This is a genomic window from Arachnia rubra (assembly GCF_019973735.1).
In the GTDB taxonomy this organism is placed as follows: domain Bacteria; phylum Actinomycetota; class Actinomycetes; order Propionibacteriales; family Propionibacteriaceae; genus Arachnia; species Arachnia rubra.
Genome location: NZ_AP024463.1, coordinates 173015 through 399414 on the forward strand (window position 1 = coordinate 173015; position 226400 = coordinate 399414).

A 226400-nucleotide genomic window follows, 5' to 3' on the forward strand; every position below is an offset into this window, starting at 1 on the left:
AGTACGTCCAAGGCCTCAGCCGTGATCTGGTAGTTCCACTTCGGTGAGTTGATGGGGCGCCGTGGTTCGTCGGGGTTCTGCACGACGAGTTGCGCCTCCACGAACTGATGCAGTGTGAACCGGCGGACTGTCTCGCGTGTGTTCGGCGCGTACTCTTTACCGTACTCATCGCGGATGAAGTCCATGATCGCCCGCGTGCCGAGCATGGGGTTGGCGGCCTCGGCCCAAGACTCGGATGGTGTGAGTCGCAGAAGTGCTAAGAGCACCAATGCCGATCGCTCATTGCTGCGCTCGGCGTCCATGCCGAGCGTTTCAAGAACGATTCTGGCATCTTCCACATATTCAAAGGCAGCCTCGTTTAACTCGTTCATGCGGCGATCAACTTCATGATCAAGGAGTCTACTTCGATCTGGGAGACAGCCGTGTTACATCCAAGCGCGCGCAATGTGGCTCCTGAGGGGAATCGTAAGGTTCGTAGGTCGGTGGCGTTGACTTGGGTGTGACCAGAGAAGGTGCGAAAGAATTTGTCGATCACGGACGAGTTGAGCCACACGCTGATGCCCTTGGCGAGGTCTTCGTCGAGGCCTTGACCATTGACGTGGAAGACGTTGAGGTGGTTCTCAAATGCCACCTCCCCAGGGTTGTCCAGAGGTGACCAGAATGAAGCAACGATCCGTCGGCGTTCCTCCTTCGCGCTGAATCGCTTGACGATCGTGTACCAGCCCTCCGGCAGTAGCATCTTGCGATCCTTGTCATCATTGGGGTGGAACCATTGTGGCTTGCGAATTTTTCGCGGCCAGAGTACGCCTCCGTCTCGGAGGTTGCCGGGATAAACCAGTGGTACGGCGCCTGGCCGGTTGACGGCACTCAACGCATGACGTGACCGGAAGTCCACTACCCGGCCAGTGGAGACCTGAAGACCAAGATCGGTCAAAGAACAAGGTTGAGAGAGTACTATTTCGGCGACAGCTGTGTCGTTGGCATCTGTGGCTAGGCGGATGAATCGGTGGGGGTCGTTTGGGAAGACGACCTCCTCATAGGCAACGTTGCGGGACGAGACTTTGTGGGCACAGGATGTGTCAGCATGGTTGTGGCTAACCGAGAGCTCAACGACCCCAGGGATTGCGCCACGCGTTCCTGCGAAGATTACGTTCTCTTGGAGGACACCGGTGTCTGCGAATACTGTGGAGCGGGAATCGAAAACATGAACACGATCGAGCGCGATTGAATCAAGTAAGTGAGCACGAAATGCGCCGAAGTAAGGGCCGTTGAAGAACGAGCGTGGAGTGATCGCTACAACCTGTCCACCTTCCCGAAGGGCCGTAACGGACAAGGAAAGAAAAGCTGCATAAAGATTCGGTACATCGATTCCAGCGGCGCGCATAGCAGCTCGACGTGTGCTTGACACCGCTAGTTTCCCATATGGGGGATTCTCGATCACGAGGTCGAACTGACCATCCAGGTTGAGTGAAGCACCCAAGCCGACGGTATCAAGAATGAAGTCTGCTTCAATGATCTCAGTGCGGACCCGTCCTCCACCAGCCCGTTCGCACGCAGAAAGTGTGGCCTGGAGGTTTGGCAACACGACCGGGTCGCACTCAACAGCGACAATTTCAATCGACAACTCCGGCTGCTCCGCCAGTACACGGCTTGCAAGCGCTGCGGTGAGCACACCGGAGCCCGCACCAGGATCAAGCATACGTAGAGTCCCAGATGCGGGTAAGCGAGGCATTGATGCGATCAGCTGAGCCGCTGCTATGGGCGTGAAGTGCTGTCCAAGCTCGCTCTGGGTGCGCGCATCAAGTCCTTTGAGGGCGGCAACTCGCTCGCTCTCGGCGAAACGCAGAAGATTCATCGCCAACACCCTCTCATCGTATCCGGGGCCACTGGCAAATACGTAGGTGGCGGTGTGGAAGCCATTCGACAGGGCCAGCGCCGGAGTGGTTCACGTCTTGTGCCCTGCGGAGAGCAGTTGCCCTGGCAAGCCTGAAAGAGCGTTTGGTGTGGTATCTGCTGCTTAACTGGCTGGCATGTCCATGGCTGATAGCCTGCTCCACGACGCCGAAGCCAGGTACTTCGTTCCCTTCGGGAGCAAACCGGCCGTTGCCATCGGCCACCGAGCTATGACGGCGGAAGTTTTCACTGTGGAATTAGGGCTGGTGCTATGCGAGATACGCGCCTTCGGCAGCGAGCGGGACGAGCGTGGCAAAGTTGAGACGCTCCACGAGATCGGTGACCTGATCCCCGCCGCGGTTCCTGATGGTCATGAGTGGTTTCTGGTGTTGTGTCGGTGAGGTGTGTTTACGTTTCTGTGGGCCTAGGCGTGATGCCTGCCCGGGTGAGACGACGTTCGCGGTCCCACCGGTTGTACTCGTCGGGGTCGTAATGGTGTTTCTCCGCGCCGAGGGGAGCGAGGATGCGGAAGCCGATGAGCTGCATGATGACTCCCGTGAAGAATCCGAGCAGGAGAAGCCCGAGGACCCAGTCCCACCAGTGGATGATGCCCTGCTGATAGACCTCGATGAGGTACCAGACCGCGAGGGGCAGGTGCCCGAGGACGACGGCGCCAAGCCCGGGGTTGTAGAAGGTCCTCAGCCTGCGATTCGTGATGATGCCGTGGGCGATGAACTGCGCGGGAAAACCCGCCAATATGGGCGCAAGCCCTAGCCAGACCTGATTGGGGAAGAGCGTCGGAAGAAGGTAGAAGACCCAGGCTGCCAGGTTGATCCAGATACAGCTGAGCTGGTTTGTGGGGAGCCGGTCGGCGGGCACGTCCTTCTTCGGCATCCTCCACAACGTCTCGCACAGCACCTCGTTCAGGACCCAGGGCTCGCCGCCGGGGAACCGGTACTCCTCGAACTGGTGGATGAGGATGACGGCGAGGTTCAGCACCAGGATGAGCTGTACGGTCGGGAGGTTGCCGAGCCATGCCCATAACAGGACGGGGATGACGATCACCCCGCCAATGTCGAACCAGTGACGCAACAGAAACTTCATGACCCGTCCACTCCTCAGTTCCTCGGGGGAGCAACCGCACCGCTCCCTAGGTCTCTACAATCATCACCTCATCAAACGATGATGTCAACAAATGATGATTTCTGGGTAGAGTCTTCTCATGAGCACTACGGGCAAGCGCACAGGACGTCCGGCCGGAGGCGGCGACAACCGGGCCGTGATCCTGGCTGCGGCGCGCCAGGAGTTCGCGGCGGCTGGTTTCCGGGGGGCGACGCTGCGGTCGATCGCGAAGCGGGCTGGCGTGGACGTCGCGTTGCTGTCGCACTACTTCGGCAACAAGGACGGCCTGTTCGCTGCGACCCTGGAACTTCCGGACGGCGTCGGTGACGCCCTGGTGCAGGCAGTGTCCGGCCCTGAGCGAGGGCTGGGGGAGCGGGTCACCAGGTGGTACCTGGGCATGTGGGAGCGCCCGGAGACCAGGGAGCAGATGCAGGTGCTTGCGCGTTCCGCGCTCGGCAATGACGTGGCAGGCGCCCGGATGCGTGACCTGCTCACCGGGGTGATTCACCGTCCTGGCCTGGCTGTGTTGGATGAGAACCCAGAGGGAGTGGGACTGGCCATGGCGCATCTTGTCGGGGCCGCGCTGGTGCGCTACGTGATCCGGTTGCCGCCGGTCGCTGACATGGACTTCGAGACGCTCGTAGCTCGCACTGCGCCGGCAGTCCAGCTTCACTTAACCGGTCGTTCCAGCTGACGTGCTCGGTCCAGTGGACCCGGCTACTTCGTCCCGGCCTGCTCACGGCGACCGCCCGTCACCTCCTGGTCCGGGGTCATCGCTGGTGGGCTTCGATGAAGGAGATCGTCTGCCCGGCGACGGACGTCGCGTCGTCGCCGCTAAAGGAGTGCCCGGCTCCCTGCACAGTCACGAGTTGCGCGTTGGAGTATGAGGTGTTGACGGCGTTCTGGGAGTACGAGATCGGGACGATGTTGTCCTGGTCGCCGTGGAAGATGATCACCGGGCCGGTGTAGCCAGAGATCAGGGAATAGGGATCCATGCCGTAGACGTCCGCGAAATAGATCCGTCCGACCGGGGTGCCGAAGAGGCTGTATTTTTCGGGGATGTCGGCTGCGCTGGCGAAGCGGGAGCGGGCGTCGTCGGGGATGACGAGAGCGGGGAAGTACAGGATGAGGCCCGCGATCCGGTCCTCCAGGTCGGCGGCCTCCAGAGCCGAGACATACCCACCCTGGCTCGCCCCGAGTAGGAAGATGTTGCTGGCATCGACGACGTCGAGAGTCTGGATGGCGTTGAAGACGGCGTTCAGGTCCGCTTTCTCGGTGAGGACGGACATGCGGGTGGTGTCGTTGCCGGATGCGCTCGACGTCGAACCACCGACGAAGTCATAGACGTAGCCGGCCATGCCCACTTGAGCCAGCCGCTCGGCGAGGGGAGCCATCTCGCTGTGAGTGCCCGAGAAGCTGTGACTCATGATGACCATGGTCCGCGTGTCTGAACTCGCGGGCACGTAGAGCTCTCCGTAGAGAGAACCGTTCGGACTCGCGATCCGGTATTCGTAGCGCGTATAGGCGTCAGTCGTCTCCAGCGCGGTCAGGTCAGAGGTGCTTGTTGCCTGGGTGCTTTCGCTGCCAGTCGTCGCGGGTGAGGTCATAGGCTCCTGCGGTGTCGGCTGCGTCTGCGAGCCCGACGGCGACGACGCGCATGCTGCGATCCCCAGCGTGGCGGCTGCGGCAATAGCGCTTGTCACAAGAGTTCTTCTGCTCGTGGTCATATTCATCTCCTTCGAAAGATGAAAGGTGGCAAAGTCGGTTCTAGCAACAGCCAGTACTGATGGACGAAACCCCTGCCCGGCCTTCAACACTATGCGCTCGCTGCGGTTACGGTGCTTAGCCTTGGTCTAAGGCGTGAATGCGCCTGGTTTGCTGTCATCGCAGCTCTTGACCTGATCAGCCGGTCCGAGGCCTGGATCAACCGCAGCGTGGGATACAGGTCGCATGTCACCTGGCCCCTTATTGGCGGGGTTTCTTGGCCAATGTGTCAGATCATCGGCGGCCCATGTGTGGACCGTCGGCAACTCGGGTCAGCGCGGCCCTCCCCGGGCCGGTCCTGGCGCTCGGCTGGGTCGTCGCTGGGGGTGAGATGAACCCCATGCTGCTTTGTGTGCTGCGGGGGCTCTCGTGTGGTGACGACTCCAACCCAGTGCGATTCCCTGGGCTTATATGGGGCATCTGGGGCAATGAGGCTGTAGAGCAGACCCGGAAGGGAGGTGTCAGGAGGTCGTGGTGTTCCGTGGCGAGGTGCTGTCTGTGAAGGAGCTGCTAGAGCGTGCTCTGGCCGAACCCGACCAGGCACTAGGTGCGGGTGCCGGGGTGTTGCACTCTGCCGCTGGGAACGCTGCATACTGCTCTCGGTTGCTAGCAGCGGGTGATTCGCTGGATGCCTGCTGGCGGTTCGGTGTTTTGCAGACGCTGGATGACTACAACTCCACGTTGCATCGTGGCGGGACAGGGCTAGCAGCGCAGGTTTTCACTGATCCACCGGACCCCACCGGTTCGGTGGAGGTGGACGCAGCGTTTGCTGCACTAGCCGAGCATCTGGCCGAACGCGATGGCTGGGATGTGCCGGCCTGGGTGCAAGATTCGTGGCGTGTCGCTGCTGGCTGGCTCCCTTCTGTGCCATCTATCTTCCATGCTGACGCACTGCGAGAGAGTCCCAGGGCCTTCCGGGAACGGGGCATCTTCATCACCGCACGCTCGTTGGACCGGGCATGACAGAGCTGAACGCACAAAGGGTCGTCGAGCTGTTCGAACGGTTCACGGGTTACCCTCTTGATGGGACGACAGCAAAACAAGCTCAAGAGCTAGAGGAAATCCAGGGGTTCCTTGTACCTGATCACGGATAGTCCTGCCATCTTCCGTAGGGCAACAGCGTCTCTCAAAGAACAATCTCGGTGCGCCACGCCGCCATACATACATCAAGTTTAGATAAAAGTTATCCATCCTTAAGATGGACAGTTAACGAAAGATAATCTAGTTTCGATTCATCGCGTGTCTTCGGCCCCTTGGCATGGTGGTCTACGGTGCTCTGATGATATGTCTACTCAGGTCACTTTGTCTAAGCAAAATGGTGGCGAACGCCGCCTGTCCCTTCCGTGAAGCTTATTCACAGCTACGGGCAACCAGGCTCTGACGAGGGATTTCACCGCCCCTCAGCTACCCATGAATAAACCTCCGTGGGTTGTTGACGCAGTCAAAATGACATGATAAAGCTACTCTATGAGAGTATTGAAGCAGATCACTTCAGTAGGGTCCCTGGCCTTCGCAATAATCTTGGCACTTCAGCCTGCGACATCCCATGCCCAGACGGGCTTTCCCAGTGAAGCAAGTTCATCGTCTCAGCTTGAGGAGATGGATCAGGAAATCCAGACGATCTTCACCCGCTATTTGTCTGCGGACAAGGATGGATTCCTACATGTCAATGCTGAAGCAATCAATCAAGATGGTAAGTCGCTATCTGAATATCAGCAGATAGCTGATGGATTGAACCACAATCCCTACCTGAATATCGATCATGAACAGGACAGTTCCTCATCCCTAGATTCGTCGCAAGATCCTGGTGGCACTACACCTTTACACACGTTTGGCTCATGGGACTGGGTGAAGTGCACCATCAATGCTGTAGTTCCGGTGAGTGCGGTTGAAGTTTTCCTGAAGGGGTGGCAAGCCTGGATCAAACGTGGTGCCTACGCAAAAGTCATTTCTGCTCTGATTCGGGTTGTCGGCCCGGCCGCGATCAAGGGAGGTATACCGGTAGCCGTTGCCTCACTCGCGGCAGGTGCTGCATGGTGTACGACATCATGGGCAAACTAGGTAAATCCAGTAGTTCCCGGGCGCTGCATTTTGCGCGCTCAGCGGTTGTAGCTGCAGTGTTGCTGCTGGTTATGGTGCTATTCTTAGCGTGGTGGGTATTTCAGACCATGCAAGCTATCGCTTTCGGCATTGCGATACTATTCGTAATACTGCTCTTCGAGGCCTATCGCATCTTCGTCAAGAACTCAGAAAACCCAGGACGGTGGTATTGGGCGCTGCTATCGTTTACTCCGCTGGCTGGCGGTGTAGCGGCAACATTAATAGCCCCACTACCGCAAGAAACTTGGCTTGCACTGGGAGCTTTTTGTGTTCTGACTCTCATTGGAACGTTCTTGCGTCGAGAAAAGCCTTCCTCGACGTCTCCTTAGCAGAGCCAAGTACTGATCAAATTTCCACTATATGCCCCTGATGATATTCACATCGGGGGCATATAGCATTCCTCCTCGGATAGCGGAATACCACGAAGTTTATTCAGTAATGCGGTTGAGCTTCCGCCGACCTGTGTTTGACAAGGGGAGATTCCACGAAGGCACGATTCCTGAATAATCCTCCACAAGTAGAGAAACCAATGCGCCCGGGAGGCTTATTCAGGAATCTGGCCTTGCCTCCGCGTAACCCCTTGCTAAGATTCGGCTTGCCAACACTCGGTTGACCGTGGTTATGAATGGGCTTCCATTAGAAGCCTTCTTGCAGTGCTGCTCGCAAAATCTATAACACTTCAAAATCGCCCTGCGAGGATACGGGGGTAAGGATCAAAAATTTCTGACTCGGTGGACGTAATGGAGCGCTGTGGGAACGGGCGGCTGTGGGTCGAGGGGTGTGTTTTGCGTGGGTTCAGGGCATCTGCACTGATGCGGGGTCTGGGGGTGGGGCTGATGATCTGTTGATTGAAGCGTTGGCGGAATCAAGTAAACGATCTCGAACACGTCTCGCTGAGGAGGAAGTGGGCGCTGTGCGGGCAGCCTGCGTGCAGGGCGTGAGCGTGAATGCGCTGGCGCGCTGGTTCGAGGTTCACTGGGGCACGGTGTGGGCGAAGACGCGATGACACTTGGCAACTTCCCTGCGACAAGTAAACTTGCGGCATGGAGTCGGAGCCCGGCATCCTCGACAGTGCCTACCGGCACGGCGTCACGGATGCGGCGATGCTCCATGCGTTCCGTTTCCCCTGTCCGCTATTTCGTGCACAACGACTCGATGACCATGTTCATCGGCCGCGATGAGACCGGCACCCTCGTAGAGGTTGGTGTGATCGAGTGGCACGGTGTTATCGCCATCGCTCACGCCATACGCCCGGCCCGAACCAAGTATCTGAGGTAAACCACATGACTCGACGCTCCATTGAAGACATCACGGCTCGTGCCGACGAGTTCGCCGACGCTTTCGAGAACTACGCCCCGAAGCTCGGCGATCAGGACGCGCCGCTCCCGCCTGCGATGGCGGTCAAGCTCGCCGCCTGGCGGCGTGACGCCGCCGAGAAAGAGCTTGCCGAGGCCGTGCGCGCTGCGCGCGAGCAACGCCTGTCCTGGCGCGAGGTAGGCGAGGCGATCGGCACGAGCGGCGAAGCCGCCCGGCAGCGTTATAGTGCGACGGCATGACCGGCGGCTCGATCATGCGACGCATCAACGGTGAGAAGTTCGGACGGTGGAGCCTTCGACTCGACGCCGCCTACTGCACGATGCTGGGCGCTGCCGTGGCACTGTTCGCCGGGCCAGTCTCCGAGGGTGTCGCACTGCCCCCGCCGCTCATCGTTGCCACCGGTGTTGCTGTGGTGGTGTGGGCGGGCGGCATCATGTGGATGCTCGCGCGTCTGCCGCTGCGCTCCGCGCTTCGCTTCGTCATGGCCGCCAATATGCTCGCTGCTCTTGCAGTCGGGGTCGTCCCTGCAACCGCCACGACGCTACTGACCATGCTTGCAGTCGTGACAGTGGCGATCGACATCGCACTCTTCGCCACAAGCCAGGCGGTTGCGTTGCGGGCACTCCCCGCCAGAGGCTAACGCAAATGAGCACCTGGAAGGCGGATCAGGATGTCGTAGAGTTCCCCTACGGTCGACGCATCCGGAGTCGAGGACTGCACAAAAACTCACGCGGAAGCATTGAGCCAGAGTTCGGCGTCTACCTGCTCGGTCGTAACCCGAACATCACGAACTGACCCTCACACTGATGCGTTCTGGTGACATCGCCCGAGGGGCCAACGCGAACTGAGATTTCCATCGTCGCGTTGCTGCGCCCTGCGAGAGACCAGCGATCATTCAGACGCTTCAAGTGGGTGGGATCGTGTGACTGTGGGCATCCGCCACACGCATACGGGCGAGTCGACGATTAGACTGCGAGCATCGCATGAATCTCGATGCTCTGAAGTTTGGTCATGCTGACGCTGCCCGCAAGGCCGCCGAGATGCACATCCTCGCCATCCGAGACACACTGCTTTCACTCAAGTAGAAGGGACAGCATGCCCACCCACAGCTATGCACTCACGATCACTTGGACAGGAAACACTGGCGAGGGCACCACGAGCGCACGGGCGTACTCGCGAAACCACGAAGTTGCGGCAGACGGGCTTCCCACGATCTTGTCATCGGCCGACCCTGCGTTCCTCGGAGATGCAACGCGTTGGAACCCCGAGCAGTTCTACGTGGCCGCTCTCTCACAATGCCACATGCTCTGGTACCTCCGATTTGCAGCGAACGCCGGAATCGTGGTCACCGCTTACGAAGATCGGCCGACTGGCGTCATGACTCAAGACGCATCGGGAGCCGGGCAGTTCGAGAACGTCACGCTGAACCCTGTTGTGACGATTACCGCGGATAGCGATCCCAAACTCGCCGAGGAACTTCACCACCGCGTAGCGGACTACTGCTTCATCGCACGCTCGGTGCAGACACCTATCCACCACAATGTCACGATCAAAAGCGCTGGGTGAACACACGTTATTCCGAGCGCTGGCCGTCAGCTATGAGCGGACGGTAGCTCGGTCAAGCGATCAGCGAGACTGACTATTCACCGGACAGATCCGCTTCGCTGACTGACGTGATGATGCGGGGAACGGCGCGTCGATACAAGCTCAAAGAGACGCTGAAAGTGATCGCTCGTGATCTTGGCGCGAGCCGTCATTGCCTCGTCGCCTGGCTTCGGGATCATGGGGTCACGATCCGTCGAGTAGTGTCCTTTGCTGAGCAGACGAAGGAGATACGCCACCGCTATTCGCAGGACAAGTCTCTAGTCACTATTGGAGAGAAAACCAGTTTCGATGCAGGAACAACATGTGATCACCTGATCGCGGTGCCAATGAGACTTCGAGGTTGTCACAGCTATGAACAGTAGTTGGGTCCGCTCGTTCAACTGGTTTGTGACTTACGAGGCAGTCAGCTCGTTGGTAGCGTGGTTAGGGTGCCAGACTCTAGTGACGAACAAAGTGATGGTCCGTGCTGATGAGTAGTAGTTCTTCGAGAGGTGCGTCTTTCAGAGGTACCCAGGTAAGACCATCTGCGGGTCGCGGGTCCTGTGGCTGCAGGGCAACGAGGCTAGAAGATGTTCGAAGCGCGTTCGCCACTAACGTGCTCCCGGCCGGGTCAAGTCGATGCAGCTCAGGGCGCCAGCCGCGGGAACGACAGTAATCTAGAAGCCATTGGCGGTGTCAAGTGGTGGAAGCAACGAGTAGTTTCTGGAAAGCTTCTCGTGGGGTGAGGTAGCCGAGGGTGGCTCGGGGGCGTTCGTTCAGTTCTTCGGCGATGGCTGTGAGGTAGGGCTGGTGTTGGGGGATGGGAGTGCCTTTGGGTAGGTAGTCACGGATGAGTCGGTTGGTGTTCTCATTGCTGCCGCGTTCCCAGGGAGAGTGGGGATGGGCGAAGTACACCGGCATCTGGGTGGCCATGGTGAACGCGGCGTGCCGGGCCATCTCAGAGCCCTGATCCCAGGTCAGGGTGCCCTTCATCAATTCGGGCAGCCCAGTGATGTGGTCGATCAGGGCGTCACACACCCCGTCTGTGTTCTTGCCCTTCGGCAGGGCGAGGATCGTGACGAACCGGGTGGTTCGTTCGACGAGGGTGATCGCGGCTGTTCTGCCGTAGGCGCCGATGATCAAGTCTCCTTCCCAATGACCGGGAACCTTCCGTCCTGTAACCTCCTGAGGCCGCTGATCGATACTGACCATTCCCACAATCGGGGATTTCCGCTCACCCAAACGACGCCGGGACTGACGGCTAGTGCGTTTCGACCCGAGCATGACACCGTGCTCCCGCAGCGTCTTCTTCGGCATCGCATAAATCCAGGTGTAGATCGCTTCATGAGACACGCTCGCTCCTTGGGCCGTGGGGGAACCCTGACACGGTTCAAGCCTGTCACCCCCAGCCTCAGCACGTAATCTTCCCGCGATCTGACGTGGTGTACGAGACCTCCGAAGATCAGCAATCACCCGCTGCTTCAACACCAGATCAGCATCAATCTTGCGGGGCTTGGGCCGGGCACGCCGCCGCTGCGCAGCTACATCAGCAGCCACACACTTGTACCCCGTCTCACCCTGATTCCGGGCCACTTCCCGCGAAACCACCGACACATCCCTACCAATCCGCCGAGCAATCTCACGTAACCCACACCCCTCCGCCAAGCCCCTCGCGATCCCAGCCCGATCCGTCACCGTCAACAACCGCCGCACCAACAACCCCTCCCTAACAAGCACTGTTGCTACGACCCTATGACACCACCATTTAGCGTATTCAGGTGCTCGTCGTTCATCGAACCAAAGCAACGACTGTCCCAAGAGTTCGGCCCAGTTGATCTGCTGTTGTGCTGCGAGGTGATGGTCACTCTGAACCAAGACACCCAGCGGCGCTGTGCGCAGTTGTTCCGTCGTGGTGTGCGGCTGGCTCAAGGTAAGGGGGCCTCGTACGATCGCGGCATCGATCTCCCGCCCGAGTAGCTTCTCAGCGCGTGAGGAGTCAATTGGCTTGAAGCTGACATGAGCCCCGAACCTATGGACAAGGCTATCCAGCGTGTCGCGGTCGATGCCTCGCGGTACTCCCACCCTCTGCACGAATATGCCGTGTTGTCCGAGATCATTGAGCGCTTGAATTGTGCGGGTGGAGACCCCCACGAGCAGATTCCCAGCATCACTTAGACGCATGCCCGACGAAGAACGGTCGAACAGGCGGACGCCAAGCCGTCGTTCCAGTTGAGCTACCTGCTGGCTAAGACTGGGTTGACTAATGCCGATCCGTTCGGAAGCAGCTCTGACGGTTCCTTCTTCCGCGACGGCGAGAAAGTATCTCAGATGCAGCATGGAGATCTGGTCTATGGCACTCGCTTCATCCATAGTCTGAAGCCTATACCCCCGTATCGAATCTCGACCTTCCTGCTACATGCTGTGTATGGTGAACTGAGGCTATGTTCATTATCGAAATCCATTACTCCGCGCCACTCACTGCCATAGACGAGGCTCTTGAAGACCACAAGGCGTGGCTCGACGAACAGTACGATGCGGGTCTGTTTCTTGCTTCTGGAAGGCAAGAACCACGCACCGGCGGCATCATCATCGCTGCGGACCAGCCAAGAGACCAGGTTGAGACAATAGTGAGGGCAGACCCGTTCGCTGTTCGTGGTCTGGCACAACACACGATCATCGAGTTTTACCCGAGCCGTACGGTATTCAGAGAATAATAGGATGTCATTTCTCATTGGTGGGCCACCGCAACCGATAGCACGAAGGCGATACTCACCAGCGACCAGGCTGCTTCTTGATGTCGTGGTCTATGCCGTGGCTGCGGGACGCTACCCGTTTCTTTCCGAGAATCAACAAGGCCCCGTCGCGTTCCTTCTTGTGTTCGCTTATGGTGCCCTTCTCATTGCGCCTCACCTCGTATTCAAGAGACCAGAATAGAGAGCCGCGAACTAGGAGGGCTATTCACGGGGGTGGAATCAACAAGATTTCTTGCCAAAGTTCGGTTGTTTGTGATTGTGAATAGGCTTCCACTAGAAGCTATCTTGCAGTGCTGCCCGCAAAATCTATAACACTTCAAAATCGCCCCGCGATGATGCCGGGCAAGTATCAAAAACTTACGATTTGGTGGAGCATAGGGGACTCGAACCCCTAACTTCCACCTTGCAAAGGTGGCACTCTACCAATTGAGTTAATGCCCCAAGACTGGTACAGCATACCTGGTCCGCTGGGTTCTGGGAAACCAGCAGACCTGCGCCGGTCTTCAGCGCGGCCTGCTGGGGGACCGCCTCTCATGGCGGTCCAGCCGGTGCGGGTTCGCCGCGGCAGCAGCGAGCAGGCCATCACCGACGAGGCCGTCCAAGTCTCCGACGTGGGGAGGAATCCATTGGGTCACGGTTCCCTGCGAGCATGTCGGAGGGTGCGACCACTGCCGCTCCCCGGCGGTAGGCGTGTCCGAGGTTTCGGCGGCAGACGGATTGCCCCCGTGGGATCCGACGAGTTCAGCGTCCCGGGGTCTGCCGGCCGGCGTGGCAGGTGCTGCCCCTACTCCCTCCGGGCCTTGGGTCCGGTGCTCTTGCTGTCGAGCTACACGCCGCGCGGAGGACTCTACCGGTTTCCCAGGCCCGGGGTCTAATGCGGTCGTATTGCTCACGTGGACGCGGTGGTGCGATCGTATTCGCCTGGATATGGAGTGTTTCCTCACATCGCCTGCAGATCGGCCGTAAAGTGTTATTCCATGTCACAACGAGGATCGGTTGAACGCATTCTCGACGCCGTCGTGAAACTCGTCGCCACGTACGGTCCCGATACGACGACCGTACGCAACGTCGCGGCCGAGGCCGAGGTGTCGGTCGGTGCTGTCCAGCACCATTACAGAACCAAGGAGGAACTGCTGGTGGCGGCTATGACGGCCGCCGGTGACGAGTTCCGCCAGCTCGCCGTCGAGCGCACCGGTGCCGTCCAGGAGCCGCGGGAACAACTCCAGGCGCTCCTCCAGCTGCTCGCCTGCGTGTTTGATGAGGACCTGTCCCGCGGGGCCGTATGGACCGCGTTTGCGTCCAGGGCCGCGACCGACCCAAGCCTCCGGGCGCTGCACGTCGAGCAGCGGCAGCAGGTAGAGCAGATGCTGCGCGACGCCCTCAGCGCCGCCTATCCCGACTCTGGCATCGACTCCGACGACGCGGCCGGTCTGCTGGCGCTGTGCGACGGCATAGCGGTTGCGCGTGCCGCGGAAGGTCCGCAGCGCATCGATTCCGGGCGGGCACAGCGCCTGGTGGAGCAGGCAATACAAGCGTATGAGCATCGGGGCAATGCGCCGTCTGGGCGGATGGGTCCCCACGGCCGGCGTGGTCGTGGTCCACATCGGTGAGCTCAGGGTGGATCCCTGGAGGGTCATTCACGGGAGGTGTGGAACCAGCAAATCCCTGCCAACACTCTGTTGGCCGCGGCCATGAATAAATCTCTTGATCTCGATGAAGGCCCGGCGGGTTGACTAAGTCGGACTAGAATATGGGACGTGGCTGTGGTGAATGTGCACGAAGCGAAAACACACCTGTCCCGCTTGGTTGGAACGCGTTGAGGACAGCGAGACGATCACGATCCGTTCATGCCCGGCCGGTGGTTGCCTTTCGGCTGGTGCCTCGGGGCTCTGTGGATATTCATTGACTGCTCATGAATAAGCTTCAGAGCTCCATGCATTGGCAAATGGAAATCGTCTGCGCCAAATTCTCGTGACACCTCTGACGTAAAGAGCGTCTTTAAAATGTATCTCCCTCAGTCATTTGACGCCCTGCGTCGGTAACTTTCGTCGAAAGTGCCATATAGCGAAGAAGCCGCTTAATGATAGTACTGTTAAGAGTAGTAATAGTACGCTAGCCAGAAGGTTGTTCTCTGTTGCAGGTATCCGAAATGCTCCTATGTAATGGATTACGCTATCTCCGCTAGCTGTGATCCATTGCCGTGGGTCCCATTTACCGAGCAAAGGGGTGAGATAATATAAGGCGAAGAACGTTATCAAAGGGATCGAACGCTTCGTAAGTGAAGATCCCACGAATAGGCCAATCAGAACAAATACTGCTCCAATAAATACCGCAAAGCAGCTAAGGGCCAGTAACTGCAGTAATGAGGGGGTTGGGGCCGGTGGTAATGTCTTATCGCTACCTCCCAAGAAAATGCCTAGGAAAGCGGATATTAAAGCGCTCATAAATGCCGTAATAAATACTAATCCAATTCCCAAGTTGATTTTAGAAACTAAGAATTTTATAGGGGTAGTTTGAGGCCAGCGCAGCACAATTCCTCCGCTGCGTAGATCGTGCGATGCTGCTGTTATTCCTATAGTGAAGCCTGCAAACGGTAGAAAGAGAAAGCAGGCAGAAGATAGTGTGTTTGCTACCATCCCTGATCCAGATAAAACACTTGCAGCTTGGGTTAATGCCTCGTAGTCATACCTGAGAGGATTGCTGATGGTTCTGCGTCCATCGGGGGTGGTAGTGATATCGAGGGGTAAGGCCAAAGCCTGTTCTAGACTTTGTCCTGCCTCGTTGGCCCGTTGCAGAGAAGCTGTGAAATATTTTTTCATCTCCGTCTGATAAGCAACCGATGAATAAAAATTCCAAATTCCGAATAAAATTCCTGCGATTGCAGTGAGGTGAATCGTTAGGGAATGCCAGGCCCATTTGCATTCTCGTTTAGTTTCACGCCAAATGCTCACGATACACTTCCTTCATGTTTCGTCCTTGACGTATCTTTGGTGTTACATTTATGAGCTGTCCATGTTGCAGAATATAGGTGTGGGTGGCGACTTCTTCTAAAATTTCTAGGTCGTGTCCGGTAGCGATGATAATGCGTCGCTCTTCTTCTTGGGTGTAAAGAATACGTTGCTTTACAGCTTGTCGTGCATTTTCATCGAGCCCATTGACGAATTCATCAAGCACAATCACTGGAGCTGATGATGCGAAAGTGATTCCCAGCATTACTAGCTTTACTTGACCGGTTGATAAGTTTCCTGTCTTCACAGGTCCCCAAGACTGAGGAACCAGGGAAGCTATTACCTGGTTATCAAAAGCCTCTGAGTCGTTTAGGAAATAGTTAATATTAGCTCTTGTTGTCCAACGTTGATAGAGTAGGAACTGGTCAAGAATTCCAAAAGCCGATTCTTCGGTGGGGAGGGCACTGCCCTCCCCACCGAAGAATTCGACTGATCCCGAATAGTTTTGCAATCCTAACAGACAGGTCAGAAGCGTCGTCTTGCCCGATCCATTTTCTCCAAGGATCGCAACTACGCTTCCAGCCTTCACGGTAAGATTGATTCCGCGAAGAACCTCAGTGCGGAATTTTTTTCGAAGATCGGTGATGTGTAGAGTTGGTTTCAGTCGGTCCATGATGCGTTCCAAGCCCCACTACCATGGACCTCGGTTTCGGCTGTTGCAGTCACGGTATACGCGTTTGCGTTACCCCAGGGAGTAGGTACTCCAGCTCCTGCAACGTAACTTCCTCGCCAAATATGCTGAGTGCGTTCTTCAAGGATTCGCTCTGTGCCCTTCATTTCCATGGTGTTTGGAAATATCGCACCACCTTGCTGATACCCATCGCTCCAAGTCACATCTTGAGAATTGAAGCCGAAATCAACCCTTTCCCTTGACCACATCAGGAAACTACCGCGGTAGAGATCCGTCGTTCGTCGCTGTGAGATTTCAGATGATTCTCCATTGCTTTGCGGAGCCTCTTGTTTTTGATTTTCTGCATTATTTTGCCAGACTAGGAATGCTTCCCGAGCTTGCTTCTCCTGCTCGTCTGATGGGGGAGGAGAATCGGCTTGCGCATTGATTGCGTTACCGAGGTTAAGGCAAGTTGTCGCTAGTCCAGCTGCAAGCAAAACTGTTAGTTTTCTGGGGAAAAGACGCCTAGAGCGTTTCATTTTTACTCCTTTGCTCCTCAGGACTGATGCTCTGAGAGGGCGATCATGAACGGTTTTCGGCTCGGTAAATATTCGTGATCAGCGCAGGCTTGTCTCTGGTCGTGAATAACCTCCTAACGATTTTGCCCGATTTAATGTCTTAAGAGGTTATTCACGAGCATCTTGCAGGGATGCGAACCCCCTTGTCAGAACCTATTTGGCCAAAGCCGTGAATAACATCCTTGGTTAGAAGCTACCCCAAAATCTTTGCCGAGGTCAACGAACTGTCCCCCAAAGTTGATCTGCGGGTGTTGATCGTGGCTCATGCAGGGCAGCGTCGTATTGCCTTAGCAACATCTCTGACTAGTGGGGTGCTGATGGAGGCAGGGGCGGCAAAGTTGGGTTCACGGGGTTGTGAATAGGCATTTTGCTTGTCTGGGTGTCTGAGTTTCTGGCTATTGAGACGGCGGTGGGGTCGTGGAGGCGGATGAGGCTGATGGCTGTGTTACAGAGCACTGCCATGACTACCGTCACGTCAAGGTCGAAGGGCGTCGTGGAGTGCCCAGAGGACTGGGCTCTCGCTGGTCTTCGCCGTTGACCCGTTGCTGGGCCAGGACCGCTCTAGTGGCTTGGTATAGCGCTGAGATCAGATGGGAAGTCTAATTTACCCGCCCAAGCTGGTGTGTTCCGGTGCGGACCCGATATCCACCAAGTTCCAGCCAAATGATCCACGTCGACACCAAGCCTGGCAAAATCGCCAGGGTCAAGATCGGCGAAGTGCTCCCGCATCGCTGATCTCGGTTCTAAGGGGCTCGCAGACTCAGCGTAGACGGAAACCGTAGCATTTCGTGTGAGACGGTCGATGCGTTAGGAATCTACAACAGGAGGCTTATTCATAATGGAGTGCTATGGTTTTTGTGGACACTGCTGAAAAATGGGATTTTTAGGCTGCTTTCTGGTTTTGATTCCATTCTTGGTGGACGTGGTTGGGGGTTTGGTACCCTAGCGCCGAGTGGAGTCGTTTTGTGATTGCAGCAGTTACTCGATCCAGGCTGCAACATCCCCGGCTGCGTGTTTTCGTGTCGGGGTAGAATTTTCCGGTTCACTATCTCCTTCTTGCAGGAGGGAGATTTATTCATGGGTAGCTGAGGGGTGGTGAACCCCCTCGTCAGAGCCTGGTTGCCCGTAGCTGTGAATAAACTTCAGGGTGTTGAATGATTCTGCTGCGGCATTGTCGTAACACAACACCAGTTCCACCCGATCGAGGCGCGGATACCATATGTGTTCATGACGTCTGCGCAATTCAGCTGAGGTGTAAGTGTGAACCACGCACCGGAATGGAAGATGGTCTCGCCCACGATAGGGGGTTGATTTCTGACCGCCATGTGTAAAGGCCTCGGTAATAAGTTGGGTGCGCATACACCTCATTGATCACCGTGACCGATGATCTTCATCTCGGGCAGCAGGTCTATTCATGGTCGCTAGATAAGCGAATCTTTCCCAGGTAGGGGTTGAAGATTGATGTCGCCCACCTCTCGTTTCTACCCCTGGCGCATCGGCGGTGACAGTCCTGCTTTGGCCAGATCCGGGCGGTGGTGAAGACCCCTGGGCTGGGATAGTTGGTGCGGGCCCGCTTTTCGGGGCTGGGTAGGCCAACTAGGCCAGCCTGGTACATGGAGTTGGCGCACCAGATCTAGGCTCGCATGGACCCCCTCGTTCAACCGGAGCTGCGCGGATACACCAAACACCCTCCATGGGTTGGTTTGCTCAGATTCGTGGAAGAAGATCTGTGATCACAATAGTGAGTTCTCCCCTGGCGTTCCTGCGTTTCGGATAAACCCTGGCTCCGCCACCTCGTGGTAGCCAGAACGAGACACTCTGGCCCAGCGGCACATCACATACACCAGATAGCTGCCTACCTCACGAAGAGGCATAGACACATTCTTCGCCGCCACCCGCGGGATTCCCGGGGCGCAGGAAAGCCGCCACCTTCATCCCTACCCCCCTTTCGTCTTCGCTTCACCCAGCCTCGGCCTGTAAGCGCTTGATGTTCCGCCACCTGATCCGACGACGCTTCCGCCATACCTGGGTCGGGATGCTGCCTCCGCCATATCCTCACCCAGCTGACCCACAGTTCGCCGGGACCAGAGTGTAAGATGTTCGCCACTATCCGCGATCGGGCGAGACCCCTTCACGAACCTCCGCAACGCATGTGTTCTCTAAACTCTTTACTAAACTTTTGAAGCCAGCATAATACAGACTTTTTGCCTCACATGTTCGAATAGACTCAGGTTTTTCACCACTGTCCACGAAACGCCGGGCACTCCAACCTGGCATCGGTAAGGGATTTTGCCGCCTCGTCGACTAGTCGTGAATACCCCTCCATGTTCGCGATAATATTCGAGACGACACCATGCGAAGCATGGAAAATAGCCTCTGTCTTCAATTGAATAAATATGAATTACTCGGATTTGTTGTTCCAATGAATCGGCGCCGGGAGGCTTATTTAGTAATACAGTCAAGGCCCCAGTAATCCGCAGTTGACAAGGGGAAATGTTGCGGAAAAGATGATTTCTAAATGGCTTTCTGGGTTCTCTTTATCCGCCACGTTGACCCACAAAAGCTCATACCGTCCAATTATTCCATTCTCTCCCGTGTGGCGTGCAATATAGCATTCAATCTCTTTGATTTCTGCTGCGCCAGTCATCGGTAACAGATTGCGCTATTCCTGGGAGTCTTGTGAATAGCCTTCTATAAGGTCACTAAGCCATTTTGAAATGCAATAATTACCATCTGGGCTCTGCTTTGAACTTGAAGCTTAGGCATCAGGCGAGATATGTAGCTTTTAACTGTACTCTTAGAGAGATGCATATTCTCCGCAATCTCTGTGTTATTTAGTCCTTGTCCGACCAGGGTCAGCAGGTGAATTTCTTTCTCAGTCAAAGCAGTCACGATATCGGAGAGAGGGAGTCCTGGTTCGTAGCGTGACAACACCCGGGATATGAGCTTTGGCGAGAGCATAGATTCTCCTAGGTAAACTTGCTGAATTGCATGCGCTATCTCTCCAGGTGAACTGGTTTTCAGGATGAAACCAGTTACTCCAGCTCGAAGGGATTTGTGGAAAGTCTGGTCGTCCTCAAATGAAGTGAGTGCGATGATCCGGGCTTGCAGGCCTCTAGCTGTGATATGTTGCGTTGTGGTGATGCCAGCCATTACCGGTGTGCGAAGGTCTATTAGGATGACATCGGGCCGGCACTGCTCCGCCAGTTTGACGGCCTCTTGGCCATTGCGAGCAGTCGCAGCTATCGATATCCCAGGCATCCGTTCCACCAGCTTCTGGACCTCCTCTAAGGCCTGGGGCTGGTCATCTACGATCATGACGCGAATCTTCCTGCCATCCATTAATCAACTCTAGATCATGTGTGCTGTTAACCTCGATTTTCATGGGGTTCGGGGTTGGGGTGTGTCGGCGTTGGTGCACTCTGGCCGATCGCCGCGCTGCTGGCATCCCGGGGATTGGACGTGTCGGCCGTCGATCTGCCCCTCTATGGGCGCACCACCTCGCCGGACCCGGCTGCTGTGCGATACGAGCATTGGGTCCGGCTCCTCGTCGACCTCACCGATGCCGAGCGCGACCATTGCCCGCTGATCCTCTTCGGCGCGGGCATAGGCGGCCTCCTTTCTTACGAGGTCGCGAGTCGTTCACCGCACGTCGCTGCGGTTGCAGCAACCTGCCTCCTCGACCCCAGGGGTTGGCGTGCCCGCGCGCACATGACTCGTTTCGGACCGCTCGGCGTCCTCGGACGACCGCTCTCATCGCTTGCCCGAGGCTCACTGGCACGAACGATGATCCCGATGAACGCCGTGGCCAACTTGGCGAGGATGAGCCGCGACCGCGGGCTGTCGAGGCTGTGCGCCACAGATCCGCTCGGCGGCGGCGCGAAGATCCCGCTGGGCTTCCTCGCTTCCTATCTGCGCTACCGGCACACTCCGCCCGAGAAGATCACGACCCCGCTCGCCCTGCTCCATCCCAGCCGGGACGCATGAACGCCGGTCGAGCTGAGCGTTCGGGTCCTGTCCCGGGCTGAGGGACCGGCCAGCCTCCTGATGCTGCGGGGATGCGGTCACTTCCCGGTAGAGGAGTCCGGCCTGTCCGACATGCTCACTGCCGTCCTCGACATGGTGTACCGGTGATCCACCAGGGGGCTTGCCTGACGAACCCCACGAGATAGGCAGGTGCTTGCCACTCCGCGTAACGCCATCGACGCGCTCAGAAAGTGCAGCTCTGGGCCCCGTAGGAGCAGGCCGGATTTTGCACACCGTTTCTTACAGTCCCGGTTTAAGCTGTTGAAACCAATGGGTCAAGGCCCTAGCAGCCCGAGGGGAACAATCCAGACGCCGTTGGACTGGCGCGTAGCTGGAGCGTCGCCAGTGACGACCATGAGCGCCGTCGGCGGGTGCTTGAAAGCGGCTGTGACGGACGTCAGGCGCTCCGCTGCCGTCCGTGCTGCTTGATATCCGAGCTTCACCTCGACTCCCAGCCAGCGTCCATCTGAGAATTCGACCACCGCGTCAATCTCCTGCGCCGCGTCGTGGGTGCGGTAGTGAAAGACCTTGCCTCCCAGCGGTTGGGAATAGACCCTGAGGTCTCGTACCACGAGTGACTCAAAGAGCAGCCCGAAAGTTTCCCAGTCCTGGCGCAGCCCCTCGGGTGAAAGATGCAGCGCCGAGGCGGCGAGTGAGGGATCGGCCAGGTGTCGTTTCGGATTGGCGACGAGCCGGTTCCGGGAACGCCGGGAGCTGCTCCAGGCGGGCTGATCCTCCACCAGGAACATGCGGGTGGCGAATTCGTGGAAGGTGGTGGCGAAGTCTCTTCCTACCGTGATGCCATCATCCGCGAGCCGCTTCGCCACTGTTGACAGTGGCGTCGGGTGTGCGGTCAGGGAGGCATATGCCGTGATGAACTGGGCAAAACGCCCTGGGGCGCGACGATTCCCAGCGACCAGGGGAAAATCGCGCTGCTGGAGCGCCGCGAGATAGGCGTCCACCAATGGGCGTGCCTGATCGCCCTGAAGGTCGATCCAACCTGGCCAGCCCCCACGCACTATGAGATCTGCATAACGGGACACAGACAGCGGACTGTCCAGCACCGGGGCCTGGGTTCCATCAAGAATGCTCCGCAGGCTGACCTGGCCAGTCGAATCGCCGGATTCACACAGGCTCATGGGTCGCATGATGAGATCGACGATCCTGCCAGCGCCCGAGTGTCTGCGAGCATCATCGTCAGGCCAGGCTGAGCCTGAGAGAATGAACTTTCCACGTCCAGGGGCGTCGTCAGCGTTCCTGCGCACGGCATCCCACAGCGTCGGGACAAGCTGCCATTCGTCGATCAACCGCGGCTCATCGCCACTCAGCGCCAGGGATGGGTCCTCACGAGCCAGCTCAATGGACGCTGGGGCAGCCGGATCCAGTCGCCAGGACGATGCAGCTTGCTGCAAAGCTGTGGTTGTCTTCCCTGAGGCCCGGGGGCCGATGAGGTTGACGGCCGGCGCCACCTGCAAGAGTTCTGTGAGCTGCTGATCCACGACGCGCGGGCGGTAGTCCATGCGCAAACGATAACAAGCACGTCGTTTTTCGGTGCTGAAGCACGTCGTTTTTCGGTGCTGGAACACGTCGTTTTTCGGTGACGGTGGCAGACGCAGCCAGGGCCTCGCGATGTCTCATTCGCTCCACAGCAAACCGGATGCCTGGGTGGCCAGGTGATTGGCGGCGACGGCGTCGCGCGCCAGCTCGTCGGCCCTGTCTCCCAAGGCCCGCCGCAGCCCGTTCAGCAGAGCCGGCAGCAGGCGCGCCCCGTCGCCGGAGAGAGCGCCCGAGGCCACGACCGCGGCGGCCATGGCCGCGAAATCCCGCGCGATCTTGTCCCGGACCTCCTGGGCGCTGAGGCGTGTCAACCCGAGCAGCCCGGAGGTGTACTGGCTGTCGTTGAGGCAGGTCTGGAAATACGTGGTGGCGGCGTCGGCTAGCTCGTCGTCAAGGGCGGTGTCAGTGTGGCCGAGGGCATCGTGGACGGCTGGCTGGGCGAAGAACTCAGTAACGAGCCCGCGCAGTCTCCGTTCCCCGGCACGCTGGGGGAGGTTCCGGCCCTCCACGCTGAGCGTGAGAAACAGCGCTAAGAAACGGTCGCCACCCCCGTCGTGCCGGGCCGCGCGCAGAGAGTCGGACGTCATGCCCGCACCCTACAGGTCGCAGGGACGCTCATTGGACAATGCGGTCGATATACATTTCCCGGCACGAGGAATAATTCTGTCCGAGGCCAGTATTCAACAACAGCTCTGAGGATGTGGAGTGCCCGGCGTTTCGTGGACAGTGGTGAACAGCCAGGTAACTCCAAGCCCCCGGTTTGCTGGTCTTATCTCTGGTTTGCTGGCCTTATTCGCGTCTGCTGGCCTCACAGCACAGGCAAACGTGAATAAGGCCAGCAAACCGACAATAACGCCAGCAAAATCCCAGCACACGACAATGAAGGCCGATAGCACATACACGAAAGCTTATTCATAGCTCATGGCAACCCGCCGCTGACAAGGGGTTCCGCGACCTCGTCGACCGCCCGCGAATAAGCCTGACTGTACCGTGGTCGGCATGATCGTTGACACCGACTACCAGCGCGAGATGCTGGCCTGGAAGACGACCGTGACGCCGACGTCGTCGCCGGAGCTGCTGGAGCGGTTGCTGGACCTCACCTGGCCTGGAATCCGGCGCGCACGGCTGGGGGAATGGGTGCTGCGGGCTGGGAACAACCACAGCGGCCGCGCCAACTCGGTGCTTGCCTGCGGGGATCCCGGGGTGCCGTTTGCCGAGGCCGAGCGGCTGGCCGAGGCCTGGGCAGGACGCCGCATGCAATTGCAGGTCGTAGCTGGGAGCCAGGAACAGCGCCTCGCGGAGGCTGAAGGCTATGTTGTCACACAACCCAACCCAACCGTGGTGATGGTCGCTGACGCCCGCATCTCCAGGGGACCCGAGTCGACAGCGGCGTCTGCCCCTGACACCGGCTGGAGAAGAATTAGCAGCCGCAGCTCAGACGCCTTTTTGGCCGAGTCCGCGGCTGCTCCGGCGCGCTATCTCAGGCTGGGTGACGATGCCGTCGGACGGGTGGCGATCGCTCACGGCTGGGGTGTGCTCACCGGCATCGAGGTGCGCTCTGAGGCCCGCAGACGCGGACTGGGACGAGCCATCACGCGGGCGCTCATGACCGAGGCCACCCGGCGCGGGGCTGGTTTCATCGCCCTCCAGGTGGAGGAGCGAAACACCGTCGCCCGGGCCCTCTACGACTCCGAGGGTTTCGAGACGCATCACCGCTACGCCTACCTGGCGCGAGGTCGCTGATATGGCACGGAAAATGTCGGACGCATCTGACATCGTTGGTTCATGACCGGATGGGACGAACCAGGTTTTGTCGAGGAGCCGCCTCCCGATCCCCTGATGGAGCCGCCCGACGACCTGGACCAGGCCCGGCCGATGGAACCAGCGTCACCAGGGGCTGGCGTGCGGCGACGGCGCGGGGAAGGCCTGCGTGACGAGGCCCTGGCGGTGCTCCGCGAGCTAACCGGCAGGGCCGATGCGGACTTCCATCCCGGCCAGTTTGAGGCCATCAAGGCGCTGGTCGAGGATCGGCGGCGTGCGCTCGTCGTGCAGCGCACGGGGTGGGGAAAGTCCGCTGTCTACTTCATCTCGGCGCTGCTGCAGCGCCGCGCCGGGGCCGGGCCTGCGCTGATCGTCTCGCCGCTGCTGGCCCTGATGCGGGACCAGGTCGCGGCAGCGGCCCGGGCCGGGGTGCGGGCCGAGAGCATCAACTCGGCCAACGCCACCGAGTGGTCGGCCGTCTCTAGGCGGCTGGCTCGCGACGAGGTCGATGTGTTGCTGGTCTCCCCAGAGCGGCTGGTCAACGCCCGGTTCCGTGAGGAGCAGCTGCCGCAGCTCGTCGCCCGGATGGGCCTGCTGGTGATCGACGAGGCGCACTGCATCAGCGACTGGGGGCACGACTTCCGTCCCGACTACCGCCGGATCCGTTCCCTCATCGCCGAGCTCCCGGACGGCGTGCCCGTGCTGGCGACGACCGCCACCGCCAACGAACGTGTGGTCGCCGACGTGGCCGAGCAGCTCGGCGCGGGCGGTCACGAGGTCTTCACGCTCCGCGGGTCGCTCGCGCGTGACTCGCTGCGCCTCGGCGTGCTGGAGCTGGGCTCCTCCGCACTCAGACTCGCCTGGCTGCGGCAACACCTGGACGACCTGCCCGGCAGCGGCATCATCTACTGCCTCACCGTCTCCGCAGCCGAGGACACAGCTGTCTTCCTGGCGGATGCCGGATACCCGGTGCTTGCCTACACGGGCCGCACGGACCCGGACGACAGGCAACACGCGGAGGCCGCCCTGAAGGCCAATGAGGTGAAGGCCCTCGTGGCCACCTCCGCGCTCGGCATGGGCTTCGACAAACCCGACCTGGGGTTCGTCGTCCACCTGGGAGCCCCCAGCTCGCCGGTCGCCTACTACCAGCAGGTGGGACGCGCCGGACGCGCCACCGAACGCGCCGACGTGCTGTTGCTGCCGGGCCGGGAGGACCGCGAGGTCTGGCACTTCTTCGCCACCAACGCCATGCCCACCAGGGCCCGGGCGGACGCGGTGCTGGGTGAGCTGTCCGACAATCCGCTGTCGGCGCCGGCGCTTGGCGCCAGGGTAGACCTGAGACGCGGCCAGCTGGACCTACTGCTCAAGGTCCTCGCCGTCGAGGGCGCGGTCCGGCAGGTGCAGGGCGGCTGGGTCGCGACGGGACAGCCGTGGGACTACGACGAGGACCGCTACACGCGGATCGCGGCCGCCCGCGTGGCAGAGCAGGAGGCGATGCTGGACTACGAGGCGCTGGGGGAGGGGCAGTGCCGGATGGCGTACCTCACCGCGTCGCTGGACGACCCCGCATCCGCTGCCTGCGGCCGCTGCGACACCTGCGCTGGCCCCTGGTACCCGGTCGAGGTCAACGACGACGGCGCAGAGGCCGCCCGGAAAGCCCTCAACCGCGTCGGGGTGCCCATCGATCCGCGGTCCCAGTGGCCGGTGGGAATGCTACGGCTCGGCATCGACCTCAAGGGCCGCATCCCAGCCGGAGAACGTCACGAGCCGGGCCGGGTCGTCGCCCGCCTGACGGACCTGGGCTATGGCACCGCCCTGAGGGTGCTTTTCGCGGTGGACAGCGGCGGGCGGCCGCTGGATGCGCAGGTGCCCGCGCCCCTCGCAGCCGCCTGCCTGCGGACCCTCAAGGAGTGGGACTGGGAGCAGCGCCCCGCGGCGGTGGCCTGGGTGCCCAGCCTCAGCAGGCCCACCCTGGTGTCCTCACTCGCCACGGGCGTCGCCCAGGCCGGGCGACTGGCGCTGCTCGGCCCACTGGACCTGGCTCTAGGCGCGGCACCCCTGAACCGCTCCACCAATGCCGCCTACCGGCTCCGGGACGTCCTCCACCGTTTCCAGGTTCCCGAGGCGATGGCAGCACGGCTGCCTGAGCTCGCCGGCCCGGTGCTGCTGATCGACGACCTGGTGGAGTCACGCTGGACACTCACCGTCGCCGCCCGGCTGCTACGCCAGGCCGGAGCTGGGACGGTCCTTCCCTTCGCCCTAGCGGCCGCGGGCTAGGTGTTCGAGGTCGCTGGTGCCGTGTGGTGGGCTGGTGGGTGGCTGGTTCTCGCAAGCGGTGTGGGTCCGATGGTAGTTATAGTGAACGTTCCAGAGCGCCAGGGCGTCGCTGCCTCCGGGAGACCCAATACGATCGAATTGGAGCAGACGATAAGGGCCGAAATCGACATTACAGCCGTCGAAACCATCGATGCCCGCAGTGGAGAACCAGTCCTCCTGGTTCTCCATGTGATGCCAACTGTCCTTAGGGGAAGGAAATAAACACTCATGGCCAGATTTATTACTGTTGACCTCGGTAATGGCCCAACCACCGTAACCGACGGCGGTGATGTCGACCTCGACCGAGAAGATGTTCACTACGACGGGCAGCGTCTAACGGAGGCTCGCGCCGAGCTCATCGGCCTCCAAGCCGGTGAACACCTCACCGGCAGGCCCTACCTGGACCCTGATATGCGTCCTTCTGTGCATGTGGGATTCCGTGTTACCCAGGAGGTCAGCAACCGGCTTGACCAAGTCGCCGCGCAATGAGGGGTCCGGCGTTCCGACCTGTTGCGTGAGGCTTAGTGTCGCGTGGTGTGAGTTCGCCGGTGTTTTTCGGCCCCGGATGCGGCGCCTCGCTTCGTTCACCTCGCTCACGGTACGCCCAGTAGCGTTTCACTCGGCTGCCTCGCGATGCATCCACCCCGGAGCCGCCTCCCACTGACAAACTCCCACCACACGACACTGGAGACCTACCTGGAGAGCGCTTAGACGCTTGCCTGCTCATCGGGACCTGATGCACGCTGTCGCCTGGTCTCCATGGCCAGGAGAGATCGCCATGGAAACGACGACGGCCACAAAGTCACCATGCTGATCCCCGGTGGCCCCCTGTTCGCGGACCACCCCGAGGACATCGGCACCTCACGGGTTTTTGTGACAGCAGAACCTGAGTCGGCGCTGTTCACAGAGCGGTAGGGACGCCGTCGCATGACGTTCGTATTGCCGCTGTAGTGGGGAGTGTTCAGGCGTGTGCTGCGACCACCGCCGCGATCCTGGCCAGCGACACCGCGCCTGGGTCCGGGACTCCGACGGACTTTTCGCCGAGCGGACGGGCACGTCCCAGCCTGGCCTGCAGCGCCTTCGTCGACTCGGCGCCCGCTTCGGCCGCCGTCACGGCCGCGGCGGCCCTGTCGTGGAGGGAGCCGTCCGTCGCGTCGAAGGCGGTGACGAGGGGAGCCAGCGCGTCGACCAAGGTCTTGTCACCGACCTCGGCCCCGCCGAGCCGCTGCACCGCCGCCAGCGCTGCCCGCAGGGCCGCCGCGATGCCGGATGTCGTCGGGGCCTGGTCGTCGCCGAGCGCTGAGCCGACGGCCGTCAGCATCGCGCCCCACAGGGCCCCGGAGGTACCGCCGGCCTGATCCGACCAGGCGTCACCAGCCGCGGTGAGGGTCGTGCTCGCACCCGCGCCCTGCCCGGCGACCGCCCGCGCGGCCGCGACCGCGGCCTTGGAACCCTTGACCATGCCGATGCCGTGGTCGCCGTCCCCGGCCGTCGCATCCAGCCTGCCGAGCTCCTCTTCGGCGTCTGCCAGCATCGCCGCCACCTCGTCCAGGAGTTCGACGATACGGGCCGCGGCCGCCTGCGACTCAGGGGCGCCGGGGGTGCTCACCGTCACGGCGGCCGCCTCGCGGTTCAGCGCGGTGTCGTCGCGCGCGACCTGGCCCACCGACCCCTTGCGGTAGGCGGGGCTGTCGCATGGGGCGTCCCAGTAGCCGAGGAGCTCGTCATCGACCCACACCAGGGTCAGCGAGATGCCGGCCATGTCCAGGGACGTGACGAACTCGCCCGACTCCACGTCGGCGCACTCGATGCCGGCCGCGGCGAGCTGGTCCACGACGCTGCCGGTCACCACGAACAGCTCCTCGTACTTCGTCGCGCCCAGGCCGTTGACGATGGCGATGCACCGGTCGCCCGCCTCCGCGGGACGGTCCGCGAGCAGGCCTTCGACCAGCGTCCGGGCCACCTCGTCGGCCCTACCCAGGCCGGTCTCGTCCACCCCAGGCTCACCATGGATCCCCAGACCGATCCCCATACGAGCGTCCGGTACCGTGAACAGTGGCCCGGTGGCGCCGGGCAGGGTGCAGCCGGCGAAGGCGACTCCGAAACTGCGCGTGGCCGCGTTCGCCTTGGCGAAAATACGCTTGACCTCCTCGAATCCCAGCCCAGCCTCGGCGGCGGCGCTGGTGATCTTGAAGACCGGGAAGTCGCCCGCGATGCCGCGCCGCTTCTCCAGCTCGTCCTTCGACCCGGAGGCGATGTCGTCGGTTACCACCAGGGTGTCGGCGTCGATGCCCTCGGCGCGGAGCCGCTCGATGGCCTGCCCGAAATGGAGGACATCACCAGCGTAGTTCCCAAAGCCCATCAGGACGCCCGCGCCGCGGTGCGCGGCCTTGAGGACGGAATACGCCTGCGCGCCCGAGGGGGAGCTGAAGATGTTCCCGCACACAGCGCCGTCGGCGAAGCCGTGCCCGACCCAGCCCGCGAAGGCCGGGTAGTGGCCCGAGCCGCCGCCATAGACGACGGCGACCTTTCCCTCAGGGGTCGCGGTCGAGCGCACCACCCCGCCGTAGACGGGTTTGACGTAGCGTTTGTTGGCGGCGATGAATCCCTTGAGGGCCTCAGCGGGGAAATCAGACGGGTCATTGACCAGGCGCGTCATTGCGTTCCTCTCGGATAGATGGTGCGGCTCCAGGAGAGCCGATGGTCTTCACACGATCATTGTTAAGTGAACCACACGCTGCCAGCGTCGCGTGTCGTACGTTCACCCAGCCTCTCCCAGCCAGGGCCACCACCCACCGACGACACCAGCACTAAGACGCCAGCATTAAAGTGACGATCATGACCATGAACGCGGCGGTTCTTGAGGACGTGGGGCGGCTACGGCTGCGGCGAGTCAGGCGGCCGGAGCCCGGCCCGGGCGAGGTGGTGCTGAAGATCGAGGCCAACACCATCTGCGGCACCGACCTGCGGATCGTCTCCGGCGCGAAGACCGCCGGCGTGAGGCCCGGGGTCATCCTCGGGCACGAGTTCGCCGGGCGCGTGGCGGCGGTAGGCGACGGGGTGGCCGGCGTTCCCGTCGGAGCCCAGGCGACCTGCTCCATCGTCGTCGGCTGCCTGCGATGCGCTGCCTGCCAGTCGGGGCGGGAGCACCTGTGCGAGAACCTGATCCTGTTCGGCTACGAGCTCGACGGCGGCCTGGCCGAGTACCTCCTGGTGCCGCGGGTCGCGATGGAGCACGGCAACCTAGTGGTGGTGGAGCGGGAACTGCCGGCGACCACGCTCGCCCTCGCGGAGCCGGTCTCCTGCTGCCTCAACGGCGCCAGGCAGGTCGCGGTCGCCCCCGGCGAGACCGTCGTCGTGCTCGGTGCTGGCCCCATCGGGCTGCTGCACATTGCCCTCGCACGGCTGGCGGGAGCCACTATTTTCGCGACGGGACGTCCCGGCCGGCTTGAGGCCGCCCTCAGCCTCGGCGCGACCGAGGCCTTCGACCTGACCGGCGACGCCCTCACCCGCGAGATCATGCAACGCACCGGCGGTCGCGGCGCCGACGTGGTCATCGTCGCCGTCGGTGACCTCAGCCTGGTGAACCAGGCTTTGGAGCTGGCGGCCTTCGGGGGGCGGGTCAACTACTTCGCCGGTTTCCCGAAGGGGTCAGCGGCCACCATGGACCCCAACCTGATCCACTACCGGGAGCTCCTGGTCTCGGGCGGCTCCAACGCCCGCCGCGCCGATGTGGCGCGGGCCGTCGGCCTGCTGTCGAGCGGCGCCCTGGACGTCGGCAGTATGGTCACCCACCAGTTCCCCCTGAGCGAGCTGGACGAGGCGATGGCAGCAGTCCGCCAGCGACGGGGCCTCAAAGTCGCGGTGGTGCCTGACGAGGTGATGGCGGGCTGAATCCTCGTCACCCTGGGGGTTACTAACTCTTCCAGTGCCTCAGCAGTGACCTGGCCAGGTCGGCGGTGACGGAGTCGGAGTGGTTGCTCAGTGCTTCGACGGTCTCCAGCAGCGCGGCCGGGGGTGCGTCGAGCTTGGCCAGGGCTTTCAGGACGGCGCGTCGTGGCCCCTTCTCCTTCCGGGGCAGCACGACCAGCGCCAGGCCGGTCAGCTGCTCGGGCGCTGGCTCCGACGACAGGAGCTGCTGGACGGCGAACTTCACCACGGCGTTGTCGGCGTGCGGCAGGGCTGCCAGCAGCTGGACCTGTTCATCCCACAGATACCCCTCCAGGCCGAGCGCGCCCAGCCACAGCAGCGCCATCCGCTGCGCGCCCGGACGGTCGCCGCGCGCGAACACCTGGATCAAAGCCCGCGTCAGGGCCTGGTCGTTAGTTGGCTCCAGTTTCCTGAGGATGTCCACCGCCCGCGAGATGCGCCTGACGTAGTCGGCCTGGCCGCTGGAGATACCCATCAGGACGTCCGGGACGGCGCAGGCCGCCAGGAAATGCTCCTCCCACCGCTGGTTTGGCTGGGGGAGGGACAGCTCATGCGCCCAGAGCTGCCAGAACGCCGGCTGACCGGGCAGGGGCAGGTCGTGGGCGACAATCAGCGGATGCGCCAGGCGGGTGTAGACCCCGACGTCGGGTTCCCTGAGGATGGCTTCGACCAGCTGAGCTGCCCAGCGGCGGTCATGTGCCAGCAGTGCCTCACGCACTCGTCCGAAGACCTCCCGGTCCTCCCACAGGTTCCAGACCGGCCATGCCGTGACCATGCTCGCCACTTGCGCGGGCGTGGTGTCGAGGAGCGCCACCAGGACCACGCCGCGATGCCAGAGCGCTGTGTCCGCCGCGTGGTGGCGCAGCCCGGCCTGTTCGAGGCGATGCCGCAACCCGGGAAGCTCCCTGCCGAGTGCCCGCGACGCGGCAGCCCGCTCAGCAGGGGACAGTGCGTCGATGGCTGCGACGAGCCCGCCCAGGTCGTCGGGTTCCGTCAAGAGGACGCCGAATCGGCGCTGGTCCCAGGCGGGCTGTGTCATCTCTTCTCCTGTGTGGTCAACGATCCATCACGCCGTCTCCATCGGCAGGATCCCCATAGGATTATCCCGGGGCGCAAAAGCCGCTGGCAGGACAGCACCCAGAACGGCAGGCGCCGCGGGCCAGCGGAGGGAAGGGCAGGAGGCAGAGCATGAGCGATGTGAGTGGCGGGAACGCCTAGTGCGGATCTGGTCGCTGCACCCGCAGTACCTCGACCGGCAGGGGCTCATCGCCTGCTGGCGGGAGACGCTGCTGGCGCAGAAGGTGCTGGCGGGGCTGACCCGCGGATACACCCGGCATCCCCAGCTCGACCGGTTCCGCGCCCTCGCCGACCCCCTGGCCGGGATCGGCGCCTACCTTGCCGGACTCGCGGACGAAGCCACGCGACGGGGCTACCGCTTCGACAGGACCCGCATCACCACCCCCGGCGCGACGGCGGCGCTCACCGTCACCCGCGGGCAACTCGACGTCGAGGCCGGGCATCTGCTCGCCAAACTTGAGCAGCGCTCTCCCAGCTGTGCGGCCGCCTTCCCTCCGGTCGCCGACGTGGTCCCGCATCCGCTGTTCACCGTCGTCCCAGGACCGGTCGCGGACTGGGAACGAGCCCAGCCCACTACGCCATGATCAGCCGCGCCACCTTGGCGCTTTTTCCAGCGCGGTCATGCGATGAAAGCGCGTCCCACATATTCCAAGGTGGCGTGAGCTGCGCCGGCTGAACCTTATTCCGCGGCCAGTTCGTCGCGGACTGTCATGAGGGCGAAACCCAGCAGGTTGAGGCCGCGCCACGACTGCGGGTCGGTGATCCGGTCGTCATCGGCGGCCAGGCCAGCACCCCAGAGGTAGTCGACGGGGCTGGCCTCCACCAGTACCTGGTCACCGGTGCCAAGCAGGAAATCCCTCAAGTCGGGGTGCTGGGTGAACTTGGCGCGGTTTCCCGCCACCACCACGTCGAAGCGATGCGCATCCCAGCGCTGCTGGTCGAATCCCCGCACCCGGCGTCCCAGGAGTTTCGCCTTGTCAGGATGGGGTGCGGCGACGATGTGTGCCGCGATCTCGTCGTCACCGAAAAGCCGCGCTTTGCTGGCCATCATCCAATGCTCGGCGGTGGCGTAGCGCACCCCGTCGACCTCGAAGGGCGACGGCCACCACTGGCTGAGACAGCTTCCCGAGAGCTCTCCGCTGGGGGTGGGGCGGTGCCCCCAGAAATACAGGTATTTCGTCTCCTGTTTCCCGGCCGTTCGGGCCAGTAACCAGTCCAGGTCGTACATGACCCCTCCAAGACGGATGATGCTTTGCCGGATGACAAGCCCTGATTCTAGCCTCATCGGTCTCAGCGGTTGTTTGTGGGAAGCTTGGCGCGTGACGATATTGGAGCTCACCTTCCCGGATATCAATCCCGTGGCGATCGCCCTGGGGCCTGTGAAGATCCACTGGTACGCCATCATGTACCTGCTGGCCTTCGCCATGGCCTATGGGCTGATGCGCCTGAGACTGCGTCACCAGCCCTTCGCCTCGATCACGAAACCGTCGAAGTGGGTGCCCTCCGACATTGAGGACCTGCTGCTCTACGGCATCGCGGGCGTACTCCTCGGCGGACGCCTCGGATATGTGCTGTTCTACCAGCCCGGCTACTACTGGACGCACCCAGTGGACATCATTCGGGTGTGGGACGGCGGCATGAGCTTCCACGGGGGGGCGGTCGGCGTCATCCTCGCGATGGTGATCTTCGGGCTGCGGCGCTCCCGGCCGTTCCTGCAGGTCGCTGACTTCCTCGTGCCCGCCGTCCCCATCGGGCTCGCGGCTGGCCGGATCGGGAACTTCATCAACGGGGAGCTGTGGGGCCGGGAGGCGCCCGCCGACCTGCCGTGGGCGATGCGCTTCCCCACCGGCGGCAACGTGCTGCGGCATCCGTCGCAGCTGTACCAAGCCCTCCTCGAAGGAGTGCTGCTGTTCGTCCTGCTGTGGCTCTACGCCCGCAAGCCGCGGCTCCGCGGCCAGGTCGCTGCCGCGTTCCTGTTCGGCTACGGCCTCTTGCGATTCGTCGCCGAGTACTGGCGCGAGCCCGACGCCCAGCTCGGCTTCCTTTCCCTCGGGCTGTCGATGGGGCAGTGGCTGTCGGTGCCGATGATCATCGCCGGCGTGGCGCTCTGGCTCTGGGCCAGGCAGCAGGGGATCTCCGACGTCCAGGAGCCGTCAGACGACGTCCCCACCGGTGAGGACCCACAGGCCGGTGAGGACCCGGAGACCGGTGAGGACCCGCAGCAGGAGCCCGAACCTGCCGCTGAGAAATCCACCGACGCTGTGGAAGAGCCTCTGGAACCTGTGGACGAGCAGGGGGAAACTACCGCACAATCTAGCGAAACCCCAGGCCAGGACTGAGATAGAAGGTCACAGGCAGGTTTTCCACAGGGTTGTGAACACTGTGGAAATTACTCCGCCAGCTGGACCACTGCCGCCCCCGGGCCGTGCAGTCCCAGCCCGTCAGGTAACTTGACCGACTCCTCCCAGCTGGCCAGGACCTCGCCCCTGAGGGGCAGCTCCACCAGGCTCGGCGACCGGGTGGCGGCGACGGCGATGCCACCCCGCCGCATCACCACGGTGTCGGGCTCGAACGCCTTGACCGACACCGCGTTCAGGTCCGGATCGCGTAGGTCCGGGTGTTCGCGGCGCAGCCGCAGCAACTCCCGGTACCACGACAGCATCCGGGCATGCTGAGGCTCGGTGACCTCGTCCCAGCGCAGCACCGCCGACCTGCGGGTGGCCGGCGACTGCGGGTCGGGCACCAGCGCGTCCCAGCCCATGCGGGCGAACTCGCGGGCACGGCCCTCGGTCACCAGCGGGCCCAGCTCCGGGCCGAGGTCGCTGAAGAACGGGAACGGCGTGGAGGCCGCCCACTCCTCACCCATGAAGATCAACGGAGTGAACGGGGACAGCAGGTACAGCGCCGCCCCCGCCGCCTGGCACCCGATGGGCGTCGTGCCGTGGGAGATCCGGTCCCCGGCCGCGCGGTTGCCCACCTGGTCGTGGTTCTGCAGCGACGCCACGAACGAGTGCCCGTCATACAGGGCCGACGCCGGATCGACGGGAGCGCCCCAATCCCGGCCGCGGAACGTTGAGAACCCGCCCTCATGGACGAAAACCCTCGTCAAAGCCCGTTTCAACGTCTCGGCGGTACCGAAGTCGACGTAGTAGCCGTCGCGTTCGCCCGTGAAGAAAGAATGCAGCGCGTGGTGCACGTCGTCGGCCCACTGCCCGTCCATGCCCAGCGCCCCCGGCACCGACCCGGCCGGCGAAACCGTCGCGGGCTGGTTGCGATCCGACTCCGCGAACAGCGTGAACTCCCGGCCCGTCTCCTGCTCCCAGCCACGCACCGCACCGCTCAGCTCGGCCAGGTAGTGGGTGGGGGAGTCGTCCTGGAACTCGTGGACGGCATCCAGCCGCAGCCCGTCGACCTGGTAGTCCACCAGCCACTGCCGGCACGCCCCCAGCAGGAAGTCCCGCACCTCGCGGCTGCCCGGCTGGTCCAGGTTGATCGCATCCCCCCAGGGCGTGTGGTGGGCGCTGGTGAAGTACGGGCCGAACTGCGCCAGGTAGTTGCCCTCTGGGCCCTGGTGGTTGTGGACGACATCCAGGATCACACCCAGCCCGCGGGCATGGCAGGCGTCGATGAAGGCCACGAAACCCTCCGGACCGCCATAGGCCGCGTGCACCGCGTACTGGCCGACGCCGTCGTAACCCCAGCCCTGCGTCCCGGGGAAGTCTGCGACGGGCATCACCTCGACGGCCTGCACCCCCAGCTCCACCAGGTGGTCCAGGTGACCGGTGGCCGCCTCGAATGTGCCCTCCGGGGTGAAGGTGCCGATGTGCAGCTCATACCCGACCGCTCCCCGCAGGTCCGCGCTGAAATCACCGGGACGCTGGAACAGCGCCGGGTCGACGATGCGGCTCGGCCCGTGCGGCCCGTCGGGCTGGCTGAGGCTCCGTGGGTCGGGCAGCGGCATCCCGCCGTCGACCCGGAACTGGTACAGCGTCCCAGGCGGCAGCGGCTCTGACCGCCACCAGCCGCCCTCGCCGCGAGTCATGGCAGTGGCTGATCCGTCGGCGATCACCTCCACCAGCTCAGCGTCGGGGGCCCAGACCTCGGGGCGGGTGATGTCACGCATTGGGATCTCCTTCCAGGATCACGGGGTCAATCGACGTCGACCTGGTGGACGAGCAGGGCGACGGGCAGCGTGGCGAGGATGTCGGCCAGCGGCGTGGCACCGCCCGGGTACTCCTGGCCGGACAGGACGTCGAGGAACCGCAGGTTCGGGAGCACCAGCTCCGCGTCCCCCCAGCCGGTCTCGTCCAGCCCCGACTGCACCCGCGTCGCGACCGCGATGGCCACGGGGGTCTCCGAGTCCTTGTAGCCGCGCTCGAACACCACAGCGTGACCGGTGTTCAGCGACACCGGCCGGTAGTCGGCGTCGGGGCCGCGGAACGCCTCCGGATGGTCGCGGCGCAGCAGCAGCGCCCGGGACGTCACGAGAAGCTTCTCTGCGTCCAGGTCGGCGGGTGGGTTCATCATCAGCGACCCCAGCACCCCGGCCCGCCGGTAGTAGTCGATGGGACGGCGGTTGTCTGGGTCCACCAGCGACAGGTCCACGACCTCGCAGCCCTGGTAGAGGTCCGGGACGCCGGGCATGGTGAGCTGGATCAGCTTCTGCCCCAGGACGTTGGCGCGCACCGACTGGAAGGTCAGCTCCGTGAACGCATCCAGCGCGGCGGCCACCTCGGGATTGGCCAGGCAGGCCGTCGCGAACTCAAGGACGGCCTCCTCATAGGCCTCATCGGGAGTGGTCCAGCTGGTGTGGAGCTTGGCCTCCCGGATGGCCTTGGTCAGGTACTTCGTCAGCCGGTCGGCGGAGATCACCTCCGCGCCCGCGGCGGTGCCGGGCAGCGTCCAGGTGGCGGCGAGGGTCTGCCACAGGAACAACTCGGTGCCGCCGTCGAGCAGCACCGGACGGGACTCCGCCGTCGCCGTCCGCAACTCGTTGACGCACTGCTCCCACTCGCGCGGATACTCAGTGAGCACCGCCAGGCGGGCGCGCACATCCTCGCTGCGTTTGGTGTCGTGGGTGGACAGGGTGGTCATGGCGGTGGGCCAGTCGGCGGCCAGGGCGCGGGAGAAGCCGTGGAAGTCGTCCTGGTTGATCCCGATGATGTTGGGGTCCGAACCCACCTCGTTCACCCCGATGAACCGGTTCCAGCGGTAGAAGGCGGTGTCCTCCTTCGACTTGGCCATCACCGGTCCGCAGGTCTGGGCGAAGCGGACCATGAACTCGGAGCGCAGGTCCAGGAACTCGTGCGCGCGGCCCGGCAGCTGGTTGAGGATCTGCGACGGCGCCGGCAGCGTGTCCGCCCCGCCCATGTCCTGTTCACCGGTCTCGCCGAGGGCCAGCGCCACCACGAAGTCCAGGGCGTCCAGCTCGTCGGCTGTGAGGTACTCCCGGGCCCTCGCGGCCGCCTCGGTGATGATCTCCCGCTCTGACTCGGGATTGACCCGTCCCGGCTCCACGTAGGCGCGGTAGCGGCTGAACTGGTACAGCAGCCCGCTGATGGCGTGGCTGAGCTGGCGGCGGGTGTAGTCCCGCAGCCGGATGTCGTCCTCGCAGATGGCCATCGCGATGTTGACCAGGCGGTTCAGCTCCGTGAACAGCGACTCCTTCACCACGGTGCGTTTGGCGTTCAGCACCGTCGACGCGAAGCCCTCGCCGGACCCGGACAGGCGCTCCCACAGGTCGGTGAGCCTGGGGACGCTGCCGGGGACGTGGAACAGGCCGGCGACCCGTAGCAGGGAGTCATAGCCGGTGGTGCCGGCGCACTCGAAGTCGGCGGGGAGCTCCTCGTCGTATTCGAGGATCTTCTCCGCGACCACCCAGCAGCCGCCCGTGGCGCGCTGGAGATCCGCGAGGTATTGGCGGGGGTTGGCCAGGCCGTCGATGTGGTCGATGCGGAAGCCGTCGATGAGGCCGTCGTGGAAGAGCTGGAGCAGTTTGCGGTGGGTGGCCTCGAAAATAGCCGGGTCCTCGACGCGGATGGCGGCCAGGGTGTCGACGTCGAAGAAACGGCGGTAGTTCAACTCCTCGCTGCCGATCCGCCAGTAGGCCAGGCGGTACCACTGCCGTTCCAGCAGCTCCTCCAGAGGCAGCTCCTCAGTGCCGGGGCGGACCGGGAAGACGTGGTCGTAGTAGGTGACGACGGGCTGCTCCTCGCCGTTGATGACTGCCGTCGTCAGGTTGATGTTTTCCAGTTCCCGGCCGATCCGGTGCCCCAGCACCGGCATGAGAATGGCCTGGGAGTCAGTCATGTCGAGATCGAACCAATCCGAGTACTCCGACTCCGCGCCGCGGCGCAGCACGTCCCACAGGGCGCGGTTGTGCCACAGGGGAGTGGGGACCGCCATGTGGTTGGGCACCACGTCGACGACGACGCCCATACCCAGCTCGTGGGCTGCCTGCGAGAGCCGCCGGAATCCGTCCTCCCCTCCGCACTCTTCAGAGATCCGAGAGTGGTCCACGACGTCGTAGCCGTGGGTGGACTCCGGTGCCGCCTGCAGGATCGGAGAGCAGAACAGGTGGGTGATGCCGAGCGCGTGCAGGTATGGCAGCCACGCCGCGGCGTCGTCGAAGGTGAACCCTCCGTGCAGCTGCATCCGGTAGGTCGAGTTCGGTACGGTCCTGTTGGTCTCCACCCCTTACAGTCTACGGGCTCCCTCCGTCAGCATCCCCACCGTATCGGGTCCGGCCGACCGGTCGTCGTGTTTGTCGCGATGGGGAGGAAGCTTCATCGAAGTCCCTCGGCGGGGTCCTTTACCGTCTGTAACACCGTTTATAACGAATAATGACCTGAACCGGAATTCTTGCTGGCAAGGCAGGGCGCCCTTTCGAAATGCGGCTCCGGCTAGGAGTTTTCTTCGAGAATGGTCACTGCGGCTGGATTCATGGAGGCCAGTCCGCTGGGTGTGTAATCCCCGGTCCCTGTCCATCTTTCGGCAGGAGCTCTTGCCGTCTGAGGCGTCTTTTGGCAGGGTGAACTGCGACGTGTCCATCAAAGGTGAGGAGACGATGTGCGCCGGGCTTTGAGGGTGATGGCGGGTCTGCTGACGGCTTGCCTGTTCTTTGTGTGTGGCTGTGTGAGTCAGTGGCAGCAGGGCATGGCGAGTATCCGGAGAGAGTCCATCGTGTCGGCGACCTGGCCCGGGTTGGAGCTGCTCGGCACGGAAGAAACCGAGGAGAAGGGCTGGAAGCCGGAGCCGCCGAGCATCACGCACTGCTACAAGCTGACGATCCTCGTCAAAGAAGCCTATGAGAAGGTGATCGCCAGGTCGTGAATAACGCCTTTAAGATTCGTCATTGCATAGTGAGATATGGTTGCCATGCAAGCTACTATTCGACTGGTATGATTCATGCCAAATCAAACCATATGGCAAATGTCACTACTATCTCAGGGTAATTGAATGAAAAAATTTTTTCTTCTGATTCTGCTGGTTCTCGTCTGGGCGATCGTACCGCTAATTATGGCTTCTATGCTGTCACTGTTTGCAGGTGTGGGCCCTGTTGAGGTCGGGATCATGTATGCGGCCTGGCTGGTTGTGGTGGTGCTGATCTGGCGTTCCCAGTCGAAGAAGCTCAACCGGTAGAGCTCTCCCAGGCTGTTGTATCGCCTGGTTGATAAGTTTCGCTGGCGCTATGCCGTATTTGCTGGCCTTATATGCGTTTGCCTGTGCTGTGAGGCCAGCAAACGCACACAAGGCCAGCGAAACGTCAGTAAGGCCAGCAAACCTGGGGAGTAGCTGGGGGAGTGGGCGGGACGGTGGCAGGCTGACTCAGGTGCTCAGGCCTGCTTGGACCACCAGTCGAGCAGTATGGCCTTTGCCTCCTCCTGCGTGGCCGGGCCGTGCTCCATGCGGTGGTCCAGGAGGAACTTGTACGCCTTCCCGACCTGCGGGCCTGGCGCGATGCCGAGGATCTCCATGATCTGCGACCCGTCGAGGTCCGGGCGGATGGCCTTGATCTCCTCCTGCGCCGCCAGCTCGTCGATGCGCCACTCCAGTTCCTCGTAGTTGCGGCGCAGCCGTGTGGCCTTGTTGCGGTTGCGGGTGGTGCAGTCGGCGCGGGTGAGGATGTGGAGGCGCTCCAGCTCGTCGCCGGCGTCACGGACGTAGCGCCGCACCGCCGAATCGCTCCAGGTGGCCTCCCCATAGCCGTGGAACCGCAGGTGCAACTCCACCAGCTTGGCCACCGATTTCACGATCGCCGTCGAATACTTCAGCGCCTTCAGGCGTTTGCTGACCAGTTTCGCGCCCACCACGTCGTGGTGGTGGAAGGTCACCTTGGACCCCTCGAACCGCCGGGTCGCGGGCTTGCCGACGTCATGCAGCAGCGCCGCCAGCCGGCTCACGATGTCCGGCTCGTGGCCGCGGGCCTTCTCCAGGTCGATGGCTTGCTCCAGCACCGTCAGCGAGTGCGCGTAGACATCCTTGTGACGCATGTGCTCGTCGCGTTCCAGGCGCAGCGCGGGCAGCTCCGGGACGAAATGCTCGGCGACGCCGGTGCGCACCAGGAGGTCGAGGCCCTCGCGGGGGGAGTCGGTGAGCAGCAGCCCGGTGAACTCGCCCTGCACGCGCTCCGCCGAGACGATGGTGATGCGCTCGGCCATGTCCCTCATCGCGTCCTGGACCTCCGGGGCCACCCGGAAACCCAGCCGCGACGCGAACCGTGCAGCCCGCAGCATGCGCAGCGGGTCGTCGCTGAACGAGACCTCCGCCGGGGCGGGGGTGCGCAGGACGCCGTCGGCGAGGTCACGCAGCCCGCCCCACGGGTCCACGAACTCACCCGCCACGACGTCCACCGCCATGGCGTTGACGGTGAAGTCGCGGCGCACGAGGTCCTCCTCGATGCGCTCCCCGAAGGCGACGACCGGCTTGCGGGATCCGGGCTCGTAGGCGTCGGCCCGGAAGGTGGTGACCTCGATCTGCCACTCCTTGTCTCCCTCGCGTTTCATTGCGCCGATCGTCCCGAAGTCGCGGCCTATGTCCCAGGTTGATGGGGTGAAGTCGCTGAGGATGGCGTGCGTCTCACCGGGGCTCGCGGAGGTGGTGAAGTCGAGGTCGTGGCCGATGCCTCCCAGCATCGCGTCGCGGACGGACCCGCCGACGAGGTAGAGCCTGTGTCCGGCCTTGTCGAAGCGGGCGGCGAGGTCGTCTATCACCGGCGAGACGCGGAGCAGCTCGGAGACGGCGTTGCGCTGGGCTTGGGTCAGGTCTGGCACGGGCAGATTCTACGCAGACCGCCCGTGCTTTTACTCGGCCCGCAGACCGTGTACGCTCTGGCTGGGTCGGTTAGCAATAGCAAACTGACTGGGGGTTTTACCGGTACCGCGTGGCCAGACAGAGTTGGAGGATCGTGTGAGTGATGTGAATATTGTGACCGGCGACTTGGAGGCGTTGTCCTCAGACACCGCGGACGTTGCCAGCCAGATCGGGACTGTCGATCTGGTGACTGCCATGGCGGATGCGCCCTCTGCCATGACGGGGTCCGCATCAGCCAGCTCGTGGATCGAGTCGACCGCCAGCACGGTCGACAAGAGGCGTTCAGACCTCAAGGACAAGTATCAGGACTTCAGCGATGACGTGCAGTCCGCAGCGAACTCCTATGGTCAGAATGAAGCTGACGTCGAGGCATCACTGCGTTCCGCGGGGACACTGTCTCCCCAGTCGGACGCTTCTGGGACCACAAACACAGGTACTTACGGGGATTGGCAGAACAGAATGGAGGGCAACTGATGGCTATCGGATGGGCTGAGATCCAGCAATGGGATCCTGCGAATCTCAATACGACCTCGCAGAATCTGTCCACTGCGCGCAGTACGTTGAGGACTGAGGCGCAGGATGCTTCCGGCGCTAAGGGCAGGATTCAGTCGACGGGGGCCGCGGTGAATGCGATGTCGTCTTCGCTGGGGTCCTTGAACTCGGGTCTTGACAAGCTGGTCAATGATGTCTCCGAGTTGATGATGGCCACCGCGGACGCTGCAGACGGCGTGTGGGATGTGCAGACCAAAGTGCAGGAGTGCACCTCTTTTGTGGCGACGTACACATATCTCAGTATCAGTGCTGAAGGCAGTGTCGATTATGAAGTTGTTGTGCCAGATACCCCAGCTCCAAATGGAGAGAGCAGAGATCCGAAGTCGTGTCAGGCAGAGAATGCTGCGAGAAACCTAAAAAAGGGAGAACTGGAGGCTTTAATTAAAGCTGCTATTGACCGTGCTGTTGAGGTTGACGATGCTTATCGAAATCGTCTGACCGCTGTTCACAACGGCACCTATCAGTGCTCGGAGACCTCGGCGAGTGAGTCGCAGGGGCTGCCGGATCTGCCGCAGGAGGGCTGGTCGGCCACGGAGGTGAGTGCCTGGTGGAACTCTCTCACCGAGGATGAGAAGAATAAGATCATTGCTGAGCATCCAGAGGCTATCGGCAACCTGGATGGCATCTCCATGGACGCGCGCGGTAAGGCGAATGAGATACGTCTTCAAACGGAGAGGACCAAGGCGGCAGAAGAGCTCGCGGCCGCCGAAGCGGCACGCGATAAATGGGACATGAATAGTCCTGAATATGCTGCTGCCCAGCAGAAGGTGGACAATGCTCGGTTGAAGGTAGAGGATTTGGAGAAGATCGAGGAGCTGATGCATCCCTATGGGGATCCCATGGCCAGTGATGGTCTTCCGGAGTCTCCGTACCATCTGCTCTATTTGGATGCATCCGGTGACGGAGATGTCCGGGCCGCCATCTCTGTTGGTGATGTCGATACAGCAGAGAACGTCACAACTTTGGTCCCCGGGATTAGCACGACCGCAAGGAAGGGCTTGCCTGGGTTGGTGAGCAATGCGGAGGCGCTGCGTGACGCGGCCGGGGCTGAGAACACGGCTGCTGTGGCGTGGCTTGGCTATGATGCGCCTCCCGGGCTTGGAGAGATTAGCGATGATTACAAGGGTCATCAATGGGAGTATATGAACGCGAATAGAGCTGATGAGGCTGCTCCGGCGTTGAACAGCTTCCATGAGGGGATTCATAGCTGGCATCAGTCGCAGGGCACTGACCCGCATCTGACCACCGTCGACCATTCCTATGGTTCTCTCACCGCTGGTACGGCTGCGTTGAGCACCAAGACTGGTGTGGTCGATGACATGGTGCTCTACGGCTCGCCGGGTGGCCGGGCCACCGATGTGCATGAATACAACGTTCCAGAAGGACACGTCTACGCCTCCGTCAACGATGATGACGTTGTAGCGGGCAAGGGAACCGGGTGGAAGAACAAAGCCCTTGGGAAAGCCCTGGGTGCCGGGGAAGAGGCTGCTGGTTTGGGAGAGAAGCCACACAATATGTCTGGCGTCACGCATATCTCCTCCAACGAGGGTGGGCATTCCGACTACTGGAAGAACAAGGAGTTCGTCGAGGATGTCGGTCAGATAGTGGCCGGCGAGGACCCATCCGTCGACCGCGCTGACAACAAAGCGGAGGCCGCATCCAAGTAGTGGGTCGCTGACGGCATCATCCCGAAACCCCTGGCCGCCGCGCACGCTGCGGCCAGGGGTTTCGTGTGCTGTGGATTGCCTGCTCGCGTGCTGCGGATGCCTGGACCAGGGCGGCTGTGCCCTTGGTGCGAGGTGATCCGCGACACACCCTGTGATCGCGGCGCGGATCCCCCGCGCCAGTAAGAATAACAGCACACGACCCTTTCGAAAATGGCTGCTGCTGAGTTACGCTCGTCGTCCACGTCCGAGTCGCTTGAGAGGTCCAGGATGAGCAGCGCGGAATCACAGCAGGCTGGGGGTAAGGGGGACAGGTCAGGTCCGGAGGCCGGGCGGATGCAGGGCCACTGGCTCTTCGCGAAGCTCGGCAAACGCATTCTGAGGCCCGGCGGGCGGCTGCTCACCGCGAGGCTGCTCGAACAGGCGAAGCCCGCCAGTAGCGACGACATCGTTGAACTCGGTCCCGGAGTCGGCGCCACCGCCGAGGTGCTGCTGCGCAGCAACCCGCACACCTATCGGGGCGTCGACCCCAACCCGGAGGGCCGCGACGCCGTCAAGGACATCCTGCGACGCCATCCGGATGCCGAATACGTGGTGGCCGACGCGCAGGACACCGGTCTGCCCGACGCCAGCGCCGACCTGGTGGTCGGCGAGGCCATGCTCACCATCCAGTCACAGGAGGCCAAGCATGCCATCGTCGCGGAGGCCGCCCGGCTGCTGCGTCCCGGCGGCCGCTACGCCATGCACGAGATGGCCTGGCTCCCTGACTTCACCGACGAGGAACGCGAGACCGCCCGCAAGGAACTCTCCCGCATCATCAAGGTCGGTGCCCGGCCCCTGACCCTGGAGGGCTGGACCGAGCTGCTGGCCGCCCACGGCCTGGCCGCCGAGTGGCACGACCGCGCGCCCCTGCACCTCCTCGAACCCAGGCGTCTCATCTCCGACGAGGGCCTGTGGGGTGCACTGCGGTTCTGGCGCAACGCCCGCCGGCTACCTGGTGCCCGCGACCGGCTCAAGGCCATGCGCCAGGGCTTCCAGCTCCAGGGACGCCTGATGGGTGGCATCGTCATCCTCGCCCGTAAGACGGCGGAGCCAGCCGATGGCTGATGACCTAGTCCTCGACGGCGTCACTCTGGTCCGCGGCGACAACGTCCTCATCAAAGACCTGGACCTGGTCGTCGCGCCTGGGCAGACCCTCGCCGTCACCGGGGCGTCGGGGGTGGGCAAGACCACCCTCCTGAAGGCCATCTCGGGGCTCAGCCGCTGCGACGGCGGGTCAGTCTCGCGTCCCCAGGGACGGCTGGCGCAGGTGTTCCAGGAGCCCCGGCTGCTGCCCTGGTACAGCGCCCACCGGAATGTCGCCCTGGTGGTCGGCGGCGACTACCCGGACCTCATCGCCCAGCAGTGGCTGGCCCGGGTCGGTCTCCAGCAGTCCACGCACCTCTACCCGCGGCAGCTGTCCGGCGGCATGCGGCAGCGGGTCGCGATAGCCCGGGCCCTGGCCACCGGCCCCGCCCTGCTGCTCGTCGACGAGCCTTTCTCCGCCCTCGACAAACCCCTAGCCATGGCGCTGCGCGCCGACTTGATCCAGCTGCTCGCCGAGGAGGAGGTCGTCGCCGTGTGGGTCACCCACGACCCTGAGGAGGCCGACGAGGTCTCCCACCTTCATCTTCACCTCGACGGCCCGCCCGGCACCTGGCAGCTCACCACCGACACCGCCTCCACCACCGACAAGGAAGAATCATGAAGCGTCGCTCCCTGTTCACCCTCGCAGGCCTCGGCCTGCTCGGCACCGCAGGCCTGGCCGGGTGCTCCCAGCAGTCGAACTCCAGCCCCAGTCAGACGGGGTCGCCGTCGAAGCTGGAGACGTTACGCGTCCACGTCCCCACCACCCTGGCGTTCATGGCGCCCATGGCCTCCTTCGGGACCCTCGGCAAACTCGACGGCCTCGTCGGGAAGACCGACGTGCAGAACTGGACCGACGTCGAGGTCATGAAGTCGCTGATCGTCAACGGTGAGACCGACCTGGTCGCCACCCCGTCCTACGCCTCGGCGAACCTGTTCAACAAGGGGCTGCCGATCCGGCTCGCCGCCATCACCGTCTGGGGCATGCTCTACGTCCTCGGCCCGGAGGGGTCGTCGGCGCAGGGTGTCGAGGGGCTGAAGGGCAAGAAGGTCGCGGTGCCGATGCCCAACAACATGCCCGACCTGGTGTTCCGCTATCTGATGACCCAAAGCGGCATCTCCCTCGACGGCGGGGCTGAGGGTATCGAGGTGGCGAAGTATGAGCAGGCCTCCGAGATCGTCCAGCCGCTGCTCTCCGGGCAGATCGAGTACGCCGTGCTGCCTGAGCATGTCGCCACCGTCGTCCAGGGCAAGGCCAAGGAGGCCGGCAAGACCCTCGACCGCACCCTCAACCTGCAGGAGCTGTGGGGCAGCGTCACCGGCCGTCAGGCGCGGTTCCCGATGGCCGGTGTGGTGATGCCCTCGAAACTGGCCGACTCGGACAAGGCGCTCGTCGGCGGTGTCTTCAACGAGCTGGATGCCGCGGTCGCGCAGGTCAACGCCCTCGACGAGAAGGCCCTCGCCGCGATCACGCAGAAGACGGAGGTGCCGGAGGCCGTCGTCAAGAGCGTGGTCCCCAGGCTTCAGCTGGAAGTCGTTCCGGCGCAGCGGGCAAAGGACGACCTGGTGGACTTCTACACACGCCTGACCACGCTCAGCCCCGACATCGTCGGCGGCAAGATGCCGGCCGACGACTTCTACCTGGCTGACCCCAGGTGACCTCAACCGACAAGGACTCGCCGCGGTGGCGGGCCGTCCTGCTGTGGTGGGTGGGGCTCGCCGCCATGGTGGTGGTCTGGGACCTCGCGTCGGCGAGCTACCCCGTCTACGCCTTCCCGGGGCCCCGCGCGACCTGGGAGGCGCTGCTGGGGCTGATCCGCGACGAGGAGCTCGCAGGCTCGGTGCTGCTCACCCTGCAGCGGGCGCTGACTGGCCTGGGGATCGCCTGCCTGATCGGCCTGCCCTGGGGGTGGGCTGCGGGCACCTGGAAGCCCGTCGCGGAGCTGACCGAGTCCTGGGCGCAGCTGCTGATGGCGATCCCGCCCATCGTGGTCGTGGTGGTTGGGGTGTTGTGGCTGGGACCGACCGCCGGAGTGGTGCTACTGGTGGTCGCCCTGGTGACGCTGCCTCTGCTGGTCACGACGCTGCGGGATGCCGTCGCCAACGTCGACCCGGACCTGCTGGAGATGGCGCGGCTGTTCCAGTTCGGCCTGTGGGGCACCGTCCGCCGGGTCATCGTCCCCGCGGTGGTGCCGCCGGTGCTGTCGGCGGTCACCATCGCGCTGGGGCAGTCGATCCGGCTGACGGTGATGGCGGAGCTGCTCAGCACCGCCACCGGTATGGGCGCGGAGGTGCAGCAGGCCCGCACCAACCTGGAGACCGCCGACGTGTTCGCCCTGTCCGCGGTGATGGCCGCCCTCACCCTGGCCCTGGAGCTGCTCCTGCTCAAACCCCTGCGCCGTAGGCTGGAGCGGTACCGCTGAGCGGGTCCGGATGGGTCGCGAAACAACGAACTCAGTCCCGTAGAACAACGAACTCAGGTCCGCGGAACAACGAGTTTGGGTCCGCGGAACAACGAGTTTCTAGGGGACTGATATATCTGGGCTTGTCAGACGAGTATTTCTCCTGTTGGGTGAGGTCCATCAGGTGGTCTTCGATGGGGCCTCCTGGGGACGCTGGCTTGGGATCAGCTTCCAGGCTGTCAGCGCCGCGACAATCAGGAGCACGGCCGCGACCACGGCGGTCGTCTGCACGCCTGAGGTGAAGGCCTCACGGGCCAGGTGCGCTGCCTCGGCTTGGATCGCTACGGTCTCGTCGAGTGCCTTGAGGCCGATGGGCAGCGACTCACGCACCTGCGCGGCGATAGCGTCGTCCAAGCCGCTGGGCGTCTGCAGCAGCCAGCGGTAGAAGACCGTCTGCAGCGACCCGAGTAGCGCGATTCCCATCGCCACGCCCAGCTCGTAGGCGGTCTCTGAGATGGCCGAGGCCGCTCCCGCCCGTTCCACCGGGGCCGCCGACACGATGGCGTCGGTGGACAGCGTCATCGCCAGGCCGATGCCCAGCCCAGCGACGCTCACCCCGATGAGTATCCAGTGGATACCCTCTTGCCCGGCGGCGAAACCCACCAGCGCCAGGCCGCCACCTCCCAGCGTCAGGCCGGTGGCGATGGAGCGGCCCGCGCCCAGGCGTTTCACGATCGCCACTGCGACCAGGGCGACGAGTACCGACATGATCGTGGCCGGCAGCTCGACCAGCCCGGCGATGAGCGGGCTGAGGCCGCGCACCAGCTGCAGGTACTGCGAGAAGAAGAACAGCAGTCCCGCCAGGGCGAAGATCGCGATGCCATTGGCCAGCACGGCCCCCGTGAACGCGGGGATGCGGAACAGGCTGATGTCGATCAGCGGCGTGGCCAGCCGCCGTTGGCGGCGCACGAAAACCCATCCGGCCGTCGCGCCCACCAGCGCCGTGAGGACCACCGTCACGTCGAACCCCTGGGCGGCCAGATGCTTCACCGCGTAGACGATGGGCACGATCGCCACGATCGACAGCAGCGCCGAGACGGCGTCTATCCGGGCGTCGGCGTTACCCCGCGACTCCGGCAGGACCAGAAGTCCCGCGACGATGACGATGGCCATCACCGGCAGGTTGATCAGGAACACCGACCCCCACCAGAAGTGCTCCAGCAGGAACCCTCCGACGAGCGGACCCACCGCCGCGCCGCCGGTGGCGCCAGCCGACCAGACCGCGATGGCGCGGGTGCGCTGCAGCGGATGCCGGAAGACGTCGCGCAGGATCGACAGCGTCGAGGGCATGATGGTTGCGCCGAACAGCCCGAGGAAGACGCGGGCGGCGATCAAGACCCCCGCTGTGGGCGCGAAGGCCGCGAGCAGCGAGGCCAGCCCGAAGCCGGTTGATCCGATCAGCAGGAGGCGACGCCGTCCGATGCGGTCAGCGACGTTTCCCATGGTGACCAGCAGTCCTGCCAGCACGAAGGAATAGACGTCGCCGATCCACAGCAGCTCTGTGGCCGAAGGTGCCAGGTCGGCAGTCAGCCGGGGCACGGCCAGCGACAGCACCGTGCCGTCGATCGCCAGCAGCATGACCGCACCTGTGAGAACTGCGATGGTGCCCCACTGCCGTGCTGTCAGCGGGGGGACGGTCTCGGCCTGGACTTGTGGAGTCATTGAGTTCTCGTTGTGTGGCACCCCGCAAGGTTACAGACCATATGGTCGGTAATTCAATACCAATTGGAATGTTTTTCATCCTATTTGGTTTGTGATGGTATGGGCGCGGCGGTACGGTGAGTCCATGGCCACCAGCGGAAAAACCCGGAGCACAGACCGGACACGGCGGGCGATCCTCGACGCCGCCAGCGACCTCATGGGCAAGCACGGTACGTCAGTCTCCCTGGCCAGGATCGCCGAGGCCGCGGGAATGTCTAAGGGAGGTCTGCTGCATCACTTCCCGTCTCGCAATGACTTGATCCGGGCTCTCGGTGAGGACTGTGCGCGGCAGCTGCGTTCGGAGGTCGAGGGTTTCCTCGACCTGTCTGAGAACCGTCCCGGCAAGATGCTGCGCGCATACGTCCGTGCTCTGTGCGGGGGGTCGGGGGAGGCCATGGTCTACTTCGCGGATTCCTCCACCTGGTATCCCATGATCGACATTCCCGAGGTGAAACAGGCCATAGCCGACAATGTCCGGTGGTGGGACGAGCAGTTCGCCGCCGACGGTCTGCCTGACGACCGGATCCGCCTGGTGCGGCGAGCCGCTGAGGGATGCGCCGCGGCCTACGTCTGGGGAGAGGAGACCGAGGAGGGGGTGGCGCAGCTGCGTGGGCTCCTGCTGGGCCTGACTGAGGAGTCGGCACCGCTCACCTGACCCGGCCTTCTGCGATCGCAGCCCCCAAGCCGTCGCTGAGCACCCGCCCGCTGGGTCCTGACTGTGCTCAGGCCGCCGACCTTGAGGATCAGCGGCCTGAGCGTCCTGACTTGGCTCATTTAGTGTCGTTCCCGGGTGTTGTGGATGGCGTCGAGCCAGGCTTGGATGTTGTCGGGGATGGGGTCTTCAGCGGTGACGATGGCGTCGCCGGCTTGGATGTCGATGGTTCGGTAGCGGCGTAGTGTCTTGACCAGGGTCTTCAAGCTGACTTTGGTGGTGGCCTCCAACCAGCGAGCGACGGCGAGGGCGGCGAACACGATGGTGAGGTGGGCCTCGATCGAGTCTTTCAGGTGGTGGTAGATCGGGCGGGCTTTCAGATCGGATTTGCTCATCCGGAACGACTTCTCGATCTGCCACAACTGGTGGTAGGCGCCGATCACGTACTCCGGCCTCGGGTCAGCCAGGTTCGTGATGTATCCCTTCCAGCCAGCCAGCGCTTTGGCTTTGGCCTCCAAGTCCCGGTTCACCGATTTCTGTGCGCCGGTGAGAGTGATGAACCGGTTCCGTTTCACCGGGATCTTCCCCGCGACCACGCGTTCGGCCTTGCTGACCTGCTCGCTGATACCGCGCAACGTCCGGCGTGCTCGGTCGGCCCGGTACTGGTAGTAGATCGTCTCTGTCACTGCTGCCCCGGCCGGGCCCCTCGACCAGGGTTGAGTCAGGGTCAGCCCGTCAGGGGGCTGCTGACCGGAATGGGTCTTCAGCCACTCCCGCACGATGTAGGGGACCTCGGGAATCTTCTGACCCACGATGAACCGCAACCCCGCCCCGGACAACGCCCGCAGGTTCCCGTCAGACAACATGCCCGCATCAGCCACCACCGTCACCTCCGGCAGGGCGTGAGCGGCCTGGAACGCCTGGAGCGACGGGATGATCGTGGTCGTCTCCGCACGGTTACCCTCGAACGCCTCCACCATCAACGGGAACCCCCGCGCGTCGGTCAACAACCCGATGGTGATCTGGGGTTCCAAGCGGCGTTCCTTGCTGTATCCGGGTTCCCGGAACCCGTCCCCAACATCAGTCTCAAAGTAGAGCGTGCTCACGTCGTACAACACCAAGGTGGCAGGCCCCAACCCCACATGCGCTGCGCACGCGGACGCTATCTGCTGCCGCCACGCCGGCTCGGCATACACGGCGAGCCGACGCTTCACCGTCGCGTAGCCGCAAGGCCGAACCCCGATCTCTTCGAGCACCCGCAAGGTCTCCAACTTGCTGGCCGGCTCGATCAACCGGCCCAGCACCAACTGCTTGAAAACCTCGTCACCACCACTGGCGGTATCGAACCCGAGCCGTTCAAACCCGACCGACAAGGCATTCCACAAGTGCTCCGCCCGCGACCGCCGGATCGGTAGCGCCCGCCGTCGTGGCTGCCCGTCCCCGAAATCGAGTTCGTCCTGACCAGCGGCGATCATGCGTTGCCGCGCCACCGCTTTCAACACCTCAACATCCTCCGGTGTGTGTGCCGACCCGATGTGATCCATCGACCGCGATCCACGAGACGACGACCACACCACCTGAACCGCCGTCGCCCCCGACGCGGTCTTCACCGTCCTCACATACGGACTCACCCCAACAGGCTAAAACACCCCCGATTAGTGCACACCACACCAACCAAAACCCCTAGCCAACACCCCCTCCAACCCCAAAAACACCAAACATGAGCCAAGTCAGGTGACTGTGCTCAGGCCGCCGACCTTGAGGATCAGCGGCCTGAGCGTGCTGCCGGAGTCCTGTTCCCGCCGGAGTAACGAAGGGCGGGAACGCGGCAGCAGTCATTCACCAAGGGCGCTCCTTCCTCCCTGATCACCGCCCCCGGCGAAGGAGGGCGGCTCCCTTCAGGACGACACGTACTACGTGGTCATGGTGTGGCGCGACGATGCTGGAGCCCGGTTCCCCGGTCTCCGCGTGGTGCCCCGGATGGGTGGGGTATGCCCCAGTCAGGACGGATCACTGGCTGTGCCGCAGTGCTCGATGGACCTGGGCGAGAGCCATGGCAACGTGTTCCGCCGGGCCCGTCCGCTGTTGCGTGGGGCACATGCAAGACCCGCCGCCCCCGCAAGCGGCTTTCACGAACAGCGACTGTACTGCGGTCCGCAGCCAGAATCTTCTCGAGCATCTCCACTCTCATCCGAGGCTTCACGCGACATCGCGTACCAGCAGACGATGAGAAGGGCCTGTGACCCATTCACAGCCTTGACCCAGTCCACGAGGTCGTCGCCTCCGCCCGAGGTACGGGCGGATCGCTGGCAGGTCTTCGGACTTGTGGTTCCAGGTGTAACACCAACCTCCGGCTTTCGCTTCCCAGATCTCTCCAGTGCCTTGTGAAAGCCATCGTCGCCACTTACCGCTGCGGGACAGTCCCGGATTCTCACCGGATTCCCTCTTGCCTCGACGCCGGAACGCCGAACCAACGACGTTTCCAACCATAGCAGCGTCCTCAGCCCGGCACGTCGCTTCACTCAGCCAGGGCGGCGATGGACGCCTACCGGCAGGCTCTTCTGGCCCAGCGGAGTAGGTAGCGGTAGTAGAGGCCACGGCGGATCCGGACGCCTGGCAGCAGGTTGCGCGCGGTGGTGCGGATCTCAGTCAGGCAGGTGGTCGGTGGCGTCGTCAGGACCCCAGGGTCGGTTTCGTGATGGAGCGCTGAGCCGAGCCTGGCCCAGGGAAGTGCCAGCGCGGCAAAGGCCCAGTCCCAGGGGGTGCGTTCCTCCGCCAGCCCGACGACCAGGAGGTCGCCGTCCGGTGCCAGGAGGTCGCGCGCCTTGGTCAGGGAGTCAGCCAGGTCCATGTGGTGCAGCGACGCGACGAAGGTGATCAGGTCGTAGTGCTTCGTTCCCGGATCAAAGGCCGCGAAGCTGGAGGCGTTGAGCGTGACGTTGGGGATGCTGGCCAGACGGGCCTGTGCGCGGCAGAGCGCCGCGACGTCTGGCTCGATGCCGGTGAGGTGACCGGCGTACGGCGCGAGTCGCTGCAACAGCAGCCCGTCGCCGCACCCGACGTCCAGGATGCTCCGGCGGGGCCGCTCGGCGGCGATGCGCTGCAGCCACGGATGATAGGCGGTGTTGTGGTTCCAGTAGTCGCGCACGCGTCCATTCTCCACGTGGGAGGAGTACCGGCTTCGCCAGGGTCTTTGCGGTGCCTCTGTGCTGTGGGGTCAGCAACCACCACAAGCAGCGGGTTTGCCTTTGGACGGCCAAGTCCCTGTGTGTGGTGATCTCGGGGTCCGATCAGGGAATAACCTTACTTGACAGTGTCTGGTGTTTGGGGTTGGGTGTTCCCCATGGATAGTGAAGGCGGGAAGAAACCTCGTCCCAGGCGCTGGTTGCGGCGGCTTGGGGTTGTGGTGTTGGTGCTGGTGGTGCTGATGGGTGGGGTGAAGGTTGCGGATGTGGCGCTCACCGCGAAGGAGCGGGCGGATCATCCGGCTCCGGGGCAGTTGGTGGATGTCGACGGCCACAAGATGCACGTCCACACCACTGGTCAGGGTGACACAAGTATTGTTCTACTTCCAGGTCTTGCAGTCCCGGCTCCGGACCTGGATTTCGAGCCTTTGGTGAAGGAGCTCTCGAAGTGGGCGACGGTGACCGTGGTGGAGCCCTTCGGCTACGGCTGGAGCGACGTGACGGACTCTCCTATGTTGCCGTCGGATATTGCGCGGGATGTTCACACCGCGTTGCATGCCGCTGGGGTGAAAGGCCCGTATGTGTTGATGGGGCACTCCATCAGCGGATTGAACTCTCAGGCCTTTGCTGATCAGTATCCTGATGAGGTTGCGGGTTATGTTGGTTTGGATCCCGTCATTCCCTACGCGAGATACTTCGACAGCCAGGCTGGTCCCGCGTTTCCCTGGTTTTATTCGTGGTTTTTTAGGCCTATTGTGCAGGCTGGGTGGATGCGTATCATTACGGCGTTCAGTGGTGCGGATCCTTCGTTTATGATCGGGGCCAGTAGTGCGGATGGTTATAGCAAGGAGAATCTTGAGCAGCAGCGGATGCTGACCAACTGGATGATGCTGAGCGCGAATGTGATGAGGCAGGCGGAAGTTGCTAGTGATTCGCGCGCCCAGGTCAGGGATCTTCGGTTTGATGAGCAGCTGCCGGTGTTGGTCTACACCATACGTGAAACGAACTACACCGAGGCAGAGATTGCGGAGTATGTGGGCAGTGGTCCTTGTCGGCGGTCGGTGATCGTCGATGCCAGCCACTACGTCCATCACACCGAGTACAAGCGCATTAGCGAAGGCACCCGCGCCCTCATGACCGAATGCCACCGCTAACCGGCGTGTCGGATGGGTCCTCGCGGCAATCTTCGCGTTGCATTCCCTCGTCCTCATCATGCTCGTCGAGGAACGGCAACCATAAAAATCCGGAATCCTCACATGAAGATGAGGTGCGATGCCGCTCTCGGTCCTCGTGAGTTGACCGGGCCTTGAGAGTCGGTGATGCGGCGGACTTGTCTTTGAGCGCGCTCTAACGCGTAGGGTCGGCGGTATGGAAGGACCAGTGCCAGATGGCGACCTGCCCGAGTTGCTGCCGGTTCAGCAGGCAGCGGCCTGGCTGGGGGTGAGCCCCCAGACCGTTCACAAACACGGGCTCCTTTGGGCCATCTTGCATGGTGCCCAGCCCGTGTTAATGGAATCTGTGGATTTCCTTCGTTTAGTGGTCTGAGTGGCTGTCTTCGGCGGCTGTGAGAAGCACATTGGTTAGTGTGATCGGCACCAGAACGCAGGCATCAAGGAAGACGACGGTCATGATCGCCGTCTATTCCGAGATTTCTTCAATGCGGCTGTGTAATCGCTGATTTCCTCCTGCAGCATGCCTGTCTCTTCGGCTTGCCGCATGGAATCCTGGAAGTAAGCGGTGCGTTTTCGGGAGCGTTCTTTCTTGTATGTCAGGACGTCTTCCAGCCGGACCATTCGGTGGACGTTGGGCTGCTCGTATGGGAGTTTTCCCTCCTCCAGTAACTTGACCAGGGTTGTCCGGGAGACATTCAGGATTTCGGCTGCCTGAGTGGTGCTCAGCATCGTGGAAACAGGCTCGATGCGAACGGCATCGCCTCGCGACAATGCGTCGACGAAGGTCCCCACACCCTCGCGGATACCAGGAGGAAGGCTTGGCAACAAGGTGTTCAGGGGCGTCAGGTCGCCCGGATCCTCCGGCGGAAGTACCGTGTGGGAGGTTGTCGTCTTCATGCATCAAGTATCGTTCCAAACGATGGAAACGCAAGAAACGATTGCAACGCAAAGGTGGCTCTTCCTGCTGCAAGATGCCTCTTCTGCTTTAGCTTGTCTTTGAGCGCGCTCTAACGCGTAGGGTCGGCGGCATGGAAGGACCAGTGCCAGATGGCGACCTGCCCGAGTCGCTGCCGGTTCAGCAAGCGGCGGCCTGGCTGGGGGTGAGCCCCCACACCATCCGCTACTACGAGCGACTCGGCCTGGTGCGGGTACCCAGGGACGCCCAGGGAAACCGTGCCTACGACGAGGCCGCCATGCGGCGGCTGGTCTTCCTGATCCGGATGCGCGTCTCGGGCATGACCATGACGGAACTTCGTCGCTACATCGACCTTGTTGAGCAGGGTCCCGGCACCAAACCAGAGCGTCTCAAGGTCATGCAGGAGCATCGCGCCCGGGTCCGGAGCAAAATCGCCGAGCTCCAATTCGCCCTTGACATCACCGACTACAAGATCGCCACCTACGGTGGAAACCTCGGCGACGAACCAACTCTCCACGAATCAACCCACAAGGAGACACCATGACCGTCACCCTCGCCCCCGGGCTGAACACCTCACCCATCGGATTCGGGTGCATGGCGCTCAGCCACGTCTACGGCGGCACCACTAACGACCAGGCCCGGCACACCCTTGAGGACGCCCTCGACGCCGGGATCACCTTCCTCGACACCGCCGACGTCTACGGCGAGCCGAGGCCGGATGCCACCGGCCCCGCCGGCACGAACGAGGAGATGCTCGCCCCGTTCGTCGCCAGGCACCGCGACCAGTTGCAGATCGCCACGAAATTCGGGATCACCGGGGCTCTTACCGTGGAGAAGAGGTCCGAGCCGCCTACTAGCGGCCGGCCGGAGTATGTGCGCGCAGCCTGTGACGCATCGCTGCGGCGTCTGGGCATCGAGACCATCGACCTCTACTACATGCACCGCCCCGACCCGGACACCCCCATCGAGGAGACCATCGGCGCGCTGAGTGAGCTGATCGACGCGGGAAAGGTGCGCCATCTGGGGCTGAGCGAGGTCACCGCGCCGGAGCTGCACCGCGCCCACGCCGTCCACCCGATCGCCGCCGTGCAGAGCGAGTGGAGCCTGTGGTCGCGGGATGTCGAACGCAATGTCGTCCCGGCGTGCGCGGAGCTGGGTGTCGGTTTCGTGCCGTACTCGCCGCTGGGCAGGGGATTCCTGACCGGGACCCTCACCAGGGACCAGATCAGCTCGGATTTCCGCGGCATGACTCCCCGGATGGGGGAGTCCTGGGATGCGAACCAGCAGGCCCTCGCGGTGGTCACGGAGGTCGCCGACTCGCTGGGCGCCACGAACGCGCAGGTCGCGCTGGCGTGGCTGCTGGCCAAGGGGCGGCAGTTCGGCCTCCCGGTGGTGCCGATCCCAGGATCCCGCCGTGCTGAGAGGATGCGCGAAAATCTCGGCGCGCTCAAGCTCCAGCTGGATGAGGCAGCCATGACGCGGCTCGATGGCGTCGCCTCTCTGGTGGAGGGCAGCCGCAACGTCGTGCCGGATCCCCGCTGGATCAGCGAGGGCCGGGAGTGAGACGTGTTCACCTCGTCTCCCAGGCGGCGAGTTCCTCCTCTGGCAGGTCGTCGAAGAAACTGTCGGGCAGGCGGTACCCGCTGAATCCCAGCTCGCGGTCTCCTGAGGTGACAGGAACCAGACGCGCGACGGGCTGCGTTCCCCTGGTGATGCAGATTGATGCGCCATGCTCCACTTCGGCAAGCAGTGCTGACAGATGCGTCTTGGCTTCCTGCACTTTGACCGTCTTCATGCCTCCAGGTTAGGCAGGGTGGTGATCTGGTCGATCAGCCAGGCTGGTCAGAATGCCGGTCCCAGCGGGGTCAGGTGGCCGGAGGCGATGGTCGCGGTCCCGGTCGCGCCGAGGGCCAGGCCCTGGGCGGATGGGTCGTTGAAGACCAGGAAGGACCCCGCCGGGGCGCCGTCGTCGACGAACACCTCCACGCTGGAGCGGTCCAGGTAGACGTGCAGGCGGACTCTGCCGTCGGCGGGACGGTAGGCCACCTCGCGGCGCAGGGCGAACTGCGCCTCGCCGCCGTCGCGGCCGGGGACGGTCTGCAGTCCGCCGTTCGTGCGGTCCAGGTAGAACACGCCCTTGGCGACATCGATTCCCACCCGGACCTCTTGGAGCTTTCCGCCGACCTCACCGCGGGCCAGGCTCAGCCAGGCGTCGCTGGCGTGGGAGACGTCCAGGACGAGGTCGATCTCGGTGACCCGTTCCGTCCCGAACGAGACTACGTTGTCCGTGGCGCTGGCACCGGTGATCTCCACCGCCTGCCTGCGCAGCCCGACCAGTTCTTTGATGGGTTCCTGTCGCAGGATCCGCGCCCCGTCCCGGGTGGTCAGCGACAACTCGCGCGGAATGCTCATCTCGTTGTGCCAGTCGCCGGTGGGCATGGAGTAGGGGTAGCGCCAGTTGCCCAGCCACCCCAGCCAGATGCGGCGGCCGTCCACCTTCTCGAAGGTCTGGGCGGCGTAGAAGTCCTGCCCGGCGTCGGTGAAGCGGATCCGGTCGTCCTCGGGGAAGAACGTGGTGCCGTCGAAGTCCCCGATGAAGTACTGGGCGGTGGAGCCGTGGGTCTCCTCGTTGTCGCCGATCGAGAGGGTCAGCACCCAGCGGGTCTTCCCGTCGGAGGCGTCGGTGAGGGGGAACAGGTCGGGGCACTCCCAGACCGCGGCATGCGACCCAGCGTCCTGGCCGAAGTCGCTGGCGTGACTCCACTGCCTGAGGTTGGGGGAGCGGAAGATCGAGACGTGGTCATTCACGGAGACGACCATCACCCACGACTTCGTCGGCTCATGCCAGAAGACCTTGGGGTCGCGGAAGTCCTTGCGGCCGTCATTGGGGATGACGGGGTTGCCGTCGTAGCGCCTCCAGGAGCGGCCGCGGTCCGTGCTGTAAGCGAGGGACTGCGCCTCCCCGCCGGTGGTCGAGGTGTAGATCGCGACCATCCCACCTCCGGGCACCAGCCCGGAGGTGTTGGCGCCGTCGTCAACGCAGCTGCCGGACATCGCCAGGCCCAGTGCATCGTGCTGCAGGGCCGTGCCAAGAGGCTTCCAGTGCACCATGTCCGAGCTGACGGCGTGCGCCCAGGTGCCGTCCTGCTGATGGAATAGGTGGTATTCGCCGTCGAAATAGATCAGGCCGTTGGGGTCGGCGAGATTCCCCTTGGCGGGGCTGTAATGGTAGGCGGGACGGAAGGGATCCGTGGCATTGCCGGGAGAGTCTGCCGGAAGCTCGCCGAGACCAGGGACCTGCGACCTGAGCTCCGGCGGGGGAGCTGCCTGTGAGACCCGGCTGCTGGCGGCGAGGACCGCGGCGCCGGTGCTGAGCAGGACTGCGCGACGACTGTGATTTCCCATGGCTCTATCCCTATCGCATCACAGGCTCAGCGACGCCGCGCACCACTTGGGCGGGCGGCGCACCGGGGGGATGGCGTCAGGCGAGGTTGCGCAGCACAGACATCACCGACGCGCCGTAGCCGCCGCCGAACAGGATGGCATGCACCAGCAGCGGCGTCAGCTGATACCAGGGGATTCGCTCCTGCCAGCCGCCGGCCAGCGGGTAGGCGTCGTCGTAGCTGGTGAACGCCTCTCGTCCGAAACCGCCGAACAGCGCCATCATTGCCAGGTCGAACTCGCGATGCGCGTAGTGCGCGGCCGGGTCGATGAGCCAGTTCGCGCCGTCCTGGCTGACCAGGCGGTTCCCGGCCCACAGGTCGCCGTGCACCAGCGACGGCGGCTCGTCCGGTCCGCACAGCTCGCTGGCCCTCGGGGCTAGGGAGTCGACCAGCCGCAGCGCCTCCGCCGGCAGTTGACTCTCGTCGACGGCCCGCCTGGCCAGGGGTCGGATGCGTCGTTCCAGATAGAACTCCGGCCACGACGACGTGGGCGTCAGATCCACCTCGACGGACCCCAGATAGCCCGACTCGTCGCCGTCGAGCCCACCGAAGTGCGGCTGAGGCTGATGGTGCAGCGCGGCCAGGCCCGCGCCCAGCGCCGCCTCGGTGCCGGAGCTGCGGCGGCCCTCGTCGATCCACTCCAGCACCAGCCCGCTGGGTGATGAGGCCAATACTTCAGGGACCCGCAACCCGGTCGGTGCGGCCTCCCGTAACGCCCGTAGTCCTCGCGCCTCCCGCTCGAACAGCAGGTGCGTGGGGGAGGGGTGTGTCTTCAGGAACACCGGGCCGTCACTGGTGTCGAGACGATAGGCGCGTGCGATGTCGCCGCCGTGCACCGGCGTGACCTGGGTGACGTCGAGTCCGGCGGTCAGCTCCTCGGGAAGGGACATGCCTCCAACCTACAAGTCGGATGAATGTCGGCCCGGCAGGCGGATTGCCCAGGCAGGTGAGGGGCCACAGCGATCTCATTATTCTGAGATCCTCTGGGGAGGTTGATGTGGAGCAATTGCTGATTCGAGGACTCCCGGCTGGTACCAAAGCGAGACTCGACGTCCTGGCTCGGCGGAACGGGCGTTCTCGCGAGGCCGAGGTCCGGGTGATTCTCGACCAGGCACTGCGCCTGGAACCGGTTTCACAGGCCGACCTGCTGGCCATGCCGGAATCGGAAGGTATCGAATTCGAACCCGGGCGGCTGGGGGCGCTGGGCCGGGACGTCGAGCTGTGAGATACATTCTGGACACCAACGTGGTTTCGGCTTTGAGGCTGCCGCTCTTCGTCCGTGAATTACTCTCACCAAACAAAGCAGTAGCATTGTCAAGTGCGGAACGCGGCGTCTCCACCTTCTGCCGCTGATTATCAATTTCCTTCGCCAACACCTGACTTCTGCCATGAGTGTCGAGGCGGATTTGTTGTTCTTGCCGAACTGGGACGCGACCAGCTCCATCTCACTGCTTAGCACCCGCATCTCATGATTACCATCGGTAATTGCGCGCTTAAACCCCCGCTCGTCCTCCTAGCCAAAGGCGACTCAGCCATGTTATTTATCCTTGTCGGTGATATCATCCGGGCATGAAGCGAGCGCGTTCCCGGTTACGTTCAGAACCTGATGACATGGATGTGCGAGATTTCGCTAGGTTACTGGCTCGGTTGCCTGAGAACCTGCCGATCTCGGATGCCTATCATGGATATGACGGCAGTTATCCCCCACCCGGGCCCTGGTATACTTCCCGGCGGCAACGCATGGTGAGCTGGTTTCGGGGGCAAGCGACAACTGGAGAGGGCGCGTACAGCCGGATGATTCCCAATCTGTCTGCCAAACGGGCCTACAATCGGTTGCTTAACGCGGGTTCGCTGTTGTGGATCAATGAAGCCCTAGGAAATGATCCGGACCGTATTCAGCAGGCAGCAGACGCGGCCAGTCAGGAAAAGGAGTACCGGAAACGATGCCGAATTGTCCGCGAGTATCTACCGTGGAGTGACGTGATATCGCTGGCAAATAGACGCAAACCTAGAAATTTATTAACTGGCCTTCTTCGAGGTTATTCACGACTATAGGTAAGCCCTCGCTGACAAGGGTTTTGGTGAACCGAAAGCTCCTCGTGAATGTCCCTTTGGTTCGGCGGTTTTTCTTCCTCCGGATGCGACATCTCGCTTTGTTCACCTTAATCACGATACGCCCAGTAGCGCTTCGCTCGGTTGCCTTGGCGCATCATCCGCCCTGGGGCCGCCTCCCACTCGAACTCCCACCATACGACACTAGGTGTCGTCCCGGCTGGCTTGGCTGGGGTCGTGTCGCTGTTGCCGCGGCTTCAGGCATGATCAGCCCGTTGCCGGGATAGCCTGGCGGTGTAGGTAGCCGGGCGTTCACGGGAGGACGAGATGACTATCGAGGCGGTCCTTGGGGATATCACCGTGCAGGAGGTCGATGCCGTCGTCAATGCGGCGAATTCATCCCTGCTGGGTGGGGGTGGGGTGGATGGCGCTATTCACCGTGCCGCGGGTCCGGGACTGCTGGCAGCCTGCCGGGAGCTGCGGGGCACGACCCTGCCTGGTGGCCTGCCGGTGGGGCAGGCGGTCGCCACCCCCGGTTTCAACCTGCCTGCGGCCTGGGTCATCCACACGGTGGGTCCCAACCGGAACGCGGGCCAGACTGACCCGGCCCTGCTGCGGTCTGCCTTCGACTCCAGTCTCGGTCTCGCCCGGGAGCTGGGCTGTTCCAGTGTGGCGCTGCCCGCGATCTCCGCCGGGGTCTACGGCTGGGACTCCCGCGAGGTTGCCCGCATTGCGGTGGCATCAGCCCGCGAGCACGCCGGCACCGGCGAGGACGACGACTGGCTCATCCGCTTCGTCCTGTTCTCCCAGAACCTGCTCCAGGACTTCAAGCACGCGCTCACGCAGTGAGAAGCCAACCCGGCTATGATGCCGTGGCATCACAATTTCTGATGTCATGCTGTCAACATGAGAACGACGGTGACACTTGACCCGGATGTGGAGTCCTTGATCCGCCAGACTATGAAGGCAAAAGGTGTGTCTTTCAAACAGGCGCTGAACGACGCCGTGCGGGCTGGTTCCCACGCTCAACCGAGGAAATACACGGTGTCCCGGGTCATGGGACGGCCGCAGATCTCCCTGGACCATGCCCTGCAGCTGGCGGGTGAGCTTGAAGACCAGGAGCTGGCCCGGCGGGCTGGATTGTGAAGATCGTCGACGCAAACGTCCTGCTCTATGCGGTCAATCAGGATTCACGTCACCACGAGGCATCCCAGAACTGGCTGGATGGTGCGCTGTCCGGCGGCGATAGAACGGCCCGCCGGAGGCGCTAGGTGTTGTGGGTCTCGTCGAAGGAGCGCTGGGTTACCGACTTGGCCGTCAACGCCGGCCGGTGGGCGTGGTGATCAGCAGGCGCTTCCCGGTGGTGGCCGGGTCGGTCGCGACCTCCAGCAGTCCCGTGGCGGCGTTGTCCATCGGCAGCGTCGGCATGCCGGGCACCCGGCTCACCTCGTCTAGTGCTTTCACCGTCTGCGACGGCAGCGCCGGGGCGTCCTTGAGGTTGACGGGGTAGACGATGGTCCAGTTGAGTCCCGACTCCATCAGCAGCGCATCGGCCGCGGCTTTGTCGGCGAGGAAGCCGCGCAGCGCGGTGTTGTAGATGAGACGTGCGAAGCCAGAGGCCTTCGCCCGGGTCTCGCCCGCGCCGAACACCGACACCAGCACGACGCGCTTCACCTGCGCCCGGCGGGCGGCCTCGATGATGCCGGGCTGCAGCCTCTGCATGAAGGAGGTATCGCGGATGGAGCCCGTGATGGAGACCACCAGCACGTCCGCGCCCTGCGCTGCCGAGGCCAGCGTCTCGACGTCTTCGGCGCTGCCGACGACGACCTCAGTGCCCGCCGGGGCAGCTTCGGGACGCCGCACGTACGCGACGACCTCGTGGCCGGCGGCGACTGCCTGCCGTGCGAAGCGTGAGCCGACATTGCCGGCGGCACCCAGAACGACGATCTTCATGATGATTCCTATCTAATCGAGAAAGGTAAGGGAGGGCCTGCTGCTGTGTGGTTCAGGCCAGGTCCTGTCCGAGCAGGGCAACCAGGGCGGTGATGCACAGGTCGACCGCGTCGTCTCGGGGGGCTCCCTCGACGACGCGGCGGCCGGTGAACTCCACGAGCGCCAGCCAGCCGCCGGCTGCCAGTCGGTGACGGGGGGTGTCGTCGAGCTCCAGGACCTGCAGGATGCGCGTCGCCTGGAGCTCGTGGTTGGCCTCGACCAACTCCCGGGCGACGGGGTTGGCGGAAGCGGTGTACAGCTCTCGCACTCCGCCGCTGCTGGCGCTGAAGAAGTCGAGGTAGGCGTTGAGCGAGCGGTGAAGATTGTCGCGAGCGCTCAGCTTCGGATCCGGTTCGGTTGCGGCCAGGAGGCGTTCTGACTCGTGCCGCAGCACGGCGTCGAGGAGTGCCTGCTTGCCTGGGAAGTACCGGTAGATGAGGGCCCGGGTCACCCCTGCATCCTTCGCGATGGAGCTCATGGAGACCCCTGCTGCTCCATCGCGGCTCAGGTGGGTCGCAGCAACGCGCACGATCTGCTCTTGGCGATCTGCGGGCTCCATACGACTGCCACGACTGTTTGACACATGTATAACAATAGCGCCTGTTTTACATCTGTCAAACAGGGATTCATGGTGTCCCAGCCAACTGTCCAGCCAAAAGGACGGTGATGCTCGGCCCATAGAGTCCTTGAGTCGCCAGGCCATGACGGCGGAGGGTGTCTTTCAAGCGGCCGCTGAATGAGGGCTGCCAGGGCTGGCTTTCCCGTGCTCAAACGAGGAGCTGCCCGGCATTCCGGGCCAGCCGTTCAGCGCTCCGGTCATGGAGTCGCGGATTTCCCTGGGTTGTGTTGCGGTTGGTGGGTGGGCTCGAGGAGCGGAGTCGTGAGCCGGTGGGCCGCATCTGAGGATGCGGCCCACCGGAATTGAGAGAACCCACGGGAAGTGGTGAGGCGAATGGCGGCCAGGTGCTGTCATGGCAAGGCCTCGGTGGCGCACTTGCTATTCACGACGCCCACGGGCAGGGACGGCACCTGGGCGCGTGCTAGGCGCCGTCCCCTGGCGCGATCTCTCAGTCCTCGTCGGAGGGGCGCTGGGTGCTGCCGGGCTGGCCGTCGTCGCGAACCCAGCTGACGGTCAGCTCGTCCTTGGAGCCGAAACGCACCAGGTGCCTGCCGATGACGTCCTCTAGGCGCTCCAGGTGATCGTCGTTGGAGTGCAGCGTCAGGATCAGGAAACCGGGCTCGCTGGTGAGCTCAGCCGCGCCGGTGGTCTGGCCATCGCGGTTGAAGGTCAGGGAACCTGAGCCGGAGGCGTCGTCCCAGGTCGTGGTGATCTTGCGGCTCATGTGGCTGGCCAGCTGCTTGCCGTAGCGGGCTGGACGGTCGGTGGCGACGCGGGCGGTCGAGGTACGGGAGAATTCCATGCACCCATCCTTCCCGATGACCCTCGCGTTCCCAACTGGTTCTTAAAGTGCCGCCAGCGGACCTTGATCGATTCCCGCCCCCTCGGCGGTCTGCTCCAGCCTGTCGAGGGCTTTCAGGACCCGGTCGTGGTTCTTCGCTGACTTCACCCAGGACGGCAACCGCGACGACCACGAGGAGTTCCCGTTCGAGGGCGGGATTCTGATTTGGATTTCTCCCTCAGGAGGTCACGGGCACGGTAGAGTGATGGCAGCCGGGTACTCGACGGGGAGTGATGACAGATGGGTGATATTGAGTTCAGTCGTGAGGCTGTCGGTGTGAGCGCGAAGAAGGACTGGGTAGATGCGAATGAATTCGCGCGAATAAGTTCTTTCATATCATCTCTGATGACATTTAAGGTGGCTGAGAATCTACCGGTGGGTGACAACAGCGGTGTTGTTTCCCTGATTCTAGGTTTAGGGAATTTCAATAAAATGATGGGCTGGGTGGTGTCGGAGTACTCAGATGCCTGTGCTCTGCTGGGGTCTGGTCAAGAGGAAGCGATCTCAAATTATGATAAGACTGAGAGACAGAATGTTTCTAATTTTCGTGCGTTGGCCGCGAGAATGGAAGGCTGAACCATGTCAGGTGAAAGTGTGATGCCCCTGCCTCCGGATGTCCGGGAGCAGGTCGATGGATTGGCTTCGGACTATGAGATGGTTGCTAAATCGATCTCGCATACCCAGGTTGCTCAGAATCCGGTTGACGGGGTGCCGGGTTGGATCTGCGAAGCCGCGGATGCCTACACCAGCTCCATTCAGAAGCTTGGATCGCATACCCGGCAGCTTCCCGGAGTCTTTGCCTCCGCTGTGGGGGTGCTGAACGACTGGAGCGCCGCCGTTGGTGCGATGATCACGGTGATTGTCCCTGATCTATGGGACCGCTACGACCAAGCCGACCGGGATTATAAAAATGGTATCGCTGCTCTGCAGGAGCAGATCACTACCATCCGTCAGCAGGGTATGGAACCGCCTGAAGTAGAGATTATCGCGGAACGGGACCGACTCGCGGAGAATCTGCACTCCGCGCAAGAATCAATCCTAGCCGCGTATCGGCAAGCCATGGAGGGGTTGGACCAACATGCTCAGGATGCGGCCAACTCTCTCAAGAGCATTCAGGACTCTGTTGTGGAACCCTCCAAGCAGGGGACACGTAACAGTGTCGGAACCACCCTCTTCAACGACATACCCCTGCTCGATGGGCAAGCCGAATGGGAACATGCCCAAGAGATAGCCCCAGACATGGCAAATGCGATGCGCGACAAAGAACTTACCGAAGAGGAGCTGCGATCATTTAATGAGAAATACGGGGATTATCTCAGTAATCCATTGAGGCTTATTCATGGGGTGTAGGTGAATATGATTCCGAGGACGGCGTTGATGGTGGTAGTGAAGGTTGCGTAGGGGCGGCGGTAGTCGGTGTGAAGGATGCGCCAGGTTTTCAATTGCGCGATACTTCGTTCTATGAGGTAGCGGATAGTGTTGATTTTCTTGTTGAACTCCTTTTCACTGTCGTATAATTCATGACCGGCTGGTTTCTTGACCGGGGTAATCATCCCGGCACCGGTATAGCCTTTATCACCAATATGGATGGTCTGATTAATCATGTCGAGGAGTCGGGAGTCTTTTAGTGCTGTGAGGTCATAGGGTGCTTGTCTGGGAAGGGGTGCGAGACCCAGGCAAGCCTTCCTGTCAGGGTGCAGGCCACCTGGATGGTGACTCCGGTGGTGTGGTGTTTACCTGAGTACAGCTCTGGATGCCGCCGCCAGGACCAGCAGGGCAGGAGAGTACCGTCAATGATCAACTGCTGGGTCGGGTCAAGGTCCTCCACGGTAGGGATCTGGGCTTGAAGATTCTCGGCGATCAGTGGGACGTAGGCGTTGATAATCCTACTGACCGTGGGTTGAGAAATCTCAAAGATCTCCGCGAGGAGTTCTTGTGTGAGGTTATGGCGCAACGCTAAAAGTATGAGGCGGATACTGGTGAAGAGCCCGAGGGTTCGTGAGCCTGCAGCAGGTAGCTGGCCTTTGGTGTGGGTGTGGATGCCTGCGCACAAGTCGAGGACTTCACTGGTGTCGAGTTTTGTGCTAGCATTCCCTACGGACGGCTTGTTCTTGTGATGATTTGTTTTCACACCCAATTATCTCAAAAGAGCAAGCCGTCCCTTACGTCTTCTAACGCGTGTCAACAAACCCCATGAATAAGCCTCAGTCTACGCTAATGCATTGATGCAGAATTTGACGCCTGAAGAGATGGTTGAATTCTCTCTGCGTGTCAATGACTTTTCCGGGATTGATGGGGGAAGCCTTGCTCAACGTGTGATGGACGGTATCGGGACGGCATTGGTGCTGTCTACGGGTGGTATGAATATCAACTGCAACGGCGGAGAGACTCAGAAGAATTTCGATATCGTAAGTTCTGGTCTGCTCACCGATGACGGACGTACGCTCGATGCACTTCAAGCGCAGCGGATGGAAGAGCTCAAAGCCGCAGGGCGTACTACGTACGATGCTCATGAACTGGGTCTCAATTTAGGGCAGGGACAGATCGCCGGATACGACGTCATCAGCCAGCTCATGGGCTCCGCCGCCACACGTAACCCCAACCTGGCTCTTGGGCCTGCCTACTTTGACACCTCATCTGGGCGATCGGTGGCTCAGGACGTTGTGGCTTGGGATCACGAAACGGCTGAATACCGGCGACAGAACGGGTACAGGATGGGCCTGATTCTTGGTGCGCCAGGCCAGAGTGCTGATGGTGCCTCGCTCCGTGACCCGCTTCACTCCATGTACCTGCTGATGGACCGTCCTGACTCCCTCGACCCCATGAGGCTTAGTCAGAATCGGTGGCTGCAATAGTTAATTGACGTGTTGTGCGTGTCGGTATGCGCGAGGAAGGCTCAACTTCCTGAATAATTGATAGTACCAACACAGTCAATCGAAAGTTGAGCCTTCCCATGTACTCTAGCACAGGTCTTAGCAGCGAACAGATCACCGACCTTGTCGCACGCATCCATGACCTCCGCGAGGCACCAGCCTCCCGAGCAGGACGGAAACCCACACTAGGACTGTACAAGTGTGTTGTTGTGGCCTTGATCTATCTGCGATCCAACCGCACACAAGCATCGATTGCCGACCAGTTCCACGTCTCCCAGAAAACGATCTCTCGAACCATCGCATCCTGGATGCCCATCCTGGGACAGGCCCTGCAGGACTGCACCCCCACGGTCGACGACCTCGATGTCAGCGAACCACTCATCGTCGATGGCACCCTACTGCCGACCTGGTCATGGCGCACCATGCCAGAACTGTACTCCGGCAAACACAAAACCACCGGCGTCAACGTCCAGGTTGCATGCGACCTGACAGGACGGCTCGCCTTCATCTCCGACCCGATGCCCGGCCGCACCCATGACGCACACGCACTCAAAGAAACCGGCCTACTCGACCACATCACCACCGGGCAACTCATCGGCGACAAAGGATACATCGGACTCGGCATGATCACCCCCATCCGAACCCAACCGAAACAACAACACACAGAAGAAGAAAAAAGGTTCAACAAGTCAGTGAGGCTTATTCATAGACTGTAGGCGAAGATGAGTCCTGTGACGGCTTGTATTGTGGTTTCGAAGGTGTTGTAGGGGCGGCGGTAATCGGTGTGTAGAACACGCCAGGTTTTGACGTTCGCGATGACACGTTCGATGAGGTAGCGGACGCGGTTGATGGTCGTGTTGTTTCTTTTGTCGCTGTCGGTGAGTTCACCATGGGCGGGTTTCTTCGCGGGGGTGATCATCCCCAATCCGATGTAGCCTTTGTCTCCAATATGACTTTGACTGTCGAGGGCTGCGAGGAAGCCGGATTCCTTGATGGCCTTTGCATCATGCACACTACCCGGCAGGGGCGGGGAGATCCAGGCGAGCTGTCCGGCCAGGGTGCAGGCCACTTGCAGGTTCACCCCCGTCGTGTGGTGCTTGCCTGAGTACAGCTCGGGACGGTCGTGCCACGACCAGCAGGACACCAGAGTACCGTCGATGATGTACTGACGGTCCGGGTCGAGGTCCCCCACACTGGGCACCCAGTTCTGGAGCAGGGCCTCGGCAAAGTCTTTCATTCTTCGTGTTGGCTAGGGGATTTGTCGGGGTTGGGTGATGAGTTGGAGTGGTCGCAGAGGGTCTCTAGAGTGGTGTCTGAGGGCTGCGGCGATGCTGACAGCTCCGGCCAGGCGATGGAGGCTGATCGCGGTGTTGCGTAGCGTGGCCATCACGGCGGGGCCGTGCCCGGTGTGGAGCTGGTGACGGTCCTCGTCGAAGGTCACATCCCTGACCCAGTGCAGCCGGTTCTCGATACCCCAATGACTCTGGATGAGGTCAGCGAGGTCAGCGGGCTGGTCTGGCGGGCATCGAGGGAGGTGATCAGGTAAACCACCTCCACGGTCTTGCGGCCGTCGATGGTGCGAGTACGGCGCAACTGTGCGACCTGACGGGCACCCGGCCAGTCGATCCAGTCAGGGACCTGACAGACCTTGATCGTGCGCCTCACGCGCCGGCCATGACCGGTGGTCGTGCTGTGGTGGGCGGGGATGTTCTTCCAGGGCAAGGCCTTGAGCGCGGTCCGTAGGCGGGGCTGGTTGCCTTTCACCGTCAGCACGTAGTCATGACCCTGCCCGGTAAGGGTGCAGGCAGTGGAGCGCTGGGTGTGCAACGCATCAGCGGTGACAACGATCTTGCTGCGTGGCAGGGATTCCAGCAGAACCGGCAGGGCGGCGATCTCGCCGGTCTTCGCGGGGAGCTGGTGTTGTGCGGCCACGATCCCGCCGCGGGTGACAGCGGCCAGCAGATGCGGCGCGGCCATGTCACGAGTTTTCGCTCCACGCAAGGTTTTACCGTCGACCGCCACCACCATGCGACCCTTCCATCGGGTGGCGTCACGGGCCAGCAGCCACGCCCCGGGCGCAGCAGCCCCGACGTGGCCAGGAGATCGCGGCCAACATCAGCGGCCCACTCGGCGATCGCGACCAGGCTGCTCGCACCGGCACACACCGCCGCTGTAGCGATGGCAAGAACCCCGGCCAGGTCGTGGCGGCGACCACGACGTCCCCGAGGGTCAGCGATGGTGGCGAACACACCCAGCAGCCACTGGCCGCAGACAGGCACGGTGAGGGATGATGAGCACACGCGTGGGGCCTCGTGATTTCTCGGTGATGACAAGGTGTGTAGGAACCCTCATCATCCCAGAATCCACAGGCCCCACGCCCCCATCACACCTAGCCACACCCCAGACACCACGACTTTGCCGAGGCCCTGAGTTCTGGAGGGCTTCGGCGATCAGGGGAGTGTAGACCGCCACCACTCGTGAGATGGTGGCTTGGGAGACTGTGTGGATGTCGGCCAGCAACTCCTGGGTGAGATTGTGCCGCAATATCAACACAGTGACCTGGATACAGCGGAACAAGCCCAGGACACGGGACCCTGCCGGGGGAAGGTTTCCGGAACGGGATGTGTGGATCAGTTCGCACAGGTTGAGGATCTGGTCACGGTCAAGGCTTGTGGTAGTATTCACGGCGGCGGCTTGTCTTTCATCTGAGGGTTTTCTTTCTGCATTTTGAATTATCTCAGATCGGGCAAGCCGCCCTCACATCCCCCTCGGGTAAAGTGTTAGCTGGGGAAAGCCAAAACACCCCTATGAATAAGCCTCAGTAAACGCGATACGCTACATGATCGAACGAGTCATCGCCAACCTCAAAACCTGGAGAATTCTCCACACCGACTACCGCAGACCCTTCACAACATTCCCAGAAACAATCACCACAGTAGCCGCACTCGAATTCTACAGAAACACATTCTGACTAAGCCTCCATGACTGGCGACCAGACGCTGGTTTCCGCTGACCTTAAACGGACCAAAGCCATCCAGGACTTCCTATCCGGCGCCACCCCCTTCGAGGTTGATGTCAATCGTGATGGGGTGATCGACGACTCCGATATCGACCAGAAAAATGGCAGGGACGACGGCCCTCTCAACATGACTCGCTACCTGACCGGCTGGCGTCAGGGAAACGTTCCTGGTGATGACTACTTTGGTTTTCAAGACGGAGGAGAGAGTTTTGGAAAGGTCGTAGCACAGACCACCATGGAACCGCCCGTGGAGTGCCCGGCGTTTCGTGGACAGTGGTGAAAAACCTGAGTTTATTCGAACATGTGAGGTAAAATCTGTACTGAAGCTTATTCACAGCTACGGGCAACCAGGCTCTGACGAGGGATTTCACCGCCCCTCAGCTACCCATGAATAAACCTCACTATGCCGGCTTCGAAATTTAGTAAAGAGTTTAAAGAACAAATCATCGCGGAGGTTCTTGAGGGGTCTCGGCCGATAGCGGAAGTGGCGAAGTCCTACAATCTGGAGCCGGCGAACTGTGGGTAACTGGGTGAGAATATGGCGGAAGCAGCATCCCGACCCAGGTATGGTAGAAGCCTCGTCGGATCAGGTGGCGGAGAACAAGCGCTTGCAGGCCGAGGCTGGGTGAAGCGAAGACGGAGGGTTCGAGTTCAGAGATAAAGCGGCGGCCTTCATGCGTGCAGGAGACTCCGGGTAGCAGCGAAGAATGTGTTTATATACCTCCGCGAGGAAGGCAGCTATCTGGTGTATCTGATGTGCCGCTGGGCCAGAGTGTCTCGTTCTGGCTACCACGAGGTGGCGGAGCCAGGGTGTATCGGAGACGCAGAAACACCAGGGGGGAAGTCACTAGTGTGATTACAGGTCTTCTTCCATGAGTCTGAGCAAACCTACAGGTGTGTCGACGTATCCACGCTGCTCTGGTTGAGCGGGGGGTCCACGCAAGCTCCGATCTGGTGCGTCAGCTCATGCACCGGGCTGGCCTAGTTGGCCTACCCGGTCCCGCAAAGCGGGCCTGCACCAACTATCCCAGCTCAGGGGCCTTCACCACCGCCCGGATCTGGTCAAGCAGGACTGTCGCCGCCAACAAACCAGGGGTAGAAACGAGGTGGGCGAGGTCAGTCTTCATCCCCACCTGGGAAGGGTTCGCTTATCTAGCGACCGTGATGGATTGCTACCCGAGATGAAGATCATCGGTTATGCGATCGCCGGGAATATGCGCACCCGGCTTGTTGACGAGGCTTTACACATGGCGGTCAGGAATCAACCCCCTATCGTGGGTGAGACTGTCTTTCATTCCGGTGCGTGGTTCACACTTGCATCTCGGCTGAATTGCGCGGACGTCATGAACACATATGGTATCCGCGCCTCGATCGGGTGGAACTGGTGTTGTGTTACGACAATGCCGCAGCAGAATCATTCAACACCCTGAAGTTTATTCACAGCTACGGGCAACCAGGCTCTGACGAGGGGGTTCACCACCCCTCAGCTACCCATGAATAAATCTCCCTCCTGCAAGAAGGAGATAGTGAACCGGAAAATTCTACCCCGACACGAAAACACGCAGCCGGGGATGTTGCAGCCTGGATCGAGCAACTGCTGCAATCACAAAACGACTCCACTCGACGCTAGGGTACCAAACCCCCAACCACGTCCACCAAGAATAGATGTCAACACCAGAAAGCAGCCTGAGAATCCCATTTTTCAGCAGTGTCCACAAAACCCACAGCACTCCACTCCAGATCACTTCCTGTCTACCAACAACAATGAGGGTTTCAACGCCAATCTTGTGGAAGGGCATACGCTCGCTGAACGGTATATGCGAACCGCGACTTATGAGGCGCTCTCGAGGAGTGGATATTTCCCTCTTGAAGGGGAGAACTCGCCTGTCGAATTCTGTGATAGAATTGATAGTAGTCAAAATTTTCTCAAAAATGGCAAGATTATTGATTATTCTCAAATGACTCCAGAGCAGAGGAGTGGTTTTGAAGGATATATTACCAGCCTGGATAAGATCAATAGTGAGACTTACGGCGCTAATCAAAAGACTCTTCCGTATGTAGGTGGTCAGCTTAATGATGCCGCCGATGAGCGGCGAGAAGCCCAGGAAAGAGTCAATTCGTACTCCGGGGCCTGGGAAGAACCTAAGGTGAAGTGAGGTAATGGGCTTTTCTAAAGGCTGTGGACTTATGATTATTGACGGCTCCTCATGTAAGCAGAAGGGTTGGTTTTTCTTGCTGCTTTCTCTCGTGCTTTTGATTGTGCAGGCTGGCTGCGCCTCAGTTCCTGGCAGCCGGCAAAGCGAGTCGGGCTGGCGGTCGATTGCTGATCAGGATTATGCGGATGTTTTTATTGTTGATCCTCCTGTAGGGTGGGTGATGTTGCCGCAGGCGGAGGTTCATTCGGCTCTTATTTATCAGCTGGTTCCGGAGGGGTCGGATGGGTCTGCTGGCTTGCGGGTGAATGTTCAATATCATCGGCCTTCTATGTCGGCGGATGATTTGTTGTTGGGTGCTGATGATCCTGCGCGGGATGGTATTGCTAAGTTTCGTGATCGTTCGGTTAAGGATGCTGCCAAGTTTGACACGATTAGTGATGTGAGGGTGATTTCTGATCTGAACATTGGTGGCGTGTCGGCTGTTGGGTATTCTTATTTGTCGAATCGGGAGTTTGAATCGAATACTCCTGTTCAGATCTGGTTATTGTGGCGGCACGATGGAATGTGGGAATTCGCCTTTTATGGTTCTGGTGATGTTGTGTCGATTCCTCAGGGGTTGGTTGATGCTTTGAGGGATGCGAGGTGGACCTGTGGCCAGCCGACTTCTGGGCCTGAGAGTTGCTGTGTTGCCGCTCCAGAACAGTCCCCAGACCCTCGGAACTGCAAATGAGCATATTGTTTCCTAGAGAAACACAACCAGTCTGGCGACAACCGGACCGGTGAACTGGAACGGGGCTGGCCCAGAGGTCCTGATTACAGCTTGATGCACAGGCAGCATAACCCCGGACTCGGCCCGACCGCACCGTCGCTGGAGCTGTGGTTGCTGGGCTGCCTGGAGGTCAAGGCCCCATCGCCGACTGTCTGTGCGACGGGCTGAGTCACCGTACGGCTGGCAAAAGTATGACGGCCACGGCGTTTTGTCGCTGTCCGTCGGTGTGCCTGGCATGCAAAGATGAGCGGGAACTATGACATCTAAGCAGCTCAACCGCCGGTTGTCGGCCTTCATGCCCTTCGTCGTCCCGTCCGCGATCCTCATCGGAGTGATGTTTCCCGGCGGTATCAGTGGGCTGCTGCCCGCCATCCCGGCGGTCTTCTTCGTCATCGTCTTCGCCGGGTCCGCGACGCTGCGCGCCAAGAGCATCATGGACACGCTGCGGCACCCGCTGCCGCTATTCCTGATCCTGGGCATCCTCCACATCGTGATGCCCGCCCTGGCCTGGGCGGTGGCCCACGTCGGCTTTCCCGGGAAACCGGATATCGCGGCGGGCATCGTCCTGGAGTTCCTGGTGCCGACGGCGAGCGCGGGCTTCGCGTGGATAGCGATCTGCGCAGGCGACCTGACCCTCGGGCTCGTCGCTGTCTTCGTGGACGCGGTGCTGGCGCCCCTGCTCATCCCACTTGGCGTCGATGTCCTAATGGGGGCGCACGTCACCGTCGACTCCACCGAGTTGATGCGCAGCATGGTCATGATGATCCTGATTCCCGCGCTGCTGGCCGTCGGTTTCAACGAGGCGACGCGGGGGAAGGTGAGCGGCCGGATCATCCCCGTGCTGCAGATCACCGTGAAGGTGGGCATCGTCCTGGTGATCCTCGCCTCGGCCACCCGCATCGCCCCGATCGTGCGCACACTCGACCCGGCCCTCATCGTGATCACTGTCGTCATGTTCGTGATCTCCCTCGTCGGCTACGTGCTCGGGTGGGTCGCGGCGCACATGGCTGGCCGGGAGCGGGCGACGACGGTGGCGATGATCTATGGGTCGGGGATGCGCAACATCAACGCCGGCGCGGTGATCGCTGCAGCGTTCTTCCCGGAGGCGACGATGTTCCCCGTCATCATCTCCACCCTCTTCCAGCAGGTCACAGCGGCGCTGTTCGCCCTGGTGATCCGCAAATACCTGCCGGAGAGCCCAGAGCCCGACGACGGGTGAGCTGGGTATCAGCCTGGTGCGTCGCGCCATATCCACGACGCGCGACCAAGTCAGGCAAGGCCGTTGTCGGCGGCGAATGGGTCCCATCCGGAGTCGCGGTGTACGTCGAGCTCGATCTCCTGGGCCGCTGTGGCCGCAGCCTCAGGGCCAGACAGGTGAGCGATCAGTGCAGCAGCCATATCCATTCCGGCTGCCACTCCCGATGAGGTCCATCGGGTCCGGTCCTCCACCCAGCGGGCCTGTGGCATCCAGGTGACGTTGCTGCCGTGTCCAGCCGCCCATCTGAAGGCTCGCTTGTTCGAGGTGGCGCGGTAGCCGTCCAGTAGTCCGGCTGCTGCCAGGACAGCCGATCCTGTGCAGACCGCTGTCACCAGGTTCGCCGCGCCAGCCCAGCGGCGGAGCCAGGACAGGAAGCCCGCGTCATGCACCAAGGCGCGCGTACCCCGCCCGCCCGGCACCATCACCACATCTGGGGGTGATGCCTCGGCGTATTCGCTCGGTGTGATCACCTGGGTGCCCTGACTGCTGGCTACGGGACCGGTCGCTGGTCCTATGAGTGAGACCTCGTACTCTTGGGGAAGCCTGCTGAACAACTCGACGGGACCGAAGACGTCGAGCAGCTCGAAGCCCTCGAACAACACCACATCAATGCGCCGCACCTGGCCATGGTAATCAGGGACCGGGTTTATGAAGATCAGTGAAGCCGGGATGGCGGCGGCTAGATGTACTGATCGGGGAGGGGCGAGTGGCCACCTGGTGAAACTGTTTGTAAATAGCGATGTGGAAGCTCTCGGGTCGCATATGCTCCATGGCATTACGGCTGGCATCACGCTGAGGAAATGAATGTCGAGGAACGAAGACGTTTGGGATCGCATAGACGTATCCGACTGGCAGACAGCGCAGGCCGAGTCTGCTGGGACGAATGAACCGACCTGGCTTGTGCACCCCGAAACCGGGAACTTCTGGCTACACAAGAGCATTCATGTTCCGAGGAATAAGCTGCCACAGGGCGAGGACTGGGCCGAGGTAATCGCGACACAGGTCGCGCTGCTGCTGGGCGTTCCCTGCGCGGAGACACGCTTGTGTGTCCGCAGTGGTGTACGTGGCTCACTGTCGCTCTCCGTGACTCCAGACGGCTTTGACCTCAACGATGGTGGGGCTGTCCTGGAGGCTACAGGGGTGCCAGGTTATTTCCGGCACACCGCCGAGCGAAAGGCCTGTGATCCCGCACGTCCTGGTGTGCGGCGTCCTGGGCACACTTTGGTGAACATCCGGCATGTTCTTCAGGACGTCAAACCACCGGAAGGCTTTCAGGGACCGGACGACTGTATGGGTTTTGATGTCTTCGCCGGGTTCATGATCCTTGACGCGCTGGTCGCAAATCAGGACCGGCATGAGGAGAACTGGGCTGTGCTGAGGGCACGTGTTAAAGATGTTCCTGATCGTCTTGCGCCGTCCTTCGACCATGGAGGATCCCTTGGCTATAACCTGACCGATGATAAGCGGTGCTTGCTGCTTGATAGCGATGCTGCTTTGGCGGTATGGGCTGCCAAGGGTGCCGCACAGCGGTTCGAGCATGTGCGTCCAGCCAAGTCTTTGGTTGAGCATGCGGTCGAGGCAGCTGAGCTGGCTGCGCCTAGGGCCATAAGATGGTGGGGTTGCCAGCTGGAGATGCTGGACCTGACTCCATTGCATGACGTGCTTCGTGGTGGGCAGGTGCCAGAAATGTCAGAGATGGCAGCTACGTTCGTCAGTCGACTACTCGAACGCAACCTAGGAAGGCTCAGAGATGCGATCTGCAGCAGTTCTTGACCGGGTCGAGGCGGCGGCCTCTGGGCAGGATACCGACGACCTGTTGGTGCTGTGGCAGCGCCCGTCCACCCGCGAGATCGTGCCGATCGGCCGGTTCTCGCGCACGGCTAACGGCTATTCGTTCGTCTACACACGGGCTGCCGCTGAGAAGCGTGACTTCCGTCCCCTGCTCGGTCTGCCTGATCTACATCAGCGGTATGACAGCCAGCAGATTCCCGCTGTTTTCAGTCAGCGGGTCATGTCCCCTAGCCGCTCAGACTACGGAAAATATCTGGCGATGCTCGGCTTGTCTGAGCAGGAGCAGGTGACCCCCTGGGAACAGATCGTCCACTCCGGTGGGCGCCGCGTCGGGGACACTCTCCAGTTCATGCGGGTCCCCGTTGTGAGGGACGGACGGGCCATCGCGTGCTTCCTGGCGAACGGTGTGCGACACATTCCCGGGGACGTGTTGCGGCTGCCTGGGCGAAAAGTTCGCGTCACCCGGGAGCAGCAGGAGGCCGCGTTGGAAAAGTTGCGTGCCGGTGACCTGGTGCTCCTAGAGCCAGAGCAGGGGAATCCTGAGGATGATCACGCGATCCTGGTGACCTCCGGGGGGGTGCCCCTGGGGTGGGTACCCCGGGTTCTGTCCTCCAGCTTGCGGGCGCTGGTCGAAGGCGGTACATGTCACGCGACAGTACGTCGGATCGGTCGGTCGGATACGCCGTACCATTTGCGTCTCGTCTTGGACCTTGACGTGCAAGTCTCTGATGATTTCGCCTTCGACCCCGAGGGACGCTGGGTGCCGCTGGTCGGCTAATAGACGAGGGGGTTGGGGAAACCCGCTACTTCTAGGTGTGCGTCTACCGGCAGGTAGGCGCACACTGCCTCGAACTCGGTTTCCAACCCGCGCAGCCGCAACTGTTCAGCTTCCAGGCGAGCCAACCGCAGGAGGCTGGAGACATCGGCTGCTGCGTATTCAAGTTGCTCGGGAGATAGCTCGTCAGTTGCCCAGTCACTGACACGCACCGACCCCTTGTCTAGCTGTATCTCGAAATGCCTAGCCAGCAGTGACTTCAGGCTGTGCTCGGACGATGGTAGCTGGGGATCAAGCAGTTTGGAACCAGTTTTTGTGCAGAACACTGGAGATGTCCGCGCGCCCCAGGTCGCTTCGAGGAAACGCAGGTCGAACGGCGCATGGTGGAAGACCTTCGTCAGCTGGCTGTTTTCCAGCAGGTCCACAAGGTTTTGTGGGCGAGCTTCCGACCTCCGGATCAGGACTGGGCCAGTAGCCGGCGTGAAAAGCTGGCAGAGCTCCAGGGTGTCGCGCCGCCAGTCAAGCCCCGACGTCTCGGTGTCGACCGCGACGCTGCTGCCGCTGCGGATCTCATCCGCCAGTTCCTGCGGGAGGTCGCCGGTTATGACGTGCATGGGCATCGTTCCAGGATAGACGGGGTGTGGTGCGTGGCAGTCACCGTGGCTCATCCCGGTGTCGTATCTCGGAGGTTTGTAGCCTGGGTGAACTGATACTCAAATAACTATCCAGCATCACGGCGGGGAAACCCGCTGGGAGCTCGTACCTGCGGGGGATCCGCTGTCGCTATCTCGTGATGAGATCCCAGAGAGTGAGACCGATCACGACCAGGCAGCCGACGGTGCCGAATGGCAGATACCAGAGCCCGAGCGCGGCGACCACGATGAGCGCGATGCCGCCCGCGAACGATCCCGTGAGGTAGTAGGCGAACGCGCCCAGCAGCGCGATGCCGTAGCCGACGAACACCATTGCCACGCCAGGCGTGTGAGGGTCGATGCCGAGTCGCTTGAGCAGCCCCGCCCACGGGCCAAGTTCCCCACCGGGCGCGATATACCCGGCACCCGAGAGGTCCCGCACGCCGTCGAAGATCATGTAGCCTGCGACGACCACAACCAGGACACCGATGATGATCGTCCGCGCCACTGTCCAGCCTCCCTACTCTTGGTCTCACTCCTGGGCAGCCAGTTATCAGTTCAACATTACTGTAGACAGCCCGGGCCTACGGGGTTAAGTAACATGATCAGACGGCTCTGGCCGGTGTCGTGAGTGAGGCGAGCGGCGCGATGAGTGGTCGCGGCGACCGCATCCGGAGACGTGTCGTGGACCTGGGTCCCAAGGTATGGAATAGCTACACTTGTGGCCAATGAGTATGGAGCAGGCCATGCCTCTCAGGGAGGTCAAGAATCGTCTTTCTGAGGTGGTGGACCGGGTGGCGGGGCAGCATGACCGGGTGGTGATCACCCGGCATGGACGACCTGCGGCGGTGGTGCTCAGTCCCGATGATCTGGCCTCTCTTGAGGAGACCCTTGACGTCATGGGGTGTCCCAGGCTGCTGGCGGATATCCGGGAGAGCCTGGCTGCCGAGGGCGAGGTCATGTCGAAGGAGGAAATCCTGGCGGCTCTCGGTCGATGACCACCCCGCGCGAGATCGCATGGCGTCCGGCGGCTAGACGAGCCCTCGGGAGGCTGCCGGAGAAAGTGGCGACGGCTGCCATCGAATTCGTCTATGGCCCACTCGCCGATAATCCATATCGGGTTGGCAAGCCGCTTCGTTTTGAGCTGGAGGGGCTTCACAGTGCGCGCCGCGGCAACTACCGAGTCATCTATCGCAGTGCCGAACGCATCGAGATTATCGCCGTCGAGCACCGGGCCGACGCCTACCGATAGAAACCATAGAGTGCTATGGTTTATGCATGCTGTGGAGTGCCCGGCGTTTCGTGGACAGTGGTGAAAAACCTGAGTTTATTCGAACATGTGAGGCAAAAAGTCTGTATCATGCCGGCTTCGATAGTTTAGTAAAGAGTTTAAAGAACACATCGTTGCGGAGGTTCTTGAGGGGTCTCGGCCGATAGCGGAAGTGGCGAAGTCCTACAATCTGGAGCCGGCGAACTGTGGGTAACTGGGTGAGAATATGGCGGAAGCAGCATCCCGATTCAGGTATGGTAGAAGCCTCGTCGGATCAGGTGGCGGAACATCAAGCGCTTGCAGGCCGAGGCTGGGTGAAGCGAAGACGGAGGGTTCGAGTTCAGAGATAAAGCGGCGGCCTTCTTCGCGCAGGAATCCCGGTAGCAGCGAAATATGTTTATATACCTCCGCGAGGAAGGCAGCTATCCTGTGTATCTGATGTGCCGCTGGGCCAGAGTGTCTCGTTCCGGCTACCACAAGGTGGCGGAATCAGGGTTTATCCGAGACGCAGAAACGCCGGGAAGAACTCACTATTTTGATTACGCATTTCTTCCACGAGTCTGAGCAAACCTACAGGTGTGTCGACGTATCCACGCAGCTCTGGTTGAACCAGGGCCTCGGCAAAGTCTTTCATTCTTCGTGTTGGCTAGGGGATTTGTCGGGGTTGGGTGATGAGTTGGAGTGGTCGCAGAGGGTCTCTAGAGTGGTGTCTGAGGGCTGCGGCGATGCTGACAGCTCCGGCCAGGCGATGGAGGCTGATCGCGGTGTTGCGTAGCGTGGCCATCACGGCGGGGCCGTGCCCGGTGTGGAGCTGGTGACGGTCCTCGTCGAAGGTCACATCCCTGACCCAGTGCAGCCGGTTCTCGATACCCCAATGACTCTGGATGAGGTCAGCGAGGTCAGCGGGGCTGGTCTGGCGGGCATCGAGGGAGGTGATCAGGTAAACCACCCCCACACGGTCTTGCGGCCGTCGATGGTGCGAGTACGGCGCAACTGTGCGACCTGACGGGCACCCGGCCAGTCGATCCAGTCAGGGACCTGACAGACCTTGATCGTGCGCCTCACGCGCCGGCCATGACCGGTGGTCGTGCTGTGGTGGGCGGGGATGTTCTTCCAGGGCAAGGCCTTGAGCGCGGTCCGTAGGCGGGGCTGGTTGCCTTTCACCGTCAGCACGTAGTCATGACCCTGCCCGGTAAGGGTGCAGGCAGTGGAGCGCTGGGTGTGCAACGCATCAGCGGTGACAACGATCTTGCTGCGTGGCAGGGATTCCAGCAGAACCGGCAGGGCGGCGATCTCGCCGGTCTTCGCGGGGAGCTGGTGTTGTGCGGCCACGATCCCGCCGCGGGTGACAGCGGCCAGCAGATGCGGCGCGGCCATGTCACGAGTTTTCGCTCCACGCAAGGTTTTACCGTCGACCGCCACCACCATGCGACCCTTCCATCGGGTGGCGTCACGGGCCAGCAGCCACGCCCCGACCATCGCGGACAGTTCGTCGGCGTCGAGGGCTTGGAGGATTCGGCGGATCGTGGATTCCGACGGTACTCGACGCCCCGGGCGCAGCAGCCCCGACGTGGCCAGGAGATCGCGGCCAACATCAGCGGCCCACTCGGCGATCGCGACCAGGCTGCTCGCACCGGCACACACCGCCGCTGTAGCGATGGCAAGAACCCCGGCCAGGTCGTGGCGGCGACCACGACGTCCCCGAGGGTCAGCGATGGTGGCGAACACGCCCAGCAGCGACTGGCCGCAGACAGGCATGGTGAGGGATGATGAGCACACGCGTGGGGCCTCGTGATTTCTCGGTGATGACAAGGTGTGTAGGAACCCTCATCATCCCAGAATCCACAGGCTCCACGCCCCCATCACACCTAGCCACACCCCAGACACCACGACTTTGCCGAGGCCCTGCTGGTTGAACGGGGCGTCCACGCGAGCCTAGATCTGGTGCGTCAGCTCATGCACCGGGCTGGCTTGGTGGCCTGTCAGCCCCGGAAACGGGTCCGTACCACCATCCCGGCCCAGGATCTTCACCACCGCCCGGATCTGGTGAAAAGGAATTTTACCGCCAACAAACCAGGGCAGAACTGGGTAGGCGATATCACCTACATCCCCACCTGGGAAGGATTCACTTATCTAGCGACCGTGATGGATTGCTACTCGAAAAAGATCATCGGTTATGCGATCGCCGGGAATATGCGCACCCGGCTTGTTGCCGAGGCTTTACACATGGCAGTCAGAAATCAACCCCCTATCGTGGGCGAGACTGTCTTCCATTCGGATCGTGGTTCGCAATACACCTCAGCTGATTACGCGGAAATCATGAACACATATGGTATCCGTGCCTCGGTAGGTAGAATCGGGTCGTGTTACGACAATGCCGCAGCGGAATCATTTAATGCCACCTGCAAGAAGGAGGTAGTGAACCGGAAGATCTACCCAACACGGAAACATGCTATAAAGGATGTGACAGCCTGGATCGAGCAACTGCTACAATCAGAAACGACTTCACTCGGCGTTAGGGTACCGCACACCCAACCACGTCCACCAAGAATGGAGCCAACACCAGCAAGCAGCCTAGAAATCCCATTTTTCAGTAGTGTCCACAAAACCCATAGCACTCCAAATAGCACTCCATTTTGTAGCCCTCACTATTCAATTTCTTTGTTGATTCAATAGGGAAATTTAGGCGTTATTCATGAGGGTTTTTAGGGTGTAGGTTCTGAGGATTTCGAGGTGGGTGACTATTTGGATGATTCCGGGGAGTTTATTGAGGGGTCCGCGGTAGCCGTGTGACAGGCTTCTCCAGGTTTTCAGTTGGGCGATGCAGTGTTCGATGTTGACTCGGATTCGTGCAATTGTTGTGTTGAATTGTTTATCGTGAGGCTTATTCATAGACTGTAGGCGAAGATGAGTCCTGTGACGGCTTGTATTGTGGTTTCGAAGGTGTTGTAGGGGCGGCGGTAATCGGTGTGTAGAACACGCCAGGTTTTGACGTTCGCGATGACACGTTCGATGAGGTAGCGGACGCGGTTGATGGTCGTGTTGTTTCTTTTGTCGCTGTCGGTGAGTTCACCATGGGCGGGTTTCTTCGCGGGGGTGATCATCCCCAATCCGATGTAGCCTTTGTCTCCAATATGACTTTGACTGTCGAGGGCTGCGAGGAAGCCGGATTCCTTGATGGCCTTTGCATCATGCACACTACCCGGCAGGGGCGGGGAGATCCAGGCGAGCTGTCCGGCCAGGGTGCAGGCCACTTGCAGGTTCACCCCCGTCGTGTGGTGCTTGCCTGAGTACAGCTCGGGACGGTCGTGCCACGACCAGCAGGACACCAGAGTACCGTCGATGATGTACTGACGGTCCGGGTCGAGGTCCCCCACGCCGGGCACCCAGGCTTGGAGGGCTTCGGCGATCAGGGGAGTGTAGACCGCCACCACTCGTGAGATGGTGGCTTGGGAGACTGTGTGGATGTCGGCCAGCAACTCCTGGGTGAGATTGTGCCGCAATATCAACACAGTGACCTGGATACAGCGGAACAAGCCCAGGACACGGGACCCTGCCGGGGGAAGGTTTCCGGAACGGGATGTGTGGATCAGTTCGCACAGGTTGAGGATCTGGTCGCGGTCAAGGCTTGTGGTAGTATTCACGGCGGCGGCTTGTCTTTCATCTGAGGGTTTTCTTTCTGCATTTTGAATTATCTCAGATCGGGCAAGCCGCCCTCACATCCCCCTCGGGTAAAGTGTTAGCTGGGGAAAGCCAAAACACCCCTATGAATAAGCCTCCATCATCCCGATCATCAACCAGTTCACGACCCGACACCAGCTCGGCGAAGTGGTGGTGGTCGCCGACGCCGGCATGCTGTCGATGACCAACCTCCAAACACTTCACGAGGCGGGATTGGGGTTCATTGTCGGGTCCCGCCCGGTCAAAGCCCCGGGTGACCTCGCCAAACATTTCCGCTGGCATAGGGGACGCGTTCACTGACGGACAACTGATCGACACGATCACCCCTAGGGATAAAACCACCAGGGCCCAGACAGCCAACCCCATTACGGAACGGGCCGAACCGGTTTGGGATCCAATCCGGTATCCGCATTCGTGGCGGGCTGTATGGCACTACAGCCACAAACGTGCACTCCACGACCGTAGAACCCTCACCGCGCAGGAGAACAAGGCCCGGGCCGTCGTGGCCGGCGAGAAGACCGCCCGCAACCCACGGTTCGTGACCACCAGCAAAGGCACCGCTGTCCTCAACGAGGAAGCGCTGACCCGAGCGAAACAACTGGTCGGGTTGAAAGGCTACGTCACCAACATTCCCATAACCGCCATGCCAGGACAGGAAGTGATCGACGCCTACCACGACCTATGGAACATCGAACAATCATTCCGGATGTCCAAACACGACCTCAAAGCCAGGTCAATCTTCCACCACCAAGCCGAAGCGATCGAAGCCCACCTCACCATCGTGTTCACCGCTCTTGCCATCGCCCGCCAGCTCCAAACCACCACCGGCATCAGCATCAAACGACTGATTCGAACCCTACGACCCCTACGCCAAGTCACCATCCAAATCGCCGGTCAAACCATCACCGCCCAACCCCACATAACCCCCGACACCACAGCAATAATCGAGAAAATCCTGGGTCACTAAACTGCGACAACTCAGGCCAGAAGCTTCGAGCGAACCACCCACTAATAAAAACCACTAGAGTCCACACGCCATTTATCAAATAGCCCAGAGTCGCAGTCCTGCCCAGCGCAGTAGGTAGAGGGGTCCTGCTCCTTAGTGCTTACTGGGGTTCGGCCCGAGGAGATCCGGCGCTATGGGTCTGTCCGATAAACGGTGTGTAGGGTCCGGTGGTTTTCATCAGTGGGTGGTTCGGTTGAACCGTCCAGCGAAGGTGATTGCGAACGCGTTGAGTGCGGGCTTCCACCTGATCACCCAGCGTGCCCGGCTCCCGCCGGTGGGGTCAAGGGAGCGGGTCACTAGGTACAGGCACTTCAATGCGGCTTGCTCGTTGGGGAAGTGCTCACGGGCCCGCATGGCCCGGTGGTACCTCGCGTTGATGGACTCGATGGTGTTGGTCGTGTAGATCACCTTCCGGTTCTCCATGTCGTAGGCCAGGAACGGTACGATACTGCGCCCACGTGTTGCGCCACAGCTGCACGATCGCCGGATACCGGTCGCCCCACTCGGTGGCGAACTCGGCAAACCGGTCCTTGGCCGCTTGCTCGGACGGGGCCGTGTACACCGGTTTGAGGGACTTCACGATCGCGTCGCGGTGCTGCCGGCCGGCGTAGCGGAAGCTGTTGCGGAACCAGGTAGATCGATGCACTGCTGCACGATGGTGTGTTCCCAGGTCGTGTTGATCGCCTCAGGGAGTCCCTTCAACCCGTCACACACCGCGATCATCACCTCGACGATGCCTCGGTTCTTCACCTCCGAAAAGATCTGCAGCCAGAACCGGGCACCCTCAGCACCGTCACCAGCCCAGATCCCTGTGGATGTCGCGTTCCCCGTTCATCGTGACACCCATGACAACGTAGAACGGGGTGTTACGGACTTGACCGTCGCGGACCTTCACGTGCGAATCGCGCCGGGCGAAGATCACCGGGTAGACAGGATCCAACGGCCGACTCGACCACTCGGCGAGCTCACCGACGATCTTCTCGGTGATCCGGCTGATGGTGTCCTTCGACACCCTCGCTCCGTACACCTCCTCGAAGTGGGCAGCGACTTCACCGGTGGTCAGCCCGCGGGCGGTCAACGACAACACGATCTGATCGATGCCGTCCAAACGTCGCTTCCGTTTCGGGACGATGATCGGCTCGAAGGAGCCGTCACGATCACGGGGTACCACCGGTCTCGACCGGCCCGATCTGGGTCAACACCGTCTTGACGCGGGTGCCGTTGCGCATGTTCGCCTCGATCGGCGTGCCACCGTGCTCGTGACCCAGATGCTCGGTCAACTCGGCGTTCAACGCCGCCTCCAGGACGTTCCTTGGTGAGCTGGTTCAACAACCCTCCCGGGCCGACCAGACTCACCCCCTGTTCCCTGGCCTGCGCCAGCAGACACTCGGCCAGGTCCTTCTGATCGATGATCTCTCCGGTCACGGGATCGATCATCTCGTCTTCCATCATGTCGGTCGTGTCAGCCACAGCCATCTCCTCTCGAATCAGACCGGACCCCACACACCGTTAATCAGACAGTCCCGGCGCTATCTGAGCTGGTTTCGGTAAGAATATGAGGGTTATTCACGATGGGCTTTCAGTTCGGTAAATACCCTTGTAGGCCTGGGTTCGCTTGTGGCTGTGAATAACCTTCATATTCGTTATGACGTAGCAAAGCTAACGACGAGCTTGCCGCGGACGTGCCCTTTAGCTAGTTCAACGAAGGCGCCACGTACGGCTTCGATTTCGAAGGGATACGTGTGAGCGATAGGTAACCTAACAGCGCCGGTTGCCACCAAGTCGGCGACCGTCGCTAGGTCCTCAGGGTGCGCATGCCGTGAACCCGTGAACCGTGCTCCACCGAAAATAGCCTTTGGCGAGGGTACAAGGGTTCCGATGGCGGAGCCGTGCAGACCAAGAGAGTGCCCAAGTTGGACATAACCGCCCCCATAACAGTCCAACAGCTTTGTGATAGGGCCTGGCGCTGCAGCGAGGATTTGGTCCTTAACTCCTGCATCGTGCGTGACGGGAATGACTCCGAGTGAGCGCAAGAAATCGACATTATTCGCTCCGACAATACCGATTACCGTTGCGCCGCGTTGCATCGCGAGCTGCACTGCCAGCGAACCGACACCACCGGCGGCGGCGCTGATAACAATGATGTCAGTATGCTGTACATCTATTTCGCGCAGAGCACCGCAAGCAGTCTGAGCGACGACGCCGAGCGCTGCGGCGCTCTCGAAACTAAGCGCCTTTGGTTTGTGGATGACGTCTTCGACGGGCGCCACCACATGCTCGGCCAGTGAGCCACTTTTCGTTTTCGTTCCAGGCGCTCCCCTCAAGGTTCCAAGAACGGTGTCGCCGACGGCGAGACCGTTCGTGCCACCACCTACCGCATCAACAATTCCCGCGAAGTCGCGTCCTACACGTTTTGGAAAGCTGGGCATGAACCACTGCGCTGGCTTAGGTATGGCGTTAGCGAAGCCAACGAGTCGAAGACGTGGATCACCACTGAAAACCTTCTCGTCCATTGGGTTGAGTGCGGCTGCTTTGACGGCGATCCGGGTCTCACCGTCACGGGGCTCGGGCGCAGGTACATCGACCATCTCCAACACCTCTGGTCCGCCAAACCTTCTGTACTCGATAGCTCTGCTCATCACGTCCTCCTCGTTGTCGTTTGTGCGTCAAGTCTTGCCGGCCGCTTGCATGTGGCATGCGGCAAGTTATTATTGTAACCATATAATATGAGTAGCGTACTAGATAGGGTGGGTATGGACAAGAAAATCTCAACTGTGCTTCCAGTGGTAGAGCAGGCCGTGTTGGCCTTGCGGCGGTTGAGCAGTGCACTGGCGGTGAGCAATCGTGTGGTCGGTGCTCGGCTCCACATCAGAAGCTCTGATCTCGTAGTACTTGACACGCTGCATCAAGACGGCCCACAGACACCGACTGAACTGGCTTACCGCACGCGGACCCATCTTGCGACGATGACGGGGGTACTTGCCCGGTTGGAACGTGACGGGTGGGTTGAGCGGCGTCGTAATGAAGCTGATCGCCGCTCCGCCAGCATCCATGCGACTGGTGTCCATCGTCTAACAGATGCCTATGCGCAGGCCAATGAACGTCTTGCTGGTCTACTAGTTTCGTGGACGCTAGATGAGGTGGTCATGCTGACGCGCTTCCTCTTGGAAGCGAGTGAGATCGTTATGGCATTCGTCGAAGATGCCGATGAAGAAGTAGGCTACGTATGTTCATGTCTGCGTTCTGGCTCAGAGACGAGCAAATGAACGATTGTAAACGCGTAGTTGCCGTATTCGGAGCGAACGGACTCACTGGACGCCTTCTCATCGAACAGCTACTCGACCGAGGTTGGTGTGTCAGGGCTATCACTCGTCACCCCGATGCGATCCAAGTAAGCACACCCCGTCTGGAAGTTGCGCGAGCGGACGCTACTAACCCTGCTCACGTCGCTGAAGTAGTGCAGGGATGCTATGCTATTACTTCTGTACTTGGGGTGAGATACAGCAAGCATCCGATCAACTCCTATTCTGCTTCCGCACATGCCATCGTGGGGGCCATGCAAGCCCAGGCCATCCGCCGACTGATCGTGACTAGCTCAATGGTCGTCACTGGCTGGCGCGATCCAGAGATGAACTGGTTCGCGCGGACGCTTATCACCCAGTTCCTTGAACGCATTGGGAGCACGCTTTACGACGACATGCGCCGCATGGAGCATATCGTGAGTCAAAGTGACCTTGACTGGACCATTATGCGGCCATTGGGCCTCGCGTCTATGGATGCACCCACGAAATATGCTGTAGCTCGTGACCACATTGCTGGCAGGCAGACAGCTCGCCGTGATCTTGCTGCCGCTATCGCAGACCAGCTCGATCTTACGACTGACTTACGGGCGGCAGTCGCTATCGCTACGACGAACAAGACTCAGAACCTCCCGTTAACTATCTGGCGCGAAGGTATTAAACCAAATCTATTCGGACGGAGCCAATGAAGCTTATTCACCAGGTTGGAACTGTCAGAGGAGCGGTGTGGGGGCCGGCCTGATCGGTTACGACTGGCATGTTGGAAGACGAGGTGATCAATCTCGTGGTCGGGGAGATCATCGATCAGAAGGAACTCGTAGAACGCTTGCTTGTGCAGGCGAGAGAACAGGGTGTGAGCCTGACCGGCCTGGGTGGTCTGCTCAGCCAGCTCACCAAGGAACGTCCTTGAGATGGCGTTGAACGCGGAGCTGATCGAGTATCTCGGTGATGAGTATGGTGAGACCCCGGATCGGTGAGAACATGCGCGATGGTACTAGGACGGAGACGATGTTGACGCAGATCGGTCCGGTCGCAACCGGTGGTTCCCCAGGATCGTGACGGATCATTCGAGCCTGTTATCGTGCCAAGCGCCGTGAGGAACGGTGGCGTCGAGAACCATCCTGATAGCTGTCTGCGATGGCCTGAAAGGGATCCCAGGGGCGTTCAACACCGCCTGGGAGCAGGCGGTCGTGCAATGTAGTGCATCGATCTACCTGCTTCCGCAATAGATTCTGTTGCACCGGTCGGCAGCACCGTGACGTGATTGTGGAGTCTCTCAAGCCGGTCTATACAGCCTCGTCCGAGTAGGCAGCGAAGGACAGGTTCGAGGAGATTACGGCCGAATGAGGCGAGTGTTATCCGGCGCTTGTCCAGCTCTGGCGCACCTCTTGGGCGCAGTATCGTGCCGTTCCTCGAATACGACGCCTGTGATTCGGCGGGTGATCTACACGACGAACACGCCCCGTGTCGATCAATACCCGTTACTGCAGAGCGGCCAGAGCGCAAGGCCATTGCCCCGGAACGAGACCGCCGCGATCAAGTGCTTGTACTTAGAAGGTGCGCTCGCCTGACCCCACACACCGTATTTCGGACAGACCCGCGGAGACCCCACCCAGGTACTGTCTGGCCGGGTAGCGTGGGGGTATGCGTGAGGGGTGTTCGGGTGGTGAGGCCGAGGTGGTGGCGCGTGTCACGGCGTGGTTTGCCGACGCGGCTCGGACGTTGCCTTGGCGTTCGTCCGGCGTCACCCCGTGGGGTGTGCTGGTCAGTGAGGTGATGCTTCAGCAGACCCCGACGGCCCGGGTGGTGCCGGTGTGGGAGGCATGGATGGTGCGCTGGCCCACGCCGTCGGCGCTCGCAGCTGCGTCGCCGGACGAGGTGCTGCGGGCCTGGGGACGGCTGGGCTACCCGCGGCGTGCGCTGCGACTGCGGGCGGCCGCCGAGGCGGTCGAGGAGCGTCACGGCGGCGAGCTGCCGGAGACGGAGTCCGACCTGCTGGCGCTACCCGGCGTCGGCTCCTACACGGCGGCGGCGGTCCTGGCTTTCGCCTATCGCCGGCGGTCCCTGGTGCTCGACGTCAACGTGCGGCGGGTCCTGGCCCGCGTCGACCAGGGCGTGGAGCATCCCGCCCGCTCGGAGACTGCGGGGGAGCGGGAACGCGGCTGGCGTTTCGTCCCGGACGACGACGAACAGGCATCGCTGTGGGCGGCCGCGTCGATGGAGCTGGGCGCGACGGTGTGCACCGCGCGATCGCCGAAATGCGACCCGTGCCCCGTGGCGGCTCATTGCTCTTGGCGGGCGAGGGGCTACCCGGCCTGGGACGGACCGCCGCGGGTGGCGCAGTCCTGGGAGGGAACCGACCGGCAATGCCGGGGCTGGATCATGGCGGCGCTGCGCGGGTCGCCGTCACCAGTGCCACTTGGTGACCTGGCCTGGCCCGACGACGTCCAACTGGCCCGCTGCGCTGACTCCCTGGTGGCCGACGGACTCGCCGTCCGCCACGGACCACGCCTGTCCCTCCCAGGCTTTGAGCCCGTCCCGGCAGACAGCGACGACGAACCGGCCGTGGCATGAGGCTGGCATGATTCCCCTGACGACCGCTCGGCTGAGCCTGCGCCCGTTCGCGGACACGGACCTCGAATTCGTCAGAGAGGTTCACACCAGTCCCGCGCTGATGCGTTTCATCCCCGCCGCCTACACGCCAGACGATAACGCCGCCCGCCGCATTCTGCAGCGGTTCATGACCCTTCGCGATCATCCACAGCAGGGTTTTAGCCTCGTCGAGCTGCGTGGTGGTCCGGACGCCGGCACGCCCGTCGCGCTGATCCTGGTGAAGCCGATTCCTCCCTCCGGCGGCGGCGAACCCAAGGACGTGGAGATCGGCTGGCGGCAGGCCCCGGCGCATTGTGGGAATGGCTACGTCACCGAGGCCGCTCAGGCGGTGCTTGAAGCGTTGCTGGATGCCGGCATGCCGAGGGTCGTCGCGGTCACCCATCCGGACAACCTCCCGTCGCAGGCGGTCGCACGGCACATAGGCATGGAGCGCGTCGGGCTGACCGACGCCTACTACGACACTGAAACCCTTCTCTTCCGGGCGGCACCGCTGACCCTGACCGAGGCCCAGCAAGACAGCCGAGTTTCTGCTAATTGACTGATTCAAGTCCTGCTAATTGACTGATTCAGATCCTGCTCATTGTATGATTCGAAGGTGGGGTACACGCGCAGGATCCTAGATACAGAGCTGGACGAACTGTTCGGGGTGCTCGCCGCGCTTGCTATCGACGGCGCCAAGGGAGTCGGGAAGACCACCACCGCAGAGCAGCGAGTGGCCGATGTGGTCCGCCTGGATTCGAGGGCGAGCCGGGAGGCAATCGAGGCTGAACCCGAACAGTTGCTGACCCACCCCCGCCCGCTTCTACTGGACGAATGGCAGAAGGTCCCTGCCGTGTGGGATGTCGTGCGGCGCTCTGTCGACAGAGACCGGTCCGGTGGGCAGTTCCTGCTGGCTGGGAGTGCGACCCCGGTGGCTGGGGCCACTGCGCACTCAGGGGCGGGTCGGATCGGGCGTCTGCGGATGAGACCGATGACGTTGTCTGAGCGCGGCGTCGCCGAGCCCACGGTGAGTCTGCGGGAGCTGCTATCTGGAAGCCGGGGATCATTAGCAGGATCGACTAGGTTGCGGCTGAGTGACTACGTGGAGGAGATCGTTGCCTCCGGCTTTCCGGGAATGCGTGATCTGCCCGCACGTGCTCTGCGATTCCAGCTTGACTCCTACTTGCATAATGCAGTGGACCGTGATGTTCCCGACCAAGGGCTAGCGGTACGCCGGCCCGAGGCGATGCTGGCGTGGCTGCGCGCCTATGCCGCTGCCTCTGCCACGACCGCGAGCTATTCACAGATCCTGGACGCCGCCACCCCAGGGCAGAGCGATAAGCCCGCGCGTTCGACGTCCGTCGCCTACCGGGATGCGCTGGCCGGCATCTGGCTTCTTGACCCTGTTCCTGCATGGGTGCCGGTTGGCAGCGGGCTCACCCGTCTTGGTCAAACTCCGAAGCATCATCTGGCGGATCCAGCGCTGGCTGCGCGATTGCTGGATCTCGCCCCTGGCTCGCTCCTTGGCGGGGAGAATGAGTCTGGCGGGTCGCGGGCGGGCGGCATGCTCGGCCGACTGTTTGAGTCCTTGGTGACGCTTTGCGTCCGAGTCCCTGCCCAGGCTGCCGAGGCCTCTGTGAGCCACCTGCGGACCCGTAATGGAGACCACGAGATCGACCTTGTCCTCGCGCGGGGAGACGGCCGGGCTCTGGCCATTGAGGTGAAGCTGGCAAACACGGTCACCGACCGTGACGTGAGACATCTTCAGTGGTTCACACAGCGTATGGGAAACAGTCTGCTCGATGCGATCATCATCAACACTGGACCCAATGCCTACCGGAGGTCGGACGGAGTCGGAGTTGTGCCGCTTGGCCTGCTGGCCCCCTGACCAGACCGTCTGCGAGTTTCTGCTAATTGACTGATTCGCTGTTTGGGACTGTTACTTGACCCTGGGTGCCGTCGACGGTGACCGGCTGGCCGTCGGCGAGGGTGCTGGTCGCTCCGGGGATGCCCAGCACCGCGGGGATGCCGTACTCCCGGGCGACGATCGCGGCGTGTGAGAGCCGGCCGCCCGTCTCGGCGACCACCCCGGCGGCGAGCGCGAACAGCGGCGTCCAGGCGGGATCGGTGGCCCGGCACACCAGGACGTCGCCTGCCTGCAGGCGTGGGAAGTCGTCGGGGCCGGTGATGATCCGTGCGGGGCCGGTGACCCGTCCGGGGCTCGCTGCCACTCCTGACGCCGTGTCCCCGTCCTCAGACTCCCGGCCTTCGTGCCAGGCCGCCTCGGCCATGGGGCGGGCCCAGCGGCGTCGCGCCACGATCCCGGCGACGTCCACCGCCGACCCGCGTAGCCAGGCCAGCAGCTCATCCTCCGTCAGGAACTTCACGTCACCGGGGGCCGGGATGAGACCAGCCTGCGACATCCGCCGCCCCGCCTCCAGAGCCAGGGCCCGCAGCGCGGCGCAGAACTCCTCCGTGTCCACGACGGAGGCTTCACGCATCACATACCCGGCGCGGTAGTCGTCGACGAGCCGGAGGAAACGACGACGCAGGAAACGGGGCAGCCGCAGGACCGTCTTGGTGACGAGCTGCTCGTGCGTGGAGCGGGCCGCCGACGGCCTGCCGTCAGCGTGGTCCATCATCGCGACGACCCGCAGGAAGCCCGGCAGATCCTCCCGCCAGGCGGTGCTGGAGAAGGGCTGGTACATGCGGGTGGTGCGGGCGCCGTAGTCGGCAAGGAAGTCCTCGACGGCCCGCCACCAGGTGGGATCCGCCTCGCGGACCGCTTCGGCGTCGATCTCTTGGGCGCAGAGCAGCTCCCTCACCCGCTCCGGCGCTGAATCAGCCAGGGCGTGGAGCCGGCGGTCGATGATCATCGTCGCGTAGTCCAGGTCACCGAGCAGGTCGAACTGGGTGGCCTTCACCCGGGCCAGCCGCAGCCACACGTCGAGCCATCCGCCGCGCAGCGCGTTGGGGACCAGGTACTCGACGAACCGGAAGCGTGCCCACGCCCCGGCCTCGCGCACGGCCTCCGTGAAGACGCCGGCCAGTGCCTCATCGGAGAGATTCTCTTGTGCCAGCGCGGCAAACCTGGCGGCGGCCTCCCGCATCCGGGCGCCCGGGCCGTCGGCCCAGCGCCGCGGATCCGGTTTCCTGAGCCGGGCTACCCGGAATATCCCGAGCGGGACTCCCCAGAGGCAGACCCGCGGATAGGCGATGCGCGCGATGCCGTCGTCGTCCATCGCGACCAGGTCGTGAGGGCTGAGCCGGATGCCTGCGATCCCGGAAACATCGCGGATGATGCCCACCAGCAGCCGCACCATGAGCAGGTCCAGGGGGTAGGGCGAGGGGAAGTGCTCGATGAGGTCGGTGCGGATGAACCGTCTCAGTCTTCCTGGCCGCTGTTTTCCTGGTCGCCGCGCGCTCTGGGCGGTGGTGTCCGGCGACGCGTCCGGCCCGGTGATGGTGGTGATGGGCCGGGCCTGCAACAGCCAGAGCGTGCCGCCGGCGATCGCCCACTCGATATCCATCGGGGTTCCGTAGTGGGCCTCGACGTCGCGAGCGAGTCGCGCGATCCGGAGCACGTCGCGGTCTGTGAGACAGAGTGCCCGACGTTCCTTGTCCGCGACGGTGGTGGTCACGGTACGACCGTCCGGTTCAAGGTCGATGCGGGTGGTTTTGTCGCCGGGGCTGCGCCGGGTGACCTGTCCCCCACGGACGGTGAACGAGTCCGGGGTGACCGATCCCGAGACGACGCTCTCGCCAAGTCCCCACGCGGCATCGATCACGACCTCGTCGCGCCGGCCGGTCACCGGGTCCGCGGTGAATGCGACCCCCGCGCTGTCGGCGGCCACCATCGACTGCACAACGACGGCCAGCCGCACCACGTCATGGGCGAAGCCACGCTCGGCGCGGTAGGCGATGGCCCGGTCCGTCCACAGCGACGCCCAGCAGCGCCGGACCGCCGACAATACGTCCGTATCCCCTGTTACGCCGAGGAAGGTCTCCTGCTGGCCCGCGAACGACGCCTCGGGCAGGTCCTCGGCGGTGGCGGAGGACCGCACCGCGACCGGCCCCTGCCCCAGGTCCTTCAGGGCAGTTAGCACTCCGGCCTCTAGGCCGTCCGGGAGGGGAGCGTCAGCGACCAGCGCCCGCACCGCCTCGTGGTCGCCGGCCTCCAGCAGCGCCGTCAGGTCGGCCTGCAGTGGGGCGACGGCGCTCCGGTAGGCCTCAGCTGTGATGCAGAAGCCGTCCGGGACGGGGAAGCCCGCGGCGATCAGCTCACCGAGGTTCGCCCCCTTGCCCCCTGCCAGCGAAACGTCGGCGGCGCGGACGCGGTTCAGTGAGATGAGCATGACAACTCCTTACGGCGAAGACAGGAGCGTGGGAGGCGGGCAGCAGCCATATCTGGCGTGGTGACGAACGTGATCAGAACGGTGGATCGCGGCAGCCTGATGCTGGACAAGATCGTTCCGCACAGGATCGCAGCTAGCGCCCGGCCCGCTCTCATCGGGCCGCCAGCCCCTGGAACACGACGTCGAGCATGGCGTCCAGGCGGTCATGCAATGAGCGGGCCCCGGGGTCCTGGACCCAGGCCGCGCAGCAGGTGTAGTAGGAGCCGAACACCAGGGTGACCGCGTCGTCGACCAGGAAGTCGCCGCGCAGCTCGCCGGCCTGCTGGGCGTCGGTCAGGATGCTCGCCAGCAGGTCGCGGAAGCGCTGCTGGTTGGTGGAGCCGAGGTCCATGGTCAGGTTGATGGAGCGCGCCTGGAACATCTGGCGGATCAGCTCCGGATGCGCCTCCAGCCAGGTGGCGGCGGCTCCGAGGACGCGCTGCAGCCGCTCCCGAGCCGTGCCCGCCGGCTTCTCGGTGACCGCGGAGGACATGGCGTCGGCGACCTGCTCGCCGAGGTAGCGAAAGACGTCGCGCTTGCTGGGGAAGTGGGTGAAGAAGGTGCCCTTGCCGATGTCGGCGGCTTCGGTGATGTCCGCGACCGTGACGTTGTCGAAGCCGCGCTCGACGAACAGCTGCATGGCCTCGGTGAAGATCCGCTCCCGTGTCTGTGCCCGCCGCCGGGCCACTCGTTCGCTCATGGTTTTAGAGTAGGTCGAAAACTGACTGTGGTCAAAAACTGACCACAGTCAGGTTTTCTGAGGGTCGCCGGACAGGACGCGCCCGGTCTGGATTTGCTGGCCTTAAAGGCGGTCTGCTGGCCTTGTTCACGTTTGCCTGTGCTGTGAGGCCAGCAGACGTGAACAAGACCAGCAAACGGGGGATAGGGTCAGCGAATGGGGGATAGGGCCAGCGAAAAAGGGATAAGGCCAGCAAACAGGACGGGACCCGGCGGCGGATTACCCCAGGAAAGCTTGTCCGTCAGGCCGGGGTCAGGATCTGGAGTCCAGCAGCTCCCAGATGAGCTCTCCGGTGATGCGGTAGCCGTCGGTGGTGTCGAGTTCATGCTTGAGCTCTCGGGCTGCCTGGGCGTAGGCGGGGTTTTCGATGATGCGCCGGAGTGCCTCTTCGACAGCCGTGGTGCGCCAGCTGCTGCGTGGGATGCGGATGGCCGACCCGCGCTGGACCAGGCGTCCCAGGTTGGTGGACTGCTCCCACTGCATCCCGATCCCGACCACTGGAGTGCCCGCATACACGGCAGTCTGCACGGTTCCCTGCCCGCCGTGGATGACCGCGATGTCGGCCATCGCGTTGACCGCCGGTGCGGGCAGGAAGCGGTCGGTCAGCAGGACATCCCCGGCTCCGGACAGGCGCTCGCGGGCCTCGCCGAGTGTGCAGACGTGTGGCGGGACGATGACCACGGCGCGGCAGGGAATGCGGGAGACGGCCTCGATCGCTGTGAGCAGGTAGGGTTTCTCGCCGCTGCTTCCCATGGAGACGAAGACGCGGGGCAGGTCGTCACGGGCAAACTGCCGAGCGATCTCCTCGGGCACTGCTTGGTCTGCGGGGCGGCTGAACAATGGCCCGGCAATACGGGTGTGTGGTCCGATGTCCTGGCCCTCGTAGTAGACGGGGAGGTCGTTCACGAGCTGGATGCCAGCATCCAGCATCCCGAACAGGTCGGGCTGGTCCGTCTTCCACCCCAGCTCCCGTCCCGCCTGGGCGAGCGTCGGCTGCCGGAAGAAACCACTGCGGACTATCGCGCGCGACACCAGGGCCGTCAGCCCGCGACGCAGCCGCGGCGGGGCGGCCTGGACGGGCGGGATGTCCATCTCGTCTGGGACGTCGAGCAGGAAGTTGGTGCGTGCCCATGGGCGGTACACCGGGAATGGGGTGTAGGAAACCGACGGGATGCCGAGGATCTGCGCGGCGATCCCCACCGGCGGCATGAATCCGAAGACGATGAGGTCCGGCTGCTCCCTGGTGAACTCGGTCAGCAGGACCTCGATGATCTGCCTGGCGCGGGAGCGGTCGGTGATGAACTCGGTTCCGTCGTGGTCCGCCCGCATGATCGCGGCGACCTCGTCGTTCGCGAACTCGATGCCGGCGGGACGCGCCTGGAACCCAGCGGCCCTGATCTGCTCCTCGAAACTCTGCTGTGACCGGGGGAAGACGAAGCCGATGCTGGCCTCGCGGCCGGTCTCAGCAGCGAGGTTCTGGATGGCGCGGGCGATCTCTATGCCGCGCGTGGTGTCGCCGGCGTTGAAGGTGGGCACCACGAACAGGACGCGGGGGCGTCCGTCTCGTGGGCCTAGCACCGTTTCGTCGTGAGTCGTCATGAGTATCCTCCCCAGATCATGCAGATGATTGACATATGTCAACATAACTATGCCGTGCATCGCGGCTTCTGCCAAGTGGTTTCATGGGATATGGTGTACATATGTCAATTGAACTTGATGGACGCGGGGTTGTGGCTAAGGCAGGTGGTCCGGAACGCGGACGTGCGCGCCAGGCGATCCTGGACGCCGTCTGCGGCCTGCTGGAGCACGGCGCTCCGGCAGCGCTGGTGGTCGCTGATGTGATGCGGGCCAGCGGCGTGAGCAGGCAGACGTTCTACAAGCACTTCTCAGACCTGCCGGCAGCGGTGCGGGCAGCCGCTGTGGCCCGGATCCAGGACTCCTTCACCAGGATCCCGCCGGTGGCTCTCGGGCAGTCCTGGACGGTCTTCGCGCGCGGGACGTTTGAGGTGCTGCTGACCGATCTGGCGGACCATGCCTCCTTCTACCGGGCTGCTCTGGCGCTCGCGGCCCCTGGTCTGATGGCTGAGCTGGTCGGCTACCTCGCTGAGCGGATACTCAATGTCTCGCCTCTCGGCCCGATCATCCGTCGCTGCGCCGGGCCGCAGACCCCTGAGCAGCATGCGCAGTTCCTCGGTGCTGGCACGGTCTGGCTGGTCTGCCGCTGGCTGGAGAGCAGCGCCGACCCGCGTCCTGAGGTTGATTCGATGGCTGAGACTCTCATTGACCTGATCCTCAGTAGCTCGGGGGCCACCAGCGAGGAGATCGCGGCTGCCCGCGCCAGTGACCTGCCCCGGCAGCCCCATGCCCGGATGTCCTGAGGCCCGACGTCGATATGAGTCCTAGAGGCCGTGGTCGCAAGCCCGCCGCGCGGATGGCGCGAATAGACACCCACCAGCACGTCATACCGCCCCGCTATGCCGAGCTCCTGAGAATGAACGGGATCCGTCCCGGCGGGATCGACCTGCCGGACTGGTCGCGGGATGGCGCGCTGCGCATGATGGACCGCAACGGCATCCGGGCCGGCATTGTGTCGGTGTCGACCCCTGGGGCGCTCGTGGAGCTGCAGGGCGTCGCCGAGGACGAGTCCCAGGCGATCGCGCGGGGCCGCAGGATCGCCCGGGAGGTCAACGAGTACGCCGCGGAGCTCGTGCAGCGCGAGCCGGAGCGTTTCGGCTTCTTCGCGACACTGACGCTCCCGGACGTCGAGGGTGCCCTGGACGAGCTTGCCTATGCCGTGGATGAACTGCACGCCGACGGGGTGATCCTGCTCGCCAATGCCGGCGGCCGCTACCTAGGTGATGCGGCTTTTGCGCCGTTGCTGGCTGAACTCGACCGGCGGGAGACAGTGGTTTTCGTCCACCCCGGGGAGCTGCCGGCCCCGGAGGTGCCGGGAGTTCCCACATTCACCGCGGACTTCCTGCTCGACACCACCCGGACGGTGATCGACCTGATCCTGTCCGGTGCGATGGAGAGATATCCCAAGATCCGGTTTATTCTCGCGCACGCCGGTGGGTTTGTGCCCTTCATCGAATACCGGGTCCTGCTCACCATGTTGCAGCGACGCCCAAGTTATATGATAGACGTGGCTGAGAAGATGATGGAATATCCATTCACCCGGCCTCTCGTCGAGATCGTCAAGAAACGCTATCTGAGGGTGTTCCGGAAATTCTATTGGGATACCGCGTTGTCAGCCTCACCCGCGGCGCTGCCCAGCCTGCTGGCCGTCGCTGACCATAGCCACATCACCTACGGCAGTGACTGGCCATTCGCCCCAGAAGTTGCCGTCCGGTTCATCACCTCAGAACTCGACCACTACCCCATGACCCCATTTCTAAGGGCAGCGATCAACCATAGCAATGCCAAAGCCTTGTTCCCGCGTTTTGCAGGGAAATAGCCTGCCGGGGATTCCCTGGGATCGGTGGAATTCTGGCGGGGCAATCCTGGTCGGGTGATGGCCCACCCATGATGCGGTGCGGTCGATGGGGTTTCAGTAGGCGAGTTTTGAGTTTGGCTGGCCTCAGGGGAGGTGTTGTGCGATGGCCTTCAAGGGTCTGATGAGGATGACAGCTGTCACATGATCCCAATGACACTGCTCTAAGCTACTCGCCCTGAGCTCCCGGATGCGTGTGGGGGAGGAGCACGATCGACTCGACAGGGTGGTCAAGCCGCCCGAATCGAAGTACCCGAACCGAAGTAGAGGAGGGCTGACCAACGTCATGAGCCAGTCAATGACACCGCTAAGTGGCCACGAGGCAGAGCCAGCCGTCAGGATGATCGACGTCTTCAAGGAATTCCGGGACGAGTCCGGGAACCCGGTGCGAGCCGTCAACGGGGTGAGTCTGAGCATCCGTCCTGGTGAGGTGGTGGCCATTCTCGGTCCCAACGGCGCAGGCAAGACGACGACCATCGACATGATTCTCGGCCTTACCCGGCCGGGACAAGGCACCGTTGAGCTGTTCGGCCAGCCATCGCTGCGAGCTGTGCAGTCCGGCCAGGCGGCTGCGGTTCTCCAGACCGGTGGACTTCTGCCGGAGCTGACCGTCGCTGAGACTCTCACGATGATTGGCGCACTGTTCGACCCCTCCCGGGTTGAGGAGTGCATGCGGCGCGCCCGGCTGCTTCCGATCGCTGACCGACAGGTCTCCAAATGCTCTGGCGGGGAACAGCAGAGGGTGCGTTTCGGCATGGCCCTGCTGTCCAACCCCGACCTCTTGGTCCTAGACGAGCCCACCGCCGGCATGGACGTCGAGGCCCGCCACGAGTTCTGGGCGGAAGTCCGGCGCGATGCCGAACTAGGCCGGACCATCCTGTTCGCTACCCACTACCTGGAGGAGGCCGATGACTTCGCTGATCGGATCATCCTCATGAACCACGGCCGGATCATCGCCGACGACACCTCGGACGCCATCCGTGCCGCAGCCAGTGGCCGGATCGTCTCGGCCCACCTGGCTCCTGAAAGTGAGGAGCGGATCCTCGCCACGCCCAGGGTGCAGTGTCTCGGACGTCGTGGTGACCGCATCAGCCTCTACCACCCCAATTCTGACCAGCTAGCGCAGAGAGTCTTCGCGCTCGGAGGCACCGACATCGAGGTGGTGCCACGCAGTCTCGACGACGCCTTCCTGGCGCTGACCTCTGAGGAGAAATGAAGATGACAACTCAGACCTCCACCCGCACGACGCCCCTTGCTGCGCGGCGACCGGAACATCGAGGAGAAATGAACATGACCCAGGACTCCCCCCACCCCATTGCCGCCCGGAGCACCCACCGGAGGTCCAGGGGAATCCCTCTCGGGTACCTCAGATATGAATTCAAACGGCCCTTTCGCCGGTCCTCTCTGATCTTCACACTGGCCCTGCCGATGATTCTCTACGTCGCGCTGTTCCGCACCGGGCCACAGGGGGCAGATCTTCCCCACGGCAATTTCGCGATGTGGATGACTATCGGCATCGCTATCTATGGCGCGGCGGCTGCCGCGACTGCAACGGCTGTCGGCATCTCCGTCGAGCAGGCCTCTGGCTGGATGAGGACCATCCGCATGACCCCCCTGGGTGGTGTGAAGTACGTGCTCGCCAAGGTGCTGGCGGCCGTACTGGCCGCCACGGTCCCGGTGACAGTGGTTGGGATCCTCGGGTTTCTCACCGGCGCCCAGGGCGGTCCTGAGGTGTGGGTCTCGGGCCTGTTGGTTGCCTGGCTGGGTTCCGGGGTCTTTGCAGCCCTCGGCATCGCGCTCGGGCTCACCCTGCGTCCCGAGGTCGTGATGCACATCCCAGGACTGACCATCACCGCTTTCGCCTTCATCGGCAACCTGTTCATCCCGCTGAGCGGCACGATGCTGAGCATTGGCCAAGTGACGCCCATGTTTGGTGTCGCGACCATCGCCAGGTACGCCTTGACCGACGGCTACACCTTCTCCGGTGAGCACAGCTCTCTCGGCTGGGCTGTCTTCAACGCCCTGGCCTGGCTGATCGGATTCATCTTCTGGGCGTCCCGCCGCTTTGCCCGCAGCACGGGAAGGATGTGAGACCAGCCATGTATGCACTGCTTGTCCCCGGGCAGGGAGCCCAGACCCCCCGCATGCTCCGGCCCTGGCTACGTGATCCCCGCCATCCGCCATCAGCAGGCCTATACCGCTGGCTCCTATAGAGCCAGCCATCCGTTCTGCTTCGCCAGATCTGCCGCATCGAACCGGGAGTTGACTGCAAGTTTTGTCATGGCTGAGGACAGGTAGTTCCGGATTGTACCCACGCTGAGGTAGAGCTGGCCGGCGATCTGCGATGTGCTGCGATGCTCTGCCACCAGCCGCAGGACCTCGGTCTCCCGTTCCGTCAAGGGAGAGGGCCCTGACCTCAGTGCCTCAGCAGCCAGCTCAGGATCCACTACGGAGTGGCCAGCCATGACGGCTTTAAGGGCGTTCTTCAGGGCGGCGCCGGTGATGGTCTTCAACAGGTAGCCATTCGCCCCGGCATCAAGGGCAGGTTGTAGATACCCACTGGTCGTCAGGACCGTCAGGAGAACTATCTTTCCCCGGTACCCCTTTTGCCGCAGCTGGGCTGTGGCCTGGATTCCTGTCGCGCCCGGCATGTCGATGTCGAGTAGGACCAGGTCAGGCATCATGCGTGCGACAGCAGGCAGGACCTTGTCACCGCGGTTGACCCGGCCGACGACCCGGAACGTCTCCTCAGTCTCAAGGAGAGCTTGGAAGGCCTCCGCGACCAGGTCGATGTCCTCGGCTATCAGGATTCTTGTCTCCATGGGTCCTCTCTTGGGGACGGATGGGGGCCTGGGTGACTTTGAGCTCGAACACGCCGCGCGGATGCTGCGCAGCCTCCAGCATGAGAGAGTGCTCGGACAGTCGCTGGCGCAGCCTAGACAACCCAGTGCCGGGAGTCTGTGAGGCTGACCGGCGGTGCAGGCAGCCGTCATTGCTGATCGACATGATCGTCGGGTTCCCGGGGTCGATTCTCAGGCTGCAGTATCGAGGGCGGCTGTGTTTGAGCATGTTGGTGATCCCCTCCCGCACCACCTCGGCGCTGATGGGCTGGGCGCTGGCGTAGGTTCCTTCGGGGACGTTACAGCGGAACTGTATTCCGAGACGCTGGCATAGCTGCTGGGCTGCGACGACCTCTTCCTCGAGACTCGTGGTGACGGGCCCACGCGTCAGGGAGCGGAGTTCCCTCCCACCCGTTGCAAGTACTTTCTGAGCCTGGAGGAGCTGTTTTCGGACCTGCTCGTCCTCAGAACCGAGCATCTCAATCGCTGTCTCGACCCGGAGTGAGGTAGCCACCAGCGTCCTGCCCATCACATCGTGCAGGTCGCGAGAGATCCGGTTACGTTCCCTGTCGACTTCCAGGCGAGCCAGCTCCTCCTGGTAGACCCGGAGGTCGTGGAGCGCTTGGAAGGCCCGGGTGAGGGTGTAGAGCCCGATCGCGATCGTCGCCGCCACCACCGGTTCGACGATGTGGGACAGCCAGGGGATGCGCAGGATGATGGTGACCCCGATGATCATCAGCAGCATTGCCATTGAGATCAGGAACCTGAGATGACTGGCCAGCATCAGCCCCGTGGCCGCGGCGACACCGAGCATCAACCATGCCTCCGACAGCAGGGCCGCGCCAACACCGGCCACTATCCCGGCCATTCCCACAAGGGCGATGGGGAGCGTGGCGTGTGCCCTCATGCATCGTGCCTGCACGACCACGTAGGCCAGGGTGGTGATGATGATCAGCAGGGTGCTCAGCGTCTGCGCCGAGGCCGCTGTTTCTGGCTGGTACCAGATAAAGCCGATCTCCAGCACGGCGATCACCAGGACGACTATCACAGGTGTCACCAGAACACGGCGCGACTCGTTGATCACCCAGCTCCAACCCCTGCCCGGCTGGACTACGGACCTCGTGCGCACCCGCTTGATTATAAGGGCTATAGGAGGACGGGGTCTCTAAAGTTAAAAGACTAATATCCTGTGATTTTTTGGGTGCCACCGCCGGATATTGTGCATGCACTATCGATGATCAGGCCTCCTGAACTACGCCGCGTTTTTGCTGGCCTTGTTTGCGTTTGCCTGTGTTGTGAGGCCAGCAGATGTGAACAGGAGGCTTAGTCAGAATGTGTTTCTGTAGAATTCGAGTGCGGCTACTGTGGTGATTGTTTCTGGGAATGTTGTGAAGGGTCTGCGGTAGTCGGTGTGGAGAATTCTCCAGGTTTTGAGGTTGGCGATGACTCGTTCGATCATGTAGCGTATCGCGTTTACTGACTTGTTGAACCTTTTTTCTTCTTCTGTGTGTTGTTGTTTCGGTTGGGTTCGGATGGGGGTGATCATGCCGAGTCCGATGTATCCTTTGTCGCCGATGAGTTGCCCGGTGGTGATGTGGTCGAGTAGGCCGGTTTCTTTGAGTGCGTGTGCGTCATGGGTGCGGCCGGGCATCGGGTCGGAGATGAAGGCGAGCCGTCCTGTCAGGTCGCATGCAACCTGGACGTTGACGCCGGTGGTTTTGTGTTTGCCGGAGTACAGTTCTGGCATGGTGCGCCATGACCAGGTCGGCAGTAGGGTGCCATCGACGATGAGTGGTTCGCTGACATCGAGGTCGTCGACCGTGGGGGTGCAGTCCTGCAGGGCCTGTCCCAGGATGGGCATCCAGGATGCGATGGTTCGAGAGATCGTTTTCTGGGAGACGTGGAACTGGTCGGCAATCGATGCTTGTGTGCGGTTGGATCGCAGATAGATCAAGGCCACAACAACACACTTGTACAGTCCTAGTGTGGGTTTCCGTCCTGCTCGGGAGGCTGGTGCCTCGCGGAGGTCATGGATGCGTGCGACAAGGTCGGTGATCTGTTCGCTGCTAAGACCTGTGCTAGAGTACATGGGAAGGCTCAACTTTCGATTGACTGTGTTGGTACTATCAATTATTCAGGAAGTTGAGCCTTCCTCGCGCATACCGACACGCACAACACGTCAATTAACTATTGCAGCCACCGATTCTGACTAAGCCTCCAGGGCCAGCAAACGGGGGATAAGGCCAGCAAAAGGGACGGGGCCCGGCGCATTCGACACCGGGCCCCGTCGGGGATTGCTCAGGACAGCTTGTCCCTGCCTGCCAGGTCAGCGGGCATCTCAAGATGCGTCGTGACGTCAGAGGTAGGGGCCAGGCCGTGCTTCTCGAAGGACTTGCGCAGGTACTCGGCGGCGTCGATGTTCAGTGGGCTCTCCGTCCACATGGCGTAGGGCAGGTTGATGAACCGTTCCTCCTTGACCGCGGCGAGGTCCTTGGTGAGCGCGTTCGACTTCAGGACGTCGATCTTCTCCTGGTAGGTCTGCGGCGGGTAGTCCACGAACGCGATGATGTCGGGATTGGCGGTGGCCACTCGCTCCCAGCTGACCTTGGTCCAGGTGTCCTCGACGTCGGCGGTGGCGTTGGTGCCGCCGGCGGCCTCGATGATCGCGTTCGGCGCCCCGTAGGAGCCGCTGGTGAAGACCGTGTCGCTGGCGGAGTCGAACAGGAACACCACCGGCTTCTTCTCCGGCTTCGGTGCGTTCTGCACCGCCGTCAGGCGGGTGTCCATGTCGTCGACAACCCCCTTGGCGACGTCGCTGTGCCCGGTGATGGTGCCGAGGTTGCTGATGTCGGTGCGGACCGCCTCCCACGGGTCGACGATGCCGCGCTTGGTGGTGCCCGGCTGGCGGCAGGACTCGGTCAGCAGGTAGGAGGGGATGCCCTTGTCGGACAGGGTCTGCGGGGTCAGGTTCTTCTCCTCCGAGAAGCCGTAGTTCCAGCCCGCGACCATGAGGTCGGGGGTGGCCGCGATAATCGACTCCAGGGTGGGGTACTTGTCGCTCACCTTGTTCAGGCCATTGACGACCTCAGCGCCGTACTTGGCCTGCAGGATCGGCAGGTCGCGTTCCACGCTGCTGACCGCCGTGATCTCCTTGGACGCTCCCGCGGCCAGGGCCAGCGCGACGATGTTGCCATCGTTGACGTACATCTTCTTCGCCTGGCTTTTCAGGGTGAGGTCCTCGCCGCAGTTCTTCACGGTGACTGCGCCGGACGCGGAGCCGGCGGACCCGCTCGCCCCGTTGGACGGCGAGGAGCTGGGGGAGGAGCAGGCGCTGAGCACGATGAGCGGCAGGGCAAGCCAGGTGACTGCCCGGGTGCTGCGGTTGATCATGTGGTTTCCTCTGGTCTCTCTTTGGTTTCGGTTGCAGTGGTTGGCACGAGGCCGTCTATGACGAGGTGCGCGACCCCGTCGTCGTCCGCCGGGATCTGGCGGGCGCGTACCTTGAACGTGGTCTCCAGGTTCAAGGCGGTCATGACCTCTTCGGGTGTCCCGGAGGCGTGAACCTGGCCGTTGGCGAGCATCACGATCCGGTCGAACCAGCCCATGGCCAGGTCGAGGTCGTGGATTGAGGCCAGGATGGTGCGCTTCGTGTCGCGCATGGTCTGCAGCAGGTGAAGCTGGTGGTGCACGTCGAGATGGTTGGTGGGCTCGTCGAGCAGCAGCAGCTCAGTGCCCTGCGCCAGTCCCTTGGCGAGCATCGCACGTCGGCGCTCGCCACCGGAGAGGTTGCTGCATTTGCGCGAGGCCAGGGCAGACAGCCCCACCATCTCCAGGGACTCGCCGACGACCCGGCGCTCATCGGCGCCGCCAGCCTGCCACGGCAGCATGTGCGGCAGCCGGCCGAGGGCCACCATCTCCGCCAGGGTCAGGTCCTCGGGGGCTGACTCCTCCTGGGCGACGAAGGCCAGCTGGCGTGCCCGCTGCCTGGGACCTAGCGTCGCCAGGTCCTTGCCGCCCACCAGGACGCGGCCCGCTGCGGGACGGCGGATGCCCGCCAGCACCCGCATCAGGGTTGACTTCCCCACGCCGTTCACGCCGACGATGGCGGTCATGGTGTGAGGTGTGAGATCGAGGTTGATGCCGGAGACGATCACCCGCTGCCCGATGGTGCAGGTCAGATCCTGAGCGCGGAGCGTGGTCATGCGGCACCCCCGAATCCGTAGCTGCGGCGACCCATGACGATGAAGAACACCGGGGCCCCGACCAGTCCGGTCACCACGCCGATCGGCACCTCGGCGGGCGCGACGATGACGCGGGAGGCCACATCCACCCAGAGCAGAAACAGGCCGCCGAGGGCCGCCGACAACGGCACCACCCGGCGGTGCAGCGCACCCACCATCATCCGGGCGAGGTGGGGGATCACCAGGCCGACGAAGCCGATGCCGCCGGAGACCGCGACCAGCGTCCCCACCAGCACCGCCAGCAGCAGGAACAGAGCCTGCCGCAGCGCCCCGACGGGGATGCCGAGCGACGCGGCGGCGTCCGGCCCCTGGGCCATGGCGTCGAGCCAGCCGCTGCCCAGCAGGAACAGAACCAGGCAGACCAGGACGACGATGACGGGCAGCGGGATCTTGTTCCAGTCGGCTCCGGCGACGCTGCCGAGCAGCCAGGAGAGGACCGACTGGGTGGCGCGCGGGTCGCCCTTGTAGACCAGGAAGCTGGCGACAGCCGAGAAGGCAGCCGACAGCACCACCCCTGACAGGACGAGCCGGATCGGGGTGAGGCCGCCCTGGGCCATCGTCACCAGGTAGACGGCGAGCGCGGCCCCCAGCGACCCCAGCATCGCGCCCACCGAGATCGCCCAGATCCCGAAGCCGGAGAGGACACCGAAGGTGATCACGGCGGTGGCGCCGACGGAAGCGCCCGCGGAGACGCCCAGCAGGTAGGGGTCGGCCAGGGGGTTGCGCACCAGCGTTTGCATCCCGCAGCCCGCGATCCCCAGTCCCGCGCCGACCACCACGGCCAGCAGGGAGCGTGGCAGCCGTGCCTCCCAGACGATGAGGTCCACGTACGGGGTGCTGCTGACGGTTCCCTGGAGCCTGGCAGTGATCGCCTCCCACACGGCCTCGCCGGGTAGCGGCTCGGACCCGATCGTGACGGAGTAGACGATGCTCAGCGCGGTGAGCGCTAACACCAGGAGGCAGAGGGGCAGCGTGAGGTACCTGGTCACCCCACGCGCCGTTTCCGGGCGTGGCAAAGAGTCTCCCCAAAGTCCATGAGCCTGTGCGCGAGGCTCGTTACCGACAGGTGAAGCTGCGGTCTTCGGACTCCGGATCCTCCTTGCCCACGGCCTTCCCGGGGTGCCCCAGTGGCTTGAGTCGCAGGTTTGTCACCGTCACCGCTGCGCGTCAGTCCCGGATTCTCACCGGGTTCCCGTGCCCACCGCAGTGGGCCAGCTTCAGGCGGAGGATATCAGTTTTTTGAAAAAATACTTTCCCAGGCTGTTCAGGGGGCCTCTCAGCTCTGCCGGCGCGCGATCAGGCCACAGATGTGGACGGTGATGATCTCTGCCAGGATCTCGCTGAATGTGAGATGTGTCGCCGCGATCGCCGGGTCGGCGTCGTAGGCCGCCTGCAGCGCCTCGGTCGGCTGGCTGAGCGGCCAGGCGGTGCTGGCCGTCAGCAGCACCACCACGACGAGCTGCTGGGCGTTTGACTCGGTCAGCTCTGGGACGGCATCCGAGAAGATCTTCGTAAGCGCAGTCGCTGACTCGGTGGTGGCGTGCTTGTGACGCAGTGCGGTCTTGGCTGAGATGTTCCGCTCCAGGACGGCGGCCTGGGCGCTGACCAGGTCGCACAGCACCGGCCGCTCGGCCAGGGTGGCAGCGATCAGCTCCGCCAGCTGATCCCCGTTATCGGCGGTGCCGTGTCCGAGGTGCTGGGTACGCTGGCGCAGTACAGCGACCCATTCCTGGAGCTCGGCGTCCAGAAGCTCCAGCAGGATCGCCTCGCGGGAGTCGAAATAGCGCAATACGTTCGACTTGGCCAGGCCGATGCGGCGGCTGAGCTCGTTCAGGCTGATGGATGCCGCCGGCATCTCGGCAAGCATCGACGCGGCGGTCGCCAGGATTGCCTGTCGCCGCTGATCGCGCTGCTCGTGGGTGCGTGCTCTGTGAAAGATCACGCCCTGATAGTACAGATCCGGGCGTTCCCTTGATAAGAGACCAATGGTTCGTTACTGTCGAATGGGTCAACAGACCGGCAGTCTATAAGGAGTGGGTATGACCTATCAGGTTCCGGATCAGCGGGGTAAGCGCGCGATCGTGACGGGCGCGAACAGCGGCACTGGGAAGGAGGCGGCGCGGAAGCTCGCGGGCGCAGGGGCCAGCGTCATCCTGGCGGTGCGCACCGTCGCCAAGGGTGAGCAGGCGATGCGGGAGATCCGCGCCCAGCATCCGCATGCCGACGTCGAGGTGCGGCGGGTGGATCTGGCGGACCTCGCCAGCGTGCGGGAGTTCGCTAACTCGGTGCTGGCAGACGGCCAGCCGGTCGACCTGTTGCTGAACAATGCCGGCGTGATGGCGCCGCCGGTGCGGCACGAGACCGCCGACGGCTTCGAGCTGCAGCTGGGCAGCAACGTCCTCGGGCCGTTCGCCCTCACTCTCCGGCTCCTGCCAGCGCTGCTCACGGCGCCTGCGCCGCGCGTGGTCACGATGTCCAGCGGGACGGCCTCGATGGGCCGGATCGACTTCGACGACCTCAACTGGGAGAAGTCCTACGACCCCGTCAGGTCGTATGCCAGCTCCAAGCTGGCCGACCAGCTGTTGAGTCGGCAGCTGGCGCGGATCTCCCGGGAACGCGGCTGGAGGCTGCTCTCAGCTGGCGCCCATCCCGGTCATGCCAGCACAGCCCTCGCCGAGACCGGACCCCAGCTGGGCGGTGAGCTGACCCCGTCGCTGAAGATGTCGCTGAGGCTCACGAGGTGGTTGGTCCCGCGGCACTCCGCCGAGGCCGGGGCCGATCCGATGCTGTATGCCGCCACCGCGAGCGACGTCGTCCAGGGCGGCTACTACGGCCCGCGGTGGGGAGTGGTCGGTGTCCCGGCTAAGGCGAAATACGCGCGCGGAGCCAAGGACGATGCCGTCGCCGAACGCCTGTGGACCGAGGCTGAGCGACTGACCGGGGTTACGCTGCCTGACGCCAGCTGAGCCCGGCTCGTGGGCTCAGACATCCAGGCCTGCGAAAAGGTCGTCGGCTGGGCCGTCACCGGGGAAGGGGACCCCGGCGGCTAGCCGGTAGGCCTCGCCTGAGCCGTCGATGCTGCGGGTGAGCCTAGCCAGCTTCCAGAACGGGCTCTCCGGGTCGACCTGGCTGCGGTAAGCGGCCAGGGCGGCCTCGCAGCGTTCCGCCCGTTCGTCGAAGCCGATGACAGCTGCGATCTGCTCCGGATCTATGTTGAAGCGTCGTCGCATGGCCTCGGGATCGAAGCCCTCGACCATCTCGGGAGCGACTTCCTGCGCCTTCTCGAAGGCCGCGGCCCACGCCATGGGGTTGTAGGTGATCCACAGGATCCGGCTGACCTGCCAGGGCTCGCCCAGGTCGGGGCGGTACGACGGCACTGCCGCCAGCTGGGATGCGTACATGGTGACGCGGTGGGCCTGGATGTGGTCGGGATGGCCGTAGTTGCCGTTCTGGTCGTAGGTGGCGATCACCTGGGGGCGGCGGTCCCGGATCAGGGCGACCAGATGGTCGGCGGCCTCCAGCAGGTCGGCGGCCCAGAACGCGCCCTCCGGCAGCTCGTCGCGAGGGATGACGTTGCCCTGGTCGTCGGTGGCCATCCCCGAGTCGTGGTAGCGGCCCTGCCCGCCCAGCCAGACGTGGTCGGTGACCCCCAAGGTCTCCATCGCCTGCGTGAGCTCCCCGATGCGGTGCGCGCCGAGTTCCTTGGGGCTCAGGTGCTCCAGCTCGGGAACCAGGATCTCGCCCAGCTCTCCGAGGGTGCAGGTGACCAGCGTCACCTGTGCGCCCTCGTCGACGTAGCGCGACATCGTGGCGGGGGACTGCGACGACTCATCGTCGGGATGGGCATGGACGAACATCAAACGGCGGTCAGACACAACGGCAAGAGTAGTAGCTCCTACGGCCACTGCGCCGCGCGTCAACCGGGACCCCTACAGCGCGGCTTTGTAGGTCTCCTCGAATCGATGGCGTTGGCCGCACCGGAGTTTCCGGTACGGCCAACGATTCCAAGAGATAGAGGTGCTGGTCTTACGACTTCCGCCAGCTCTTCGACTCAGGCTTGAACAACAGATAGATGATGCTGCCGGCCAGACCCAAGCCGATGGCCACGCCGATGATCCAGCTTCCGTTATAGCTGGTGCTAGCGGAACTGGCCATCAGGCTGTACACCATGTTCAGCAGCACCAGGGCGACCTGGGCAAAGGCGGCATAAAGCAACACGTTGTAGCGGTTGCCCCTGAGGAACGTGATGCCGCCGATCAGGAGAGCGACGGCAGTGATGAGAGTGCCGGCCGCTTGGATGTAGCCGAGGGTGATTGCTAGTCCGATCGAGTTGCCGACGCGAAGGGTTTCGCCGAGGCTCTGAAGGGCAGAGACGCCTGCGAAGCCTATGATGCCTGCGAGGATCCCGAGGCTGCCGTCGATGATTCCGACCACGGAGGCGCCGGTTGCGGCTCCAGGACGTACGCCCTGCTGCTGGTTGTTGTACATGTACGGGTTCTGGCCGTACCCTGGCGCTGGCTGGCCGTACGGCTGGCCCGGCTGCTGACCGTACCCCGGCGCTGGCTGGCCGTAGGGCTGGCCCGGCTGCTGACTGGCGGGTGGGGGTGTCGGCTGGCCGTAGGGCTGCGCGTTGCCGTACGGGGTGGAAGCTGTGGGGTCGCCCTGTTGAGGCTGATAGCCTGGCTGCCCAGGCTGGTATCCCGGCTGCTGGGGCCCGGGCGGGTACTGGTCACTCATTGCGTGCAGACCTTTCTACAGAAATGCATGTACAACTTTAGCGGTCCTGGGTGTCATGAGAGATGCCGGTGGTGGGTTGGCGGTCAGGCGAATGGCATCCAGGTTCCGCGCTGACAAGGCATCTGTCAAGGGGGTGCAGCGGAGAGTTGCGGCCGCCGGTGATCTTCAGGTCAGGGATGGGGCCTGGGCGCTGCGAGTCCCCTGATCCCTATCGGCGGGATCCTGCAAAATTATCTCCGTCGTCGAGGTTGTTGGGGAACGACCGTAGTGAGGTCCGACTCCCTGACTCGACCTGGCTAAATTTGCCCTGGCTAGGGGAATCTGTCGTTGTCCCGTGTAATGATGTCTCACATGGATGTTTCCTGTATGGCTCCTGTGCAGCCTGAGATCTGGGGGCGCGCCGAGTGGCCGCTCGGTGCGCATCTCACCGATGACGGTGCCACCTTTGCGGTGTACGCCCCCGACGCCACCAGGGTGCAGCTTGAGTTCTTCCCCAATGCCCTCGGCGCCGACTCCGCCGCCTCCTATCCGATGACGAAGGGAGCCGACGGGGTGTGGCGCGCCCATATCAGCGGAGTCTTCGAGTTCGACCTCTACGGCTTCCGGGCCTGGGGCCCAAACTGGTCCTGGGATCCCGTCTGGGTGCCCGGCAGCTCCGTCGGCTTCGTCACCGACATCGACGAGCGCGGCAACCGCTTCAACCCCAACAAGGTGCTCTTCGACCCCTACGCCCTGGAGATCACCCACAACGTCTACTCCGACGCGATCCTGGAGACTGGCCTCGACGGCGGGGCCTTCGGGACCGGTGGTGACGACTACCGGGGGGTGCCGCGGCGGCAGGTCGACACGGGCCGCATCGCACCCAAGGGCGTCATCCTGCGTCCCACCAGCCCGGCATTCACCAAGCCGAGGTTGCCGGGGGAGAAGGCCGCCATCTACGAGGCCTCGGTGTCCCAGCTCGTCGGGCATCCGTCGATCGTCGGCCTCGGCACGCTGCTCAGCAGGGAGCCGGGCTTCGAGGACGTGGTGAACATTCCCGAGGAGTACCTCGGCACCTACAAGGGCGTCGGCATGATGGCTCCCTATCTCAAGGCGCTCGGCATCACGACTCTGGAGCTGCTGCCCATCCACGAGACCAACCAGTCCGAGTCGTCGCGCGAGGGACACACGAACTCGTGGGGCTACATGACGCTGTCGTTCTTCGCCCCCAACCGCAAGTACGCCTATGACAAGTCGCTGGGCGGGCCGACCAGGGAGTTCCAGCAGATGGTGGCGGCTTTTCACGCCGCCGGGCTGGAGATCTACCTGGACGTCGTCTACAACCACACCGCGGAGGGCGGCAACTGGAATGGCGACCCGAACACCGTCGGCTTCACCTCCCTCGGCGGGTTCGCGGCCGCGGAGTACTACGTGATGACGTCGTCACATGCGCTGGTCGACGGCGCGACGGGCACCTCCAACCAGCTCAACTACTCCTCACCCATGGCCCAGCGGCTGGTGCTGGACTCGCTGCGGCACTGGACGTCCGAGATGGGGGCGGACGGCTTCCGGTTCGACCTGGCCACCGTCCTGGGCCGCAAACCGAACGAGGCCGACCGCGAGGACTGGGACAACCAGCGGCGCTTCTTCACCGACCATCCGCTGCTGGCCGACATCGCCAGGTTCGCCGACGAGCAGCACATCGAGGTCATTGCCGAGGCCTGGGATCTGTGGGGCTATGAGGTCGGCAACTTCCCGCACGGCTGGGGGGAGTGGAATGGGCGCTACCGCGACGCGGTCCGCAGGTTCGCCAAGGGCGACGGCAACGTCCTGGAGTTCCTGGACGTCGTCAATGGCGATCACAGCCACTTCGCCGACAACGGTGGACCCCAGAAGACCATCAATTTCATCGACGCCCATGACGGCTTCAACATGGCCGACCTGGTCAGCTACCAGCAGAAGAACAACGACCAGCCCTACCCGTTCGGGCCCTCCGACGGCGGGTCGGACGACAACATGTCGTGGGACTCCGGAGGGTCGCAGGAGCTGCGCCGGCAGCGGGTCCGCAACTTCCTGACCATCCTGCTGTTCTCGCGCGGGGTGCCGATGTTCGTGGCGGGCGACGAGTTCGGCCGCACCCAGAACGGCAACAACAACCCGTGGGCGATCGACTCAGTGGCGATGTGGAACAACTACGCCATGATCCCCACGAATGCGCCCCAGCAGGTGGCGGTCGCGCCCGACGCCACGGACGCCGCATACCACGACAACCTTGGGGTTTTCGAGACGGAGCCGCTGGTCAACGGGCTGTTCAGGTTCACCACGTTCCTGGCGAAACTGCGGCAGCGGCACGAGTCACTGCAGCAGAAGTACTACGGTGACCTGGTGCCTGATGACCAGGACGTCTCCTACCTGTTCTACACCCCGTCCATGGAGGGTGACCTGCAGGACGGTGACCGGGCGCTCAGCGTCTACATCAACTCACCTGGTGACAACTTCCTGATGATGGTGAACATGGCTGACGCGGAGGTCGGATTCACTGTGCCGACGCCCGCTGATGGCAGGGTGTGGCGTCGCCTCGTCGACACGGGAGTCTGGGCGGAGCCCGCCAGCAACTTCTGGCCGGAGGGCACCGGGATCCTCCTGGAGGGTGTGGTGTGGGTGCAGCCGTGGTCCGTGGTTGTGTGGCATGACACCGTGGCCCCGGAGGAGTCCGGCGGCGGGCGGGCCACGTCGTAAACACGTCGTAAAAGGGCAGCCCACGCTCTGGTAGGTAGCAGATCCTGGCTGGCAGGCCAGCCACGTGTTGCTACGTACCGGGGCGTGGGCTGGACTGTCTATTTTTTGGGACGGCCTGTATTTGACCCAGAGTCCGGGTAGGTTGCTGACTTATTTTTAAGGAGGCGCCATGGATTCACAGACCTACCAAGCCATAGCCATGAGCACCTATTTCGTGTTCATGCTCCTGATCGGGTTCTGGGCTTACCGCCGGACCAAGGACTTCGACGACTACATGCTCGCGGGCCGGGACCTGGGTCCGTTCGCCACCGCTCTGTCAGCCGGGGCGGCCGACATGTCGGGCTGGCTCCTGATGGGTCTGCCCGGTGCGCTGTACCTGAGCGGACTGGTCGAGCTCTGGATCGCCATCGGCCTGACCGCTGGTGCCTGGGTCAACTGGAGGTTCGTCGCGCCGCGGCTGCGGGCCTACAGCGAGGTGGCCGGCAATGCGATCACGATTCCCAGCTTCTTCGGCAACCGGCTGCACGACACCCGGCACCTGATGCGCATCACCTCAGGGGTCATCACGCTTGTTTTCTTCACTTTCTACGTCTCCAGCGGCATGGTGGCCGGGGGACGATTCTTCGAGGCCTCCTTCGGCATGGACTATCACCTCGGGATGCTGATTGTGGCGGGCAGCGTCGTGCTCTACACCCTCTTCGGCGGGTTCCTGGCCGTCGCCTGGACTGACACCGTCCAGGGACTGATGATGGTGGCGGCCCTGGTCTTCGTTCCCCTGGTTGGCGTCATCAACTTGGGTGGGATCGGCCCACTGCTGGATACCATCAACGAGGTCGATATCAATACGTTCGTACTGTGGGGTGCGGCGACGACGGTCACGGGAGTGGTCTCGTCGCTGGCCTGGGGGCTCGGGTACTTTGGGCAGCCGCACATCATCGTGCGGTTCATGGCGTTGCGCACGCCGCAGGAGGCGATCGCCGGACGGCGGATCGGGATCGGCTGGATGATCCTGTCCTGTCTCGGGGCGGCGGGAACCGCCCTGGTCGGGATTGCGACCTACCGGCGTGACAAGGGGCAGCTCGACAACCCGGAGACCGTGTTCATCGCGCTGGGGCAGCTGCTCTTCCACCCGCTGATCGCCGGATTCATGATCGCTGCGATCCTGGCCGCGATCATGTCGACGATCTCGTCGCAGCTGCTGGTGTCGTCGTCGGCGCTGGTCGAGGACCTGTACAAGGTTTTCCGCAAGGACACCGGGCGTGGCGTCGGCATCTGGATGGGCCGGGGAGCGGTGATGCTGGTCTCCGTGGTCGCCGCGGCCATGGCGTGGGAGGCCAACGACACGATCCTCAACCTGGTGGCCTTCGCCTGGGCGGGGTTCGGCGCCACCTTCGGTCCCGTGGTGCTGCTGAGCCTGTACTGGCGGCGGCTCACCACCGGCGGTGCCCTGGCCGGGATGATCGCCGGGGCGATCGCCGTCGCGGTCTGGGGCAATCTGTCCGGCGGCATCTTCGACCTCTACGAGATCCTGCCGGGCTTCGTCATCAACCTGGCGGTCGCCGTCGGGATCAGCCTGGCCTCGCGGCCCGCGCCGGAGGTGGAGCAGGACTTCAAGGACACCGCCCGCCTGGTGACCCACTTCCAGCAGGGCGAGCTCGTCCCCGACGGCGACTAGCGATTGCCGCCAGGGACGGCGTGTGGACGGGTCGGGCGGGGCCTGGGATCCCAGGCCCCGCCCGGATCTGGTCAGGCTGGGAGCAGCCTGAGGGTGTTGGTCGTGGCCGCCTCGACGGCCTCGCGGCTGAACGGCCAGTCGAACATCCGGCCCTCGGCCCAGGCCTCGAACTGGTCGTTGACGTGCGACGACCACGGATGTCCCGACGCTCCTGCCGAGATCACCCAGCGGGCATTGTCGATGTCAGCCATGTCGACGGTCATGCGCATCGAGGGGCCGCTGCCTATCTTGGAATAGTCCACCCGGCCGTCCTCCCCGACTGTGGTGTCAAACCAGGAGGCGTTGGGGGTGTACTGGGAGCCCCCGACCGGGCGTGGGGCCGCATTGAAGTGGTTCCGCACGATTTCGGGCAGGCCCTCGCCACCCAGCACCTGGTGGGTGGGTTTCTGCATATGGATCCTGCCCCAGGCCCACGTCGTGTGGTCCTCGCCCATCTGAGCGGTGAGGTCGGCATCGGCTGCGGCCCAGGCGCGCCGCATGATTGCGGCCGCGTCCTCCACCTCAGGCGTGGCTTTGTCGTCCCACAGCGGGTTCTGGGGGTCGGCGACCAGATTCCCCAGCGCCTGGGGAGGATCGGCGGAGGCCAGATTTCCCAGGTCATCGCTGAGGGCGACGTGCGCGAGGTGGGAGTACAGCGCCGCCATGATCGCGGCGCCCTGTGAGTCGGTGGACATGTGGGCGCCGTCGGCATACCAGGCGGCGAGGACCTGCTGGAGCTCTTTCAGCCTGGGTTCGGTCAGCTCCACGCCCGTCAGGGCCGGGGCCAGTAGGTCGGCCTGGGGGGAGTGGTCGAGCAGCATGGTCTGCGATGCCTGCTCCACCGTGATCGGCCCCTCCGAGGCCATGCGGGCCAGGGCGTCGTACATCTGCTGCGACCGATACCCAGGGACATATAGCTGCACTCCGAGGAACGGGCCGCTGGCATCCGGGGTGATCAGCTGATTGGCGCTGGTGATGATCCCGTCGGGCGGGTTGAGCGCTGCGGGCATGTCCTGCGGGGCGTAGAAGCCCTGCCAGTCGTAGCTGGAGTCCCAGCCGGGCCGGGGCCAGCGGCCGTCGGCGCCTAGGTTGTCGCTCTCGTGCGAGACAGTGCGCTGCTGGTCAGCGGGGGCTTTGACCGGCCTGATGGGATACCTCCCAGGTGCCTGGTAGCCGATGTCACCGTCGGCGGTGGCGAACAGGAGACTCAGCGCCGGCTCCGTTAGGAGCGCGGCCGCGGCGGCCGCTCCGTCGGCATTGGTGGCGCGATTGAGTGTGAACATGCCTTCTCCGCTCTTGCTCGGCATCAGGGCCGTCCACTGGACGGCGACGGAGAAGTCGCCCGAGACCCCGGGCAGCTGCTTGAAGCTTTCATTGTCACCAGATGCGAATGGTGGGGCAGAAAGGCCCGAGACGATGGGGCCGTGCACGGACTCGCGGACCTCCACCTCGAACGGCTCACCGCCCGCCACCTTGAACGTTTCAGTGCGGGTCTTGTAGGCCAGGCACTTACCATCGCGCCGGTAGGTGCCGTTTCCGGCATTCTGCTCCACCACCAGGTCGAACACATCGCCCATGAAGTTGGTGAAGGCCCAGGTCAGCTGGGGATTGCGGCCGATGGCGACGCCCGGCTGTCCCGCGAAGGCGAAGCCCTCGACGTCGAAGGTGCAGTCGCCGTCGAGGGCGGAGCAGTGCAGCCCCACCTGCGACCACACCGACGGGTAGCTCATTTGCAGGTGCGGGTCATTGCCGATGATGGGCTTGCCCGATGCGGTGTGACTGCCGGAGACGGCGAACGAGTTGGAGCCGATGCCCGGGCCCTTGCCCAGGGTCGACGGAATGGCGTCGAGGATCCGCTGCGCCTCCTGGAGCGCCTCGGTGGCTCCCCCGAGTGCGCTGGCCTGGGTGGTGGGTGCGGGGCTGGCCGGGGTGGTCTCGGCTGGCGCGGAGCCCTCTGAGGGCTCGGGGCAGTCGGTGGCCTCGGCCTCCTGCGTCGGCATCGGGAGCGGGTCGGCGACGGGGTAGTCGGAGCGGGGCCTCAGGTTGCCGGCCCCGTCGTCGAGCAGGATCGGCCGGTGGGTGGCCTCGTCGGGGGCCGGGAGCAGCTGCTCGACCGTGGCCGGGCTGCCCAGCTTCGAGAGCAACTGCATACGCCACGCCTCACTGCCGCCGGTGCTGAGCCCCGAGTTCAGCATCTTGAACTCGGCCAGCGAGTCGATGCCGTTCCACGGCTCGATGTCGCCGATGGGCAGGCTCAGTCCCATCACCGCGTATTCGTTGGCCACCTGCCACGGGGCCTTCCCTTTGAGGTAGGCGTTGACCCCGTCGGCGTAGGCCTGGTAGAAGCCGCGGGCCTCGTCGGACAGCAGGTCCCACTCCTGCTCGGCGACGCGCCGCAGGCCCACGGTGCGCATCGAGATGTCCGACTGCTTGCCTCCCTCACCGACCAGCTCGGACAACCGTCCGGCGGTCATGTGGCGGCCCAGGTCCATCTGGAAGAAGCGCTCCTGAGCCTGCACATAGCCTTGCCCGAAGAACAGGTCGTGGTCGCTGGAGGCGTAGATGTGGGGGACGCCCTGCGCGTCGCGGCGCACGGTGATCTCGTCGCCGGGCCCGGCGAGCGTGACCGCGCCGTCGTACTTCGGCAGCGGCGCGCGGATGATGGCGACGAGCACCGCCCCCGCGATGAGGGCGAGCGCGACGATGCTACCCAGCGGGATGAGCAGCCAGTTGCGTATTCTGCGTCTGGTCTTGGATCTGTGTGTGGTCGTGGACATGATCCTCCTTCGGTTGGCCCGGACGCTACGTCGCTCCCCAGGTGGGCACATCAGCCATCCGGGGGAGCAGGAATCCGCCGAGGGACGGGGTGAACCCTGAGTAGGGCCGTGGCTGGGCTTCCTGGGCCTGGACTGCTGCCGTGGTTGCTACCCAGGCCTCGCCGATGGAATGACGCCGGGCTCCCCCAGATGGCGGATGCGTGCTTCTGAAATGTGGGTAGAGTCCAGCGCGTGAACTCCCCCGACCCGACGCAGCGCATCCTGTGGATGCTCTGGGGTTGCACTGCGGCCCTGACCGCGGCCTTCATGTCTTTCATACCGTTCTTGTCCGATGTGGGCCTTCGAACCCCTCACGTTGAACAGGCATGGTGGCAAGCCCTATTGCTCTGGGTATATGTGGCCGCCCCGGTCATTGCGCAGTTCCTGCTGTTGCCCGCTTTCCGGCGGCGTGGCCTGGTGCTGTCCGCGGTCTGCCTGCTTCTCAGCGTGCTGTCTCCAGGTGGGTTCTTCCCGGCGGGGTTCATGGCGGGGGTGCTCCTCGGGATGCGCTTGAAGCTGTGGGCTCTGCCCATCGCGCTCGGGGTGCATGCCGCGGGGACGCTGCTCGGACTGGTTGTGGGCCAGTCCCCCCAGTGGTGGACGGATTGGCATACAGTGCTGCAAAACCTATTGACGTCTGTCGTGTACAACGTCACCGGGGTGCTGCTCGGCGTCCTGCTCACGAACCAGCAGGAGCTGGCTGAGGCCCGCGTCGCGCAGGCGCGTTCCCAGGAGCGGGCCCACCTCTCGCGTGAGATGCACGACTCTCTGGCCCAGCGCCTGTCGCTCATCTCCCTCCACGCTGCCGCCCTGGGCATCCGCCGCGACCTCGACGCCGAGCAGGTCGCCGACACTGCCGACACCGTTCGGACCATGGCTGCCGAGGCGGGCCGCGAGTTGCGCCAGATCCTCCACGTGCTCCACGACGACGGCTCCGGTGACCAGGCCGTCGTCACCTGGGAGGACATCACCCGCGCCGTCCAGCGGCAGCGCGACGCCGGGCTGGACGTCCACCTCGATGTCGGCCAGGAGTGGGCGCGGGCGTTCGACGAGGCTGATGTCGCCAGTCGTCACGCGGTTCTTCGCACCGTCGAGGAGGCGCTCAGCAACGCTCGCCGGCACGGTTCTGGAGGGTCGGCGGGGCTCAGCTTCACCGTGACCGGGACGACGCTGGTGGTCGACTGCGTCAACCCGTCCGCCCGGCGCGCCCGCCCGCGGCCTGGTCAGGGCCTGGGCTTGCCTGGCCTGCGGGAGCGGATGCGGCTGCTGGGTGGCCAGCTGCTGTTCGGCAGCGATGCGGGGCGGTTCACGCTCCGCGCGGAGCTTCCCGCCAGGAGGGAGTTCGCCCATGACTGACTGCATCCGTGTTGTCATTGCTGACGACCAGCCCCTCGTCCGCTCCGCGCTGCGCCTGATCCTGGAGGGCGACCCGGACGTGACCGTCCTGGGTGAGGCCGCCGATGGGCAGGGTGCCCTCGACGCGGCTCGTCGCCTCCGCCCCGACATCGTGCTGCTCGACCTCCACATGCCCGGCCGCGACGGGGTGTGGGCCAGCGAGCGGATCAGTGAGCTCGCGCCCGGCGTGAGGGTCTTGGTGCTGACGGCTTTCGACACTGACCGTCTCGTGTCCGCGGCCCTGCGGGCGGGTGCGGTCGGTTTCCTCCTCAAGGACAGCTCCTCGGAGCAGATCCTGGAGGCCGTCCACGACGCCGCGGACGGCGAGCGTCCGTTCTCCGCGGCGGTGCTGGATCAGCTGGTGGCGGCCACCGCTATGGCGGCTCCGTCGCGCCGGGTCCCGGACACCTTGACGACGCGGGAACGTGAGGTCGCGGTCCTGGTGGCGGAGGGCTTGGTGAACGGCGAGATCGCGGACCGCCTGGGGATTGGGTCGGCGACGGTCAAAACCCACGTCTCGGCCCTGCTGGAGAAGTTCCAGGTCAGGAACCGGGTGCAACTCGCGGTTGCGGTGGCCGAGTGCCAGCTGACGACCCCCTGATCCGGCACCGGCCTGGCAGTGAATGCCTGGTGAGGTCGCTACCCCCGACTTTGGGGGTCGGCCTGGGCGGCGTATGGGTGCGGCCTCGGTGGGGAGCCGGCCGGCGCGTTTTAGGGCGTCGCGGAGGAGGTATTCGATTTGTGCGTTGACCGACCTCAGGTCGTCGGCGGCCCAGCGTGACAGGGCCGAGTGCACGGATGGATCGAGCCGGAGCAGCAGCTGTTTGCGCTCCGGCCGGTCCGGTGATGTGGGGGTCACTGATACAGCGATCCTGCGTTGACTATGGGTGTTGCCCGCGAGTCGCCGCATAGCACGACCAGCAGGTTGGAGACCATGGCGGCGCGGCGCTCGTCGTCCAGGACCACGACGTCGGCGGCTTCCAGCTGGTTGAGCGCGTCCTGGACCATGGTGACCGCGCCCTCGACGATCTTCTCGCGGGCCGCGATGATGGCCGCGGCCTGCTGCCGCTGGAGCATCGCCTGGGCGATCTCGGAGGCGTAGGCCAGCGACGAGATCCGGGTCTCGACGACTCGCAGGCCGGCCAGCGCGATCCGCTCGGCGACCTCGTTGGCCATCTCCTGGGCGATCACCTCGGTGTCGCCGCGCAGCGTGATCTCGGTGTCCTGGTTGTCGTAGGGGTGGCTCATCGCGATGTGACGCAGCGCCGCCTCGGACTGGACGCGCACGAAGTCGATGTGGTCCTCGACGGCGTACTTCGCCTGCGCGGTGTCGGCGACCTGCCACACGACGATGGCGGCGATGTTGATGGGGTTGCCGTCGGCGTCGTTGACCTTCAGTTCGTGGGTCTCGAAGTTGCGGACCTTCACCGAGATCTTCTTTTTCACGCTGAAAGGCTTCACGAACCACAGGCCGGGCTTGCGGATGGTGCCGATGTAGGAGCCGAAGAACTCCAGCACCTTCGCGTCGCCAGGGCTGAGCATGCACAACCCGGAGGCGAGGACGGCCAGCGCAAGGGCGCCGATCCCGATGAGGATCGGCCCCAGGGGTAGGTTCTCGATGATGGACTGCTGGACGCCCAGGGCGATCAATCCGGCGGCCGCGACGATTCCCAGCAGGCCGACGGGAGCGGGCATGGTCCAGGCGCGGCGCTCATGCACGTCGACATCCGGGGTGGAGGGAAGCGGAACGTTGGTGGTCATGTCGAATCCTTCCTGATGATGTCAAAATGATATCAGATTTTTTAGGACGGGTGCCAGGGTGGCTATCCATACGACCGGACAGGCGACGCTGTGGAGAGCGGTTGAGCCGCTGGAATCCGGGTCATCTCGGCAGGGAGTAAAGCTCCTTGTCGAACGGCGTCAACGATCATCCGGCGCAGCCCTACACTGCAGATAGCCGGGTTTCTGCGCTGCACATAGTCGGGTGGGCCGGCTTGTTTCCGTCCTCCTGCGGGCGTTGATGACGCACCCCGCTGCGGGCGGCTCGTGCTGGAGAGCCGACCTGCGACGGGGTGCGCGGCAGGTGGTCAGAAGGTGACGTCGGGGTTGAGGATGTGGAAGCTGAGGACCATCCAGGTCACCGCCCCGAGCGCGACCAGCAGGAGCGACGCGGCGATGATGCGGCGGATGCCGGCGCGGGTGCGGATGGCCTGCACCAGGTCGATGGCGGCGGGGACGGTGCCGAAGATACCCAGCAGCGTCACGGCCTGGATTCCGTGCAGCGCCAGTGGAGCCACCGATGTCGCGTTGCTCATCAGCGACATGGCGGCGACGACCCAGGCAGCGATTGCCGCGAGTGTCAGTCCTGCCCCGATCCGAGCGAGTCGCGCTGGCCAGGTCAGGGGGACGCTGGGTGCAGTCTCGCCCTTGCGTTTCGCCTGCCAGCGCCGGATGGCCCCAGCCGGCCAGGCGACCAGGAACAGCACCAGCACTGCTGTCGCGATGACCATCACCGGCAGGAAGGCCTTCTGGGCCGGGGTGACGGGGAGCATGCTGAAGGCGGGCGTCGCTCCGATGCGCACGACTGTGCCGTTCTCCACCTGAGCAGTGATGGTGTTGGAGCCATCAACCGCACGCCACACCCAGGGCGCGATCTCCTCATACTCAGTCACGGATCCTCCCCGCCCGAGCAGCAGGTTCCCGTTGCCGAGGGACGTCAGAGTGCCCCAGCCCGGGGGCAGCGCATTCATGACGCTGAAAAAGGTGGTGAGGAAGGTCCGGGCTGAGAAATAGGTACCGGCCACCTGCTGCGCGTGCTGCCGGGACTCGTCGACGGTGGGCTTCTCTCCGGGGGTGGGCGCGGTGCCGGGATGGTAGCGGTCGGAGAAGTCTCGCATGAGATCGCTGCGCAGCGCTACGGCCATGTCCTTGCCGCTTCCATTGACGGCGATGAAGATGCCGTTCCCGTCGCCCGGGTAGACCTCCAGGTCGGCGTGGAAGTGGCTGCTGAGGTCGCCGCCGTGGCCGACGATTTGATGGCCGTTGCGGTTCTCGTCGAAGAAGCCGAGCCCCATCTGCTTGCCCTTCGCGAGGGTGCCGAGCTGGTCTGTGGTGAGCGCTGGGCTGAACATCTGCTGCCAGGTGCTCTCCTGCAGCAGGGGGCTGCCCTGGGACTGGCCCAGCAGGGCGAGCATGAACCGTCCCGCGTCGGCTCCGGAGGTGGTCATCGCCCCGTCCGGGGAGTCGGCCATGATCTCAAAGGGATGCGCTGTGCTGCCATTGGACTGGTATCCGTTGGCCATCCGGTCGGTGAGGTGCGCCGGTAGCGGCTGCTCGTAGGTGGAGGAGTCCATACCCGCGGGGGCGAAGACGTGGTCGCGGATGTAGTCCTCGAACCTCTCGCCGCTGACCTGCTGGACGATGTATCCGGCCAGGGACATGCCGTAGTTGGAGTAGGCGGGGGTGGTGCCGGGCGCATAGATCTGCGTCGGCGGATCCTGCAGAATGTATGACTCCAGTTCGGAGTCTTGTGTTGCGATTCCAACATGCTCCTCGAATCCGGCGGTGTGGGTCAGGAGATTCCGCAGGGTGATATCGCCGGGGAAGCGGCGTTGGATGTTGACGTCGACGTAGGTGCTGATGTCGGCGTCCAGATTGAGCTTGCCCTGTTCGACGAGCTGCATGACGGCGATGCTGGTGGGCAGCTTCGACACCGAGCCGACGCGGAAGAGGGCGTCGGCATCCACCAGGCGCGGCTCCTCGCCGTCGGCCCCGGTCTTGGCGTATCCGTAGCTTCTCGTCGTGAGGATCTGGCCGTCATGCACCACCGTGACGACCGCCCCTGGGATCTCGCCCCGGTTCAAGGCATCGGGGAGTTTCCCGTCCAGCCAGGTGTTGACGTCCTCTGCTGTGAGTTGGTGCTGTCCCTCAGGCTCTGCAATGTGTGGTCCAGGGCGCTGGGGGGGGGGAGGAGCAGGCGCTGAGGACCGCGACCATCAGCACCGCCAGCAACGCGACGGCTCGCCTGATGATGTGGTGCGCGTTCCACCCGCCCTGGGCGGTCGCAGGGAGCGGTTGTGACATGGGAGGTTTCCTTCCGGAGGCCGAGACGGACTCTCCAAGCCTTTCGGGAACCGTGACGGAAAGCATTGGGGTTAACCCCCAAATCAGGTGGGGATAACCCTACTTTTCCCTGATGCCAGCACCCCTGCGCGGGCAGCTGGCGATGAAACCCGGTGCCGCAGTCGAGAGGCTTCGCCGACAGACCGTCTCCTCGCCACCACGCCAGCCGTGTCGTTCGACCTCACAGGCCCAGTAGAGCCAGGGGAACCACGGCGATCCCGTCGTTGCGCCGGTAAGCCGTCGGGCCGGTGGTGATGACGACGAGATCCCGGACCTGGTCGCCGAGCTGGTCACGCAGCCAGAGCAGGTGGCGCACGTCCTTGCCTGACACGGATGCCGAGAGTTTCACCTCGATACCGACCAAGCGGTTCCCGCGGCCCTCGACGCATTGAGGTCTCGGTTGTGCCCATAATTGACCCGTTTAGGACGATGGCTGTCAGCTCGGGAAGTAGCTCGTCCAAGTCCTTGTTGACAAGGCTTTTCGTTCGCTCCGTGGCTGAAATGCTACCGATTTGTAGGTTAAAATGCTACCGTTTTGCGGGTCAGGCTGTCTCAAAATTCCTGGTCTGGACTGCTGTTTCGCCCCGGGGTCAGGAGCCGGTGCCAGGGGTGAGGACGTGGAAGCTGAGGGTCGCCCAGGCGATGCCCCCGAGGGCGATGAGCAGGAGTGCCGAGCCGATGATGCTCCGGGCGCCAGCGCGGGTGCGGATGGCCCGCACCAGGTCGAGGGTGGCCGGGATGGTGCCGAGGATGCCCAGCAGTGCCAGGACCTGCACCCCGCGCAGCGTCAGTGAGCCCAGCGGCGCCGGTTCGGCGATCATCAGGGACGTGAGGCCGTCCCCCCAGCCGTTGAGCGCGGTGATCGCCAGCTCTGCCCCGGTCCTGACGAGCCGTCCCAGCCACTCCAGCAGGACGCTGGCTGCACAGCAGACGCCGAGGACCACCACCAGCACCGCCGCCGGCACGACACCTTGTCTGACGATGCGGTGTGGGCTCCACTTCGTGCCCTGGGTGGCCGGCGCAGGCAGTGGGTGCGGCATGGGAGACGGTCCTTCCGGGAAGCCAAGCTGGACACTCCAAGCCTCACCGAAATCACAGCGGAAAGCAGTGGGGCTACCCTCCTTTCGGGGTAGGGCTAGCACTACCTTTTTGATTGCAGGTAACCGTAAAAGATGGTATCAGCGGCACATCCGGCGTCCGTGCCGCGACGGTGCGCACACAGCATCAGAACCTGCGCGACGTGAGAAATCCTGGGCAGGCCGGGATCCGGCCCGCCCAGGATAGTGGGTTCTCTGGGGTCAGCTTGCTAGGGCTTGTAGTGCTTCGTAGGATTTGCGGGCGTTGTGGATGGGGCCTTCGCCGGGGGCGGGGTCTTGGTCGAGCATAATGTCTTGCTCAAGCACCCAGTAGCCGTCGAATCCGGCCTCCTTGAGCAGGCCGGCGATGGTGGTGAAGTCGACGTCGCCGTCCCCGATGGGCGCGAACATCTCGGCTTTGATGCCTTGACTCCAGGTGAGTTCCCCGGTGAGGAGCTTGTCGGTGAGGTCTTTGTGGACGTCTTTGGCGTGCACGATCGCGACTCGTTTGGGGTGGCGGCGGACGATGTCCACCGGGTCGGCTCCGCCGGCCATCAGGTGGCCGGTGTCCAGGCATAGTCCGACGGAGGTTTCGTCCAGGATGCGTTCGACCTCGTCGGCGTTCTGGATCATGGTGCCCCAGTGCGGGTGCACGCATGCCGTGACACCGGCCTCGGCGCACACCTCGGCGATCCGGTCGAGGTTGCGGTAGAGCGTTGCCCAGCCCTGTTCGTCGAGGACAGGGCGGTCGTCGTAGCCGTCGCGACCCGAGTCGCAGGCCAGCACCAGCACCGACCCGCCCGCGACGCGGAACGCCTCCAGCTCTGCCTTCACGGCGGGGATCGGGTCGTGGCCGGGGTCGTGCATCACGGCCAGGAAGAATGCGCCGACGGGGGTCAGGCCGTGGGCCTTCACCGCGGCCGCGCGGGCCTCGGGCTCGACCGGCAGCCAGCCCTGCGGGCCGAACTCCGTTGCCGTCAGCCCCAGCTGCACCATCTCCGACAGCACCCGGTCGGGGCTCATCTGGAAGCCCCACCCCGGTACCTCACACACGCCCCACGAGATCGGGGCCCCAGCGATTCTCACTTCTCAACCTCCACAGTCTGTCCCGTCCGGGCGGAGCGTTCCGCCGCCTCCGCCAGCACCAGCGCCGCGACCCCGTCCTCGACGGTCGGCGTCACCGGCGAGCCGTTGTTCACGGCGTCGATGAACGCCGTCAGCTCGTCGCGGTAGGCGTCGGCGTAGCGCTCCAGGAAGAAGTCCAGGTAGACCTCCTGCGCCGCCGATCCGCTGGCGTCGTTGATCACCAGCGACGTGGAGCGCAGGTTCTCGGCCACCAGCTCGCCCTCAGAACCGAACACCTCGACCTTCTGGTCGTAGCCGGAGGCGCAGTGACGGGTGTTCTTGATGATCGCGACGGAACCGTCCTTCGCGCGCAGCGTCGTCACCGCGCCGTCGAAGTCGTCGACCTTTGCCAGCGCCGGGTCGAGCTTCTGCCCGACGGCGTTGACCGCGACGATCTCGCCCAGGAAGAAGCGGGCCTCGTCGAAGTCATGGATGGTCATGTCCTTGAACACGCCCCCCGACTGCGCCAGGTACTCCGCCGACGGCGGCGCTGGGTCGCGTGAGACGATCGTGAGCTGCTCCACCCGGCCGATCCGGCCCTCAGCCGCGAGCCGCTGCGCCTTGGCGATCGACGGGTCGTAGCGGCGCTGGAACCCGACCATCACCGGCGGGTGCTCGAGGGTCGCGAGCTCGTCCGCCAGGGCGCGGGCCGCCTCGACGGACGACGCGACAGGCTTCTCGACCAGCGCGGCCTTGCCGGCGCGGGCGGCTGCCAGGACGTGTTCGGCGTGCAGGGGGGTGGGGGAGCCGATCACCACCGCGTCGACATCGTCGGAGGAGAATGCCTCGGCGGCGTCGGCGGAGGCGCGTGCCCCGAGCGGCCCGGCGAGGGCCTGGGCGGCGTCGATGTCGGGGTCGCAGACCAGCACGAGCTGGGCCTGGGGATGGGCGGCGACGGTGGCCGCATGGACTTTGCCGATGCGGCCCGCACCGATCACTGCGATACGCAGCATGTGGTTTCCTTCCTGGAATGGTGGACCGCGACGAGAGGGCACCGGTGTGCTGGCCTTGTCGACGGTTTGCTGGCCCTATTCGCGTTTGCCTGTGCTGTGAGGCCAGCAAACGCGCACAAGGCCAGCAAAACCATAAGGCCAGCGCACCGTGCTCCGGCGCGGGGGCTGGGGTCAGGGAGCGGGGACGATGATGTCGCGCACCAGGGCGTCGAGGTCGGCGTCGGCGGCCAGGAACTGGCGCAGCGTCTTGCGGGTCGGGCCGTACTCCTCGAACTCCTCGACGGTCATGCCGTCGGGCTCGTAGGCGCGGCGGAAGTCCTCGATCCGCTCCAGCTCGGCGATGTACTCCGGCTTGACCGGGTCGGCGATCCGCTCCCGCGTGACGTAGTCGGACTCGGCGATGATCTGCTGCCACTTGAACGGCGGGGAGACCACCACATCGCCGCCGACGAACTCGGCCCACTGGTTGACGTTGCGGAAGGCCGCGGCCAGCACCCGGGCGTGGTAGCCGCGCTCCTGGAAGATCTCGTAGGCGCGTTTCATTGCGGCGATGCCCGCCCACTCCAGGGCCGACGAGTCGATGAAGATGCCGTCGCGGGCGACGACGTGCTTCAGCCAGTCGTCGAGCCGCCCGACCATGATCGTGACGACCGGGCCCATCTCGGAGACGTCATGCCCGTCGGCCTCGCGAGCCTTCAGGCCGCGTTCGATGGCCTCGGCGGCCTGGATGGCCTGCGGCACGGAGAAGGAGACGGTCACGTTGATGGACACGCCGCGGCGGGTGGCGTCCTCGATGGCCTCCAGCCCGGTCTTCGTCGCGGGGATCTTCACCACGATGTTGCGGGCCAGGTTGTGGAACTCCTCGGCCTGGTCGGCGAGCTTCTTCGCGTCGCGGTGGAAGCGGGGGTCGGTCTGCACCGACAGGCGGCCGTTGCGGCCCTTGTGCTCGTCGAAGACGGGTTCGAGGAGCTTCGCGGCCTCCTGGGACATGTCCTTGACGGCCTGCCAGCCGATCTCCGACTCACCCCACGTCGGGTGGGTGTCGGCGATGGCCTGGATGCGGGGGGCCCACACGTCGAGGTGCTTCTTGATGGTGGTGTAGGCGATCACCGGGTTGCAGGTGGCTCCGACGCCGCCGTAGGAGATGGACTGGCGCAGTTCGTCCAGGTCGGACGAGTCGTTCCAGAGCGCCGTCGGGGTGTTCCGGGCGGCGTCCAGGAGCGGTCCGGGTGTGTATTCGATGTCAGTCATAGACTTCGGGCTCCTTCGTCGTCTTGCGGCAGCGTCATCGCCGTCGTCGGACCAAGTCAACCCCAATGGCAAGGTCAAGTCAAGCGCTTGTAATAACAAATAGTCGGCCGGCTGGAAGTCAGCGGGACGCGGGGTTGGGGTCGGAGGCCTCCAGGTACTGCAGGACGGCGATGACGCGCCGGTTGTCGTCCTCGGAGGGAGTCAGGCGGAGCTTCCCGAACAGGCTGTTGACGTTCTTGGCGACGGCCTTCTCCGTGACGAACATCGCCTTGGCGATCGCGGCGTTCGTCTTGCCCTCGGCCATGTGGGACAGCGTCTCCAGCTCCCGCGGGGTGAGCCGGTCGAGCGGCGGCTGGCCCGTGCGCTTCCCCATGATCCGGGAGACGACCTCCGGGTCGAGGCAGGTGCCCCCAGCCGCCACCTGCTGCATGGCGCCGAAGAAGTGCTCGGTGTTGAGCACGCGGTCCTTCAGCAGGTACCCGACCCCGCCGCGCCGGTCCTCCATGAGCTCGCGGGCGTAGAGGGTCTCGACGTACTGCGAGAGCACCAGCACCGGTAGGCCCGGACGCTGCCGCCGCGCATCAATCGCCACGCGCAGTCCCTCGTCGGTGAACGTCGGTGGCAGGCGCACGTCGACGACGGCGACGTCGAGGTCCTCGGTCAGCAACGCCCGACGCAGCTCGGGTCCGGTCTGCGCCGTCGCCACGATCTCGCATCCCAGGGCCTGCAGCATGCGGCTCAGGCCATCGCGCAGCAGGAACTGGTCCTCGGCAATCAGCACGCGCATGGTTCCACCTCTCTCGCATCTCCGCCGGTTTCTCGTTTTCCCACCGGTCTCTGCCTCACTGGTCTCTGCTTCCCCAGCGCTGAGTCTGCCAGCTCGTCGCCGTCCCCGGTGCGCCATTGCACCCTGGCGCGGAAAAGGTGGTCTTTTCACCACTGTGTTCCCGCTATCGTCTCAGCAGGATGGGAGGCACAGAAAATGTGAGGAGACAAGATGAACACCACAACCCCCGACGTCGTGAACACCCCGGCGTCTGATGCCCCGCGTCCCCGACGATTCTCGATCGGACGGCTAGTCGGCTCCAGCCTGCAGGCTGTCGGTCGTTTCCTGCAGCTGCTGGTGATGTGGCCGCTGGAGGTTGCCACGCTGCTGCTGGTGTGCGTCACATTCTCCTCCATGGCCTTGGGGGTCGGGGTCCTGCTGGTGCCGGTGGCGGTGGGCGTGCTGCGCTGGGTGGCCACCTTGAAGCGGCGTCGCGTCGGCACGTGGTCGGGGAGCCCGGTCGAGTCGCCCTACCTGCCCCTATCGCCGCTGAAACCAGGCTTCAGGGGCATGACCGACAGGACGTGGGCTCTGCTCAAGGACCCCAGCACCTGGCGTGACATCGCCTGGCTGTTCATGGATTACGTGGTCAGCGCCTTTCTCAGCATCCTCGTCCTGGGTTTCTTGCTGATCGGCCTCATCCCCTTGGGTGCGGTTCTTCTGGGAGATGCTGCTGTGGAGAGTTTGAAGGGCGTGGCTTTTGGTGGTGTGGGTGTCGAGGGCGCATCCTTCAGCATCACCTTCCAGGACGACCCGATCCTTGCGGCCATCGTCAGTCTGCTGGTGATGCTGCCCGTCACGCTGGTCTGTGCACCCAGGCTGCTGAGGGTGTACAACCGGTTTGCCCGGTGGGCGCTAGGGCCGAATAAACGCACCCGGCTCGCCGCCCGGATGCAGCAGCTGTCCCGCACCCGGCAGGAGACCCTCGAATCGTCGGCCGCTGAGCTGCGGCGTCTCGAACGCGACCTCCACGACGGTACCCAGGGCCGCCTGGTCGCGATGGGCATGACCATCAGCACCGCCCAGGCACTGATGCGCACCGACCCGCAGGCCGCGGAGGCGTTGCTGTCCGAGGCCAAGGACGCCTCCAGCAAGGCGCTGGGCGAGCTGCGGGACCTCGTGCGCGGCATCCATCCGCCGGTGCTGGCCGACCGTGGACTGGCCGACGCCGTCCGGGCCCTGGCGGCGGACTGCGTGCTGCCGGTCAGGGTGAGCGCCGACATTCCCGCACGATGCGACCTGGCGGTCGAGTCGGCGGCCTATTTCGCGGTCTCCGAGCTGCTGACCAATGTGGTCAAGCACGCGCAGGCCAGCCGGATTGACGTCGATATGTGGGTCGCGGCGGGGGAGCTGCGGGCCAGCGTGACCGACGATGGTCGCGGCGGGGCCGATCCTGGCGCAGGCAGCGGGCTGCGCGGGATCGAACGCCGGCTGGCGGCGTTCGACGGCGTCCTCACGGTCAACAGCCCGGCCGGCGGCCCGACGGCCGTCAGCTTCACCATGCCGCTCAGCTCCTGACGGCAGGGTCCGTATCGCTGGCACAGCCGGGACAACACCGGCCAAGAGACTCCGCCGGCCGTGGCCGGCGGAGCTGGTGCCCGTCCAGGCGTCATGCTGGCCTGCGGATCGCGCGTCGGCGCGCGATCCAGTGCGCTGTTGCTCAGCCCTCGATGGAGAGCCGGGGACTGACGATGCCCAGCTCGAATCCGCGGATCAGGGCTTGGAGCCGGTCGCGAACGCCGAGTTTCATACAGGCGTTGGCCAGGTAGGCCTTGACGGAGCCCTCGGAGATGTACATCTCCTTGGCGATCTCACGGTTGCTGAGTCCCCGTCCCAGGAATTGCAGGACGGAGATCTCGCGGGGAGCCAGGCCCACCTCCGTCGCGGCCGACCCGGAGACGACCTCCGGGTCGTGGGCGCCGCCGATCACCTGCCGGGCCAGAAGGCGTACGACGCCGGGGGACAGCGGCAGGTTGTCGTCCATCGCCGTCTTGATCGCGGTGAGGATCTCCTCCGGCTGGGCGTCCTTGACCAGATACCCGGAGGCCCCGGCGCGCAAGGCCGGGACGACGTAGTCGAGGGTGGAGAAGGTGGTGAGCGCGACCACCCGGGTACCAGGCAGTTCGTCGGTGATCTTGTGGGTTGCGTCGATGCCGTTCATTCGCGGCATCTTCAGGTCCATCAGCACGAGGTCCGGTTTGAGGGCGTGTGCCTGCTCGATCGCGGCCTCCCCGTCCTCGGCGGTTCCCACCACGACAACACCGTCCTCGTTGTCGAGGAACGTCCGCAGAGCGTGGAGCATGAGCGGCTGATCATCGACAACGAGGACGGTGATGTCTGTCATGTAACGGGATATTACCTCCTCATCACCATTCACGGCGGCGAACCCGGGATCTCATGATCCAGGCGCTCAGTGCCACCCAGATGAGCGAGATGAAAGCGGTGGCTGCCATGCTGCCGATGGAGGCGAACTCGTCTCCCGCAGCTCGCGCCCCCAGCCCATAGGTGATCAGGGCGAAGGGATAGGCTGCCGCCAGGGGTGGTGCCGCGGCAGTCAGTCCCATGCCTATCATCGTGGCTCCCAGAGCCGCTGATGCGATGGCGGCGAAGGTACGGAGCCAGGTGCCGAGCATGAGGGTTACCGCGCCCACCGCCCAAGCCCCGAGAGCGCCGCACAATGCACGTGCTAGGTAGGGGCCAAGCTGGCTGGGGTCGAATCCCAGGAACAGCCCCGCTGCCACCGCGGTCACCAGATAGACGGCCATCCCTGTCAGTGCCAGCTCTAAGGCAACGAGCATCTTGCCTGAGACGGCAGTGCCGGCGCGGTCTATTGAGGCCAGCCGCTGCCAGCCCCGGGTCTGGTGCTCAAGGGCTCCAGCTTGGGCCAGGATGACGCCGTAGAGGATGGGCAGGAAGATGCTGGTGACGAGGATGGCGCCCTGTGCCCAGACGCCAAACCAGGTGAGTCCCTGCTCCTGCATGATGGCCAGGTTGCTGGTGTAGTTCCAGACTCCCAGCAGCTGGGCGAAGATGCTGAGGATCACGGCTCCTCCCAGGAACCAGGAGCGTCTTACCTTGGCGCGCTCGACCTTCCAGGCGGTCACAAGCCCGATGCGTTGCGCCGCCACTGGCCTTGCTGAGAATGTTGCGGCGGTCATGCGTTCTCCTCCTTGCGGATGACGAGCCAGGCCGACAGAGCAACCCACGCTAGGGCGATGATGCCGGCGAGGGCGACCATGAGGCCGGGGTTGGGAACTAGGGGAAAGTCGGGAGCGGATTGCGTCTCAGGGGTGATCAATGGGTAGGGGCTTCCTGCCACCAGCAAGCTCCAGGGCAGCAGCCAACCGAGCTGAGGGAGGTGCAGGAAAGGCAGAAATGAGGCGACCAGGGAACCGATGATACCTATGACCACGCTGCCAGCTGCATTGTCGATCAGATGACACAGCGCCAGCTGGACCGCGCTGATCGCAAGTGTGCTGATGAGGCCCAGGGCCGCGACCAGCCAGAAGGTGGAATCGTACGAACCCGCCTCCAATAGACCAGCTCTGTACCCAATCGTGATGCTGACTGCGAACATCGCCATGCTGAGGATGAACCCCATCCCTGTCAAGAGTGCGAGTTTCAGCATGAATTGGCGTTTGGCTGACTGCCCCAGGGCCCGGAAGAGCTGGCCCATGCGGCCATCCTGGTCGACCCCCGCCACCCGTGTGGCCAAGAACGCTATGGTGGGGCCGAGCAGCACGGTCAGGAAATTCAGGTAGTCATACAGCGCAGCAGTCTGAAGGGTACGGATCCCTTGTGCCTTGGAGGCTTGGGTTGCTACGGCACTCCCCAGCCACAGTATTTCCACAGCCCCCAGCCCCAATAGCAGGAAGGGCAGCCGACTACGATGATGCTTTCGAATCTCCAGTGCGAGGGTGCTCATGCTCGGGACCTCCTGCCTCGCTTTGGTTGCTCGGCCATCACCACCGGGGTCTCGGTCAGTTCCAGGAAGGCCTCCTCAAGGCTCTTGCGCTGCAACTCGACCCGGGCGATGCGCACACCGGCTCCGACGAGCCGGGCGACCGCATCGGCAATGAGATCGTCCTGCATGGGTGGGAGGAAGATTTCGTTGCCCACTGTTTCAGGGCGCAGACCCAGGCTTTCCAGGTGAGCCATCGCCGTATTCACCGGCGAGACCTTCATCACGAGGCGTCCTTGATCCCTGAGACCGGCTAGCGTGCCCTGGTACCGGAGATGGCCCGCCTGGATGATGCCGACAACATCGGCCATCTGCTCGATCTCTGACAGCAGATGTGAGGAGACCATGATCGTGATGCCGCGCTCGTGGGCGAGCTGTGTGATCAGGCCACGGATCTCCGCCACGCCCGCCGGGTCCAGACCGTTGGTCGGCTCGTCGAGCAGCAGCAGCTCGGGGTCGGAGATCAGAGCCATCGCGATCCCCAGACGCTGCTTCATCCCCAGGGAGTACTGGCGGGCTTTCTTCTTGGCTGCGTCCGTGAGTCCGACGATGTGGAGAGTCCTATCGACGGACTCACGGTCGCAGGACAGGTAGTCGGCTACCAGGCGTAGGTTCTCGGCTCCCGTCAGGTGCGGATAGAACGCCGGCCCCTCGATCAGGGAGCCGATCCGGGGAAGGATGTCGCCCCGGTTCGCGCGGAGGTCGCGGCCGAAGATGCGGACCTCGCCGCTGGTCGGCTTCGCCAGCCCGAGCAGCATCTTCATGGTCGTGGACTTCCCTGCCCCGTTGGGGCCGAGGAACCCGTAGACCCCGCCCTGTGGAATGGCCAGGTCGACGTGGTCGACGACCGTCTGGCTCCCGTATCGCTTCGTAACACCGCGGGTTTCCACGGCCCACTGTCTGACTGGCGGGGGTGTTAAAGGCTGGGTGGCCATGGGAGGCTGAATGGTTGCTGCAAGCATGTTCACTGTGTCCTTTCTTCTGACTGCTTGGGAAGTTTGGTTTCGTGTGGTTCGGGCGCATCGGGCCAGGAAGGCCGGTTGGCCTGGTGAACCGGAAGGTGTGCCTCGACGACCCATTCCTCACCCTGTCTCCCGGCCTGGTAGCTGCCGCCGACCGCCAAGACCCTCTCTCGCAGTGAGGTGAGGCCATAACTGGTGGAAGATGAACGTTCGAGGGGCTTGACGCGGTTGTTGACGATCCTGACCTCCACCTCGGTCGGCTGGAGCGACAGGGAAATGGTGCAGGTGGCGTCGTGGTGGGCATGCTTGATGATGTTGGTCACCGACTCCTGCACAATGCGGGTGCTGGTGGTCTTCGTCGAGAGGGGCAGCGACTCGATGCGCGGATCTACCGATGCCTTCGCCACCTGGAACCCCAGTCTGGTAAGAGAATCGACGTGGTGTTCCACCTGCTCTTGGAGACTCGGGCCGGTGACGACCTGGCTCGACAGCGGGCGGGGACCATTCTCCTCATCGGTCCGCAGCACGTCCAGGAGCGCCCTCAACTCATTCAGAGCCTCACGTGCCGAATCGTCGATGATGCCGAGGGTCTCGCGCAGCTCGACCGGGTCCTGGGAGTGGCGCCGGGACATTACCTGCATCGTGATGACGGTGATGTGGTGAGCCACCACGTCATGGAGCTCCCGGGCAAGGTCTTGGCGCTCCTCACGGCGAATCTGCTCCGCCTGGGCCTCGGCCTCCCGTAGTTGGGCCTGCGTCTTCGCAGTCCGGATCACCAAGTATCGCAGGGCCAGACCAATGAGGCAGCTGGCCAGGATGACCCAGAAGGTCACCCACCAGAACGCTCCTGGTTCCATCTGCTGAACAATTATTGTGTCCCCGCGCCAGGCGACGAGGGTGGCCCAGATGGCGGTCAGGGCGCAGTGGGTGATAATGAGAGTTTTTTTGCACAGGGTGCTTGTTACCAGGGCGATCATCGCGATCGGGATAAGAAGGAAGAGGGGACGAAAGCTGATGAAGCTGGTGTACATGGCCAGAGTGACCAGAATGATTGAGACGCGAGCTGAGAAGAGCGAGACCGCAGCCGCTAGATAGCTGAGGATCACCTCGGCTAGGAACCAGGCCACTGACGAATCGAGAGGATGAGTTCGAAGGGTGATGTTGATATCGCTCACCAATCCCGCTGTTCCCCAGAGGAGCAGACCGAACTGGAGCCACCGGGGAACCCGGGCCATGTACTCGGCCCTGCCCCAGCCTTTCTGAATCTGCTCAAGCATGTCTCATTCCTCTCGATGAGTGTGTATGTGGCTTCGTGGTTCGGGTATCAGCCGCAGAACCCAGCGATGAAGCAGAACTGGCTAGGCTCCGCCCCGGTGGCCGATGTTGCGACGTCGTAGCCGACGGGCTCTTCGGACGCCCTCGCCGGGGTGGCGCTTGTGAACAGGACGGACATACACACCAGGGTTCCGGCGGCCATGGCCAGTAGGCGCTTGATCATCTCTCGATCTCCTTTGATTCTCGCCCCTTGGGCGGTTGCTTTGTTCTTGTCCTCAAGGCTAGGAGAGCGAGGCCCTGCGCCACAGTGGACCATTGACTAGCTTCCGGGCGTCTTTTAGCTGTCGCCAGAAGCAGGTCCCGCCTCGCCTTCCGTGATGAATGGGCAAGCAACCGGGTGCAGTCAAAGGCCCAGTGGACGGAATCCCACTGGGCCTAAGCGGTGTTCACTACGGCTTTTGCTGGCTACTCCAGCGCGCGCCGTGGTACGGCTCCTCTGGGGGCCTCGACTGGCGACTGCGGCCAGCAGGGAAGACCCCGGCCTGTCGCGGGCAGCACGTCAAAGGTCTCTCGATCGACCATGACCCACGCCGTGTCGCAGTAGTCCACCAGAGCTGGGTCGTGGCTGACCATGATCATCGTGACCCCCCGGTACCGCTCGCCCCGGACCACATGCTGGTAGAAGTGACGCCGGTTGTCCTCGTCCAGGCTGCTGACGGCCTCGTCCAGGAACAGGAATTCGCGTCCCCGCACCAGCGCCCGGGCCAGCAGGAGCCGCTGGGCCTGACCGGTGGAGAAGTTGCGGCCGCCAGCCTGGACACGCGAGGAGAGCTTCGCCGGCAGGGCGTCGATGGTCTCGTAGAGATTGACATCCTGGAGCACTTGGAACAGTTCTGCGTCGTCGATCTCCCGGTCGTGCTCAAGAAGCAAGTTCTCCCGCACCGTTCCCTCTACCAGGGTCATCTTGGGGAACAGCACCCCGGTGCTGTCGCGGAAATTGGCGTCTCCGACCCTCAGAGTTCCCGAAAAGTCGTTCAACCCCAGCAGGACATACAGGAGGCTGGATTTCCCGGCCCCGGAAGGACCGAACACGGCCACCTTCTCCCCAGGGGCGACCTGGAGATCGATGCCATTGCACACCATCGCCTGCCCGGGGTAACCGAACGCCAGTGAGGTGGCCTCGATCGCGCCTGGCACACCGGCCGGCTCCAGCGTTCCGAAGCTCGGGGCGGCGTGGAATAGATCGGCCTGCTTGTCCTGGTAGACCGCGACGTTGGCGATCTGCTGCACCACTCCCTGCGCCTCGGAGACAGCAGCCGTGAACAGGGCCATCCCGGTCTGGAACAGGACGATGTCGGCGATGGCCACGTGCTCTGCTGCTGCCAGCCACAGTCCGACTGCGACCACGAGCACCAGCATGATGGTGGTGTAGCCCGATTGGACGCCCCCCGTCAGCGTGCTCCATCGGATGACTCGCTTGTATTCGTCGTTCACCCTCCGGTTCAGCATTGTCCAGCGATCCTGGTGATAGTCCTCCGTTCCCGTGGCCTTGACCGCATCGATGTTGTTGAGGGTGGCCTGGGTCTCACTGCTCATCTCCACCTGTGCCTGGACCTGGGTCTGGCTCGCCTCCATCTGCCTGCTGGTCAGGAACAGCGTCAGGGCGAAATAGGCCGTCGAGCCAACGACCAGCAGGGTCGCAAGCGGTGGTGAGACCAGGATGAGGTAGGTCAGGGTGAGCAGCAGTGAGAGCACCGACAGTACTGATGGCAGGATCGTCATGACGAGAGAGTTCTTCAGGACGAACCTGAGATTCAGCTTCTCGGTGAGGGCTCCGACTGACTGTCCGGCGAAATAGGACAGGCGCTGGGAGAACAACCCCGAGAAGAGACGGTGGGTGTAGCGCTTCTCGAAATGGTCGGAGCCGCGCTGAAGCCCCAGAGAACGGATCGCGAAAGAGGCTCCTGTCAGTCCCGCTGCCAGCACGAGGCCGAGCAATACCACCGAGGGTTGCGGGGGGCCGAGGTCAAAGAGCTGACGCGTCCCTGCGGTGACGCCGAGAGTCACCAGCTGCGCCAAGATGACGCTGGCCGCCAGAAGGAATGCAGCTCCTCCAGGGATCAGCGCCCGCAGAGGTTGGGCGCTCTCGTCGCGTTGTGGGGATCGCCGGGTGAACTCCCTGGTGGGTGTCAGAAGAACCAGGACGTCGCTGAACAGCCTCCAGAAGTCTTCATAGTGGAGCCTCAGCCTCCCCATTGCGGGATCGACCACGCTCACGTGCCGTCGGCCGAATCGTTCAATGACCACGAAGTGACGCCCCTCCCAATGGGCGATCACGGGGCCTCGGAGACGACGTAGCTGATCCTCGGGCATACGCTCCCGGTCGACCTTACGGGCGCTCATCGCCAGCCCATACTCGGAGTTCAGCCTGCGCAAATACCCGAGGCTCAGGCCGTCTGGGGGAAGCGGCTGCCAGCCGCGCAGGTCGCCCGGGGAGACCCGAACCCTGAAGTGACTGAGGATCATGGCATAGCAGGCAAGCAGGCAGTCCTGCTCACTCTGCTGGAGCACGACTTTCATGATGCCGCTCCTATGCGTCCGAGATCCGGTAGGAGGGGGCCCACGCCCCCGTGAGGACTGCGCAGCATGCGCTGGGCGAGGAGCAGCCCGCCAGGCCCAGTCATGATGCCGAAGTCCCGGACATCGTGGTCCCCCCACAGCCATGGGCAACGCGAGAGAGTCGCCCCGGCGCGGATCACGAGGTCCTCGGCATGGGCCCGCCACTGGGGCTTGCCGAGCTGTTTGCCAGCCAGGTCGAGCACCAGCGCGCCTCCGGAGATCCCGTGGCAGAGGCTCGGGGAGCCGGATTTCGCGAGGTCCCGGGCCAAGAGCCTCGCGGCTTCATCCAGCTCTTGGCGGATGCGGACAATTTCGTCTGGGCTTATCACGGTGCTCAGGAACGGATTGTCTCGGATGGTCTTCAGCCACATGATGCGAGCCAGAGCGATGCCGGCCAGCCCATGGCACCAGTGGGTGGAGATGTTCTCGTCGGGGGAGCGGGCATCCCGCCACCCCTCGGCCAGCTTGAAGGTGTTCTCGAATTCCCAGGCACCGCGCCAGGACTCAACCAACTCCACCTCTTCGGTCATGGCGGCGGCGATCAGCACGCCAGTGCCCATGCCGCCCGAGTCATGGGCGAAGCTAGCATTGCGGGAGAGCGGACACACATCCTTGGAGTCCCAGCCCTTGTGGGCGGCGAGCCGTAGCCGGTGTCCCAGCTCTCTGCACAGAGCGCGGGTTCGGGAATCCTGGTGGTGGCGTAGCGCGATGATCATCCCGGCCGCACCTTCCATCACGTCTAGGCGACAGTCGTGGGCGGCCATCCCCAGGGTATCGAGGAGATGCCCATAACCCTGGCTAATCCAGGGCGCACTCAGCTCGAAGGCGTCCCTGAGACGTTCGGCTGCGGCAAGTTGACTTGCAGGACCTTGGTAGTAACTCTGGACTGCTGAGGCATCCTCCAACAGAGAGTGACTTTCGTGTCTGAGAGTGTTGAGCAGGTGTTGTGCCAACAGCTGCCATCTGGGGTTTGTCTTCCGTGTGGTCACTAGGAGCTCTGCAACTCCGGCAAGGCCGCGGTATACCCCTCCGATCAGAGGCTGAACCGTCAACTGGTCACGCTCATCGATCGCGAGTACTGGCCAGTTGACGCTGCCGTCTATCCCAGTGACAGCCTGCGCGCGTAGGGCGCTGAAATGTGTGTTCTCGAACTCCTCGAAGGAACCAGCTCCTGGTTTCGCCAGGCCACCGCCAAGGGGGAGCACAATCTGCTCCGGACTCCTAAACGCCGTACGGATCAGGGATACCTGGTGATCGATGCTCTCTGAGGTGAAACTGTTGATCTTGGCGAGGGTGTTCTCGAGGGGCGCTTCATCCAGCTTTCCAGTCGGCTGTCCCCAGGGGTCTCGAATTATCCTCTCGCTGGCCGCTGCCCAGAAGTGAGGGACCGCCCAGCGCCGTAACTGGGCCTCTTCCGAGGCCACCATGGTGTCAGCCAGGCCGGCCGCATTCTCACGCAGCATGGCCATGATGCGCTCTGGGTTGTTGTTGCCACTGACCCGCGACAGGCCCGCCAGCACGACGGCGTAGTCATTGGTCATGCGTGCGATCACCCGCACATGGATGCTGTTCGCGTGCTGATGGAGCAGGGCAAGCAGGCTCTCCCTATGGTTGATTGCCGTGCGTAACACCGTGGCAAATCCCTCAACAATGTCGTCAACGTATTTTGCCGGTGGCACAGGGGTGCCCTCTAAAATAGGGCGATTGTTCTCAGGTGTGACCTCGGAGACCACATGGACGTATCGCATATCGGAGCGGCCCTGCCTGTCCAGGACCCGGCGTTTAACCCGCAGCCCGTCCGCAGCCAATCCGCTGACATCGCCCCCGAGTTCCTGAAGACAGGACCCCAGAGGAATCAGGCCGGTGGCAGCCGGAGACTGGGTGGTCTGCCGCAGCGTGGCGGCGCCGGCTTCGTTCTGGTCTGGGACGGAGCGGGGAAAAACACTCATGATGGTCTCGAGATCCACCGGCACCGGCTGGGTAGCCGTAGCGATGATGTTCTCGTGGTGCAGGTCGGTGATGTTCACCAGATATGACAACCCCAGAAGGTGGCCTGCCCGGTGGTAGTAGCGGCTGGCCTCAGAGGTATCAGCGAGCGGCTGGTGGTGTACGGGAGCCACCCAGGTATGGTCTCCACAGTCAGCCACCTCAGGGAACTTCAAGCCCAGCCAGAGACCAGGTTCCGTATGCTTTGCCATCCAGTCAGCCAAGGCTGAGACGAAGAGCTCATTGCCGGCGGGGCGTGGTTTATAGTAAACAGTGCCGCTGGATGTCACCACCTCACACACCACACCCTGGGGGTGGATATCGCCCAATGGCTTAATGGAGATCACACGAGGGCGAGCGTCAAGATGGTGTGCTTTCAAGAGTTGGGAGAGCGGGGTGGCATCCTCTGTGACACGTCGCAGGACCGTTTCGAAAGTCGCTCTCAGGGAAGTTCCTGCCTCCAGCCAACGGCGCCAGTGATCGGGGAATCGTTCTCGCAGTTCAAACAGGATTCCCGTTACATTATCGGAGAACTCCTCGTATTGTACCTCAGGGGTGGTCCCGGAGAACCTATCCTGGAGACGGTGTTCATTGAGAAGATACACGAGAGGTGTCTCCAGAATGCGGAATGCGTAGGCATCTAAAGCGCCTTTGGGCGCGAGGTTTAGGATATGCTGCGAAAGTGCATCGCCGAGTGCCTGCTCGATAATCATGGGGAAAGGCATTGTCGGTGCTGATTGCATCTGCGTCATGGCGGTCTCCAATGAGAGAATCTGAATACTGTTTCATAGAGGTGGATTTGGGCGAGAGGGTTGGTGGTTCTTTTGGTGGTTCGTATAACTAGATTAGGATGTAGTGTTTTAATGAGGGCTATTCACAGTCGCAGCCAACCTGCTTTGACAAGGAGTTTTACTGTTTATCAGCCGTCCTATGAATAAGCTTCAATGCTTGATATTTTCTAGGAGGGTCATTCAGCAAACGGCTTTGTCTCTACATGGAGGCTTATTCACAGCCGCAGCTAACCTCCTCTGACAAGGAGTTTTACTGTTTATCAGCCACCCCATGAATAAGCCTCATGGCTCCTTGCGAACCTAGGGATGCTGGGGAGTCGGGTGAGTTGCTGAATAAGTTTTCAGGATATAGGTGGCCGGGGAATAACCATATTCCCCGGCCTATCCTTGGTGTTTCAGCAGCAGCCGAAGAACCACTGCCAAGAGTTCATGTGGCATTCGTGGGTGACGGTGGGGACGACGCCTCGGCCGGCTCCGAGGAGTTCTTCGATTTCGGTGTCGGTCATCTCGGCGAGGTTGTCGATGATCTCGTCGTTGTACTTCTTCTCCATGATGCTTGCCTTTCTTGGTTGGTTCCGTTGTCGGATCTAATTTTCTTTTCTTCTTCTGTTGTGCTTCCTGCGCGCTGAAGTTGTTACCAATCTAAACACCGATCTGGGGTCATGCAATAGCCTTAACCTGCCTTTGGGCGAATGAGGACTGGTGAACTGGCTAATGGTGGATTATTCCTCTTGGCTATTGTTTTCAAAGGCGTTGTCGATGAGGAATCCCAGTGTTTCTTGTGCCGTTGGAAGATTTTCCAGCCACTGGGTGCCGATTCGGGTATCAGGGCTTGTCAGCGTTCAGCTGTGCGCGGCTTGACGGGGACGTCTTCTGGGCGGGGGAGCGTGCCGTCTGCAGGAAGGCTTCTGGGAAGAAAGTCCATCCTGCGCATGGGTAGAGGGGAGGGAACGGCTAGTGGTGTCCCCAGGGCGAGCCTCGCTGCGTCAGGATGTGAACAGGGAGAAGTGGAAGGAGTACAGCGACGGGCGGTAGACGTGCTGGCCCACTTCGATGACTCGGCCGTCGGTGGCGTAGCCGGTGCGGTTCATGGTCAGGAGCGGCGCGCCTTCGGTCTCGCCCAGTTCCTGTGCCTCTTTCGCGGTCGCTTCGCGGGCGCCGATCACCTGGCGGGCGGATGTGACCTCTACTTTGCGGGCGGACAGGCAGCGGTAGAGGCCGTTCTCGCCGAGCTCCTGCCATGTGGGCGCGATGTCCAGGGGGATGAGGTTGGTCAGCAGTGCTAGGGGGTGGTTGTCCGCGTAGCGGAGCCGGCGTACCGCCAGTAGGCCTTCGCCTTGGGGGATGTCGAGCTGTTCTGCCTCGTCCTGGGTTGACTCGCGCATTTCGTAGGAGAGCACCTTCGTGGAGGGTGCGAAGCCGGCCTCCGCCAGGTCGTCGTTCAGTGACGACAGCTTCATGGGGCGGTGGACGTGCGGTGGGGTGACCCGTGTCCCGACGCCGCGGCGGCGCGTCAGCAGCCCCCGCGACGCCAGCTCCTGCAGTGCCCGGCGGGCAGTGGGACGGGCGACGTCTAGGCGGATCGCCATCGAGACCTCGTCCTCGATCATTGCGCCGGCGGGCAGCGCACCGGACAGTATCGCCGCCTCGATCGGCTTGGCGATCTGCTGGTATAGGGGGACCTGGGAGTCGCGATCCAGGGTGATCTCTGGTTCATAGGTCGGTTCCATGGTGCGATCCTCGGGCCGGGCAGTGGGTACCTGTCTGTGTGACTTCGATGGCTTGGAAGCGATCATACAAGTTTGCGACACCGCTTGGCATAAGGATTGTGGATAATGTCCTGACATAGGTTGACTGGGGCTGGAGGTGCAGGCAGACTGTGAGCAGCCCCCCATTCAAGGAGTCATCGCCGTGGATGAGCCGGTACTCGATGTCTGCACCATCGGTAGGTGCGGCGTCGACCTGTACCCGCTGGAGATGAACACCCCGCTGGAGGACGTCACCCGGTTTGGTAAGTTTCTCGGCGGCTCGTCGGCCAATGTCGCGGTCTCGGTCGCCCGCCTGGGACACTCCGTCGCCTGCGCCACGGGGGTGGGTGACGATCCCTTCGGGCGTTTCGTCCGCTCCGAGCTGGCCCGGCTCGGCGTCGATGCCACGCACGTCGTGGTGAATCCCGAGTTCAACACCCCGGTCACCTTCTGCGAGGTCTTCCCGCCCGACAACTTCCCGCTGTTCTTCTACCGCCAGCCCACCACCCCCGACCTGGAGATCGGCATCGGCGACCTGCCCCGCGACGCCGCCACCGCGCGCATCCTGTGGCTGACCGTCAGCGGCCTGTCGGCGGAGCCGTCGCGCAGCGCGCACTTCGAGGCCCTGCGCCGCCGCGACGGCGGCGTCACCGTCCTCGACCTCGACTACCGGCCGCGGTTCTGGAGCAGCGAGCAGGAGGCGACGACGCAGGTGCAGCGGGCCCTTGAACACGTCGATGTGGCCATCGGCAACCTGGAGGAGTGCCGGATCGCAGCCGGCAGCACCGACCCGGACGCAGCCGCCCTCGCCCTCCTGGAACGCGGGGTGAGGATCGCGATCGTCAAGCAGGGAATGATGGGCACCCTGGCCCGCACCGCGACGGAGCGGGTCTACGTTCCCGTCACGAATGTCCAGGTCCGCAACGGGCTCGGCGCAGGCGACGGGTTCGGGGGAGCGGTGTGCCACGGCCTGCTGCAGGGCTGGGACCTGGCCGAGACCGTCGCGTTCGCCTCGGCGGCCGGCGCCCTCGTCGCGTCACGGCTCGAATGCTCCACCGCCATGCCGCGCATCGACGAGGTGGAGCGCCTGATGGCAGCCAATCCGCAGGTTGTCCCGGTCGTCAGCCGCGTCCGGGACTGAGGAGGAGAATATGGACAACGAAACCCACGTGATCAAGGCGGGCAGCACCGCCCACGGCCAGTTCGAGACCGACGTCAGCATCGAACGGGCCGGCTGGGAGTGGAGCTCCATCCGGGTGCTGGCGCTGCCCGCCGGCGGGTCGCAGGAGGTGACTTCGGGCATCTCCGAGCTGCTGGTGCTGCCCCTGGCCGGCGGGTGCGTCGTCGAGGTGGATGGCCAGGTCCACGCGCTGGATGGACGCGAGGAGGTGTGGACCGGCATCACCGACTACCTCTACATCCCCCGCGGGAAGACCTTCACCGTCCGCAGCGAGGCCGGGGGCCGGTTCGCGCTGCCCGCCGCGAAGGCCACCCGCGACCTGCCGGTCAGGTACTGCCCCGTCACGGAGGTCGTCACGACGCTGCGGGGCGCGGGCCCGTGCTCGCGACAGGTCAACAACTACGCGCTTGGCAATCAGGTGGAGACCTCCCACCTGCTGGCCTGCGAGGTCCTCACGCCCGGCGGCAACTGGTCCAGCTACCCGCCCCATAAGCACGACGAGCACACTGAGGTGGAGCGCGTCCTGGAGGAGATCTATTACTACGAGGTGCGGCCTGGGCGGGATGGGTCGCCGGGGATGGCGTTGCAGCGCATCTACCCGTCGGGTCACCAGATCGACGTCTGCGCCGAGGTGCATTCCCGTGACGTCGTGACGATGCCGCACGGCTACCACGGCCCGTCGGTGGCGGCCCCCGGCTACGACCTCTACTACCTCAACGTGATGGCCGGGCCCGCCGAGGACTCCACCTGGCTGATGACCGACGACCCCGCCTACACCTGGATCCGCGATACCTGGCCTGACCAGCAGGTCGATCCCCGGCTCCCGATGACCCCCCTCAACAGTTAAGGAAAACCCGTGTCTACAGTGCGTCTCACCGTCGGGCAGGCAATCATCCGCTTTCTCGTCAACCAGTACAGCGAACGCGACGGCGTCGAGCAGCGCCTCATCGCGGGCGCCTTCGGCATCTTCGGCCATGGCAACGTCGCGGGCATCGGGCAGGCCCTGCTGCAGAACGAGGTGGATCCGGAGCCCGACGGCGGCCGGATGCGCTACATCATGCCCCGCAACGAGCAGGGCATGGTGCACGCGGCCGCAGCCTACGCCAAGACCACGAACCGGCTCAGCACCTGGATGTGCACCTCGTCGATCGGCCCCGGGTCGCTGAACATGGTCACTGGCGCGGCCCTGGCGACGACGAACCGGCTGCCGGTGCTGCTGTTCCCCTCCGACCAGTTCGCCACCCGGTGGCCCGACCCGGTGCTGCAGCAGGTCGAGGATCCGGTCTCGCCGATGACCGCCGCCACCGACTGCTTCCGTCCCGTCTCCCGGTTCTTCGACCGCATCGAGCGTCCCGAGCAGCTCATCCCGTCGCTGCTGGCGGGCCTGCGGGTCCTGACCGACCCCGCCGACACGGGGGCCGTGACCATCGCCCTGCCGCAGGACGTGCAGGCCGAGTCCTTCGACTTCCCGGAGGAGTTCTTCGCGCGACGCATCTGGCATGTGCGCCGCCCACCGGCCGAGCCCGCCGCCATCGCCCGGGCCGCCGGGATCATCCGCGACGCCAAGAAGCCCCTCATCGTCTCCGGCGGTGGCGTGATCTACGCGGCGGCCGCTGAGCAGCTGCGCGCCCTGGCGGATGCCACGGGGATTCCCGTCTCGGACACCCAGGCCGGCAAGGGAGCCATCAACCACGACCATCCCGCGGCGGTCGGCGGCGTCGGGTCGACGGGGGCCGCGTCGGCGAACGCCCTGGCCGACGAGGCCGACGTCGTGATCGGTATCGGGACGCGCTACTCGGACTTCACCACCGCGTCGCACACCCAGTTCAAGAATCCTGACGTCAAGTTCGTCAACCTCAACGTGGCGGCTTTTGATGCGGCCAAGCACAGCGCGGAGATGGTGGTCGGCGACGCCCGCGAGTCGCTGGAGGCGCTGACTACGGCCCTCAGCGGCTACCACGTCAGCGACGAGTACGCGGCACGCATCGCGGAGCTAAAGGCCTGCTGGGCAGGTAAGACCCAGGAGTGCTACCACCGCGACCAGACGCCGCTGCCCGCCCAGACGGAAGTGTTCGGCGCACTCAACGAGCTGATGGGCCCGGCGGACGTTGTCATCAATGCCGCCGGCTCCATGCCGGGCGACCTCCAGTGCCTGTGGCAGGCCTCCACGCCGGAGCAGTACCACGTCGAGTACGCCTTCTCCTGCATGGGCTACGAGATTCCGGCGGCGCTGGGCGTGAAGCTCGCGCGGCCCGACGCCGAGGTGGTCTCCATCGTCGGCGACGGCACCTACCAGATGCTGCCGATGGAGCTGGCGACCATCGTCCAGGAGAAGGTCAAGGTGATCTTCGTGCTGCTGCAGAACTACGGCTTCGCGTCGATCGGCGCGCTGTCGGAGTCGCATGGGTCGCAGCGGTTCGGCACCCGGTACCGCAGCGGCGAGACCCCGCACAACGCCGACGGAGACCTGCTGCCCGTCGACATCGCCGCCAACGCGGAGTCGTGGGGCATCAAGGTGCTGCGCGTCCACGGCATGGACGAGTTCCGCAGGGCCTACGCGGAGGCGGTGGCGTCTGATGGCCCGGTGATGATTCATATCGAGACTGATCTGTATGGTCCGAATCCGCCTGGTTCGAGTTGGTGGGATGTGCCGGTGTCGGAGGTTTCTCGTTTGGAGTCCACGCAGCAGGCCCGCCTCTGGTATGAGGGCAAGAAGGCTGATCAGCGTCACTATCTGCGCTGAGCTGACTCAGCTCATCCGTTCAATCCGCAGCGGGCCGCTCCACCGGGGGCGGCCCGCTGTCTTGTCATGACAGCTAAGTTGATGGCTTGCCTACCGAACGGACTGTTACTGTCATTTCAGTGGGTGCTCGAGCCGTACTAGAGAACGACGACCAGCCGGGGCACGCCGATCTGACAAGGGAAAATGAAACCCGCTTACGAAACTCTCGATCTGCCTGAGATTCTTTGTTAGACTCAACTGATCAGTTTTGGGAAGACTGTTGAGGAAGGTTGTTGTGGAAAACTCAACAAAACTCGCGAGACGGATCGGGGGATGGCTTGTCTTAAGCGGCGACTATCGTCCCAGGCCGGGGGAGACTCAACCATTGTGGTACAAGGAGGCTTATTCATGGGGTTTGTTGACACGCACTGGAGGACGTAAGGGACGGCTTGCTCTTTGAGATAATTGGGTGTGAAAACAAAAATCAAGAACAAGCCGTCAGTCGGGAATGCTAGCACGAAACTCGATGCCAGTGAAGTCCTTGACCTGTGCGCAGGCATCCACACCCACACCAAAGGCCAGCTACCTGCTGGCTGGATCAAGAGCCCTCGGTCTCTTCACGAGTATTCGCCTCATACTTTTAACGTTACGTCACAATCTCACCCAAGAACTGCTCGCGGAGCTGTTTGAGATTTCTCAATCCACGGTCAGTAGGATTATCAACGCCTACGTCCCACTCATCGCCGAGACCCTTCGGTCTCGGGTTCCTGCCGTGGAAGACCTTGATCCGGCCCAGCAGCTGAACCTTCGACGGCACAGTCTCCTAGCTGTGCTGGTCCTGGCGGCAGCATCCAGAGCTGTACTCGGGTAAACACCACACCACCGGAGTCACCATCTAGGTGGCCTGCACCCAGGAGGGAAGGGTTGCATGGGTTTCACAACCTTTCCCAGACAAGCACCCTATGACCTCACAGCAGTGAAAGACTCCCGATTCCTCGACGTCATTGATCACGTAGTTCATATCGGTGATAAAGGCCACACTCCGGCGCCGGGATTGATTACCCCGATCAAGAAACCCGTCGACCGCGAATTACACGATAGCGAAAAGGAGTTCAATAAAAAGATCAACACTATCCGCTACATCATAGAACAAACTCATTGCGCAATTGAAAACCTGGCGCATCCTCCACACCGACTACCGCCGCCCTTACACAACCTTCGCAACCACCATCAACGCCATCCTCGGAATCATATTCACCTACACCCCATGAATAAGCCTCAATGAATCTCTTTCTAAGAGCATCGCGATCTACGCAGACATCTGTTCATTCTAAATGGCGTATATGGCTATGGGGATCCGCGTTAGCCATCGGGATCGTGCAGATAATTAAGTATCCGGCAATGTTCCATTTTGTTCTCGCAAATCGAGAGCATGGGCCTGACATGTCTGATCTTCCTGCTGGGATGGCGGAGAAAGCATTGGAAGTCGGGACCGGCCTTGGACTCACGGTGAGCTGGGTAATTGGAGTACTAGCCCTCGTGTTGGTTCGTAGATTTGCTATCGCAAGGTCTGGTGCGAAAGGCCGACTCTTTCCTGGCTGGCTTATGGGTCCAGTGTTAATCGGTTTGACGTTTCCTGATCTGTTGACTGCCGTAACTGGGGAGGTAAATCTTGTAACAAAACCACTCTTTTGTGTCGCCTATATCCCACTCATGGGTGTCGCCGTCTGGCTTTCTGCCCGGCCCAGAAACAAGATACTTCGAATTGTAGATGTAGGGCTGGTACTTCTGCTACCTTTTGTTTGAGTGGATCTCTTGAGAGGAGAGCTATCTTCATGTTCAAAACGATGTTCCGTCCAATCGTGACTGTTATACTACTGGTTTTGCTGGTACCCACTGTGGCCATTGGTAGCGAGATCTCAGGCAGGCTTGATGAAGTGAAAACCGTTGGAGGGTTAGCTGTTGCTGTCTTAGTCTGTTTATTATTAGTTGTACTTTTGATTCTCGGCGGAGGTCATCCTAAACTTGCCATGGCTTTCTTGGGTGGAGGAGGCGTGATGGTAGCTGCTGTTGCCTGGTTATTCCCTGGATGGTATCAGATGCTGTTATTTTTGGGAATGGCATTCATGTTCGGACTTTGCGTCTGGGCCGGAATCACAGTTACTGAAATGACAACCGATGAGAGTAAGTCTCATTTCTGAAAAGGGAAGGCCTTGGAGGGCCGCAGCCGAGTTATTTCTGGTGAGGCTACTGACCCGTATGGCTCTTAGGGTATCTCCGCGCATGGTTGTAATACTCATAGGAAGCCTAACGGTGGGCGTTGCTCTTTCAGTTGTGGCGGCTATCAGGGCTTGGGGAAATGCAGCACTACTCAACTTGCGTGAGATCTCTGGGTTCTTCGATGCTGGACAAAGCGGATTATCGAATTCTACCCATGGTGTCTTGCTGGCTGGGTTACCTGCCATTGTAATGACATTGTTTGCGCTCGCAGATTCTGCTGGGCTAGGGGCGCAGGGCTCGGAACTGCTATTTTCTGATCGACAAATCTGGCAATCGATGGCGCTAGAAGCTAGACATGTGGGGTTCACCCATGAAGTACTACCCCGATTGCCCTTTATTGTACTCACTGGGACACCGCTTATTACAACTTCTACCCTTGTGGCTTTGTATCCTGCTGAACGGAATTTAGCTTTGGTATTGATTGCTACATGGATTGGAGCAGAATTGCTTCGCATAGGTGTCCGCGTCCGCCACTTCCGGTTCGCCTCCCAGAAAGAGCACGGGTTATCTAAAATAATTACGGTAATCTTATTTAATGCCTTAGCTGGAATCGCGCTTGGCGGCATTCTTGGGTCTATTGTTAGAGGTAGCCAAAGTTCATCTCAGGATGTAGTCACCTGGCTTTCGGCTGCCGCTGCCTCGTGGAGTCCTTGGAACTGGATCCCTGCAATCGGTCTTGCTTTTCTCGGGATCTGGATTTTGATTCCTTCGTTCAGAGCTGGCGGTGGTTTCACCATAGAAGCGCGTAAGGCAGAAGTATCCATAGCAAGGGAAAGCACATTGACTGGGTTTCTTTTCCCTATCGCAAGCCCTAAGTATTTGAGAGACACTTGGGCGTCGCCCGATGTTAGATGGACTATTTTTTCTGTATCCTTGTTGGGGGCAGCGAAATTTGATCTGACCGATGTATCGCGCCAAATCCTGGTTTATATCTTCTTCTCAGCCTTAATGGCCTTCTCTGCCATTCGTTTGGTCTCAATTGGGCCAGCAGGGATGCTCGACCGCCTGCGTCATCATTTCGAGATGGGGGCCTCCCCTAAAATACTTGCCTTAAGAGTAGGTTTTGTTACCATAGCATCTGCACTACCTTTTATTATTGCTGTTGCCATGCTATTTGTCATTCTTGGATATCCTATGATGCATTGCATTGGTCTCGCTCTTACTCCAGTCGTTGCAGTTCTGGCAGCTGCTTCCATCGTGGCGCGACGCGGGAGTTTGGCAGATAGTCGCTTGTTGATTTTGGCTTTTATACAGGCATTTTTCTGTGCAGTTGTTTATGCACTCTTTCTCTGGCAAACCGTGTTTGGGATGCTTGGTCTTCTCGTTATATTTGGAGTTTTTCTATGGGCCTGTTCCAGAAAGCAGAAGCTGGTATATCCGGGAGTTCGGCTATGACTATGGGGGCGGTGAATGTTGTTGGATTGTCGGCCGGATATTGGCGCGATCAACCTGTTTTTACAGATCTCAGTTTTCATATTGATGGACCGGGGTGGTTCAGATTGGATGGCGCTAATGGTTCTGGCAAGTCAACATTATTCGAGGTATTGGCTGGTTACCTAGTGCCTCTGGCGGGCAGTGTTAGTGTTAATGGACAGGAGGTTCGACCTGGACATCGTGTTGCAGGACTGAAACTTCAACGTAGTAGTCCTGCGCTTGTTCCTGGTGTGACAATCAGTGACCATCTGCATCTATATGGACGTAGATACGGATGCTCAACAGAATACTTGCGAGAGATTTCGCGCGAACTCGGTTTAGAAGAACATATTAATAAGCCTCCGGAGGCTCTGTCTACAGGTACTCGCCGAAAAGCCTGGTTTGTCTGCAATCTTGCGGCTACTGAGCCCGTCTGGGTGCTTGATGAGCCTTTTAATGGCATTGATGCAGAGACTACCAATAGGATGGGGGAACTTCTAAAGCAGCAGGCGTCGGATCGTCTTATATTGCTTACCTCTCATTCGCTTCCGTTGAACACCCAATTGATTGGTAACGAACCAATTGGTGCCTTCAGATTGCAAGGGATAAATTATGGATGACTCGTTCCTCCCGCTGGTTAAAGTTGATGCTCTTACTGTCGAAAGAGAAGGGCATATTGTGCTGGGTCATATCAATTTAATACTTGAAGGAGGTCATTCATACGGTTTAGTAGGCCCTAATGGGAGCGGGAAATCAACCTTGATGCATGTTATTGCTGATTTGATCCCGTATCAAGGAAAAGTACAGCGCCCTCAACAGGTTGCCTTACTGACTTCAAGTCAGGGGCATCATCAGCGTCGACGGCTCACTGATCATCTCTCCATCTTATCGCGCAGATCTGACATAGACGTAAAACGTCTACCTGGAATATTGCAAACGCTTCAGCTGGCACATTTGATCCATCATTCGCCGCGTACTATGTCGCTAGGGCAATATCGCGCTATAGGGCTTGTCGGAATCTTTGCTAGCAAGGCGCCAGTTCTATTACTTGATGAGCCTTTCTTAGCCCTGGATTCAGAACGTGTAGCAGGGCTGGAGTCATTGATTAATAGATCGGCTTCGGAGGGGAAGGTTGTGCTCATATCTTCTCATGAGTTTGACCCCTTAGCAAAGGTGATTGATTCTCTTATTGTGTTGCAGTCTGGGAATGTGAAATATTTTGGTGATTCGCATTCTTTTCTCGTTCGGTCTGGGCAAATTCAGGTTATCGTCGCGCCGATTGATTTGGAGAAATTTAGGTCTACTGTCGAGCGTGAATGGTCTCTGAACCTTGAGGTGGATGGTTCCGGTATGCTTCGGTTTCCCAATCGATCTATGGAAGAAATATTGCGGTTTTGTTTCCGCTGGAATCTTCCTATTAGGGGGATATGGGAATATGGTCCAGAACTGAGAGGAGCTCTGGCGGCAGCTGGAATACATAATGGGATAGTGTATGAATAATTTTTTAATCGCTTTTAGGCATGTCAGGGTAGAGGCTGATAAGATTTTCACGATTCGGCATAACTTCTGGCTGGCTAGTGTTTGCCTAGCCCTATCTGGTGTTTTGCCATGGGTTTTTATTGCAGGCTTTGAGATTCTCAAGGGTCAGGGCTTACCCTCTTCTCCCTTAGAGGTTTTATCCTTTGCTTCGGCAATGCAAATACCGGCAAACACGATGATGGTTCTATTGGGAATCCGGACCTGTCTTCCGGATTTGAACGATGGAACCATGGCCGCCGAATTTTCTGCGCTGGGAAGGAAGTCGGTGATATTTGCTAAGCTTCTGCTGGGGTTGGCTATGGTTCTCGTTACGGGTTTCTGGATTACTCTATCGACTCTGTTTGCTTGGCTAGTTTTAGGTGGTGGAACTGTTACTGTTCTTCAAGAAGAGGGGCTTGCTGTTTACTGGTTTTCTTCTTATTTTATCCAAATTGCGAGGCTTAGTCAGAATCGGTGGCTGCAATAGTTAATTGACGTGTTGTGCGTGTCGGTATGCGCGAGGAAGGCTCAACTTCCTGAATAATTGATAGTACCAACACAGTCAATCGAAAGTTGAGCCTTCCCATGTACTCTAGCACAGGTCTTAGCAGCGAACAGATCACCGACCTTGTCGCACGCATCCATGACCTCCGCGAGGCACCAGCCTCCCGAGCAGGACGGAAACCCACACTAGGACTGTACAAGTGTGTTGTTGTGGCCTTGATCTATCTGCGATCCAACCGCACACAAGCATCGATTGCCGACCAGTTCCACGTCTCCCAGAAAACGATCTCTCGAACCATCGCATCCTGGATGCCCATCCTGGGACAGGCCCTGCAGGACTGCACCCCCACGGTCGACGACCTTGATGTCAGCGAACCACTCATCGTCGATGGCACCCTACTGCCGACCTGGTCATGGCGCACCATGCCAGAACTGTACTCCGGCAAACACAAAACCACCGGCGTCAACGTCCAGGTTGCATGCGACCTGACAGGACGGCTCGCCTTCATCTCCGACCCGATGCCCGGCCGCACCCATGACGCACACGCACTCAAAGAAACCGGCCTACTCGACCACATCACCACCGGGCAACTCATCGGCGACAAAGGATACATCGGACTCGGCATGATCACCCCCATCCGAACCCAACCGAAACAACAACACACAGAAGAAGAAAAAAGGTTCAACAAGTCAGTAAACGCGATACGCTACATGATCGAACGAGTCATCGCCAACCTCAAAACCTGGAGAATTCTCCACACCGACTACCGCAGACCCTTCACAACATTCCCAGAAACAATCACCACAGTAGCCGCACTCGAATTCTACAGAAACACATTCTGACTAAGCCTCTGCGTCCTTGGGAATATATTTCGTTTTTGGTCTGGTTCTAGCTGCTTTGACCCGAAGTAGAAGTCTTGCTATAACTATTGCCTTGGGGAGTTTTTGGATATTTTTACCAGCGCTTGAGGGTGCTATGCGAGCAATTTTTGTTGGGCAAAGTGATTTTGTTTTCATGTTTCTGCCAATGAAAGCATCTCAAGTATTAGCTTCGAGTACTCCGGGCGGCAACTCTTTGGTGGTTGGATCGCCTGTGGCATCGGAGCTGCTTGTTTTGGTCTGTGTTCTTTGGATTGTGTTTGGTATTTTTGGCTGGGTCCGAATCATGATTACTCTGCCGATTTATCCATCGGATATACTCTCGGGGCGTTAGATGGATTTTCTGACTGGGGCTGACCTGAGTTTGTGAGCGCCTGGGATTGCGGTTCCTGCGGCGAGGCGGCTAGAACAGACGCATCACGACCTAACCTAATGGCCTCCAGCATCAGTCGGCTCCGGAAGGACTCACCCCAGGCTCAGGGCGGTTCAGGGCCTCTCATGATTCATATCGAGACTGATTTGTATGGTCCGAATCCGCCTGGTTCGAGTTGGTGGGATGTGCCGGTGTCGGAGGTTTCTCGTTTGGAGTCCACGCAGCAGGCTCGCCTCTGGTATGAGGGCAAGAAGGTCGATCAGCGTCACTATCTGCGCTGAGCTGACTCAGTCGCTCAATCCGCAGCAGGCCGCCCCACCAGAGGCGGCCCGCTTGTGGTCCTTCGCCCTGGTGATGCTCCTGCTGTGGGCGGTCCGCCATCGAGTTCCGCGACGACTCGTCCGAGGGAGCCGAGCGATGGACTTATCCGGGCATCTCGGGGCCGGGTCCTGGACAGGGCCTTGGGTGGTGGCGTGCGCGGGAGGGGCCGCGGGGCGGGGTTACGAAGGTGCACTGCCAAATCCATGCGGATGATGTCATTTCCGCACGAACGGCGTCGCCGGCGGTTACGATGATCGGGTAATCATCCTCGACGGTGAGACTTTCAGATCATGTTCGTAGTGCAGGAAACCCGGTGGATCGTCACGGTCCATGATCCGATGCCCTTCGACGGCTTCCCGGAAGTCGTGGAGAGGCGCTGAGATGCGCTCTGGTACTGCTGGAACCAGTGATCTGCGGCTGGTGGCCCGGAGGCACTGATGGTGTTCGGGGGCATGGGGATCCGGGACGAGATGGCGATGCGCTACGCCCTGGGCGATCTGCGCCGCAACAAGGGCGTCAACATCGCGCTGGCCGTCCTGATCCTGCTGAGCGCCTTCCTGATGGTCACCGGCGGCATGGTGATGGAACGGCTGGTCGGTTCGATGAACCAGCTTTTCGAGGCTGGTAAGCCACCCCATTTCCTGCAGATGCACGCGGGCGACTACTCGGCCGACTCGCTCGACCGGTTCGCTGGGCAGCATCCCGAGATCGCTGACCGCGTGGTCGTGCGCATGCTCGACTACGACTCCGCCGCGCTGACCTGGAGCAGGCCGTCGGCGGGGATCTCCGGGGACATGTCGGGCAGCCTCGTCGAGAACCTGTTCGTCACCCAGAACCCCAGATTCGACTTCCTCCTCGACGAGAACTCGCAGGTGGCCCATCCCGAGACGGGGACGGTGTACGTGCCGGTCGCCTACCAGCAGAGGTTCGGCCTCCAGGCCGGTGACGTTCTCGGCATCAGGACCACCGCGGGGGTGCGGTCGCTGCAGATCGCAGGATTCGTCCGCGACCCCCAGATGGCCTCCTCCATGTCGACGGCCACCCGGTTCCTGGTCTCGGATGCCGACTTCGCCGCCCTGAGCGAGGCGGGCGGTGGGAGCCCGGAGATCATCGCCGAGTACCGCCTGGCGGATCCCGGGCAGGCGCAGGCCTTCCAGACCGCCTACGCGGCGGATCCCGGCCTGCCGAAGAACGGGCCGGCGGTTACCTTCGTGATGATCCAGATGATCAACGCCATCAGCGATGGGATAGTCGCCGTCGTGCTGGTGCTCGCCAGCCTCCTGCTGATCGCGATCGCCCTGCTCAGCCTGCGGTTCGTGATCCGCGGCACGCTGGAGGACGAGGTGCACCAGATCGGGGCGATGAAGGCTATCGGCCTGCCCGACGCCACGATCTCGGGCCTGTTCCTGGTCAAATACCGGCTCATGACCGCCGTCTCCTGCCTGCTCGGCGGGGCAGCGGCCGTCGGGGCGACTTTCCTGCTGACCCAGACCATCCAGGTCAACTACGCGAGGGCGCCGATTGGTGGGATGTCGCTGGTGGTGCCGGTGGTCGCGCTGCTGGTGGTCTACGCCACCGTCATGGGCCTGTGCCGGGGGGTGCTGCGCGGGGTGGGACGGGCCCAGGTGGTCAACGCGCTCGTCCACGGCAGCATGCTCGGCGACACGGCGATGGTGCGGCGGTCCCGGAAACTGGCCCGCCGGGCTCACCGCGTCTCACTGGATCGTCTCAAGGGCCGCGGCATGAACTGGTGGCTGGTCCTCCTCGACCTGCGGACGCAGGCCGCCTCATGGGTGCTGATCCCGGTCGTGTTCTTCCTGGCTACCGTCCAGGTCACGCTGCCGCTGAACCTGCTGACCACCTTCGAGAGCCCCCAGTTCATCACCTACCTGGGTGCCCCCGAATACGATCTGCGCATCGACGTGAAGGGCGAGAACGCCGACGCGGAACGTGAGGCGATGCTGGCCGCCATGAGCGAGGACTCCCGGCTGCGGGACGGGATCGTCTACGCGAACGTCATCCGGCAGGTCCAGGGCCCCGACGGGTGGGAGACGATGCGGCTGGAGGCCGGCGACTACTCGGGCTCCACCGTCGAGTTCCTGGAGGGCACCGGCCCGCGGAGCGGGGAGGTCGCCTTGTCGGTGCTGAACGCCCGCAAGCTCGGGGTCAGGCCTGGCCAGCCCATCTCAATGCAGGCCGACGGGCAGCCCGTGACCCTGACGGTCAGTGGCGTCTATCAGGACGCAACCAGCGGCGGATACACCGCGAAACTGGGTGGCAAGGTCACCTCTGGGGCCGTCAGCTACATCTTCTACGCCGACGTCGGGCCAGGCGTGGACGTCGATGCCGTCGCCTCCGACTATGCGCAGCGATTCCCCAGCAGCACCGTGTTCCCGATGGCCCGGTACGCGTCGCAGACCCTCTCCTATGTGACCGGGGCGCTGCGCGGGGCGGCGCTGGTCTCGTGCGTGATGGGGATCGGCGTCGCGACGCTGATCACGGTGCTTTTCCTGCGCCTGCGACTGACCCGCGACCGCCGCCAGCACGGGGTGCTGTCGGCGCTGGGCTTCTCCGGGCGGGAGCTCGCGGCACAGCTGCTGTCCAAGACCCTGCTGTGCGTCGTGGCCGGTGCTCTTGCGGGGGTGTTGTTCACCGTGACGGCAGGTGAGCGCCTGGCCGGGGCAGCCATCTCGGCGGCGGGCATGGGGATCACGCAGCTGGCGTTCGTGCCCAGCCCTCTCGTCTGGGTGCTGTGCCCGCTGGTGCTGGTCGCCTGCGGCGGCCTCGTCGCCCTCCTGATGTCCCGTGTCCTGCTCCGCGCCGACAAGAGCTCCTGGCTCGCCCGGCAGTGAAAGGAATCCATGCGGCGCTATGAAGTGATGCTTGAATGCCACGGTCTCACCAAGACCTACGAGTCGGCAGACCCACCGGTCCAGGTTCTCGACGGCATCGACCTGGAGGTGCGCTCCGGGGAGTTCCTCGTCGTCATGGGGGCCTCCGGGTCCGGGAAGTCGACGCTGCTGTACAGCCTCTCCGGCATGGACCGGCCGACCGGCGGGCAGGTGCTGCTCAGCGGCCAGGACCTGACCGGGCTGAGCAACTCCGAGATGAGCCACCTGCGGCTGACCACGATGGGGTTCGTGTTCCAGCAGGCCTATCTGCTGCCGAACCTGTCGCTCCGGGACAACATCCTGCTGCCGGTGCTGAAGGCCTTCCCCGAGTCCCGCGACGCCGCGAGGAAGCGCGTCGACCAGCTGATGGAGCGCTTCGACATCGAGCACGTGGCCACACACGGCGTCACCGAGGTCTCCGGTGGGCAACTGCAGCGTGCCGCGCTGTGCCGGGCCATCGCGACCGAGCCGAAGATCCTGTTCGCCGACGAGCCGACAGGTGCGCTCAACAGCACGGTCACGCGAGAGGTGATGAAAGCCCTCAACGACATCAATGTGGAGGGGACCACCATCGTCATGGTCACCCACGACCCCGCCTGCGCAGTCCTCGCGGACCGGGTCGTCTACCTGCGCGACGGAGCCCTGGCCGGCGAGCACAACCTGGGGGCCTGGGACAGTGAGGACACCGGGAGACGCCAGGAGGACCTGCAGAACTGGCTGAAGGGTCTGGGATTCTGATCCCGGACCGCATCCGCGCGTGTCAGTTTTTCGGATGACCCCTGGCCGGGTTCCGTGTCTTGCCGTCGCCACCTGGTTAGGCTGGTTACAGGGGAACAGATCCATAAGCGCGCTTCAGGTGAGTTGTAGGCGCGTAGACGGAGGTGATGATGGGTTTTCTCGACTGGTTGGGCAGGAAGCAACCACAGCCGCTTGATTACGCGACGGTCGACTCCGTCTTGAAGGCCGAGGCCCTGGCAGCGGAGGGGAAGCTGGCTCCCCTGTACCTGCTTCCGGTGCGTTTCGGCGGCCAGGAGCTACCCCTGAACCGGGTCTTCGTCCCCGCCGGCATCGTCGAGCGCAAGGACCTCTGCGACGAGAAGGTGGCCAGTCTCGTCTCGGAGCACCGGGCCGACGGCTACTCCTGCACGCCTGAATACCGCGATGGAAGCGTCATACCGTTCCGTCTGGAAGGCATGGCCACCGAGGAGGGAGTCCCGGTCTACTCGTGGAGCATCGATGTGTGGTGAGCGGCAGCCAGGCGCTGCGCCGGTGAGACAGAAGGCGCGCTGGGTGCGCGCGTCGGTGGTGATTCCGCGGTGCGGGATTGCTGAGCCTTGACACCTGTTCAGGTCCTCTGATGAGGGCCGATACTGGGTTCATGGAGAAAGTGACTCTCACCGGGGTGCCGGAGACGATGCTATTGACCCTGCATGCCCGTGCCCAGTACTCCCAGTCCCATCCGCACCTGCTGTCCGACCCGCAGGCCATCGACATGGTCGCGCGGCTCGACTACGACTTCTCCGCCGCCCGCTCCGACCGGGCCATGGCTGCCGGGACCGCGGCACGCACCCTGCTGTTTGACGATCTCGTCCGCGACTTCCTCGCCCAGCACCCCGGCGGCACGGTCGTCAACATCGCCTGCGGGCTGGACACCCGGTTCCATCGCGTCGACGACGGGCAGGTGCGGTGGTACGACCTCGATCTGCCATCGGTGATCGAACTCAGGGAGCGGTTGCTAGGGCGCATCGAGCGAGTCCAGATGATCGCCGCCTCCGCCATGGACCCCGGATGGCCGCAGCAGGTGGAGGCTACCGGCGAGGTGCTGGTCATCGTCGAGGGGCTGACCATGTACCTGACCGTCCAGGACCTGAGATCCCTGATGGGCCTGATCCACGACGCCTTCCCCGGGGCGACGGCGCTGGTCGAGGTCATGACCCCATTGTTCCAGCGTTTCGGGAGGGAGAAGTCGATAGCCGCGTCCGGGGCGCGATTCACCTACGGCTGCCGCAACGGCGCCGAGTTCTGCCGTACCGTCGCGCCCGGCTTCCGTCCAGAGCGCGACGTCCTCCTGTCCGAGGGAATGAGGCGGATCGACCCCCGGACCCGGTTCTTCACCTGGATCCCGTTGTTCCGGCTGATCGAGGAGAGGGTCCTGGTCCTGAGGGCTCTGCCGTAGGGACCGGCTGATTCGCCGCGGCCGGGCGGGTGCTGAGCCGTCCCTAGGCCACAGATAGCGCGAAGCACACCACCCCCGCGGCCGGGGGCCATCTTCGCCATTGCTGACCAGACATTCTGTCTGTCGGCTGCGTGTCGGCCATGTGGAGGTCCTAGAACCGCCCGATTGCTGCCGGGGCCGGTGAAATTAGTAGTCATACGGGATTCGATTTCGTCTGGGATTCGCTGCCCTTCGGGTAGATACATAAAGACTCGAATGTACCCTATTGTGGCAAGGCGGCGAGGGGGTAGCCTCGTGGTCAAAATAGTCCAACAAGTTCCCTCGCGATGTCGTGGTAGGGCATCTTGCTATTCGGACTTGCTTTGCGGCAGTCGTGTGGGGATCACTGAACTCTATGAAGAGGTGAAGAATAATGCCTGCTGTCAAGTTAAACAAGAATCGGCGCGCGGCACTTCTCCTGCTGTTCTGCGGGCTCGTGTGCTTGGCCTTGTCGTTCCTACCACTGTTCCAGGACCAGCGCGTGTGGTTCTTCCTGCTGCTGTTTGCCGCTCTAGTCGCAGCTTTAGTTGTGGAGATGCGAAGCTGCTCCCACAAGACCGGCCAAGATTAGCTGATGATCTGGTAGACCGTCTGGCGCAAAATGTCTAAAGCGTCTGCAGTCTCTTGTCGCGGAATCCTCGCGTCCATGCAGACCGGCACGGCTTCGCCCCTCTTGGCGGAGTCCTCGTCCGCCTTCCGACGTGACGCTGCTGCCTGCTCGCTGGCCTTCTTCGTGCCGCCAGCAGCTGAAGCGTGGGAGACTGCCCACATGCTTGAATGGGTTTCCACGATCTGCGCAGTTCTTTCCTTGCTTGGTGCCGGGTTTGCTTGGTACTGGTCGAATCTGTCGGCCAAGGCGAAACGAGAGGCCGAAGAAGCCAAGAGGAATGCCGAGGAGCAGACTCGTCTGGCGGAGCGACAAGCCGATGCCGCCGAGAGACAGGCGAAGGAATCTGCCGAGCAGGCTGTCGCGGCAAAGGGGCAGGTCTCTGAACTGTCTAGGCAAATCGCGGAACTCCGGGCGCTGCGAGCCACCCTTGAAGGGCCGCCGCTGGAGATCGTCGTAAGTCGCGGGGACCTCTGGCAGCTTATCAACAAGCGAGGAGAAGCCATGGCCATTGAAGAGATTGTCAATAGAGGCGACTTCTTCCGCCTTGACTTCAACACTCCGGCGACGCTTAGGCCGTATGGGGCCGTCGAGATGATGATCGTTGGGGCGATGGGGCGCCCCATACCGGCGTCGATGTTGCTGCGCATCGCTTCTTATCCTGAGCCCGTTGACGTTCGTATTCCCAGGGCTTGAGTCTCTGAAGCGCGAAGAAGCCATCCTTGATGGTCTCGCTGATGGCGAAGAACCAGGCTCAGGTCATATCATTCACCTTCTCCGCCACAAAGTAGTAGAAGACTCTTGGCGGCGTTGATACGCGGCCACTGAGTCGATGTAGAAGCTGCTGGATTCGTCCGGACTCCTGGGTACGGACTAGGTAGCCGTTGAGTTTGCCGGCATACCACAGGGTGGTGATCTTCTGCGGGCTGGTGCTGATAGCGACGTCAGCCTGGGTGGGGTGAGGGTCAGTGGTGTTCATTTCATACCCCCGGCGGTGATCATCAACGACAGGCCCGCTAAAATCGAGGTGTGGGCAAGAATGGTGACAGTGACGTGCATTCCGTTGCTAGCGACATCCAACGGTTGATGAATCGACTCGACAGGGATATCGAGGAGGCCGTCGCCTACTGGCATGGTGTTCGTGACACTTGGCCTGACAGCGAGGCCGATGACGCTGGCCGCTCCATCAAGGTCGCCAGTCGATATATCGAAACGCTTCTTAAGAGTGCCATGAGCGTCCACCAGGCCTCACGCAGTCTTGCGGAGATCACGAAGGTCATCTCTGAACGAATCGACTTTCTGGAAGAGAAGGTTGAGCGTCTTTCGAACTGACTGATCGTTGGTAATGCCTCACCTCGGGGCCTTGAGCGCGCTCTGCCAGACGGTTTCCAGTGCATCGGTGGTGGCGCAGCGCAGGTCCACGACGGCTGGCCACATGTTTCTGCTAAGCTCTTCGTGTCCAGCGGGGTGTTGAGGTTTAGCTGGACGCATTCGGCGATCTCGCGGATGTCGGCGACTTGGTCTTGCCCCAGCTCGCAAGCCGTTTCAGTGCAGATGGATGGGTTGCAAGGGAAGGGTCCTCTGGCGGGAGAATCAGAGAGTGGAAACAGAAGAGAATTTGGCCGCCTCTAGTGCAGAGCAGCTGGCACAGCTTATGGCGGCCTGGGCCGAACCCGTGGAATCCAGGAAGAACCTGCTTCAGATGCGAGGCGGGCGGCACTGGTGGGAGGCTCATATAGAAGCGGTCAACCTGATGGTCGATATGGAAGCACAGGTCGAGAAGCGCAAGGATCCGCGGTTGCAAAACTCCTGGAAAAGAATTGAGCCCCGTCTGTGGCGCTGTATCTTCGCAACTGAATATCGCATGAACGAGACCGGCATTAATTGGGTGGCCTTCGAAGAAGATACGCTCGTGATTCTCGACGCCATCGTTTCCGCGCTCACATATGGCAGGTGGAGAATCGTTGAGACCAGGGAATTTCTTGAGCTGCGCGACGAGCTAGAAGGCCTGAAGTCAGACATCAAAGATACCAACCTTAGCGATGAGGTCCGCGAGTATGTTCTCCATCTCCTAGCGCGCGTTGAAGAGGCGTTGGCTGAGGTCGCGGTCACTGGCACTGCCGACGTGCGAGCTTTGGCAGATCAGCTCATCGGCTCGGTTGGTCGGCTGTTCGTCTTCAAGGATGATGGCGAGGAATCGAAGAATTTCCGAAATCGACTGAAACGTCTTTCCGACCGCCTTGGCGGTTTCCTGAATAGTCCGTTGGTTGTCGCCATCGCTGGAGGCGTAGCGGGTAATTTCGTTGGGCAGATCACTGCTGGCTGACAGCAGCGCCATCGTTATTTACAGTGATAGGCAATCATCGACGATGATTCCATTTCCAACATCGTTTACGTTGAGCCTGACCTGAGCCAGATCATGGCCGCGCATGAAAAGGTACAGCACCTGTCGCGAACAGAGCTCCCGGCTAAGTAGCCGGGCGCAGACGTTCGGTTATGTACCCCACAGTGGCGCGGAGCAGCACTGGGCAGATGCCAAAGCCCACGAAGTGAAGGTGAGACGATTCTGGAGGTCCCTCGCATCAGATGGGGCGCTGTCTCAAGCGAACAAGGAGGCTTATTCACAGCCGCAGCTAACCTCCTCTGACAAGGAGTTTTACTGTTTATCAGCCACCCCATGAATAAGCCTCAAGATCTTCTATTTCTTTGGAGAGAGCCGGGTTGTCAGTCATCACATAGCCTCATCCCACAACCAGCGGCGGTATGGGTTCTGGTGCTGGGGGTTGTGTGGGATCGCGGCGTGGGGGTCGGACATCAGCCCGGCGCAGGGGAGTGAGGCTGGTGGGCGGTGTGGTCCTGCGAGTGGGTCGTCTCCCGCCCGCTGGGGCTGACGTCGCTGGATGGTGTGGACAGTCTGTCGACAAATTTGGTGACAAACTGTGGAAAGGGCCGTACAATCTCCGATGTTAACGCTAACCTCGGAGACTCGGACGAGACGCAGCCGCCTTCCGTTCCGGAGACCGACCGATTACGACAAGGGAGTTCGTATGAAGTACCGTCGTGCAGCAGCAGCGCTGCTGTGTGCTACCCTGGCCCTCGGGCTCGGGGCCTGTTCTGGGGGATCCAAGGACAAGAGCGCGCAGGCCGGCAAGATGTACACCTGGGTGTCCAACGAATCCGACCGCGCCCAGTGGGAGACCTTCGTCAAGGGCGTCCAGGAGTCCGACCCCAACTTCAAGCTCGACATCGAGGGGCCCAGCTTCCAGGACTACTGGACCAAGATCAAGACCCGAATGTCGTCCTCCGACGCGCCCTGCATCGTCACCACGCAGGCGGCCCGCGCCCAGGAGCTCGGCGACCTCCTCGCCCCGCTCGACGATCTCGCCAAGGAGGCAGGACTCGACCTGGCCAAGTACAACCAGGCCATGATGACCGGCATGACGGTGGACGGGAAGGTTCGGGCCATTCCCTACGACGCCGAGCCGATGGTGATGTTCTACAACAAGACCATGTTCGCCCAGGCCGGGCTGAAGGAACCCGGCACCGACTACACCTACGAACAGTTCCTCTCCGATGCCAAGGCCCTCACCAAGGACGGTGTCCAGGGCTTCGCCGTCGCGCCCGACATCAGCTACCCCTACCTGCCGTTCGCCTTCGCCAACGGCAACGTCCCCGTCAAGGACGGCAAGCTGAACATCACCGATCCGAACTTCGTCGCCGACATCCAGCAGACCTTCGACCTGGTCGGCAAGGAGGGCGTCGCGGCGGCCCCGAGTCCCGCGGACCCCACCGACGTCCCGATGCAGGGCTTCCAGGCCAAGAAGGTGGCCATGGTGATTGAGGGCCCGTGGTTCTACTCGACCATCCGCCAGGGCATGGAGGACGAGGTGGGCGTCGCCGTCGTGCCGTCGAAGAGTGGCAAGCCTGTCGGCATGATCCAGGGCTCCGGATTCGGCATCTCCGCCAAGTGCCCCGACAAGAAGGCTGCCTTCCAGAACATCATGAAGATGACGACCCCCGAGGTGGTGGCCTACGTCGGCAAGAACCGCGGCACCGTGCCGTCCATCGAGGCGTCGCTGTCCGGATGGGCCGAGGGCAAGCCCGCTCAGGACGCCGAGGTGATGAAGGCCCTGCTCGCTGACGGCCAGCCGCTGGTGACCACCCCCACCTGGAACCAGGTGGTGACCCAGTTCACCCAGTACTCGCCGGAGGGAACCCGCGGCAGCCGCACTGCCGAGGACATCCTGGGCACCATCGAGAAGTCAGTGAACTGAGCCGATGACGACGGTTACCCAGCCGTCGGCCCGGAGCGGGAAGGTGAAGAAGGCCGGCAAGCCCGGCGTCAACCAGCGGCTGCTGGCCTTCTTCCACCTCGCTCCCGGCATGAGCGGCTTCCTGATCTTCATCGTGGTGCCGCTGATCGCGTCCATCGTGATCAGCTTCCACGACTGGCCCCTCTACGGGGACCCCGAGTTCGTCGGGGCGGAGAACTACGTGCGCCTGCTGTCCGGCCAGGACCCGGCGTTCTACACGGTGCTTGGCAACACCCTGGTGTTCGCCATCGGTTACACCGCCGTGAACCTGGTGCTGTCGACGGGGATCGCGGTCTGGCTGCACTCGCTGCCCGACTGGGCCCCGTTCTTCCGGGTGCTGTTCTTCATCCCCGTGGTCACCCCGATGGTGGCCAACGCCCTCATCTGGCGGGTCATGCTCGACGACGGCGGCGTGGTCAACGGGATGCTCAAGACGATCGGCATCACCGGGCCGTCGTGGCTGGGGCACCCGGTCTGGGCGATGGTCTCGCTGATCCTGATGTCGCTGTGGCAGGCCATCGGCTACAACATCGTGGTGCTGGCCGCCGGCCTGAACAACATCAACCCGGCAGTCATGGAGGCCGCGAGGATCGACGGCACCACCGCGTGGAGCCGCTTCTGGAAAGTCACCTTCCCGATGCTCTCCCCGTCGCTGTTCTTCGCCTCCGTCATGACGGTGATCGGCGCCTTCAAGGTGTTCACCCAGCCGTTCATGCTCACCAAGGGCGGTCCGGGCGAGTCGACGAACACCCTGGTGCTGCACCTGTACCGCAGCGCCTTCTCCTACGACAAGCTGGGCCTGGCGTCGTCGCTGGCATGGGTGCTCTTCGTGCTGGTGATGCTGATGACGGCCCTGCAGTTCGTCGGTCAGAAGAGGTGGGTCAACTATGACTCCTGACAGGACGCAGCCCCGCCGCTGGGGCAAGGTGGTCTCCAAAACGCTGCTCGTGATCGTGGGCGTGGCGTTCGTCTCGCCCTTCGCGTGGATGCTGTTCTCCGCGCTGAAGCCGAGCAACCAGGTGCTGTCCACCGGCGCCGACCTGTTCGGGGACGAGGTGCGCTGGGACAACTTCGCGGAGGCCTTCACCTCCATCCCGTTCGTGCAGATCCTGATCAACACCTTCGGCTACGCGATCGTCGGGACGCTGATCACCGTGGTGGTCTCCGTGCTGAACGCCTACGCCTTCGCGCGCCTGGAGTTCCCAGGACGGTCGGCGTTGTTCTCGGTCTTCATCGCCACCCTGGTGCTGCCCATCGAGGTCCTCGTCATCCCTCTGTTCCTGGGGGCCGACGCCTTCGAGCTCGTGGACACCTACCCAGCGATCATCCTGCCGTTCGCCTTCGGGGCCTTCGGCACCTTCATGCTGCGGCAGTTCCTGCTCTCACTGCCCGGCGACTACGAGGAAGCCGCCCGTATTGACGGGGCAGGCCAGGTGAAGATCCTGTTCCACGTGATCATCCCGCTGCTGCGCGGTCCGATCGCCGTCGTGGCTGCCTTCGCCTTCATCGACTACTGGAACGCCTTCCTGTGGCCGCTGATCATCATCAACAGCACCGACAAGGCGCCGCTCCAGCTGGGCCTGTCCATGTTCTCGGGGGAGCGCGGCACGGACTGGGGACCGTTGATGGCCGCGTCCACGATCGCGGTGCTGGCCAGTCTCGTGATCGTCGTGGCAATGCAGAAACAACTCGCAAAGGGCCTGAACATAGGAGGATTCGGTGGCCGCTGACCTGCAGGATCAATTCGAGCGCGACGCCGGACGCTGGGCGGCGCTCAGCCGCCCGACCCCGGAGTGGTTCCGGCGCTCGAAGCTTGGCTTCTTCATCCACTGGGGACCCTATTCGGTCCCCGCCTGGGGTGAGCCCGTCGCCCAGCTGGGTGAGATCCCGCCGGTGGAGTGGTTCCGGCACAACTCCTACGCCGAGTGGTACTACAACACCATCCGGCTCGACGGCAGCCCCGCGCAGCTCCACCACCAGCAGATGCACGGCGGCTGCGACTACGACGACTTCCTGGACCAGTGGCAGGCCGAGAACTTCGACGCCGACGCCGCCGTCGCCGAGCTGGTGGCGGCCGGCGGGACGTATGTGATGGTCACCACCAAGCACCACGACGGGGTGTGTCTGTGGGATGCGCCCGGCACCGGCGACCGCAACACCGTCCACCGCGGTCCCAAGCGCGACCTGGTGGGTCAGTGGGCTGAGGCCGCCCGCCGCGCCGGGATCCGGTTCGGGGCCTACTATTCCGGCGGCCTGGACTGGCATGCCGCGCCGACGGTGCCGATCGGGCTGCGCGACAACTGGGAGCTGACCGAGCGTCCCCTCGGACAGGAGTACGCCTCCTACGCCGCAAGTCACCTGCGTGACCTGATCGCCCGCTACCGCCCCGACGTGCTGTGGAACGACATCAACTGGCCGGATGCCGGCAAGGACTTCGGCCCGGACGGCATCGGCACCGTGTTCGAGGAGTACTACGCCGCCCACCCCGAGGGCCTGGTCAACGACCGCTGGCAGGTGCCCCACCAGGACTATGCCACCAGCGAGTACAAGCACCTCCAGCGCTGCGAGGAGGCGGCGGTGTGGGAGCACTGCCGTGGGGTGGGGCTGTCGTTCGGCTACAACGCCGCCGAGGGTCCCGAGCATGCCATGACCCCGCTGGAGCTGATGAGGCATCTCGTCGACATCGTGTGGCGGGGCGGGCGGATGTTGCTGGGGGTCGGTCCGAAGGCCGACGGGACGCTGCCCGCATGGCAGTCCGAGATCCTCGCGGGGGTCGGGCGCTGGATGCGGGTGGCCGGCCAGCTGCTGCCCGACTTCGTCGCGGACGGCGAGCTGGAGGTCGAGGGGGCGTGGACGCGGCTGGGACGCTCCGGCGAACGCCGCCTGCTGTTCATCGACGCCGACCAGGTCGTCGCGGTGCCCGCTGGCACGCTCCTCACCCCCGACTGGGCCACCGTGGAAGACGGCCGCCTGCAGCTGGCCGCCGACCGTCCTGGCCCGGCCGTCCTGGAACTGCCCTGATGCAGCTGCGAGACCCAGAAGGCGCCCAGCCGGTCCGTCAGGGGCGGATGACCGGGCGTCCTCTGGGTAGGGGTGGAGAAAACCTGATTTTAAAATCAACTACAATCGCATTAAAAATATTTATGTGCGTCGTCTTTATAGACCTCATATAGCTTATGCTTTGTGGATTTGATATTACTTAGGAGCCTTGGCTCAAAGTTAGGTTCCCGAGTTGTTGAGTGTGGTCTCGCTAGGCCTGTAGGGCAGGATTCAGGCCGTCTGGGACGCGGCCCCAGGCAGGCTGGGAGAGCGGTCTCAGGCCATTTCCGCCGGAGCGATAAGGCCGATCTCGCAGGGCTCGGCTGACCCTCTCGGCCGGCGGCGGACGACGGATTCCGCGGATTCCCTGTCGTATCTTTAGCTATTTCATTGTCGTATTTTTGGCCAATTTTTCCCCAAGATGACCGTATTGGCCGCCCGTGTTGGCGTCGCCATTCCCGTCGTACAAGCTCTAACGTCGCCCGATGGCCCCCTATGTCACCGCTAACAATGCGTCATCCTTTCGGACTTTTTCCGCTCTGACTAGGGAATATGTGTGTTTGAGGGGGTGGTGCCGATACCCCTGTGGCGTACCACTGCCGCCCAGCGTCGCAGTCGTCTAGGGTCAGCTATGCGCGTTATTCGATCAACATGAACGCGCACTTCTTGATCCCAACGGAAAGGGGGCTACATGAGCGCTCGCTCAAGCAGTCCACGAGTATCTATCGTTATCCCGACGAAAGATGAGGCCAAGAACCTGGAGGTGCTGCTTCCAGATCTGCCTGACGTGTACGAAGTCGTGCTTGTGGACGCGGGTTCTACCGATGGCACGGTCGACGTTGCTCGTCGCCATCTGTCCAACGTGCGTGTCGTCGAGCAAACGCGTACGGGCAAGGGCAATGCCTTAGTCTGCGGGATGTATGCCGCCGCCGGGGATGTCATCGTCACGCTTGATGCCGATGGGTCAGCCGACCCCTGCGAGATCCCCGCGTTTGTCGACGCCCTAGTCGACGGGGCAGACTTCGCGAAAGGGTCGCGTTACATGTCGGGAGGAGGATCCGTCGACCTGACCCGCTTACGCGCAGCGGGCAACTGGAGCCTCAACTTTCTTAGCAACCTTAGTTTAGGCACGAAATTCACCGACCTCTGCTACGGCTACAACGCCTTCTGGTCCGACGTCCTGCCTGCCTTGAAGCTACCGGACCCGGACCAGCCCCAGCCCGCTGACGGCAGCTGTATCTGGGGTGACGGCTTTGAGATTGAGACCCTCCTGACAGTGCGTGTCGCACAGGCGGGCTTGGCGGTCACCGAGGTGCCCAGTTTTGAACTCGACCGCATCCATGGCGAGAGCAACCTGCGCACCTTCGCTGACGGGCAGCGGGTGCTGCGCACGATCGCGGCCGAGACGCTCCGCGGAGGCAGGGCCAAGCGCTCCCGTCTCGTCGCAGCTCCGGCGCGGCATCATGCGCCCACCTGCCGGCTGCGTTCACGTGACTGGGAACAGGCGGATGCCCCGGTGCACGATGCCCCGGTGCACCTGAACGGTGCCCGCTGGCAGGCGCGCTAGAGGTGGACCCTGCCATGTTGGACAGTGTCACCATCGTCGTGTGCGCCTACACCCTGGACCGCTGGGCGGACCTCAGCGACGGGGTGCGGGCGGCGACCCTGCAGCTCCGGGAGTCCGGGCGCGACGGCCGGGTTCTTGTCGTCATCGACCACAACGACGAGCTTCTCGCCAGGGCCGCCGGTGAGCTCGCCGGCCCGCTCGTGGACGTCGTGCCCAACACCCGCCGCCAGGGGCTGTCCGGGGCCAGGAACACGGCGATCGGTCTCGTGACGACGGGTGTGGTGGTGTTCCTCGACGACGACGCCACTCCTGAGCCGGGGTGGCTTGAGGCACTGCTTGCCCCGTTCGGCGACCAGGACGTACTCATCACGGGTGGCGCGGCCACCCCCCAGTGGCCCGACCACGCCGGCAGGCCCGTCTCGCTGCCCGCTGCCCCGTCAGGACGGGGTGAGCTGGACTGGGTGGTCGGCTGCACCTACGCGGGTCAGCCCACCACGGTGGCCCCCGTGCGCAACGTCATGGGCTGCAACATGGCGTTCAGGGCTGAGGTGTTCGGCACGGCGGGGCTGTTCGGCGAGGATCTCGGCCGGGTCGGCCGTGTGCCGTACGGCTGCGAGGAGACAGAGCTGTGTATCCGCGCAGCCCAGCAGCGTCCCTGGGCCAAGATCCTCTTCGAACCGCGTAGCCTGGTGCGTCACCACGTGAGTCGGGACCGGCTGACGTGGCGCTATCTGTGGCGCCGCTCGTACGCCGAGGGCATCTCGAAGGCGGCCGTCACCGAGCGCACCACCCGCCAGGCATCGCTGTCCACCGAGACGGCATACGCCACCCGGGTCCTGCCGCGTGGTGTCTTGCGTGAGCTCGGCTCGTTCCCGCGCACCCGGGCCCGCGGGCTGGGAGGCGCGTTCGCGATCGTCTCCGCGCTCGCGACGACCGGTTTCGGTTACATCGTCGGCCGCATCGCCATCCGGCGCGGCCGCAGATCCCAAGCCCAGAACTGATATGGAGGACCATCGGTGACCAACCCCTGTCGTCTTTGCGGCAGCGTCGATCTCGTATCCGTGCTCGACCTCGGTGCGAGCCCGGCGTGTGAGTCATTTCTGTCCAGTGAGCAGCTCGACATGCCCGAGCCCACGTATCCGCTGCACCTGCGGCTGTGCCCGGACTGCCTGCTGCTGCAGATCCCAGCCCTGATCACGCCAGAGGAGACCTTCGGCGGTGACTACGCCTATTACTCCTCCTACTCCACTTCGTGGGTGGAGCACGCGAAACGGTTCACCGATCGGGCGGTGGAGGACCTGGGTCTTGGCCCGGATAGCTTCGTCGTCGAGGTGGCCGCCAACGACGGATACCTGCTCCAGCATGTCGTCGACCGCGGCATCAGGTGTCTTGGGATCGAGCCGAGTCTCAACTGCGGTGCCGCCGCCCGCAACAAGGGGGTTCCTGTGCTCAGGGCGTTCCTCGATCAGGATGTGGCGGCGCAGGTGCGCGACGAGCATGGCCCGGCCGATCTGGTTGTGGCCAACAATGTGTGGGCGCACATCCCCGACGTCCTCGGCTTCACCGCCGGGCTGCGTGGACTGGTCGCGGACCACGGCCGGGTCTCGATTGAGGTGCACCATGCGCTCTCGCTCGTCACCGCAGCCCAGTTCGACACGGTCTACCACGAGCATTTCCAGTACTGGACGGTGCTCGCCGCTCGCCGCGGGCTTGCGGCCGGCGGGCTGAAGCTCGTCAACGTGGAGCTCCTGCCCACCCACGGCGGTTCGATCCGCCTGTGGGCGGCCCCGGCGGAGGCCGGCGTCGCCGAACACCCGAGGGTGGCGCAGGTCGAGGCGGCGGAGCGGGAGGCCGGTCTCGACACCCCTGACGGCTACCTCGGTCTCGCGGACCGGGTAGCGAAGATCCGCGACGACCTGGTCGCCTTCCTGATCGAGGCCCGGCGCGCAGGCCGCCGGGTGGTCGCATATGGTGCGCCCGGCAAGGGCAACACCCTGCTGAACTATTGCGGTATCCGTCCCGACCTGGTGGCCTACGCCGCCGACCGCAACGTGTTCAAGCATGGCCGCTACACCCCCGGAACCCGGATTCCGGTGGTCTCGCCGGAGCATCTGATCGAGGACGCCCCCGACGACGTCCTCGTCCTGCCGTGGAACCTGCGCGATGAGATCACCGCGCAGCTCGCGGAAACCCTACAGCCTGGCACCCGGCTCATCTGGCCGATGCCAGACCTCGACATCGAAACCCTGGGGGAGAGATGAAAGTTGTACTGTTCTGCGGCGGCTACGGCATGCGCATGCGCTGCTGCCATGGCGAAGGTTTGCCCAAGCCGCTCCAGCCCGTCGGCGACCTGCCGCTCGTGGTGCATGTCATGAGCCATTACGCCAGCTTCGGCCACACAGACTTCGTGTTGTGCCTCGGCTACGCGGCGGATCAGGTCAGGGAGACAGTGGCCCAGGTGGTCGCCCGCTACCCGCGCGCACGATTATGGAATATTGAATATGTCGACACGGGGTTAAAGACCCCGATCGGCGAACGGTTATGGCGGGTGCGGCACCTCATAGCCGATCAGCCGATGTTCTTAGCAAACTATGCCGACGTCTTCACTGACGCCTCAATAGACGCCATGGTCGCCCGGATGAATGCCTCACCGGATGCGGCGGCGATGATGCTGGCGGTACGCCCGCAGGCCTCGTTCCATGTGCTTGACGTCCGCGACGGCGACGCTGTCGCTGGGTTCCACAGTGTCTCGGACCTGCCGTTGCACGAGAACGGCGGGTACCTGGTGCTGCGCCAGGCGGTTTTCAACCACCTCGGTCGCGGACGTGACCTGGACGACGCGTTCAATGCGCTCGCACCGAGTGGCCGCGTGCTGGCGTTCAAGCATGATGGGTTCTGGATGCCTGCCGACACCTTCAAGGAGCGTGCCGTCCTGGACGAGATGTACGAGTCCGGGAACGCACCGTGGGCCCGCTCCCTGGCGATGGTGTCATGATCCTCGAGCCGATCAGGCACCTTGCGCTCGTGGCAGCGCACTGCGACGATATCGCGATTGGTGCCGGCGCCACCGTCAGGATGCTGTGTCAGGCCAACCCCGGGATGCGGGTGACGGCACTCGTGCTGACCGGTGCTGGGACCGTCCGCGAGGACGAGGAACGTGCTGCCCTGGCGGAGCTGTGTGCGGGAGCAGCCCTGGAGGTCGGCATCGCAGGGTTCCCCGACAACCGCCTCCCGGGCAGCTGGGCGGAGGCGAAGAACGCCGTCATGGCGCTCCGCGAGGCGGGTAACCCGGACCTGGTCATCGGACCGCAGCCGGGTGACATGCACCAGGACCACCGGCTCGTCGCCGAGCTGACTGCCCAGCTCTTCCGCAGCCAGCCGGTGTGGGGCTACGAGATCGCGAAGTACGAGTCCGACTTGCCCGCCACGAGCACCTTCGTCCCCGTGTCGGAGAGCGCGGTACGCGCGAAGATCGACGTGATCACCCGCCACTACCCCAGCCAGGCGGATCACCCATGGTTCGACGCCGAGGCGTTCACCGCGCTCATGCGGTTGCGCGGCGTCCAGTGCCACCAGCGGTACGCCGAGGCGTTCGTCGTACCAACCACCGTTGTGAAGATTGGAGTACATGAATGAAGGTCCTGCTCACCGGCAACCAGGGATACCTCGGCACCGTCATGACCCCGGTGCTACAGGCCGCGGGCCACGAGGTGACCGGTCTGGATACCGGCTGGTTCGCCGGCTGTGTGCTGGGACCCGTCCCCAGCGACCCGCCCACCCTGCAACGTGACCTGCGCGACGTGACCGCCTCCGACCTGGAGGGCTTCGACGCGGTTATCCACCTCGCCGCGCTGTCGAACGACCCGCTGGGACACCTCGCCCCCAAGATCACCGAGGACATCAACCACCTCGCCTCGGTGCAGCTGGCCGAGCGCGCGAAGCAGGCGGGGGTGGGACGTTTTGTCTACTCATCGACATGCAGCGTCTATGGGGCTGCGGGCGATGGGCTCGTCGCGGAGGATGCCGAGCTCGCACCGGTCACGCCCTACGCGGTCAGCAAGGTGCGTGTCGAGTCGGACCTCGACGGCCTCACCGACCAGGACTTCTGCACCGTCTCGCTGCGCAACGCCACGGCCTTCGGTTTCTCGCCGCGCCTGCGTGCCGACATCGTGCTCAACAACCTCGTCGGCCACGCCCTGCTTTCTGGTGAGGTGCTCGTCCTGTCCGACGGCACCCCATGGCGTCCGCTCGTCCACGCTGCCGACATCGCCGACGTCTTCGCGGCCGCCCTGGCCGCGCCCGCCGACGAGATCCGGGGTGAGAAGATCAACGTCGGCTCCGAGGAGAACAACGTGACCGTCGCCGACATCGCGGAGGTCGTGGCCGCCGAGACCGGGGCGTCGGTGCGGATCACGGGCGAGGCCGGCAACGATCCGCGCTCCTACCGGGTGGACTTCTCCCGGCTGCGCCGCCTGCTGCCTGGGGCGACGGTGCGTCACAGCATCCTCGACGGGGCCCGCGAGCTGGCGGCCGCCTACCGCGAGTACGGCATGAACGACGACATCTTCAACCACAGGTTCGTTCGTCTCGCCCGCATCCGGGAGCTGCAGGAGAGCTCCCAGCTCGACGACAACCTCCGGGCGGTGAAATGACCCTGGAGGTTCCGCCAGCAGGCGAGCCGGATGATCCCGATCGACACCCCCTACAGTCGGGCCACCAGCTGCGCCCAGGACCCGGCGGCCCGGTCGCGGTCGCTCATGACCACCTCGCCGGGCCGCCACGCGATGCCCAGGTCCGGGTCGTTGTAACGCACCGCGACATCCTCGGACGGGTCGTGAGGCCGGTCGATGCGGTACTGCACGTCCGCCGGGCCGCGCAGCACCTGGAAGCCGTGCAGGCATCCCGCCGGAATCCACAGCGCGGCGAACTCCTGGTCGTCCAGCACCACCGCGATGTGGCGTCCGAAGGTCGGCGACGTGGGGCGCGCGTCCACCACGACGTCCAGCACCGCGCCGGCGGAGACCCGCACGAGCTTGGACTCGCCGTCGCCCAGCCGGCCGTGCAGCCCGCGCAGCACGCCGGGTTCCGAACGCGACTGGGAGTCCTGGGAGCCGGGGCCGAACACCACCTTGTGGCGCGCCCCGATGGCCGCGTCGAAGGTGCGGGTGAACAGGCCCCGGGCGTCGCGGTGCGGCTGGGGAACGAATCTCAGCACCCCGTCGATGTCGGTCTCGTGTACGTCCATCACCCCATCATGCCGGAGGTGTGGCATGGCTGAGTGCCTGCTGTGCGGATCCAGCGACAATACGGTCGTATTTGACCTTGGGATGCAGCCGTCGGCGCGTCACTGGCCGCTTCCCGGCGACCCGCTGCCTGATGCCGCTCACGCCCTGGCGATGCGGCTGTGCCGCGCCTGCGGGCTGGCGCAGCTCGACGCCGACGACACCACCGAACCCGAGGTCGTGGTGCCCGAGCCGCAGGCGGTCACCGACCAGGCCCGCCAGGCGGTCGCCGACCTGGCCCGGCTAGGCCACCTCGACGGGCGGCGGACGGTCGTCGAGTTCGGCTCCCCGCACGGCGGCAGCTGGTTGCCCTTCCTCGACCTGGAGCCGGTCAGCGGGCCCGCGGACCTGCTGGTCGACAGCCTCGGCCTCATGCACGACCGCGACCTCCGGGCCGCCCTGGAGCGCCGCGCTGCGGCGCTCGCCGACGGCGGGCTGGCCGTGTTCCTCATCCAGCCGCTCGGCGACGTCGTCGAGCAGCGTCAGTGGACCGCGCTGCGCCACGGCCACCACGCCTACTTCTCCCTCACGTCGCTGCGTGGTGCGCTGGAGCTCGCAGGTCTCGCCCCGGTCACCGCCCTGCGATACGACCTCTACGGCGGGGTCGCCGTCGTGCTCGCGGCCCGCGGCGGGCAGCCCGACGCCGGCCTCCGGGCCGCGTACGACGACGAGGCCCGGAAGGGTCTCGCCACCCCGGGGGGTCTCGCCGGCCTCGCCGACGCGGTGACGGAGTCGTTGGGCCAGCTGCGTGACTACCTGGCCGACCGCCAGGCCACCGGCACCCGCCTGTTCGCGTACGGTGCGGCGTCCAAGGCCGTCGCGGAGCTGGCGATGGTGGGGGAGGTGGCCGGCGCGATCCTCGCGGTCGGCGACGCGTCGCCCAACAAGCAGGGCCGCTGCATGCCGGGCAGCCGGGTGCCGGTCGTCAGCCCGGAAGAGCTCATCGAGGCAGGCCCGGAGGAGGTCCTGCTGCTGCTGGCCGACCTGCAGGACGAGGTCCTGGCCGCCTATCCGCAGCTGAGGGGACGGCTCGTCGCGGCGGGTCCCGGCGGGATCGCCCGTCCGAGCCGCCGCATCGACGCCTGGCCCGGCTCGGTCGCCGCCCAGGCGCGGCTCCACGAGGTCGTCCCCGGCGGGGCCCACACCTACGCGCGCGGCCCGGACCAGTACCCGGAGTCCGCGCCGGTGGTGATCGTGCGGGGCCGCGGGGCGCAGGTGTGGGACGTCGACAACCACTCCTACGTCGAGTACGGCATCGGGCTGCGCGCTGTCACCCTCGGCCACCGGCATCCACGGGTCGACGAGGCGGTCCGCCGAGCGCAGCGCGATGGCATCAGCTTCTCGCGCCCCACCCTGCTGGAGGCCAAGACCGCCGAACGGTTCCTGGCGAACGTGCCGGGTGCGGAGCGGGTGAAGTTCGCCAAGAACGGCTCTGACGTCACGACCGCCGCCGTCAAACTCGCCCGGGCCGCCACCGGCCGCTGGCGCATTGCCGTCGCCGACCAGTCGTTCTTCTCTGTGGACGACTGGTGGATCGGCCACACCGCCATGAACGCCGGTACCCTCCCCGCGGAGGTCGAGGCGGGCAGCCTGTTTCCCTACGGCGACCTCGGTGCGGTGCGCGCCATCGTCGAGCAGGGCGACGTGGCCGCCGTCATGCTGCAGGCCGCCGACGCCACCACCGAACCCGACCTGCCCTTCCTCACCGGGCTGCGGGAGCTGTGCGACCGCACCGGCACGGTGCTCGTCTACGACGAGATCGTCACCGGCTACCGCTGGCACACCGGCGGCATCCAGGCCCTCACCGGAGTCAGCCCGGACCTCAGCTGCTGGGCCAAGGGCATCGGCAACGGCTATGCGATCTCCGCGCTCACTGGGCGCGCCGACCTGATGGACCTGGGCGGCCTGGCCACCGGCCGGGACCGTCCCTTCCTCGTGTCGACGACCTACGGGCCGGAGTCCGTCGGCCTCGCCGCGCTCGGGGCGGTGATGGACGAGTACGCCGCATCCGACCCGATCGCCGCGATCCGCTCTGCGGGGGAGCGCCTCGCAGCGGGCATGACCGAGGTCACATCCGCCGCCGGGCTCAGCCGCCACCTTTTCCCCGCCGGCGACCCGCGATGCCTCGTGTTCACCACGCTCGACGCCGACGGCAACCGCTCGCAGGCCATGCGGACGGTGCTGATGCAGGGACTCCTGCGGCACGGGGTGCTCGCCCAGTCCTGGGTCACCTGCGCGGCACACTCCGAGGCCGACATCGACCACACCATCGAGGCCATCGCCCTGAGCCTGGACGACTATGCGCGCGCCCTCGCCGACGGCCCGGAGAGCGTGCTCACCGGAAGGCCCGTCGCCCCGTCGATGCGTCCCTACGCGGCACCGCGGCAGATCACCCTGACAGGTCCGAAACGAGCCGGAAAACCAGGGGGTGAGGGCCAGGGCTCGCTACTATCCAAGGAGGCAGGGGGGAACACAGTCTTCGAACACGTACGCGAGCACACCAGATCCAGGGAGGTCAGATGAGTGTCGAGGCCTCTCAGCATCAACGCGTCGAACCGGCGCGCGCCTCAGATGCGCCAGAACCCGAGATGCGGCCGGTGGCGGTAGACGAACAGGCCACCGAGGCCGAGTCCCGGGTCAACCGGTTCTGGCTCGCGGTCTTCCTGGCCACCTTCGGGGCCTTCGCCGCCACCGGTGTGATCGCCGGCGCCCAGGGCGGCGCCATGGGGCTGCTGGTGGCCATCGCGCTGCACACCGTGCCTGGGCTCGTCATCGGGCTTGTCACCCGGCTGCGCGGCATGGACCTCATCCTGGCGTGGTTCGTCGGCAGCCTCGGGGTGCTGATCCTCTGCTCGTTCCCATTCGCGATCAACAACCTCTGGCATCCGCGTGCGATAGCGGCCTCCATCCTCGTGCTGTCGGTGGCGGGGGCGGTCTGGGCGGCGCGCACACACCCGTCGGGGACGCATGCGACGTGGCTGCGCCAGGCGTTCCGGGCGAGCGCCGGGCCGGTCGGGCTCGCCACCGCGGGTTTCCTGCTGGCGGTGATCACCGCCGCCGTGCGCGCCCAGCCCCCCAGCTACTACGGCGCCGCCTGGGCCGCGGGACCGTTCTGGTTCATCGGCCTCGGCGCGATCGTCTTCGCCGTGTGCTGGGCGTTCTCCAGCACGAGGGGACTCGGCTGGAGCATCGTGCTGCTGGCCACCGTCGTCCCGATGAGCCAGGCCATGATGTACGGCATGCCGACGGTGCAGGTCGCGGCCCGGCACATCGGCATCGTGCAGCAGCTGATCACCAACAACGGCCTGGACCGCAACGAGGGCATCTACCAGGCGTACTCGGGTCTGTTCACGTCCAGCGCGCTGGTGCAGCAGGCCGCCGGGTGGTCCGACATGATGCTCTACGCCGCGGTGTTCGGGGCTGTCGGCGCCGGGGTCAACTGCCTGGCCGTCGCGGCCCTGGCGCGGTATTTCGTCGACGACGAGCGCGCCTGGTGGGCGGCTCTGGTGTTCGCGCTCGGATCCAGCCTCACCACGAGCTTCTACGCCCCCCAGGTGGTGGGCCTGGCGTTCGTGACCGTCGCCACCATGGCGCTGCTGCGCAACAGCGCGGGCCTGAGGTGGTCGCGGATAGCGGCGGCGGCGATGCTGTCGGTGACCGTCGCCTTCACCCACCAGATCAGCCCGTTCCTCGCGACCCTGGTGTGCATAGCGCTGGTCGTGGTGCGGCTGATGAAGCTGTGGTGGGCCCCAGCGGTCCTGATCACCCCCGCGGTGATCTGGGCGCTGCTCAACCGGGGTGTGCTGAAGTCGTACGTGTCCGCCGACGAGCTGTTCAACATCCTCAAAAACTTCCGGACCCCCACGAGGCAGACCTCCAGCGCCCTCTCGCCGGACCTGATCAACATGGTGACGTTCCGGGTGCCCGCGTTCGCCCTGTTCTGCATCGGCGTCGCTGCGATCGTGGCGCTGGTCCGGTTCCGCAACAAGATGACCCTCGGCCTGGCGCTGGCTGCGGCGAGCCCGGTGGGTCTGTTCGCCGCTTCCTCCTATGGAGCGGAGGGCGCTTTCCGGGTGACGCTGTTCTGCCTGCCGTGGCTCGCGATCATCGGGTCGATCAACCTGCCCAAGACGGGCCGCCGGTTCTGGACGGTGCCGTGGCATCCGGTGCGCAACGCGGGGGTGGTTGCGCTGACGCTGGTGTTCGTCATCGGTACGACCGGCATGGACTACACGCGTGTGATGCGGGAAGAGAACGTCAAGGCCATCCGCTGGATAGAGAGCCACATCACCGACGAATCCCAGGTGTACACGCTCGGCACCGAGCTGGCCGACCCGCTGCCGCTGTCGGGCAAGGACGTGTTCTACATCTCCCGTGAGCTGCTGCTGCTCAACGAACCCGGCATCGAGGAGGTCTACCCCTCGAAGGTTGGCGACGAGTACGACCCCCAGGCCGATCTGCAGCTGCTCATGCGCTACTGGATGGCCAGGCCGGGTGATGTGCGGTACGTGCTGGCGACCGCGTCGATGAAGGCATTCGACCAGCGCTACGGTCAGCAGCTGGTCTCCGACCAGACCCGCCTTGAGGAGGCGCTGCGGAACTGGCCGGGGGTCACCGTCGTCTACCAGGGCGATGGCGCGGCCGTCTACCAGCTGCCAGAAGGCGGCAGCTCATGAGCGTCGCGGTGGTCCTCCTCGCCCACGACAAACCAAAGCTGCTGAGACGGCTGGTGGACGCGCTCGACGGGCTCCCGGTCTTCCTGCACATCGATGCCCGGGTGCCCGATGCGCAGTATGCCGAGCTGACCAGGGATCTGCCGCCGCGGGTGCGCCCGGTGCCGCGTTTCGCGTCCGACTGGGCGACGTTCCAGCTGGTGGAGGCCGAGCTCGCCGGGTACCGCGAGGCCTTGGAGCACACCGACGCCGAGCATGTCATCATGATGACCGGCGCCGACTATCCCCTAGTGAGCGCGGACCGGCTCGCCAGCCGGCTCGCTGGCCTGCGCGGCGTCTCCTGGGCTGACGTGTGGCGGCTGCCGATCACGTTCTGGGGCCCGATGGGCGGCTACGACCGGTTCATCTTCCGCAACAGGGTGCGCAACCGCAAACGGGTGTGGTCCCTCGTGCCGCGGCCCTGGCCGCGTGGGGTGCGACCCGCGGGCGGGTCGCAGCTGAAGATCCTCGCGCGCCGCCACGCTGAGCGGCTGCTGGAGCTCGTCGAGGCCCGCCCCGACCTGATCGAGTACTTCCACGACGTGTGGATTCCCGACGAGGTGATGCTGCCGAGCCTGCTCGTCTCGCCGGCGTTCGGGATGGACTGGGAGGCCAGCCACGTGCGCGGCGAGCATGCCTGGTACATCGACTGGGGCAAGCAACCCAGCCCGCATCCGCGGATCCTGGGGGTCGAGGATCTCCTGGCGCTGCGCGATGCCCGGACCCGTGCGACGGCGCCGGCGCTGTTCGCGCGCAAGTTCACCGAGGACTCCTGGCCAGCGCTGGACCGTATCGAGGAGGAGCTGTGGCCTCTGCCATGACCCAGGACGGGGAGGCGGCCTCTCGCGGGCAGGCCTCCGACCTATTCGGCCGGGGGATGCTGTATGTCGTCATCTGGTCGATGCAGATGATCGCCGCGGTGGTGGTCTCGCCGGTGCTGGCATACACGCTGCCGGTGGCGGGGTTCGGTTCGCTCTCGGCGGCCATCGCGCTGTACCAGCTCTTGATCGTCGTCACCGTGCTGGGCCTGGACCAGGCCCTGGAGATGCAGCGGGTCGAGGACAGCGACCGCACGCGCGCCCGGGGACTGCTTGCCGCAGGCCTGGCGATCGATGCGGTCATCGTCGGGTGCATCGCGCTGCTGGCGCCGTTCTGGGCGCCTGCCCTGGGGTTCTCCAGTTTCACACTGGTGCTCATCACGCTGGGGTGGACGGCGCCCGGCGCCGGGGTGCTGCTGGTGCTGTCGCTGCTGCAGGCTGAGGATCGGTTCGCGCGGTTCGCCACCGTCTCGCTGATCTCGACGGTCGGCAGCCAGGTCGTTGGCATCGGGCTGCTGTTCGCGTGGGAGCGGACCCCGGAGGTCTACGCGCTGGGCGGGGTCGTCGGGCAGGTGACGGCGCTGACGCTGGGCCTGGCGTGGACCCGGCCGCGGCTGGCGGGCCTGTGGGACCGGGAGACGCTGCTCCGTGGGCTGCGCCTCGGACTGCCGCTCGCGCTGACAGGGCTGTCGTCCTTCCTGCTGACCGCTGGTGACCGGTTCATCATCCAGCGCATGCTGGGGCAGGAGCAGGTGGCGCGCTACCAGGTGGCGTTCACCGTCGGCAACGTGGTCACGTTGATGCTGACGTTCACCAACCGCGCCTGGCTGCCACGCCTGAAGAGCATCGCTGACGACGTCGCGCGCTGGCGGGTGATCGCCGCGTCGCGTGACGGGGTGTTCTCGCTGGTGGCGTGGGCGGTGCTGGGGATTACCGTCGCCGCGCCGTCGCTGCTGCGGGTCTTCGCGCCCTCAGCGTACGAGCAGGAGCATCTCGTCTCGGTCGTTGCCCTCATCGGGCTGGCGGCGTTCCCCGTCGCCGCGGCGGCCGCCAGCAGCCAGATGCTCGTGACGATCCGCTGGTCGGTGCCCATAGCGTGGGCGTCCGCGACCGCGGTGGCGGTCAAGATCGTCGCGACGTTCGCGCTGATCATTCCCCTCGGCCTCGACGGCGCCGCCCTGGCGACGTTCCTGGCGCTGCTCGCCCAGGCGGTGGTGCTGCGGATCGCGGTGAGCCGCCGGCACGCCCCGGTCCGCCCGGCATGGCGGGTCGTCGTGCTGATCGTCGTCGCGGTGGCGGGCTGTGTGGTCTCGGTGGCTGCGCCGCAGGACCTCGCCTGGAACATCGGGCGTTTCGCGTTCGCCTGCTGCTGCCTGGTCCCGTTCTTCCTCGGCCTGCGCAAACTCCAGGCCGGCTAGGGAGCCAGCGCCGCGCCAGCCGTTTTCCGCACATCGGCGGTAGGGTGGAGTCGATCAGCCAGCGAGGGAGGCAGACAGCTGTCAAAGCCTCTGGCATCGGTGTATCCAGTATCCGTATGACTCACTGCAGGGAGGGAAGTCTTATGAGCAAGACTCTTGACGTTGTACAGCGTTGGCCTGAGCTGTTCACAGATCTGGATCAGGGGCAGCATGATGCCGTACTCCAGGCTCTCGCCGCCGGTTGGCACGAAGGCTGGGAGCCCAATCAGAGGGATGTGAAGAACTTAGTCGATAAAGTCTCGGGCCGGATCGATCAGGCTGAGTATATACGTCGTGTCCGCGAGACAGCTCAAACTACTAACGTCGCGTGACTCGGTTTGAGTCCTGGGAGGATTACTTCTACCCGGAAACCTATGATTCTGCCCGTGGGTATGGGACGTTACGGAACAAACTGGGCATTCGTGATGCGACGGAACTACGCCGTCAGGAATACGCTTTGGTATTCAGTCGTCAAGCGGAGCTTCATACTGCCCCGAATCTCCTTGGGCGTACCTACGATGTCGCACATGTCCGGGCCATTCACCGTTATCTCTTCCAGGACGTCTATGAATGGGCAGGCGAGTTCCGCACCGTTGACATGGCGAAGGGAACCGGCGTGTTCGCGCACTGGGATACGGGGATCCAGGATCGTTTGGAGGATGTCCACTACATCGAGGCTTATTCATAGACTGTAGGCGAAGATGAGTCCTGTGACGGCTTGTATTGTGGTTTCGAAGGTGTTGTAGGGGCGGCGGTAATCGGTGTGTAGAACACGCCAGGTTTTGACGTTCGCGATGACACGTTCGATGAGGTAGCGGACGCGGTTGATGGTCGTGTTGTTTCTTTTGTCGCTGTCGGTGAGTTCACCATGGGCGGGTTTCTTCGCGGGGGTGATCATCCCCAATCCGATGTAGCCTTTGTCTCCAATATGACTTTGACTGTCGAGGGCTGCGAGGAAGCCGGATTCCTTGATGGCCTTTGCATCATGCACACTACCCGGCAGGGGCGGGGAGATCCAGGCGAGCTGTCCGGCCAGGGTGCAGGCCACTTGCAGGTTCACCCCCGTCGTGTGGTGCTTGCCTGAGTACAGCTCGGGACGGTCGTGCCACGACCAGCAGGACACCAGAGTACCGTCGATGATGTACTGACGGTCCGGGTCGAGGTCCCCCACACTGGGCACCCAGTTCTGGAGGGCTTCGGCGATCAGGGGAGTGTAGACCGCCACCACTCGTGAGATGGTGGCTTGGGAGACTGTGTGGATGTCGGCCAGCAACTCCTGGGTGAGATTGTGCCGCAATATCAACACAGTGACCTGGATACAGCGGAACAAGCCCAGGACACGGGACCCTGCCGGGGGAAGGTTTCCGGAACGGGATGTGTGGATCAGTTCGCACAGGTTGAGGATCTGGTCACGGTCAAGGCTTGTGGTAGTATTCACGGCGGCGGCTTGTCTTTCATCTGAGGGTTTTCTTTCTGCATTTTGAATTATCTCAGATCGGGCAAGCCGCCCTCACATCCCCCTCGGGTAAAGTGTTAGCTGGGGAAAGCCAAAACACCCCTATGAATAAGCCTCATCATCCAGGAAATCCAGTGGGAACATTTGGATTACGAAAGTTTTAGTGCCTCATCGGCACTTGTTTTTGCCTATCTGAATGCTGCACATCCATTCCGGGAAGGCAATGGCCGTTCCTCCAAGGTGTTCATGCAGCACGTCGCTGAGCAGAGCAGATTCCAGTTCGACTTCACCCAGATTGATCCACGGCTGTGGAACCACGCCTCAGCGCTGAGTGTGCCCGTTTCCCCTAGCTTTGAGCCCAACCCCCGCCCCCTCATCGGGGTTTTCCAGGCAGCCACCATCGACCGCCCGGCTACCTAATGCCGCCTCCTCCAGAACCACTGCCGCACCGCCCAGGCGCGCCAGGAGAGATGCGCCACAGCGGGCAGGCAGCGGCGCAGGGCGGCTGGGACCTCGTAGCGCGGCTCAGCGGCGACGTTTTTCAGGAACCGCAGATGCTCGTCGAGCTGCTCGCGGGTGTGGCTGCTCGACAGCGAGTCCTGCCAGATGCGGAACGAGGCGTACGACTCGGGCTGGCCGACCATGGTGCCGCGGTCGATGAGCCGCAGCCAGGCGTCGATGTCCATCGCGAACACAACCGACCCGTCGAAGCCGCCGATCGCGTCGAAATCCCGGCGCCGGAACATCACGCACGCGGACTCGCCGACCGGGTTGATGCCGTAGCGCACCGTGACCCTCGCGACCTCGGGGGCGGTGCGGGTCCCCAGGAGATGCGGCAGGCCGGCACCGCGGGTCAGGACCTGGCCGTCGCCGTCGATGAGGTTGCGGCGGCACGCGACGAGACTGACCGACGGGCTCTCCAGGGCCGCAGCCTGTGAGGCGAGGCAGCTGGGGTGGATGAGGTCGTCTGCGCAGACCACTTTGATCAGTTCGCCCCGGGCCTGCTCGACGGCGGCCTGCCAGTTCTGCGGCAGCGGGACGGTCTCGTCGGAGCGGACGTAGCGGATGCGGGGGTCGTCGAACTGCGCGACGACCTCGCCGGTGCCGTCCGTCGAGCCGTTGTCTCTGACCACAACCTCGAAGTCGGCATCTTCGCTGGCCAGCACCGATCGCAGAGTCGATGACAGAGTTGACGCCCCCTGATACACGGGGATGCAGACCGAAATGTGTGGCTTCATCAAACGCTTCTTCAGACTTCCGACGATTCCGCGGGTTACCTTGTCAGCCCCCGGCCATTGTTTCGCAGCCTAGCGTGTCGCGGCTTGATGGCGGGCTTTGAGGGGGATTTCAGCATGTCCGCGACACTCGCAGGGTTGGGTCTGAGCTGATCGAGAGTTAAGGTGCCTTCTGTACAATCCAGATGGGAGGGAAATTATGAAGAAGCGATTGATCTTACCTTTCGTGACGCTGGGGATCGCCTCAGCAATGGTCGCAGGAGGCCTGCTGACGCAGCCTCGGGCCATCGAAGCAGAACCAGGGGCCGGGGGGGCCGTGCCTTCGAAGTCGAGGCAGGTCACCACGGCCTCGAGCATTAGTTCTACGGGGGCTTCCAGCACCGATGCACCGAGTTCACCCGCGACGACTGGCGGGGAGCCGTCCGCGGAGACCGGCGCATCAGCAGAGCTGGCAGTCAACGAGCAGTCGTCTTCGGGTAATTCCCCCAGCGAGCAGTCATCACCGGATCAGCAGTCGTCTCCCGACGCCCCTGAGACGCCGCTGAAGACCTTCCAGAATCAAACGGTCTCCAACGACACGTCTCAGCACGGTCAGTCCGAGGCGCAGATTGACGGCTGGAACATCGACTACTTCGACGGCTTCGATGCGTCGATCGAGTCGACCGAGTGGGAACGCTACGGCTGGGGCAACCCCGACGTCGGACATGGCGCGATGGGCGTGATGTCCCAGGAGAACTCGTTCATCCAGGACGGCAAGCTCACCATTCGCACCAAGTACGAGAATGGCCAGTGGAGCGCTGGCGGTGCTGGGTCGAGGAACATCTTCTCGGCGTCGGGCGGCCGCTGGGAGGTTCGTGCGAAGTTCCCGAACGCCAAGGGAATCGGCTACGCTTTCCTGCTGTGGCCGGAGGACGGCAGCTGGCCCCCGGAGGTCGACTTCGCTGAAGGCCGGGTCAACGGTCCCGAGGTGATGGGTGTCTATCACTGGGATTCCGACGACAAGCAGGAGCACCGTTTCTTCGACAACCAGGACATGAGTGGTTGGCACAACTACGGTGTGATCGTTGACAACGACCAGATCACGTTCACGTTTGACGGTCAGCCATGGGGTGAGATCAAGCAGCCGAACATCACTGACAAGAAGATGTGGGTCGGCTTCCAGACTGGTGCGATGGACCCCAACGGATGGCAGAACAACACCGAGACTGTTGATGGCGGTGTGCCCAACAGCCTCACTCCCGACGTCGCGGACATCGAGATCGACCACGTCGCCCACTACACCAGGGGCTGAGTAGCCCATGAGGTCGTCGCCTCGGCTTGCTGACGACTTTCTCCAGTCAGCGGCCGGGGACGGCCAAAGAGCGGATAGGGTAGACGTTCCGCCAGGGACGCGCCCCTGATCGCACATGCATGAAACGCCGTGAAAACCAGAACTACTGACGAAATGTCGTCGGTGTCTGCTGTTTTTGCGGCGTTTCATGCATTTAAGGGTTGGTCCTGAGCCCGGTGTCCGGTCCGCCGCATACCGCGTCCTCCGGGATGCGACCCCGATGGGTTTCACGGAACTTCAGAGGATCGGGAGGAATCGAAATCATGAGGCAGCTTTCGCGCCGCGGTGCACTCGCGGTGGGGGTGGGGGCGCTGGGAGCCGCCGCCCTGACTGGCTATGGGCCGTTCCAGGCGACGGCCTTGGCCATCCCCGGAGGAGGACCGGCCGCCGGGGGTTATCTCGCCCCCGAGACGCTCCACTCGGTTGAGATCACCGTCGACCCGGGCGTCTACCGGCAGATGATCGAGGCGTATATCGATGACGAGTCCAAGAAATGGGTCGAGGCGACGGTGATCGTCGACGGGATCACGTACGAGAGGGTCGGAGTCAGGCTCAAGGGCAATGTCTCCTTGAGGGGAATCACCCTCAACACCAAGCCGCAGAAAATCTCCTGGCTGGTGCGGTTCGACAAGTACGTCGACGGGGCCAGTCACAACGGCATGAGCAGCATGGTGATCCGCAGCAGCACCTCGTATTCGGCCCTGAACGAGGCGGTCGCCCTGGAGCTGCTGGCCCGGACGGGACTGCCCAGCGAGAAGGCCGCCTACATCAGCCTCAGGGTGAACGGCTCCGAACCTGCCCTGCGGCTGACCTGCCAGAACCCGGACGAGACCTGGGTGAGGCAGAACTTCGACGTCGCGGGACTGCTCTACAAGGCCAAGGCGGGAGGCGACTACGCCTATCGCGGCACCGATCCAGCGGCCTATAAGTCTTTTTTCGAGCAGGAGACCGGGAAGGCGGATCTCTCCCCGCTCATCGAGTTCCTGTGGTTCATCAACGAGTCCAGCGATGCTGCCTTCCAATCGGAGCTGGCACAACGGGTCGAGGTCGGGAAGCTGGTCACCTATCTGGCTTTCGAGGACGTCATCGACAACCTGGACGACGTCTCCCTCACCGGGGGAGGCAACAACACCTTCCTGTGGTGGGCGGAGCAGGCCAGGCAGATGACCGTCGTGGCCTGGGATCACAACTGCGCCTTCGGGCTCCAGGCCGGATTCGGCCCGGAACCGCCGGAAAGTGGAGGCGAAGAATTCGTTCTGGGCCAGCAGGTAAAGGGAACAGGGTCGCAGTCCCAAGACGACGCCGACGAGGACAGGACGAATCCCCTGATCAAGCGCTTCAACGCGCTCCTCGACGGCGAATCCAAAGTTGCTGCTGAACGCGACCGGCTCAAGCAGGCGCTCTACGCCTCCGGCGAGGCGCAGAGCATCCTCGATGCCCGCGCAAAGCTCCTAACCGACCAGGCAGCAGCCTTGATCGACCCGTCGACCGTCGTGACGGAGAAACAGCACATCGCCGCCTACTTCTCCCAGTAGCACGCGGTGGGGCCGTGGGCTGTTCGACCGTTCCCCGTCGCCTTTCCAGGTTTGCTGGCCTTATTGCTGTTTGCTGGCCTCACAGCACAGGCAAACGTGAACAAGGCCAGCAAACCGGGAGGTGGGTTCGTCGCGTGCTGGTCAGCGGCCGTCCGGACGCAGGGCCGCGGCCGTGTCAGCGGCCACGGCCAGCGGATCGGTGATGGGCCGGCCGAGCAGCTGGGGCAGGTCGGGGCTGGTGCCCGCCAGGAATCCATCCAGACCGCCTGGCCATATCTTGCAAGCCTCCGCCGGATGGTTGGTAATGTCTATTCGCCAGGGAATTGAAGGCCTTCCTTCTCCTCAATCGTCCGGAGGATTGTGATTGCCAGTTCGAGTGCCTGAATCGCGTCAACGCCGAAGACGGAATGCGTGTAGTCGGAATTCAGGCCGGTTATTTTCAGCAGGACTCTCCATTCGGAATCCCCTCAGGGCCTCGGCAAAGTCGTGGTGTCTGGGGTGTGGCTAGGTGTGATGGGGGCGTGGGGCCTGTGGATTCTGGGATGATGAGGGTTCCTACACACCTTGTCATCACCGAGAAATCACGAGGCCCCACGCGTGTGCTCATCATCCCTCACCATGCCTGTCTGCGGCCAGTGGCTGCTGGGTGTGTTCGCCACCATCGCTGACCCTCGGGGACGTCGTGGTCGCCGCCACGACCTGGCCGGGGTTCTTGCCATCGCTACAGCGGCGGTGTGTGCCGGTGCGAGCAGCCTGGTCGCGATCGCCGAGTGGGCCGCTGATGTTGGCCGCGATCTCCTGGCCACGTCGGGGCTGCTGCGCCCGGGGCGTCGAGTACCGTCGGAATCCACGATCCGCCGAATCCTCCAAGCCCTCGACGCCGACGAACTGTCCGCGATGGTCGGGGCGTGGCTGCTGGCCCGTGACGCCACCCGATGGAAGGGTCGCATGGTGGTGGCGGTCGACGGTAAAACCTTGCGTGGAGCGAAAACTCGTGACATGGCCGCGCCGCATCTGCTGGCCGCTGTCACCCGCGGCGGGATCGTGGCCGCACAACACCAGCTCCCCGCGAAGACCGGCGAGATCGCCGCCCTGCCGGTTCTGCTGGAATCCCTGCCACGCAGCAAGATCGTTGTCACCGCTGATGCGTTGCACACCCAGCGCTCCACTGCCTGCACCCTTACCGGGCAGGGTCATGACTACGTGCTGACGGTGAAAGGCAACCAGCCCCGCCTACGGACCGCGTTCAAGGCCTTGCCCTGGAAGAACATCCCCGCCCACCACAGCACGACCACCGGTCATGGCCGGCGCGTGAGGCGCACGATCAAGGTCTGTCAGGTCCCTGACTGGATCGACTGGCCGGGTGCCCGTCAGGTCGCACAGTTGCGCCGTACTCGCACCATCGACGGCCGCAAGACCGTGGAGGTGGTTTACCTGATCACCTCCCTCGATGCCCGCCAGACCAGCCCCGCTGACCTCGCTGACCTCATCCAGAGTCATTGGGGTATCGAGAACCGGCTGCACTGGGTCAGGGATGTGACCTTCGACGAGGACCGTCACCAGCTCCACACCGGGCACGGCCCCGCCGTGATGGCCACGCTACGCAACACCGCGATCAGCCTCCATCGCCTGGCCGGAGCTGTCAGCATCGCCGCAGCCCTCAGACACCACTCTAGAGACCCTCTGCGACCACTCCAACTCATCACCCAACCCCGACAAATCCCCTAGCCAACACGAAGAATGAAAGACTTTGCCGAGGCCCTGGGAATCCCCTGATTCTGAAACCCGTGTTGGAAGGGACAGGGATGCCTTCACAATGTCGCCGCCATCGTGGTGATAGGTTCTTGTGAACAACGGTTCTCAGGTGCTCGTGGTGACTGGGGGATTGTCTCGCAAGAATAGCTCATGCAGCATTTCTTGCCGAGGCGTAGTCCTGGAGTTGTTTCGGATAGTGCGGTGGCGTTGCGAGATGGTCTCGGCGAGCTGAGGAAAGAGCATCAAATTTCCTGAATATTCTTCCCAGCCTATCCCGGCGGTCGGTGTTCACCGTCGTCGGGTGGGTGTGGTGGTGGGGCGGCTATTACGGTCGGGGATGGTGACGACGTGGGCTTCGATCACATTCACTTCTAGTTGGGACGACAACTCAAGCTTGATGGTGCCGGTTTGTCCCATCCCGGACCAGACAACAGTCCAGTAGCTGGTGGCGGTGACTGTGTATGTGCCGCGCTTGGGGTACTGGTAGCCGCAGAACGGTGATGCCTCATCCCGGGTTTTGTTTGCTGGGTGTGGTATTCCTTTGCCGCAGGTTTTGTGGTGGCCGTCGCCCATGTCCCAGTCCAGACGGGTGACGCTGGCGGTGGCGGTGACGCTGTAGCCTGACTTGGCTCATGTTTGGTGTTTTTGGGGTTGGAGGGGGTGTTGGCTAGGGGTTTTGGTTGGTGTGGTGTGCACTAATCGGGGGTGTTTTAGCCTGTTGGGGTGAGTCCGTATGTGAGGACGGTGAAGACCGCGTCGGGGGCGACGGCGGTTCAGGTGGTGTGGTCGTCGTCTCGTGGATCGCGGTCGATGGATCACATCGGGTCGGCACACACACCGGAGGATGTTGAGGTGTTGAAAGCGGTGGCGCGGCAACGCATGATCGCCGCTGGTCAGGACGAACTCGATTTCGGGGACGGGCAGCCACGACGGCGGGCGCTACCGATCCGGCGGTCGCGGGCGGAGCACTTGTGGAATGCCTTGTCGGTCGGGTTTGAACGGCTCGGGTTCGATACCGCCAGTGGTGGTGACGAGGTTTTCAAGCAGTTGGTGCTGGGCCGGTTGATCGAGCCGGCCAGCAAGTTGGAGACCTTGCGGGTGCTCGAAGAGATCGGGGTTCGGCCTTGCGGCTACGCGACGGTGAAGCGTCGGCTCGCCGTGTATGCCGAGCCGGCGTGGCGGCAGCAGATAGCGTCCGCGTGCGCAGCGCATGTGGGGTTGGGGCCTGCCACCTTGGTGTTGTACGACGTGAGCACGCTCTACTTTGAGACTGATGTTGGGGACGGGTTCCGGGAACCCGGATACAGCAAGGAACGCCGCTTGGAACCCCAGATCACCATCGGGTTGTTGACCGACGCGCGGGGGTTCCCGTTGATGGTGGAGGCGTTCGAGGGTAACCGTGCGGAGACGACCACGATCATCCCGTCGCTCCAGGCGTTCCAGGCCGCTCACGCCCTGCCGGAGGTGACGGTGGTGGCTGATGCGGGCATGTTGTCTGACGGGAACCTGCGGGCGTTGTCCGGGGCGGGGTTGCGGTTCATCGTGGGTCAGAAGATTCCCGAGGTCCCCTACATCGTGCGGGAGTGGCTGAAGACCCATTCCGGTCAGCAGCCCCCTGACGGGCTGACCCTGACTCAACCCTGGTCGAGGGGCCCGGCCGGGGCAGCAGTGACAGAGACGATCTACTACCAGTACCGGGCCGACCGAGCACGCCGGACGTTGCGCGGTATCAGCGAGCAGGTCAGCAAGGCCGAACGCGTGGTCGCGGGGAAGATCCCGGTGAAACGGAACCGGTTCATCACTCTCACCGGCGCACAGAAATCGGTGAACCGGGACTTGGAGGCCAAAGCCAAAGCGCTGGCTGGCTGGAAGGGATACATCACGAACCTGGCTGACCCGAGGCCGGAGTACGTGATCGGCGCCTACCACCAGTTGTGGCAGATCGAGAAGTCGTTCCGGATGAGCAAATCCGATCTGAAAGCCCGCCCGATCTACCACCACCTGAAAGACTCGATCGAGGCCCACCTCACCATCGTGTTCGCCGCCCTCGCCGTCGCTCGCTGGTTGGAGGCCACCACCAAAGTCAGCTTGAAGACCCTGGTCAAGACACTACGCCGCTACCGAACCATCGACATCCAAGCCGGCGACGCCATCGTCACCGCTGAAGACCCCATCCCCGACAACATCCAAGCCTGGCTCGACGCCATCCACAACACCCGGGAACGACACTAAATGAGCCAAGTCAGGCCGCGCTTGGGGTACTGGTAGCCGCAGAACGGTGATGCCTCATCCCGGGTTTTGTTTGCTGGGTGTGGTATTCCTTTGCCGCAGGTTTTGTGGTGGCCGTCGCCCATGTCCCAGTCCAGACGGGTGACGCTGGCGGTGGCGGTGACGCTGTAGCCGTCCTGGGAGGCGGTCTTGACGATTGGTCCCCACGTGTTGGGGGCGGGGTCGGTGACCCACAGCCAGTTACGCCACCCCACCAGAGTGTGGCGGCCGGGGAAGCCTTCAATCCGGTCCGGCCACATCCCCATCCCCACCGGCTGCAACCCCATGCGCTCCACCGCGATTTTGGCCAGATCAGCGGGATTCGGCGCAGCAGCCTCTTCGGCTCCGGGTGCCCAATAGTTGTAGCCTGTCAGCAGGTTGGAGCATCGCATAATCACCCCACCACTATGACCAGCCCAGATCGGATCCGACTTGGGAGGCTGCGGGCTAGCGATATTCGTGTAGCAGTTCTTCCCAGCATTCCACGTAAACCCGCGACTCGACTCACAACTGATCTCACTACCATCCCGGCCATAACACTTCTGCTCCCCACCCGAACCACTACCAGGAGCAGCAGAAGCTCCCGGCCGCGACCCACCAGAACTCCCCGGAGTCTTCACCTCGATTCGGCAGGAACCGAATTGTCCGTTTTGTCCGCACCTAACTTCGGCGGCGGCTTGTTGCATGGAGAGGTTGGCCAGTATGAGTAGGAATGCGATGAGGAGAGTGAATTGTTTCTTCATGGTTAACACCCACCGACGATTTCATTGGTGGCATCGCCAATCAGCCATACCGTGGCGGGTTTGACCACCTGCATATCCCACAAGAGATAGCGCGGCCTGGTGGGGTTTGTGGAGTGCTATGGGTTTTGTGGACACTACTGAAAAATGGGATTTCTAGGCTGCTTTCTGGTGTTGGCTCCATTCTTGGTGGACGTGGTTGGGGGTTCGGTACCCTAACGCCGAGTGAAGTCGTTTCTGATTGTAACGTAACTCGATCCAGGCTGTCACATCCTTTATAGCATGTTTCCGTGTTGGGTAGATCTTCCGGTTCACTACCTCCTTCTTGCAGGTGGCATTAAATGATTCCGCTGCGGCATTGTCGTAACACGACCCAGTTCTACCTACCGAGGCACGGATACCATATGTGTTCATGATTTCCGCGTAATCAGCTGAGGTGTATTGCGAACCACGATCCGAATGGAAGACGGTTTCACCTCGGGTTACTGGGCAATTTCTGACTGCCATGTGTAAAGCCTCGGCAACAAGCCGGGTGCGCATATTCCCGGCGATCGCATAACCGATGATCTTTTTCGAGTAGCAATCCATGACGGTTGCTAGATAAGTGAATCCTTCCCAGGTGGGGATGTAGGTGATATCGCCTACCCATTTCTGCCCTGGTTTGTTGGCGGTAAAATTCCTTTTCACCAGATCCGGGCGGTGGTGAAGATCCTGGGCCGGGATGGTGGTACGGACCCGTTTCCGGGGCTGACAGGCCACCAAGCCAGCCCGGTGCATGAGCTGACGCACCAGCTCTGGGCTCGCGTGGATTCCCCGTTCAACCAGAGCTGCGTGGATACGTCGATACCCGTAGGTTTGCTCAGACTCGTGGAAGAAATGCGTAATTAAAATAGTGAGTTCTTCCCGGCGTTTCTGCGTCTCGGATAAACCCTGATTCCGCCATCTGTAGTAGCCGGAACGAGACACTCTGGCCCAGCGGCACATCAGATACACAGGATAGCTGCCTTCCTCGCGGTGAATATAAACATATTTCGCTGCTACCGGGATTCCTGCGCGAAGAAGGCCGCCGCTTTTTTCAAAAACTCGATCTCCATCTTCGCTTCACGCAACTCAGCCTGCAAGCGCTTGTTCTCCGCCACCTGATCCGACGAGGCTTCTACCATACCTGGGTCGGGATGCTGCTTCCGCCATATTCTCACCCAGTTACCCACAGTTTGCGGAACCAGATTGTAGGACTTCGCCACTTCCGCTATCGGCCGAGACCCCTCAAGAACCTCCGCGATGATTTGTTCTTTAAACTCTTTACTAAATTTCGAAGCCGGCATAGTACAGATTTTACCTCACATGTTCGAATAAACTCAGGTTTTTCACCACTGTCCACGAAACGCCGGGCACTCCATTACGGTGCTCTCCCCGGTTTTGGCGTCGACAAGGTCCGTGTCCTTGCCATCGGTGCACACCTGCACCTGCACCATCCGGGCCCCATCCACATCCACCGGCTCCGCAGCACCCTTGATATGGGTTGTAAAAACCCCCTTCTGCACCCAGCCTTTGCTGCGGTACTCGTCAATGTCCTTCAGATCCAGATCCTGCGTCTGCCCCGTAGTGATATCCGCCAACGGCTGAACCGAGGTTTCAGGATTGGTCCTGATCTCGTCCAGGAGGTGGAAATATTCGATGATCCGGTCGGCGGCTTCCTGCTGCTCCGGGCTGAACGTCTCCGACGGCTGCGGCGACGCACTAGAAGACGGAGACAGGCTAGGAGATGGGGACGTCGTCGACGGCGCCACCATCGTTGTCTTCCCCCACGGCGAAGGACTCTTCGGAGCAGAAGACCCATCACCACCACACCCTGACACCACAACCACCGCCACCACAGCGGCAGCAATCCGCATACCCGAGCGAACCATCACTCACACCTCCATTGGTGCACCACAACCCCCAGGACAGGAGGATGGAACTGATCCTAGATAACACAGCCCCTCTTCGGGGAGGAATCCCAGAAATTCCCGCGCAGGACCGAGGATGGTGCTTCAGGAGGGGGCTTCCGTCTGGCTGCGGGACTCTCTGAAGCCCCGAAGCGGCCTGCTTGACTGTTCAACGAACCAGAGTAAGAATGTTTACATGGAACTTTATTCCTCCTTCGACTTCGGACCGTACCAGCTGCGCAACCGGCTCGTCATGGCGCCCATGACCCGGCTCCGCGCCGGTGTGGAAGGTGTCCCTGGTGACCTGGTCGCTGAGTACTACGCGCAGCGTGCCTCGATGGGTCTGATCGTCACGGAGGGGGTCTTTCCCGACCTGGCGGCGCGCACCTGGCTTGGGCAGCCGGGCATAGAGACCCCCGAGCAGATTGCTGGCTGGCGGAAGATAGCCGACGTCGTACACGATCGGGGCGGCACCATCGTCATGCAGATCATGCACGCGGGCAGGCTCAGCCACCCGACGATCAACGGCACCGGCCGGGTGGTCTCGGCCAGCGCGACGACCGCCCCCGGATACACCCACAACACCGCCGGCCGCGTCGACTACATCCAGGCCGAGCCCCTGACCGAACCGGAGATCGAGCAGATCATCGCCTCCTGGGTGCGGGCGTCACGCCACGCCATCGACGCAGGGATGGACGGCGTCCAGATCCACGGCGCCAACGGCTACCTCATCCACCAGTTCCTCTCAACCAACACCAATCTGCGCACCGACGCCTGGGGTGGTAGCCCTGAGGCCCGGGCACGTCTGGCGATCGAGGTGACGCGGGCCGTCGTGGCTGAGATCGGCGGGGAGCGCACCTCGATCCGCCTGTCGCCGCAGCACAACATCCAGGGCATTGAGGAGACCGACGTCTCCGACGTCGACGCCACCTACCACCACCTGGCCAGGGAACTTGAGCCACTGGGGCTGGGCTTCGTCGACATCCTCCACGCCGACCCGGCCTCCGGTCTGGTCCAGGGCCTGCGACGCGCCATCGGTGCGCCCCTCGTGGTGAACCAGGGGTTCGTGACCATGACCACGCGGGACAGTGCCGCCGCCTACATTTCTGAGGGCGTGGCCGATGCGGTGGCGGTCGGCCGGCCGGCGCTGGCCAATCCGGACCTGGTGGAGCGTTGGCGCACCGGCGCACCGGAGAACGCCCCGGTCCAGGAGACGTTCTACGGCAGCGGTCCCGAGGGTTACACCGACTATCCGTTCCTCTGACCGCACCTGCCCAGTCTCACCAGCTCCGATCAGCCCTGTCAGCAATTTGACACGGACCGGTGCTCTCAGCGGCCAAGACATCAGTGGGCTGGTTGCAATGCAACACCGTATTACGGAATCCCTCCAAACCTCCGGTTGCCGCAATCTATGCGGTAACCGGAGGCTTCATCACGGGAGGTAGGCCCATTAATTTATCCTAGTTTTCTCCTCGGAATGAACTCTGCTTTGCTTGTTCTTCCGCGTATTCATGGAATTCCTCTTGCCTTGCCGCAGCCTCCGATCAATCATCGGTCGACGGATGGGTCTTCGCCGGCTGCTATCTGACCGACGTCCTCGACGAATTCTGGGTTGTTCCAGTAGGCGGAGTGACCGCCGGAGCCGGATGAGATGTGAGTCATACCATCTATCTTGTCGGGTTCGGGCCCGAATTCCGAATCAAGCCACATCCTGGTAACAAGATCCCCGGTGTTTCTGGATACATACATGTGGTCTTTAGGAACGTTGAAGTCATGAACACTGTCACCATGGGCTCCTGGTGAGCCGTATAGGGTCGCAGCATCAACGACGCCTGTCTTTGATGATGTCAATGCCGTGCCCGTAACCAGGGAGCCGTAGGAATGGCCGGCGGTGGTCAAATTTGGGTCGGTGCCCTGCGACTGATGCCAGCTATGAATCCCCTCATGGAAGCTGTTCAACGCCGGGGCAGCCTCATCAGCTCTATTCGCGTTCATATACTCCCATTGGTGACCCTTGTAAGCATCGCTAATCTCTCCAACCTTGGGAGGCGCATCATAGCCAAGCCACGCCACAGCAGCCGTATTGTCGGCCCCTGCAGCGTTACGCGCTGCTTTCGCATGACCCAACAGGTCAGATAAGCCGCCTTCCTCTGCTCGCGCTGTTGTGCCAATCCCGGGGACCAAAGTCGTGACGTTCTCCGCTGTATCGACATCACCAACAGAGATGGCGGCCCGGACATCTCCGTCGCCGGATGCATCTAGGTAGAGCAGATTGTATGGAGATTTCGGAATATTATCACTGAGCAGGGGATCCCCGTTGGGATATATCAGTTCCTTGATCTTCTCCAAATCCTCTACCTTCAACCGAGCTTTGTCCACCTTCTGCTGTGCTGCTTCATATTCAAGACTATTCATGTCCCATTTATCGCGTGCCGCTTCGGCGGCCGCGAGCTCTTTTGCCGCCTTGGTCCTCTCTGTTTGAAGACGTATCTCATTCGCCTTACCGCGCGCGTCCATGGAGATGCCATCCAGGTTGCCGATAGCCTCTGGATGCTCAGCAATGATCTTATTCTTCTCATCCTCGGTGAGAGAGTTCCACCAGGCACTCACCTCCGTGGCCGACCAACCCTCTTGCGGCAGATCCGGCAGCCCCTGCGACTCACTCGCCGACGTCTCATCGCACTGGTAGGTGCCGTCGTAGACAGCCTTCAATCGGTCGCGGTAAGCCTCATCAACCTCGACGGCGCGATTAATGGCACCTGTGACCATGCCATCCAGTTCCGAGGATTTCGTGGACCTAGTGCTATTCTCTGCATCATCCGACTGCTTTAGTGCCTTGTCTGTATTCTCATTCCCAGTCCGTCCCGAATCAAATCGGTCATAATCTACAGTGCCGTCGGTGCTAATGGTGAGATAGGGGTATTGCTCTGTGAAGGATGTGCATTCCTGTACTTTGGTTTGTACATCCCATACGCCATTAGAGGCTTCTGAGGTGGCCATCATTAGCTCGGAGACATCATTAACCAGTGTGTCGAGATCTTTATTCAATGAGCCCAACGTGGTCAGCATCGCATCCACCGCAGTCCCTGTCGACTGAACCCGGCTCTTCGCGCCGGAGGCCTCCTGCGCCTCGGTCATCAATGTGCTGCGCGCGGTGGATAGGTTCTCGCTCGTGGTGTTGAGATTCGCCGGATCCCAATCTTGGATATCAGCCCATCCGATAGCCATCAGTTGTCCTCCATTCTGCTCTGCCAATCCCCGTAAGTACCTGTGCTTGTGGTCCCAGAATCATCCGACTGGGGAGGCGGCGTCCCCGCGGAACGCAGTGACGCCTCGACGTCAGCTTCATTCTGACCATACGAATTCGCAGCGGACTGCACGTCATCGCTGAGGTCCTGATATTTGTCCTTCACGGAGGTCCGCCGATTATCAACCTCGCTGGCCGTGGGCCCAATCCAGGAATTAGCCGACTCCGATCCCGGCATTGCCGATGGAGCATCGGCCATCGCCGTCACCAGATCGACGCCTCCAACATCACTGGCCACATCGCCAATATCCGAGGACAGCGCCTCCAGGTCGCCTGTCACGATATTTACATCACTCACAACGATCCTCCAAACCTGTTCACCCGAGCGGGGGCAGCCCACCGCCAGAAGTTTGCTACTGCGAACTCAATTGGTTTGCTAATGCTAACCCCCTTGGCTGGGTGAAACAAACCCCCTAGCCAGAAGCCAGAAATGTCTCGCGGCTCTGCCCGGTCGTGTGCGACCTGCGCAGAATCTGCCGGTGCCGCTGGCCCTGGGAACCAGGATCAATGCCGGGCTGCCATCACTGGTGATGTGGTGGATCTCGACGTCAGGCCGGGACGTAACGGCCTCCAAAGTCTCCCTCTCGGTGAGGGGGCAAAGGTTGCGGACCCTTGGGAATGCCGGACAGGTCAGGATGTCCCCAGGGTCAAGGTGGTGCGCTGGACGCAGTCCTTGCCGGAACAAGAACCGGAGGTGATCTCGATGATCTCGACGGGATCTGTGCGGGGTGTCAGCGGCTGATCTGGATCTTGGGTGCCCGGCAGCCAGGAGACGGGGGTGCCGGTCGGCGTGGCTTTGGTCGTCGGTGTTCTGAGTAGCCGGATGCTGCCGGTGGGTGTGAGCTGGTTTTTAACCGCCAGGCCGGTGATGTTTGTCCGGGCATCTGATCCGAGGTCCACGAGCTCGCGTGGTGTCTTCTGCCACTGCTGGACGTCTTTGGGGTTGATCGTGGTGCTGGCCGCGTCTATGAATCTTTCAGCCCACCCATAGGGGGTTACGCGATAGATGCGATCCACGGTGCTGCGGGATTGGCCGGTCGCGGGGTCAGCCAGGGTCAGCGTCACCGTGGCACAGGTCTCTTGGCAATAGGAGTTGTCGTTGCGTGGTGACAGGACAACGCTGTCGGCGGTGGAGCTGACGAGCCAGCCGGTGGCCGGCCAGCTGCTGGGCGGTGCCTCTGGGGCATCCAGGGAATAAGAGGAGATGGTTCCTCCATCGAGATAATAGGAGGAGATGGTTCCTTCATCGAGGTGTGAGAAAGGTGAGGTCTCCACGATGAGGGCATTATTCGTGAGGGCCTGGGCCAGGACATTGTGGTCAGTCTGCATGGTGCGCACCACCTCGCCGCTCTCGGCGGAAAGTACCACGATGGTCTGGGACTTCTTACCTATCGTTGCGTCGGAGTTATCCCATGGTGGAGAACCAACGGATGGTTCTTCCTCCCATACCGGGGCCAGGCGTAGCGCCATATACCGTCCATCGGGACTCGTCGAGATGTCGGCTCTTCTTGTGAGCTCCCTTTCATATTCTGTTCTTTTGTATTCCCTTCCGGGCTTGATGAGACGATACCAGCGCACCGAGCCATTGTCCGGATCCAGACTGACGACTGCGTTCTCCAACCAGAATTTCCGAATATCCGAATAGTTATCTCTCTTTCTGTTTCCCGTAAATATCACAGGGCCCGACGAGGTGGAAGTGATGTCGTTCTGGATCCAGAGCTCTGGAACCTGCCAGGTCACGCCAGGAGCTCCGGCCTCAGGGGATCCGATAACGCCCGCGTCCTGGGCGGCACCGGCATCGGCGATATGACCGAGGTCAACTGAGATATCGTCATGACTTGTGGACCGGTTACTCAGGGGCCAGATGCCATGTACCACCAGCGCCAGGGCAATGACGACTCCCAGGATCAGGAACCACGTGCGCCGGGAGATTGTGCCTGCAATGCTCTGAAGTTTCACAATGGCCTCATCTCACGCCGTAGACATGGGTGCTGTAGTGGTAATAATCATCGCTAAAAGGTTTCGGATTTATCGCCACGATCACCGCGCCGGGCGTTGCCAGGAACCGGAAGCTGCTAGCGAGCGTACTCTGGTAGTGCAGGCCGCTGACACGTTCTTCGAAAGACCCGCTGCCGACTGATGCCCAAGGAAGTGGTATGGAAGCTTCTGGAGAGCCGTCCCCGGGCTTGAGGACGATAGCCCCCTCTGCTTCGCCGGCCTCGTTGAGGTTCGTTCGGTAGCCGACCTCGGCTCCGGCTAGTGAGGTGGATTGGGCGGCGGAGTGGACGGTGCCGGTGGTGGTGTCCAGGATTGATCCTACCCAGGGGCCGCGCCCTCGATCGTATTCCGCGGAGGGAGGATATGTGACGAGCTGGCCGGAGGACATGGATGCGATGTAGTTGATGCCTCTAGCCTGGCCCAACGGGATACGCTTGACCCCCTCTGAGGTTCTTTTGGCTGCGATCTCATCAATGCTAACGGCCTCAACCTCTCGGCTGCCTTGGAATTTATCGGCGGGAGAACCATCAGCTATGACGCCCGCCCAGCCATCTATCAGGAGCCAGCGATAGCATTCATCCGCAGACTCATTATGTTCAGCGCACGGATTTACATTCTCCAATGTGGTGACTTGCGTCGGGTCAGTGTCTGGCACGAGTTCAAAATTTACGGCATACCGGTTGTAGCGAGCCTCTCGGATGAAGGTGGAGTGGCCGGCTGTTCCGGTGAAACCTGTGTTGTGTCTCTCTGGTTTTTTATCTGCGTTGTAGTCCTCATTCTCATGAGGGGGAAATGACCATAGGATTGATCCATCGGTTAATGAAATGGCAGTGTCACCCACTAGGGCGGCGGAATCTGTCAGCTGGAGCGAGCATTTCAGGTCGCAGAGTCTTTCTGCTGTGACGTGGCCTGTCATCGTGTCCAGGATGATGGTGAGGGTCCAGTTGCCGGAAGCTGCGATGATGAAGGCGATGTGCTTGCGGTCTGGGCTGGTTACCAGATAGGGCTCAGATAACGCCTTATTACCCTTTTGGGGTTCGGAGATATTCAGGTAGGTGGTGTGGTCGCGGTGATAGCTCCACAGCGTGGTGCCGTCCTCGGGGTTGAGGGCTTCCAGGCCGTCCTTGGTGAGAATGATGGGGCCACGAGCACCGGCGGCGATGTCGAGGGGGTGGGGTTTGAATTCCCGGCTCCAGGCCGCTGCGGTGCCCACCGTCGCGGGCATGGCTGGTAGGGCATCGTCGGATACCGGGGTGGCAAGCTGCTGGGTGACTGGCGGCTGGGCTAGCAGTGCCGGCGGTATCAGCGCCAGGCCCGGCACCATGAGCGCTGGGAGCAGCAGAGCAGTCACAGCCACGCCCCAGTGACGCTGCGGGATCGGTCCCTGGCCCAGGGTGATCCTCGTCGCAAACCGGGACATCCGGGCCAGCAGCGGCCTTGGGTCGTATCCCGGCTCTTCTTCAGGAGAATCGATCAGGAGGCAGCAACTAATGACGAAGCAGAGCACCGCCGTCAAAGCGGCTGCGATGTACAGGGACTGATCCGCATTCACCCCGTAGGTCTGGTAGATGCGCCACCAGTTCCAGACCAGCATCCCTGCGCTCGTCAGCGTGACGGCGACGCAGATCATCGTCAGCAGATCCCTGACGAACCGGGCAATCCGGCCTGCGATGACAGCGTAGAGGCTGCTGAGCCCAGCGGCCAGCATCAGGACCGCAGGTATGAACAGCCACCACAACAACTGCTCCATCTGGGCGGCGACTTTCCAGGGCCACCCCTCGGGGATCAGCTTGCGCCACTCCGGGAGCAATGTGGGAAATGGACCCATGAAGAAGGAGGACGCGATCCAGAGACACAGGGCGCCCAGGACAAACCCCGCGCGCAGGGCATGCAGGAAGGTAGTGCGGAAAGACTGAGGACGTTGAGTCTTGTCAGTCTCGTTGCGCGTCTCCTGAGCATCCTCATCAGCAGACGTGACCGCTGCCGCCGTCGGCTCATCGTCGACCAGGTCTGGCACGTCGTCGTGGTCGGAGGGTTTAGGCGAGTTGGGCTCCCTCATGGCACCAACCTAACTCCGGGGTGGGTCACGATCTCCGCTTCAGTGCAACGGGACGTAACGTCCTGCTGTGAGGGCGCTACTTGCCCTCAGCGCACGGGGAACATGGGGTTGCCGTTCACGGCTTGAGTGGTGGGGACCTCCTCCTGCATGACATCCCAGTGCTCCACGATCTTGCCATCCGCCAGCCGGAAGATGTCGACGGCGATCATGTCCTTGCCGTTCCAGTTCGTGTAACGGCCATGCACCATGACGTAGTCGCCGGACTCCATCGCGAGGCCCGGTTCGTAGGACGGGGTGGGGGCGTCGCTAGTAATGAAGCCGCGCAGCACGTCCAGGCCGTTGGGCATGGTCGGGTTGTGTTGGATCATGTCCTGGCCCCAGTAGCTCTCAGCGACAGCCAGGTCGCGGCGGTTGAAGACGGCGTCGAGATAGTCCAGGACCGCGTCCCTGTTGCTTTGACCGGTGGCTTTACTCATGGTTTTCCCCTCGTAGCGGTTTCGCGTCACGGACGACTATCGCACCCTAACCGCGTGCTCACCGGGGTCTGGGGATTGCCACCCCGACCGCGCGTCGGCATGAGAAAGCCGGCCGGTATTCAGCGGGTGTGTGGCTGAGCCCGGCCGGCGCTATTTCTCTATTCTTACTGGCGCTTCTACTGATTCCACGCCCTGACGAGCGCCTCCCAGTGGGCGTCGGTCATCTTCTGTGCAACGGTTTGCGTCGGGGTCACCCACACCCAGTTGCTCCCGCCTCGCACGGCCTCCTTCACGGCGGTCTCCAGTTCATCTGGGGTGATCAGATCCTCTCGTTCCCTGCCCCACAGGCCGACGGACAGCACTCCGCTTCCCCCGGTTCTCTCGGTGAAAGCGGCCGCGAGGTCCCGGGTCGGCAGGTAGTCGGGCTCGGTGCCGAAGTAGTCCCAGAGAACGAGCCGGTCTGCGGCGTCGGCCAGCAGCCCGTAGTCCTGCCCGTTGTCCTTCCGGTCCCCGTGGGGGTCGTTCCTGGGTGAGCGGACCTCCATCCACAACTCACAGCGACGATTCCCCGCGGAATGGACTGCGTCACGGACGCGGGCAACAAAACCGGCCATCGCCTTGCAACGCCATGCCACGATCCGCTCGTCATCGGTCTTGATATTGTTCGCATCGTCACGCGGCCAGTCGCTCTCGCCCGTCGCCGCGCGGAAATGATTCAGGTCGTCCTCTCCGTAGGTGCTGTCCTCGAAATACAAATCCGTGAGACTGATCGCCGATGGGTTGTATCTCTCCACTAGCTCAGTCGCCAGAGAGATGATATCTTTCCCGAATTTCCCTTGGGAATCTTCTTTGACCAGGGCTGTGAGGCTGGGGAGATTTGTTTTCGCGCGGCCCTCGGTGTCTATGCCCGCGAATTTAGGACACTTCTCGAAGAATCTCTCGGCCTGGGCGTCAACCACGAGGACGATTTTTTGTCCGGGATCGTCATCGCCGGAAAAGATGTTGATGGCATCCCGCAGCGGGTCCTTGTCGCCGTTTTCTCCGAAGTCGGAGGACCAGCTGCTCCTATCCTGTGAGGGGAAAGCGGTCCAGTCCACCCGCCCGGCGACGAGCCCGACCTTGTTGATCCTCGCCTTCTCGCACCAGCTGGCCAGCTCCTTGTGCCGGTCGGTCCCAGCCGTGACGTCCGGCATCGCGACGCCGATCATCCGGTACTTCGGCACCGTGCTTCCGTCGTCACCGTGCGCGGCCAGTCCCCCCAGCGAGGCCAGGGCCAGCCCTCCCAGGGACGCGGTCAGGACCACACGCCGATTCAGTTTTCCCGGATTCTCATTCATATTCATAGTGACATATCCAATCTCGTGATTTCTTGGGGGGTGTGTTGAAGGTTTTGGGTGCAAACCACTGACGGAAAGGCTGCCATTCCGGCATATGACTGCCGGGCAAGGTGTCTTTTGGGCAGTGGGCTGCTGATTCTCGATTCGGGAAGTCGTCTAGAAATAAACAAGACGCAAGGGCGGACGTCAATCGCCGCGCATTCCGGCGATGGCCACTTCCTAGGTTGTGCTCAACGCTGCCCCCAGCATAGGGGGATGCCGGAGGGAGACGCAATAGGGTGCCGTTGTGCCGCAGTACGGGATGGGCCAATCGGGGATCTTAAAGTGTAAATAGTTGTAGATAGAACTATTTCCCGGCGTATCGTCCTGTGAATTCTCCTTGGTCACGCCGGGCTGGTCGTTCCCCTGGCCACCCACGACGAGGTGCTCAGTCGCAGGACGGGGCGGAGCCAGGGCCACTACGTCAGCGCCGCGAGAGCGGTCCGGTGCCATGGGGAGATAAGGCAATATATACTTTATTATAGCTATTAGTTGGGAGGTCGGCCGGGTGAGCCAGGTTACGACAGTTTTCAAGAACGGCGGATCGCAGGCGGTGCGGATACCCGCCGCGTATCGGTTCGACACCGACAGGGTCTACATCAGGCGTGACGACAATGGGGACGTGGTGCTTTCCACTAGGCCTGGTGCGTGGGATGCCTTCATCGAGGCTGTCACCGGACTGGATGTGCCCGATGACTTCCTTGCGCCAGAGACTCGCCAGGCCGAGGAGCGAAACCTGTTCGACGGGGAGGGCTAATGCGGTACCTCCTTGACACCAACATTGTTGGCCAGCTCATGCGTGCGCATCCGGTCGCGCTTGAGCGGCTGGCACGTCACGGGACTGATCGTGTTTTCATATCCGCTATCACCGAAGCTGAGATCTGCTTCGGCCTGGCGAAGAGGCCGGCTGCGGCCCGGCTGCATCGTGCGGTGGAGGTGCTGCGGGAGCAAGTCGAGGTGCTGGACTTCACCGCGCGCACCGCTCTGGTCTACGGATCACTGCGAGCAGATCTGGAATCATCTGGTATGCCCATGTCGCCTTTGGACACATTGATTGCCGCAACGGCCCTGGAGCACAGGCAGGATGACGCGGACATTGTTCTCGTGACAAGCGACCATGCCTTCTCTCGTATCCCGGGACTCGTAGTCGAAGACTGGACCGTCGAGGCATGCGGCGAAGGGCAGTGAAAGTCGTGCCGTAAGACGTGGTGCCGCCGGGAGCCTGGGGCGTAGGATCTCGCCGTGCTTGCTCTGGCGTTGTTTGCGGAACATCGCCAGGTCACGAGCCTGCCGGATCTCATCTTCCCTCGTTGATGAACTGCTCGGCGTCGGTTTTCTGCGGATAGTTGGGCAGCGGTGCTGGGGAGTCCTCGATGAAGGAGAGCAAGCTCTGCAACACCTCGGGGCTGTTCAACGAATGGCCCATCCCCTGGAAATACTGGGTACGCTCGATCGCCGGGTAGGCGTGGAGGTAGGCCAGCTGCTCCTTGCGCCCGACATAGGAGCATTCGCCGAGCATCAGCATCGCCGGCACCTTGGTCTGGCTGAACCGTTCCAGGTCGAGGGTGTTCATGGTGGTGGCGACGCGGATGTTGGTCACCATGTTGACACGCAGTGGGTTGCCTTGGAGCATCACCTCTCCGGCTTTGTCCTTGCAGACGGTGTACCGGACCAGGTCCAGCTGCTCCTGCTCTGTCTGCGCGGCTACCGTCTCCTCCTGCGAGACGAAGAGGCTGCTGGGGGGCAAAGCCACTCTGAGCATGACGCGAGGAGCTGAGACGACCGAGGGCAGCCTCCCACCGAACTTCGGCGCGGCCTGAGGTGGGGTGCCGGGCACATGGGCATTGGCGTAGTCGTTGGCGTTCGTGATGGGCAGGCCTCCTGGCTCGGAGAATACTGCCTTCGTGAGGTGGGGTTGGATGCGTTCGTCGGCGAGGGCACTCGCGAGCAGTGTGGAGCCATACGACTGGCCGATCGCCGTCAGGTTGCCGCTGGGAATTCTCGCGATGACCTCGGCCAGGTCGTCGATGTTGCGTTGATGTGAGTACTCCTCGGGACGCAGCAGGCCACTCATACCGCCTCCGGCCTGGTCGTAGGCGTAGACCTCGTAGCCGTGTTCCGTCAGCCCGCTGAGGAATCGCAGGTTGCTGGTGCCGATCATTCCTCCCGGACCACCATGGATGTACAGCACCGTGCCCTTCGGCTCCCCGGGCACCTGGGAGGGCAGGTGATAGGAGGCGATCCGGCTGCCGGTGCTCAGATCCCAGTACTCAGGCGACACCCCGGGCGGGGTTGCCGGCGGCATCGCCGACGGGTCACCCAGCGGCACGCACAGGTAGCCGAACAATGCCAGCTGCGCGCCAGCCAGCAACCCAATGAAAACGGTGCGGACCGGTCGCCTCCTGATCTGGCCACGCAGCCCTCGCCACACGATCAGGACCACCAGGCCCGTCGTCAGTACCAGCGCCAACAGACCGCCCCAGACGCCATTGGTGAGCAGCAGCATCCCATAGAACAATGGGATCGGAACCACGACCAACAGCAGCCAGACGCTGGTTAGCACCTTGAGGATCTTCATGTCTGCAAGCCAATCGCATCCATCCGCCGGGCTGCATCAGGCTGGTAACTGATTCTGCCCTGAGATTCCCTTAGCGAGAGCGCCGCCGTGTTGGCGTCGAGGCCTGTCAACTAGGGTTCAGCCGTTTATAAGAAAGCTCTCATGCCGGCCTCATGGGCCGCCTCATCATCGGTTGCGAAGCTCATACCAGTCCCCGAGAACGGGGACTGGAGAGAAAGGCAACGATCATGGCGGATACCTACCGGGTCCTGCTGTACAGCCATGACTCCCTAGGCCTGGGGCATGTGCGACGCAACCTGACCATCGCTCACCACCTGGTCAGGCATCTTCCCGAGGCCACTGGGGCCCAAGTGGCGGGCCTGCTGGTCTCGGGACTCGCCGACGCCTCCGGATTCCCCCTGCCCGAGGGATTCGACTGGCTGACCATTCCCGGGGTCACCGGCACCATCCACGGCTACCGGCCACGACGCCTCCCCGGCGCCACCGGCGAGCTGATCAAGCTCCGCTCCCAGCTGCTGGAGGGCGCCCTCCTCGGCTTCAACCCCGACCTGGTGATCATCGACCGGCACATCTACGGCGTGATGAAGGAACTCCAGGAGCCGCTGCTGAAGCTGCGCATCCTCAACCCCAGCGTCAAGGTGGTGCTCGGCCTGCGTGAGGTCCTCGACGACCCGCAGATGGCAGCCGTGGGATGGGAGCGCCTCGGGCCTCCCGAGCAGCTGCGCGACGTCCTCGACGAGATCTGGGCCTACGGTGACCCCGACGTCTACGACCCCACCACCACCGGTGAGATCCCGTCCGCTCTGACGGACTGCATCCGCTTCACCGGGTACCTCGCCCACGACCGCCACATCGGTGAGGACAGCGAACCCCTGGCCCCCCGGCCCTTCGTCCTGACCACAGCCGGCGGAGGCTCCGACGGGCACGAGCTGCTGCGCGCCGCCGTCGCCATGCGACCCCCCCGCCGGGCACGAGAACATCATCGTCACCGGACCGCAGCTGGACGACGCCGACTACGAAGCCATCGCCGCCCAGGCCGGCCCCGGCACGCAGGTGCACCGTTCCTGGCCGGGCCTCGGTAGCCAGATCGACCAGGCCGCCGCCGTCATCGCCATGGGCGGCTACAACACCGCCTGCGAGATCCTCGCCACCGACACCCCGGCGCTGGTCGTCCCCCGCGAGACCCCTACCCCGGAACAGCTGATCCGCGCCCGCGCGCTGCGCGACGCCGGAGCCATCGACGTCCTGCGTGCCCCAAGCGTCACCGCCGACGCCCTCAGCGCCTGGGTCGCCGGCGCCGTCACCCGGCGGGTCGGCCGGTCCCACATCGAACGCGACGGCCTGGCCGCCACCGCCGGTTTCGCCGCCGACCTGCTGCTCGATGACGAAGGCTCGAAAAGGGAGGTAGTGGCATGACCCGCATCGGATACGTCCTGAAGGTGTACCCGCGGTTCTCCGAGACCTTCATCGTCACCGAGATCCTGGCCCGCGAGGCCCAGGGCGACGACCTGCGGATCTACGCGCTGCGACCCACCACCGACGCCCGCTTCCACCCCGAGATCGCCCGGGTGCGCGCCCACGTCTCCTGGGTGCCATATGTCACCAATGCCAGCGACTTCTGGCTCCAGCTCGGCGACGCCCTGCGGCACGACGACCTGCGCCGCCGCTTCGCTGAGATTGCCCCCGTGCTCGCTGAGCTGCCCGCCGACGAGGTGGCGCAGGGCGTCTGCCTGGCCAACTCCGTGATCGAGGACGGCATCGACCATCTCCACGCCCACTTCGCCTCCCTGTCCGGGCGGATGGCGTGGGTCGCGTCACAGCTGACCGGGGTGCCTTACACCGTCACCACGCACGCGAAGGACATCTACCACGAGTCGGTGAACCGGCAGTGGCTGCGCCGCGTCTGCGGGGACGCCGACCGGGTGGTCGCGATCAGCCGCTTCAACGAGCGCTACCTCCAGGAGGTGCTGGCAGGGTCCGGGGCGAATATTTCCCTGCAGTACAACGCCCTTGAGCTGGAACGCTTCCCCTACCGCGACCCCATCCAGCCCAGCGTCCCGCTGCGCGTGGCGACCGTCGGCCGGCTCGTGCCGAAGAAGGGCTTCCCCCACCTGATCGACGCCGTCGCCAGCCTCGGCGTGCCCGTCGAGCTGGACATCGCCGGCGGCGGTGAGCTGCACGACGACCTCGCCGCCCAGATCGAGCGCCTCGGCCTCAGCGACCGGGTACGCCTGGTCGGGCCGCTGACCCAGAACGAGGTGTCCGACCTGATCCGTAGCGCCCACGTCTTCGTCGCGCCCTGCATCCCCGCCGACGACGGCAACATCGACGGCCTGCCGACCGTGGTGCTGGAGGCCATGGCCATCGGCACCCCGGTGATCGCGACGTCGGTCAGCGGACTGCCGGAGGTCGTGCACGACGGCGTCACCGGCATCCTGACCGAGCCCGGCGACGTCCCCGCCCTCGCCGAGGCCCTCACCCGGCTGGCTGAGGGACAGGTGCCCGTGATCACCCTCGCTCGCAACGCCCGGGCCCTCATCGAGGAACAGTTCAACAGCCGCCGCCAGGCCGCGGCCCTGACGGCCTGGGTGAACGGGACGAAGGAGAGCTGATGCGCATCGCCTACGTGAACGTCGACTCGGGAATCCCTGTCTTCGGCACCAAGGGAGCCTCCGTGCACATCCAGGAGGTGGTGCGCGAACTGCTCCGCCGCGGCCATGAGGTCGTGGTCCACACCACCCGCGCCGGAGACGAGATCCCCTTCGACCTGGCCGGCCTCAAGGTCGTCGAGACCCCCGTCACGACCGATGAGCCCGTCGCCCGGGAACGCGCCCAGCAGAACGCCTCCGCCCAGATCGCAGAACGCATCATCGCCGACGGAACCGACCTGGTCTACGAACGCTACTCGCTGTTCAGCACCGTCCTGGCCGACGTCGTCGCCACGACCGGGGCAGCCGGGGTCCTGGAAGCCAACGCCCCCCTCATCGAGGAGCAGCGCACCCATCGCGTGCTCGTCGACGAGGCGGCCGCCGAGGCTGCCCTGCGCCGGCAGGTGCAGGCCGCGGCCGTCACCATCGCGGTCTCCGACCCGGTCCGCGATTGGGTGCGGGAACGCACCGGGACCGAGCGCGCATACACTGTCCCGAACGGGGTCAGCACCACCCGCATCACCCCCCAGACCGAGGCCGGCGGCGACCCGGTGGTGACCTTCGTCGGCACCCTCAAACCTTGGCATGGCGTCGCCGACCTGCTGTCCGCCGCCGCCCTGGCCCAGCAGCCCTGGCAGCTGCGGATCATCGGCGACGGGCCCGAGCGGGCCGCCCTTGAGGAGCAGGCCGGGGCCCTCGGCATCACGGTGGACTTCCGTGGCGCTGTCGCCCCCGCCGACATGCCGCTGCACCTGGCTGGGTCCGCGATCGGCGTCGCCCCCTACCCGGACCTCGGCGGGGAACAGCAGCAGTACTTCTCGCCCCTGAAGGTCTACGAATACCTAGCGGCGGGGCTGCCGGTGGTGGCCTCCGCCGTCGGGCAGCTGCCGCAGATCCTGAGCGAGATCGGCACGCTCGTGCCGCCCTCCGACCCGGCCGCGCTGGCTGCCGCCATCGACCGCCTTGCCGCCGACCCTGGGCTGCGCGCCGAGCTGGGACGGCGGGGCCGCGAGCAGGCCGAGGAGCGGCACAGCTGGGCGGGAGCCGTCAACTGCATCCTCGAACTGGCCAGGAGGTCCGGTGGCTGAACGCGGAAGGAGCCTCATGCATCGTCTTCGCACGTACGTCTCGTCCATCAGGTCGATAGCTGCGAAACCCGAGCGCGGCAAACCGTCCATGCGCCGCAGCCTGCGGCTGGTCGCGCCGGACGTCACCCCGCACCGCGCGCTGATCCTCGCCGGCGTGGTCGCGCTGCTGATGGAGGTGGCGTTCCGGGTGCTGGAGCCGTGGCCGATGAAGGTCGTCGTCGACGCGGTGACGGCCTACCGCGGCGCCAAGGTGTCGCACCAGCCCGCGAGCTTCGAGCTGCTGCTGTGGTGCGGGATCGCGCTGCTGCTGATCGTGGGGCTGCGGGCCGTCAGCAACTACCTGGCGACCATCTGCTTCGCGCTGGTCGGCTCCCGGGCCGCGACCTCCCTGCGCGCTCGTGTGTTCCGGCACGTGCAGGGCCTGTCGCAGCAGTTCCACGCCCGCAACCGCAGCGCCGACACCGTGCAGCGCATCGTCGGCGACGTCGCCCGCATGCAGGAGGTCGCGATCACCGCCGGCCTGCCGCTGTTGGCGAATGTGTTGACCCTGTTCGTGATGGTCATCGTCATGTACGTCCTCGATGCGCTGCTCGCCAGCGTGGTGCTGGTGGCGATCCTAGTGTTCGCCTTCACCTCCGCGCCGACGTCGAAGAAGATCACCTCCGCCTCCCGTCAGACCCGTAAGGGTGAGGGACAGCTCGCGAACACGGCCCAGGAGTCCCTCGCCTCCATCAACGTCGTGCAGGCCTACGGGCTGGAGGACATGGTGGCGCAGAACTTCACCTCCGCCAACCGGACCTCGCTCAGAGAGGGGGTGCGGTCGCGCCGCTACGCCGCGAGGCTGGAACGCACCACCGACGTTATCGTCGGCCTGGCGACCGCGGTCGTGCTGGTCGGCGGCGGACTGCGGGTGATGCAGGGTGCGATGAGCCCCGGCGACCTGGTGCTGTTCACCACCTACCTGCGCACCACCATGAAGCCGCTGCGCGACATGGCCAAGTACACGGGCCGCATCGCCCGGGCCAGCGCGTCGGGCGATCGCGTCGCCGACCTGATGGAGATCGCCCCCGACGTGGTCGCCCCCGAGACGCCGCTGCGGCCCACCGCGGTCTGGGGTGCGGTGCAGTTCGACCGCGTCGTCACCCAGTACGACGGCGTCGAGGTGCTGCGTGGCCTCAGCCTGGACATCAGACCCGGCGAGCGGGTCGCGATCATCGGTCCCTCCGGGGCGGGCAAGTCCACCCTCGTGTCGCTGCTGGTGCGCGCCATCGACCCGGTCTCCGGGTGTGTGCGCCTCGACGGGTACCGGCTGACCGACCTCGACCTCGCGCAGCTGCGCTCCAGCGTCTCGCTGCTGCACCAGGAGGCGGTGCTGTTCACCGGCACCATCCGCGAGAACATCCGCATGGGACGCTCGGACGCGACCGACGCCGAAGTGGAGGCGGCGGCCCGCGCCGCCAACGCCCACGACTTCATCACCGAGCAGCCCGAGGGCTACGACACGGTGGTGGGGGAGCGCGGCGGCACCCTCTCCGGCGGGCAGCGGCAGCGGATCGCAATCGCACGGGCGCTGCTGCGGCGCTCTCCGGTCGTGGTCCTCGACGAGGCCACCACTGGCCTCGACCCCGAGGCGGCGAGCCTGGTGCTGGACGCCATCGACCGTCTCTCCGCGGGACGCACAACCCTGGCCGTCACCCACGACGCCGAGGTGGCGCTGCGGGCGACGCGCGTGGTCTGGGTCGAGGACGGCCGGATCCGGCTCGATGCCAGCCCCACGGACCTGCTCGCGAACAGCGAGGTCTTCCGGGCGTGGATCCAGGCCAGCGGGCGCGACATGGACGCCATCAGGATCGGGAGCCCGCAATGACCATCCGCATGGACCAGCTCGTGACGCAGGTGCTCGACCCCGGCTGGCTGAGTGAGCAGGTAGGCCGCCCCGTCCGGGCCGCGAGGCTCAGGGCCAAACCCCAGACCTCGCTGGTCGTCGGCCTCGACGGCCCGGACGGGCAGCCGTCGGGCTGGGTGCGTTTCCTGTGGCCCATTAGCCACGACAAGGCCGCCCGCACCCTGCGGGAGGCCGGTGAGGTCGGCCTGGTCACCACGGAGCGGGAGCTGGGGGAGCTGCTGGTGCAGTCCGGGCCGCTGGCCGCCGACCCGAAACTGGTGAGGCGGCTCGACGACGCCGCCGTCTCGGGGCTGCTGGGCCAGTGGGAAGCGTCGCAGGTGCTGCGCTACAACCCGCTGCGCCGCCTGGTGATACGCGACGGGATGCGCGTGGTGCGGGTCGCGGCTGAGGACGGCCATGGCATCGGCCTCGACCGCTTCATCGAGGGGGTCGTTGATGCCCCCGCCCGTCTCGATGACGGGACCCAGGCGGGCATCAGCGTCCAGGCCTTCACCGGGGGCGCCAACCTGGAGGAGCTGCCCGGGCCCGACCAGCAGCGGCTGAGCCACGCCGCCGGGGCCCAGCTGGCGCGGCTCCATGCCGCGCCCGTCCCCGCCGACTTGGCTCAGTCCCTGGACCCCTGCACTGACCCGGCGCAGCAGGGACTTGCCCACGCCGCGTTGCTCGACGAACTGGCCCCGGAGCTGGCGCAACGGATGCGACGGGTGGTCGCGTTGCTGCCGGCGCCCGCGCCGGCGGTTCCGGTGCTGTCCCACGGCGACCTCTCACCCGACCAGGTGCTCACCACCCGCGACGGCGGCCAGGTGTGGCTGACCGATTTCGACCGCGCCTGCCTGGCGCCCCGTGCCGTCGACCTCGGCTCTTTCCTGTCGGTCCTGGACGCCGGCACGCTCCTCGACGGCTACCGCGATGGCGGCGGCCAGCTTCCCCCCCCGCGACCAGCTGCGCTGGGCCACCGCAGCGTCGCTGGTCCTGCGGGCCGCCGACCCGCTGCGACGGGCCTCCCGCGACTGGAAGGCCGGTATCGCGGCAAACCTGAACCAGATTCTGGAGGTTGTGAGATGAAAGCTTTGTCAACGGTTCGTGCTCTCGTCGGTGTGCGGCGTGCCTGGCCCCGGGGCGACGGCTCGATCACTTTCGAGCTGATCGCCCCGGGAGGCAAGCTGCGCGCCGGATCGGTCTCCCCCGAGGGGGAGCTGTGGATCACCGGCTACGCTTCCGACCCGGAGATCCCGGAGCTCTCCCCGGGTCTTGAGGGCAGGCTCGTGGTGCACCGGCTCCACCGCCGGGCGGTGGTGCTGACCCCGCACAGCGCCATCAAGTTCACCCGTGAGGGCCGCGCCAGCGCCGTCGCGGTGCAGTCCTCGCAGGTTGCGGAGCTGTGCGAGGGGACGGGCATCGCCGCGGCGAAGGTCCTCGACCACTCGCCGTCGCGGGTGAGCATGGAGCTCCTGCCGGGCAGCACCCTCCACGACCTCGCCGGCCAGGCGATGCCAGGCTGGCGGCGGTTCGCCGACGTGTGGCCCAGCCTGATCACCCGGTTCGTCGGGCTGCCCGAGCACACCGGCGCCGACGAGGCGAACGTGCTCTGGCAGTGGTTCCAGCACATCGAGGGGCACCGGGCGCTTCCGCAGCTGGACCGGCTCGGCAACGCGACCGCGCAGGCCTGCCAGCAGCTCGCATCGGGCGACAACGGCTCCCGGGTGCTCGTGCACCGGGACCTCCACGACAAGCAGCTCATGTGGGACGGGACCACCCTCGGCCTGCTGGACCTCGATACCGCCACCCGCGGCGAGGCCGCCCTCGACCTGGGGAACCTGTGGGCGCACATCGAGCTGCGCCACGTGCAGGGACGCCTCACCCGGCAGGACCGCGACCGCATCCTCGACCTGCTGGGCGAGGTCGTCGCGGCCGCTCCCACCACGCTCCGGCGCGTCGTCACCCACCACCGGGCCGCCCGGCTGCGGCTCGCCTACGTCTACGCCTTCCGGCCGCAGTCGGCCAGCTGGCTGCCCCACTGGGTGGAGGAGACCCTCAGGTCCTCCAGCCCCGTCAACTTCGATAGGAGAAGCGCATGAGGATCTCGGTTGTTGGCTGCGGATACCTGGGCGCCGTGCACGCTGCCTGCATGGCGGAGCTCGGGCATGAGGTGACCGGAATCGATGTCGACGAGGCGAAGATCGAGGCGCTGTCCGCCGGCCGGGCGCCGTTCTACGAGCCTGGCTTCGACGAGCTGCTGACCCGGGCCCTGGGCACCGGCCGGCTGCGGTTCACCACCGATCCCGGCTGCGCTGGGCTGGCGGAGGCGGAGCTGCACTTCATCGCCGTCGGCACCCCGCAGTCCGAGACCGGCGCGGCCGACCTCAGCTACGTCGACGCCGCCGTCCAGACCCTCCTGGCGGGGGCGTCCCCAGGGTCTGTGGTGGCGGGCAAGTCCACCGTCCCGGTCGGCACCGCCGCGCGTCTCGCGGAACGCCTCGCCGAGAGGGACCTGGCCCTGGTGTGGAACCCCGAGTTCCTGCGCGAGGGGTTCGCCGTCGAGGACACCCTGCACCCCGACCGCATCGTCTACGGCCTGCCCGCTGATCCCGGGCCAGCGCAGCTGGCGCGCGCCCGGCTCGACGAGGCATACGCTCGACTTCTTTCCGACGGCATCCCGCAGATCGTCACCGACTATGCGACGGCGGAGCTGGTGAAGGTGGCCGCCAACTCGTTCCTGGCCACCAAGATCAGCTTCATCAACGCCATGGCCGAGCTGTGCGAGGCCACCGGCGGCGACGTCACCGCCCTGGCCAGCGCCCTCGGGCATGACGATCGTATTGGACGGCGGTTCCTGGGGGCCGGGGTTGGGTTCGGCGGCGGTTGCCTGCCCAAGGACATCCGCGCCTTCCTGGCCCGCGCCAAGGAGCTCGGTGTCCACGACGCTGTCGCTTTCCTGCGGGAGGTCGACGCCATCAACCAGCGTCGCCGCGACCGGGTGGTCGACCTGGCGCTGCGCAGCCTCGGCGACCGGATGCCCGGGGCGCGGGTCGTCGTGCTGGGGGCGGCGTTCAAACCCAACAGCGACGACATCCGCGACTCGCCCGCCCTCGACATCGCCCACCGGCTGCACCAGCTTGGCGCCCAGGTGAGCGTCACCGACCCGAAGGCCCTCGGCGCCGTGGCCCGCCGCCACCCGGACCTAGCCACCGAACCAGACCTGCACCGGGCGCTCCGGGACGCGGACCTGGTGCTGCTGCTCACCGAGTGGGCCGAGTACGCCGGCATTGACCCGTCAGCCGCCGCGGGACTGGTCCGCCGGCCCGCCATCATCGACGGCCGCAACGCCCTCGACCCGGCCCGGTGGCGGGCAGCGGGCTGGACCTACCAAGGCCTGGGGCGCTGATGGGCCGCCTGGGGGTGCGCAGCTCCCCAGATTGTCATCCGTATGCAGGCAGAATGGTCGCGTGAAGAGGTTCCTGCGCCGCGGCTCCTCGACGATCCGCGCCCGGATCATGCTGGCGCTCGTGCTGGTCGCCGGCACAGCGCTGGCTGTCTCGGGCGTGATCGTCGCCGTCCTCCAGGAGCGTCACATTCAGGACCTGGCCACGGAGCGCCTGGAGAAGGCCCGCAACGAGCTTGAGGCACTCGCCACGGACGGGGTGAACCCCGAGACGAAGGAGCCGTTCGACTCGGTCTCCGACGTGCTGTACACCTACCTGGTGCGGCGCAGTGTCGTCGGCCCCGGCACGGGGGAGGTCGGCTACGTTGAGGGCAGGCTCACGTGGACGTCACCGGACAAGGTGAAGTTGCGGCCCGAGCAGGATCCCGAACTCCTCGACGCCATCCAGCCGGACCTGGCGGGGCAGGGGAGCGTGATCAGGCCGGTGAGGACCTCGCAGGGCAGCTACAAGGTCCTGGTCGCCGTCGTGATGCTCGGCGACCAGCGCGGTGCGCTGGTGCGGGTGATCGACCTTGGGCAGACCGGGGGCGAGCTGCGCCGGACCATGGTGTTCTACGCGGGGGCTGCGGTGCTGACGGTGATGATGCTGATCGCCCCTGCCTGGCTGGCTGTCGGCATGCTGCTGCGGCCGATCGGGGAGCTCAGGCTCGCCACCGACCAGATCCACGAGCACGACCTCACCACCCGGGTCCCAGTGCGTGGCCGGGACGACCTGACGGCGCTGGCGAAGGCGGTGAACCGGATGCTGGACCGGGTGCAGGGCGCGGTCGAGGGGCAGCGACGGCTCCTCGACGACGTCGGGCACGAGCTGCGCACCCCCATCACGGTGGTGCGCGGGCACCTGGAGCTGATCGACTCCGAGGATCCCGACGATGTCCTCCAGACCCGCGACCTCGCCATCGAGGAGCTGGACCGCATGGGGATCCTCATCAACGACCTGCTGACGCTGGCGAAGGCAGGGCAGAGCGACTTCCTGTCCCTCGAGGACAGCGACATCTCCGAGCTGACCGACCAGGTGCTGGAGAAATCACGGGCGCTGGGGGAACGGGACTGGCAGCTAGAGCACGTCGCCATGGTGCACGCGGTGCTGGACCCGATGCGGATCACGCAGGCCTGGCTCCAGCTCGCCGCCAACGCAGTCAAGTACTCGGACATCGGGACCCGGGTCGGCATCGGGTCGCGGTTCGACGGCACGTCGGTGCTGCTGTGGGTGCGCGACCAGGGGATCGGCATGACCCGTGAGGAGATGGCGACGGTGCGGCAGCGATTCGCGCGGACGGCTGCCGCCGCGCAGCGAGCCCCAGGATCGGGACTGGGCCTCAACATCGTCGAGAGCATCGTGGAGGCCCACGGCGGCCACCTGGAGATTGAGTCCGCGCCCCAGAGCGGGTCCGTGTTCACGCTGCGGATCCCGGTGAACCCCGCGAGTCCCTTTCCCTCGCCCATCGGGCCGCTCCCGGCATCCACCCCTGAAAGAGGAAGGCAGTAGCCATGACCAGCATCCTGATCATTGAGGACGAACCGCGGATCGCTGGTTTCATCGCGAAAGGCCTCAAGTCAGCGGGGTTCACCTCGGAGACCACCGCGTCCGGTGAGATGGGTGCCACGCTGGCCGTGCACGGCGACTTCTCCCTCATCGTGCTCGACATCGGCCTGCCCGACATCGACGGTTTCGAGGTGCTGGAGCGGATCCGGGGCCAGGGTGTGGCGACTCCGGTCATCATGCTGACCGCCCGGTCCTCGGTGACCGACCGGGTGGCCGGGCTGGAGAGCGGCGCCGACGACTACATGCCCAAACCCTTCTCCTTCGAGGAGCTGCTGGCCCGGATCCGGCTGCGGCTGCGGGCCGAACCGGCCGAGCCCGCCGCCGGACGGTCGTCAGCGACGCACCTGGAACATCGCGGACTGGTGCTGGACTACCGCACCCGCAGGGTCCAGGTGGACGGCCAGTGGATTGACCTATCGGCCCGTGAGTTCACCCTGGCCGAGGTGTTCCTGCGCAACCCGGGGCAGGTGCTCAGCCGTGAGCAGCTGCTCAGCAACGTGTGGGGCTTCTACTTCGACCCCGGCTCCAACGTCGTGGACGTCTACGTTTCCTACCTGCGCAACAAACTGGGCAAGGAGCGCTTCGAGACAGTCCGCGGCATGGGCTACCGCCTGGTGTGATGCCCGGCTGCCTCACACGGCCGGCGCGACGCCCGTTTGCTGGCCTTATTCACGTTTGCCTGTGCTGTGAGGCCAGCAAACGCGAACAAGACCAGCAAAAACTCAGTAAGGCCAGCGAACCGGCCTTGCCAGTGAAAGGGAAGGATCAGAAAAGGAGGGACCAAAGGGGCTGGGGATCAGTCGTCGTCATCATCGTCGCTGTCGTTGTCCCGGTCCGACGACCTGCCGGAGCTCTTCTTGTCGTCATCGTCGTCGTCGTCACCGACCTTCACGGGCGGGGCTGGTTTCACCGCTGTGGCGCTGGTGCGGCTGGAGGACCTGGGAGTGCTGGCCGAGCCTCCATTGTCCGAGGATCCCCCGTTATTCCCGTTGCCCGACGTCGCTTCCTGGCCTGGCGTCGCTCCGGTCGTCGGGCCGCTGGTAGGCGTGGCGGGGTCCGTGGAGGTGGAATCCGTGGGCTCGGGGCTGGCGGTGGGAGTCTGGCTGGGAGCTGGCGGCTTGCTCTGCGGCATCGTGATCGCAGGCAGGTTCGACTCGGACTCTGCCGGGTGGGCGAGCTGGTACAGCAGCCCTGCTGTTAACACTCCGGCGGCACCGATGCCCGCCAGCATCGCGGCCAGGCGGGTGCGTTCTGACTTCATCATGCTTCTCCTTCCACCTCCTTACAGTGAAGCCTACGAGGATGAGGAATCCCGCAGACTTCCATGAGGAAGTTCTCATGAAGGGGACGGTGCATGCCGGCGACGCCTTCCCTGCCCCCGCGCGCTGAGGCGTGCGGGGATCGGCGCCTAGGCGCGTTCTCCTGGGTCCTGGTAGGCGGGCTCAGCGCACGAAGAACCGGCGGATCAAATAATTGTCATTACAAACAGTGAGGCTCTGATGGGCCTGGGGTAAGTCCTCGCCCGGTGGCTGCGCGGAGGCGCGTAGGCTGGCGCTTCTTGCCTCTGGGGGCTATTGTAAGTACAAAGCTCCTGGCGGTTCCGGCCGCCGGGCCAGCGGACTGGACGGACCCGAACGCGGTGCAGTCGGCACTGCTGCCGGTAGGGGTGACGTCGGCCGCCGGATCAGCCGAAACGTCCCAGAGACCAGGGAGAGGTACATGACCACAATCACCCACTGGATAGACGGCGCGCCCTACGAGGGGCAGCCTTCCCACACCGTCCCCGTCGAGAACCCAGCCACCGGCAAGGCCGTCGGCGAAGTCCTGTCCGCCAGCCAGGCTGACCTCGACCACGCCGTCGCCGTCGCCGCCGAAGCGCAGAAGAAGTGGGCGAAGGTCTCCCTCGCCAAGCGCACCGCCATCATGTTCAAGATGCGTGAACTGGTGCTCGCCCACCAGGACGAGCTGGCCAAGGCCATCGTCGAGGAGCACGGCAAGGACTACTCCGACGCCATCGGCGAGATCCAGCGCGGCCGCGAGACCCTCGACTTCGCCTGCGGCATCAACGTGGCGCTCAAGGGCGAGTACTCCTTCGACATCTCTTCCGGTGTGGACATCCACACCATCCGCCAGCCCGTCGGCGTGGTCGCGGGCATCTGCCCCTTCAACTTTCCGGTCATGGTGCCGATGTGGATGCACCCCGTCGCCATCGCCACCGGCAACTCGTTCATCCTGAAGCCCGCCTCCGCGACCCCCACCGCGTCGCTGATCATCGCCCGCCTCTACCAGGAAGCCGGGCTGCCCGACGGCGTGTTCAACGTGCTGGCTGGTGACCGCAACCTGGTCTCCAATATCCTGACCCACCCGGGCATCGACGCGATCTCCTTCGTCGGCTCCACCCCGGTGGCGCACGTCATCCAGGACACCGGCGTCGCCCACGGCAAGCGCGTCCAGGCTCTCGGCGGCGCAAACAACCACGCCATCGTCCTGCCCGACGCGGACCTGGAGTTCGCTGCCCAGCACATCGCCGCGGCGGCCTTCGGTGCGGCCGGTGAGCGCTGCATGGCGCTGCCCGTCGTCGTCGCGGTCGGTGGCGTCGGGGAAAAGCTGGCCGAGCTCGTCGCCGCCAATGGCGCGAAGATCAAGGTCGGCTACGGGCTCGACGAGGGCGTCCAGATGGGTCCCGTCATCACCGCCAAGGACCGCGACCGCATCGTCGGGCTCATCGATGACGCCGAGAAGCGCGGCGCGAAGGTGGTCCTCGACGGCCGCGGACTGAAGATCGACGGCTACGAGGACGGCTTCTGGGTCGGTCCCACGGTCATCACCAAGGTCCCGCTCGATGCCCCCGTCTACCAGGAGGAGGTCTTCGGGCCGGTGCTGTGCATCGTCGAGGCCGCCAACTACGCGGAGGCCATCGAGCTGGTCAACTCCAGTGAGTTCGGCAACGGCGCGGCCATCTTCACCAATGACGGCGGCTACGCGCGGCGCTTCCAGCTGGACGTCGAGGCCGGCATGGTGGGCATCAACGTGCCCATCCCCACCCCGGTGGCCTACTACTCGTTCGGCGGCTGGAAGGAGTCGCTGCTGGGCGACACCCACATCCACGGCCCCGAGGGCGTGAACTTCTACACCCGCGCGAAGGCCATCACGGTCCGCTGGCCCTCTGAGTCCGGCGCTTATGCTGCGACGATGAGCTTCCAGCGCGAGGAGTGAGCGCAGCCCCATGGGGAGAACAACCCATGGGGAGGACAACCCATTACAAAAAACATAAAAAGGCCCCGGTGAACTTGAGGTCGCCGGGGCCTTGTGGTTGCATGGCTAAAAAGCAGACAACCACATAGTGTCAGTTGGCCCATTGGCTCTAAAGAGCTGTGCCGCAAGATCGCATGATAATGACCGTTCTGGCCAGCCTTACGGAATATTCCTGGGCCGTGAATCGTCATTGATAAATGACGCAACTGGCAGGAAAGTAAGAAATCGAGATCAATCGAGGGAAGGAAGCCTTTATGAGTGATGTGAAGATCGAAGTAGGCGACCTGGAAACCCTGTCATCAGAGACAGCAGCAACAGCCTCTAAGATCGGTGAGAAAAATGTGTTAGACGCCTTGGCGGAAGCTCCCGCGGCGATGCCAGGATCGGCTTCAGCAGAGCACGGCATCAAAGACACCAGCGAGGCTGTCGATAAGAGGCGCAATACTCTCAAAGATAAATATCAAGACTTCAGTGACGACGTGATGAAGGCGTCAAATTCTTACGGGAGAACCGAGGCTGAGGTCGAGGCATCTTTACGTTCTGCTGGTATTCCAGGCAATTCAAATGGTATGCATAATAACATCTGCTATCAGGAGATCTCCAATAGGATGGAAGGGAAGTAATAATGGCCATTAATTGGGATGAAATTCAACGCTGGGATCCGAAGAACCTCAACTCGGCCTCTCGTAAGCTGCGCGAACTGCGACAGGGGCTGATGACTGAGGCCGATGATGCCGATGGCGCCAAGAGCCGGATTCGTTCGACGGGGGCGGCGGTGGAGGCCATGAAGACTTCACTGGGATCCCTGAATTCAAATCTCAGCCAGCTGGTGAACGACATTTCAGAACTCATGATGGCCACCGCAGCTGCCGCGGAGGGGGTCTGGGATGTGAAGACCAAAGTCCTAGAATGCACATCATTCGTAGCAGAAAACACATATTTGAAGATCCAAGGCAATGGAGAAGTCGTTGTCGATCTCTCGGGGAAATATGCGGGTGGATCAATGGAAGCGAAAAACAAAGGCAAAGATTTGGAGAATCTGATCAAAGCCGCTCTTGACCGTGCCCGTGATGTTGATGACGCCTATGACAAGCGCTTGAAGGCCGTGGGCGATGGCACATACAAGTCCTCAGAGACTGCCTCCAGCCAATCCCAGGGGCTGCCGGACCTGCCGCAGAAAGGCTGGTCGGCTACTGAAGTCGCCGCTTGGTGGAACGCCCTCACTCCTGAGGAGAAAAAGAACATCATTGAAAACCATCCTGATGATATCAGGAATCTCGATGGCATCTCCGCTAATGCCCGCGATGAAGCCAATCGAAAGGTCCTCGATAAGGAACTGGAGCGCGCGAGACATGATCGGGATGAGCTCCAGAAGAAAGTTGATGAAGAGGGGTTTGATGATGATAACATTAATCCTTATTTAGATGATAAAAATAAGGCTGATAAGAGGGTAAAAGATCTAGAAAAGATTCAGAATCTAATGGGTGAAAAAGAGGGCGATGGATCGAAATATCATCTTCTTACCCTCGATGCTTCTGGCGATAAGGACGTCCGGGCTGCTATTGCGATGGGCGATGTTGATAAAGCCTCCAATATCGCCACCGTGGTTCCCGGGGTCGGCACCACAGTGCGAGACAGCATGGACGGTGAGCTGCATAAGGCTGAGGAATTGCGTAACCATTCTGGCTCTGACAACACCGCTGCGGTAGCCTGGATTGGATATGACACACCTGATAGTATATGGAGCCCCGAAACTCGTGGCACTGGTACGGCTGATGAGGGCGCCCGCTCTCTCAATGGGTTCCATGAAGGGATCCATGCCTACCGGCAGTCACAGGGTAGTGATCCACATATAACTACGGTGGCTCATTCCTACGGCTCCCTCACCGCTGGCACTGCGGCCCTGACCACCAAAGCCGGTGCGGTCGATGACATGGTGCTCTACGGCTCACCAGGCGGACGGGCTACCGATGTGCATCAATACAACGTCCCAGAGGGACACGTCTACGCCTCCGCCAACGATAAAGATGAGGTAACGGGCAAAGGGGGCTGGTGGCAGGGCATCCTAGGCGGCGGCGAAGAAGCTGTTGGTATGGGGAAGAAGCCAGTCGAACTACATGGCGTCAAGAACATTGCTTCCAATGGTGGCGGACATGATGATTACTGGAACAATCCGGAGTTCGTCGAGGATGCCTCTCAAATCGTTGCCAATGAGGACCCTGGTGTTGACCGTTCTGACAACCAGGCAGAGGCAGTGACCAAGCCGCCTGCTAAGAAGTAGTTACTGGGGCCTCCTGCGACATCGAGCAGACTGTGGGGCTGTCGTCCCTGACATAGACCGGACATAGAGATGTGGCGGAGGACGGGCTGAATTATGCTGACTCTGATAGGAAGAATGCCGACTCAGGCTAGATCACTGGGGTGTTCCTGGGTTACTCGGGCTTTGGGCTCAGCGGGATTTGCGTGAGAGGAGGTCCCGCACCCGGGAGGACAACAAGACTGCCAGCACCACCAGGCAGGCGGTGCCGGCGATGATCCCGAGCGAGATGGTGCGCATCGGCCGCAGATCCGGCACAGACTCGGGGGGAGTCATCCCGGGATTCTCGGGTTTGGCGGGAGCTGAGAAGCGTGGATTCGGGGGCCCTTCCAGGGAGCCGTCATTGCTGAAGTTCAGCGCATCGTAGGGGGCAATCAGGCCCCACCCGATCTTGGCGTCGCGCTGGGAGCGCGATGGCCGCAGAGCCGTTGCCAGGAGCCGGTACTTCCACTCGGCGGGCGTCTCGCCTGGATGCATCGCAGCCACCATCGCCGCCGCAGCGGCCACATAACCGGTGGCATAGGAGGTGGACGGCTTGTCCCCGGCGAGTATGCAGTCGCCGTCACCCAGGAACGTGGTGAGCACCCGCGACCCGGGCGCGGCCACCTCGACGTGCTCACCATGGAGGACCGCGTCGGAAGGAGCCCCCGAGGCGTCGACGGCCGTGACGGACAGCGCCTGAGGGTAGGCGGCCGGATAGCGTGGCGCGTTGGGGTCCTCCTTCGGAGAGGCATTGGTCTCCTGCGGGACGTTGCCGGCGGATGCGACCACCAGGGCCCCCGCCGCGGCCGCGTACTCCACGGCGCTCTGCATCTCGGGAAGGTTGTCGATGACCGACTGGGCGACGACGATGATCTTCGCGCCATGCTCTGCGGCCCAGCGCACCCCAGCCGCGGTCCGGGTGGTGTCCGGCTGCTTCCCGGCCTTCACAGAGTCATTGCTCTCGTCGACGTAGACCCGCACCGGCAGGATCTCAGCCGCCGGAGCCAACCCGACCAGCCCCGATCCCTCAGCCTCGTGGGCAGCGATCTGCCCCGCGATGGCCGTGCCATGCCCCGCGGTGTCCGTGCGGCCGTCGCCGCTCTCCACCAGGTCGGCGCCCGGCAGCACCTTATCGGTGAGATGGACATTGGACGCCGCGACCCCGGAGTCCACCACCGCGACCACCACTTTGCCGCGGGAAAGCTGCCAGGCCTTCTTGATGCCCAGCAGCGCGACCGCCTCGGGAGGCTGATCCACCAGGGAAGTCTTGCCGGGCTCGCAGGGGGTGTTCTTGTCCTCGGTGACCGTCGTGATCTTGCTGCCCACCGTCCCCAGGCCATCGGAAGGCAGCGCAGGGATGGCCTGGGCAGGCATCGCCGGGGCGAGAAAAGCCATGACGCCGCAGGCCACCGCAAGGTTCCTGGCCAGGGAGACCGCTCGCCTCATTGCTGCCCCACCGTGGCCCAGGCGCCGTTTGGATCCAGCGCGGTTCCCTCGGGAATCAGGGCCGTCCACTCGGCTGGAATCACGTGGACGTCGCTGTCCTTGTATCCGAGACGGGCCAGGGTGTCGGCCGACTGGGTCCCGAGACCATGCACGGCCCCCAGGTCGGAGACCAGCATGACCATGCCGAGCGAGCCGCCGGAAGTGGCGCGCACCAGCGCTCCCGACCCGCCCAGAACCGATGCGGGAGCCTGAACCGCCTGTAGCTTCTGGTCGGCGGTCATCTCGCTGTTCTGTGGAACCGGCAGAATGCTGGCCAGCGTCTCCTGCGACATCGAGTACAGCGCCGACAGGGGAGAGCCGTCGGGCGCCTGCTCCAGCTGGGTGCAGGGCAGGGAGCCAGTCGGGACGGTGTTCTCGACGCGTTTCGGCCAGTCCGGCGGGGTGATCCCCGCCGGATCTATCTCAAGCGCCGACATCTCGGCGACCGAGGCGGTCAACGAGGCCTCGGCCGGGTAGAACTTCTCCGCGGTCTCCGACAGGGGAGTCACCTTGCCAGAACCGGTGACGACGTAGCGCCGGGACGAACCGCCCTCCTCCACCTTGATGACGGTTCCCACCACAGCCGTCGCCAGGCGCTCGGGCATGCCGCCAGCGGGCAGGCCTGCGTTCGGGATCTCCAGAGGTTTCAGGTCCGACCCCAGTTTGAAGAGCGACAGCCAGGGGGCACTCACCTCTGTCGGCGCTACGGACTCCATTCCCAAGGCCAGGAGCACCTTGTTCTTGTGCTCGCGTGGAATTCTGTGACGCAGGCCGTCAGCTATCAGGAAGACTTCGTCCTGGCTCTTGACCAGCGCATTCCCACGCGGGGTCCGGTTCTCGGGGATCTGCGCCACCCAGGTGTGGGTCTTCCCGGGCAGAACACAGGAGAACCACTTGTCTGAATGAAGCTGAGCGGCCGGTGGGACGTCGTCGGGGACGCCCGTGATACCGATCTGGGTGCCGCGGCTGATCCCGTCGATCGTGGAGGCCGACAACTCGCTGGTCTGGTACTTGCCGGACTCCGACAGCAGGCGAGCCGAGGTGACGTTGGTGACCGGGCGCAGAACCCCCTTGATCGTGTAGTACCGGGCCCCGGTTCCCTTCACGACGATCAGGGTCGAGTTCTGCCAGTCGTTTGGCAGGGTCGGCAGGAACCGGCTGATGATCGCACCAGCCCCCAGCATGATGGCTACGACGACCACCCCCACGATGAGCGGCACGAATGGAGACTTCGACTCCATCTCACGTCCGCCAGGTATGCCCGACGAGAAAGCCGTGATCAGGCGGCGTCGGTTGTAGCGCTGCGCTTCGAGGATGTCCTTGTGCGAGGGCATCAGATCACTCCCCACACCAGAGCCGCCAGTGGCAGGATGCCCAGCAGGGCCAGGACTCCGGCCGCGTCGGCGAGCCGGGTCAGCCAGGGACGCAGCCTCTGCGAGACCACGTTGGCTGTCAGCAGCAGGACCGCGGTCAGGATGATTGCGCCAAGTGTCCACGGCAGGGCGTCGGGCGCCACCGTCGTGGTGGACACCGCCGCCAGGATGGTCAGGAACATGCCCGTCAGCACACCGATGAGGACCTCCACCGCAGAACGCAGTGACCGGGTCGTGAGCATCAGCGCGACGCCGCCGCAGGCAAGCATGGCGATCGCCACCGGGGAGGTCGTCATCAAGGGGGCCAGGACCACCATCGCCGCAGAGCAGCCGGCCTTCAGGGAGATGACCAGCACACGGGCGTTGTCGACACGCGAATAAACCCGCGGCGTATCGATCTTCTCGTTCTCCTGGCTGGTCCCGATTCCGATCGGTATCTGGGCCATGGCCACCCAGGGGGCACTGAGCGTCACCACCACCAGCAGGGACAGCGTCAGGCTGGCAGCTCTCTCAGGGGCAACTCCCGCGAGGTTCACCAGGCCACCCACCAGCACGAGGGAAAAACCGGTGGTGATAGGGGCTGCCATGGACACACGCAGGTCCGAGGGGAGCACCAGGAGCGTGCAGGAACCGGCGAGCAGACCCACACCGGAGGCAGCCAACGGCAGTGAGAACCAGTCTCCCGCGGTGATGGCGAAGGCCGCGCAGGCAACCAGGACCGGGGTGGTGTGCCCCAGCGAGAGGGCACCTGGACGATTGGGCATCCGTGCCACGACGGCAGCGGCCAGCGTGGTGAGGAGCGCTCCGCTGGCTCCCACCGCTGCGGTGAGAGTGGGTTCGTGCGCGCCGGTCAGCAGCAGCAAAGCAGCCAGCAGCACCAAGGCCGCCGATGCGTGGGCCGAGAGCTGGACTGAGTTGGTCCTCTCCCAGGGAGTGGACTTGTCTGCCACGGCGGTTCCTACGGCTTCGACCAGGTCGTCGTAGCGCTGGTCCTGGGAGTTGCTTCCCATCGGTTCCAAGGTCAGGACGGCACCGGGACGAACCTTCTGCTCCGGGAGGGTCTTCGACTGGCTGAGGACATTGCCGTCTGATGTGCGGATGGTGAAGCCACGAGTGGCGGTTCCTGGATCCAGGGGGCTCACTGCCTTGACCAGGACGGGTACGAGCTCGGCCAGTGCGATGTTGGAGGGAACCGACATATCGACTGTGTCTCCCGCCATGCTCAGCGAGATCGGCATCAGGGCTCCGGCGCGAGAGCTGTCGGTGGAAGGCATCGGGTTCCTTTGTCGGGGACACTGGAGCGAGGTTCGGCGTCCAGGCTACTTCTTCCCCTGGGCAACCTTCACGTCCCACCAGGTCATCGCATCCTTGACCGCAGTATCGCAGCAGTATCGCATGGGTCCAACAACACCCCTTGGGTGCACCAGGTGTGCAGTATGGTGGGCGTGTCATTCGCGGTGCGACACTTGATCGCGCCGCAGGTACCCAATTTGGAGGGCATGCATGTCAGACCAAGTGAGAGTAGTCGCAGGTTCGCATCAGAAGGCTGCGCAGGACACGAGAGCGGCTCATGACCAGATCACCGCGGAGATCAGCAGGATCAGGGGCCATGTGGAAACAGCCCACGGGAGCGGCTGGCAGGGCCAGGGTGGAGATGCCATGATCCAGACTGCAGAGAACTGGATCACAAACGCGACTCAGGTTGCCTCCATCCTTGAGGTATTCGAAGAGAGGCTTCTCAAGGTCGACACCAACAACGCGCAGGTCGAGGAAGAGCGTGGCTCCTCCTTCCAGAGCGTCATGGCTCGCCTGCAAGTTTAGTCGGCTCGTCGTAGGCACTAAAGACTCCTGGAGAAAGGGAAAGTAAAATGGGAATTAACAAGGATATGAACATCTCTTTTGGGGCTATTTCTGGCCTTGGGGATGACATGCTGTCCAGCAATAAGGCGATTCAGGCTATCCTCGATAACCTGGATGCAGGGCTCAAACCGTTCATTGGGAGCTGGGACGGCGACTCCAGGGAAGCCTATCAGACAGCCAAGACCGGCTGGGATGGAAAGATGGGAGATCTCAATGGAAATTTCCTGCAATTCCAGCAGCAGGTCGTGGTAGCTGGGCAGTCATACCAGTCCAATGAGGCCCAAAACACCAATATGATGCAGGACATCGTGTGATTCTGTGTAGCTGTTCTACTCATCAGGAACAGCTACTGGGTGGGGTGGGAGCCAGCAGGCTTCCCACCCCACCCTTCGTTTTCTGTGGATTTTCGTCTACCAGGCGGGTTATTCAGGAATCACTCCTTTCGCAGCATCTCTCTCGTCAACTGCGGGTTAATGGAGGCCGCATTGCTGGATAAGCCTCCAGGAATCGCATCGTTTCGCGGTATGTCTCCTTGCCGACCGCAGGTTGGTAGGGGTGCGGCTGCATTGCTGAATAAAATTCCAGATCGCTTAGGAGATTATTCACAACCACAAGTAATCCTGGGTAGACAAGGGTGTTTACCGAACTGAAAGTCCTTCGTGAATAACCCTTTCAGGTTTTCTCCTTATTGAACTGCACCGCCCATGATTGTCATGGTGCGTTTCCCCATGATGATCATTGTTCCGGCGGGAACCAGGATGCGCCTACCGGGTTCCAGAAGGGTGATTTTGCCGTCGGCCGCACGTAGCGCAGTGCCATTCGTCGAGGAGGCGTCCTCAACCCATACGCCATTGCGGGCTGGGCCGAGCCGGAGATGAGTTCGTGAGATCGAGTTGGTGGAGTCGGGAACGGCGATCAATCGTTCCCCAGCCGTGCTCGTGGAGGGCTCGCGACCTATCACCAGTGCGGCGTCCACCTTCTCTTTCTGTCCAGAGTCCACGACCACCCAGAGGAACGTCGCGCGGGGCAGCCCGTTGGGTCCGGCGACGCGGCGGGTCACTGTGGGGGGTTCTGCCTTGGATGTCTGAGGGCTGTGGGCTGCTGCACGTCGCGGTGACAGAGGCCCGGCTGGGGCTGCTGCGGGGGAAGAAGGAGCCGCAGGCGCTGGGTCCTGAGAAGCGGCAGCGCGGCGGGGAGGCGAAGCGCTGGGAGCTGGCGGCTCGGGAGGCCCTCCCCAATCCCACGTCAGACGCGTTACCCCTCCTCTCGGGGGCGGGGCTCCGGTGTCGCGACGTACCTCCTTGCGCGTGGCTGGGCCCTCTTTACGCGTGGCTGGGGCAGGAGATTCCTGCGGGACTCCTGCCCTGCTCCACGACGTCGCGGGGGGCGACGGCTTCTGCGTCCTGTCCGGGGGTGGTACCGCTGTGCCTGGGTAGAAGGGCGAGGGACGGGGCGGTGAGGAAGCCGGGGCCACAGGGCTGGTGGACGCGGGGGCGGGAACGGAACTTTCTGGAGACACGGGCAGCTGCTGGAGGTCGGGGAATCCCTGCCCTTGCCGGGGTTCTGTGATCTCCTCCTCCACTGTCTCTTTATCCTGCTCGGTCTCCTCGGCGGATGTGCGCAGGCTGACCATCGCGGTCCCGGAGATCCGGTCCACCCAGTCTCTCCCGTCCCGGCTCATGAAACAGCCGACCAGCGGTCCCACCGCCGTCACGTGCAGCAGCGTCATCAGGATGCTGCGTACCAGCTGTTTTCCGAGCCCAGGTGCGTGATTGCTGCCGTGTGCGACGGCGGCTGTACCCGTTGCCAGTGCGCCGGGGGTGCGTCCTGTCCGGGCACGGAACAGAGTTAGGACGACTATTGCCTCAGCGATGGTGATGCCTGCTAGGACCGGCGAGGGGAAGAGCCACCACAGCAACCCGGTCACAGCGAAGACGCATGCCAGATCCGTCAGGTACACCAGGGCACGTACCAGGCCGCTGACAGGCTTGAGCTTCAGGTCATCTCCAGTCTGCCCGGCTTCCACCGGGCTAGCGGCTGACCCAGGGGCGGCGGGTGGGGAAAGCGTGGCGAGATCGAGTTGGGTCATGATGCGGCTTGCCGGATGAGGTCGAACAGTCCTGCGGCATAGACGGCGGTGGGTAGCAGGATGAAAAGGGACAGCCCCTGGGTCAGGTCGGCGATACGTCCGAGTAACGCCGACTCACTGGCTTTGGCCAGGACGGTGGCGAGGATGCTGAGCGAGGCGGCTGCGATGATGATGATCAGGGCGGTTGCCTGCGCACCCAGGGGCTGGGAGGTGCCGAACGCGGTCAGTGCCGCGATGACGAGCAGTAGCGCGGTGACACGGGGCAGGACACGGCCTAGACGGTCACGCCGGGACCGGGGCAGCAGGACCAGGGCCAGGAAGGCGCTGACCATCATGATGCTGCCCGTGATCGTCGTCCAATCGCCGCCCTTCAGCAACTGTGCGGCAGGGAAAGCGACGATCGCAATCACCCCACAGCAGACGATGAGCAGCAACTGCCCGCGTTGCTCGGCATCATGCACCGAACGAATGACTCTGCTGGTGGTGATGGGCGTGGGAGGCGCGACGTCGGGCGTGCGAACTGCTGGGGCTGAAGTGGTGACTGCGGATAGGTCCAGCAACTGGGTCTCAGGCACCCGAAAGGAGAAGGTCGGGATGGTGGCCACTGACATGGTGGTGACTGCCAGGACCGGGGCCGCGATCATGGTGGCGGGCGCGTCCGTCATGATGATGGAAGAGATCACAACCCCTGTCAGCCCCCACAGTGCAGCCATGGTGGCGCTAAGAGCCGACCTGTCGATCAGCCAGACGAGGAGCGCCGCTACCAGCGCTGTCCATGCTGTCGCAGCTACGGTCAGCTGCGGTAGAAAGTCCATGTCAGTGGACAGCAACACCGTTCCGCACACACCGATCAGTGTCGTCGTGGCCAGAATCCCGGCGGCGGTGCAGCGTAACCTCCACCATCGAAGCGACCAGCTCAGGGCGATGACGCAGATGACGGCGGACGCCCTTCGCAGCTGCTCTGCGACAGGCCACCAGCCAAATGCGGGGCCTGCCAGGCAGGCCACCTCGATGCTTGCGACCAGAGTCAGAAACAGCGACAGCACCAGCGTGGGACGGAACCAGGGAGAGACTGCGCGGATTGCCACTTGCTGGGCCACGCGCTCGTTTTCAGTGGGTCCGCTCAGGGTCAGGACGACCCCAGAGGCCAGGTCGCTGCCGAAGGCCAGGCCCAGGTCCACAGGGGTGCCGTCGGCGTGCGTCACACGCAGGGAGTCGGCGTCAGCGTCGATGTGCAGCATGTTCATGAGTTTCGCGACGGTTGTCCCCACGGGCACCGCGACGTCCTGCTTG

Annotated in this window: 219 protein-coding genes, 1 tRNA gene, 5 pseudogenes and 2 riboswitches (2 of these 227 running past the window's edge); of the genes and pseudogenes, 126 read left to right on the forward strand and 99 right to left on the reverse strand. The window is 63.3% G+C overall.

Annotation, left to right across the window (positions count from 1 at the left end; translation table 11 throughout):
- Together SK1NUM_RS00600 and SK1NUM_RS00605 are read right to left on the reverse strand one after the other, a co-directional pair.
- On the reverse strand, window positions 1–371 hold the 5' end (the start) of the coding sequence (locus SK1NUM_RS00600; protein ID WP_212324020.1) for a BsuBI/PstI family type II restriction endonuclease. The gene continues 589 nt to the left of window position 1, outside the view; only the first 371 of its 960 coding nucleotides appear in the window; its start codon is at window positions 369–371; its stop codon lies beyond the left edge, outside the window.
- Window positions 368–1855, reverse strand: coding sequence for an Eco57I restriction-modification methylase domain-containing protein (locus SK1NUM_RS00605; RefSeq protein ID WP_212324022.1), 1488 nt, complete (start codon window positions 1853–1855; stop codon window positions 368–370). Before SK1NUM_RS00605 ends, SK1NUM_RS00600 begins: the two co-directional genes overlap by 4 nt.
- A 175-nt stretch (window positions 1856–2030) precedes the next feature.
- Here SK1NUM_RS00605 and SK1NUM_RS00610 point away from each other — a divergent pair, with 175 nt between their 5' ends.
- Complete coding sequence (locus SK1NUM_RS00610; protein WP_212324024.1) at window positions 2031–2294, forward strand: hypothetical protein; 264 nt, start codon at window positions 2031–2033, stop codon at window positions 2292–2294.
- Between the two features lie 7 nt (window positions 2295–2301).
- Here the strand turns inward: SK1NUM_RS00610 and SK1NUM_RS00615 are convergent, their stop codons facing one another.
- Window positions 2302–2997 carry an HXXEE domain-containing protein gene (locus SK1NUM_RS00615; protein ID WP_212324026.1) on the reverse strand — a complete coding sequence of 232 codons (696 nt, stop codon included), beginning with the start codon at window positions 2995–2997 and terminating at the stop codon, window positions 2302–2304.
- A gap of 118 nt (window positions 2998–3115) precedes the next feature.
- Here SK1NUM_RS00615 and SK1NUM_RS00620 point away from each other — a divergent pair, with 118 nt between their 5' ends.
- Window positions 3116–3709, forward strand: a complete 594-nt coding sequence (locus tag SK1NUM_RS00620) for a TetR/AcrR family transcriptional regulator (protein WP_212324028.1) — start codon at window positions 3116–3118, stop codon at window positions 3707–3709.
- A gap of 76 nt (window positions 3710–3785) precedes the next feature.
- Here the strand turns inward: SK1NUM_RS00620 and SK1NUM_RS00625 are convergent, their stop codons facing one another.
- The gene (locus SK1NUM_RS00625; protein ID WP_212324030.1) at window positions 3786–4742 is read right to left on the reverse strand and encodes an alpha/beta hydrolase; all 957 of its coding nucleotides are present in this window, start codon (window positions 4740–4742) and stop codon (window positions 3786–3788) included.
- A gap of 535 nt (window positions 4743–5277) precedes the next feature.
- On the opposite strand from SK1NUM_RS00625, the gene SK1NUM_RS00630 reads away from it, so the two are divergent.
- The 7 genes from SK1NUM_RS00630 (at window position 5278) to SK1NUM_RS00660 (ending at window position 9762) form a co-directional block, all read left to right on the forward strand.
- Entirely contained in the window at window positions 5278–5742 is a 465-nt protein-coding gene (locus SK1NUM_RS00630; RefSeq protein WP_223927685.1) for a hypothetical protein, read from the forward strand.
- Window positions 5743–6255: 513 nt separating this feature from the next.
- A complete protein-coding gene (locus SK1NUM_RS00635) occupies window positions 6256–6840 on the forward strand; it encodes a hypothetical protein (RefSeq protein WP_212324034.1) in 585 nt (194 codons plus the stop codon).
- Window positions 6813–7208: a hypothetical protein gene (locus tag SK1NUM_RS00640; RefSeq protein ID WP_212324036.1), complete on the forward strand. Its 396-nt coding sequence runs from the start codon at window positions 6813–6815 to the stop codon at window positions 7206–7208. Before SK1NUM_RS00635 ends, SK1NUM_RS00640 begins: the two co-directional genes overlap by 28 nt.
- A gap of 781 nt (window positions 7209–7989) precedes the next feature.
- Window positions 7990–8157: a hypothetical protein gene (locus SK1NUM_RS00645; RefSeq protein WP_223927687.1), complete on the forward strand. Its 168-nt coding sequence runs from the start codon at window positions 7990–7992 to the stop codon at window positions 8155–8157.
- Between the two features lie 5 nt (window positions 8158–8162).
- Window positions 8163–8435 carry a hypothetical protein gene (locus SK1NUM_RS00650; RefSeq protein ID WP_212324038.1) on the forward strand — a complete coding sequence of 91 codons (273 nt, stop codon included), beginning with the start codon at window positions 8163–8165 and terminating at the stop codon, window positions 8433–8435.
- Window positions 8432–8836 (forward strand): hypothetical protein, encoded by a 405-nt coding sequence (locus SK1NUM_RS00655; RefSeq protein ID WP_212324040.1) that lies wholly within the window; start codon window positions 8432–8434, stop codon window positions 8834–8836. Before SK1NUM_RS00650 ends, SK1NUM_RS00655 begins: the two co-directional genes overlap by 4 nt.
- A gap of 455 nt (window positions 8837–9291) precedes the next feature.
- Window positions 9292–9762 (forward strand): OsmC family protein, encoded by a 471-nt coding sequence (locus SK1NUM_RS00660; RefSeq protein WP_212324042.1) that lies wholly within the window; start codon window positions 9292–9294, stop codon window positions 9760–9762.
- 714 nt (window positions 9763–10476) lie between these two features.
- Here the strand turns inward: SK1NUM_RS00660 and SK1NUM_RS00665 are convergent.
- Entirely contained in the window at window positions 10477–12150 is a 1674-nt protein-coding gene (locus SK1NUM_RS00665) for an IS30 family transposase (protein ID WP_212324044.1), read from the reverse strand.
- Window positions 12151–12221: 71 nt separating this feature from the next.
- Between SK1NUM_RS00665 and SK1NUM_RS00670 the strand changes: the two genes are divergently transcribed.
- Window positions 12222–12494 (forward strand): YciI family protein, encoded by a 273-nt coding sequence (locus tag SK1NUM_RS00670; RefSeq protein ID WP_212324046.1) that lies wholly within the window; start codon window positions 12222–12224, stop codon window positions 12492–12494.
- 55 nt (window positions 12495–12549) lie between these two features.
- On the opposite strand, the gene SK1NUM_RS00675 is transcribed toward SK1NUM_RS00670, so the two are convergent.
- Window positions 12550–12690 (reverse strand): hypothetical protein, encoded by a 141-nt coding sequence (locus SK1NUM_RS00675; protein WP_212324048.1) that lies wholly within the window; start codon window positions 12688–12690, stop codon window positions 12550–12552.
- Between the two features lie 208 nt (window positions 12691–12898).
- Window positions 12899–12974: transfer RNA gene (locus SK1NUM_RS00680), tRNA-Ala, on the reverse strand.
- Window positions 12975–13510: 536 nt separating this feature from the next.
- On the opposite strand from SK1NUM_RS00680, the gene SK1NUM_RS00685 reads away from it, so the two are divergent.
- Complete coding sequence (locus SK1NUM_RS00685) at window positions 13511–14143, forward strand: TetR/AcrR family transcriptional regulator (protein WP_212324050.1); 633 nt, start codon at window positions 13511–13513, stop codon at window positions 14141–14143.
- Window positions 14144–14551: 408 nt separating this feature from the next.
- Here the strand turns inward: SK1NUM_RS00685 and SK1NUM_RS00690 are convergent, their stop codons facing one another.
- The 5 genes from SK1NUM_RS00690 to SK1NUM_RS00710 form a co-directional block, all read right to left on the reverse strand.
- On the reverse strand, window positions 14552–15484 hold the full coding sequence (locus SK1NUM_RS00690; protein ID WP_212324052.1) for a hypothetical protein: 933 nt from the start codon (window positions 15482–15484) through the stop codon (window positions 14552–14554).
- On the reverse strand, window positions 15468–16154 hold the full coding sequence (locus SK1NUM_RS00695) for an ATP-binding cassette domain-containing protein (protein WP_212324054.1): 687 nt from the start codon (window positions 16152–16154) through the stop codon (window positions 15468–15470). Before SK1NUM_RS00695 ends, SK1NUM_RS00690 begins: the two co-directional genes overlap by 17 nt.
- The gene (locus SK1NUM_RS00700) at window positions 16142–16690 is read right to left on the reverse strand and encodes a hypothetical protein (RefSeq protein WP_212324056.1); all 549 of its coding nucleotides are present in this window, start codon (window positions 16688–16690) and stop codon (window positions 16142–16144) included. The genes SK1NUM_RS00695 and SK1NUM_RS00700 overlap by 13 nt, the downstream gene beginning before the upstream one ends.
- A gap of 2497 nt (window positions 16691–19187) precedes the next feature.
- On the reverse strand, window positions 19188–19376 hold the full coding sequence (locus SK1NUM_RS00705) for a hypothetical protein (RefSeq protein ID WP_212324058.1): 189 nt from the start codon (window positions 19374–19376) through the stop codon (window positions 19188–19190).
- Between the two features lie 44 nt (window positions 19377–19420).
- A complete protein-coding gene (locus SK1NUM_RS00710; RefSeq protein ID WP_212324081.1) occupies window positions 19421–20071 on the reverse strand; it encodes a response regulator in 651 nt (216 codons plus the stop codon).
- A 54-nt stretch (window positions 20072–20125) separates the two neighbouring features.
- Between SK1NUM_RS00710 and SK1NUM_RS00715 the strand changes: the two genes are divergently transcribed.
- Window positions 20126–20716 (forward strand): alpha/beta fold hydrolase, encoded by a 591-nt coding sequence (locus SK1NUM_RS00715; RefSeq protein WP_223927689.1) that lies wholly within the window; start codon window positions 20126–20128, stop codon window positions 20714–20716.
- Between the two features lie 314 nt (window positions 20717–21030).
- Here SK1NUM_RS00715 and SK1NUM_RS00720 read toward each other — a convergent pair whose 3' ends face one another.
- Window positions 21031–22275 carry an ATP-binding protein gene (locus SK1NUM_RS00720; RefSeq protein WP_212324085.1) on the reverse strand — a complete coding sequence of 415 codons (1245 nt, stop codon included), beginning with the start codon at window positions 22273–22275 and terminating at the stop codon, window positions 21031–21033.
- Between the two features lie 114 nt (window positions 22276–22389).
- Window positions 22390–22899 carry a DUF6553 family protein gene (locus tag SK1NUM_RS00725; protein ID WP_212324087.1) on the reverse strand — a complete coding sequence of 170 codons (510 nt, stop codon included), beginning with the start codon at window positions 22897–22899 and terminating at the stop codon, window positions 22390–22392.
- A gap of 412 nt (window positions 22900–23311) precedes the next feature.
- On the opposite strand from SK1NUM_RS00725, the gene SK1NUM_RS00730 reads away from it, so the two are divergent.
- The gene (locus SK1NUM_RS00730; RefSeq protein WP_212324089.1) at window positions 23312–24055 is read left to right on the forward strand and encodes a GNAT family N-acetyltransferase; all 744 of its coding nucleotides are present in this window, start codon (window positions 23312–23314) and stop codon (window positions 24053–24055) included.
- 132 nt (window positions 24056–24187) lie between these two features.
- Entirely contained in the window at window positions 24188–26350 is a 2163-nt protein-coding gene (locus SK1NUM_RS00735; RefSeq protein WP_212327326.1) for a RecQ family ATP-dependent DNA helicase, read from the forward strand.
- Here SK1NUM_RS00735 and SK1NUM_RS00740 read toward each other — a convergent pair.
- Entirely contained in the window at window positions 26333–26578 is a 246-nt protein-coding gene (locus SK1NUM_RS00740) for a hypothetical protein (protein ID WP_212324091.1), read from the reverse strand. The genes SK1NUM_RS00735 and SK1NUM_RS00740 overlap by 18 nt on opposite strands.
- Window positions 26579–26617: 39 nt before the next feature.
- On the opposite strand from SK1NUM_RS00740, the gene SK1NUM_RS00745 reads away from it, so the two are divergent.
- Together SK1NUM_RS00745 and SK1NUM_RS00750 are read left to right on the forward strand one after the other, a co-directional pair.
- Complete coding sequence (locus SK1NUM_RS00745) at window positions 26618–26878, forward strand: hypothetical protein (RefSeq protein ID WP_212324093.1); 261 nt, start codon at window positions 26618–26620, stop codon at window positions 26876–26878.
- A 270-nt stretch (window positions 26879–27148) separates the two neighbouring features.
- Window positions 27149–27304: a hypothetical protein gene (locus SK1NUM_RS00750; RefSeq protein WP_212324095.1), complete on the forward strand. Its 156-nt coding sequence runs from the start codon at window positions 27149–27151 to the stop codon at window positions 27302–27304.
- 46 nt (window positions 27305–27350) lie between these two features.
- On the opposite strand, the gene SK1NUM_RS00755 is transcribed toward SK1NUM_RS00750, so the two are convergent.
- Complete coding sequence (locus tag SK1NUM_RS00755; protein WP_212324097.1) at window positions 27351–29048, reverse strand: dihydroxyacetone kinase family protein; 1698 nt, start codon at window positions 29046–29048, stop codon at window positions 27351–27353.
- A gap of 179 nt (window positions 29049–29227) precedes the next feature.
- On the opposite strand from SK1NUM_RS00755, the gene SK1NUM_RS00760 reads away from it, so the two are divergent.
- Window positions 29228–30283, forward strand: coding sequence for an alcohol dehydrogenase catalytic domain-containing protein (locus SK1NUM_RS00760; protein WP_212324099.1), 1056 nt, complete (start codon window positions 29228–29230; stop codon window positions 30281–30283).
- Between the two features lie 22 nt (window positions 30284–30305).
- On the opposite strand, the gene SK1NUM_RS00765 is transcribed toward SK1NUM_RS00760, so the two are convergent.
- Window positions 30306–31358, reverse strand: coding sequence for a hypothetical protein (locus SK1NUM_RS00765; protein WP_212324101.1), 1053 nt, complete (start codon window positions 31356–31358; stop codon window positions 30306–30308).
- A gap of 178 nt (window positions 31359–31536) precedes the next feature.
- Between SK1NUM_RS00765 and SK1NUM_RS00770 the strand changes: the two genes are divergently transcribed.
- On the forward strand, window positions 31537–31980 hold the full coding sequence (locus SK1NUM_RS00770) for a pyrimidine dimer DNA glycosylase/endonuclease V (RefSeq protein WP_212324103.1): 444 nt from the start codon (window positions 31537–31539) through the stop codon (window positions 31978–31980).
- A gap of 95 nt (window positions 31981–32075) precedes the next feature.
- Here the strand turns inward: SK1NUM_RS00770 and SK1NUM_RS00775 are convergent, their stop codons facing one another.
- Entirely contained in the window at window positions 32076–32681 is a 606-nt protein-coding gene (locus SK1NUM_RS00775; protein ID WP_223927691.1) for an NADAR family protein, read from the reverse strand.
- 34 nt (window positions 32682–32715) lie between these two features.
- Here SK1NUM_RS00775 and lgt point away from each other — a divergent pair, with 34 nt between their 5' ends.
- The gene (gene lgt / locus SK1NUM_RS00780) at window positions 32716–33735 is read left to right on the forward strand and encodes a prolipoprotein diacylglyceryl transferase (RefSeq protein ID WP_212324107.1); all 1020 of its coding nucleotides are present in this window, start codon (window positions 32716–32718) and stop codon (window positions 33733–33735) included.
- A gap of 50 nt (window positions 33736–33785) precedes the next feature.
- Here the strand turns inward: lgt and treZ are convergent, their stop codons facing one another.
- Complete coding sequence (gene treZ / locus SK1NUM_RS00785; RefSeq protein WP_212324109.1) at window positions 33786–35519, reverse strand: malto-oligosyltrehalose trehalohydrolase; 1734 nt, start codon at window positions 35517–35519, stop codon at window positions 33786–33788.
- Between the two features lie 26 nt (window positions 35520–35545).
- Window positions 35546–38089 (reverse strand): malto-oligosyltrehalose synthase, encoded by a 2544-nt coding sequence (gene treY, locus SK1NUM_RS00790; RefSeq protein WP_212324111.1) that lies wholly within the window; start codon window positions 38087–38089, stop codon window positions 35546–35548.
- 375 nt (window positions 38090–38464) lie between these two features.
- On the opposite strand from treY, the gene SK1NUM_RS00795 reads away from it, so the two are divergent.
- Window positions 38465–38728: a hypothetical protein gene (locus SK1NUM_RS00795; RefSeq protein ID WP_212324113.1), complete on the forward strand. Its 264-nt coding sequence runs from the start codon at window positions 38465–38467 to the stop codon at window positions 38726–38728.
- Window positions 38729–39231: 503 nt separating this feature from the next.
- On the opposite strand, the gene SK1NUM_RS00800 is transcribed toward SK1NUM_RS00795, so the two are convergent.
- Window positions 39232–40668 (reverse strand): CCA tRNA nucleotidyltransferase, encoded by a 1437-nt coding sequence (locus SK1NUM_RS00800; RefSeq protein ID WP_212324114.1) that lies wholly within the window; start codon window positions 40666–40668, stop codon window positions 39232–39234.
- A gap of 136 nt (window positions 40669–40804) precedes the next feature.
- Here SK1NUM_RS00800 and SK1NUM_RS00805 point away from each other — a divergent pair, with 136 nt between their 5' ends.
- The 6 genes from SK1NUM_RS00805 (at window position 40805) to SK1NUM_RS00830 (ending at window position 46472) form a co-directional block, all read left to right on the forward strand.
- Window positions 40805–41182 carry a hypothetical protein gene (locus SK1NUM_RS00805; RefSeq protein ID WP_212324116.1) on the forward strand — a complete coding sequence of 126 codons (378 nt, stop codon included), beginning with the start codon at window positions 40805–40807 and terminating at the stop codon, window positions 41180–41182.
- Window positions 41182–42927 (forward strand): alpha/beta hydrolase, encoded by a 1746-nt coding sequence (locus SK1NUM_RS00810; protein ID WP_212324118.1) that lies wholly within the window; start codon window positions 41182–41184, stop codon window positions 42925–42927. The genes SK1NUM_RS00805 and SK1NUM_RS00810 overlap by 1 nt, the downstream gene beginning before the upstream one ends.
- 267 nt (window positions 42928–43194) lie before the next feature.
- Window positions 43195–44031: a class I SAM-dependent methyltransferase gene (locus SK1NUM_RS00815; RefSeq protein WP_212324121.1), complete on the forward strand. Its 837-nt coding sequence runs from the start codon at window positions 43195–43197 to the stop codon at window positions 44029–44031.
- Window positions 44024–44671 (forward strand): ABC transporter ATP-binding protein, encoded by a 648-nt coding sequence (locus tag SK1NUM_RS00820; protein WP_212324123.1) that lies wholly within the window; start codon window positions 44024–44026, stop codon window positions 44669–44671. The genes SK1NUM_RS00815 and SK1NUM_RS00820 overlap by 8 nt, the downstream gene beginning before the upstream one ends.
- Entirely contained in the window at window positions 44668–45708 is a 1041-nt protein-coding gene (locus SK1NUM_RS00825) for an ABC transporter substrate-binding protein (protein ID WP_212324124.1), read from the forward strand. Before SK1NUM_RS00820 ends, SK1NUM_RS00825 begins: the two co-directional genes overlap by 4 nt.
- Complete coding sequence (locus SK1NUM_RS00830; protein ID WP_223927693.1) at window positions 45705–46472, forward strand: ABC transporter permease; 768 nt, start codon at window positions 45705–45707, stop codon at window positions 46470–46472. Before SK1NUM_RS00825 ends, SK1NUM_RS00830 begins: the two co-directional genes overlap by 4 nt.
- 159 nt (window positions 46473–46631) lie before the next feature.
- Here the strand turns inward: SK1NUM_RS00830 and SK1NUM_RS00835 are convergent, their stop codons facing one another.
- Window positions 46632–48173 carry an MFS transporter gene (locus SK1NUM_RS00835; protein WP_212324126.1) on the reverse strand — a complete coding sequence of 514 codons (1542 nt, stop codon included), beginning with the start codon at window positions 48171–48173 and terminating at the stop codon, window positions 46632–46634.
- 124 nt (window positions 48174–48297) lie between these two features.
- On the opposite strand from SK1NUM_RS00835, the gene SK1NUM_RS00840 reads away from it, so the two are divergent.
- Complete coding sequence (locus SK1NUM_RS00840) at window positions 48298–48867, forward strand: TetR/AcrR family transcriptional regulator (RefSeq protein WP_212324135.1); 570 nt, start codon at window positions 48298–48300, stop codon at window positions 48865–48867.
- Window positions 48868–48986: 119 nt separating this feature from the next.
- Here SK1NUM_RS00840 and SK1NUM_RS00845 read toward each other — a convergent pair whose 3' ends face one another.
- Window positions 48987–50483, reverse strand: a complete 1497-nt coding sequence (locus tag SK1NUM_RS00845) for an IS1634 family transposase (RefSeq protein ID WP_422388885.1) — start codon at window positions 50481–50483, stop codon at window positions 48987–48989.
- Between the two features lie 672 nt (window positions 50484–51155).
- Window positions 51156–51354: riboswitch (cobalamin riboswitch) on the reverse strand.
- 55 nt (window positions 51355–51409) lie between these two features.
- Window positions 51410–52027, reverse strand: a complete 618-nt coding sequence (locus SK1NUM_RS00850; RefSeq protein ID WP_212324136.1) for a class I SAM-dependent methyltransferase — start codon at window positions 52025–52027, stop codon at window positions 51410–51412.
- A 180-nt stretch (window positions 52028–52207) separates the two neighbouring features.
- Between SK1NUM_RS00850 and SK1NUM_RS00855 the strand changes: the two genes are divergently transcribed.
- The gene (locus SK1NUM_RS00855; RefSeq protein WP_212324138.1) at window positions 52208–53203 is read left to right on the forward strand and encodes an alpha/beta fold hydrolase; all 996 of its coding nucleotides are present in this window, start codon (window positions 52208–52210) and stop codon (window positions 53201–53203) included.
- Window positions 53204–53674: 471 nt separating this feature from the next.
- On the opposite strand, the gene SK1NUM_RS00860 is transcribed toward SK1NUM_RS00855, so the two are convergent.
- The gene (locus tag SK1NUM_RS00860; RefSeq protein ID WP_212324140.1) at window positions 53675–54118 is read right to left on the reverse strand and encodes a helix-turn-helix domain-containing protein; all 444 of its coding nucleotides are present in this window, start codon (window positions 54116–54118) and stop codon (window positions 53675–53677) included.
- Window positions 54119–54249: 131 nt separating this feature from the next.
- On the opposite strand from SK1NUM_RS00860, the gene SK1NUM_RS00865 reads away from it, so the two are divergent.
- On the forward strand, window positions 54250–54681 hold the full coding sequence (locus tag SK1NUM_RS00865) for a MerR family transcriptional regulator (RefSeq protein ID WP_212324142.1): 432 nt from the start codon (window positions 54250–54252) through the stop codon (window positions 54679–54681).
- On the forward strand, window positions 54678–55700 hold the full coding sequence (locus SK1NUM_RS00870) for an aldo/keto reductase (protein WP_212324144.1): 1023 nt from the start codon (window positions 54678–54680) through the stop codon (window positions 55698–55700). The genes SK1NUM_RS00865 and SK1NUM_RS00870 overlap by 4 nt, the downstream gene beginning before the upstream one ends.
- Window positions 55701–55707: 7 nt before the next feature.
- On the opposite strand, the gene SK1NUM_RS00875 is transcribed toward SK1NUM_RS00870, so the two are convergent.
- The 3 genes from SK1NUM_RS00875 to SK1NUM_RS00885 form a co-directional block, all read right to left on the reverse strand.
- Window positions 55708–55932 (reverse strand): type II toxin-antitoxin system Phd/YefM family antitoxin, encoded by a 225-nt coding sequence (locus SK1NUM_RS00875; RefSeq protein ID WP_212324147.1) that lies wholly within the window; start codon window positions 55930–55932, stop codon window positions 55708–55710.
- A 47-nt stretch (window positions 55933–55979) separates the two neighbouring features.
- Window positions 55980–57542: a glycoside hydrolase family 32 protein gene (locus tag SK1NUM_RS00880; RefSeq protein ID WP_212324149.1), complete on the reverse strand. Its 1563-nt coding sequence runs from the start codon at window positions 57540–57542 to the stop codon at window positions 55980–55982.
- A gap of 76 nt (window positions 57543–57618) precedes the next feature.
- Window positions 57619–58470 (reverse strand): fructosamine kinase family protein, encoded by an 852-nt coding sequence (locus tag SK1NUM_RS00885; RefSeq protein ID WP_212324151.1) that lies wholly within the window; start codon window positions 58468–58470, stop codon window positions 57619–57621.
- 107 nt (window positions 58471–58577) lie between these two features.
- Between SK1NUM_RS00885 and SK1NUM_RS00890 the strand changes: the two genes are divergently transcribed.
- The 3 genes from SK1NUM_RS00890 (at window position 58578) to SK1NUM_RS00900 (ending at window position 60778) form a co-directional block, all read left to right on the forward strand.
- Window positions 58578–58805, forward strand: coding sequence for a FitA-like ribbon-helix-helix domain-containing protein (locus SK1NUM_RS00890; RefSeq protein WP_212324152.1), 228 nt, complete (start codon window positions 58578–58580; stop codon window positions 58803–58805).
- Window positions 58806–59959: 1154 nt separating this feature from the next.
- Window positions 59960–60481: an O-acetyl-ADP-ribose deacetylase gene (locus SK1NUM_RS00895; RefSeq protein ID WP_212324154.1), complete on the forward strand. Its 522-nt coding sequence runs from the start codon at window positions 59960–59962 to the stop codon at window positions 60479–60481.
- Between the two features lie 57 nt (window positions 60482–60538).
- The gene (locus SK1NUM_RS00900) at window positions 60539–60778 is read left to right on the forward strand and encodes a hypothetical protein (protein WP_212324156.1); all 240 of its coding nucleotides are present in this window, start codon (window positions 60539–60541) and stop codon (window positions 60776–60778) included.
- Window positions 60779–60949: 171 nt separating this feature from the next.
- On the opposite strand, the gene SK1NUM_RS00905 is transcribed toward SK1NUM_RS00900, so the two are convergent.
- The 3 genes from SK1NUM_RS00905 to SK1NUM_RS00915 form a co-directional block, all read right to left on the reverse strand.
- The gene (locus SK1NUM_RS00905) at window positions 60950–61585 is read right to left on the reverse strand and encodes an NAD(P)-dependent oxidoreductase (protein ID WP_212324158.1); all 636 of its coding nucleotides are present in this window, start codon (window positions 61583–61585) and stop codon (window positions 60950–60952) included.
- A gap of 52 nt (window positions 61586–61637) precedes the next feature.
- Window positions 61638–62153 carry a TetR/AcrR family transcriptional regulator gene (locus tag SK1NUM_RS00910; RefSeq protein WP_212324160.1) on the reverse strand — a complete coding sequence of 172 codons (516 nt, stop codon included), beginning with the start codon at window positions 62151–62153 and terminating at the stop codon, window positions 61638–61640.
- A gap of 538 nt (window positions 62154–62691) precedes the next feature.
- A complete protein-coding gene (locus SK1NUM_RS00915) occupies window positions 62692–63045 on the reverse strand; it encodes a DUF2218 domain-containing protein (protein ID WP_212324162.1) in 354 nt (117 codons plus the stop codon).
- Window positions 63046–63324: 279 nt separating this feature from the next.
- Between SK1NUM_RS00915 and SK1NUM_RS00920 the strand changes: the two genes are divergently transcribed.
- Together SK1NUM_RS00920 and SK1NUM_RS00925 are read left to right on the forward strand one after the other, a co-directional pair.
- Window positions 63325–63660: a hypothetical protein gene (locus SK1NUM_RS00920; protein WP_212324164.1), complete on the forward strand. Its 336-nt coding sequence runs from the start codon at window positions 63325–63327 to the stop codon at window positions 63658–63660.
- Between the two features lie 3 nt (window positions 63661–63663).
- A complete protein-coding gene (locus tag SK1NUM_RS00925; RefSeq protein WP_212324166.1) occupies window positions 63664–64434 on the forward strand; it encodes a hypothetical protein in 771 nt (256 codons plus the stop codon).
- Here the strand turns inward: SK1NUM_RS00925 and SK1NUM_RS00930 are convergent.
- Both SK1NUM_RS00930 and SK1NUM_RS00935 read right to left on the reverse strand, forming a co-directional pair.
- The gene (locus SK1NUM_RS00930) at window positions 64422–64688 is read right to left on the reverse strand and encodes a transposase family protein (RefSeq protein ID WP_244980173.1); all 267 of its coding nucleotides are present in this window, start codon (window positions 64686–64688) and stop codon (window positions 64422–64424) included. The genes SK1NUM_RS00925 and SK1NUM_RS00930 overlap by 13 nt on opposite strands.
- Window positions 64689–64708: 20 nt before the next feature.
- On the reverse strand, window positions 64709–65038 hold the full coding sequence (locus tag SK1NUM_RS00935; RefSeq protein WP_244980174.1) for a transposase: 330 nt from the start codon (window positions 65036–65038) through the stop codon (window positions 64709–64711).
- A gap of 268 nt (window positions 65039–65306) precedes the next feature.
- Between SK1NUM_RS00935 and SK1NUM_RS00940 the strand changes: the two genes are divergently transcribed.
- Both SK1NUM_RS00940 and SK1NUM_RS00945 read left to right on the forward strand, forming a co-directional pair.
- On the forward strand, window positions 65307–65939 hold the full coding sequence (locus SK1NUM_RS00940; RefSeq protein ID WP_212324168.1) for a hypothetical protein: 633 nt from the start codon (window positions 65307–65309) through the stop codon (window positions 65937–65939).
- A 98-nt stretch (window positions 65940–66037) separates the two neighbouring features.
- Entirely contained in the window at window positions 66038–66673 is a 636-nt protein-coding gene (locus SK1NUM_RS00945) for a transposase family protein (protein WP_212324175.1), read from the forward strand.
- Here SK1NUM_RS00945 and SK1NUM_RS00950 read toward each other — a convergent pair.
- The 4 genes and pseudogenes from SK1NUM_RS00950 to SK1NUM_RS00965 form a co-directional block, all read right to left on the reverse strand.
- Window positions 66661–67194 carry a transposase family protein gene (locus SK1NUM_RS00950; protein WP_223927697.1) on the reverse strand — a complete coding sequence of 178 codons (534 nt, stop codon included), beginning with the start codon at window positions 67192–67194 and terminating at the stop codon, window positions 66661–66663. The two genes, SK1NUM_RS00945 and SK1NUM_RS00950, sit on opposite strands and share 13 nt — an antisense overlap.
- Before the next feature lie 200 nt (window positions 67195–67394).
- A complete protein-coding gene (locus SK1NUM_RS00955) occupies window positions 67395–67985 on the reverse strand; it encodes an ISAs1 family transposase (RefSeq protein ID WP_212324177.1) in 591 nt (196 codons plus the stop codon).
- Window positions 67986–68113: 128 nt separating this feature from the next.
- Window positions 68114–68257 (reverse strand): annotated as a pseudogene (locus tag SK1NUM_RS15345) (hypothetical protein); the annotation flags it as partial.
- Window positions 68187–68642, reverse strand: coding sequence for a helix-turn-helix domain-containing protein (locus SK1NUM_RS00965; protein ID WP_212324179.1), 456 nt, complete (start codon window positions 68640–68642; stop codon window positions 68187–68189). The gene SK1NUM_RS00965 and the pseudogene SK1NUM_RS15345, both read right to left, overlap by 71 nt.
- 154 nt (window positions 68643–68796) lie before the next feature.
- On the opposite strand from SK1NUM_RS00965, the gene SK1NUM_RS15105 reads away from it, so the two are divergent.
- The 6 genes from SK1NUM_RS15105 to SK1NUM_RS00990 all read left to right on the forward strand — a co-directional run bounded on the left by SK1NUM_RS15105 (window position 68797) and on the right by SK1NUM_RS00990 (window position 73120).
- A complete protein-coding gene (locus SK1NUM_RS15105; RefSeq protein ID WP_263407058.1) occupies window positions 68797–68928 on the forward strand; it encodes a hypothetical protein in 132 nt (43 codons plus the stop codon).
- A gap of 10 nt (window positions 68929–68938) precedes the next feature.
- Complete coding sequence (locus SK1NUM_RS00970) at window positions 68939–69256, forward strand: hypothetical protein (protein WP_212324181.1); 318 nt, start codon at window positions 68939–68941, stop codon at window positions 69254–69256.
- Window positions 69257–69379: 123 nt separating this feature from the next.
- A complete protein-coding gene (locus SK1NUM_RS15350; protein WP_212324190.1) occupies window positions 69380–69502 on the forward strand; it encodes a transposase in 123 nt (40 codons plus the stop codon).
- A gap of 1291 nt (window positions 69503–70793) precedes the next feature.
- Window positions 70794–71132, forward strand: a complete 339-nt coding sequence (locus SK1NUM_RS00980) for a hypothetical protein (RefSeq protein ID WP_212324193.1) — start codon at window positions 70794–70796, stop codon at window positions 71130–71132.
- A gap of 31 nt (window positions 71133–71163) precedes the next feature.
- A complete protein-coding gene (locus SK1NUM_RS00985) occupies window positions 71164–71862 on the forward strand; it encodes a hypothetical protein (RefSeq protein WP_212324194.1) in 699 nt (232 codons plus the stop codon).
- Between the two features lie 295 nt (window positions 71863–72157).
- Window positions 72158–73120 carry a bile acid:sodium symporter family protein gene (locus tag SK1NUM_RS00990; protein WP_212324196.1) on the forward strand — a complete coding sequence of 321 codons (963 nt, stop codon included), beginning with the start codon at window positions 72158–72160 and terminating at the stop codon, window positions 73118–73120.
- A 50-nt stretch (window positions 73121–73170) separates the two neighbouring features.
- Here the strand turns inward: SK1NUM_RS00990 and SK1NUM_RS00995 are convergent, their stop codons facing one another.
- Complete coding sequence (locus tag SK1NUM_RS00995) at window positions 73171–73779, reverse strand: DJ-1/PfpI family protein (protein ID WP_223927699.1); 609 nt, start codon at window positions 73777–73779, stop codon at window positions 73171–73173.
- 184 nt (window positions 73780–73963) lie between these two features.
- On the opposite strand from SK1NUM_RS00995, the gene SK1NUM_RS01000 reads away from it, so the two are divergent.
- Both SK1NUM_RS01000 and SK1NUM_RS01005 read left to right on the forward strand, forming a co-directional pair.
- Entirely contained in the window at window positions 73964–74932 is a 969-nt protein-coding gene (locus tag SK1NUM_RS01000; RefSeq protein WP_212324204.1) for a hypothetical protein, read from the forward strand.
- Complete coding sequence (locus SK1NUM_RS01005) at window positions 74910–75728, forward strand: HIRAN domain-containing protein (protein WP_212324206.1); 819 nt, start codon at window positions 74910–74912, stop codon at window positions 75726–75728. The genes SK1NUM_RS01000 and SK1NUM_RS01005 overlap by 23 nt, the downstream gene beginning before the upstream one ends.
- Here the strand turns inward: SK1NUM_RS01005 and SK1NUM_RS01010 are convergent.
- Together SK1NUM_RS01010 and SK1NUM_RS01015 are read right to left on the reverse strand one after the other, a co-directional pair.
- A complete protein-coding gene (locus SK1NUM_RS01010; protein ID WP_212324208.1) occupies window positions 75725–76345 on the reverse strand; it encodes a ribonuclease D in 621 nt (206 codons plus the stop codon). The two genes, SK1NUM_RS01005 and SK1NUM_RS01010, sit on opposite strands and share 4 nt — an antisense overlap.
- A 163-nt stretch (window positions 76346–76508) precedes the next feature.
- Window positions 76509–76865, reverse strand: a complete 357-nt coding sequence (locus SK1NUM_RS01015) for a hypothetical protein (protein ID WP_212324210.1) — start codon at window positions 76863–76865, stop codon at window positions 76509–76511.
- 220 nt (window positions 76866–77085) lie between these two features.
- Between SK1NUM_RS01015 and SK1NUM_RS01020 the strand changes: the two genes are divergently transcribed.
- The 3 genes and pseudogenes from SK1NUM_RS01020 to SK1NUM_RS15355 all read left to right on the forward strand — a co-directional run.
- Complete coding sequence (locus tag SK1NUM_RS01020) at window positions 77086–77355, forward strand: type II toxin-antitoxin system Phd/YefM family antitoxin (protein ID WP_212324212.1); 270 nt, start codon at window positions 77086–77088, stop codon at window positions 77353–77355.
- Entirely contained in the window at window positions 77352–77609 is a 258-nt protein-coding gene (locus SK1NUM_RS01025) for a type II toxin-antitoxin system RelE family toxin (RefSeq protein WP_212324214.1), read from the forward strand. The genes SK1NUM_RS01020 and SK1NUM_RS01025 overlap by 4 nt, the downstream gene beginning before the upstream one ends.
- A gap of 136 nt (window positions 77610–77745) precedes the next feature.
- Window positions 77746–77841: pseudogene (locus SK1NUM_RS15355) on the forward strand (hypothetical protein); the annotation flags it as partial.
- 432 nt (window positions 77842–78273) lie between these two features.
- Here SK1NUM_RS15355 and SK1NUM_RS15110 read toward each other — a convergent pair.
- Both SK1NUM_RS15110 and SK1NUM_RS01035 read right to left on the reverse strand, forming a co-directional pair.
- Window positions 78274–78576 (reverse strand): transposase, encoded by a 303-nt coding sequence (locus SK1NUM_RS15110; protein ID WP_244980175.1) that lies wholly within the window; start codon window positions 78574–78576, stop codon window positions 78274–78276.
- Entirely contained in the window at window positions 78564–79385 is an 822-nt protein-coding gene (locus SK1NUM_RS01035) for an ISAs1 family transposase (RefSeq protein WP_244980176.1), read from the reverse strand. Before SK1NUM_RS01035 ends, SK1NUM_RS15110 begins: the two co-directional genes overlap by 13 nt.
- Window positions 79386–79535: 150 nt before the next feature.
- Between SK1NUM_RS01035 and SK1NUM_RS01040 the strand changes: the two genes are divergently transcribed.
- Complete coding sequence (locus SK1NUM_RS01040; RefSeq protein WP_223927909.1) at window positions 79536–80303, forward strand: IS3 family transposase; 768 nt, start codon at window positions 79536–79538, stop codon at window positions 80301–80303.
- A 6-nt stretch (window positions 80304–80309) separates the two neighbouring features.
- Here the strand turns inward: SK1NUM_RS01040 and SK1NUM_RS15360 are convergent, their stop codons facing one another.
- Both SK1NUM_RS15360 and SK1NUM_RS01050 read right to left on the reverse strand, forming a co-directional pair.
- Window positions 80310–80519, reverse strand: a complete 210-nt coding sequence (locus tag SK1NUM_RS15360) for a transposase family protein (protein ID WP_212324216.1) — start codon at window positions 80517–80519, stop codon at window positions 80310–80312.
- On the reverse strand, window positions 80516–81271 hold the full coding sequence (locus SK1NUM_RS01050; RefSeq protein ID WP_212323263.1) for a transposase family protein: 756 nt from the start codon (window positions 81269–81271) through the stop codon (window positions 80516–80518). The genes SK1NUM_RS15360 and SK1NUM_RS01050 overlap by 4 nt, the downstream gene beginning before the upstream one ends.
- A gap of 133 nt (window positions 81272–81404) precedes the next feature.
- Between SK1NUM_RS01050 and SK1NUM_RS01055 the strand changes: the two are divergent.
- Window positions 81405–82275: pseudogene (locus tag SK1NUM_RS01055) on the forward strand (IS1634 family transposase); the annotation flags it as partial.
- Window positions 82276–82491: 216 nt separating this feature from the next.
- On the opposite strand, the pseudogene SK1NUM_RS15365 reads toward SK1NUM_RS01055, so the two are convergent.
- A pseudogene (locus SK1NUM_RS15365) lies at window positions 82492–83751 on the reverse strand (IS256 family transposase).
- A gap of 206 nt (window positions 83752–83957) precedes the next feature.
- On the reverse strand, window positions 83958–84953 hold the full coding sequence (locus SK1NUM_RS01065; RefSeq protein ID WP_212324232.1) for an NADP-dependent oxidoreductase: 996 nt from the start codon (window positions 84951–84953) through the stop codon (window positions 83958–83960).
- A gap of 114 nt (window positions 84954–85067) precedes the next feature.
- Here SK1NUM_RS01065 and SK1NUM_RS01070 point away from each other — a divergent pair, with 114 nt between their 5' ends.
- From SK1NUM_RS01070 to SK1NUM_RS01095, 6 genes are all read left to right on the forward strand, one after another.
- Window positions 85068–85580 carry a MarR family transcriptional regulator gene (locus SK1NUM_RS01070; protein WP_212324234.1) on the forward strand — a complete coding sequence of 171 codons (513 nt, stop codon included), beginning with the start codon at window positions 85068–85070 and terminating at the stop codon, window positions 85578–85580.
- Window positions 85547–86302 (forward strand): NAD(P)-dependent oxidoreductase, encoded by a 756-nt coding sequence (locus tag SK1NUM_RS01075; protein ID WP_212324236.1) that lies wholly within the window; start codon window positions 85547–85549, stop codon window positions 86300–86302. Before SK1NUM_RS01070 ends, SK1NUM_RS01075 begins: the two co-directional genes overlap by 34 nt.
- Before the next feature lie 83 nt (window positions 86303–86385).
- Window positions 86386–86523: a hypothetical protein gene (locus tag SK1NUM_RS01080; RefSeq protein WP_212324244.1), complete on the forward strand. Its 138-nt coding sequence runs from the start codon at window positions 86386–86388 to the stop codon at window positions 86521–86523.
- 734 nt (window positions 86524–87257) lie between these two features.
- The gene (locus tag SK1NUM_RS01085; RefSeq protein ID WP_212324245.1) at window positions 87258–88187 is read left to right on the forward strand and encodes an A/G-specific adenine glycosylase; all 930 of its coding nucleotides are present in this window, start codon (window positions 87258–87260) and stop codon (window positions 88185–88187) included.
- Window positions 88188–88194: 7 nt separating this feature from the next.
- Window positions 88195–88764, forward strand: coding sequence for a GNAT family N-acetyltransferase (locus tag SK1NUM_RS01090; protein WP_212324247.1), 570 nt, complete (start codon window positions 88195–88197; stop codon window positions 88762–88764).
- Between the two features lie 57 nt (window positions 88765–88821).
- Entirely contained in the window at window positions 88822–90093 is a 1272-nt protein-coding gene (locus SK1NUM_RS01095) for an ATP-binding protein (protein ID WP_212324249.1), read from the forward strand.
- A 22-nt stretch (window positions 90094–90115) separates the two neighbouring features.
- Here the strand turns inward: SK1NUM_RS01095 and SK1NUM_RS01100 are convergent, their stop codons facing one another.
- The 3 genes from SK1NUM_RS01100 to SK1NUM_RS01110 form a co-directional block, all read right to left on the reverse strand.
- A complete protein-coding gene (locus SK1NUM_RS01100) occupies window positions 90116–92560 on the reverse strand; it encodes a PEP/pyruvate-binding domain-containing protein (protein WP_212324251.1) in 2445 nt (814 codons plus the stop codon).
- Window positions 92561–92711: 151 nt separating this feature from the next.
- Window positions 92712–93299 (reverse strand): TetR/AcrR family transcriptional regulator, encoded by a 588-nt coding sequence (locus tag SK1NUM_RS01105; RefSeq protein ID WP_212324253.1) that lies wholly within the window; start codon window positions 93297–93299, stop codon window positions 92712–92714.
- Window positions 93300–93590: 291 nt separating this feature from the next.
- Window positions 93591–94937: a nucleotide disphospho-sugar-binding domain-containing protein gene (locus SK1NUM_RS01110; protein ID WP_212324255.1), complete on the reverse strand. Its 1347-nt coding sequence runs from the start codon at window positions 94935–94937 to the stop codon at window positions 93591–93593.
- Between the two features lie 101 nt (window positions 94938–95038).
- On the opposite strand from SK1NUM_RS01110, the gene SK1NUM_RS01115 reads away from it, so the two are divergent.
- The 4 genes from SK1NUM_RS01115 to SK1NUM_RS01130 all read left to right on the forward strand — a co-directional run bounded on the left by SK1NUM_RS01115 (window position 95039) and on the right by SK1NUM_RS01130 (window position 98919).
- Window positions 95039–95716 carry a TetR/AcrR family transcriptional regulator gene (locus SK1NUM_RS01115; protein ID WP_212324257.1) on the forward strand — a complete coding sequence of 226 codons (678 nt, stop codon included), beginning with the start codon at window positions 95039–95041 and terminating at the stop codon, window positions 95714–95716.
- Window positions 95717–95730: 14 nt separating this feature from the next.
- On the forward strand, window positions 95731–96792 hold the full coding sequence (locus SK1NUM_RS01120; protein WP_212324259.1) for an amidohydrolase family protein: 1062 nt from the start codon (window positions 95731–95733) through the stop codon (window positions 96790–96792).
- 322 nt (window positions 96793–97114) lie between these two features.
- A complete protein-coding gene (locus SK1NUM_RS01125; protein WP_223927701.1) occupies window positions 97115–98044 on the forward strand; it encodes an ABC transporter ATP-binding protein in 930 nt (309 codons plus the stop codon).
- 74 nt (window positions 98045–98118) lie between these two features.
- On the forward strand, window positions 98119–98919 hold the full coding sequence (locus tag SK1NUM_RS01130; RefSeq protein ID WP_212324261.1) for an ABC transporter permease: 801 nt from the start codon (window positions 98119–98121) through the stop codon (window positions 98917–98919).
- 116 nt (window positions 98920–99035) lie between these two features.
- On the opposite strand, the gene SK1NUM_RS01135 is transcribed toward SK1NUM_RS01130, so the two are convergent.
- The 7 genes from SK1NUM_RS01135 to SK1NUM_RS01165 form a co-directional block, all read right to left on the reverse strand.
- On the reverse strand, window positions 99036–99650 hold the full coding sequence (locus SK1NUM_RS01135) for a response regulator (protein WP_212324263.1): 615 nt from the start codon (window positions 99648–99650) through the stop codon (window positions 99036–99038).
- On the reverse strand, window positions 99583–100797 hold the full coding sequence (locus SK1NUM_RS01140) for a histidine kinase (protein WP_212324265.1): 1215 nt from the start codon (window positions 100795–100797) through the stop codon (window positions 99583–99585). The genes SK1NUM_RS01135 and SK1NUM_RS01140 overlap by 68 nt, the downstream gene beginning before the upstream one ends.
- 198 nt (window positions 100798–100995) lie before the next feature.
- Entirely contained in the window at window positions 100996–101757 is a 762-nt protein-coding gene (locus SK1NUM_RS01145) for a transposase family protein (RefSeq protein WP_212324267.1), read from the reverse strand.
- A gap of 209 nt (window positions 101758–101966) precedes the next feature.
- Entirely contained in the window at window positions 101967–103058 is a 1092-nt protein-coding gene (locus SK1NUM_RS01150) for an ABC transporter substrate-binding protein (protein WP_212324269.1), read from the reverse strand.
- Window positions 103055–103870, reverse strand: coding sequence for an ABC transporter ATP-binding protein (locus tag SK1NUM_RS01155; protein WP_212324271.1), 816 nt, complete (start codon window positions 103868–103870; stop codon window positions 103055–103057). The genes SK1NUM_RS01150 and SK1NUM_RS01155 overlap by 4 nt, the downstream gene beginning before the upstream one ends.
- Window positions 103867–104898, reverse strand: a complete 1032-nt coding sequence (locus SK1NUM_RS01160) for a FecCD family ABC transporter permease (protein WP_223927703.1) — start codon at window positions 104896–104898, stop codon at window positions 103867–103869. Before SK1NUM_RS01160 ends, SK1NUM_RS01155 begins: the two co-directional genes overlap by 4 nt.
- Before the next feature lie 66 nt (window positions 104899–104964).
- A riboswitch (cobalamin riboswitch) is annotated at window positions 104965–105142 on the reverse strand.
- A 43-nt stretch (window positions 105143–105185) separates the two neighbouring features.
- On the reverse strand, window positions 105186–105851 hold the full coding sequence (locus tag SK1NUM_RS01165) for a TetR/AcrR family transcriptional regulator (protein ID WP_212324274.1): 666 nt from the start codon (window positions 105849–105851) through the stop codon (window positions 105186–105188).
- Window positions 105852–105948: 97 nt separating this feature from the next.
- Between SK1NUM_RS01165 and SK1NUM_RS01170 the strand changes: the two genes are divergently transcribed.
- Entirely contained in the window at window positions 105949–106875 is a 927-nt protein-coding gene (locus SK1NUM_RS01170; RefSeq protein ID WP_212324276.1) for an SDR family oxidoreductase, read from the forward strand.
- A 15-nt stretch (window positions 106876–106890) separates the two neighbouring features.
- On the opposite strand, the gene mshB is transcribed toward SK1NUM_RS01170, so the two are convergent.
- Both mshB and SK1NUM_RS01180 read right to left on the reverse strand, forming a co-directional pair.
- Window positions 106891–107784, reverse strand: coding sequence for an N-acetyl-1-D-myo-inositol-2-amino-2-deoxy-alpha-D-glucopyranoside deacetylase (gene mshB, locus SK1NUM_RS01175; RefSeq protein ID WP_223927705.1), 894 nt, complete (start codon window positions 107782–107784; stop codon window positions 106891–106893).
- A gap of 151 nt (window positions 107785–107935) precedes the next feature.
- Window positions 107936–108646: a VIT1/CCC1 transporter family protein gene (locus SK1NUM_RS01180; RefSeq protein ID WP_212324278.1), complete on the reverse strand. Its 711-nt coding sequence runs from the start codon at window positions 108644–108646 to the stop codon at window positions 107936–107938.
- Window positions 108647–109012: 366 nt separating this feature from the next.
- On the opposite strand from SK1NUM_RS01180, the gene SK1NUM_RS01185 reads away from it, so the two are divergent.
- Together SK1NUM_RS01185 and putP are read left to right on the forward strand one after the other, a co-directional pair.
- The gene (locus tag SK1NUM_RS01185; RefSeq protein ID WP_223927707.1) at window positions 109013–111364 is read left to right on the forward strand and encodes a glycogen debranching protein; all 2352 of its coding nucleotides are present in this window, start codon (window positions 109013–109015) and stop codon (window positions 111362–111364) included.
- Between the two features lie 169 nt (window positions 111365–111533).
- Window positions 111534–113039, forward strand: coding sequence for a sodium/proline symporter PutP (gene putP / locus SK1NUM_RS01190; protein ID WP_212324288.1), 1506 nt, complete (start codon window positions 111534–111536; stop codon window positions 113037–113039).
- 71 nt (window positions 113040–113110) lie between these two features.
- Here the strand turns inward: putP and SK1NUM_RS01195 are convergent, their stop codons facing one another.
- On the reverse strand, window positions 113111–115855 hold the full coding sequence (locus SK1NUM_RS01195) for a penicillin acylase family protein (RefSeq protein WP_212324290.1): 2745 nt from the start codon (window positions 115853–115855) through the stop codon (window positions 113111–113113).
- 231 nt (window positions 115856–116086) lie between these two features.
- Here SK1NUM_RS01195 and SK1NUM_RS01200 point away from each other — a divergent pair, with 231 nt between their 5' ends.
- Together SK1NUM_RS01200 and SK1NUM_RS01205 are read left to right on the forward strand one after the other, a co-directional pair.
- Window positions 116087–117250, forward strand: a complete 1164-nt coding sequence (locus SK1NUM_RS01200) for a sensor histidine kinase (RefSeq protein ID WP_212324292.1) — start codon at window positions 116087–116089, stop codon at window positions 117248–117250.
- A complete protein-coding gene (locus SK1NUM_RS01205) occupies window positions 117243–117890 on the forward strand; it encodes a response regulator (RefSeq protein ID WP_212324294.1) in 648 nt (215 codons plus the stop codon). Before SK1NUM_RS01200 ends, SK1NUM_RS01205 begins: the two co-directional genes overlap by 8 nt.
- 254 nt (window positions 117891–118144) lie before the next feature.
- Here the strand turns inward: SK1NUM_RS01205 and SK1NUM_RS01210 are convergent, their stop codons facing one another.
- The 8 genes from SK1NUM_RS01210 to SK1NUM_RS01245 form a co-directional block, all read right to left on the reverse strand.
- Window positions 118145–119050, reverse strand: a complete 906-nt coding sequence (locus tag SK1NUM_RS01210; protein WP_212324298.1) for an SPFH domain-containing protein — start codon at window positions 119048–119050, stop codon at window positions 118145–118147.
- Window positions 119051–119376: 326 nt separating this feature from the next.
- A complete protein-coding gene (locus tag SK1NUM_RS01215; protein WP_212324300.1) occupies window positions 119377–121152 on the reverse strand; it encodes a serine hydrolase domain-containing protein in 1776 nt (591 codons plus the stop codon).
- A 440-nt stretch (window positions 121153–121592) separates the two neighbouring features.
- Entirely contained in the window at window positions 121593–121742 is a 150-nt protein-coding gene (locus tag SK1NUM_RS01220) for a hypothetical protein (protein ID WP_212324302.1), read from the reverse strand.
- A gap of 259 nt (window positions 121743–122001) precedes the next feature.
- The gene (locus SK1NUM_RS01225) at window positions 122002–122451 is read right to left on the reverse strand and encodes a hypothetical protein (RefSeq protein ID WP_212324304.1); all 450 of its coding nucleotides are present in this window, start codon (window positions 122449–122451) and stop codon (window positions 122002–122004) included.
- 258 nt (window positions 122452–122709) lie between these two features.
- Window positions 122710–123573, reverse strand: coding sequence for a sugar phosphate isomerase/epimerase family protein (locus SK1NUM_RS01230; protein WP_212324306.1), 864 nt, complete (start codon window positions 123571–123573; stop codon window positions 122710–122712).
- A complete protein-coding gene (iolG, locus tag SK1NUM_RS01235) occupies window positions 123570–124565 on the reverse strand; it encodes an inositol 2-dehydrogenase (RefSeq protein ID WP_212324308.1) in 996 nt (331 codons plus the stop codon). The genes SK1NUM_RS01230 and iolG overlap by 4 nt, the downstream gene beginning before the upstream one ends.
- Before the next feature lie 171 nt (window positions 124566–124736).
- Entirely contained in the window at window positions 124737–125816 is a 1080-nt protein-coding gene (locus SK1NUM_RS01240) for a transaldolase family protein (RefSeq protein ID WP_212324310.1), read from the reverse strand.
- A 118-nt stretch (window positions 125817–125934) separates the two neighbouring features.
- Window positions 125935–126603, reverse strand: a complete 669-nt coding sequence (locus tag SK1NUM_RS01245) for a response regulator transcription factor (RefSeq protein ID WP_212324312.1) — start codon at window positions 126601–126603, stop codon at window positions 125935–125937.
- Window positions 126604–126813: 210 nt separating this feature from the next.
- Here SK1NUM_RS01245 and SK1NUM_RS01250 point away from each other — a divergent pair, with 210 nt between their 5' ends.
- On the forward strand, window positions 126814–128160 hold the full coding sequence (locus SK1NUM_RS01250; protein WP_212324314.1) for a sensor histidine kinase: 1347 nt from the start codon (window positions 126814–126816) through the stop codon (window positions 128158–128160).
- Between the two features lie 142 nt (window positions 128161–128302).
- On the opposite strand, the gene SK1NUM_RS01255 is transcribed toward SK1NUM_RS01250, so the two are convergent.
- From SK1NUM_RS01255 to SK1NUM_RS01300, 10 genes are all read right to left on the reverse strand, one after another.
- Window positions 128303–128986 (reverse strand): response regulator, encoded by a 684-nt coding sequence (locus SK1NUM_RS01255; protein ID WP_212324316.1) that lies wholly within the window; start codon window positions 128984–128986, stop codon window positions 128303–128305.
- A gap of 22 nt (window positions 128987–129008) precedes the next feature.
- Window positions 129009–129800 carry an ABC transporter permease gene (locus tag SK1NUM_RS01260; protein WP_212324318.1) on the reverse strand — a complete coding sequence of 264 codons (792 nt, stop codon included), beginning with the start codon at window positions 129798–129800 and terminating at the stop codon, window positions 129009–129011.
- Window positions 129797–130567: an ABC transporter permease gene (locus SK1NUM_RS01265; RefSeq protein ID WP_212324320.1), complete on the reverse strand. Its 771-nt coding sequence runs from the start codon at window positions 130565–130567 to the stop codon at window positions 129797–129799. The genes SK1NUM_RS01260 and SK1NUM_RS01265 overlap by 4 nt, the downstream gene beginning before the upstream one ends.
- Window positions 130564–131493: an ABC transporter ATP-binding protein gene (locus tag SK1NUM_RS01270; protein ID WP_223927709.1), complete on the reverse strand. Its 930-nt coding sequence runs from the start codon at window positions 131491–131493 to the stop codon at window positions 130564–130566. Before SK1NUM_RS01270 ends, SK1NUM_RS01265 begins: the two co-directional genes overlap by 4 nt.
- 74 nt (window positions 131494–131567) lie before the next feature.
- Window positions 131568–132842 carry a sensor histidine kinase gene (locus tag SK1NUM_RS01275; RefSeq protein WP_212324324.1) on the reverse strand — a complete coding sequence of 425 codons (1275 nt, stop codon included), beginning with the start codon at window positions 132840–132842 and terminating at the stop codon, window positions 131568–131570.
- Between the two features lie 47 nt (window positions 132843–132889).
- The gene (locus SK1NUM_RS01280) at window positions 132890–133063 is read right to left on the reverse strand and encodes a hypothetical protein (RefSeq protein WP_212324326.1); all 174 of its coding nucleotides are present in this window, start codon (window positions 133061–133063) and stop codon (window positions 132890–132892) included.
- A 242-nt stretch (window positions 133064–133305) separates the two neighbouring features.
- Window positions 133306–135420: a peptidase domain-containing ABC transporter gene (locus tag SK1NUM_RS01285; protein ID WP_212324334.1), complete on the reverse strand. Its 2115-nt coding sequence runs from the start codon at window positions 135418–135420 to the stop codon at window positions 133306–133308.
- Window positions 135417–138197 carry a type 2 lanthipeptide synthetase LanM family protein gene (locus SK1NUM_RS01290; RefSeq protein WP_317988069.1) on the reverse strand — a complete coding sequence of 927 codons (2781 nt, stop codon included), beginning with the start codon at window positions 138195–138197 and terminating at the stop codon, window positions 135417–135419. Before SK1NUM_RS01290 ends, SK1NUM_RS01285 begins: the two co-directional genes overlap by 4 nt.
- A 434-nt stretch (window positions 138198–138631) precedes the next feature.
- The gene (locus tag SK1NUM_RS01295) at window positions 138632–138787 is read right to left on the reverse strand and encodes a lacticin 481 family lantibiotic (RefSeq protein WP_212324339.1); all 156 of its coding nucleotides are present in this window, start codon (window positions 138785–138787) and stop codon (window positions 138632–138634) included.
- 435 nt (window positions 138788–139222) lie between these two features.
- Window positions 139223–139966, reverse strand: coding sequence for a GntR family transcriptional regulator (locus SK1NUM_RS01300; RefSeq protein WP_212324346.1), 744 nt, complete (start codon window positions 139964–139966; stop codon window positions 139223–139225).
- Window positions 139967–140147: 181 nt separating this feature from the next.
- Here SK1NUM_RS01300 and iolC point away from each other — a divergent pair, with 181 nt between their 5' ends.
- From iolC to SK1NUM_RS01395, 19 genes are all read left to right on the forward strand, one after another.
- A complete protein-coding gene (gene iolC, locus SK1NUM_RS01305; RefSeq protein WP_212324348.1) occupies window positions 140148–141125 on the forward strand; it encodes a 5-dehydro-2-deoxygluconokinase in 978 nt (325 codons plus the stop codon).
- Window positions 141126–141135: 10 nt separating this feature from the next.
- A complete protein-coding gene (gene iolB, locus SK1NUM_RS01310; protein WP_212324350.1) occupies window positions 141136–142011 on the forward strand; it encodes a 5-deoxy-glucuronate isomerase in 876 nt (291 codons plus the stop codon).
- A 9-nt stretch (window positions 142012–142020) separates the two neighbouring features.
- Window positions 142021–143907, forward strand: a complete 1887-nt coding sequence (gene iolD, locus SK1NUM_RS01315; RefSeq protein WP_212324352.1) for a 3D-(3,5/4)-trihydroxycyclohexane-1,2-dione acylhydrolase (decyclizing) — start codon at window positions 142021–142023, stop codon at window positions 143905–143907.
- 505 nt (window positions 143908–144412) lie between these two features.
- Complete coding sequence (locus SK1NUM_RS15370; RefSeq protein ID WP_223927711.1) at window positions 144413–144757, forward strand: helix-turn-helix domain-containing protein; 345 nt, start codon at window positions 144413–144415, stop codon at window positions 144755–144757.
- A 57-nt stretch (window positions 144758–144814) separates the two neighbouring features.
- Window positions 144815–145171, forward strand: coding sequence for a transposase family protein (locus tag SK1NUM_RS01325; protein WP_212324356.1), 357 nt, complete (start codon window positions 144815–144817; stop codon window positions 145169–145171).
- 92 nt (window positions 145172–145263) lie between these two features.
- Window positions 145264–145692, forward strand: a complete 429-nt coding sequence (locus SK1NUM_RS01330) for a hypothetical protein (protein ID WP_223927713.1) — start codon at window positions 145264–145266, stop codon at window positions 145690–145692.
- Between the two features lie 29 nt (window positions 145693–145721).
- A complete protein-coding gene (locus SK1NUM_RS01335) occupies window positions 145722–146087 on the forward strand; it encodes a hypothetical protein (protein ID WP_212324358.1) in 366 nt (121 codons plus the stop codon).
- 112 nt (window positions 146088–146199) lie between these two features.
- Window positions 146200–147561: a hypothetical protein gene (locus SK1NUM_RS01340; protein WP_212324361.1), complete on the forward strand. Its 1362-nt coding sequence runs from the start codon at window positions 146200–146202 to the stop codon at window positions 147559–147561.
- On the forward strand, window positions 147510–148199 hold the full coding sequence (locus tag SK1NUM_RS01345; protein WP_212324363.1) for an ABC transporter ATP-binding protein: 690 nt from the start codon (window positions 147510–147512) through the stop codon (window positions 148197–148199). The genes SK1NUM_RS01340 and SK1NUM_RS01345 overlap by 52 nt, the downstream gene beginning before the upstream one ends.
- Complete coding sequence (locus SK1NUM_RS01350) at window positions 148192–149079, forward strand: ABC transporter ATP-binding protein (protein WP_212324365.1); 888 nt, start codon at window positions 148192–148194, stop codon at window positions 149077–149079. Before SK1NUM_RS01345 ends, SK1NUM_RS01350 begins: the two co-directional genes overlap by 8 nt.
- Complete coding sequence (locus tag SK1NUM_RS01355) at window positions 149072–149584, forward strand: hypothetical protein (protein ID WP_212324373.1); 513 nt, start codon at window positions 149072–149074, stop codon at window positions 149582–149584. The genes SK1NUM_RS01350 and SK1NUM_RS01355 overlap by 8 nt, the downstream gene beginning before the upstream one ends.
- 98 nt (window positions 149585–149682) lie before the next feature.
- Window positions 149683–150444, forward strand: a complete 762-nt coding sequence (locus SK1NUM_RS01360) for a transposase family protein (RefSeq protein ID WP_212324267.1) — start codon at window positions 149683–149685, stop codon at window positions 150442–150444.
- Window positions 150445–150460: 16 nt separating this feature from the next.
- The gene (locus tag SK1NUM_RS01365) at window positions 150461–150814 is read left to right on the forward strand and encodes a hypothetical protein (protein ID WP_212324375.1); all 354 of its coding nucleotides are present in this window, start codon (window positions 150461–150463) and stop codon (window positions 150812–150814) included.
- Window positions 150815–151611: 797 nt separating this feature from the next.
- A complete protein-coding gene (locus tag SK1NUM_RS01370) occupies window positions 151612–154026 on the forward strand; it encodes an FtsX-like permease family protein (RefSeq protein ID WP_223927715.1) in 2415 nt (804 codons plus the stop codon).
- A 9-nt stretch (window positions 154027–154035) separates the two neighbouring features.
- A complete protein-coding gene (locus SK1NUM_RS01375) occupies window positions 154036–154803 on the forward strand; it encodes an ABC transporter ATP-binding protein (RefSeq protein ID WP_212324377.1) in 768 nt (255 codons plus the stop codon).
- A gap of 146 nt (window positions 154804–154949) precedes the next feature.
- Complete coding sequence (locus tag SK1NUM_RS01380) at window positions 154950–155312, forward strand: hypothetical protein (RefSeq protein WP_212324379.1); 363 nt, start codon at window positions 154950–154952, stop codon at window positions 155310–155312.
- Between the two features lie 131 nt (window positions 155313–155443).
- Entirely contained in the window at window positions 155444–156241 is a 798-nt protein-coding gene (locus tag SK1NUM_RS01385; protein ID WP_212324381.1) for a class I SAM-dependent methyltransferase, read from the forward strand.
- A gap of 412 nt (window positions 156242–156653) precedes the next feature.
- Window positions 156654–156851, forward strand: a complete 198-nt coding sequence (locus SK1NUM_RS01390; RefSeq protein WP_212324383.1) for a hypothetical protein — start codon at window positions 156654–156656, stop codon at window positions 156849–156851.
- A 75-nt stretch (window positions 156852–156926) separates the two neighbouring features.
- Entirely contained in the window at window positions 156927–157583 is a 657-nt protein-coding gene (locus tag SK1NUM_RS01395) for a hypothetical protein (protein ID WP_212324385.1), read from the forward strand.
- Window positions 157584–157641: 58 nt separating this feature from the next.
- Here the strand turns inward: SK1NUM_RS01395 and SK1NUM_RS01400 are convergent, their stop codons facing one another.
- Window positions 157642–157866 carry a hypothetical protein gene (locus tag SK1NUM_RS01400; RefSeq protein WP_212324387.1) on the reverse strand — a complete coding sequence of 75 codons (225 nt, stop codon included), beginning with the start codon at window positions 157864–157866 and terminating at the stop codon, window positions 157642–157644.
- Window positions 157867–157916: 50 nt separating this feature from the next.
- Here SK1NUM_RS01400 and SK1NUM_RS01405 point away from each other — a divergent pair, with 50 nt between their 5' ends.
- The 12 genes from SK1NUM_RS01405 (at window position 157917) to SK1NUM_RS01460 (ending at window position 170458) form a co-directional block, all read left to right on the forward strand.
- Window positions 157917–158219 (forward strand): hypothetical protein, encoded by a 303-nt coding sequence (locus SK1NUM_RS01405; protein ID WP_212324389.1) that lies wholly within the window; start codon window positions 157917–157919, stop codon window positions 158217–158219.
- 268 nt (window positions 158220–158487) lie between these two features.
- Window positions 158488–159213 carry a hypothetical protein gene (locus SK1NUM_RS01410; RefSeq protein WP_212324390.1) on the forward strand — a complete coding sequence of 242 codons (726 nt, stop codon included), beginning with the start codon at window positions 158488–158490 and terminating at the stop codon, window positions 159211–159213.
- Window positions 159214–159934: 721 nt separating this feature from the next.
- Window positions 159935–161161, forward strand: a complete 1227-nt coding sequence (locus SK1NUM_RS01415) for an ABC transporter substrate-binding protein (RefSeq protein WP_212324392.1) — start codon at window positions 159935–159937, stop codon at window positions 161159–161161.
- Between the two features lie 4 nt (window positions 161162–161165).
- Window positions 161166–162098, forward strand: a complete 933-nt coding sequence (locus SK1NUM_RS01420) for a carbohydrate ABC transporter permease (RefSeq protein WP_212324394.1) — start codon at window positions 161166–161168, stop codon at window positions 162096–162098.
- Window positions 162088–162930, forward strand: a complete 843-nt coding sequence (locus tag SK1NUM_RS01425; RefSeq protein WP_212324396.1) for a carbohydrate ABC transporter permease — start codon at window positions 162088–162090, stop codon at window positions 162928–162930. Before SK1NUM_RS01420 ends, SK1NUM_RS01425 begins: the two co-directional genes overlap by 11 nt.
- Window positions 162920–164221: an alpha-L-fucosidase gene (locus tag SK1NUM_RS01430; RefSeq protein ID WP_212324398.1), complete on the forward strand. Its 1302-nt coding sequence runs from the start codon at window positions 162920–162922 to the stop codon at window positions 164219–164221. The genes SK1NUM_RS01425 and SK1NUM_RS01430 overlap by 11 nt, the downstream gene beginning before the upstream one ends.
- A gap of 709 nt (window positions 164222–164930) precedes the next feature.
- The gene (locus tag SK1NUM_RS01435) at window positions 164931–165806 is read left to right on the forward strand and encodes a glycosyltransferase family 2 protein (protein ID WP_212324400.1); all 876 of its coding nucleotides are present in this window, start codon (window positions 164931–164933) and stop codon (window positions 165804–165806) included.
- 14 nt (window positions 165807–165820) lie between these two features.
- Window positions 165821–166807 (forward strand): glycosyltransferase family 2 protein, encoded by a 987-nt coding sequence (locus tag SK1NUM_RS01440; RefSeq protein WP_212324402.1) that lies wholly within the window; start codon window positions 165821–165823, stop codon window positions 166805–166807.
- 15 nt (window positions 166808–166822) lie between these two features.
- Window positions 166823–168067, forward strand: a complete 1245-nt coding sequence (locus SK1NUM_RS01445; protein WP_212324404.1) for a class I SAM-dependent methyltransferase — start codon at window positions 166823–166825, stop codon at window positions 168065–168067.
- A complete protein-coding gene (locus tag SK1NUM_RS01450; RefSeq protein ID WP_212324406.1) occupies window positions 168064–168801 on the forward strand; it encodes a glycosyltransferase family protein in 738 nt (245 codons plus the stop codon). The genes SK1NUM_RS01445 and SK1NUM_RS01450 overlap by 4 nt, the downstream gene beginning before the upstream one ends.
- Window positions 168798–169442: a PIG-L deacetylase family protein gene (locus SK1NUM_RS01455; protein ID WP_212324409.1), complete on the forward strand. Its 645-nt coding sequence runs from the start codon at window positions 168798–168800 to the stop codon at window positions 169440–169442. The genes SK1NUM_RS01450 and SK1NUM_RS01455 overlap by 4 nt, the downstream gene beginning before the upstream one ends.
- Window positions 169439–170458 (forward strand): NAD-dependent epimerase/dehydratase family protein, encoded by a 1020-nt coding sequence (locus SK1NUM_RS01460; RefSeq protein WP_212324411.1) that lies wholly within the window; start codon window positions 169439–169441, stop codon window positions 170456–170458. The genes SK1NUM_RS01455 and SK1NUM_RS01460 overlap by 4 nt, the downstream gene beginning before the upstream one ends.
- A 50-nt stretch (window positions 170459–170508) precedes the next feature.
- On the opposite strand, the gene SK1NUM_RS01465 is transcribed toward SK1NUM_RS01460, so the two are convergent.
- Window positions 170509–171051 (reverse strand): dTDP-4-dehydrorhamnose 3,5-epimerase family protein, encoded by a 543-nt coding sequence (locus tag SK1NUM_RS01465; protein ID WP_212324413.1) that lies wholly within the window; start codon window positions 171049–171051, stop codon window positions 170509–170511.
- A 25-nt stretch (window positions 171052–171076) separates the two neighbouring features.
- Between SK1NUM_RS01465 and SK1NUM_RS01470 the strand changes: the two genes are divergently transcribed.
- The 6 genes from SK1NUM_RS01470 (at window position 171077) to SK1NUM_RS01495 (ending at window position 178763) form a co-directional block, all read left to right on the forward strand.
- Window positions 171077–173611, forward strand: coding sequence for a glutamate-1-semialdehyde 2,1-aminomutase (locus SK1NUM_RS01470; RefSeq protein WP_212324415.1), 2535 nt, complete (start codon window positions 171077–171079; stop codon window positions 173609–173611).
- A complete protein-coding gene (locus SK1NUM_RS01475) occupies window positions 173608–175764 on the forward strand; it encodes a hypothetical protein (protein WP_212324417.1) in 2157 nt (718 codons plus the stop codon). The genes SK1NUM_RS01470 and SK1NUM_RS01475 overlap by 4 nt, the downstream gene beginning before the upstream one ends.
- Complete coding sequence (locus SK1NUM_RS01480) at window positions 175761–176621, forward strand: beta-1,6-N-acetylglucosaminyltransferase (RefSeq protein ID WP_212324419.1); 861 nt, start codon at window positions 175761–175763, stop codon at window positions 176619–176621. The genes SK1NUM_RS01475 and SK1NUM_RS01480 overlap by 4 nt, the downstream gene beginning before the upstream one ends.
- Complete coding sequence (locus SK1NUM_RS01485; protein ID WP_223927717.1) at window positions 176606–178036, forward strand: lipopolysaccharide biosynthesis protein; 1431 nt, start codon at window positions 176606–176608, stop codon at window positions 178034–178036. The genes SK1NUM_RS01480 and SK1NUM_RS01485 overlap by 16 nt, the downstream gene beginning before the upstream one ends.
- 143 nt (window positions 178037–178179) lie before the next feature.
- Window positions 178180–178407, forward strand: a complete 228-nt coding sequence (locus SK1NUM_RS15375; protein WP_212324420.1) for an antitoxin VbhA family protein — start codon at window positions 178180–178182, stop codon at window positions 178405–178407.
- Window positions 178404–178763: a Fic/DOC family protein gene (locus SK1NUM_RS01495; RefSeq protein WP_223927719.1), complete on the forward strand. Its 360-nt coding sequence runs from the start codon at window positions 178404–178406 to the stop codon at window positions 178761–178763. The genes SK1NUM_RS15375 and SK1NUM_RS01495 overlap by 4 nt, the downstream gene beginning before the upstream one ends.
- Here SK1NUM_RS01495 and SK1NUM_RS01500 read toward each other — a convergent pair.
- Window positions 178758–179513, reverse strand: a complete 756-nt coding sequence (locus tag SK1NUM_RS01500; protein ID WP_212321357.1) for a transposase family protein — start codon at window positions 179511–179513, stop codon at window positions 178758–178760. The genes SK1NUM_RS01495 and SK1NUM_RS01500 overlap by 6 nt on opposite strands.
- A 162-nt stretch (window positions 179514–179675) precedes the next feature.
- Between SK1NUM_RS01500 and SK1NUM_RS15380 the strand changes: the two are divergent.
- Both SK1NUM_RS15380 and SK1NUM_RS15135 read left to right on the forward strand, forming a co-directional pair.
- Window positions 179676–179774 (forward strand): annotated as a pseudogene (locus SK1NUM_RS15380) (Fic family protein); the annotation flags it as partial.
- A gap of 3 nt (window positions 179775–179777) precedes the next feature.
- Window positions 179778–179951, forward strand: a complete 174-nt coding sequence (locus SK1NUM_RS15135; protein ID WP_244980180.1) for a hypothetical protein — start codon at window positions 179778–179780, stop codon at window positions 179949–179951.
- Here the strand turns inward: SK1NUM_RS15135 and SK1NUM_RS01510 are convergent.
- Window positions 179948–180769 carry a glycosyltransferase gene (locus SK1NUM_RS01510; protein WP_212324429.1) on the reverse strand — a complete coding sequence of 274 codons (822 nt, stop codon included), beginning with the start codon at window positions 180767–180769 and terminating at the stop codon, window positions 179948–179950. The genes SK1NUM_RS15135 and SK1NUM_RS01510 overlap by 4 nt on opposite strands.
- 196 nt (window positions 180770–180965) lie before the next feature.
- Between SK1NUM_RS01510 and SK1NUM_RS01515 the strand changes: the two genes are divergently transcribed.
- The 3 genes from SK1NUM_RS01515 to SK1NUM_RS01525 all read left to right on the forward strand — a co-directional run bounded on the left by SK1NUM_RS01515 (window position 180966) and on the right by SK1NUM_RS01525 (window position 185359).
- Window positions 180966–182057 (forward strand): glycoside hydrolase family 16 protein, encoded by a 1092-nt coding sequence (locus tag SK1NUM_RS01515; RefSeq protein WP_223927721.1) that lies wholly within the window; start codon window positions 180966–180968, stop codon window positions 182055–182057.
- 302 nt (window positions 182058–182359) lie between these two features.
- Entirely contained in the window at window positions 182360–183631 is a 1272-nt protein-coding gene (locus SK1NUM_RS01520) for a CotH kinase family protein (RefSeq protein ID WP_212324431.1), read from the forward strand.
- A 618-nt stretch (window positions 183632–184249) separates the two neighbouring features.
- On the forward strand, window positions 184250–185359 hold the full coding sequence (locus tag SK1NUM_RS01525; RefSeq protein WP_223927724.1) for an ISAs1 family transposase: 1110 nt from the start codon (window positions 184250–184252) through the stop codon (window positions 185357–185359).
- Between the two features lie 315 nt (window positions 185360–185674).
- Here SK1NUM_RS01525 and SK1NUM_RS01530 read toward each other — a convergent pair whose 3' ends face one another.
- Window positions 185675–185959 carry a hypothetical protein gene (locus tag SK1NUM_RS01530; RefSeq protein ID WP_212324432.1) on the reverse strand — a complete coding sequence of 95 codons (285 nt, stop codon included), beginning with the start codon at window positions 185957–185959 and terminating at the stop codon, window positions 185675–185677.
- A gap of 162 nt (window positions 185960–186121) precedes the next feature.
- Here SK1NUM_RS01530 and SK1NUM_RS01535 point away from each other — a divergent pair, with 162 nt between their 5' ends.
- Window positions 186122–187618, forward strand: a complete 1497-nt coding sequence (locus SK1NUM_RS01535) for an IS1634 family transposase (protein WP_422388885.1) — start codon at window positions 186122–186124, stop codon at window positions 187616–187618.
- On the opposite strand, the gene SK1NUM_RS01540 is transcribed toward SK1NUM_RS01535, so the two are convergent.
- From SK1NUM_RS01540 to SK1NUM_RS01555, 4 genes are all read right to left on the reverse strand, one after another.
- Window positions 187615–188052 (reverse strand): hypothetical protein, encoded by a 438-nt coding sequence (locus tag SK1NUM_RS01540; RefSeq protein ID WP_212324434.1) that lies wholly within the window; start codon window positions 188050–188052, stop codon window positions 187615–187617. The genes SK1NUM_RS01535 and SK1NUM_RS01540 overlap by 4 nt on opposite strands.
- A 498-nt stretch (window positions 188053–188550) precedes the next feature.
- A complete protein-coding gene (locus tag SK1NUM_RS01545; RefSeq protein ID WP_212327380.1) occupies window positions 188551–189441 on the reverse strand; it encodes an IS3 family transposase in 891 nt (296 codons plus the stop codon).
- Window positions 189432–189719, reverse strand: a complete 288-nt coding sequence (locus tag SK1NUM_RS01550) for a transposase (protein WP_212320937.1) — start codon at window positions 189717–189719, stop codon at window positions 189432–189434. The genes SK1NUM_RS01545 and SK1NUM_RS01550 overlap by 10 nt, the downstream gene beginning before the upstream one ends.
- A gap of 42 nt (window positions 189720–189761) precedes the next feature.
- Window positions 189762–190187: a hypothetical protein gene (locus SK1NUM_RS01555; RefSeq protein WP_212324436.1), complete on the reverse strand. Its 426-nt coding sequence runs from the start codon at window positions 190185–190187 to the stop codon at window positions 189762–189764.
- Between the two features lie 331 nt (window positions 190188–190518).
- On the opposite strand from SK1NUM_RS01555, the gene SK1NUM_RS01560 reads away from it, so the two are divergent.
- Window positions 190519–191586 carry an alkene reductase gene (locus SK1NUM_RS01560; RefSeq protein WP_212324438.1) on the forward strand — a complete coding sequence of 356 codons (1068 nt, stop codon included), beginning with the start codon at window positions 190519–190521 and terminating at the stop codon, window positions 191584–191586.
- A 284-nt stretch (window positions 191587–191870) separates the two neighbouring features.
- On the opposite strand, the gene SK1NUM_RS01565 is transcribed toward SK1NUM_RS01560, so the two are convergent.
- From SK1NUM_RS01565 to SK1NUM_RS01590, 6 genes are all read right to left on the reverse strand, one after another.
- Window positions 191871–193550, reverse strand: a complete 1680-nt coding sequence (locus tag SK1NUM_RS01565; RefSeq protein WP_212324440.1) for an alpha/beta hydrolase — start codon at window positions 193548–193550, stop codon at window positions 191871–191873.
- The gene (locus SK1NUM_RS01570) at window positions 193550–193927 is read right to left on the reverse strand and encodes a hypothetical protein (protein WP_212324442.1); all 378 of its coding nucleotides are present in this window, start codon (window positions 193925–193927) and stop codon (window positions 193550–193552) included. Before SK1NUM_RS01570 ends, SK1NUM_RS01565 begins: the two co-directional genes overlap by 1 nt.
- A gap of 332 nt (window positions 193928–194259) precedes the next feature.
- Entirely contained in the window at window positions 194260–195588 is a 1329-nt protein-coding gene (locus SK1NUM_RS01575) for a hypothetical protein (protein WP_212324444.1), read from the reverse strand.
- Window positions 195589–195595: 7 nt separating this feature from the next.
- Complete coding sequence (locus tag SK1NUM_RS01580; RefSeq protein WP_212324446.1) at window positions 195596–197686, reverse strand: hypothetical protein; 2091 nt, start codon at window positions 197684–197686, stop codon at window positions 195596–195598.
- Between the two features lie 86 nt (window positions 197687–197772).
- Complete coding sequence (locus SK1NUM_RS01585; protein WP_212324448.1) at window positions 197773–198162, reverse strand: nuclear transport factor 2 family protein; 390 nt, start codon at window positions 198160–198162, stop codon at window positions 197773–197775.
- A gap of 176 nt (window positions 198163–198338) precedes the next feature.
- Window positions 198339–199505, reverse strand: coding sequence for a hypothetical protein (locus tag SK1NUM_RS01590; protein WP_212324450.1), 1167 nt, complete (start codon window positions 199503–199505; stop codon window positions 198339–198341).
- A 541-nt stretch (window positions 199506–200046) separates the two neighbouring features.
- Here SK1NUM_RS01590 and SK1NUM_RS01595 point away from each other — a divergent pair.
- Window positions 200047–200295: an antitoxin gene (locus tag SK1NUM_RS01595; RefSeq protein WP_212324452.1), complete on the forward strand. Its 249-nt coding sequence runs from the start codon at window positions 200047–200049 to the stop codon at window positions 200293–200295.
- A complete protein-coding gene (locus tag SK1NUM_RS01600; RefSeq protein ID WP_212324454.1) occupies window positions 200295–200726 on the forward strand; it encodes a type II toxin-antitoxin system VapC family toxin in 432 nt (143 codons plus the stop codon). The genes SK1NUM_RS01595 and SK1NUM_RS01600 overlap by 1 nt, the downstream gene beginning before the upstream one ends.
- A gap of 109 nt (window positions 200727–200835) precedes the next feature.
- Here SK1NUM_RS01600 and SK1NUM_RS01605 read toward each other — a convergent pair whose 3' ends face one another.
- On the reverse strand, window positions 200836–202116 hold the full coding sequence (locus tag SK1NUM_RS01605; RefSeq protein WP_212324456.1) for an alpha/beta fold hydrolase: 1281 nt from the start codon (window positions 202114–202116) through the stop codon (window positions 200836–200838).
- Window positions 202117–202343: 227 nt separating this feature from the next.
- Here SK1NUM_RS01605 and SK1NUM_RS01610 point away from each other — a divergent pair, with 227 nt between their 5' ends.
- The 9 genes from SK1NUM_RS01610 to SK1NUM_RS01650 all read left to right on the forward strand — a co-directional run bounded on the left by SK1NUM_RS01610 (window position 202344) and on the right by SK1NUM_RS01650 (window position 213366).
- A complete protein-coding gene (locus tag SK1NUM_RS01610; RefSeq protein WP_223927726.1) occupies window positions 202344–203198 on the forward strand; it encodes a glycosyltransferase family protein in 855 nt (284 codons plus the stop codon).
- Entirely contained in the window at window positions 203170–203532 is a 363-nt protein-coding gene (locus SK1NUM_RS01615; RefSeq protein ID WP_223927728.1) for a glycosyltransferase, read from the forward strand. Before SK1NUM_RS01610 ends, SK1NUM_RS01615 begins: the two co-directional genes overlap by 29 nt.
- The gene (locus SK1NUM_RS01620; RefSeq protein ID WP_212324460.1) at window positions 203529–204728 is read left to right on the forward strand and encodes a glycosyltransferase; all 1200 of its coding nucleotides are present in this window, start codon (window positions 203529–203531) and stop codon (window positions 204726–204728) included. The genes SK1NUM_RS01615 and SK1NUM_RS01620 overlap by 4 nt, the downstream gene beginning before the upstream one ends.
- Window positions 204728–205852, forward strand: a complete 1125-nt coding sequence (locus SK1NUM_RS01625; protein WP_212324462.1) for a glycosyltransferase family 4 protein — start codon at window positions 204728–204730, stop codon at window positions 205850–205852. The genes SK1NUM_RS01620 and SK1NUM_RS01625 overlap by 1 nt, the downstream gene beginning before the upstream one ends.
- A 16-nt stretch (window positions 205853–205868) precedes the next feature.
- On the forward strand, window positions 205869–207719 hold the full coding sequence (locus SK1NUM_RS01630) for an ABC transporter ATP-binding protein (protein WP_212324464.1): 1851 nt from the start codon (window positions 205869–205871) through the stop codon (window positions 207717–207719).
- On the forward strand, window positions 207716–209836 hold the full coding sequence (locus SK1NUM_RS01635; protein ID WP_223927730.1) for an aminoglycoside phosphotransferase family protein: 2121 nt from the start codon (window positions 207716–207718) through the stop codon (window positions 209834–209836). The genes SK1NUM_RS01630 and SK1NUM_RS01635 overlap by 4 nt, the downstream gene beginning before the upstream one ends.
- The gene (locus tag SK1NUM_RS01640) at window positions 209833–211143 is read left to right on the forward strand and encodes a UDP-glucose dehydrogenase family protein (protein ID WP_212324470.1); all 1311 of its coding nucleotides are present in this window, start codon (window positions 209833–209835) and stop codon (window positions 211141–211143) included. The genes SK1NUM_RS01635 and SK1NUM_RS01640 overlap by 4 nt, the downstream gene beginning before the upstream one ends.
- A gap of 61 nt (window positions 211144–211204) precedes the next feature.
- The gene (locus tag SK1NUM_RS01645) at window positions 211205–212689 is read left to right on the forward strand and encodes a sensor histidine kinase (RefSeq protein WP_223927732.1); all 1485 of its coding nucleotides are present in this window, start codon (window positions 211205–211207) and stop codon (window positions 212687–212689) included.
- Between the two features lie 2 nt (window positions 212690–212691).
- Window positions 212692–213366, forward strand: a complete 675-nt coding sequence (locus SK1NUM_RS01650; RefSeq protein ID WP_212324472.1) for a response regulator transcription factor — start codon at window positions 212692–212694, stop codon at window positions 213364–213366.
- Window positions 213367–213542: 176 nt separating this feature from the next.
- Here SK1NUM_RS01650 and SK1NUM_RS01655 read toward each other — a convergent pair whose 3' ends face one another.
- Entirely contained in the window at window positions 213543–214010 is a 468-nt protein-coding gene (locus tag SK1NUM_RS01655; RefSeq protein ID WP_212324474.1) for a hypothetical protein, read from the reverse strand.
- Window positions 214011–214465: 455 nt separating this feature from the next.
- Between SK1NUM_RS01655 and SK1NUM_RS01660 the strand changes: the two genes are divergently transcribed.
- The 3 genes from SK1NUM_RS01660 to SK1NUM_RS01670 all read left to right on the forward strand — a co-directional run bounded on the left by SK1NUM_RS01660 (window position 214466) and on the right by SK1NUM_RS01670 (window position 218282).
- Window positions 214466–215962, forward strand: a complete 1497-nt coding sequence (locus tag SK1NUM_RS01660; protein WP_212324476.1) for a CoA-acylating methylmalonate-semialdehyde dehydrogenase — start codon at window positions 214466–214468, stop codon at window positions 215960–215962.
- Window positions 215963–216255: 293 nt separating this feature from the next.
- A complete protein-coding gene (locus tag SK1NUM_RS01665) occupies window positions 216256–216624 on the forward strand; it encodes a hypothetical protein (RefSeq protein WP_212324484.1) in 369 nt (122 codons plus the stop codon).
- Window positions 216625–216626: 2 nt separating this feature from the next.
- Window positions 216627–218282 (forward strand): alpha/beta hydrolase, encoded by a 1656-nt coding sequence (locus SK1NUM_RS01670; protein WP_212324486.1) that lies wholly within the window; start codon window positions 216627–216629, stop codon window positions 218280–218282.
- 168 nt (window positions 218283–218450) lie between these two features.
- Here the strand turns inward: SK1NUM_RS01670 and SK1NUM_RS01675 are convergent, their stop codons facing one another.
- The 3 genes from SK1NUM_RS01675 to SK1NUM_RS01685 are packed head-to-tail and all read right to left on the reverse strand — an operon-like array spanning window position 218451 to window position 222432.
- Window positions 218451–219746 (reverse strand): S8 family serine peptidase, encoded by a 1296-nt coding sequence (locus SK1NUM_RS01675; RefSeq protein WP_212324487.1) that lies wholly within the window; start codon window positions 219744–219746, stop codon window positions 218451–218453.
- Window positions 219743–221119 carry a type VII secretion protein EccB gene (gene eccB, locus SK1NUM_RS01680; RefSeq protein WP_212324489.1) on the reverse strand — a complete coding sequence of 459 codons (1377 nt, stop codon included), beginning with the start codon at window positions 221117–221119 and terminating at the stop codon, window positions 219743–219745. Before eccB ends, SK1NUM_RS01675 begins: the two co-directional genes overlap by 4 nt.
- On the reverse strand, window positions 221119–222432 hold the full coding sequence (locus tag SK1NUM_RS01685; protein WP_212324491.1) for an EsaB/YukD family protein: 1314 nt from the start codon (window positions 222430–222432) through the stop codon (window positions 221119–221121). Before SK1NUM_RS01685 ends, eccB begins: the two co-directional genes overlap by 1 nt.
- 229 nt (window positions 222433–222661) lie before the next feature.
- On the opposite strand from SK1NUM_RS01685, the gene SK1NUM_RS01690 reads away from it, so the two are divergent.
- Both SK1NUM_RS01690 and SK1NUM_RS01695 read left to right on the forward strand, forming a co-directional pair.
- Entirely contained in the window at window positions 222662–222979 is a 318-nt protein-coding gene (locus SK1NUM_RS01690) for a WXG100 family type VII secretion target (RefSeq protein WP_212324499.1), read from the forward strand.
- Between the two features lie 47 nt (window positions 222980–223026).
- Window positions 223027–223332 carry a WXG100 family type VII secretion target gene (locus tag SK1NUM_RS01695; protein WP_212324502.1) on the forward strand — a complete coding sequence of 102 codons (306 nt, stop codon included), beginning with the start codon at window positions 223027–223029 and terminating at the stop codon, window positions 223330–223332.
- A gap of 371 nt (window positions 223333–223703) precedes the next feature.
- Here the strand turns inward: SK1NUM_RS01695 and SK1NUM_RS01700 are convergent, their stop codons facing one another.
- Window positions 223704–225107, reverse strand: coding sequence for an FHA domain-containing protein (locus SK1NUM_RS01700; RefSeq protein WP_212324504.1), 1404 nt, complete (start codon window positions 225105–225107; stop codon window positions 223704–223706).
- A protein-coding gene (locus tag SK1NUM_RS01705; RefSeq protein ID WP_212324506.1) for a hypothetical protein crosses the window boundary here: on the reverse strand, window positions 225104–226400 show its 3' portion. It continues 44 nt past the right edge of the window; 1297 of the gene's 1341 nt are visible here — the last part of the coding sequence; its start codon lies beyond the right edge, outside the window; it ends in the stop codon at window positions 225104–225106. Before SK1NUM_RS01705 ends, SK1NUM_RS01700 begins: the two co-directional genes overlap by 4 nt.

Coding starts and splice junctions, on each gene's coding strand:
- SK1NUM_RS01075 (WP_212324236.1), top strand. CDS start 85,547: ATGTCTGCGTTCTGGCTCAGAGACGAGCAAATGAACGATTGTAAACGC.
- SK1NUM_RS01600 (WP_212324454.1), top strand. CDS start 200,295: ATGCGGTACCTCCTTGACACCAACATTGTTGGCCAGCTCATGCGTGCG.
- SK1NUM_RS01440 (WP_212324402.1), top strand. CDS start 165,821: ATGTTGGACAGTGTCACCATCGTCGTGTGCGCCTACACCCTGGACCGC.
- SK1NUM_RS01525 (WP_223927724.1), top strand. CDS start 184,250: ATGCCTGTCTGCGGCCAGTGGCTGCTGGGTGTGTTCGCCACCATCGCT.
- SK1NUM_RS01415 (WP_212324392.1), top strand. CDS start 159,935: ATGAAGTACCGTCGTGCAGCAGCAGCGCTGCTGTGTGCTACCCTGGCC.
- SK1NUM_RS01635 (WP_223927730.1), top strand. CDS start 207,716: ATGACCATCCGCATGGACCAGCTCGTGACGCAGGTGCTCGACCCCGGC.
- SK1NUM_RS01550 (WP_212320937.1), bottom strand. CDS start 189,719: ATGCCGGCTTCGAAATTTAGTAAAGAGTTTAAAGAACAAATCATCGCG.
- SK1NUM_RS01325 (WP_212324356.1), top strand. CDS start 144,815: ATGGGTTTCACAACCTTTCCCAGACAAGCACCCTATGACCTCACAGCA.
- SK1NUM_RS01085 (WP_212324245.1), top strand. CDS start 87,258: ATGCGTGAGGGGTGTTCGGGTGGTGAGGCCGAGGTGGTGGCGCGTGTC.
- SK1NUM_RS01480 (WP_212324419.1), top strand. CDS start 175,761: ATGAGCGTCGCGGTGGTCCTCCTCGCCCACGACAAACCAAAGCTGCTG.
- SK1NUM_RS00880 (WP_212324149.1), bottom strand. CDS start 57,542: ATGGGAAATCACAGTCGTCGCGCAGTCCTGCTCAGCACCGGCGCCGCG.
- SK1NUM_RS15370 (WP_223927711.1), top strand. CDS start 144,413: ATGCCAGTGAAGTCCTTGACCTGTGCGCAGGCATCCACACCCACACCA.
- SK1NUM_RS01620 (WP_212324460.1), top strand. CDS start 203,529: ATGACCCGCATCGGATACGTCCTGAAGGTGTACCCGCGGTTCTCCGAG.
- SK1NUM_RS01465 (WP_212324413.1), bottom strand. CDS start 171,051: ATGGACGTACACGAGACCGACATCGACGGGGTGCTGAGATTCGTTCCC.
- SK1NUM_RS00875 (WP_212324147.1), bottom strand. CDS start 55,932: ATGAAGACGGTCAAAGTGCAGGAAGCCAAGACGCATCTGTCAGCACTG.
- SK1NUM_RS01290 (WP_317988069.1), bottom strand. CDS start 138,197: ATGACGCAGATGCAATCAGCACCGACAATGCCTTTCCCCATGATTATC.
- putP (WP_212324288.1), top strand. CDS start 111,534: ATGGATTCACAGACCTACCAAGCCATAGCCATGAGCACCTATTTCGTG.
- SK1NUM_RS01395 (WP_212324385.1), top strand. CDS start 156,927: ATGCAGACCGGCACGGCTTCGCCCCTCTTGGCGGAGTCCTCGTCCGCC.
- SK1NUM_RS01355 (WP_212324373.1), top strand. CDS start 149,072: ATGAATAATTTTTTAATCGCTTTTAGGCATGTCAGGGTAGAGGCTGAT.
- SK1NUM_RS01420 (WP_212324394.1), top strand. CDS start 161,166: ATGACGACGGTTACCCAGCCGTCGGCCCGGAGCGGGAAGGTGAAGAAG.
- SK1NUM_RS00955 (WP_212324177.1), bottom strand. CDS start 67,985: ATGGTGGTGGCGGTCGACGGTAAAACCTTGCGTGGAGCGAAAACTCGT.
- SK1NUM_RS00945 (WP_212324175.1), top strand. CDS start 66,038: ATGTACTCTAGCACAGGTCTTAGCAGCGAACAGATCACCGACCTTGTC.
- SK1NUM_RS01210 (WP_212324298.1), bottom strand. CDS start 119,050: ATGACCACCAACGTTCCGCTTCCCTCCACCCCGGATGTCGACGTGCAT.
- SK1NUM_RS01260 (WP_212324318.1), bottom strand. CDS start 129,800: ATGACCGCCGCAACATTCTCAGCAAGGCCAGTGGCGGCGCAACGCATC.
- SK1NUM_RS01560 (WP_212324438.1), top strand. CDS start 190,519: ATGGAACTTTATTCCTCCTTCGACTTCGGACCGTACCAGCTGCGCAAC.
- eccB (WP_212324489.1), bottom strand. CDS start 221,119: ATGCCCTCGCACAAGGACATCCTCGAAGCGCAGCGCTACAACCGACGC.
- SK1NUM_RS00885 (WP_212324151.1), bottom strand. CDS start 58,470: ATGTCCCTTCCCGAGGAGCTGACCGCCGGACTCGACGTCACCCAGGTC.
- SK1NUM_RS00740 (WP_212324091.1), bottom strand. CDS start 26,578: ATGGAGAACCAGGAGGACTGGTTCTCCACTGCGGGCATCGATGGTTTC.
- SK1NUM_RS01690 (WP_212324499.1), top strand. CDS start 222,662: ATGTCAGACCAAGTGAGAGTAGTCGCAGGTTCGCATCAGAAGGCTGCG.
- SK1NUM_RS01295 (WP_212324339.1), bottom strand. CDS start 138,787: ATGGAGAAGAAGTACAACGACGAGATCATCGACAACCTCGCCGAGATG.
- SK1NUM_RS00815 (WP_212324121.1), top strand. CDS start 43,195: ATGAGCAGCGCGGAATCACAGCAGGCTGGGGGTAAGGGGGACAGGTCA.
- SK1NUM_RS01250 (WP_212324314.1), top strand. CDS start 126,814: ATGAACACCACAACCCCCGACGTCGTGAACACCCCGGCGTCTGATGCC.
- SK1NUM_RS01580 (WP_212324446.1), bottom strand. CDS start 197,686: ATGAGGGAGCCCAACTCGCCTAAACCCTCCGACCACGACGACGTGCCA.
- SK1NUM_RS00730 (WP_212324089.1), top strand. CDS start 23,312: ATGATCGTTGACACCGACTACCAGCGCGAGATGCTGGCCTGGAAGACG.
- SK1NUM_RS00660 (WP_212324042.1), top strand. CDS start 9,292: ATGCCCACCCACAGCTATGCACTCACGATCACTTGGACAGGAAACACT.
- SK1NUM_RS00670 (WP_212324046.1), top strand. CDS start 12,222: ATGTTCATTATCGAAATCCATTACTCCGCGCCACTCACTGCCATAGAC.
- SK1NUM_RS00615 (WP_212324026.1), bottom strand. CDS start 2,997: ATGAAGTTTCTGTTGCGTCACTGGTTCGACATTGGCGGGGTGATCGTC.
- SK1NUM_RS01370 (WP_223927715.1), top strand. CDS start 151,612: ATGGTGTTCGGGGGCATGGGGATCCGGGACGAGATGGCGATGCGCTAC.
- SK1NUM_RS00840 (WP_212324135.1), top strand. CDS start 48,298: ATGGCCACCAGCGGAAAAACCCGGAGCACAGACCGGACACGGCGGGCG.
- SK1NUM_RS01670 (WP_212324486.1), top strand. CDS start 216,627: ATGGCCATTAATTGGGATGAAATTCAACGCTGGGATCCGAAGAACCTC.
- SK1NUM_RS01090 (WP_212324247.1), top strand. CDS start 88,195: ATGATTCCCCTGACGACCGCTCGGCTGAGCCTGCGCCCGTTCGCGGAC.
- SK1NUM_RS00695 (WP_212324054.1), bottom strand. CDS start 16,154: ATGGACCGACTGAAACCAACTCTACACATCACCGATCTTCGAAAAAAA.
- SK1NUM_RS00605 (WP_212324022.1), bottom strand. CDS start 1,855: ATGAATCTTCTGCGTTTCGCCGAGAGCGAGCGAGTTGCCGCCCTCAAA.
- SK1NUM_RS01665 (WP_212324484.1), top strand. CDS start 216,256: ATGAGTGATGTGAAGATCGAAGTAGGCGACCTGGAAACCCTGTCATCA.
- SK1NUM_RS01695 (WP_212324502.1), top strand. CDS start 223,027: ATGGGAATTAACAAGGATATGAACATCTCTTTTGGGGCTATTTCTGGC.
- SK1NUM_RS00990 (WP_212324196.1), top strand. CDS start 72,158: ATGACATCTAAGCAGCTCAACCGCCGGTTGTCGGCCTTCATGCCCTTC.
- SK1NUM_RS01010 (WP_212324208.1), bottom strand. CDS start 76,345: ATGCCCATGCACGTCATAACCGGCGACCTCCCGCAGGAACTGGCGGAT.
- SK1NUM_RS01345 (WP_212324363.1), top strand. CDS start 147,510: ATGGGCCTGTTCCAGAAAGCAGAAGCTGGTATATCCGGGAGTTCGGCT.
- SK1NUM_RS01455 (WP_212324409.1), top strand. CDS start 168,798: ATGATCCTCGAGCCGATCAGGCACCTTGCGCTCGTGGCAGCGCACTGC.
- SK1NUM_RS01195 (WP_212324290.1), bottom strand. CDS start 115,855: ATGTCCACGACCACACACAGATCCAAGACCAGACGCAGAATACGCAAC.
- SK1NUM_RS01390 (WP_212324383.1), top strand. CDS start 156,654: ATGCCTGCTGTCAAGTTAAACAAGAATCGGCGCGCGGCACTTCTCCTG.
- SK1NUM_RS01020 (WP_212324212.1), top strand. CDS start 77,086: ATGAGTATGGAGCAGGCCATGCCTCTCAGGGAGGTCAAGAATCGTCTT.
- SK1NUM_RS01035 (WP_244980176.1), bottom strand. CDS start 79,385: ATGCCTGTCTGCGGCCAGTCGCTGCTGGGCGTGTTCGCCACCATCGCT.
- SK1NUM_RS01510 (WP_212324429.1), bottom strand. CDS start 180,769: ATGAAGCCACACATTTCGGTCTGCATCCCCGTGTATCAGGGGGCGTCA.
- SK1NUM_RS01475 (WP_212324417.1), top strand. CDS start 173,608: ATGAGTGTCGAGGCCTCTCAGCATCAACGCGTCGAACCGGCGCGCGCC.
- SK1NUM_RS00650 (WP_212324038.1), top strand. CDS start 8,163: ATGACTCGACGCTCCATTGAAGACATCACGGCTCGTGCCGACGAGTTC.
- SK1NUM_RS01685 (WP_212324491.1), bottom strand. CDS start 222,432: ATGCCTTCCACCGACAGCTCTCGCGCCGGAGCCCTGATGCCGATCTCG.
- SK1NUM_RS01470 (WP_212324415.1), top strand. CDS start 171,077: ATGGCTGAGTGCCTGCTGTGCGGATCCAGCGACAATACGGTCGTATTT.
- SK1NUM_RS15350 (WP_212324190.1), top strand. CDS start 69,380: ATGCCGGCTTCGAAATTTAGTAAAGAGTTTAAAGAACAAATCATCGCG.
- SK1NUM_RS01530 (WP_212324432.1), bottom strand. CDS start 185,959: ATGGGCGACGGCCACCACAAAACCTGCGGCAAAGGAATACCACACCCA.
- SK1NUM_RS00930 (WP_244980173.1), bottom strand. CDS start 64,688: ATGATTAATCAGACCATCCATATTGGTGATAAAGGCTATACCGGTGCC.
- SK1NUM_RS00750 (WP_212324095.1), top strand. CDS start 27,149: ATGGCCAGGAGAGATCGCCATGGAAACGACGACGGCCACAAAGTCACC.
- SK1NUM_RS00755 (WP_212324097.1), bottom strand. CDS start 29,048: ATGACGCGCCTGGTCAATGACCCGTCTGATTTCCCCGCTGAGGCCCTC.
- SK1NUM_RS00810 (WP_212324118.1), top strand. CDS start 41,182: ATGGCTATCGGATGGGCTGAGATCCAGCAATGGGATCCTGCGAATCTC.
- SK1NUM_RS00665 (WP_212324044.1), bottom strand. CDS start 12,150: ATGGATGAAGCGAGTGCCATAGACCAGATCTCCATGCTGCATCTGAGA.
- SK1NUM_RS00970 (WP_212324181.1), top strand. CDS start 68,939: ATGACTGGCGACCAGACGCTGGTTTCCGCTGACCTTAAACGGACCAAA.
- SK1NUM_RS01675 (WP_212324487.1), bottom strand. CDS start 219,746: ATGAGGCGAGCGGTCTCCCTGGCCAGGAACCTTGCGGTGGCCTGCGGC.
- SK1NUM_RS01245 (WP_212324312.1), bottom strand. CDS start 126,603: ATGCGCGTGCTGATTGCCGAGGACCAGTTCCTGCTGCGCGATGGCCTG.
- SK1NUM_RS00610 (WP_212324024.1), top strand. CDS start 2,031: ATGTCCATGGCTGATAGCCTGCTCCACGACGCCGAAGCCAGGTACTTC.
- SK1NUM_RS00625 (WP_212324030.1), bottom strand. CDS start 4,742: ATGACCACGAGCAGAAGAACTCTTGTGACAAGCGCTATTGCCGCAGCC.
- SK1NUM_RS01380 (WP_212324379.1), top strand. CDS start 154,950: ATGATGGGTTTTCTCGACTGGTTGGGCAGGAAGCAACCACAGCCGCTT.
- SK1NUM_RS01255 (WP_212324316.1), bottom strand. CDS start 128,986: ATGACAGACATCACCGTCCTCGTTGTCGATGATCAGCCGCTCATGCTC.
- SK1NUM_RS00915 (WP_212324162.1), bottom strand. CDS start 63,045: ATGGAATTCTCCCGTACCTCGACCGCCCGCGTCGCCACCGACCGTCCA.
- SK1NUM_RS00655 (WP_212324040.1), top strand. CDS start 8,432: ATGACCGGCGGCTCGATCATGCGACGCATCAACGGTGAGAAGTTCGGA.
- SK1NUM_RS01300 (WP_212324346.1), bottom strand. CDS start 139,966: ATGGAACCGACCTATGAACCAGAGATCACCCTGGATCGCGACTCCCAG.
- SK1NUM_RS00860 (WP_212324140.1), bottom strand. CDS start 54,118: ATGAAGACGACAACCTCCCACACGGTACTTCCGCCGGAGGATCCGGGC.
- SK1NUM_RS01100 (WP_212324251.1), bottom strand. CDS start 92,560: ATGCTCATCTCACTGAACCGCGTCCGCGCCGCCGACGTTTCGCTGGCA.
- SK1NUM_RS01400 (WP_212324387.1), bottom strand. CDS start 157,866: ATGAACACCACTGACCCTCACCCCACCCAGGCTGACGTCGCTATCAGC.
- SK1NUM_RS01375 (WP_212324377.1), top strand. CDS start 154,036: ATGCGGCGCTATGAAGTGATGCTTGAATGCCACGGTCTCACCAAGACC.
- SK1NUM_RS01280 (WP_212324326.1), bottom strand. CDS start 133,063: ATGATCAAGCGCCTACTGGCCATGGCCGCCGGAACCCTGGTGTGTATG.
- SK1NUM_RS00980 (WP_212324193.1), top strand. CDS start 70,794: ATGCGAACCGCGACTTATGAGGCGCTCTCGAGGAGTGGATATTTCCCT.
- SK1NUM_RS01610 (WP_223927726.1), top strand. CDS start 202,344: ATGGCGGATACCTACCGGGTCCTGCTGTACAGCCATGACTCCCTAGGC.
- SK1NUM_RS00825 (WP_212324124.1), top strand. CDS start 44,668: ATGAAGCGTCGCTCCCTGTTCACCCTCGCAGGCCTCGGCCTGCTCGGC.
- SK1NUM_RS01385 (WP_212324381.1), top strand. CDS start 155,444: ATGGAGAAAGTGACTCTCACCGGGGTGCCGGAGACGATGCTATTGACC.
- SK1NUM_RS00895 (WP_212324154.1), top strand. CDS start 59,960: ATGACTATCGAGGCGGTCCTTGGGGATATCACCGTGCAGGAGGTCGAT.
- SK1NUM_RS01000 (WP_212324204.1), top strand. CDS start 73,964: ATGTCGAGGAACGAAGACGTTTGGGATCGCATAGACGTATCCGACTGG.
- SK1NUM_RS00775 (WP_223927691.1), bottom strand. CDS start 32,681: ATGAGGCTAGAATCAGGGCTTGTCATCCGGCAAAGCATCATCCGTCTT.
- SK1NUM_RS00710 (WP_212324081.1), bottom strand. CDS start 20,071: ATGGATGGCAGGAAGATTCGCGTCATGATCGTAGATGACCAGCCCCAG.
- SK1NUM_RS15105 (WP_263407058.1), top strand. CDS start 68,797: ATGATCGAACGAGTCATCGCCAACCTCAAAACCTGGAGAATTCTCCAC.
- SK1NUM_RS00685 (WP_212324050.1), top strand. CDS start 13,511: ATGTCACAACGAGGATCGGTTGAACGCATTCTCGACGCCGTCGTGAAA.
- SK1NUM_RS01110 (WP_212324255.1), bottom strand. CDS start 94,937: ATGACGACTCACGACGAAACGGTGCTAGGCCCACGAGACGGACGCCCC.
- SK1NUM_RS00870 (WP_212324144.1), top strand. CDS start 54,678: ATGACCGTCACCCTCGCCCCCGGGCTGAACACCTCACCCATCGGATTC.
- SK1NUM_RS01585 (WP_212324448.1), bottom strand. CDS start 198,162: ATGAGTAAAGCCACCGGTCAAAGCAACAGGGACGCGGTCCTGGACTAT.
- SK1NUM_RS00925 (WP_212324166.1), top strand. CDS start 63,664: ATGTCAGGTGAAAGTGTGATGCCCCTGCCTCCGGATGTCCGGGAGCAG.
- SK1NUM_RS00640 (WP_212324036.1), top strand. CDS start 6,813: ATGGTGTACGACATCATGGGCAAACTAGGTAAATCCAGTAGTTCCCGG.
- SK1NUM_RS01170 (WP_212324276.1), top strand. CDS start 105,949: ATGACCTATCAGGTTCCGGATCAGCGGGGTAAGCGCGCGATCGTGACG.
- SK1NUM_RS01150 (WP_212324269.1), bottom strand. CDS start 103,058: ATGATCAACCGCAGCACCCGGGCAGTCACCTGGCTTGCCCTGCCGCTC.
- SK1NUM_RS01135 (WP_212324263.1), bottom strand. CDS start 99,650: ATGGAGACAAGAATCCTGATAGCCGAGGACATCGACCTGGTCGCGGAG.
- SK1NUM_RS01265 (WP_212324320.1), bottom strand. CDS start 130,567: ATGAGCACCCTCGCACTGGAGATTCGAAAGCATCATCGTAGTCGGCTG.
- SK1NUM_RS01120 (WP_212324259.1), top strand. CDS start 95,731: ATGAGTCCTAGAGGCCGTGGTCGCAAGCCCGCCGCGCGGATGGCGCGA.
- SK1NUM_RS01070 (WP_212324234.1), top strand. CDS start 85,068: ATGGACAAGAAAATCTCAACTGTGCTTCCAGTGGTAGAGCAGGCCGTG.
- SK1NUM_RS01125 (WP_223927701.1), top strand. CDS start 97,115: ATGAGCCAGTCAATGACACCGCTAAGTGGCCACGAGGCAGAGCCAGCC.
- SK1NUM_RS01520 (WP_212324431.1), top strand. CDS start 182,360: ATGAGGCAGCTTTCGCGCCGCGGTGCACTCGCGGTGGGGGTGGGGGCG.
- SK1NUM_RS00865 (WP_212324142.1), top strand. CDS start 54,250: ATGGAAGGACCAGTGCCAGATGGCGACCTGCCCGAGTCGCTGCCGGTT.
- iolG (WP_212324308.1), bottom strand. CDS start 124,565: ATGCTGCGTATCGCAGTGATCGGTGCGGGCCGCATCGGCAAAGTCCAT.
- SK1NUM_RS01335 (WP_212324358.1), top strand. CDS start 145,722: ATGTTCAAAACGATGTTCCGTCCAATCGTGACTGTTATACTACTGGTT.
- SK1NUM_RS01180 (WP_212324278.1), bottom strand. CDS start 108,646: ATGAGTGACCAGTACCCGCCCGGGCCCCAGCAGCCGGGATACCAGCCT.
- SK1NUM_RS00905 (WP_212324158.1), bottom strand. CDS start 61,585: ATGAAGATCGTCGTTCTGGGTGCCGCCGGCAATGTCGGCTCACGCTTC.
- SK1NUM_RS01435 (WP_212324400.1), top strand. CDS start 164,931: ATGAGCGCTCGCTCAAGCAGTCCACGAGTATCTATCGTTATCCCGACG.
- SK1NUM_RS15135 (WP_244980180.1), top strand. CDS start 179,778: ATGCAGCACGTCGCTGAGCAGAGCAGATTCCAGTTCGACTTCACCCAG.
- SK1NUM_RS00920 (WP_212324164.1), top strand. CDS start 63,325: ATGGGTGATATTGAGTTCAGTCGTGAGGCTGTCGGTGTGAGCGCGAAG.
- SK1NUM_RS00835 (WP_212324126.1), bottom strand. CDS start 48,173: ATGACTCCACAAGTCCAGGCCGAGACCGTCCCCCCGCTGACAGCACGG.
- SK1NUM_RS00645 (WP_223927687.1), top strand. CDS start 7,990: ATGCGTTCCGTTTCCCCTGTCCGCTATTTCGTGCACAACGACTCGATG.
- SK1NUM_RS00705 (WP_212324058.1), bottom strand. CDS start 19,376: ATGACTGGCGCAGCAGAAATCAAAGAGATTGAATGCTATATTGCACGC.
- SK1NUM_RS00855 (WP_212324138.1), top strand. CDS start 52,208: ATGGATAGTGAAGGCGGGAAGAAACCTCGTCCCAGGCGCTGGTTGCGG.
- SK1NUM_RS01515 (WP_223927721.1), top strand. CDS start 180,966: ATGAAGAAGCGATTGATCTTACCTTTCGTGACGCTGGGGATCGCCTCA.
- SK1NUM_RS00700 (WP_212324056.1), bottom strand. CDS start 16,690: ATGAAACGCTCTAGGCGTCTTTTCCCCAGAAAACTAACAGTTTTGCTT.
- SK1NUM_RS00720 (WP_212324085.1), bottom strand. CDS start 22,275: ATGGACTACCGCCCGCGCGTCGTGGATCAGCAGCTCACAGAACTCTTG.
- SK1NUM_RS01225 (WP_212324304.1), bottom strand. CDS start 122,451: ATGCCGCACCCACTGCCTGCGCCGGCCACCCAGGGCACGAAGTGGAGC.
- SK1NUM_RS00760 (WP_212324099.1), top strand. CDS start 29,228: ATGACCATGAACGCGGCGGTTCTTGAGGACGTGGGGCGGCTACGGCTG.
- SK1NUM_RS01425 (WP_212324396.1), top strand. CDS start 162,088: ATGACTCCTGACAGGACGCAGCCCCGCCGCTGGGGCAAGGTGGTCTCC.
- SK1NUM_RS15360 (WP_212324216.1), bottom strand. CDS start 80,519: ATGAATAAGCCTCACGATAAACAATTCAACACAACAATTGCACGAATC.
- SK1NUM_RS00950 (WP_223927697.1), bottom strand. CDS start 67,194: ATGAAAGACTTTGCCGAGGCCCTGCTCCAGAACTGGGTGCCCAGTGTG.
- SK1NUM_RS01005 (WP_212324206.1), top strand. CDS start 74,910: ATGCGATCTGCAGCAGTTCTTGACCGGGTCGAGGCGGCGGCCTCTGGG.
- SK1NUM_RS01360 (WP_212324267.1), top strand. CDS start 149,683: ATGTACTCTAGCACAGGTCTTAGCAGCGAACAGATCACCGACCTTGTC.
- SK1NUM_RS01565 (WP_212324440.1), bottom strand. CDS start 193,550: ATGGCTATCGGATGGGCTGATATCCAAGATTGGGATCCGGCGAATCTC.
- SK1NUM_RS01460 (WP_212324411.1), top strand. CDS start 169,439: ATGAAGGTCCTGCTCACCGGCAACCAGGGATACCTCGGCACCGTCATG.
- SK1NUM_RS00765 (WP_212324101.1), bottom strand. CDS start 31,358: ATGACACAGCCCGCCTGGGACCAGCGCCGATTCGGCGTCCTCTTGACG.
- SK1NUM_RS01285 (WP_212324334.1), bottom strand. CDS start 135,420: ATGAAAGTCGTGCTCCAGCAGAGTGAGCAGGACTGCCTGCTTGCCTGC.
- SK1NUM_RS01205 (WP_212324294.1), top strand. CDS start 117,243: ATGACTGACTGCATCCGTGTTGTCATTGCTGACGACCAGCCCCTCGTC.
- SK1NUM_RS00725 (WP_212324087.1), bottom strand. CDS start 22,899: ATGACGTCCGACTCTCTGCGCGCGGCCCGGCACGACGGGGGTGGCGAC.
- SK1NUM_RS01450 (WP_212324406.1), top strand. CDS start 168,064: ATGAAAGTTGTACTGTTCTGCGGCGGCTACGGCATGCGCATGCGCTGC.
- SK1NUM_RS01240 (WP_212324310.1), bottom strand. CDS start 125,816: ATGACTGACATCGAATACACACCCGGACCGCTCCTGGACGCCGCCCGG.
- SK1NUM_RS00985 (WP_212324194.1), top strand. CDS start 71,164: ATGATTATTGACGGCTCCTCATGTAAGCAGAAGGGTTGGTTTTTCTTG.
- SK1NUM_RS01655 (WP_212324474.1), bottom strand. CDS start 214,010: ATGATGAAGTCAGAACGCACCCGCCTGGCCGCGATGCTGGCGGGCATC.
- SK1NUM_RS00735 (WP_212327326.1), top strand. CDS start 24,188: ATGGAACCAGCGTCACCAGGGGCTGGCGTGCGGCGACGGCGCGGGGAA.
- SK1NUM_RS01105 (WP_212324253.1), bottom strand. CDS start 93,299: ATGAGCGAACGAGTGGCCCGGCGGCGGGCACAGACACGGGAGCGGATC.
- SK1NUM_RS00820 (WP_212324123.1), top strand. CDS start 44,024: ATGGCTGATGACCTAGTCCTCGACGGCGTCACTCTGGTCCGCGGCGAC.
- SK1NUM_RS15375 (WP_212324420.1), top strand. CDS start 178,180: ATGAGCAAGACTCTTGACGTTGTACAGCGTTGGCCTGAGCTGTTCACA.
- SK1NUM_RS00745 (WP_212324093.1), top strand. CDS start 26,618: ATGGCCAGATTTATTACTGTTGACCTCGGTAATGGCCCAACCACCGTA.
- SK1NUM_RS01115 (WP_212324257.1), top strand. CDS start 95,039: ATGTCAATTGAACTTGATGGACGCGGGGTTGTGGCTAAGGCAGGTGGT.
- SK1NUM_RS01155 (WP_212324271.1), bottom strand. CDS start 103,870: ATGACCACGCTCCGCGCTCAGGATCTGACCTGCACCATCGGGCAGCGG.
- SK1NUM_RS01185 (WP_223927707.1), top strand. CDS start 109,013: ATGGCTCCTGTGCAGCCTGAGATCTGGGGGCGCGCCGAGTGGCCGCTC.
- SK1NUM_RS01065 (WP_212324232.1), bottom strand. CDS start 84,953: ATGAGCAGAGCTATCGAGTACAGAAGGTTTGGCGGACCAGAGGTGTTG.
- SK1NUM_RS01130 (WP_212324261.1), top strand. CDS start 98,119: ATGACCCAGGACTCCCCCCACCCCATTGCCGCCCGGAGCACCCACCGG.
- iolB (WP_212324350.1), top strand. CDS start 141,136: ATGGACAACGAAACCCACGTGATCAAGGCGGGCAGCACCGCCCACGGC.
- SK1NUM_RS01660 (WP_212324476.1), top strand. CDS start 214,466: ATGACCACAATCACCCACTGGATAGACGGCGCGCCCTACGAGGGGCAG.
- treZ (WP_212324109.1), bottom strand. CDS start 35,519: ATGCGTGACATCACCCGCCCCGAGGTCTGGGCCCCCGACGCTGAGCTG.
- SK1NUM_RS01025 (WP_212324214.1), top strand. CDS start 77,352: ATGACCACCCCGCGCGAGATCGCATGGCGTCCGGCGGCTAGACGAGCC.
- SK1NUM_RS01605 (WP_212324456.1), bottom strand. CDS start 202,116: ATGAAGATCCTCAAGGTGCTAACCAGCGTCTGGCTGCTGTTGGTCGTG.
- SK1NUM_RS00620 (WP_212324028.1), top strand. CDS start 3,116: ATGAGCACTACGGGCAAGCGCACAGGACGTCCGGCCGGAGGCGGCGAC.
- SK1NUM_RS01590 (WP_212324450.1), bottom strand. CDS start 199,505: ATGAATATGAATGAGAATCCGGGAAAACTGAATCGGCGTGTGGTCCTG.
- SK1NUM_RS01640 (WP_212324470.1), top strand. CDS start 209,833: ATGAGGATCTCGGTTGTTGGCTGCGGATACCTGGGCGCCGTGCACGCT.
- SK1NUM_RS01625 (WP_212324462.1), top strand. CDS start 204,728: ATGCGCATCGCCTACGTGAACGTCGACTCGGGAATCCCTGTCTTCGGC.
- SK1NUM_RS01145 (WP_212324267.1), bottom strand. CDS start 101,757: ATGTACTCTAGCACAGGTCTTAGCAGCGAACAGATCACCGACCTTGTC.
- SK1NUM_RS01700 (WP_212324504.1), bottom strand. CDS start 225,107: ATGACCCAACTCGATCTCGCCACGCTTTCCCCACCCGCCGCCCCTGGG.
- SK1NUM_RS01275 (WP_212324324.1), bottom strand. CDS start 132,842: ATGCTTGAGCAGATTCAGAAAGGCTGGGGCAGGGCCGAGTACATGGCC.
- SK1NUM_RS01650 (WP_212324472.1), top strand. CDS start 212,692: ATGACCAGCATCCTGATCATTGAGGACGAACCGCGGATCGCTGGTTTC.
- SK1NUM_RS01630 (WP_212324464.1), top strand. CDS start 205,869: ATGCATCGTCTTCGCACGTACGTCTCGTCCATCAGGTCGATAGCTGCG.
- SK1NUM_RS01555 (WP_212324436.1), bottom strand. CDS start 190,187: ATGGTGGCGCCGTCGACGACGTCCCCATCTCCTAGCCTGTCTCCGTCT.
- SK1NUM_RS00900 (WP_212324156.1), top strand. CDS start 60,539: ATGAGAACGACGGTGACACTTGACCCGGATGTGGAGTCCTTGATCCGC.
- SK1NUM_RS01350 (WP_212324365.1), top strand. CDS start 148,192: ATGGATGACTCGTTCCTCCCGCTGGTTAAAGTTGATGCTCTTACTGTC.